Raw genomic sequence first — 226,259 nt, 5'->3', positions numbered from 1 at the left:
CGAGGCGGTCGAAAGCAGGTCGCGCTGCAGCTCGATCAGGGTCTGGTAGCCCTTGAGTACGCCGCGTACACAGGCCTTGCCGTCATACACATCCTTGTCCTCGCGGATCTGGGCCATCGAGACATAGTCGCTGTAGGCGTGCACCGGCTTGTGTCCCAGGGTCAGGATGCGCTCGGCCACTTCGTCGACCTTGGTCAACAGGTCGGTATAGAACTCCTCGAACTTGGCGTGCAGCTCGAAGAACTGCGGACCCTTCACGTTCCAGTGATAGCCGCGCACGTTCATGTAGAAGACCTGATAGTTCGCCAGCAGGATGTTGAGCTTCTCGGCGAGCTGGTTGGCGCTGCCTTGATGCAGGCCGATGGCGTTGGTGTCGCTCATGTGCGTTCTCCTTGTCGTGTGCGAATGTGTTGTAGCCAAGTCTAAGGCCTCGATGGAGGTCACTTAAGCAATATCTGACCATGGTTGCGATAGACTAGGTGCATGATGGTTCGGCCATGGTCGCTGTCAAGGCGCTACGCGCTCGTGTCGCGCCTGCGATTCGACGCTCGGGAACCCTTGGGCTCCCTGGGGCTCTCAACGCAACAGAGCGACCTTGCAAGGTGGGCCGGGCTGAGTAATTGCAGCCAATGACACAGGAGAACTTCCATGCGTCTGTGGTGGATGATGCCCGGCCTGGCCTTGCTGGCGGGCTGCCAGACGACGCCGTCGGCACTGCCTTCGGCAGAGCCGCGGCCCGCAGCCGAGTGCCGCTGGGAAGCCGGTAGTATCGAATCTCGCGAGTGGGTGCGCCGTGCCCTCGACGCGCTGGAGGCGAAAGATTTCGTCGTGCGCGATACCGAGCTGGCGCTGGGGGTGGTCAGTGCCGAGCGCACACGGACCATTCCGGGCTACGGCGACCGCTACGACAGCTGGGAGCGAACCGGTTTCTTCGGCGGCTTCGGCCTGGGCGGCGGCCGTGGCGTATCTACCGGCGTGATGATCGGCTTCGGCGGTGCAGGCGGCAGCATCACCCAGGATGCCACTCAGCTCGAACGTGTCTCGGTCGTCGCCGACGAGGGTTGGGTGCGGGTCAGTCGCGACATTCAGGTGATCGACTGGCGGGGCGAGCTGCGCGAGACGCGAAGTGGCAGCGATACCGCTTTCTGCAGTTCGCTACGCCAGGCCATGCAAGCCGCCCCGGCGAGGGAGGAGCTCTGATGCGTGGTCTTGTCATTGTGCTGTTGCTCGTCGCTCTGTCGGGCTGTGCCACCACCATGCAGCCACCGGAACCACGCGAACTGACGCTGGCGGCGGCACCCGAAGCGACCCTGCAGGAAATCGTCGGCCTGCTGATGGAGGAGGGCTATGTGATTCGCCATGCCGATGCCGAGCTGGGGCGCGTCGAGGCGGTGCTTGCTCGCTGGCCGGGCTACCGGGTTCGCGCCGAAGTGACGCCAATAGGCCAAGGCGCCCGGGCATCGCTGACGGCGACCCGGGGTGGCATACCGCTGCCTCCACACCTGCTCGACCCGCTGTTGGCCGAACTGCAGCGCCGGCTGGGGCTGGCACCGCGTTGATTCTCAACCCGTTTACATGAGCCCAATTGCCACATGAAATCTTTGCGTCAACTCTGCCACGCAGGAACGAGACGAGCCTGGCTGGTGGGACTACTTGCCCTGCTGTTGCCCGCCCTTGCTTTGGCCCATCCGCATGGCTGGATCGATATTCGCGTGCGCCTGGTCGTCGACGAGGAGGGGCGAGTCGAAGCGCTGCATCAGGCCTGGCGCATGGATCCCTTCTACAGCCTGGTGCTCATCGAGGAGCTGAGCCGAACCGAAGGCGGGCTGGAAACGGGTCTCGATCGACTGGGAGGCGAGATCAGCGGCAACCTGGCGCCGTTCGATTTCTTCACCGAGGTGCGCGTGGGGGATGACGAGCTGAGCCTTGGCGAGGTGACCGAATACACCGTGATGGAGCGCGACGGGCGGGTGGAGTTCGTCTTTCTCCTGCCGCTCGACGAGCCTCAGCCGCTAAGCGAACAGACGCTGCAGTACCAGGTCTTCGATCCGACCTATTACCTGGAGGTCGTTCACGAGGCGGAGGACGACACGCCAGACGAAGATGCGCTGACCGTCGGCGGTGAGCTGAATTGCACCACCCGAATCCTGCCAGCCGACCCCGATCCCGAACTGGTGGCGGAAGCCGCCATGCTCGATATCGATGAAAAAGCCGAGCCCGGCATGGGGCGGCATTTTGCCGAGACCGGAGTCGTGGCATGCGAGTGATGGCCAGGATGATCGCAGGAACCCCTGTCAGGGCTTGGTGGGTCGGGCTGGGGCTGCTGGCCCTCGCCGCGCTGGCGCTGCTCTTCTTCGGCCTGGGCGGGCTGCAGGGCTTGAGCCTGCAACTGGTGGCCTGGCAGCGCGACTTTCATCGTGCCCTGACCATGGCTATCACCGAATTTTCCGGAACGCCCTCGCCGGGCGCCTGGGCAACCCTGTTGGGCATCAGCTTCGGTTATGGCGTGTTTCATGCCGCCGGCCCCGGGCATGGCAAGGCGGTGCTGACGACGTATCTGATTTCGCAAGGCGGTGCGGTGCGTCGGGCCTTGGGGCTCTCTTTCGCCGCCTCGCTGCTGCAGGGGCTGGTGGCCATCGGTCTGGTTGTGGTGCTGGTGCATGGCCTGGGCTGGGTCACACGCCAGGCGATGGGGAGCGTCGCCTGGGTCGAGCAGGCCAGCTTCCTGATGGTGACGCTGCTGGGCGGCTGGCTATGTCTGAGGGCGATTCGTCAACTGCGACGCCCGGCCGGGGCGACCGCGCAGGGTACTCACCACCACCATGCCCATGACCATGGGCACGATCATGCCTGCTGTGGTGGCCAACACCACGTCGACCCGCATCAGGCTGCCGACTGGCGTACCGCACTGGCCACGGTAGTCGCTATCGGTATTCGCCCCTGCAGCGGCGGCGTGTTGCTGCTGGGCGCGGCCACCCTGCTGGGCCAGTTTTCCGCCGGGGTGGCAGCGGTCATGGTGATGGCGTTGGGTACGGCACTGACCGTCTCCGGCCTGGCACTGGCCAGCGTCATGGCGCGTGGCTGGGCCGAACGACAGTTGGAAAAGCAGAATGGCATGCAGCGGCTGGGGCGCCTGCTGACCTGGGCTGGCCTGGGTGGCGGGCTTGCCATCATGACGCTGGGTATCTCGCTCTCCATCACCGGTGCGACCCAGCCCACATCCGGCCCCCTGCTGGGGGAGCCGCCGGCCCGCACTGGCCCGGTAGAGCCGGCAGCACCGTCCAGCGGCCATCCATTGGGGGGGTGAGCAAGAGGCTCACAGCCGCTGCTTGAGTCCATCCAGTCGCGCCAGAAGGTGGTCGCGCATGCTGGCCAGACCATCCAGGTCGTAGGGCTGCGGCTGACCCTGTCCCCATACGGGCCCCGGCCAGGCGTCATCGCCACGCAGGCGGGCGACGATGTGAACATGCAGCTGGGCCACCACATTGCCCAGGTTGGCGACGTTGATCTTGTCAGCCTGGGTCAGGGCCTGGAGCATGTGCCCCACCTCGCTGGCCTCGCGCCACAACTGCTGTCGGTCCGCCTCGCCCAGGTCGAACACTTCGCTGACCCCGGCGCGCCGAGGAATCAGGATCAGCCAGGGAAAGCGGGTATCGTCCATCAGGCGCAGCTGGCACAGCGGCAGCTCCGCGACTGGGTAGCTGTCCCTGACCAGGCGTTCATCCAACTCTACTGACGACATGTTCCCTCTCCCTGACGGCGACGATGCAATCCATCATGACACAGGCTGGCGGGAAGCGCCTGGCACGAGAAACAAGCGAAGTGAATCGACTCCAGCTAAAGTGAGAGTGTAAACCTGTATGCAAACGAGGAGATGAACATGAAGCGAACCGTAGCGACGTTGTTGGCGGCGCTTATGGCGCTGGCGCTGCTGAGTGGTTGCAATACCATGCGCGGCATGGGTGAGGACATCGAACAGGGCGGCGAGGCGATCCAGCGGGAGTCGTCGTCGTAATCTTTATATTAGCGGTTATGCAAAGTGGCAAAGGGCTGTTACGCTTAAGTGGCCATTGCTTCAGGCAAGGAATGGATTTCCCGATATCATTTCAAGGAGATATGACCATGAAGAGAGCAATTGCCCTGAGTTTCGCCCTGCTGATGGCCGCCGGTGCCCTGGCGGGTTGCAACACCATGGAAGGCGCCGGTGAGGACATCGAGCGTGGTGGCCAGGAAATAGAGGAAGCGGCCGAGTAACACGCCGGTCCGGCCTGGCAGCGCACGGGTGACCTGGCAGTCTCCCCGTGTGCTGCCTGAATCCACCTTCTTACCTTCCCCCTTTTCCTTGAGCGAGACTTCTGCATGGTAAGCCTCCAGCGGTTGGGTCTGATAGCTGTCGGCGTGTTGTTACTGACAGGTTGTAATTCCATGTCGAATGCCCGCAACGTCTCGCCTGATCCCGCCCCCAAGCCTCCTCGGGTCAGCGAGGGAGGAGAGGACGTCTGCGGTGCGCTGCATGTTCAGGATCGCGTTGGTCGACGCTACGACGAGGCGCTGGGCGAATCGATCCGTCGAGAGAGCGGTGCCGCCACGCTGCGGGTCATACGTCCGGGGCATTCCTACACCATGGAATACCGGGGTGACAGGATCAACGTCCATATCGACGACAGCGATACCGTCACCGACATCGGTTGCGGTTGAATTTCTGTTTCTCTATTTCGCACTCTGCCCATGCTCTGCCTGGGTACGACGCTCGGCCTCTTCGGCCTGTTTGCGCAACTTCTTGCGCAGTGCCGCCTTGTCGAAACGCAGTTTTTGCAGTGATGTCTTCAGCGCCAGCGGCGGTACCCGAGCGGGCTTGCCGTCCGCATCCACCGCCACCATGGTCAGGTAGCAGCTGTTGGTATGGCGGATCAACTTGCGCTGGATGTCTTCGGCCACCACCTTAATGCCGATCTCCATCGAGGAACGTCCCACGTGATTGACGCAGGCCAGGAAGGTGACCAGCTCGCCGACGTGAATCGGCTGCTTGAACAACACCTGGTCGACGGAAAGGGTCACGACGTAGTGGCCTGAGTAGCGGCTGGCGCAGGCATAGGCCACCTCGTCGAGCTTCTTGAGGATGGCGCCGCCGTGCACCTTGCCGCTGAAGTTGGCCATGTCGGGGGTCATCAGCACGGTCATGATCAATTCGTGCTGGCCGGGCAGGGCATGTTCGTCCATCGAGGCGTTTCCATTGTCGGGTTTGCCTCAGCATACCGTCTTCGCTGCAGGATGGGACCAGCGATCGGAGCAGCGGTCACCAACTGCTGGTGCCGGCTCGTCCCGGCGCTTGTCCCTGAGGAGGCGGCCCCACACCGCCGGGGCCGCTATCGGGCTTGGGAAAAACCTAGAACCAGGTCAGGCCCACCGAGATGATCACCCCGGTGATGATCAACTGGATCAGGCAGTAGCCCATGATGTCCTTGGCCTTCAGGCCGGCTATGGCGAGCACCGGCAGCGCCCAGAACGGCTGCAGCAGGTTGGTCCAGGCGTCGCCCCAGGCGACGGACATGGCCACGCGCGAGACGTCCACGCCGAGCGCCTCGGCCGCCGGCAGCATGACCGGTGCCTGTACCGCCCACTGCCCACCGCCGGAGGGTACGAACAGATTGACGATACCGGCGCTGATGAACGACCAGAATGGCAGCGACGTCTCGGTGGCTAAGGAAATCAGCCCCTCGGACATGGTCTCCGCCAGCCCCGACTGCACCATGATGGCCATGATGCCGGCATAGAAGGGGAACTGGATGACGATGCCGGCACCGCCCTTGATTGCCTCGTTGAGGCTTTCCAGCAGGCTGCGTGGGGTGCGATGCAGCACGATGGCCAGAAACAGGAACATGAAGTTGACGATGTTGAGGTTCAGGCCGCCGTTGCGCAGCACGAAGTGATCGAGCAGGAAGATTACCCCAGGTATGCCGACCAGCCAGGCGAGGGTAGTGCTGTTCTCCAGGCGCTCGGCCGGGCGAGTGATTCGCGGCCGCGTAGCGGAACCGTCGTCGAGCAGCTTGGGGTCGACATAGACGCTGTCCTTGTCCTCGGGAAGCATGGCTCGGTTGACCAGCGGAATGGCGACGAACAGGCAGGCCACCAATGCCAGGTTGAAGAAAGCGAAGATGGTCGAGCCGGTGCCGATCACGCCGATCTGGTCGGCGGTGAAGTGGCCCTCGGTGGCGATGGTCAGCGGGATGGAGCCGGCCAGGCCCCCGTGCCAGACCACGAAGCCGGAGTAGGCACTGGCCACCAGCAGGCGATAATCGACCCGCACCAGGCGCGCCAGCTCCTTGGCGAACAGCGCACCCACCACCAGGCCGAAGCCCCAGTTGATCCAGCTGGCCACTAGCGACACCAGCGTCACCAACAGGATGGCATGACCGGCATTTCGGGCCAGGCCGGCGAGCCTCTGCAGCAGTCGCTTGACCGGTGGTGAGCTGGCAAGCATGAAGCCGGTCACCAGAATCAGCAGCATCTGCATGGAAAACGTCAGCAGATTCCAGAAGCCATCGCCCCAGAATCGCATCACGGCCAGAGGTGTCTGGCGCTCCACGCCGATCGCGGCGGCAGCGGCGATGATCGTCAACAGCAGTACGAAGATGAACGGATCCGGCAGGTAACGATCGACCAGCCGGACGGCAGGTCTTGAAAGGAATCTGAGCATGGCAGTCGCTTCTTCTGTTTATCCTGGGTGCGTTAAGGAAAAGTAGCGCAAACGTAACGCCTTGCCCTAACTATCCGATGTGGAGCGGTTTCAACGGCTGGTGCGAAATGGTTGTGACGCTACGTCGTAATCTCTATGTCGCCAGTGGCTGCGTCGATGGTGCCAATAGTAGCTAATCAGTACCAGCGACCGCACCACGGTGAAGGAGAGAAACGCCAGCCACAGGGCATGGTTCTCGTAGCCGGGGGCGGCAAGCGCCCGTGTCAACCACCAAATGGGCAGATAGGCGGCCAGGGCGACAAAGATACTGTTGCGCATCTCGCGGATCGCGGTGGCGCCGATGAACACGCCGTCGAGCAGGTAGCTCCACACCGCAATCAACGGCATGGCCACCATCCAGGGCAAGTAATCGCCGGCCGTTTCCCGTACTTCCGGCAGGCCGGTCAGCAGGGCGATGAGAGCATGGCCAACCAGGGCGAAGGCGAGCGCCGCGAAAGTGGCCGTGGTCAGCGAGAACCAGGCGGCAGCGCGCACGGCAGAACCGAACTCTTCCCAGCGCTGCCGGCCCACGGCGCGTCCGGTGGTAGCCTCGGCGGCATGGGCGAAGCCATCCAGGGCGTAGCTGGTCAGCATGATGAACTGCATCAGTACGGCATTGGCGGCCAGTATGGTATCGCCCTGTGCCGCTCCCCGCGAGGTGAAGAACGCCATGGCGAACAGCAGCCCCAGGGTGCGCAGGAACAGATTGGCATTGACCTGAAACAGCTCGCCGTAAGCGCTCAAGCGGAACAACCGCTCGCGCAGGAAGCGACCCTGCAGCAGCTTCAACTGGCGGGCGACCAGCCAAGTGCCGAAGGCCAGCGCGGTATAGTCGGCGATCACCGTGGCCCAGGCCACGCCGTCGCTGGTCATGCCGAGCCCGACGACGAACAGCAGGTCGAGGGCGATGTTGACGCTGTTGGTCAGCACCAGGATGGCCAGCGTCACGCGCGAGTTCTGCTGGCCCAGGAACCAGCCGAGGATGGCGTAGTTGGCCAGCACCGCCGGTGCCGAAAGGATGCGGATCTGGGCATATTCGGCTGCCAGCCGGGTGGCGACCTCGCTGCCGTCGAGCAGCCACAGGCCAAGAGTTATCAACGGGCTGGAAAACAGGATCAGCAGCGCCCCGATGCCCATGGCCATCAACAGCGCTTGGCCCAGCAGGTTGCGCACCTCGCTGTCGCTCTCGCGGCCCACCGCTTGGGAGGTCAGTCCGGTGGTGCCCATGCGCAGGAAGCCGAAACCCCAGTAGAGGAAGCTGAACAGGGTGGCGCCCAGCGTTACGCTGGCCAGGTAGCGCGAATCGGGCAGGTGGCCGACCACCGCAGTATCCACCAGGCCGAGCAGCGGCACGGTGATGTTGGAGAGGATGATCGGCCAGGCCAGGGTCCAGATACGCCGTCGCGCGGCGGCAGGTGTCTCGGCTTTCTGGGTCGCCACGTCTTGTTCCAGTGTTGGGCCAATCGAGCAGGATGGCGTCAGAAACGGGACAACGCAACCGAAGCCCGTCGAGAGGATGAACGCCTGCATTTACCCGAATAGATGAGCTTGGTAACGATAAATAAGGATCTCTAGCACATGATGAGATAATAACCACGGGAAAGTTTGACTTGGGTCTGCGACAAGTTGTCTCGCTTGGCCGATTAATGACTCGTTCTTAAATAGTATTCTATTTACTTCAAAATGCCATCTCGATTTACTTGATCAAGATCAATATTCGCTGTGGCGCTGGTTCTATAGTTATTCCCAGTGATGCAGCGTGCTTTGGGTGCGCGCTCCTTAGCCTCCTTCTGTCTTGGAGTCACTGATGGACATCGTAGAACTATCCAGACTGCAGTTCGCCTTTACGGCGATGGTGCACTTCCTTTTCGTCCCTTTAACTCTTGGGCTTTCGATCCTTCTGGCGATCATGGAATCGGTCTATGTCATGACCGGTAAAACCATTTATCGCGACATGACGAAGTTCTGGGGAAAACTCTTCGGAATCAACTTTGCCCTGGGTGTCACGACCGGAATTGCCATGGAGTTCCAGTTCGGTACCAACTGGTCCTACTACTCCCACTATGTCGGCGATATTTTCGGCGCGCCTCTCGCCATTGAAGCGCTGATGGCCTTCTTCCTCGAGTCGACCCTGGTCGGATTGTTCTTCTTCGGCTGGGATCGCCTGTCGAAGCGCAAGCATCTGGCCGTGACCTGGCTGATGGCGCTGGCCACCAATCTTTCGGCGCTATGGATTCTGATAGCGAATGGCTGGATGCAGCATCCCATCGGCTCTGAATTCAATCTCGACACTATGCGCATGGAATTGGTGAGCTTCAGTGAGGTGCTCTTCAACCCCGTTGCCCAGGTTAAGTTCGTGCATACCGTCTCGGCGGGATACGTAACGGGATCGATCTTCGTGCTGGCGATCTCCAGCTGGTACCTATTGAAGAACCGTGAAGTCGCTTTCGCCCGTCGCAGTTTCGCCATTGCTTCTGCGTTTGGCCTGGCCAGCGCCTTGTCGGTGATCGTACTCGGCGATGAGTCCGGCTACGAGCTGGGGGACGTCCAGAAGGTCAAGCTCGCCGCCATCGAGGCGGAGTGGGAAACGCATCCGGCGCCGGCCGCCTTCACGCTCATCGGACTGCCCAACGAAGCAGAGCAGCGAACCGATTATGCCGTTCGTATCCCCGCGGTGATGGGGTTGATCGCGACCCGCTCCTGGACGGAAGAGGTAACCGGCATTCGGGAACTGAAGGAGCAGCATCGCGAGCGCATGATCAGCGGTCAGGAAGCCTATACGCTGATGCGCCTGCTGCGCAGTGGGGCAGCCGGCGAAGCGGATGCCGCCCGCTTCGAGGAGGTGCGAGACGACCTCGGCTATGGCTTGTTGCTCAGTGCCTCTGCAGAGGACATGACCAACGTTCAACCTTTCGAAATCGACCAGGCGGTCGAAGCCTCGATTCCCAAGGTGTGGCCGCTATTCTGGTCGTTCCGCCTGATGGTGGCGGCCGGCTTCGCCATGCTGTTGCTGTTTGCGCTGGCGTTCTGGCACAGCGTGCGCCGGCGGCCCGAAGCATCACCGTGGCTGCTGCGCTTCGCCCTATTCAGTCTGCCCTTGCCCTGGATCGCCTCCGAGGCAGGCTGGTTCGTTGCCGAATATGGACGCCAGCCTTGGGCGATCGGCGAAATTTTGCCGGTTCACATCGCGGTCTCCCATCTCACCGTCAACCAAGTGCTCTTCACCCTCGTGACCATCGGCGTGCTCTATACGATCTTCGTCGCCATCGAGATCTGGCTGATGCAGCACTTCGCACGCAAGGGGCCCTCGGGCACGGGCGGCAAGCCCAAGGACACGACTTCCATCGATGGGCTCGGCATTCAGGAGGCATGACCATGGACTACGAAATGCTCCGTTTCATCTGGTGGGTATTGATCGGTGTCCTGCTGATCGGTTTTGCCATCACCGATGGATTCGACATGGGCGTCGCCAGCCTGCTCAAGATCGTCGGGCAGAACGACGAGGAGCGGCGCGTTATGATCAATTCGGTAGCGCCTCATTGGGATGGCAACCAGGTGTGGCTGGTGACGGCAGGTGGCGCCTTGTTCGCCGCCTGGCCGCCGGTCTATGCCGCCGCCTTCAACGGCTTCTACCTGGCCTTGATGCTCACGCTGTTTGCGTTATTCCTGCGGCCGTTGGCCTTCGACTACCGCTCCAAGCTCGACAATCCCTCTTGGCGAAGCCGTTGGGATTGGGCCCTGACCGTTGGCTCGGCCGTGCCGGCGCTGATCTTCGGTGTCGCCTTCGGCAACCTGCTTCAGGGGGTCCCTTTCCAGTTCGACGACATCCTTCGCCTGGATTACCAAGGCGGTCTGCTGGGGTTGCTCAATCCGTTTGCCCTTTTGGCCGGCCTGCTCAGTCTGCTGATGTTCGTCACCCATGGGGCAGCGTGGCTGCAGCTCAAGACCGAGGGCGAGCTGATGCAGCGCAGCGCGGCGATCGGCCGCCTTACCGCCCTGGCCTGTGCCGTACTGTTCGTGCTGGGCGGCATCTGGCTGATCGTGGGAATCGATGGCTATCTGGTCACGAGCGTGATCGATACCAACGGCTCCAACCGAACCGTCGACAAACTGGTGGAGGTTAGCGCCGGTGGTTGGCTCGCCAATTACGGCCGCTTTCCCCTGCTGTGGCTCCTGCCCCTGCTAGGCGTGGCGGGCTTCGTCGTGTGCTCCTGGGCGCTGCAGGTAGGACGTCGGGTACTGGCATTCACCAGTTCTTCGCTGGCCATGACCATGGTCATCGTCACCACCGGCATCACCATGTTTCCGTTCGTGATGCCCTCCTCGCTGGTGCCCAACCATAGCCTGACCATGTGGGATGCAACGGCAAGCGAATTGACCCTGACCATCATGTTCTGGGTGGTCTGCCTCTTCGTGCCGCTGGTACTGGCCTATACCGCATGGAGCTATTACGTCATGCGGGGCCGGCTCGACGAGCAGTACATCCGTGACAACGACAAGTCGCTCTACTGAGGAGTAGTCCTATGTGGTATTTCACCTGGATACTTGGTGTCACGCTGGCTGCTTCCCTTGGCATCCTCAACGCCATGTGGCTGGAGCTCAACGGCTTTGAAGGCGAATCCGATGCCGAAAGGCGCGACTGACGAGCCACTCGACCCGGGGCAGCGGCTGCGCCGCTGCCTGACGCCGCAGCGCTGGCGGCTACGCGGTGCGTTTCTGCTGGCGCTGGGCGGCTGCATTTTATTAATCGTACAGAGCTGGCTTCTGGCCAGCATCTTTGCGCATGCCATTCTCGCCTGGCAGGGAGAGGTGGCGCGGTTTGCGCCGCCTGTAGCGTGGCTGGCAGGCCTGGCCGCCTGCCTTGTGCTGCGCCCGTTGCTACAGTACGGTCGCGAAGTGTTGACGCGGGTGGCCAGCCGCGGGGTCCGGGCTGGCCTGCGTGGCCAGCTGCTGGAAAGTCTGGGGCGGCTGGGGCCGGCGCGACGCAACTTGGGCAGCGATGGCGCCCTGGGTACTCAGGTCCTGGAGCACATCGATGCCCTGGACGGTTATGTCAGCCGCTACCACGTCCAGCGCCAACTCGTCATTGCCGTGCCGCTGATGCTGGTTCTGGTGGTTTCACTGCTCAGCCCGTTGGCCGCGGGATTGATGCTGCTGACCGCACCCTTGGTGCCGCTTTTCATGGTTCTGGTGGGTCGGGCGGCTGCCGAGGCCAGCCAACGCCAACTGACGGCGCTGGCGCGCCTGGGCGGCAGCTTTCTCGATCTCGCCCGCGGCATGGCCACCCTGAAGCGGTTGAATGCCACATCCCAGGCTGCACGGCGGATCGCTGATGCCAGCGAAGCCTATCGCAGCCGCACCCTCGGCGTACTGCGGCTAGCTTTCTTGTCCGGTGCGGTACTGGAATTCTTTGCGGCTCTGGCCATCGCCTTGGTGGCGCTCTATCTGGGGCTTGGCCTGCTGGGGCTGCTTCCCTGGGCCCAGGGTGAAGTGCCGGTACCCTATCAGGGAGCGCTGCTCATCCTGCTGCTGGCGCCGGAGTTCTATGCCCCGCTACGCCAACTGGGCGCCGACTACCATGCCCGTGCCGAAGCCGAGGGTGCCATGCAGGAGCTGATACCGCTGCTCGATGCCGAGACATGGCAGCCCTCGGATGGCCAGGCCGTCACCCTGGACGGCCCTCCGTCTATCCTCTGTCGTGGCGTGACGGTGGCGGGTGAGGGCGGACGTAGGCGCCTGGCCCCACTCGATTTCGAGTCGGCAGGCGGCGAGCGATGGCTGGTGCAGGGCGAGAGCGGTTGCGGCAAATCGAGCCTGCTCGAAGCCATGCTCGGTTTCGTGCCCTACGAGGGCTCGCTATGTGTCGATGGTCGGGAGCTGAGCTCTCTTTCACGCGAATCTTGGCAACGTCACCTGGGTTATCTCGGTCAGCAGCCGCCCGTGATGCGTGGCAGCGTGGGGGACAACTTGCGTCTGGCCAGCCCCGAAGCCGGGAAAGTGGCATTGATCGCCGTACTCGAGCAAGTCGGGCTCTGGTCGCTGCTGGCGGCACGTGAAGGGCTGGATACCATCCTCGGCGAGCGCGGCAAAGGGCTCTCCGGTGGCCAACTGCAGCGCTTGGCACTGGCCCAACTGCTATTGCGCGAGGCGCCGCTGTGGCTGTTCGACGAGCCTACGGCTCACCTCGATCCGGACTCGGCGCGGGAGCTTCACGGCTTGCTCGAGCGGCTCAGCCGCGGCCGCACGGTCATCATCGTGAGCCATGAGGCGGAGGGGCTCGAGTGGGTGGACGGTTGCCTGCGGCTGGACGACAAACCGGATGGGCGGAGCCGGCTCTGCCCATCCGATGCGCAGGGGCTGCTGCCATGTCTCGAGTAGCCGGTGCCAAGGCAGCCCAGGCGGACACTGCGATTCGGCTGCTCGACCTGTGGCGGCTGCGGCGCGGCGGCTGGTCGCTGGCCTTTCTGATCGGTACGGCCACGCTGCTGGCCGTGGTGGCGCTGTTGGCGATCTCCGGTTGGTTCATTACCGCGGCCGCCCTGGCCGGAGTCGCAACCACCGCGACCCTCGGCTTCGACTACTTCCGCCCGGCGGCGTTGATTCGTCTCTGCGCCATCGTGCGTACCGCCGGCCGTTATGGTGAGCGTATGGCTTCCCACAGCGCCGCGCTGGGGCTGCTCAGCGACCTGCGCTGTCGAATCTTCGAGGCTTTAACCAGGCGTACGCTGCGCGCCGAATCGCGGCATGCCGATGCTGTCATTACCATGCATCGCCTGGTAGCCGATATTGATCATCTCGACCGTTTCATGCTGCGCATGTGGATGCCATGGGGCTGGGCAGGGCTGATGGTGCTAACAGTGGCAGGGTTATTGGCGTGGCTCGATGTCTCACTCCTGCGGATCGCGCTACCCGGCTTGCTGCTCGCGTGGCTGGGGCTGCCAGTGCTGACTTGGTGGCAGGGTAGTCGCCTGGCACGGCAGGATGCCGAACTGGCCGAGCAACGCCGCCAGGCGCTATTGGAGCCCTTGGCCGCCCTCACCTCGCTTCTTCTTTGGGGGCGCTGGGAGACGTGCCGCCAGCGCTTTGCCGAAAACGATCACCGCTGCCTGACGCATCATGAGCGTCAGTTGAGGCTGGCGGGATGGGTCGGAGCGCTGCAGCAGGCGGTACTGGGTCTGAGCATCCTGGCAGTGGTGTGGCAGGGCTTCTCCCTGCTCGAGGCGGGCGAGATTTCCGTCCCGCTGTTACTGGCCGCCGTGCTGGGTATGCTGGCGCTGGGTGAGATACTCAGCCCTCTGGCCAATAGTTTTACCTCGCTGGGTGCCAGCCTGGCTGCTCGCGACCGACTCAATCAGCTTACAACAGAATCGTATGGGCCTCTGTCGACGTCGGCAGAACAGCCAGCTTCGCCTTGGCATCTCGAACTTAACCGGGTCACGGCTCGCTGGCCCAATGCCCTGGCCGGGCCGAAGGAGATATCGCTGGAACTGCACGGTGGTGAGATCTTGTGCCTGCGTGGTCCTTCGGGCTGCGGCAAGTCCACCTTGCTCGAGGTGATCGCTGGAGAATTCGAGCACCAGAGTGGCCAGCTCAAGCTCAATGGTCGCGATTATCGACAGTGGCGCCTGGATGACGCCATTGGCTACCTGCCCCAGCAGTGGGACATCTTCGACATGACCCTTGCCCAGAACCTGAGGCTGGGAGATGAGCAGGCTAGCGATGCCGAGTTGCGGGATGTGCTGGAGGATCTGGCGCTGGGCGAATGGGTACGTGCCCAGCCCGAGGGGCTCGACACCAGGCTGGGAGAATATGGCGCTCAGGTTTCTGGCGGGCAGGCACGTCGCATCGCCCTGGCCCGGCTGCTGCTCGCGGGGCGTCCGCTACTGTTGCTGGACGAACCGCTGGCCGGACTGGACGAGCAGAGTCGTCGCCAGGTACTGGTGGGCCTGCGTCGTCGACAGGGCAGTGGCATCATGATCATCGCTTCACACGTGCCGCTGACGATGCCCGGGGCTGGGGTGAAAGAGCTATGGCTAACATCCGACGGGAGTGCAGCGGAAAAATAGAGAGAGCAGGCAGGCCGGGTGGCAGCCTATCAGACCCGGCCATTACGCTCGGTCGCTCAGGCCGCAGTGATCAGCCGGTACTTGGCCATCAGCTCGTCGCGGCTCTCGCGGCGCTTGGGGTCGAGCGGAATGCAGTCGACCGGACACACCTGCTGGCACTGCGGCTCGTCGTAGTGACCGACGCACTCGGTACAGTGGCTGGGATCGATGATATAGATCTCCTCGCCCGCCGAGATGGCATCGTTGGGACATTCGGGCTCGCAGACGTCGCAGTTGATGCACTCGTCGGTGATCATCAGGGCCATAGGTTACCTCGCGATCGGGAGGCCGCGTCCGGCCGTACCCTGGATAAGGCGGCTCGGCAATTACCGAGTAATACGGTCAGGTATTATAATGCTTGCGCAGCGTTTCGGCGACCCTGGGATGCACCAGCCGGGATACGTCGCCGCCCAGCTTGGCGATCTCGCGCACGATGGTGGAGGAAATGTAGGAGTTCTCTACCGCCGGCGTAAGGAACACGCTTTCGAGTTCGGGCGCCTGGGCGCGGTACATGTTGGCCAGCTGCAGTTCGTATTCGAAGTCGGAAACCGCGCGTAGGCCGCGCAGGACGATACGGGCCCGCTGATCGGTCATCAGATCGGTAAGCAACCCGGAAAAACCGATCACCTCGACGTTGTCGAGCCCCGCCGAAACCTCGCGGGCCAGGGCGATACGGGTGGCGAGATCCAGCGCCGGGTTCTTGCCGGGGCTGGCCGAGATGGCGACTACGACCTTGTCGAACAGCAGCGAGGCGCGCTCGATCAGGTCGAAATGACCGTGGGTGATGGGATCGAAAGTGCCGGGGTAGACCGCGATTTTCATGGCGCTCCGCTCACGTTTGCAGGCTCGAGAAGGCTAGGGTAATCGTCCGCGACCGAGCCGACAATGCCGCCCGGTCGGGTCAGTCGTCCAGCTTGCCATAGGGATTGTTCACCGCCAGCGATACCGGGCGTGAATAGCCGGGAATGGTGATGCTGGTGGCACTGACGTCGAGTTCCGGCCCTTCCAGCACGCCTTCGCCGAAGCGGTAGCGCGCCTGATAGTGGCCGCCATCGGCCTGGGCCAGGTAGGCCTGGCTGACTTGGCGGGTTACCTCGCGTCGCTCACGCCAGGCCGCGACGGCGGCTTCGCCATGGCGTTTCACCAGCAGGCGCTCGGTCACGGCGGGCGAGAGCACCACGCCCGTGGCATTGTTGCCGCCGAAGCCCTTGGCATTGATGAAGGCGGCATCGGCTGCGAAGGGCACCGGCGTGCATGAGAAGCGCAGTCGCTCGGCATGAACATCGGCGGCCACTGCGTCGAGAGTGGGGATGCCCGGCAGAATGCCATGGGCAAAGCTGCCCAGGGCACTGGTCAGCTGGTCACCGGCGGCGCTGCCCTGGGAGTGGCCGACGAAGGCTTTCACCGCCACGACCGGCCAGTGCTCGATGTCGTTGGCCCTGGCGACCAGGTCGAAGACGTGGGATTCCGTTACGCGGTTCTTTGGCGTGCTGGTGCCGTGGGCATGCAGGAAGGTACGCTCGCGCAGCGCCTCTTCGCCCAGCATGTCGCGTACCAACGAGGCCGCCTTGCCCAGGGTGATGTAGTTGCCGATACCGGGCGCGGAGATGGAGCGCTTCCAGCCGTCGGCGTTGACGAACACGCCCGGCACGCTGCCGAGGATCTCGGCGCCGAGCTCCAGCGCCAGCTCGTCGTCGAGCAGCAGCACGAACTGGCTGGCCTCGGCGATGGTGAAGCCGCAGTTGCGTGCGAAGGGGCGGCAGGCGCGCTGGTAGTCGGCATCGGTGAGCAGCTCCAGGGCGTCCAGCGCCTTGAGGCTGTCGTCGTCGGCCAGCGCGCCCATGGCGCGGAAGCCCTCGATGATCTCGGGGGTGACCGGGGCATCGGAAGTGCCAACCATCACCGCACGGCGCTGGCCGCTGCGGATGTCCTCGACGCCCAGCCGCAGATTGTAGAGAAAGCTGGCGCAGGCGCCGAGCACGGCGCCGGTACCGCCGACGCTGCCGAGTACGTAGGCATTGAGGAAGTCGGCGGGCATCTGCCCGTAGCCCAGCGGCATCTGTTTGGAAGTGGCGCGGTTGCCCGAGACAAAGCTCTTGAGCAGCCCGCCCCAGCCCTCGTCATCGAGTTGGCCGATGGAGTTGCCGGCATACACCGCAATGTCGTCGGGGTCGAGGCGGTCGCGAAGTGTCTCCCACTCCAGGCCGCAGCTGGCCAGGCAGTCGCTGGCCGCGAAAATCGACATCGACAGGCCGCGTGGGTGATGCACGCTGCGGTAGTAGCGGCTGGGATCGAAACCGCTGGGCAATTGACCCGCGGCTCGCACCTGGGCCGGGCGGGTCTCCGGCAGCAGCACCTCGAGCTCACCCTGGGGTACCGTGACCTCCAGGGTGTGGCGGTCCAGCTCACGCACCTGCCAGGTCGGCGGCAGCCGCTCGGGCAGTTGGCGGCGGCGAATGCTGAAGGTCAGTTCCGACCCCAGGCCTAGGCCGGCGCGCCGATTGGCGGGGAGCCCGTCGTCATTGAAGCGGGGATCCTCTATGCGCCGGATCAAGGTGTGGTCGAGCACCTGCGCGCGGCAGTTCTCGGCCAGCCGGCTGGCGGCGATGGGATTTCCGGCGGCGTCGTACCAGGCGCCTTCCCGGCAACTGCCCAGTCCCATCAGAGCGGCCAGGCCGAGCAGCAAGGCTTGTTGCTCGGCTTCGGGAAGGGCGTCGATCACGGTGCGACGAAATGCTTGATGGCCTGAGGTACGACCGGCAGCGTTGACGCCGCCCATGCCGACGATCACAGGTAAGTGTGACAAGCCGCTTTCCTCGTTATGCTGTTCGTGCGAGTCGGTAAGGTAAATATAAGGGAGACGATCATAGCACCCGCCTCGGGACGCCGTCATGGGCGTGCAGCGCAAGTTCTGGTCGGTAAACATGAAACAAACGTTTGAACTGAGATGCGAGAAGCGCTATGCTGGCAATGCTGTTTGAGTCATACGAGTGGGTATGTGGGCGCTCCCGATCTTGGGTGCGCCTTTTTTTTGCCCCTCGCCTGCTGCGCCATGGCTGCTAGAATGGCCAGTTCGTCAGCTACCGAACCGCTTCCGCCATGCATGCCACCTCCCGTGCCATCGCGACCAACCAGCTCGGCCCGCACAAGGACGTTGCGCGTAGAGTCGAGCGCGCCCTGGTCCACCCCCTGCGAAAGCCCGTGGCCGAGCACACCTGTGAGGCGTTCGAGCGCGCCCGCGCCTGGTACGAGCGCGACGGCGGGCGACGCCCGCTGATCCTCGATGCCGGCTGCGGCGTAGGGCTGTCGACGCGGCAACTGGCCGAATGCTTCGACGATCATCTGGTCATCGGCGTGGATCGCAGTGCCGACCGGCTCTCGCGAGAGCATGGCGAGGTGGGGGGCAACGCCCTGCTGGTGCGTGCCGACCTGGTGGACTTCTGGCGCCTGGCGCTGGCCGCCGGTTGGCAGCCGGCGCGGCACTACCTGCTCTATCCCAACCCCTACCCCAAATCGGCGCATCTCAAGCAGCGCTGGCACGGTCACCCGGTGCTGCCGGTGATTCTAGCGCTTGGCGGTCGGCTGGAGCTGCGCTCCAACTGGCAACTCTACGTGGAGGAGTTCGCCCAGGCGCTGAAGCAGGTCACCACCGTGGCCGCTGCCGTGGAGCCCTTCGTTCCCGGCGAGCGCTACCTGACGCCCTTTGAACGCAAGTACCATTTGAGCGGCCAGTCTCTCTGGCGCCTGGTGGCAGACTTGCCCCACGCACCGCAGCTTGTCCCCGATGGGCCAGAGGAGGTCGTTTGATGGCGTTCGTTTACCTGGCGCTGGCGATCGTGGCGGAAGTCGTCGCCACGAGTGCGCTCAAGGCCACCGATGGCTTCACTCGCCTGGCCCCCAGTCTGGTGGTAGTGGTCGGCTATACGATCGCCTTCTTCATGCTGTCGCTTGTGCTGCGTACCATCCCGGTCGGCATCGCCTATGCAATCTGGGCCGGCCTGGGTATCGTGCTGGTGGCCCTGGTCGGGGTCGTGGTGTACGGCCAACGGCCCGACCTGCCAGCGGTGCTGGGTATCGGCCTGATCATCGCCGGCGTGGTGGTGATCCAGCTCTTTTCACGTATTGCTGCCCATTGATTCGGCTTTGTTGAGTTCTGGATGGATCGTATTGTCATGATGTTTCGTGCCGCTGTAAGGCTGCGTTGTCTGGCCCTGCTGTGTGGGCTATTGCTTCCACTGACCGCTTCCGGGGCAGGTTTCGTGGAGCTGGGGAAAATGCTCGACAAGGGATTTCTGATCAGCGCCGAGGCCAGGCTGCTGGGTGACGGTGGACGTTCCGGCGAGGTGTTGGGTGCTATCGAACAGGAACGTCAGCTGTCACCGGCCTCGGTGTCCAAGGCCTACCTGGCGGCGGCGGCGCTCGACCGCTGGGGCCCGCAGCATCGCTTCACCACGCAATTGGTCAGTGCCGCCGAGCTCGATGCCGAAGGCGTATTGCGCGGTGACCTGATCCTCGATGGCGGCGGCGACCCTGCGCTTGCCAGCGAGGACCTGTGGCGATTGACCCAGCGGCTTTATCAAACCGGTGTGCGCGAGATCGAGGGCCGCCTGGTGGTCAGCCAATGGCGCTTCGGCCCGGTGGAGTGCATCACCACTGATCGTTGTCAGGCACAGTCGCGCGCCGCCAACAGCTACAGTGCACTGCTCTCCTCGGCGGGGGTCAACCATGGCAACTGGTGTGTCAACGTGGCGCCGGGCACCGCGGCGGGCGAGCCCGCGCGGGTCTTCAGCTGCGACAGCCAGACCCTGATAGTGGGTATCGACAATCAGCTCGAGACCGGCCCGCCCGACAGCGTCACCGAGTTCAGCGCCGAGCGCGTCACCCGTGAAGACGGGGATGTCATGCTGCTGCGAGGCCATATCGCGCTCGATGCCGCTCCGCGCAATGTCTACCGCGCCAGTGGCGACCCCGCGCGCCAAACGGCGCGTACCCTTTCGGCCATGCTCGAGCAGGCGGGAATCGTCATCGGCAATGGTTTCGTCACCAGCGTCGAGCCACCTCCCGCTTCCGCCCACACCCTGGCAGAAGTGGTGGGCAGAACGCTGCAGGAACTGTTGCTGCACGTCATGAACTACTCCAACAACTTCATGGCCGACGTGCTGGCGCTCAATCTGGTCGATAGGCCCCGGGCGACCCTGCTCCAGGCGGGGGAGGCGATCCAGGACTACGTGGCTGGATTGCCGGACCATGGCCCGGTGATCATGCTCAGCGGCAGCGGTCTGACCACCGAGAATCGCACCTCGGCACAGGGTGCCAACGCGCTGCTGGAAAGCATGTTCCATCGCACGTCGCTGTTCCCCAGTTTCGTGGCCAGCTTTCAGTCGCCGGTCAATGGCGTGTCGCGCTTCATTCGCCGTGGCTCGCCGCTGGTTCAGAACCACATCATGCTCAAGACCGGCACCCTCAACCAGCCCCATGCGGTGCGTGCCGCCAGCGGCTACTTTCGCACCCGTTCGGGGCGTTGGGGCGTGTTCACGGCATTGGTCAACGGCACCGCATCCACGCCTTGGCTCAACTGGGCCCAGGTGCTGGACCCCCTGTCCCGGGACCTGGAGCGCATGATCGAGGCGCATTGAGGTCTACCCGCAGTTAAGGATAGCGAGACGATGAAACCAGCGCGTACCGGATGGCGGCACCTCTTCGATGCCACGGGCTATTCGCTCAAGGGGCTCAAGTTCGCCTTTCGCCACGAGACGGCGTTCCGGCAGGAGCTGGCCATGTGCGTGATCATGCTGCCGCTGGCCTGGTGGATCGGCTCGGGTCCGGTGGAGTGGATCCTGCTGGTGGGCAGCTGCCTGCTGGTACTCACCGTGGAGCTGATCAACAGCGCCATCGAGAGCGTGGTGGATCGTATCGGCACCGAACATCACGAGCTATCGGGGCGCGCCAAGGACATCGGATCGGCGGCGGTAATGATCGCGCTGCTGGCCGCCGGCCTCACCTGGGGACTGCTCGTCTGGCAGAAATTCTTCGGCTGAATTCTGTCACGCGATGCTTCAGGGGTGCCGCAGCGTCAACGCCTTCGATATGCTGAGGGTAACCCAGCTGCGACAAGGCCTGTTGCCATGCCCATACCCGACGACTTCCTGCCTGCCAACACTCTTCCCTCTGCACTCGTGCCTGCACTGAAGAAGGCCTGGCAGCGTCTCGGCGAAAGCCTGGCGCAGGGTGACAGTGTTGCCGAGATGACCGGCCAGGAACTTCCCTCGGAGAACTGGCTGGGCCTCGACCCCGAGCGCCGACGCCAGCTGGCACGCGTCATCGCCATCTCCGACTTCGCGGCCGATATCCTGGTTCGCTACCCCGACTGGCTGCAGCACCTTGATGCCAGTGGCGAGCTGGATGAAGCGCCTGGTGTCGAGACGCTCGCAGCCTGGCTGGCCGAGCGGCTGGAGGGCGCCGACGACGAGGCGGCCCTGCACGCAGCGCTGCGCCGCTTCCGCCGGGCGCGCATGCTGGGCATCGTCTGGCGCGACCTGACGCGGCCGGCGGGTATCGACATGTGGGCGACGTCCGCCTCGGTGTCGCGGCTTGCCGAGGTGTGTCTCGAAGGGGCGCTGGGCTGGCTCGAGACGCATCTCGAGCCGCGCTGGGGGCGCCCGGCGCCGCGTGCCGACGGCAGCGAGCAGCGCCTGGTGGTGCTGGGCATGGGCAAGCTCGGTGCCGGCGAGCTCAACCTCTCCTCGGATATCGACCTGATCTTCGCCTATCCCGAGATGGGCGAGACCGAAGGCGGTCGCAAGTCGCTCGAGCATCAGGAGTACTTCACCAAGCTGGGGCAGCGGTTGATCGCTGCGCTGGATGCGGTGACCGCCGACGGCTTCGCCTTTCGCGTCGACATGCGGCTGCGCCCATTGGGCGAAGGCGGTCCGCTGGTCGGCAATTTCAGCTCGCTGGCGGCCTACTACCAGGACCAGGGCCGTGAGTGGGAGCGTTACGCCTTGCTCAAGGCGCGGCCGGTAGCTGGCGACCTGGGGGCCGGAAGGGAGCTGCTCGGCAACCTGCGGCCCTTCGTCTACCGCAAGTACCTCGACTTCGGCGCCATCGAATCGCTGCGCGAAATGAAGGCGCTGATCAATCGTGAGGTCAAGCGCCGCGGCATGCAGGCCAACATCAAGCTCGGCCCCGGTGGTATTCGCGAAGTGGAATTCGTGGTGCAGGCGTTCCAGCTCATCCGCGGTGGGCGCGATACCGAGCTGCAGGTCACCTCGCTGCGCACCGCGCTCGAACGACTGCCCGCGCTTGGCCTGTTGCCTCAGTCTGTCGTCGACGAACTCGAGCCCGACTACGTCTTCCTGCGCGACCTCGAGCACGTACTGCAGGCGCTGGAGGACCGCCAGACCCAGAGCCTGCCCGACGACGACCTCGACCGCGAGCGTGTCGCCCTGGCACTGGGCATGGAGGACTGGCCGGCGGTCGTGGCGCGACTCGATGAGGTGCGCGGCCGGGTGCGCCACCATTTCGACGCGGTGATCGCCGACCCGGAAGAGGAGGTCGAGGAGTCAAGCGAAGCTCCGGGGGAAGGGGCCCGGTCGCTCGAGGAGTGGCGCGCGCTGTGGTGCGGCGAGCTCGAGCCCGAGGAGGCACAAGCATTGCTCGCCGAGGCGGGCTTTGACCAGGCCGAGCTGGCGTTGCGACGCCTCACGACCCTGCGCCAGTCGCGCCAGGTCCAGTCGATGCAACGCATCGGCTACGAGCGCCTCGAAGCGCTGATGCCGCTGCTGCTGGATGCCGCGGCCACCAGCGACGCCCCCGACACGGCGCTCGAACGGGTATTGCCGCTGATCGAGTCGGTGCTGCGGCGCACCGCCTACCTGGCACTGCTGCGCGAGAATCCCGAGGCGCTGAGCCACCTGATGGGACTGTGCGGCGGTAGTCCGTGGATTGCCGAGCAGCTGGCCCGCTACCCGATTCTGCTCGACGAGCTACTAACCCCGGATACGCTCTACACCCCCGCCGACAAGGCGCGCCTGGCCGATGAGCTGCGCCAGGCCCTGGGGCGCATCCCCGAGGATGACGAGGAAGCCCAGCTCGAGGCACTGCGTGTGTTCAAGCATGCCCACGTGCTGCGCGTCGCCGCCTCGGACATCGCCGGTACCCGCCACTTGATGAAGGTCAGCGACTACCTCACCTACATTGCCGAAGTTCTGCTGGAGAAGGTGCTGGCCATGGCCTGGCGCCACCTGGTGCGCAAGCACGGCTATCCGCTACGGCGCGATGGCACCCGGGCCGGGAGCGAGCCCGAATTTCTGATCGTCGGCTACGGCAAGCTGGGCGGCATCGAGCTGGGCTACGGCTCGGATCTCGACCTGGTCTTCATCCACGATGCCGACTCCCAGGGCGAGACCGACGGCGCACGCCCCATCGACACGCCGGTGTTCTTCACCCGCCTGGGCCAGCGCATTATCCATCTGCTCACCGCGGTGACCCCGGCCGGTACCCTTTACGAGGTGGACATGCGCCTGCGCCCCTCGGGCAACGCCGGGCTGTTGGCCACCACGCTCGGGGCCTTCGGTGAGTATCAGCGCCGTGAAGCCTGGACCTGGGAACATCAGGCGCTGGTGCGTGCCCGCGTAGTGGCCGGCCACCCTCGGCTGGCGGAGGGGTTCGACGCGGTGCGTCGCGAGACCCTCGGGCGCGAGCGCGACTGTCGGGCGCTGCGCGAGGAGGTGGTGCAGATGCGCCAGAAGATGCGCGACCACCTGGGTGGCAAGGCCGGTGAGGGCGAGTTCGACCTCAAGCACGATCCCGGCGGCATGATCGACATCGAGTTCCTGTGCCAGTTCGCGGTGCTCACCATGGGCCACGACACCCCTGAACTGCTGCAGTGGAGCGACAACATGCGCATCCTCGAGACGCTGGAGAGCACCGGTCGCCTACCCGCCGAGGAGTGCCAGCGCCTGCGCGACGCCTACCTGGCCCTGCGCAGCTCCGCCCATCGCGCCTCGCTCACCCGTCAGCCCGCCCGCGGTCGCGACGCCGATTTCCACGCCCACCGCCGGGCAGTGATCGATGCCTGGCAGCGGCTGCTGGAGCCTGGGTCAGAGTGATCCGCTTTTATCCATCGCAAAGCTACATTTCACTTTTTGCTGCGCCCTGCCAATTTCCTTGAGCGGGGCGTTTTCTTTTTTCGTTGCCAATCCTTTATCCGAGCACAGTTTTTTAGCTTGCGGGGCTTTCCTTGGCAGAATGTTGAAACAACCCCTTCGCCTGCATCCGGAGATAAAAATAACCAAATTGGCCATTTCTACCACTTGGCCGCGTTGCTGGAGAACAAGTGCCAGCCATAAGCTTCACGAACGTTGAATAACTCCCTTGAGTAAAACCCAAACAGCAAGTACTACAACAAAGCAGGTGAGAAGATGATGTACAAAACAGCGCTAGCCACTAGTGTCATGATGCTTTCTGTGGGGCTTGCCCACGCAGAATCCACCTATCGAATCGGTATTACCCAGAATAATGTCGGCGTCGACAGCTACCAGACGACCTATGAAAGCGCCTTCGAGGAAGCAGCCGACAAGCATGGCAATGTCGACGTCGTCGTGCTCGATGCCGGCGGCGATGTTGCCCGCCAGATCGGCCAGGTGCGCAACCTCATCCAGCAGCGTGTCGATGCCATCATCATCTGGCCGACCAATGGTCAGGCGGTGATCCCAGCCATCCGCCAGGCCCACCAGGCTGGCATCCCCGTTGTGGTGACCAATTCCAAGATCGCCGAAGCGGGCCTTGACTATATTGCGGCCTTCTCGGGCCCCGACAATGTCCAGCAGGGGGCCTCCTCCGCCGAGATGATGTGCGATGCCCTCGAGGGCGAGGGGCGAATCGTACAGATCGCCGGCCAGCCGGGTTATACCACCGCCATGGAGCGTGCCCAAGGCTTCGAGGAAAAACTGGCCGAGGCATGCCCCGGAGTCGAGCTCGTGGAGACCCAGCCCGCCGACTGGAACCGTGAGAAGGCTCAGCGGGTCATGGAAAACTTCCTCACCAAGTACGATGACATCGACGGAGTCTATGCCGGCGATGACAACATGGGGGTCGGTGCCCTGAATGCCGCCAAGAGCGCCGGCCGTGCCGAGGAGATCGTGTTCATCGGTGCCACCAATTTCGCCGTGGGCTACGAGGCCATCGAGCGTGGCGAGTACTACGGTTCCATCTATCAGTCACCGGTCGATGACGCGGAAGCGGCGCTCCAGACGGCACTCGATGTCCTGGCAGGTGAAGAGGTGCCGAAGATGAACTTCTTCGAGACCCCCAAGATTACTGCCGATAATCTGGCCGAGTTCGACAAGCCCGTGTTCTAAATCTCGCAAGTCTCGGGGCATGAAAGGAACTCGTGCCATCCTGCGTATCCAGGCCAATGGCGCCGCAACGACCGAGGATGATCGTTGCGGACAGCAGAAAGCGACACTCCGTTGGTCATGACGAATGGTCTGAAAGTCCCTCGATTCGTTGGCGTGCCTCAGGCATGCCAACGGGGCGGCGACTGCAACGTAAATATTCCGGCCTTCAGTCAGTAGCGCCAAAATAGGTGAGTACCATGGCTTCTGTAGAACAAAGTAAACAAGCCATCATGCTGAACAAGAAGTATAAGGCGGGTCTCCTGAGTTTCCTTTCCGCTCAGGGTATCCTGGTCTTCTTCCTTATCTGCATGTTTGCTTTTTCGCTGTTCTCCGAACAGTTTATTTCCCAGTCAAATATCATGACAGTGGTGCGCCAAGCCTCGATTATCGGCATTATTGCCGTGGGTGTTACGGTGGTCATCATCGGCGGTAATCTGGACCTCTCTGTCGGGTCGATGCTCTCCTTCTCGACGGTGCTGGTCGTCGATCTGCATGACAAGATCGGACCGGCCGGCGCTATCATTCTGATGTTCGCCCTTACGTTGCTGATCGGCGCCGTCAACGGCTTCCTGGTCGGTTTCATGCGGCTGAATTCGCTGATCGTTACACTGGCGATGCTGTCGGCGATCCAAGGACTGGTGCTGATCTACAGTGGCGGTAAGAACGTTGACATTGCCAACCAGAGCGACACCTGGTTCGCCTTCTTCGGACGAGGCTACGTGCTGGGTATCGCGGTCCCGGTAATCCTCTTTGCCTTGCTGGCGATCGTCGTGCAGGTCGTCATGTCCTATACCAGCTATGGTCGCCGAATCTTCGCAGTCGGCGGTAACCCGGCCGCCGCCGTCTATTCCGGTATCCGCAAGAACTGGTGTGTATTCAGTACCTATCTGATCTCGGCCTTCTGCGTGGCCTGTGCAGCGCTGGTGCTGGGATCGCGAGTCATGGGCTCACAGAACAACGTCGGGCAGGGCTACGAATTGCTGGTGCTGGCCGGGATCATTCTCGGGGGCACTAGTCTGCTGGGCGGAGCAGGGAGTGTCTGGAAGACGATCATCGGGGTACTGATCCTGGGCTTCATCCAGAATGGCTTGCTGCTGCTGGGCTACCCCTATTACACCCAATGGCTCGTCACCTGGGTGATCATCATCCTGGCGGTGTGGCTGGACCTTGCCAACAAGCGCAAGCGTCTGTTCACGACTCACTCCTGAACCGGTGATCAACATGATTAACATGAAGAATTTTCTTAAAGGCAGTGGCTTTATCCAGCCCATCTGGGTATTTGTCATAGCCATTACCGTCTTCTTCAGCGTCATGTCGGAGTACTTTCTCTCCGTCGGAAACCTGAGCAATATCCTTGTCCAGACTTCGACCATCGGGCTGATCGCACTGGGCATGACCTACGTGATGATCAACGGCAACATCGATCTCTCAGTGGGTGCCGTCCTGGGACTGGCGGCATCGCTGTCGGTCGGCCTTCAGGACTACGGTATTACCATCGCGGTCATGGCCGCTCTGGCATCGGGGCTTGTGCTGGGTGCTATCAATGGCCTGATCGTCTGGAAGACCGGCGTCAATGCCTTCATCGTGACCCTAGGGGCCATGATCGGTGTTCGTGGCCTCATCTTCGTCTACACCGAAGAGCAGTCCTTCTACGCCACCAATTTCGCCTTCTCCGACTTCGGGACCGCCTCGATCGGGCCGTTTCCCGTACTCGCCATCATCTTCCTCCTCTGCACCTTGGTGATGCATCTGGTGCTGAAGAAGACCGGCCATGGACGTAATACCTTTGCCGTGGGTGGCAACCCCGAAGCCGCCCTGGATGCGGGCATCCGCATCGGCCGTCACATGATGATCAACTTCATCATCGTGGGGGGCTTCGCTGCCCTCGCCGGGGTGCTCCTGGCGACCCAGATGGGGGCCGCCACGCCGAACTTGGGCCGTGACTATGAATTGTGGACTATCACGGCAGTGGTGCTTGGCGGCACCAAGCTGACGGGCGGATTCGGCAGCATCACCGGCACCCTGGGCGGCGTGCTGGCCATCGGCATCCTGCGCAACGGCATGAACCTGATGCAGGTACCGGCCTTCTACGTGCTGGTCATTCTCGGCGTCATCCTCATCTCGGTGCTGATCATCGACCAGCGGCTCAATGTCCATGCCAGCAAAGGAGTCAGCATATGAGCGCTGCAGCCATGAACCGGAACGCCGGTCACGGTTCGAGTTCCCCGAACCCCGTACTCTCGCTGATTGATATCACCAAGAAGTTTCCGGGTGTGGTGGCCCTGAACAAGGTCAGCTTCGATGTCCGGGCGGGCGAGGTCCATGCCCTGCTGGGCGAGAACGGCGCCGGCAAGTCCACTCTGATGAAGGTGCTGGCCGGAAAGCATCAGCCCAACGGAGGGAAGATCATCCTGGCGGGGAAGGAGAAGTCCTTCGAGAACCCCAAGCAGGCCAAGAAGAGCGGCATCGTGCTGATTCACCAGGAGCAGTCGTTGGTCCCCGAAATGTCGGTGGCAGAGAACATCTTCCTGGGCAGCCTGCCGCTGAAATGGGGCAACCGCGTCGACTGGAAGAAGCTGCACACAGACAGCACCGAGATTCTCAAGCGTCTCAAGTGTACCTTCAGCTCCCGCGACATGGTCAGCAACCTCTCCATCGCCAAGAAGCAGATGGTGGAGATCGCTCGGGCCCTGGTCTTCACGCCCCGGATCGTGGTCTTCGACGAGCCGACGGCATCACTGACCGATCACGAGAAGCCGGTGCTCTACGACATCATCCGCAATCTCCAGGAGCAGGGCGTCGGTATTGTCTACATCTCGCACCGCATGGACGAGATCTTCCACCTCTCCCAGCGCATCTCGGTCCTGCGTGACGGCGAGTACAACGGAACCTTGAATACGGCCGACACCAGCGAGGATGAGGTCACCAAGCTGATGATCGGCAGAGCCCTCAAACTCGATCATGCCAGTAAGCCCAGCGAGTTCGGCGAGAAGATGTTGGAGCTGCGTCACCTCACTGTCGACAAGGTGTTCGAGGACGTCAGCTTAACCGTTCGCAAGGGTGAGATCGTCGGCATGTACGGTCTGGTCGGGGCGGGCCGCTCCGAGGTCGCCGAGACGATCTTCGGTCTGCGTCAGCCATCGGCCGGTGAAATTCTGCTCGAAGGCAAGGCCGAGACGATCCGCTCCAGCCACGATGCGGTGGTCAAGGGCATCGCCCTGGTCCCGGAGGACCGCAAGGATCAGGGCCTCATCCTCGGCATGAACTGTCGCGACAACATGACCCTCTCGGCGCTTGGCAGCGTCTCCTCCATGGGCTTCATGAAGACCGGAGAAGAGAAGATCGTATACGACAAGTATCAGCAGGCCATGAAGATCAAGACGCCCAGCTGGCGCCAGAAGGTCGGCAACCTCAGTGGCGGCAACCAGCAGAAGATCGTCATCGGCAAGTGGCTGCATACCCATCCCAAGCTGCTGATCCTGGACGAGCCGACCCGCGGCATCGACGTGGGCTCCAAGGCCGAGATCCATGCCCTGATCAAGGAGCTGGCGCGGTCGGGCTATGCGGTGCTGGTGATCTCGTCGGAAATGCCCGAGGTGCTGGGTGTCAGCAACCGCATCATCGCGATGTACGACGGCCGGGTAACGGCAGAGTTCGACGGCGATGCGGTATCCGAGGACAAGCTGGTCCAGGCCATCACCGGACAGTACGTCACGGACGCCCGCGGGCCTGACCCCGTGGCCTCGGCCTGATGTGCCCACGCGACCCGCGCCGGACCTTCCCACGCAAGCACGAGGACACCATCATGATGCCCTTCATCTACAATGGCCTGCCGTCACGTGTCATTTTCGGCCAGGGAACCCTGTCCCGACTCACCGACGAGGTTCGTGAGCTGGGCTGCCACCGGGCACTCGTCCTGGCAACGCCCGAGCAGGCAGGTCAGGCCCGTGAGGTGCTCGCCCAGTTGGGCGAGCTCGGGGCCGGGCTCTTCGCCGAGGCCAGGATGCATACCCCGGTCGAAGTCACCGACGCGGCGCTGCGCCTCGCGGAGGAGCTCGAGGCGGATTGCACCGTGGCCATCGGCGGCGGCTCCACCATCGGGCTCGGCAAGGCCATCGCCCTGCGGACCGGCCTGCCCCAGGTGGCGATCCCCACGACCTACGCCGGCTCCGAGATGACACCGATCCTCGGGGAAACCAGGGACGGCCTCAAGACGACCCAGCGCACCCTCGAGGTACTGCCCGAGGTGGTGCTATACGACGTCGACCTGACGCTCGGTCTGCCAGTCGGCATGTCCGGTACCAGCGGCATCAATGCCATCGCCCATGCGGTGGAGGCGCTCTACGCCAAGGATCGCAACCCGGTGGTCTCGCTGATGGCGGAGGAGGGCATTGCGGCACTGGCGCGCAGCCTGCCGGTGATCGCCGAGGAGCCGGCCAACCAGTCCGCGCGTTCGGATGCGCTCTATGGCGCCTGGCTGTGCGGTGCCTGCCTCGGCTCTGTCGGGATGTCACTGCATCACAAGCTCTGCCACACCCTGGGCGGCTCCTTCGACCTGCCCCATGCCGAGACCCATACCATCGTGCTGCCCCACGCCGTGGCCTACAACGCCGGGGCCGCCCCGGAGGCGATGTCGCGCATCGCCCGGGCTCTCGGCTGCGAAGACCCAGCCGCCGGGCTCCATGACCTGGCGCGCGCAGTGGGGGCGCCCCTGGCCCTGGCTGACATCGGCCTGCAGGAGAGCGATATCGAGCGGGCGACCCAGATCGCCACGAGCAACCCCTATTGGAACCCACGCGAGATCGAGGCCGACGGCATCCATCGCCTCCTGAGCGATGCCCATGCCGGCCGTCGACCGGCATCAAGGGAGGTGACTGACGCATGAAGACCCTGCTGACCCATGCCACCGTGATCACCATGGATCCCGACCTCGGCGACCTGCGCGATGGCCAGGTGCTGGTGGAAGACGACCGTATCCTGGCGATTGGCCATGACCTGCCCGCCGAGGGTGCCGAGCTGGTCGACTGCCGGGGTGGCATCCTGATCCCCGGGCTGGTCAATGCCCATATGCATACCTGGCAGACGGCCCTGCGCGGTGTCGCCGCCAACTGGACGCTGCTCGAGTATTTCGGCCATGTGCATCGCGGCCTGGCGACCCTGTTCAGCCCTGATGACATCCATATCGCCACCCGCATGGGGGCGCTCAACCAGCTCAACTGCGGTACCACCACCCTAGGTGACTGGTGTCACAACAACCCCACTCCCGAGCATACCGATGCGGCGATTCGCGGGCTCGAGGAGTCCGGTATCCGGGCGCTGTTCTTCCATGGCTCGCCCAAGCCGGACCCCAAGCCGGGGCAACCCCACTTCAGCGAGATTCCGCATCCGCGCAGCGAGGTCGAGCGGCTTCTCGCCGGCCCGCTGGGCGAACGCGAGGGGCGCGTGACCCTGGGCCTGGCCATCCTCGGGCCGCACTACTCCACCCTAGATGTCACTCTGCACGATTTCGAATTGGCCAAGGAGTTCGGCCTGGTGGCCTCCATGCACCAGGGCGGCGGCAAGGCGGTCACCCCCGGTGGCTGGGACGTGATCGAGGAGAGGGGACTCCTGGGGCCGGACATCAACATCGTGCACGGGCAGAGCCTCAGCGACGAGCAACTGGCGCGGTTCTGCGAGAAGGGGGTGACCTTCTCCATCGCCCCCGAGAACGAGATGACCCAGGGGCACGGCTTCCCGATAACCGGCCACGTTCGCCGCCACGGCGGCGTCGTCTCCCTGGGGGTGGATCTCGAATCGGTGATCTCCGGGGACATGTTCACGGTGGCCCGGATGGCGCTGGGCATGCAGCGCTCGCTGGACAACGCCGCTTCGCGGCGCGAGCAGGGCAGCATTCCCGACAGCTCGACGATCCGGACACGGGAAGCGCTTCAGTGGATCACCCTCGACGGTGCCCGCGCCCTCGGGCTCGAGCACCGCATCGGCAGCCTGACCCCAGGCAAGCAGGCAGACATCGTGCTGCTGGACAGCAGTCGGCTGAACATGCAGCCGGTCAGCGACCCGGTCTCGACCGTGGTCATGCAGGCGAGCCTGGCCAACATCGACAGCGTCATGGTGGCGGGAGAATTCCACAAGCGACACGGCAAGTTGCTGGCTGACGTCGAGGAGGGGATCGGCCACCTGGCAGCCTCCGGACACCGCATCTACGCCGAGCTTCAGTCACGCCAACAAGAGGGGGCGTCACAATGACCATCAGCACCAAGGTAGCCTGGATTGGCCTGGGCAAGCTGGGCTTGCCCATGGCGACACGAATCGCCGCGGCCGGCTATACCGTCCAGGGCTTCGATCTCAGCACCGAGCGGATGGCGCTGGCCGGGCAGGCCGGCATCACGGCACACGATGAACTGGCTTCCGCCGTCGAGGCGTGCCGCCTGGTCTTCGTCTCGATTCCCGATGATCGGGCGCTGCTGGGCCTGACACTGGGGTCGGGTGGGCTGATCGAGGCGATGGCGCCGGGTAGCGTACTGATCGAGACCAGCACCGTCAGCATCGAGGCCTCCGCTCGCGTGGCCGAGGCCGCCGAGGCGCGAGGCATCGCCTATCTGCGCAGCCCGGTGTCGGGCAACCCGGTCGCCGCCGAATCCGGCACCCTATCGGCCATGGTCTCCGGGCCGCGCGAGGCCCTGGAGGAAGCCGTGCCGGTGATGGCCACCTTCACCAAGGCCCAGTACTGGCTCGGTGACGAGGAGCAGGCGCGCTACGCCAAGCTGGCGATCAACCTGATGATCGCGGTGAGTGCCGGGATGATGGGCGAGGCTCTGGCGATGGCCCGCAAGGGCAACATCGGCTGGGAGGCGATGCTGGACCTGATGGCCGACAGCGCCGTGGGCTCGCCGATGGTCAAGTACAAGACCCAGCCGCTGAAGGACCGCGACTTCACCTCCACCTTCTCGGCCGCCCAGATGGCCAAGGACTTGGACCTGATCCTCGGCTGTGCCCATGCGGACGGTATCGCCGTACCCCTGGCCGCCCAGATGCGCGAGGCCTACAGCTCGCTGATCGGCACGGGCCACGGCGAGGACGACTACATCGCCACGATCCACCACACCGAGCGCCTCTCCGGGCTGCCGGCCATCGAGAGGAAATGACCCCATGCGAAACCTGAATGCCGAGAACATCACGGATGCGGTGATCGAGCAGTTCGCCGGCTGCCGTGACGAGCGCCTGAAGCAGGTGTTCAACAGCCTGGTCACCCACCTGCACGCCTTCATTCGTGACGTGGAGCCCACCGAGCAGGAGTGGACCCAGGCCATCGACTTCCTTACCCGCACTGGCCAGATGTGCGACGACAAGCGTCAGGAGTTCATCCTGCTCTCCGACACCCTGGGCGTCACCATGCTGGTCGATGCCATCAATCATCATACCTCTGACCCGATGGTCTCCGAGAGCACGGTGCTGGGCCCCTTCTATGTGGCCGACCCGCCCCAGGCCGCCCAGGGCGAGTCGATCGACTGGAACGTCGAGGGGGAGCCCTTCTTCGTAGAGGGCCGGGTGCATAACGAGCGCGGCGAGCCACTGGCCAATGTCGTCGTCGATGTCTGGCAATCGGACAGCGAAGGGTTCTACGACGTCCAGAAGGAGCTCGAGAGTGCCTCGCTGCGGGCCAGGTTCACCACCGATGACCAAGGGCGCTATGCCTTCTGGACGGTAACCCCCTCACCCTACCCGATTCCCACCGACGGACCGGTCGGCAAGATGCTGGAGATCACCGGCCGCCACCCTTATCGACCTGCCCACGTGCACTTCATGCTGATGGCGGAGGGTTACGAGACTCTGGTGACCCAGGTCTTCGCCGAGAACGATCCCTATCTCGACTCCGATGCCGTCTTCGGCGTCAAGGATTCCCTGGTCAGGGAGTACGAACTGCTGCCGCCGGGAAAGGCACCGGATGGACGATCGATGGAAGTCCCCTTCCGCCATTTGACATACGACTTCGGCCTCGAAGCGAGCCGCTAGTCCCATTGCAAGACGACATTCTGCAGCCAACACCATCCAGCAAGAGGAAAGCGAAATGACTGTTATCGACAACAAGGCGGTCGAGACCCTGTTCACTGAGGCACGTACCCATAACGTCTGGCAGGACCGTGACGTCAGTGACGAAACCCTGCGCGAGCTCTACCACCTGATGCACTTCGGCCCGACCTCAATGAACTGCCAGCCGACCCGCATCCTCTTCCTCAGGAGCCAGGAAGCCAAGGAGCGTCTAAAGCCCGCGTTGCTGCCGGGCAACCAGGAGAAGACCATGAAGGCGCCGGTGGTCGCGGTGCTGGGCTTCGACACCGAGTTCCACGAGCACCTGCCGCGCATGTTCTCCCACAACAAGGAGGCCAAGTCGCTGTTCGAGGGCAAACCGGACTTCATTCACACCACGGCCTTCCGCAACGGCTCGATCCAGGGCGGCTACTTCATCCTGGCGGCTCGGGCGCTGGGCCTGGATGCAGGGCCGATGTCCGGCTTCAACAATGCCGCCGTCGATGAAGCCTTCTTCCCGGACGGCACGGTTAAGAGCAACTTCCTCTGCAACCTGGGCTACGGGGATGCCGAGGCGCTCTTCCCGCGTCAGGAGCGCTTCGCGTTCGAAGAAGTTTGCAAGGTGCTGTGATGCCGACTTTCGGGAGGCGACTCCCGTAAGCCCATGAGGAGCTCTCCTCATGGGAGCCAATGGCAATCTCCGATTGGGCCGTGATCGTCACGGCCCCTTTTTGTAACGTGCCAAAGCAGGGGGCGGCATGGTGTACGACTGGCAGTTCATTGCATTGATCATCATCGCCGTGCTGATTACCGGCATCTCGAAATCGGGCTTCGCCGGCGGTGTGGGGGTGGTGGCGGTACCCCTTATCTCGCTGAAGGCCAGTCCGGCCTTCGCCGTGGCTGTGATGCTGCCGCTGCTGATCGTAATGGATGTATTCAGCCTCAAGGCCTGGTGGCGCCACCGTATAGGAGGTGTGCTGTGGCTGATGCTTCCCCCCGCGGTGCTGGGGGTGGCGCTCGGCTTCCTTACCTATGGCCGCTTCGATGAGAACCTGCTGAAGGTACTGCTTGGGGTGTTCTCGGTCCTGTTCGGCTTGTGGGGGTTGCTCAAGCCCTTCCGCGGCCGGATTCTGCCCACCTGGGTCGGCGGACTGAGTGGTGGTATCGCCGGCTTCACCAGCTTCATCGCCCATGCTGGTGGGCCGCCGCTCAATTTCTATCTACTGCAACGCAGACTCACCCGGGAGCAGTTCCTTGCCACCGCCGTGGTTTTCCTGGCCGCCATCAACCTGGTCAAGCTGGTGCCCTATGGCATGCTCGGCCTGTTGAACGTCGAGAACCTTACTGTTGCGCTAATGCTGTTTCCGGTGGCCTGGTTAGGAGTGCGTCTGGGGCTGATCATTCAACAGCGGCTGAGCGGTGAGCTGTTTTTCCGGATCATCCTGGGTCTGCTGATCCTGCTGGGCGTCCGGCTGATCCTGGATGGCTGGAGTTAAGCGCCACATTTCTTGCTGGCTTGCTGGCATAAGCGAAGCGGCGCTATTGTTGAGTATTCGTTTTCTCCCGTGCCGAGGCGAACATGAGCGACCTCACCGACGAGAGCCATCCGGAGGGCCCTTACGACAGTCTGTCCGAGACACCGATGCCGAAGCTCTCCAACACCGAGCTATCGCGCTTTATCGACTTCATCGAGCAATTCGAGGAGGAGACTGAAAGTTCGCTTTCCATGAAGCAAGGTTACCGTGAGATGCGCATGATGCTTCATCTCATGCGCAACCACCTGGCGGGCCGCCTGACCACGCCTACCTCACTTGCTGATGCCTCTGGGCTCTCTTACGGCACCGCCAAGCGTGGGATAGAGAGCATCATGGCGCGTGGCCTTATTCTTTCACGACCGAGGACAAAATCGGGTAAAACGGTCTCGCTGCACCCGTCCTCCCTGATGATCGAAGAGTGGGAGACGTATGCGCACCGGATCAAGGCTCTGCTGGGCCCCCTGTTCGGGGTAGATCCCGCCTCGGATTCTGGCCGAAAAATTTTTCACGACCCTGCCGCTACGAGCCAAGTCATATCTCCGCCGGCAGTACTTTCGGCAAGACTCGAATTGAAAGGCGGATTGCGTGGGCTCATCCACGCCGATCCCACTTTCATGGCCATGCATAATCTGAAGCAGCAGCTGGAGTCGATCTTTGGCCTGGCAATCCACAACTCTGCACGATCGATAGATGATCTTCTCGAGGCAGTTCTAAACAATGGCGCTCGGGCAAAATCTCGCTACGACCTCGTTGCCTGCGACCTGCCCTGGTTCGGTGAACTGGCATCAAAAGGGTTGCTACTGCCCCTCGACCGCTTCATTCGCCGCGATGCCTACGACCTCTCGGACTTTCACCCCGTTGCGGTGCAGAGTACACAATACGCGGGGCGGCAATACGGCATTCCCCTACAGACCACGCCGGAGCTGCTCTGCTACCGGAAAGACATCCTCGAGGAGGCGCAGCTCGAGCCGCCTACGACGACGGAGGAGCTGATCAAGGCGGCCAGGCGGCTGCACGATCCCGCAAGAGGGCGGTATGGCATTGCCTGGAATGCCGCACGCGGCACGCCACTGGGCCATACGTTCAGCTTTCTGATGGCCAAGTTCGGCCAGCCGATCCTCAACCTAAGTCGCAATGAAAGAGGCTATGACTTCCAGCATGCGTCCGGGGAAGAGTTGCGGCCGATGTTTCAGTCGGATGCTGCCTACCGGGCCTGCGAGTATATGTTGGACATCTTGAAATATTCACCGCCCAATATTCTCAGTATGGCTTGGTACGAGCGAGCGCAGTCTTATGCAACGGGTGAGGCCTGCATGGCATATTGCTATACGCTTCTTGCGCCGCTCATCGAATTTGACAGAAAGTCCCCGGCTTGGGGTAAGACAGGATATCTTCCTCATCCAATTGGAAATCATGGCCGCGTGATCACGCCGATTGGAGGCTATGCACTCGCCATACCGGCCAATCTCGCAGAGGAGCGTATCGAAGATGTATGGACAGCTCTACGCCACCTTACATCGGCCAACATGTCCAAGCTTTACATTCTCAATGGGAGTTTGGTGACTCCACGTTATAGTGTAAGCCGCGATCCGGAAGTTACGAGACTTTCGCCGCTAATAGAGATCGTGGATGACATGGCAAGAAAGGACATCCTGCAGGCATGGCCGCGCCCGCCGGTGCCGGGCGTTACGGATGTGATCAGCATCGCCGGGCACGAGATTTTCGAGGTGCTGGATGGCAGGCGTTCCATCAAGAAGGCCCTGGCCATGGCGCAGGACAGGGCCGATAGGGTAATGCGAGACAGAGGGCTCTACTGAGCCGCCCGCATTGTCGCGGCATCACTGGAGAATCATGCCGCCGTCAATCATCAGAAGCTGCCCCGTCATGTAATCCGATTCTGGGCTGGCCAGGAAGGAGGCCGTGCCGACCACATCCTCCGGATAGGAATAGCGCTTCATCAGAATCATCTTCTCGGCAAGTTCGTCCATGGACTGGCCCTGCTTGTCGAACTTGCCGATGCTGACGAGGTCCTTGTCGAGTTGCTCCCACAGCTCGGTACGTACGACGCCAGGGCCATAGCCATTGACGGTTATATTGTGATCGACCAGCGCCTTGGCACCTCCATTGATCATGGCCAGTACGGCGTGCTTGCTACAAGAGTAGGGAACCACATCATCGAAGGCTTGTCGGGAAAGGATGGAGCCGACGTTAATGATCTTGTAGGGGCCGTCCTCCTTGCCCTGTTCTATCATTTGCTTGGCGGCTTCCTGCATGCCAATCAAGCATCCCAGTGCATTGACGTCCATGATCTGGTGCCAATTTTCTTCTGTAATATCCAGAAACATCAGCGGCTTGTTGATGCCGGCATTGTTCACCATGACATTAAGGCTACCGAAAGCTTCGACGGTAGCCTGGACCGCCGCTTTCATCTGATCGCGGTCCGTTACATTGAGCTTTACCGCAATGGCCTTTCCTCCTCTCTCGAGAATTCGTTTGACGACTTCCTCGCAACCTTCAAGGTTAAGGTCCGCCACGCACACATTGGCACCCTGCTCGGCATAATGCTCTGCTACAGCTGCACCCATCCCGCGTGCGGCACCGGTGATAAGGCAGTTTTTTCCTGACAACCGTGTCTTGTCCATCTGGCACCTCTTGGATTTCTTCAAGGTGAAGCCATGGCAAAATTCCATGACCATGTTCAGGCCTTTGCTTTCGAAGCCCTGTCTTGTTGTCCGAAAGTACAGTGTTTCTTCCGGGAGAAAAGCCGGGCGTCACTAAGCTTCGCTACGCCTTGCTGTCCTGCATTGTCAGCAGGTCAGTGAAGGATTCACAGCTGAAGGGGATGGCGATTTGGCCAGATTGGATTTTTCAGAGACAAGCGTCGGAGCGGGGGCCCATGACCACTCTTGCAACCCTGGGGGCAGGGGCACACAATCTCTGCTTTAGAGAGGCTTTAAGATAGTTATGAAGAATATTCGGAATACAAGATATGGAGACTGACGAATGAGTCAGCGCAAGGTTCTGATCCTGCATGGCCCCAACCTCAACCTGCTGGGCACCCGCCAGCCGGAGATCTACGGCAGCGAGACCCTGAACGACATCAACAATGCGCTGTACGAGAAGGCTGCCGTCAATGGTTGGAACATCAAGGCGTTGCAGAGCAACCACGAGGGTGTGCTGATCGACGCCATACACGCCGCGCGCGACGATGACACCGCGGCGATCGTCATCAATCCAGCCGCCTACACCCACACCTCAGTGGCCATTCTCGATGCGCTCAACGCCTTCGAGGGCAAGGTGATCGAGGTGCATCTCTCCAACGTGCACAAGCGCGAGAGTTTCCGTCACCACTCCTACGTCTCGCTGCGTGCCGATGGCGTGATCGCAGGCCTCGGCAGCCAGGGCTACCTGGCCGCGCTGGATGCCGTGATTCGCGCCGCCGAGCGTACCTGAGTCTTGGACCCGCTGTCGTACGCCACGGCAGCGGGCTTTCACGACGACCCCCTTAGAGTAACGAGTCGATCAGCTCGCTATTGACGAGTAGCGTCTCGTGGTTGACGAGCAGGTGGTTGCTGAACTCGCCGAGCTGTTCGTCGACCTGGGGGCGGTTCTGCTCCAGGTACTCGATCGCGGCGATGTGCAGCTCCTTCTGGTAGGACAGAAAGGTTTCGTCGAACGCTCCGCCCTCCAGCTCGCGTAACGCTTCGAAGGACTCCCGGTCGTGGAGAGCGTGCTCGTCGTGCTGGGTGTCGCTGTTCCCGCTGGCCTCGGCCAGCCACTCGTCCAGAATGGCGTGGTCTCGCGCCAAGGTGTTCGCCAATTGGACGACCTTGTCACTCTCGGCACGCTCCTCGGCCAGCTCCGCCAGGTCGGCCTGATGCTGATGCAGAGCCCGCAGGCTGGCCTGGATCGCTTCACGATCTTCGTTCTCCTGCGCCAGAGTCGGTCCGGCCAGCAGGCAGGCCAGCGCAACCGCCAGAATGATCGAGCCCTTCGAAAGAAAGATTTTCATTCCCTTGCTCCCGCTGAATTTCTGAAGACAGGCGATCCAAATCCCGGTTTGCGCATTACCTCATTGCTTCCTACGGTAGTACAAGACGTCTCGTTCTGGTGCCGATTTATGCAAGGTACGATCGACAATCCTAACCGTAAACGCAAGCCGCAGACGCCCGAAGAGCGGCAGCAAAAGAAGCGTGAGCTGCTGGTTTTCCTGTTCCTCGCCGGCATCCTGTTTCCGATCCTCGCCGTACTCGTCGTTTCCGGGTACGGCTTCGCCGTGTGGATCTTTCAGATCTTTGCGGGGCCTCCCGGGCCGCCCGGCTAGCGGGCCGAGCCGTAGGTTAGGCAGAACGAAAGAAAGAATAATAGCGACACAAGAATGAAATAAAAAAGACCGTGGAGTAACAAAATGGGAGTCGATCCCTCGCGGCGCGCGCTGTTAAAGGGGCGCCTCGAATATTCCTCTGCGCTGCGTCCACCCTGGACCCGTGATGAGCCCGAATTTCTGGCAAATTGCAGCCAATGCGGCGATTGTCTCCAGGCCTGCGAGACCAGCATCATTGTGCGCGATGTGGCCGGTTTTCCACAGGTTGATTTTCAGCGGGGCGAGTGCACCTTCTGTCGAGCATGCGTCGATGCTTGCGAGGAAAACATCTTTCGCGACCCTGAGCGCGAGCCGCCGTGGCGACACGTCGCGGACATCGGGCCGGCGTGCCTGGGGCCGCAGGGCGTGTACTGCCGAAGCTGTGGAGAGAGCTGCGAAGCCGGCGCGATCCGTTTCTCTTTCAACGCCCAGCGCGTGCCGGAACCGAGTGTCGATACCGAAGCGTGCAACGGATGTGGAGCCTGCGTGTCGGTTTGCCCGGCCCGGGCGGTAGTGGTTGGCCCGCTGGGCCCGAGTCATTCTGCTCGCCTTCAGTCAACCAGACTTCAGGAACCGTCATGAGTGCAAAAGTGCATATCTCGAGCCTGGTCGTACAACTCCAGCCGGAGCGCATCGACGACGTCCGTCAGTATTGCCAGGCACGCCCGGGCGTCGAGGTTCACGCCACGGACCCGCAAGGCAAGATGGTGCTGATCCTCGAGACAGGAGGTCATCGGGAGATAGTGGAATTCATCGAAGGGCTGCAGCAAGCGCCCGGCGTGCTGTCGGTGGGCTTGGTCTATCACCATGCGGAGAGCGCCGAAGAATTGAACAGGGAGATGAGCTATGAGGCTGACGCGACGTGACTTCATCAAGGCCTCGGCGGCGACGACGGCCACCGCAGCGGCGGGGATTAGTGCCGCGACCCAGGCGCAGAATATCGTCACCGATGCTGCCCAGACCCAGTTGAAGTGGTCGAAGGCGCCGTGCCGCTTCTGCGGCGTGGGCTGTGGCGTCAACGTGGCGACGCGCGACAACCAGGTGGTCGCCACCCACGCCGACATCAATTCGCCGGTCAATCGTGGCGTCAACTGCATCAAGGGTTACTTCCTGTCCAAGATCATGTACGGCGAGGACCGCCTCACCCAGCCGCTGCTGCGCAAGCGAGACGGTGTCTACGACAAGGAGGGGGAGTTCACCCCGGTGAGCTGGGACGAGGCCTTCGACGTGATGGCCGACAAGTACAAGGCGGTGCTGCGCGAGAAGGGGCCGCAGGGCATCGGCATGTTCGGTTCCGGCCAGTGGACGGTATGGGAGGGTTACGCCGCCAACAAGCTGATGAAGGCCGGCTTCCGCTCCAACCATATCGATCCCAACGCCCGCCACTGCATGGCCTCGGCCGTTGCCGGCTTCATTCGCACCTTCGGCATGGACGAGCCGATGGGCTGCTACGACGACATCGAAGCGGCTGACGCCTTCGTGCTGTGGGGCTCCAACATGGCGGAGATGCACCCCATCCTGTGGACTCGGGTGACCGATCGTCGGCTATCGGCCCCGCACGTCAAGGTGGCGGTGCTCTCCACCTTCGAGCATCGCTCGTTCGAACTGGCCGACATGCCGATCGTCTTTACGCCCCAGGCCGACTTGGCGGTGCTCAACTATATCCAGCGCTACATCATCGAGAATGACCGTGTCGACTGGGATTTCGTCAACCAGCACGTGCGCTTCAAGGAGGGCAAGACCCTGATCGGCTATGGCCTGCGGCCTGAGCACCGGTTGGAGCTGATGGCGGATAACGCCGACGACCCCGGGGGGGCCACCGACATCGACTTCGAGCGCTATCGCGAATTCCTGCAGCAGTATGACGCCGACTCGGTTTCCGAACTCTCCGGCGTGCCCAAGCGGCAGCTGGACGAGCTGGCCGAGCTCTATGCCGACCCCAATACACGAGTGATGTCGTTCTGGACCATGGGCTTCAACCAGCACACCCGTGGGGTCTGGGCCAACAACATGATCTACAACATTCACCTGCTCACCGGCAAGATCTCCACCCCGGGCAATAGCCCCTTCTCGCTGACCGGTCAGCCTTCTGCCTGCGGCACTGCCCGCGAAGTCGGCACCTTCGCTCACCGTCTTCCGGCAGACATGGTGGTGATGAACCCTGGCCACCGGGAATTTGCCGAAAAGGCCTGGAAGGTACCCGAGGGCACCATCCAGGCGCAGCCCGGCGCCCATGCGGTACTTCAGCACCGCCTGCTCAACGACGGCGCGATCAACGCCTATTGGGTGCAGTGCAACAACAATGTCCAGGCGGCGGCCAATATGGTCGAGGAGACCTACCCCGGCTATCGCAACCCGGACAACTTCATCGTCGTCTCCGATGCCTACCCCACCGTGACCGCCGAACTGGCCGACCTGATTCTGCCTACCGCCATGTGGGTCGAGAAGGAGGGCGCCTACGGCAACGCCGAGCGGCGCACGCAGTTCTGGCACCAACTGGTCGAGGCGCCAGGCGAGGCGCGTTCCGACCTGTGGCAACTGATGGAATTCTCCAAGCGCTTCACCACCGACGAGGTCTGGCCCCGGGAGATGCTCGACGCCAACCCCGAATACAAGGGGCGTAGCCTGTTCGACGTGTTGTGGCGCAACGGTCAGGTCGACGCTTACTCCCTGGATGAACTCGACGAGGAGTATGCCAACCAGGAGGCGGAACACTTCGGCTTCTACGTGCAGAAAGGACTCTTCGAGGAGTACGCCAAGTTCGGCCGCGGCAAGGCCCACGACCTGGCGCCGTTCGAGCGCTATCACCAGGAGCGGGGGCTGCGCTGGCCGGTGGTCGACGGCGAGGAGACCCGCTGGCGCTACAACGGCGAGTATGACCCCTATGTCGAGAAGGGGCAGGACATCCAGTTCTACGGCCACCCCGACGGCAAGGCGGTGATCTTTGCCGTACCCTACGAGCCGCCTGCCGAGTCGCCCAGCGAGGAGTATCCCATGTGGCTGGTCACCGGCCGGGTACTCGAGCATTGGCACTCAGGCTCGATGACCCGTCGCGTGCCCGAGCTGCATCGGGCCTTCCCCCAGGCGGTGGTCTACCTCCATCCCCAGGATGCTCGCGAGCTGGGGGTGCGCCGCGGCAGCGAGGTACGCATCGTCAGCGCCCGCGGCGAGATGAACTCCCGTGTCGAGACGCGTGGCCGCAACCGCATGCCGCGGGGGCTGGTGTTCGTGCCTTGGTTCGACGCCAGCCAGCTGATCAACAAGGTCACGCTGGACGCCACCGATCCCATTTCCAAGCAGACGGACTTCAAGAAGTGCGCCTGCCGGATCGAACCGGTCTAGGGGGGAAGCACAATGCGAATGATCGTCACCGCCGTCGCCATTCTGGGGGTCAGCCTGGGAGCGCTGGCCCAGGAGGGCAAGCTCGATGCCCTGCGCGGCAACGTGCCGCTGCTAGAGGAGCGTACGCCCGAGCCGCTTTACGATGTCGAGAACGACGACCTGCGGCGCAGCCGTGCCTACCCGATGCAGCCGCCGACCATTCCGCACAAGATCGACAACTACCAGGTCGACCTCAATGCCAACCGCTGCATGAGCTGCCATAGCCGTCAGCGGGTCGGTGAAACCCAGGCGCCAATGATCAGCGTGACCCACTACATGGATCGCGACGGCAACTTTCTCGCCGAGTTGTCACCGCGGCGCTACTTCTGCAGCCAGTGCCACGTGCCGCAGACGGACGCGCCGCTGGCGGTCGAGAACACTTTCGTGGACGTTGTCGAGATGCTTCGTCAGCGACGCGAAACGCAAGAGTGAGGGCCGCTGAATGATGAAACGTATCAAGAGCCTGCTCTCCGTCTTCTGGCGCACCTTCAATTCGCCCAGCGGCTACTTCAGCCTGGGGTTTCTCACCGTGGGGGGCTTCATCGGCGGGGTGTTGTTCTGGGGTGGCTTCAACACCGCCATGGAGGCGACCAATACCGAGCGGTTCTGCATCAGCTGCCACGAGATGCGGGCCAACGTCTACGAGGAGATCCAGCCGACCATTCACTTCACCAACCGTTCGGGGGTGAGGGCGGTCTGCTCGGATTGCCACGTGCCGCACGACTGGACCGACAAGATCGCGCGCAAGATGCAGGCCTCGAAGGAGGTCTGGGGCAAGATCTTCGGCGTAATCGATACCCGCGAAAAGTTCCTAGACCACCGCCTGGAGATGGCCTCCCGCGAGTGGCGACGCTTCGAAGCCAACGACTCGCTGGAGTGCCGCAACTGCCACGACGAGGAGGCCATGGACTTCACCCGCCAGAGCTCCCGAGCGGCCGCCGCCCATCGGCGAGGATTGGTCAACGGCGACGACACCTGCATCACCTGTCACAAGGGTATCGCTCATGAGCTGCCCGACATGGCGGGCGTGGAAGGATGGGAATGACGCCTAGCCGGTCGGCAGCAGTCCGGAGTGATCCATCAGCCAGAGCCCCAGGCTCAGCGTGGCGAAAGCGGCCAGGGTAGCGACCATCAGTGCGGCGGCGCTGATGCCGGCCATGCCGTATCGATGACCGAGCAGCGGGTAAATGCTGACCATCGGAGCGCAGGCGAACAGCAGGGCGCCAGCCACCATGCCTGGGTCTGCCTGCGGCATAAGCAGGAACAGGCTGAGCACGGCCAGCGGATGGAAGATCAGCTTGCCGATGACGATCTGGCCCACGTCTTTGAACATGCCGCGGACGCGCAGGCCGAACAGGGTACCTCCAATCACGAACAGCGCCGCCGGGCCGGCGGCGCTGGCCAGCATATCGACGACTTGGGCCAGGGGGCGCGGCAGGGGCGTCTCCGTCACGGCCAGTAGCAGGCCTAGCGTGATACCGACCAGCACTGGATTGCGAACCAGGCGCAGGAATGTCTTGCGGGCGACCGTGGCGATGCCGGCGCCGCTCTGTCGACCTGCCTCGGCCAGAATCAGTGCTGCCGGTATGACCAGCAGGTTCTCGATCATCATGTTCAGGGCCATGAAAACGGCTGCCGGTGAGCTACCGATCACTATGGCGGCGACGGGATAGCCGATGAAGCCGCTGTTGGAAGCGGACATGCCCAGGGCATGCATGGCGCCTTCGCTGAGCGGCTTGCGCTGTATCGCCAGGGTCAACAGCAGGCCAAGGCTGAATATGGCAACCGAGCCAAGGCCGTAGGCCAGCAGGTACTGCGTCTGGATTACTTCCTCCAGAGGATTTTGGGTCAGGGCTCGAATCACCAGCGCAGGTAGGGCGAAGTAGAGCACGAAAGTGGCCACGCCCTGTATTTGCTCCCGGTTGACCAGCCGAGTCGCCATGGCCAGATAGCCGGTACCGATCAGCAGGAAGATCGGCGTGGTGATGGCGAGAATCTCTAGCATGCGGCCTCCGTGCCAAGGCAACCACGACCGAGCCAAGGGCGGCCCCGGCCGGTGTTCTCTGAAAGGAAAAGCGTCAAGAGCGTGCGGAGTTGATTTGCCCTTCAACTGACAGTGGCGCGTATATCGCGAGCCTTCTGCTGGAGTAGCGGCAGGTACTCCTTCATCAGGGTATCCAGATCCACCCGGGCGGCATTGGTGCTGATGTTGATGGCGCCGAGCAGCTTGCCGTTGGCGTCGAAGGCAGGCACGGCGAGCGAGCGTAGCCCCGAGTCCAGCTCCTGATCGGCGATGGCGTAGCCCTGCTGGCGTACCTTGAGGATGCACTTCTTGAGTGCGGCCTTGTCGGTCACGGTCTTGTCGGTGTAGCGCGTAAGCGTGACCCGCTCCAGGAAGGCATCCAGCTCGGCATCGGGAAGCTGCGCCAGCAGCGCACGCCCCATCGAGGTGTGGGCGGCAGGCAGCCGGGTGCCGACGGAGAGGGTGATCGCCATCAGCCGGTGGCGGGCCGAGGAGCGCGCCACGTAGGTGACCTCGTCGCCGTCGAGCACGCCCAGGGAGGAGGATTCCCCGCTCTCGGCGGTGATGTCCTCCAGCACCTGCTGGATCACGCTACGATAGTTGTTGGCGGAGAGAAACGAGTAGCCGAGCTGCAGCACCCGCGGGGCCAGCTCGAAGTTTCGGCCCTGCTTGCGCACGTAGCCGAGCGCATGCAGCGTCAGCAGGAAGCGCCGGGCGCGGGCACGGTTCATGCCGGTACGGCTGGCGACCTCGCTAAGCGTCATGCGCGAGTGCGTCTCGTCGAAGGCCAGGATGACCTCCAGGCCGCTGGCCAGTGCAGTGACGAAGTCCCGGTCGTCGGGGCTGAGAACCTCTTCCTCTGATGCCATTATTGTTCCGTTGTCGTCTTGGTGAGTTGCTCCATCGGAGCCCTTCAATCTAGCATAGTGTTCGTTTTGCGAACACATGTACGACTATCGGCTAAGCTAGCGCTAAGCCGATAGCAAGCCAGCCCTTCTGAGGAGAGCATGATATGCCTGACGCCCTGCTTCGGCATCCCTTCTTGAGCCAAACGGCATTGGCGGAGTGTCATGACGAGGCCATGGTCCAGGCCATGCTCGCGTTCGAGCTGGCGCTGACGGAGGTGCAGGAGGCGCATGACGCCGTGCCCGACGGGGTGAGCGAGAAGATGCGCCAGGCGCTTGCGCAGCACGTCTTCGATGAGGCCGCCATCGCAGCGGGAATCGCCAGCGGCGGCAATGCGGCTATCCCCTTCGTCAAGCAGGCGCGCGCGGCGCTTCCGGACGAACTCAAGCGCTACTTCCACATGGGCGCGACCAGCCAGGACGTCATCGACTCGGCGCTGATGCTGCTGCTCAAGCCGCGCCTGGCCGCGCTGGATGCGCTGCTGGTGCGCTGTCGCGCCGCCGCGGTCGAGCTGATGAAGCGCCATGAAGGAACGGTCATGGTGGGGCGCACGCTGATGCAGCAGGCCCTGCCGATGACGTTCGGCGTCAAGGTGGCGCACTGGGCCATCGGCCTGGAGCAGGCGCGCCGACGCCTGGCGCAGGTCGAGCTGCCGGTGCAGTTCGGCGGTGCCGTGGGCGTGCACTCTGGTTGGGACACGCTGGGCCTCGACTTCATGGATGCCTTGGCCGAGCGTCTCGGTCTCGCTGCCCCGGTGCTGCCCTGGCACACCGACCGCCAGCCGATCCATGCCCTGGGCACGGCGCTGGACGCAGCGGCGGGGGCAGCCGAAAAAATGGCGCTTGATATTTCCCTGCTGACCCAGACCGAAGTGGGCGAGCTGGCCGAACCCTCCGCCCCGGGCATGGGCGAATCCTCCTCCATGCCGCACAAGCGCAACCCGGTACGCTGCGCCATGATTCGCGGCGCGGCGCGGCAGGTACATGGCTACACCACGGTGCTTCTCAACGCCGCCGCCCAGCCGTTGGAGCGCGGGTTGGGCGAGTGGCACGCCGAGTGGTCGCCGCTGGTCGACAGCGCCCTGCTGCTGGAGGGAGCACTGGAGCAGGCCGCCACGCTGCTCGAGGGGCTCGAAGTGAATCCCGAGACGATGCGCCGCAACCTGGCGGCCACCGGCGGCGGCATCATGGCGGAGCCGGTGTCGCGCCTGCTGGCGCCGGTGCTGGGCCAGGACGCCGCCAAGCGCATCAGCGCCGAGGCTGCCGAGACGGCGCGCCTGAAGGGCATGTCTTATAACGAGGCACTCGAGGCGCATGACGTGGTGAAAGCCGAAGCAGGAGGCAAGCTTCAAGCCGAGGCACTGCGCCAGGCGACGGACCCCGCCTTATACCTTGGTAGCAGCCAGGCGCAGGTGCGGCGCGCCATTGCCTGGCTGGGTGAATAACGCTTTGAGGTAGCACATCTTTTCGTATTCCTGCAAAGGGGGAGGCCTGGCCTCCCCTTTGCTTTTATGCGCGCTTGCTGATTTGACGGTGGAGGCTCATGGGGCTAAGTTGTTCGTAATGCAAATCTATGTTCGTTATACGAACTTAATGGATGCCTTCCAGGTCTCTTGAACCACTGCCTGGCTGCGCTCCGGTACCCCAAGAGGCCGTCATGTCCAATCCCTGCATTATCTGTGTTGCCATCACCGGCAGCTTGCCGCGCAAGGAGAACAACCCTGCCGTTCCGATTACCCTCGACGAGCAGATCGAGAGCACCCAGGCGGCATTTGAAGCCGGCGCCACCATCGCTCACTGTCATGTGCGCAACGACGACCAGAGCCCGACATCGGACCCCGAAAAGTTCGCCCGGTTGATGGAAGGGCTCAGAAAGCACTGCCCGGGAATGATCATTCAGCTTTCTACCGGCGGGCGCTCCGGTGCCGGCCAGGAGCGGGGCGGCATGCTGCCGCTCAAGCCTGATATGGCCAGTCTTTCGGTGGGCTCCAACAACTTTCCCAACCGCGTCTACGAGAACCCGCCGCAGTTGGTGGAGTGGCTTGCCGACGAAATGTTGAAGTACGCCGTCAAGCCGGAAATCGAAGCCTTCGACCTTTCTCACCTCCACCAGGCGGTGAATCTTTCGAAACAGGGCAAGCTCAAGGCGCCGCTCTACGTTCAGTTCGTGATGGGGGTCAAGAACGCCATGCCGGCGGACAAGCCGACCTTCGATTTCTACATCGAGACTCTGAAGCGCCTGGCCCCGGATGCCCAGTGGTGCGGTGCCGGCATCGGCCACAACCAGCTCTTGCTGAATGAATGGTCCATCGCCGCGGGTGGCCACACCCGCACCGGCCTCGAAGACAATGTGCGACTCGACCGCGACACCCTGGCAGCTTCCAATGCCGCCCTGGTCGAGCGTGCCGTGGCACTGTGCGAGAAGTACGAGCGACCGGTGGCCACTTGGCAGCAGGCACGCGAGATTCTCGGCCTGGCATCCACCTAGACTTCCACGACAACAGCGGCGTTGGCCCTTGATGCCGGGAGCAGCGGATCAAGCCTTATACCTTGGTAGCAGCCAAGCACAGGTGCAACGCGCCATCGCCTGGCTTCAGCGGGAATGATTCGCTGAAAAATCACTATATTGCATGTCCCGAGCAAGGGGAGGCCAGGCCTCCCCTTATGCGTTTGCGTCTCTGGTGTGATTTGACGATCTGATGGCATAGGGGTAATTTGTTCGTATCACAAAACAAAGTTCGCTATTCGAACGCATTTGAAAATACCCGCCAGGAGGACGACCATGGCCGAGTTCCTGAGCCTGCATGACGCGGTGGCACGCTTCGTCGAAGACGGCGCCACCGTGGCCATGGAGGGCTTCACCCACCTGATTCCCTTCGCCGCCGGTCACGAAGTGATCCGCCAGCGCAAGCGCGACCTCATCCTGATCCGCATGACGCCGGACCTGGTCTACGACCAGATGATCGGTGCCGGCTGCGCCAAGAAGGTGATCTTCTCCTGGGGCGGCAACCCCGGTGTGGGTTCGCTGCACCGCCTGCGCGACGCGGTGGAGAAGGGCTGGCCGCACAAGGTCGAGATCCTCGAGCACAGCCACGCCGCCATGGCCTGCGCCTTCGAGGCCGGCGCCGCCGGGCTGCCGCTGGCCGTGCTGCGCGGTTACGTCGGCAGCGAGCTGCCCAGCGTCAACGACCAGATCAAGTTCATCGAGTGCCCCTTCACCGGCGAGCGCCTGGCCGCGGTGCCCTCGGTGCGCCCGGACGTCTCCATCGTTCACGCGCAGAAGGCCGATCGCGCCGGCAACGTGCTGGTCGAAGGCATTATCGGCGTGCAGAAGGAAGCCGTGCTGGCGGCGAAGAAGAGCATCGTCACCGTCGAGGAGATCGTCGACGACCTGCGCACCGAGCCGGACTACCACCCCAACGCCTGCATCATTCCCGGCTGGGCGGTCAGTGCCGTTGCCGTGGCTGAGAAGGGCTCGCTGCCCTCCTATGCCCACGGCTACTACCCGCGCAACAACGCCTTCTACAAGGAGTGGGACGCCATCGCCCGGGACCGCGACACCTTTACCCAGTGGATCGAAGAGAACGTCATGAATGCAGGGGGAAACGCCTGATGAGTACCGTCGATAAGTGCCTGGACTACACCTCGGCGGAAATGATGAGCGTCACCGCCGCGCGCGCCCTGGAAAACGGCATGACCTGCTTCGTCGGTATAGGCCTGCCCAGCGAGGCCGCCAACCTGGCACGCCTGACCCACGCCCCCGAGGTGGTGCTGATCTACGAATCCGGCACCTTGCAGACCAAGCCCGAGGTGCTGCCGCTCTCCATCGGCGACGGAGAGCTTTGCGAATCGGCGCTGACCACCGTCTCGGTGCCCGAGATGTTCCGCTACTGGCTGCAGGGCGGCAAGGTCAGCGTGGGCTTCCTGGGTACCGCACAGATCGACCGCTTCGCCAACCTCAACACCACGCTGATCGGCGACTACCATGATCCCAAGGTGCGCCTGCCAGGCGGCGGCGGGGCGCCGGAGATCGCCACCAATGCCGGCGAAGTCTTCATCACCCTGAAGCACTCCAAGCGCGCCTTCGTCAAGGATGTGGACTTCATCACCACCCTGGGCTTCGGCCGCGACGGCAAGGGCCGCGACGGCGTGCCCAACATCGGCAAGGGGCCGACCCGGGTGATCACCGACCTGTGCGTGATGAAGCCCGACCCCGAGACCAAGGAGCTGGTGGTCGTCTCGCTGCACCCGAACGTGACCCGCGAGGAGGTGATCGAGGCCACCGGCTGGGAGATCCGCTTCGCCGAGTCGCTCGAGACCACGCCCGAGCCCAGCGCCCACGAACTCGAGATCCTGCGCGAGCTGAAGGCCAGGACCGAGCGCAAGCACGCGGGTGAGTAAATTCGCTCTAAAACGGTCTGCATTCGTCACGTTCTACAGCGGATTTCAGGAGATTTTTTATGACCGATGTCTTTCTTTGTCATCCGCGGCGCACCGCCATCGGACGCTTCGGCGGTACCCTGGCCAGCGTGCGCCCCGACGATTTCGCCGCCACCATCTTCAAGGCGGTACTTAATGATGCGCCGGATCTCGATCCGGCCGCCATCGATGAAGTCTTCATGGGCTGTGCCAATCAGGCCGGCGAGGACAACCGCAACGTGGCGCGCATGTCGGCGCTGCTGGCGGGCCTGCCCACTTCGGTGCCCGGCACCACCATGAACCGCCTGTGTGGCTCCGGCATGGACGCAGTGGGTACCGCCTTCCGCGCCATCAAGGCCGGCGAGATGGAACTGGCCTTGGCCGGCGGCGTGGAATCCATGTCCCGCGCGCCCTACGTGCTGGGTAAGGCCGACAGCGCCTTCTCCCGCGGCCAGAAGATCGAGGACACTACCATCGGCTGGCGCTTCGTCAATCCGCTGATGAAGAAGGCCCACGGCATCGACTCCATGCCTGAGACCGCCGAGAACGTCGCCGAGCAGTTCAAGATCTCCCGCGAGGACCAGGACGCCTTCGCCCTGCGCTCCCAGCAGAAGGCCGCCGCCGCCCAGAAGTCGGGCCGCTTCGCCATCGAGATCACGCCGATCGAGATTCCCCGGCGCAAGCAGGAGCCGCTGGTGTTCGACACCGACGAGCACCCGCGCGAGACCACCCTGGAGAAGCTGGCCGGCCTGCCGACGCCATTCCGCGAGGGCGGCAGCGTCACCGCGGGTAATGCCTCCGGGGTCAACGACGGCGCCGCCGCCATGCTGGTGGCAAGCCAGGCCGCGGTGGAGCAGCATGGACTCAAGCCGATGGCCCGAATCATCGGCATGGCCACCGCCGGCGTCGAGCCGCGCATCATGGGCTACGGCCCGGTGCCCGCGGTACGCAAGCTGCTCGAGCGCACCGGCGTGACCATGGACGAGATCGACATATTCGAGTTCAACGAGGCCTTCGCCGCCCAGGCACTCGCCTGCACGCGGGACCTCGGGCTCGCCGACGACGACCCGCGGGTCAACCCCAACGGCGGTGCCATCGCCCTGGGCCACCCGCTGGGCATGTCCGGCGCGCGCCTGCTGCTCACCGCGGCCCACGAGCTGCAGCGCAGCGGCAAGCGCTATGCGCTGTGCACCATGTGCGTGGGCGTGGGGCAAGGGATTGCGACCCTGATCGAGAAGGCCTAAGAGAAAAGAGTGGAACCAGGCCGGCGGTGACGAGCTGCCGGCTTTTCCCGTTGCACTGCTGGGAGAAGGAACATGGCATTTCTGAACGTCGACGGCCGCAGCGTCGCCTATCGCCTGCTCGGCCCCGAGGCGCTACCGCTGGTGGTGCTGGCGCATCCGCTGGGCATGACCCAGGCGGTGTGGGACGACCTGCTGCCGGCACTGCTGCCGCGCTACCGCGTGCTGACCTGGGACCTGCCCGGCCACGGTGCCAGCCAGGCCTGGCCGGAGGCGGACGGCGAGATCACCCCGGCAGCGTTGGCCAGCGAGGCGCTGGCATTGGCTGAGCATGCCGGCGCCTCGCGCTTCCACTTCGTCGGTACTTCCATTGGCGGCGTGGTCGGCCAGCAGTTGATCGCCGAGCATGCCGAGCGGCTCTACTCCGCCACCCTGACCAACACCGGCGCGGTAATCGGCAATAGCGAGTTGTGGACCACTCGTGCCGGGCGTGTGCGCGACGAAGGCTTGGCGGCCATGTCCGGCGATATCGTGCCGCGCTGGTTCTCGGCCCAGCGGCTCAAAGCAGAACCCGCCCTGGAAGCCGGCTGGTGTACCCAGATGGCACGCACCGACGGAGAGTCCTACGCCCGGCTGTGCGAGATGCTCGGCCGCACCGACTTCCGCGGTAAGCTCAAGGGGCCGCTGGCGCAGCATCCGAACGTCAGCGTGCACCTGCTCGGCGGCAGCGAAGACGTGGCCACGCCGCCCGAGACCCTACAAGCACTGGCCGGCGAGTGCGGCGGCGCGCCGCTGGAGATTCTCGAAGGCTTCGCCCACGTGCCCTCGGTCGAAGACCCCGCTGCCACGGCCAAGCGACTGCTGCTATGGATGGCTGCCGATCGCGAAGACGTCGGCGAGCATGGCGTGAGCTACGCCGAGGGGCTCGAGACCCGCAAGCAGGTACTCGGCGAGTCGCACGTCGCGCGCTCCACCGAAAACGCCAACAGCCTCGACGCGCCGTTCCAGCAGATGATCACACGGCTGGCCTGGGGCGAGCTGTGGAGCAACGACGACCTGACCCGGCGCGAACGCAGCCTGATCACTACCGGCATCCTCGCCGCGCTGGGGCGCGAGGAGCTTACGCTGCACCTCAAGACCGCCAAGCGCATCGGCCTCAGCGAAGCCGAGCTGCGACAGGTGCTGATGCACGTGGCCATTTACGCCGGGGTGCCCGCGGCGAACCACGCGTTTGCATTGGCGAAAGAGCTGGGCTGGGGCGAGGAGAAGGGCTGACTCGAGGCAAGGCAGGAAGTCATCTACGGCTTCCTGTTCGGTTCTCGACCTTGTGGCGCCATGCGGGGCGAGGTGAGTGGCATCACCATGGTCTGGTGGAACGGTGGGTCAGCATGGGGAACCTCTCGCCTTGCGCTTGGTCCCATACTGGGACATCATTGGTTCCATGAGGATCATCGCCATCAAGTATTTGCGTGACTTTTGGCGGCAACACCCCGATGCCAAGGCGTCACTGGAAGCCTGGATCGATGAGGTGAAGCATGCCGACTGGAAAGATGCGCACGACATCAAGGCTAAGTACCGCAGCGCTAGTCCTGTGGGCAACAAGCGCGTCGTGTTCAACATCAAGGGTAACGACTACAAGTTGATCGTTGCCGTTGCCTACCGATTCGGTGCGGTCTACATCAAGTTCATCGGCACGCACGCGGACTATGACAAAGTGAATGCCGAAATCGTAGAGATGGAGTAACCCATGGATATTCGCCCCATTCGTACCGAGGACGACTACCAGGCCGCCCTGCGGGAAGCTTCTGCCTATTTCGACAATGAGCCGGAACCCGGCTCCGAGGAAGGCGACCGCTTCGAGATCCTCCTGACGCTGATCGAGACCTTCGAAGCCAAGCATTTTCCCGTGGACCTGCCGGACCCTATCGAGGCCATCAAGTTTCGCATGGAGCAGCAAGGGCTCACGCCCAAGGATCTAGAGCCCGCTATTGGCCGACGCAACCGCGTCTATGAAATCCTGAACGGCAAGCGGAACCTGACCCTCGCCATGGTCTGGAAACTTCACGACATGTTCGGGATTCCTGCCGAGAGCTTGATCAAGCCCCCTCACCACGCTTGATATTCGATTGTGTATCGGCAGCCATTCGTCCAGTTTGCCTGGAGCTTTTTGTTAGGGTGCTAATAAACTGTGCCGCATGGCATCATCCCCAACCGGCCTTATGGCCGGTTTCGGTTTTATAAGCAGGGCATCCGCGACCAGGAGAGTAGGGCATGACCCAGGACACCACCACATCGCCGCCGAACGAGCTGCGTCAGGCCCTGCTGGCCTATGGCCTGCTGTGGTGCCTGGGGCTCTATCTGCGCCTCACGGTGCTGGTGGTCCCGCCGCTGATCCCCCAGCTCAAGGCGGTGCTGGGCTTCTCCAGCAGCGACGTGGCGATCGCCACCAGTCTGCCGCTGGTCACGCTGGCCTTCGGTGCACTGCTGGCCGGTTGGCTGCTGGCGCGGGTCGGTACGCGCTCCAGCATGCTGCTGGGGCTCGCCATCATGGCGTTGGGCAGCGCACTGCGCAGCCTGCCAGAGGGCATCCTGCCTTTCCTGCTGGCGACCGTATTGATGGGCACCGGCATTGCCTTCATGCAGACCGCAATGCCGGTACTTGCCAAGCTGTGGGCGCCCGGCCGCATCGGGCGCGCCTCGGCGGTGTACACCAATGGCCTGCTGGTGGGCGAGCTGCTGGCGGCGGGCACCACCGGGCCGATGGCCGCGGCCTGGCTCGGTGCCCAGTGGCAGTGGGCCTTCGCCCTGTGGGTCGCCCCGGTGCCGCTGCTGATGCTTGCGCTGATCGTCGGCTGTCGGCACCTTCCGGCCATGGCGAACGGCTCCCGCACCGCGAGCCTGACCCTGCCGGATCCCAGCGATAGTCGCATGTGGCGCCTGGTAGCCCTGCTCGGGGCGGCGGCGGCACTCTACTTCACCGGTAACGTCTTCCTGCCGCCGCTGCTCGAGGCCAGCGAACGCCTGTCGCTGTTGGCGCCCAGCCTGACGGCGCTCAACGGTGCCCAAATACTCTCCTCGGCGCTGCTGATCTACTATGCTGACCGGCTGATGGGCCGGCCCCGGCCACTGATCGGCATCACGGCGCTGGCACTGCTGGCCCTGCCGCTGATGCTGTGGCTGCCGGGTGGCCACGTGGTGTGGGCTTCCGGCGTCTTCGGCTTCTTCACCAGCGCGCTGTTCATCTTCGTGCTGGCGCTGCCGGCGTGGCTGGTGCGCCTCGATGCGCTGCCCCGATTGATGGCCGGCATGCTGTGCTTCGGGTACCTTCTTGTATTCGCCATCACCGTGGTGGGCGGCTGGCTCAACGACCTTTCAGGCACCGTGGCGCTGGCCTTCCTGCCCACGCTGCTGATCAGCCTGGTGGCCATGGCCGTCACCCGGCGGTTGCTCGCTTCCCGTCAGTAGGAAACCCGCATGCTCAACGCCCGCATCAAGCTGCGCCATCTGCAGGCCTTCCTCGAGGTGGCCCGCCAGCGCAGCTTCGCCCGGGCCGCCGAGCGCTTGGCGATCACCCAGCCGGGCATGTCCAAGGCCATTCGAGAACTCGAGGAGAACCTTGGCGCCGCGCTGTTCGAACGTACGCCCCAGGGCGTGGCGCTGACCCAGGCGGGCCTGACCCTGCTGCGACACGCCGGGCCGGCCATGCGTGCGCTGGAGGAGGGCGTGGCCGCCGTCGGCGATACTCACCGCGGCGACCGCTGGTTGCGCGTGGGCGCGCTCTCTACGGTGGAAAGCCAGCTACTGCCCGAGGCCATCCGGCGCTGGCACGCCGAGCCTGGCGGGCAGAACGACGTCGGCGTGAACGTGGTAACCGGCTCCAGCGCCTTCCTGCTTTCGCGCCTGCGCCGCGGCGAGCTCGACCTGGTGGTGGGGCGCATGACCGAGGCCCGCGAGATCCGCGACCTGGCCTTCGAACACCTCTACTACGAACCGCTGCTGCTCAGCGTGCGCAGCGGCCACCCGCTGGCCGGCGTTTCGCCTCTCGAACCCGCCCGGCTGGGCGACTTCCCCTGGGTATTGCCACCGCCCCAGACCACCCTACGCCAGCAGGTCGACAGCTTCTGCGTACGCCACTCGCTGACCTTGATGAGCCAGCGGCTCGAGACCCTCTCGCTGCCCATCAGCCGGCACTACACCTTGGAGAGTGACGCCATCTGGGTCGCGCCCGAGGAGGCCATCGCCGAGGACGTGGCGGCGGGGAGGCTGTGTCGGCTAGCCGTCGACCTGGAAGCCCAGGGCGGCTCCGTGGGGCTCTGCTTCAATGCCAGCATGGAAGCCTCGCTGGCGCGGGAGGCCTTCTGCGAGGTACTGCGCGAAGTCAGCGCCAAGCGCGGCTCGGGTAGCGGGGCAAGGTAGCCGTCATGTCGGCAGCGCAGCATAACCCACTGGTTATGGGGGCTGCCCGAGTCGTCAATTGGCGCACCCGCGGCAAGGCGCCACACTGGGCGGGATAAGATTACTCTCCCAAGAGACGACACCATGCAAGATCTCAACAAGCGCTTCGTGGAGCGCGACCGTAACTGGCACCCCCCGGCCTACGCCCCTGGCTACAAGACCTCGGTACCCCGCTCGCCGCAGCAGGCCCTGGTCAGCATGCAGCAGCCCAGCGTTTCCGAGCTTTCCGGCCCCGACTTTCGCCACCTGCGCATGGGCCCGCACGACAACGACCTGCTGCTCAACTTCCGTGAAGACCCGTCGCTTTCTGGCGCGGCCGGCCTGCCGGTCGGCGAGCGCATCATCATGTTCGGCCGCGTTGTCGACCAGTTCGGCAAGCCGGTACCGCATACCCTGGTGGAGATGTGGCAGGCCAACGCCGGCGGCCGATACCGCCACAAGAACGACCGCTACCTCGCTCCGCTGGACCCCGGCTTCGGCGGCGTTGGCCGCACCCTGACCGACGAGCAGGGCTGGTACCGCTTCCGCACCATCAAGCCCGGCCCCTACCCCTGGCCCAACGACCCCAACAGCTGGCGCCCTTCGCACATCCACGTCTCGGTGATGGGTCCCTCAATTTCCACTCGCCTGATCACCCAGATGTACTTCGAGGGCGACCCGCTGATTCCGCTGTGCCCCATCGTCCACACCCTCAAGGACCCGGATGCGGTCGAGACCATGATCGGCCACCTCGACATGGCGCGCAGCAAGCCCATGGACTGCCTGGCCTACCGCTTCGACCTGGTGGTACGCGGCGAGCTGCAGACCTATTTCGAAAACCAGTAAGCGGGTTCGAGAATCAGTGAGGGGAAAAGAGATGAAGCAACCGAATACCGTTCCCGCCAGCGAACTGATGCTGCGCGAAACCGCCTCCCAGACCGCCGGGCCCTACGTGCACATCGGCCTGGCGCTGGCCTCCGCCGGCAACCCGACTCGCGACGAAGAGATCTGGAACGAGATGGCCAAGCCCGAAGCCGAGGGCGAGCACATCGAAGTCGTGGGCACCGTGATCGACGGCAACGGCGACCTGGTGCGCGACGCCTTCCTCGAGGCCTGGCAGGCCGACGCCAACGGCGTCTACCAGCCCGAGTTCGACCTCGAGAAGCCGTTCAACAGCTTCGGGCGCACCGCCACCACTTTCGACCACGGCAGCGAATGGTCGCTGAAGACCATCAAGCCCGGCCAGGTGACGCACCCCAACGGGCGGCCCATGGCGCCGCACATCAACCTGGCGATCTTCGCCCGCGGCATCAACATCCAGCTGCAGACCCGCCTCTACTTCGAGGATGAGCGTGAAGCCAACGCCGCCTGCCCGGTGCTCTCCCGCATCGAATCGCCGACCCGGCGCCAGACGCTCATCGCCAAGCGCGAGGAAGTCGACGGCAAGGTGCGCTATCGCTTCGACATCAAGCTGCAGGGCGAAGGCGAGACCGTATTCTTCGATTTCTGACCAGCGTCACCGTAGCGAACCCGGGCACGTTAGGGGCCACAGCAAGAGAGCCAGCGCACTGCGCTGGCTTTTGTCTTCTTGGTTTACGTTGACCTGGGTCGCTGTTGCAAGCCCAGCGTGGTGGGGAAGTGGCTATCGATGCTGTCAACGCCGGTGATCTCAAAGCACTGCCCAATGATCGACAGGCCGGCATGGCTGCTGAGGGTGCGGCGACTGGCGCGGGATTTGACGTTGGGCATAGTACTGTCTGGGTGAATGGCGATATCCGCTATATTTTCATGTAGGTCAGTGAGTTATAGGTATTCCAGGGGGCTGCCTCACGGATTCAGGTAGAAGGAAAGGACAGTCGAGTTACACTATATTGTTAGAAGGTATAAAAGGTTAGTCCGGATGATTCTTGCGGGGTTGTGACTAGGAGCAGGTCATGAACAAAACGAAAATCATCGGTGCCATTTTGTTGACGCTGGGTCTGACGAGCAATGCCCTCGCAGAGAATGGCTTCTATGGTGGAGCGAGCATCGGGCAGGCGACCATCGATGCGTGCGATGGTGTCACCAATTGCGACGATAAGGACACCAGCTGGAAGATCTTCGGCGGTTGGGAGATGAATTCGAATATCGCCTTCGAGGCCGCCTGGGTAGATTTTGGTGAGGTCAGTGGATCCGAAGACGGTTCGGCAATCAGCGCCGAAGCGGACGGCTGGACGCTCGCTGCGAAAGGCATTCTGCCCCTCAACGAGCAGTTCGGCGTGTTCGGCAAGTTCGGCATGATTATGTGGGATGTTAAAGGGGGCGGTGCTGCTTCCGGCATTAACGACGATGGCACTGACCCCATGTATGGCCTCGGCGGTCAATATATGTTCACTGATCAGCTCGGCATTGTCGGTGAGTGGGAGTGGTATGATATTGACGATGACATTGATCTGTTTTCCATCGGTGCATTGTTCAAGTTCTAAACTGCTCGGTCACGTACAGAGTAGGAGGGGGAGTTGCCTCCCCCGTTCTCTCACACCACCGGGCAAGATGAATTTGAAATCAGCGCCTGTTATTTCCGACGCCGGGTTCCGGGACGTTTCTACTGTCGCCTTATCACGCAATGCAGTCGGCAGCCATTGATCCAACACTTCCAGCAGGCAGCTCACATCGACCAGGCTGAAGTAGCTGGCTCGTCCACGTAGGACTAGCCGCGGCCGTGTTGGTTGCTAATCGGGGGCGCTAATCGGTGAACGCGGCTCCCTCCCGCTCCCCAATCGCCTCGATGATGCTCTCGCAGAACCAGCGCTGCGACGGAGAGCGGCTGGCCTGGGCCTGCCAGTGAAGCGCGACTTCGAACTCGGGTACGTGAAAGGGCAGTTCATGGATGGTCAGCGGCGAGCCTTCGGTGAAGCTGGCGGCGACCTGTAGCGGCATGATGGCGATCAGGTCGCTGTCGTGGAGCACCCGAGGCAGAACCGAGAAGTGCGGAATCTCGAGGCTCACCTTGCGCTGGATACCCTCCTGGCGCATCACTTCATCGACCATGCCGTGCCCGGAAGAGGAGGTCACGGCGACGTGGCGAGCGGGGATGAAGCGTTCGCGGGTCAGGGGGCCATCGCCGAAGCGTTCCTGGTTGAGCAGGCACACGTAGCGGTCCCTCAACAGCACATGCCGCGCAATCGCCGCACCCATCAGCGGGCGGCTGCAGATCAGCGCGTTGACCCGGCCGGCGGCCAGCCACTCCTCGGCGTGCTCGATCTCCAGCGGCACCACTTCCAGCTCGGCCTGCGGCGCCTGATCGTGCAGGCGGCGCATGAGCTTCGGCAGCAGCGCCATTTCGCCCAGGTCGGTCAGCGCCAGCCGGAAGCGGCGGGTGCAGGTCGCCGGGTCGAAGTCGCGGCTGCTCTCGATGGTGTCCTGCAGCTGCTGCAGAGCGTCGCGCAGCGAGGGGTAGAGCTGGCGGGCGGCAATGGTGGGCTCCATGCCCTGGCGGGTGCGCACGAACAGGCGGTCCTCGAAGAGGTCGCGCAGCCGGGCCAGCGCGTAGCTGACCGAAGGCTGGGTGACGTAAAGCCGCTCGGCCGTCTGGGTGACGCTGCCGGTTTCGTACAGCAATACAAAGGTACGCATGAGGTTGAGGTCGATGTGATTCATCGCATAGACACGCTTTATTTTTCATAGAAAGAATATCGATTTGCTTGATTGTAGCAGCGGCGACTAGCGTGAAGGCACGTACCGCACAAGAACAAGGATTCGAGCATGCCGAGCGTTCACGCCGTCACCTATTCACTCCTGCGCCGCCAAGGCATCACTACCGTTTTCGGCAACCCCGGCTCCAACGAGCTGCCCTTTCTCAAGGGCTTTCCCGAGGACTTCCGCTACGTGCTCGGCCTGCACGAAGGCGTGGTGGCCGGCATGGCCGACGGCTACGCGCTGGCAAGCGGCCGGCCCGCGTTCGTCAACCTGCACGCCGCGGCGGGCACCGGTAACGCTATGGGCGCGCTGACCAACGCCTGGTATTCGCATTCGCCGCTGGTGATCACCGCCGGGCAGCAGGCGCGCTCGATGATCGGCGTGGAGTCGATGCTGGCCAACGTGGAGGCGCCGCAGCTGCCCAAGCCGCTGGTCAAGTGGAGCTACGAGCCGGCCTGCCCCGAGGACGTACCGCGGGCGCTGAGCCAGGCGATCCACAGCGCCTCGCTGCCGCCGCGGGGGCCGGTTTATGTCTCGATTCCCCACGACGACTGGGACCGCGAAGCCGGAGAGGATGCCGCGCTGGTGGTCGAGCGCGAGATCGACCACGCCGGGTTGCCGTCGCCCGCGCAGCTCGAGCGGCTGGCTCAGCGGCTCAATGCCGCCGAGAACCCGATGCTGGTGCTGGGGCCCGAGGTCGACGCTCGCCAGGCCAACGGGCTGGCCGTGGAGCTGGCCGAACGCTTGAGTATGCCGGTGTGGGTGGCGCCTTCCGCCTCGCGCTGCCCCTTCCCCAATCGCCACCCCTGCTTTCGCGGCGTGCTGCCGGCGGCCATTGCCGGCATTGCCGCGCAGCTGGAGGGGCACGACCTGGTCGTTGTCGTCGGGGCGCCGGTGTTCCGCTACCACAAGTACGCGCTGGGGCGTTACCTGCCCGAGGGGGCGCGGCTGGTGCACATCACTGGCGATGCCAACGAGGCGGCCCGTGCACCCATGGGCGATGCCCTGGTGGGCGATATACACGCCACCCTCGAGGCGCTGCTGCCGCACATCGCGCCGAGCGAGCGGGCCATGCCTGAGCCGTTGCCCAAGCCGGCAGCAGCAGAGGATGGAGAGGGGCGCCTGGCCCCGGCGAACGTGTTCGATACCCTCGATGCGCTTGCGCCGGAGGACGCCATCTACGTCAAGGAGTCGACCTCCACAGTGGAGATCTTCTGGGAGCGCGTCGAGATGCGCCAACCCGGCAGCTACTTCTTTCCCGCCGCGGGCGGGCTCGGTTTCGGCCTGCCGGCGGCGCTGGGCGTGCAGCTCGCCCAGCCGCAGCGGCAGGTGATCGGCGTGATCGGCGACGGTTCGGCCAGCTACGCCATCACCGCACTGTGGAGCGCCGCGCAGTACCGCATTCCGGCGGTGCTGATCATCCTCAGGAACGATACCTACGGCGCCCTGCGCGGCTTCGCCCGCCACATGGCGGTCGACGATGCCCCCGGGCTCGACGTGCCGGGAATCGACTTCTGTGCGCTGGCTCGCGGCTACGGGGTCGAGGCGCGCCTGGCCGACTCCCGCGAGGCCCTGGAGGTCGCCTTGCAGGAAGGCTTCGCCATTGACCGGCCGCTGCTGATCGAGGTACCGACCCTGCCGACCTGAGCCCCATCACATAACCAATACAACGACAAAGAGGTCACCGACATGAAACACGCCATTTCACGCCTGCTGCTCGCCACTTCCGCACTGGGGCTGTGTGCCTCGGCCGGCGCGGAAACCACCCTGCGCATGGCGCATCTGTGGCCGGAGGGCTCGGCGGTCAACCAGGAGATCTACCGGGCCTGGGCGGAGCAGGTGGAGCAAGATTCCGGCGGCGAACTCAAGGTCGAGATCTACCCCTCGCAGACCTTGAGCAAGGCCGACCAGGCCTATGACGCGACGGTCAACGGCATCGCCGATATCGCCGTCACGCTGCAGGGCTATACCGCCGGTCGGTTCCCGCTCACCGAGATCGTGCAGTTGCCCGGTATCGTCAACAGCGCCTCCCAGGGCGCGTGCATCCTGCAGACGCTCAATGAAGAAGGCGATATCACGGGGGAGTACGACGATACCCGCGTGCTGTTCCTGTTCACCACCGGGCCGGCCTACCTGCATACCCGTGACACCGAGATCCGCACGCCGGCCGACCTCGAGGGGCTGCGCATCCGCCGACCCAGCGAGGTGGCCGGTGAGATGCTCGCCAGCATGGGCGCCCAGCCCTTGGGCATGCCGGCGCCGGACATCTTCACCTCGCTGCAGCGCGGGGTGATGGATGGCCTGAGCTTCCCTTGGGAGGCGATGAAGGTGTTTCGCATCAACGAGCTGACGAAGTATCACCTGCAGGTGCCGTACTACGCCGGTGCCATCGTGGCGACGATGAGTCAGGCGAGTTACGAACGCCTCTCTCCCGAGATGCAGGCAGTGATCGACGAGAACAGCGGTATGGAATGGGCCCAGCAGGCGGGGCGGGTCTTCGACGAGCTGGACAAGGCCGGTCGCGAGGAGGCCGTGGCCCAGGGCGACACCATTCACGTCGTAGCGGACCCGCTCAACGATCCCGACTGGGCCGAGCCGCTCAACCAGGGCACCGAGAACTATCTCGAGCGGCTCGAGGAGCGTGGACTGGATGAGGCCCGCGCCATCTACGAGAAAGCCATGGGCCTGCGCGAGCAGTGCGAGGCGTAAGTACTAGGCTCTGTCCGTAAAGTGCCTGCGCTCGGCCATACGGCGTTAAAAATCGGTTCAAAATACTCATTTACAGCTCGTAAACTCCGTTATTTCACCGATTTTTGCCTTGTCTGGCCATCGCTCGCCGACTTTTCAGACAGAGCCTAATATCAGGTCTACCGGTTTCCACCAAAACACTTCACTAAAACAACACGGAGCACGCCATGAATACCCTGGACTTGCTGATCGGCGGCCGATCCCGACCCGCCCACGAATCTGCCACCTTCGAGCGCGCCAACCCTTTTACTGGCCAGGCCACGACCACGGCGGCGGCCGCTTCGGTTGCGGACGCCAATGCCGCAGCGGATGCCGCAGGGAAGGCCTTCGAGGCCTGGTCGCAGAGCGGCCCCGGCGAGCGGCGCATGAAGCTGCTCAAGGCGGCCGAGCTGATGGAGGCCCGCCAGGCGGAGTTCATCGAGCGCATGGTGGACGAGACCGGTGCCACGCCGGCCTGGGCTGGCTTCAACGTGATGGTGGCCGCCGGCATGCTGCGCGAGGCGGCGTCGTTGACCACCCAGATCCAGGGCGACGTGATTCCCTCCAACGTGCCCGACAACCTGGCCATGGGCGTACGCGTGCCCTGCGGCGTGGTGGTCGGCATCGCGCCGTGGAACGCGCCGATCATCCTCGGCACCCGGGCCGTGGCCACGCCGCTGGCCTGCGGCAATACGGTGATCCTCAAGGCCTCGGAGCAGTGCCCGGCGACCCATCACCTGATCGGCGAGGTGCTGGTCGAGGCGGGGCTCGGCGAGGGCGTGGTCAACGTGATCACCAACGCCCCGGCCGACGCGCCCGAGGTGGTGGAGGCGCTGATCGCGCATCCCCAGGTCGCTCGGATCAACTTCACCGGTTCCACCGCGGTGGGGCGCATCATTGCCGAGAAGGCGGCGCGCCACCTCAAGCCGGTGCTGCTGGAGCTGGGCGGCAAGGCGCCGTTCCTGGTGCTGGACGATGCCGACCTGGACGCCGCCGTGGACGCGGCGATATTCGGTGCGTTCTTCAACCAGGGGCAGATCTGCATGTCCACCGAGCGGCTGATCGTCGATGCCTCGGTGGCCGACGAATTTGTCGACAAGCTGGCCACGCGTGCCGCGGCGCTCAAGGCCGGCGACCCGCGGGGGGAGGGCAATGCACTTGGCACCCTGATCGGCGCCGAGGCGGGCAAGAAGCTCAACGACCTGCTCGACGATGCCGAGAGCCACGGGGCACGGCTCGCCAGTGGCGGCAAGGCGGAAGGCGTAGTCATGCCGGCCACGGTGGTGGATGGCGTGACGCCGCAAATGCGCCTCTACGCCGAGGAGTCCTTCGGGCCGGTGGTGGCGGTGATGCGCGTCGAGGGCGAGGAGGAAGCCCTTCGAGTCGCCAACGACAGCGAGTACGGCCTCTCGGCGGCGGTGTTCAGTCGCGATACGGCGCGTGCATGGAAAGTGGCCGGGAAGATCCGCTCGGGCATCTGCCACATCAATGCCCCCACGGTGCACGACGAGCCGCAGATGCCCTTCGGCGGCACCAAGTCGAGCGGCTACGGGCGCTTCGGCGGCAAGGCGGGCATCGAGGCGTTCACCGAGCTGCGCTGGATCACGGTGCAGTTGGGGCCGCGGTACTATCCCATCTAGCCGCTCTCGCCCATATGGTTTGGCTCGGTCCAGCCCCGACCGGTCGAGCCGCGGCTCACGTATGCGCGAAAAAGCGTCTCAGCGCAGGCCGTATTTTTTCAGTCGATAGGCATAGGCGGGGCGTGTCATGCCCAGCCGGCGGGCGGCGGCAGTAATGTTACCGTCGCTGCCGGTCTGCGCTGCCAGCAGCATTTCCTTCTCGATATCTTCTAGGCTCAAGCCGGCATCGATCAGTGCAGCTATGTGCCGGTGAACGCTATCCGCTTCGCCCGTTACCGGGGTGGGCGCGGTCAACATGCCACGCGCATCGAGTCCTTGCCCCTTGTCACGCTCCATGCCGGGCATGCGGGAGTCGCCGAAGAGCGCCTTTTCACTGACGTGCTTCTGGTGACTGGTCAGAATCAAACCCCGCTCCACGGTATTCTTGAGTTCGCGAATATTTCCGGGCCAGGGGTACTCCGCCATCGCCGCACGGGCCTGATCGGTGAAACCCAGGGTGCGGCGCTGATACTGGCGCTCGAAGTGTGCCAGGAAGTGCTCCGCCAGGGGGCCAATGTCCTCGCGTCGCTCACGAAGCGACGGCACGGCCAGGGTAAAGGCGTTGAGCCGATAGAAGAGATCTTTGCGGAAAGTGCCCTGCTCGACCCGTTGCATGAGGTCGGTATGGGTGGCCGCAATGATTCGAACATCCACGCGCTTAACCGATTGCCCGCCGACGCGCTCGATCTGGTGCTCCTGCAGCGCTCGCAGCAGGGCGGCCTGGGCACGCGGCGAGAGCTCGGCGACCTCATCGAGGAACAGCGTGCCGCCGTCGGCTCTTTCGAAGCGCCCCATGCGCGATTGCACCGCCCCCGTATAGGCGCCTTTCTCGACTCCGAACAGCTCCGACTCGACCAGGTCCGGCGGGATCGCCGCGCAGTTGACCGCAACGAAGGGGCCCCGGGCGCGCTGGCTTCGCTCGTGCAGGCGCTGGGCGAGGATCTCCTTGCCGGTACCGGTTTCTCCCAGCAGCAACACCGGGACGTCCGACGGCGCGGCGCTGTCGAGCAGCGCCAGCATATCCAGGAAGGCCGGGGCCGAGCCGATGGGGGCCCAGTCGTCCTGGTCCGGCGTGCGCACCCGGTCTTCCTCCAGGGTGGCGAGACGTGCCTGCAGCTCGTACAGCTCATCGATCAGCGGCGCCTCCCTGAATTGCTCGGCGAAGGCGGCATGGTCGGGCCACTCCTCGGCCAGCCGACCGATGATGCGACACTCCGCATCGCCGCAGCCGCGGCAGCTTACCTCGCGAAACTGTACCTCACGCCCCAGCAACTGGCTGGCATAGGCGCAGGCGTAGCCGAGCAGCGTCCAGCACACCGGTTCGCTCTGGGGGCCGTGAGCCTGCCAGGCATCCACCTCGAAGGAGCCCTTCCACACGAACTCGCTGTAGAAACGGTCTTTCTCCAGGTCCATCTCGAGCTTGATCGGTATCGCCTGCACGTGACCTTGCAGGGCATGCAGTTGCGGGCCGGCCAGGTAGCTCTCCTCCAACTCTTCCTCACCGCCGCGAAGCTTGTGCCCCAGTTCGGCGTCCGTCAGGCCCGAGTAGTAGCCCAACCGCATGAAGATACCCCGTGCACGCTTCATGCCCAGCGTATGGATCAGCTCGTTGCGAAAGAAGGCCGAGGCGGCGAGCGGCATCAGCAGCATGCGCTGCTCCCCCAGCCAGATCTGCCCCTCCTCCGGCAGGAAGCGCAGGGCATCCATCAGGTCTCGGGCACTCGGATAACGGGGGATGGAGGGCATAGGGCTCGGGTCGGTTGGAGACGCTTGCAGCAGGATATCACTTGGTTCGGCGGGCGAGGAAAAGGCGTGAAAGGTAAGGGTTCACCATATGCTCAGGGGCTCACCATATGGTTAGGCAAGTTGCGAACATTCGTCCGTATTACGTACTTCTTTATTCATAATCGCGCAGCGTAGCGCCGTGGCGTGGGGACGTTTTTTCCGTTTTCGGCACGGTTCTTGACAGTAGTTGTGGCGGAGCCCGACGCTAACCTATTGATTTATACTAAAGTATAAGAGTCAGCATCGGTGCCTCCACTGTGACCAGCCCTTGACGAACAGACGGGTGACACCGACATGCACAGCACAACAATTGCGCCTTCCTGGCGCGTCCCCTCGCTCATAGGCACGCCCTTGATCCTGCTCGGCGCGCTAATGCAGCCGGCTATTGCCGCGGCTGAGCCCGATGAGCGTGAGCCTGCCGAAATCTATCGCCAGGTTTGTTCCTACTGCCACGCCAGCGAATACGGGGTGGGACCCGACACCATCACCATGGCCGTTCCCGAGGCTGGAAGGGAGGCCTGGAGCACCCATATCCGCGGGGTCGTGCGCAACGGTCGCGCGGCGATGCCTGCCTTCCGGGACGCCAAGATCAGCGATGCCGAACTCGATGCCCTGGCCGAGGCCTTGGCGCGGGGTGACTTCGCCGAGCCGGAAGCAGGGGAGGAGTAAGCCCATGCAGCTGACACGTCGACAACTGATCAGGAACGGCCTGCTGATGGGGGCCGCGTCGCCCTTCGCCGTGGGCGCTACGTGGGCCGCTAAAGCCGGGGCGGACGGTGAGGAGGAGTACGGCGAAATCATTCTCTATGGGAACGATCGCTCGGCAGCCGAGCTGGGGTCGGGCCTGCGTGAGAAAGGCTGGATGCCTCGTTATGCGGGCAGCTTCGACCCGTTGGCCCTGGCGGCGCTGCCCGCCAACCGTCTGGCGACGGGGTTCACCGACGAAGCCGGCTTGGTGCTGCTCTCCAGCCTGCTGGCGGGGCGCGGCCGGATCCTGGCTCTGGGGCGCCATGGGTCGGCAGGACATCGGCTGCTGAGTCACCGTGGCCGGATCATGGAGCCCCTGGTGGCAGCACAGGGCAGCTGGCAGGCCGCGCTGGGGCGTGAATATGCACGCTTGGCCCTTAGTCAGGAGACGAGGCGAAGCGCGCCGCAGTTCCGACACGCCGATGTCGATGATGCGGCCTGTGGCGAGGAACTGAGCTTCCTGGTTCGCCTTTAGGTTCCCTGAACAGAACAAACGAGAGACGACTTCATGAGCACTAACGAGCGCATTCTGCCCAAGGGCGTATCCGAGACAGATTTCGATGCCGCGCTGGATCGCTTCCGCGAGACCCTCGGTGCCGAGCATGTCCTGACCGACAGCGACCGACTGGCCCCCTACAGCAAGATCATGATGGCCGGCGACAGCGACGATTACATTCCCTCCGCCGCCCTGCTGCCGACCAGTACCGAGCATGTGCAGGCCATCGTGCGTGTCTGCAACGAGTATCGGATACCGATCTGGACCATCTCCACCGGGAAGAACCTGGGCTACGGCAGTGCCGCCCCCGGCGAGACCGGCCAGGTGATCCTCGACCTGCACCGTATGAACCGGATCCTGGACGTCGACCCCGATGTCTGCACGGCACTGCTCGAGCCGGGTGTCACCTACCAGCAGCTCTACGACTACATCAAGGAGAACGACCTCAAGCTGTGGCTGGATCCGCCGGCACCTTCGGCCATCGCCGGGCCGGTGGGCAACACCCTGGACCGGGGCGTGGGCTACACCCCCTATGGCGAGCACTTCATGTTCCAGTGCGGCATGGAAGTGGTTCTGGCCAACGGCGAGGTGGTGCGTACCGGCATGGGCGGCATCGAGAACTCCAGCTCTTGGCAGGTCTTCAAGTGGGGCTACGGTCCCTATATCGACGGTCTTTTCACCCAGTCCAATTTCGGCATCGTCACCAAGATGGGCCTGTGGCTGATGCCCGAGCCGCCGGCCTACCGCCCCTTCCTGATCCAGTACCAGGATCCGGAGGACATCGAGGAGATCGTCGATGTGCTGCGCCCCCTGCGCATCGCCCAGATTATCCCCAACGCCGTGGTCATCGTGCATACCCTGTGGGACGCGGGTACCCATGTCACGCGCAAGCAGTACTACGACGGCACCGACTCCATCCCGCGCGAGGCCATTGAGCGCATCAAGGCGGACGAGGGCGTCGGCGAGTGGAACGTCTATGCGGCGCTCTACGGCACGCCGGAGCAGATCGAGGTCAACTGGAAGATCGTCGAGCAGGCCTTCGGGGCGAGTGGCAAGGCCAAGATCATGTATGGCGAGGAAGCCGAACGGCGCGGCGGCGGCTTCTCCTATCGCTCGGCCTTGATGAAGGGCGACATGAACCTGCAGGAGTTCGGCCTCTACAATTGGCGCGGGGGCGGCGGCTCCATGTGGTTCGCCCCGGTCTCCCAGGCCAAGGGTAGCGAGACCAAGGACCAGACCGAGCTGGCCCAGCGCATTCTCGGCAAGTACGGCTTCGACTACGTCGCCGAGTACATCGTCGGCTGGCGCGACATGCACCACGTCATCGACCTGCTCTACAACCGCCAGGATCCGGAAGAGACCCAGCGCGCCCACGACTGCTTCGCTGAGCTGATCGACGAGTTCGCCAAGCGCGGCTACGGCCTCTATCGCACCAACACCGAGTTCATGGAGCAGGTCGCCGGCACCTTCGGCGAGCCGCTTCGCGAAGTTCACCGAACCCTCAAGCGGGCGCTGGATCCCAACGGCATCCTGTCGCCCGGCAAATCGGGCATCCGGCTTTGAGGTTGTCGAGTAACAAGGAGTAATTACCATGAGTGACGCTTACCGTGACTTCCATCTCCAACCCATCGCCGGCGAGTGGCGCGAAGGCGCAAGCGAACGCTGCAATGAGGTGACCAACCCCTTCGACGGCAGCTCGCTGCTCTCGATCCGCCTGGCAACATGCGAAGATCTGGATACCGCCTTCGTGGCGGCCGAGCGGGCCCAGTCCGAGTGGGCGGCGACCCCGCCGGCCGAGCGCAGCGCTCTGCTGCATCGGGTGGTGGCGATCTTCGACGCACGCAAGGAGGAGATCGTCGACTGGCTGATCCGCGAGTCGGGCAGTACTCGTCTCAAGGCCAACGTCGAGTGGGGCGCGGCCCGTGGCATTACCCTGGAGGCTGCCAGCATGCCAGGCCGCGTACACGGCATGACGCTGCCCTCCAACGTGCCGGGCAAGGAGAACCGTGTCTACCGCAATCCGCTGGGCGTGGTGGGGGTGATCAGCCCGTGGAACTTCCCGCTGCATCTTTCCCAGCGTTCCATCGCTCCGGCGCTGGCGCTGGGTAACGCCGTGGTGGTCAAGCCGGCTAGCGACACCCCTGTCACCGGCGGCCTGCTGCTGGCGAGGATCTTCGAGGAGGCCGGCTTGCCCGAGGGGCTGCTCAGCGTGGTGGTGGGAGCCGGCAGCGAGATCGGCGATGCCTTCGTAGAGCACCGCGTGCCGCGGCTTATCTCCTTTACCGGCTCCACCCAGGTTGGCCGCGGCATCGGCCGCATTGCCAGCGGCGGCGAGCATATCAAGAAGGTCTCGCTGGAACTGGGCGGCAACAGCCCTTTCGTGGTGCTGGACGATGCCGATCTCGATCAGGCAGTGAACGCCGCGGCAATGGGCAAGTTCCTGCACCAGGGCCAGATCTGCATGGCAGTCAACCGCATCATCGTTGCCGAGAACCTCTACGACGTCTTCGTCGAGCGTTTCGTGGAGAAGGTCAAAGGACTGCGAGTGGGGGACCCCGACGACATGGCCACCGTGGTAGGGCCGGTGATCAATGCCAAACAGCGTGAAGGGCTGGAGGCGAAGATTGCCACTGCCCGGAAGGAAGGCGCGACCGTGCTGCTGGAAGGCGAGATCCAGGGGCAGCTGGTGCCGCCTCATGTTTTCGGTGACGTCACGGCGGACATGGAGATCAGCCGCGAGGAGATCTTCGGCCCGCTGGTGGGTATCCAGAGAGCCCGCGACGAGGCGCATGCCTTGGAGCTCGCCAACGGCACTGAGTACGGCCTGTCGAGTGCCGTGTTCAGCGGCGACCTGGCGCGAGGCCTGCGCTTCGCCCAAGGCATCAAGGCGGGAATGACCCATGTGAACGACATGCCGGTCAACGACGAGGCTCACGTGCCGTTCGGCGGCGAGAAGAATTCCGGGCTAGGCCGCTTCAACGGTGACTGGGCCATCGAGGAGTTCACTACCGACCACTGGGTCAGCGTACAGCAGACACCACGCGCCTATCCGTTCTGATCTACGAGCGGCAGCCCTGCCTCTCCTTGCGAGGAGCGGCAGGGCAAGCCACCAACAAAAGAGAAAACTCTTGATGAAGACTTCGACACTTTCCTGGCTGGTTGCCTTGGGGGCCAGTCTCGTCGTCACGCCCGCTCTCGCCGTCAACGGCCACTATCCACCGGGAATCGAGGGGTTGAGCGCGGCCGCCGCGCCACCCGAGGGGCTCTATTACCGAGGCTACCTGCTCCACTATGACGTCGACCGCTTCAACGACGCTTCGGGTGATGCCGTGCCCGGCAACAACAGTGGCTCGGTCACCGCGCTGGCCCATCGCTTCATCTGGATGACCGGCAACCGGTTCCTCGGGGCCGACTACGGGATGGAAGCGATCGTGCCGATGCTCGACATCGAGTTCGACCTGGATATTGCCGGTGGGCAGGGTTTCGACGATGACGGCATCGGCGACGTCTTCGTCGGCCCGCTGATCCTGGGCTGGCATGGGGAACAGTGGGACGCCACCTTCGCCGCCGGACACTGGTTCGACAGCGCCGACTTCGAGGCTGGCAACCCGGCGTCGGTAGGAAAGGGCTACGGCACGACCATGTTCACCCTGGGGGGCATCTGGCACTTCGATGCCGAGCGGCGCTGGAACTTCTCAGCCCTCTCTCGCTACGAGATCAAAACCGAGCAGGACGTGACCGGCATCACCCCGGGAGACAGCTGGCTGGTGGAGTGGGGTTTCGGCCATCGCCTGGAAAGTGGTCTCGAGCTGGGCCTGGTGGGATACGATGCCTGGCAGCTCGAAGCCGATGACGGCGCACCGACCGGCGCCAAGGCGGAGCGCCACGCCATCGGCGCCGAGGCGGGCTACCTCTGGCCCACGGCCGGGGTCATGCTCAAGGGGGCTGTCTACCACGAGTACGATGCCGAGGCGGGTGGGCTGAAGGGGCTAGAGAGCGAGGGCGATACCTTCCGCCTGCAGCTGACCAAGTTCCTGTAAACAGCGCTTGGGCTACGCGGCGTTGGCGTGCTCGAAGGAGTCATTGTTCATCCCCCTCGCTCGGCAATTGTTGGGCGAGGGGTTCGATGAAAAAGACGATCCCCATAGCTGCTAAGCGGGCGCGACCCCAAAAACGGGACATGCCCTCTCCCTGATCCGCTGGAAAGCGCTCACCGCTACCTGTTCAGCCTCCCTTCCTGGCCTCGATGATGCGGTCGAGAAGATCGAGCAGCCACTCGCGCTCACCTTCCTTCATGAAGCTGTCGAAGTTGTCTTCCCCCGCGGCGACCTTGCGGTTGAGCCGCTCGGTGAAGGTCTTGCCCTTTTCCGTCAGGTAGAGCGCATAGGAGCGACGGTCGTTCTTCGACTTGCGGCGCTCCACTACCTCCATGCTCTCCAGCTTGTCGATGGCCGCCACCATGGCCGAGCGGTCCACGTCCAGGGCCGTGGAAACCGCCGACTGGGTAAGCCCCGGATTGTGGTAAATGATGGCGAGGATACTAAACAGCCCCGGGGTAATGCCTTCCTGGGCACAGGCTTCGAAGAACACGTCGAAGTAGACGAGCTGCGCTCGGCGTAGCTTGTAGCCGAGGCGCGATTGCAGCATGGAGTAATCGATTCCGTTCTGGTCGTCGTTGCTCATAGGTTGGTCGGCCCTGACGTTGGGTGAGCCATGAGGCGGAAAGCAGCGAACAGCCTATCGGATACCGGTCGGCGAGGCCCGCTAGGGCATCTACTTTAGTCGCAGCTCAGCCAGGGCAACCGTCTCCGTTGTACGTCTCTCCGCGCTTATCTCTTTGATCTGAAAGCTTTCGTTATCTGCCTTCGGCTCATCGGACTATAATGTTATGCTGGCGAAATGTTTGACACACCAACAATTTAAAAAAATACTGGACTCCATGTTACCAAGGCTCCCATGCCGAGGGTAGCGAGATGCCCCTTTCGATGCTGATAACGATCACAAACAGCCGGAGCGCCCATGTCTCACTCCTTTCGCGATGTCCATCTGGGCACCGCCACTGCCAAGCTGACTCTGCGCGATGACGGAACCCGACTTCTCAGCGTCGAGGAACCCCTCGGCGCCTATCCCGACACGCTGCTCGATTGCCTGGAGCGCTGGGCCCACGAAGCACCCGACCGCACCTTCGTGGCACGACGCGACGGTACCGGCGAGTGGCAGCGCCTGAGCTACGCGGAGACTCTGACGCGGGTACGCAGCCTGGCGCAGGGGCTGCTGAACCACGGCCTGAGCGTCGAGCGGCCACTGACCATCCTCAGCGGCAACTCCATCGAGCACCTGCAGCTGGCGCTGGCGGCAATGTACGTGGGCATCCCCTTTGCCCCGGTATCGCCGGCCTATTCGCTGGTCAGCCGCGACTTCGGCAAGCTGCGTCATATTGTCGAGCTGCTCACCCCCGGCCTGCTGATGGTCGACAAGGCCAAGGATTTCGCACCGGCCCTGGCGGCGGTGCAGCCGGCCGACTGCGGCTGCGTGGCCGTGGACCCGGCAGGATTTCCGGGCGTGAGTGCCTTCGATACGCTACTGGATACGCCCGTGACCGCGGCGGTGGATGAAGCCCGTGCGGCCGTCACCCCCGAGACCATCGTCAAGTTCCTGTTCACCTCCGGCTCCACCGGCATGCCCAAGGGGGTCATCAACACCCATCGCATGCTCTGCGCCAATCAGGAGATGTTGGCTTCCCTGATGCCTTTCATGCGCGACGAACCGCCGGTACTGGTGGACTGGCTGCCCTGGAACCACACCTTCGGCGGCAACCACAACGTCGGCATCGTGCTCTACAACGGCGGCAGCCTCTACATCGACGACGGCCGCCCGGTGCCGGGCGAGTTCGAGACCACCATCGCCAACCTGCGCGAGATCGCACCGACGGTCTACTTCAACGTGCCCAAGGGCTTCGAGATCTTGGTGGACTATCTGAAGCGCGAGGATGCCCTGCGTGAGACCTTCTTCTCCCGCCTCAACCTGATGTTCTTCGCCGCGGCGGGGCTCTCCCAGCACATCTGGGACGAGCTCGACCGCCTGGCCATCCGGACCCTGGGCTGCAAGGTGGGCATGCTGACCGGCCTGGGCGCCACCGAGACCGCGCCCTCGGCGATGTTCGCCTCCTTGGAGGAATCCAGGTCGGGCGTGGTGGGCCTGCCCGCCCGCGGGGTGACGATCAAGCTGGTGCCGAACGGCGGCAAGCTGGAGTGCCGGGTGAAAGGCCCTAACGTGATGCCGGGCTACTGGCGCCAGCCCGAGGTCACCGCGAAGAGCTTCGACGAGGAGGGCTACTACTGCCTGGGCGATGCGGTCAAGTTCATCGACCCGGACGACCCCCAGCGCGGCATGAGCTTCGACGGACGCATCTCCGAGGACTTCAAGCTGGATACCGGCACCTGGGTCAGCGTCGGGCCGCTGCGGGCGCGCATCATCGAAGCCGGCGCCCCCCACGTAAAGGACGTGGTGATCGCCGGGATCGACAAGCCCTATGTCTCGGTCATGGTATTCCCCGACCTGGAGAAGTGTCGCGAACTGGCGGGGCTGGGCGGCGCGGCCGATGCCGCCGCGGTGCTGGCAAGCGATTCGGTGCGCGAGCGATTCCTGCAGATGCTGCGCGACCTGGACGCCCACAGCACGGGTAGCTCCACCCGGGTGCGGCGCCTGGTGCTGCTCGACGGGCCGCCGCGCCTGGATGCCCACGAGATCACCGACAAGGGCTCGATCAACCAGCGGGCCGTGCTGGAGAACCGGGCCGACATCGTCGAGGCGCTTTATCGCGAGCCACCGCCTCCGAGCGTAGTGAGGCTTGAATGCTGAGAGGACGAAAGCGGAGGGGATGAAACAAGCGTCATGGCGCATGCGACTAAAGGCTAAGAAATTGGACTAAAGTCTAACTCTAGGTTATTCTGTTAGCATCCTTATGAAATAACCGGGGTCCATGCCATGACTACCCAAACGATTTCTCTCGACGTAACCGCTACGGCTCCTAAGGCCTCCCTGCTCAAGCGCTTCGGCCTGGCCGCCTATCGTCTGCTTGAGCGGATGACCGAGAGTGCCTACCGCCAGAACCAGGGCCGCTTGCGCTACAACTTTTATATCTGACGCAAGAGCTCACGCCTGCATCGAGGCGGGGCGGCAACTCGATACGACGCAAAGAGCCAGCGCACAGCGCTGGCTCTTTGCGTTATGGAAGGGGTATTTTGCTTAGGTGGTGTCGATTCCGCCCGCAGCGGTTCGAGTGGATCAAGAGCCAAGGAAACAGCGAATCCATGCCAAACCACGGAGCTGACAATGATCACACTCTACGGCACGCCCCCGACCCGCACCCTACGGGCCATCTGGCTGCTCAACGAACTGGGCCTGGAGTACGAGACGCGCCCGGTGGACCTCATGCAAGGTGAACACCAGCAGCAGGCATTCCTTTCTCTCAACCCCGCCGGCAAGATTCCCGTGCTGGTCGATGGCGACCTCGTGCTGACCGAATCGGCTGCGATACAGCTCTACCTGGCCGAAAAGTACCCACAGGCGGGTTTCATCCCGGATACTGTCGAGGAGCGGGCCCAGATGCATCGCTGGAATTTCTTCCTGGTGACCGAGATCGAGCAGCCACTGTGGCGCATTGCGCGCCAGACGTTCATTTACCCGGAAGAGCAACGGTTGCCCCAGGATGTCGATCAGGCGAGGCAGGAGTGCGTGGAGATGGTGGCCGTGCTCGAGCGGCATATGAAGGAGCGCGAGTACCTGGTGGGCAACCGGCTCAGCGTGGCCGACTTCAACGCCGCCTATACCCTGGACTGGGCGAACGAGGAGGACATGCTCGGCGATGCGCCGCGGCTGAGAGAGTTCCTGAAGACGATGTACTCCCGCCCCACGGCTCCACCCACCATCGCCGAAGCGTTCGCGGCGCTGGAGAGCTAGCGCCTCTAAGGCAAGCTGGTCTTGATACCGGATGGTGATGGTCAAAGCCTCAACTGCCATGTGCGGAAGGGCATAACTGTCCCTGTTTTGTCTCGCCTCGCTCGGCTAGCGTAGCTATATCGCGGCCGATTGCGGGGCGAGCCAATTCGGCGACTCGAACGGTCTCCGACGAGGGGAGGGGAAATGGACTACAAGGCGATCGATATCCAGCAGAAGCTTGGCCTGCTCAACGAGCAGTGGTCACCCAGGATGATTGCCGAGATGAACGACTACCAGTTCAAGGTGGTCAAGCTGGAGGGCGATTTCGTCTGGCATGATCATCCCGAGACGGATGAGGTGTTCCTGGTGATCAAGGGCAACCTGCGCATCGACTTCCGCGATGGTGCGGTTAACCTGGCCGCCGGTGAGATGTTGGTGGTCCCGAAGAGCGTCGAGCACAAGCCTTTCGCCGAGCAGGAGGCGGAAGTGATGCTGATCGAGCCGCGCGGGGTTCTGAATACGGGGCAGGCCGGAGGCGAGCGGACCGCCGAGAATGACGTCTGGATCTGAGCTGGTTCAATTCTGGCAGTTAGGCGAATCATATCCGAGCCCCACAAGCGCCAGCCCATCGACACGAGCGATCTTGCGCAGCAAACGGTTGATCTGTCTTCCGCTAGGGTCTCGCTGGAAGAGCTGCTTACCTTGGCCGCTTCGTCTTCAATTCGCGTCATAGCTGAAGATGGCGAAAGCTATATGATCTCGCGCCTGGTGGTCTAAGCGCTGACAAGCTTCGCCCAGCAGCTTGGTTTCGTGTTACCTACTCGAGTCGGGCTTTCAACCAGGGTCCAGGCGCTCGCTCTGCTGTGCCAATGAAGGTGCTTGGGCGACTCCCGCTTGGCTCCGTTCCTCGATCTTCGACCCGAAATCTCTCTCCTGCCCCGTACCGGGGCGGCATCACTGCGCCTGGAGAAAAGCCCCAGGCCAGCGAGCGCTGACGCCTATACCAAAGTCGGGTATCAGGAGGGGTTGCTGTCTGGACTATAATCGGCTTTCAAATAGATGGTAATAACCATTGTTTTATACACAAACAAATATAAGCCGCCGAGGTAACCCATGACACGTCGCACGCTGTTCAAGACCCTTGCCGTCGCCGCTACCGTCGGGAGCCTGGCGCTCGCCGGCCAAGCCCAGGCCCGCGATCTGCGCATGGCGCCCGGTGTGCCGCCGGCGCATCCCGCCTACAACCCCATGTTCACCGAATTTGCCGAGCGTCTGGCCGAGAAGACCGATGGTGAACTGACGGGCAACCTGCTGGGGACCGAGGTGGCCAACATCGGCAACATGCGTAACGCCATCAAGAGCGGCCTGGTGGAGGTCGGTCTCTTCCTGCCGGCCTACTTCCCGGCCGACCTGCCCGAGATCAACCTGGTCGGCGACCTGGCTTTCCTGGGTACCAATCCCCATGCCATGGGCGCGGCGGTAACCGAATACATCGTCACCTGTGCCGAGTGTCAGCAGGAGCTCAAGCAACTGGGCATCGTCTATACCAGCTCTCATGCCTCGGATCTCTACCGGATACTGAGTACCGAGCCGGTACGTTCTCTCGACGACCTCCAGGGGCTGCGCATGCGAGTGGGTGGTCCCCAGTACTCTCGCTGGGCCGAATCCGTGGGGGTGTCGCCGGCCTCCATCCCGGTGGGGGAGACTTACGAATCGCTCTCCCAGGGTGTGATCGAAGGCACCATCGCTTCCGTTGCCGACATCATCTCCTTCCGGCTGGATGACGTGCTGAATTATGTCACCGATGTCGAGCTGGGCACTTTCCATAGCACCATTTCCCATGCGGTCGGTCAGCAGGCGTGGGACTCGCTTGCTGCCGAGCAGCGTGAGGCGCTGGTGCATGCCTCGGTCGAGGCATCCGCCGCCATCACCCAGCGCTGGGGTTACGAGATGGCCGACGAGGCCCGCGAGGTTGCACGCGAAAGCGGTATCGAGATTCTGGAACCCGAGCCCGAGCTGATGGAGGCCGTAGAGGCCTTCCTCGAGGAAGACCTGGTCTATGCCGCGGAGCAGGCGGAGAGCCGCCACGGCGTGGAAGATGCGTCGGCCAAGATCGAGCGTTTCCAGTCGCTGGTGGAGAAGTGGACCGCCATCGTCGAGGAGGTCGGCGCGGATCCCGAAGCGGTTGCCGAGGCCATGAATCGCGAGATCTGGGACGGGGTGGATTTCTCCACTTACGGAACCTGATGCCGCCAGGCTCCTAGCCCGAAGGCCGGCACGCCGGCCTTCGGTACCGCCCCTCTCGGAGACTCGTCATGGATGCTCTCTACCGTCTCACCAACCGGGCCGCCGTCGGCCTGGCCCTGCTGGGGACGCTCGGCATTCTGCTGATGGTGATCCACATCACCCTCGATGTGCTGCTGCGCGCCACGCTGTCCGTGTCGATCCCCGCTACCGTGGAGCTGGTGACCCGCTACTACCTGATCACCCTGGCGCTGCTGCCGCTGGGCTGGGTGGAGTGGCGCCGGGAGATGATCGCCGTGGAAGCCCTGGAAGGGCTGATGAAGCCCTGGCTGGTGCGCCTGTCCGACGTGCTGGTGTCGCTGCTCTCGGCCGCGGTCTATGGCGTACTGGCCGTGGCCACCTGGGGCAAGGCGATGGAGCAGTACGACATCGGCTCCTATGTGATGTCGCTGAACTTCCCCATGCCGGTCTGGCCGACCTACTTCGCCTTGCCCGCTGCCTTCGCCCTGGCGGCGGTGGTCTGTGTGGTACGGCTGCCGTTCCTGCTCAGAGACACGGCCCCTCCTTCCGGCACGTCTGATGATAGGTGATCTCCATGTCCGTTGACGTTGGCTTCTACGGCCTCGCCATCCTGATGCTGCTGCTGGCGCTACGGGTGCCGGTGGCGCTCTCGCTGGTCGTAGTTGCGCTGGGCGGCATGACGATGATGTTCGGCTGGAACACCGCTATCGGCATGCTCTCCTCTACGCCCTATGAATTCATCGCCAAGTGGACGCTCAGCGCGGTGCCGATGTTCCTGCTGATGGGCTTCGTCTGCTATCACACCGGGCTTACCAACGGGCTCTTCAATGCCGCCAAGGTGGTGTTTCGCTGGCTGCCCGGCGGGGTGGCGATATCCAGCATCGTGGCCAGCTCCGGCTTCGCCGCGGTGAGTGGCTCGAGCGTGGCCTGCTCGGCGGCCATGGGGCGCATTGCCATTCCCGAGATGGTACGCGGTGGCTACAAGCCGAGCTTCGCCTGCGGCACCATCGCCGCCGGCGGCACCATCGGCGCGCTGATCCCGCCCAGCATCCTGATGATCGTGTATGGCGTCTTCGCCCAGGTGTCGATCACCCAGGTGTTCCTGGGGGGCATCACCATCGGGCTGTTGACGGCCCTGAGCTATAGCCTGGTGATCCTGGTGGTCAGCTGGCTGCGACCGGACATCGTGCCGCGGGAAGCCGTGGGGGCTCGCGACATCACCGCCCGACAGGCGCTGCTCGACATCTGGCCGGTGCTGGTGCTGGGGGTGCTGGTGTTCGGCGGCCTGTTCTCGGGGTTCTTTACCGCCACCGAAGCCGGTGCCGTGGGGGCCGCCGGAGCGATCCTCATCGGCCTGGTGCTGGGGCGCCTGGATGGCAAGGCGATGAAGGCCGCGCTGCTCGAGACTCTTTCTACCACTTCGGCACTGCTGATCATCGGCGTCGGCGCCAGCATGTTCACCCTCTTCCTGAGCCTGAGCGGCCTGGCCGGCTTCATCACCGGCGCGGTGACCGGCTGGGAACTCTCCTATCTCGAACTGATGCTGGTGGTGGTGCTGATCTACCTCTTCCTGGGGCTTTTCATGGAGCCCTTCGGCGCCATGCTGGTGACCCTACCCGTGCTGCTGCCGGTGTTCGAACTCTACGACGTGAGCCTGATCTGGTTCGGCGTACTGCTGGTGAAGCTGCTCGAGATCGGCATGATCACCCCGCCGGTGGGCATGAACATCTTCGTGATCAAGGGCGTGGCGGGTCAGTACGCCTCCCTGATGGACATCTTCAAGGGCGTGACGACCTTCCTGGTGGCCGACATCGTGGTCGTCGCACTGGTGGTCTTCTATCCCCAGATCGTGCTGGCGCTGACCGGCGGCTGAGACGAAAGAAGGCGGGCGCCTGACGCTCGCCATTGGCGGCTCAAGCTCCGACTATTTAGTTTGTTTATACAATAATATATTGATGCTTCAATGAAAAATGTCTCCCCAAGGAGAGCGAGAGAGTGAACAAGGTCATCGACAGCAGCACCGCGGCGAGCCTGATTCAGGATGACGACACCGTCATCTGGACCACCGCCGGCCTGAGCGGATTTGCCGAAGCCGTGGCCACCGCACTGGAGGCGCGCTTCCTGGAGACCGGTGCCCCCCGCAACCTCACCGTGGCGCACAGCTGTGGCTGCGGCGACGGCAAGACCCGCGGCATGAACCACCTGGGCCATGCCGGCCTGGTCAAGCGACTGATCAGCGGGCACACCGGCCAGGCCCCGCGCATGGGCGAGCTGATCCGCGAGAACCACCTCGAGGGTTACCTGCTGCCACAGGGCGTACTGGCTCACCTATGGCGCCACATTGCCGGCAACAAGCCCGGCGTGATCAGCAAGGTGGGGCTGGGCACCTTCGTCGACCCGCGCCTCGAGGGTGGCAAGGCCAATGCCGCCGCCGAGGAGGACCTGGTCAAGCTGGTCGAACTCGAAGGCGAGGAGTGGCTGCTCTATCGCACCTTCCCGGTCGACGTGGCGGTGATTCGTGCCACCACCGCCGACGAGCGCGGCAACCTGAGCATGGAGCGCGAGGCACTGCTCCTCGAGCAACTCTCCATGGCCCAGGCGGCCAAGAACAGCGGCGGTATCGTCATCGCCCAGGTGGAGTACCTGGCTACCCAGGGCAGCCTGCACCCCAAGCAGGTCAAGGTACCGGGCGACCTGGTCGACTACGTGGTGGTGGCCGAGCCCGAGCATCACATGCAGACCATCACCACCACCTACAACCCGGCGCTTTCAGGCGACCTCAGGATGCCGCTGGGCGGTATCAAGCCGCTGCCGCTGGATCCGCGCAAGGTGATCGCCCGGCGTGCCGCCATGGAGCTGGTGCCGGGGGGCATCGTCAACCTCGGCATCGGCATGCCCGAAGGGGTATCCAGCGTGGCCGCCGAGGAGGGCGTCAGCGACCTCATGACCCTGACCACCGAGCTCGGCACCTATGGCGGAGTGCCCGCCAGTGGCGGCGACTTCGCCACCTCCTATAACGCCGAAGCGATCATCGACCACGGCTACCAGTTCGACTTCTACGACGGCGGCGGGCTGGACGTCTGCTTCCTGGGTCTGGCCCAGACCGATCACGAAGGCAACCTCAACGTCAGCAAGTTCGGCGACAAGGTGGTGGGGCCGGGCGGCTTCATCAACATCAGCCAGAACGCTCGCAAGGTGGTGTTCTGCGGCACCTTCACCAACGGCGGCGAGCTGGCGATCGAGGACGGCCGCCTCGCCATTCGCCAGGAGGGGCATCGCCGCAAGTTCGTGCAGCGCGTCGACCAGATCACCTTCAGCGGCCGCTATGCCCAGGAGACCGGCAAGCCGGTGCTGTTCGTCACCGAGCGCTGCGTCTTCGAACTGCTCGATGGCGAAGTCACCCTCACCGAGATCGCCCCGGGCATCGATATCGAGCGCGACATCCTGGCGGCCATGGACTTCGTGCCACGCATCGCCACCTCGTTGCGCGAGATGCCGGCGGCGCTCTTCCAGCCCCAGTGGGGCGGTCTGCGCGAGCATCTGACACGCGACTGAACGTCGAGGAGAAAAGACATGTTCAAGAACGCCTATATCCCCTACGGCGGTTACTACTCCAGCCCCTTCTGCAAGTGGATGGGCAGCCTGGCCAACGCCAACTCCATCGAACTGGGCGCGGCCACCAGCAAGCGCTGGTTCGCCAGCCGCGGTATCGACCCCACGATCTTCGACTACCTCTACCTGGGCGTGTCGGTGGGGCAGAAGTCGATCTTCTACGGCGCGCCCTGGGCCGCGGCCATGATGGGCGCCGGCCAGGCGCCGGGCCAGAACATCACCCAGGCCTGCGCCACCGCCACCACGGCGGTATTCAATGCTGCGCTGGCAGTGGACTCCGGCAGCTTCGAGACCACCTACTGCCTGCTCGCCGACCGGCCCTCCAACGGCCCCCACACCATCTGGCCCAACCCCAACGGGCCGGGTGGCGAGGTGATCGCCGAGAACTGGAACATGGACAACATCGCCGCCGACCCGGCCACCGGCAAGGACATGCTGACCACCGCTGAAAACGTCGCCCGCGAGCATGGCTTCAGCCGGGAGCAGGCCGACGAGCTGACCCTGCGGCGTTACGAGCAGTATGCCGAGGCGCTGGCCGACGACCGCGCCTTCCAGAAGCGCTACATGTTTCCCGTCGAGGTCGCGGTCTCGCGCAAGGAGACCAAGCTCGTCGAGGCCGACGAGGGCGTGACCGCGACCAGTGCCGAGGGCCTCGCCAAGCTGCGGGCGGTGCAGCCCGACGGCATTCACACCTACGGTGCCCAGACCCATCCGGCCGATGCCAATGCCGGCATCGTCATCACCACCCGCGAGCGCGCCGTCGAACTCAGCACGGACCCCCGACTGGCCGTCCAGGTGGTGGCCTACGGCCATGCCCGTACCAAGCCGGCGCACATGCCCATGGCACCGGCGGAATCGGTCAAGCGTGCACTCGACCGGGCGGGCCTGACTCTCGACCAGATCAAGACGATCAAGAACCACTCGCCGTTCATCGCCAACGACCTGCACCTGGCCAAGGCGCTGGGGCTCGATGCCGACACCTTCAACAACTACGGCACCTCGCTGGTCTACGGCCACCCCCAGGCGCCGACGCTGGCGCGCCTGCTGATCGAGGCCATTGAAGAAACCGCGCTGAAGGGTGGCGGCTACGCCCTGGTCACCGGCTGCGCGGCCGGCGACTCCGCTGCGGCGCTGATCGTCAAGGTGGGCTGAGTTCTCACCGGTCATTCCAACCGGAAGAGCCCGCCAAGGGAGTTGGCGGGTGCAAGAAAGAGCGCAAGGGACATGAGTAGCAAGCAGCACTTATCGAACTAGAACAACACGGAGATGAACAATGAAGCTAAATAAAAAAAGCCTGGCCATGGCGGTAGCGCTTTCGACCGTTACTGCACAGGCTCATGCCCTGGATCTGGGTGAAGTCGGTGGCGCGAATCTCAGCATCGGCGGTTACGTCAAGGCGGAGGGGATCTTTACCGATCCTGATGGGGGCGACAGGAACTTCGATGCGAGCGCTCGCCAGTCACGCATCAACTTCAAGGTCGACAAGGAAGTTCAGGGCCATAGCGTGACGGGCTTCATCGAGGGCGACTTCTGGGACAATGCGACGGATACCTCGGATACCAGTTACGCCATGCGTTTGCGCCATGCCTACATCCAGGTCGACAACTTTACCCTCGGGCAGACCTGGTCCGGCCAGTTCTTTGCCAACGCGCCATTCGATGTCGAAATCCTCGATTTCTACGGAACGGGGGTCGGAAGTGTCTCCGGTAGCGGCGCGGTCGTTCGACCCGACGTGGTCCTGCACTACACGCCGGGTGGCTTCCGTTTCAGCCTGCAGGACCCGGTCTACCAGGATGCCGACTTCCCGGACATGGTCGCCTCCTACACGCATCGCACCGAGTCGGGACACGCCTTCAATGCCGCGGTTACCGGGCGGGAGGTCGAGACCGGTATCGACGATTCGGAATTCGGCGCCGCGTTCTCCCTGGCAGCAAAGCTCAACTTCGGCAATACCTCGCTGGCCCTGAGCGGCTACACGGGGAAGGGCAACAACGTTTACTCCGGCTGGGGGTATAACGGTGCAACGAACCCCAGCACCATTGCGGCGCGAGGGGAGGTCGATGCGTCTGGGGATCTGGTGAGTACGACAGGGTTGAGTGCAGGTCTGAGCCATCGTTTCAATGATCAATTCCGCGGCAATATTCGCTATGCTCAGGTAGAAGCGGATGAAGTATCGCCGACCGTTGCCGACGACACGCTGCAAATGATCAACGTCAATCTTATCTATACGTACCTGCCCAACCTGGACTTCGGTATCGAATGGCGTGACCGCAATGCGTCGACCATGCCGTTGCGCCCGGGCGGGCAGCAGGTGGAGTTGATGGCGATGTACAGGTTCTAACACAAGCTTGGCCAAGTCATGACTTGGCCTCTGTTTCGATCGCTCGTAACAAGTCAGGCGAACCATCAGGATGTTTCGATGGTTCGCCTTTTTTCGTTTTCTGTTCGCTTTGTATCTTGTTGCTATCGTGGGATGTTTACAGCTCGCCTTCGAGGAAGCGAGTCAGCACGCCGCCGGCTTGGCGTAGCGTATGGCCGTGAGCACGAGCCTGGGGCGCCTGGGTGGCCATATAGAAGCGCGCCAGCTCGACGAGCCCCAACAGGTAGTCGTCATCGCCGTCGCCGGTCTCGCGGCGCGTGTCGGCGGCGAGCGCCAGGCGCGCCATCTGCCAGGTACCGCAGGCGATACCGAGCAGGTGCAGCAGCGGTACGGCGCCGGCATACAGCTCGGCGGTATCGGCCTTGTGGGCGAGCAGCCAGTCGATGGTTTCGTCGAGCAGGTTGGCCTGGTCGTGCAGCGCCTGTGCCAAGTCACCGAGCTCCTTTCTGCCGAGCTGGTCGGCTGTCTCACGAAAATCGGCGATCAGCTCGCGCAGGGTGGCGCCGTCCTCGCGCAGGATCTTGCGGCCCAGCAGGTCGTTGGCCTGGATGCCGGTGGTGCCTTCGTAAATGGTGATGACGCGGGCATCGCGGAACAGCTGGGCGACCCCGGTCTCCTCGACGAAGCCCATGCCGCCGAACACCTGGATCGCCTCGTCGCAGAGGTCGTTGCCCACCTCGGTGCACCAGCCCTTGGCCACCGGCATCAGCAGGTCGACGTAGCGACGGCGCTTGTCGGCGCCCTCGGCATCGGGGTGATGGCGAGCGATGTCGAACCAGCCGGCGGCAGTGTAGAGCAGGGCGCGCATGGCCATCAGCCGGGCCCGCATCGACACCAGCATGCGCTTGACGTCGGGGTGGGCGAGAATTGCTTTGCCAGCCTCGCCGCTGACGATGTCGCGACCCTGGACCCGCTCCCGGGCGTAGGCGAGGGCCGCCTGGTAGGCGCGCTCGCCCAGCGCCACGCCCTGCACCCCCACGTTGAAGCGGGCCTCGTTCATCATCACGAACATGGTGGCCAGGCCGGTGTGCGGTTCGCCGACCAGATAACCCAGGGCGCCGCCGTCGTCGCCGTAGCTCAGGGTGCAGGTGGGGCTGCCGTGGATGCCCATCTTGTGCTCGATGGCGATGCAGCGGATGTCGTTCTTCTGCCCCGGATCGCCCTGTGCGTCGAGCAGGTACTTGGGCACCAGGAACAGCGACAGCCCCTTGATCCCGGGCGGAGCGTCGGGCAACCGGGCGAGCACCAGGTGCACGATGTTGGGGGTGAGCTCGTGCTCACCGTAGGAGATGAAGATCTTCTGGCCGAACAGGCGGTAGGCCCCGTCATCAGTAGGCTCGGCGCGCATGCGGGTGGCGGCCAGGTCGGAGCCGGCCTGGGGCTCGGTAAGATTCATGGTGGCTGCCCACTCGCCGCTGACGATCTTCTCGAGCCAGGTGGCTTTCTGTTCCTCGCTGGCGGCGATCATCAGCGCCTCGGTCTGGCCCACGTTGAGCTGGGGCAGCATGGCGAAGGCCATGTTGGCGGAGAACCACATCTCCCACACCGGAGCGGAGACCAGCTTGGGCAGCCCCTGGCCGCCGTGCTCCGGCGGCAGTGAAAGGCCTATCCAGCCGGCATCGCGGAACTGGTCGTAGGCCGCCTGCCAGCCGTCGGGAACGATCACCCGCTCGCCTTCCAGGCGGCAGCCCTGGCGGTCGCCGACTGTATTGAGCGGGGCGAGCACGCCGCTGGCGAACTTGCCGGCTTCCTCCAGCACGGCGCTCACCAGGTCGGCCGAGGCGTCCTCGCAGCCGGGCAGTTTAGCGATCCGCTCGAGACCGGCCAGCTCGTCGAGGATGAACTGCATGTCGCGCAGCGGCGCTCGGTAATCAAGCATGATGGTCTTTCCGTATCTCGCTTTGTGAAAAAGGGAACGCTGATTTATGTCGCGAGCGAAGAGAGGCTGGCCGCTGCCGGAGCGCAGCATCCGGAGTTGACTGACTGTTCAATGAGGATTGCGATGGTCCGACGTTTCGGCACCGCCAGCGGCCAGGATATCGAGCGCAGTAATAAATCAGGTTTCCTTACCGAGGGGCCATGCGTATCGATCCATCCAGCCGGATCGTCTCGCCATTGAGCATTGGGTTGTCGACGATATGGCAGGCCAGCCGTGCGAACTCGTCGGGCTCGCCCAGGCGATTGGGGAAGGGGATGGACGCTGCCAGGGATTGCTGCGCCTCTTCCGGCAGCGCCTCCATCAGCGGGGTCTTGAACAACCCTGGGGCGATGGTCATGACGCGAATGCCGTGGCGTGCCAGCTCCCGGGCGATGGGCAGTGTCATGGCGACGATGCCGCCCTTGGAGGCCGCATAGGCGGGCTGGCCAATCTGGCCATCGAAGGCAGCCACTGAGGCGGTGTTGATGATCACGCCGCGCTCGCCGTCGGCCTGGGGCTCGCCCTTGGCCATGGCGGCGGCGGCCAGGCGCAGCATGTTGAAGCTGCCCAGCAGGTTGATGTTGATGATGCGCGAGAAGGCTTCCAGCGCCAGAGGCTCGCCATCTCGGTTGACCACCTTGGCAGGGTCGCCGACGCCAGCGCAGTTGATCAGCCCCTGCAGGCTGCCGAAGGTTCCAACGGCCAGGTCAACCACGGCCTGGGCATCGGCTTCGCTGGTCACGTCGGTACGCTGGAAAAGTGCGCGATCGGTGGCGCTTCTCGCGTTCAGCTCGCCTGCCAGCGCCTCGCCGCGTTCGCCATTGAGATCGGCGATCACGACATTGCTGCCCGCCCCATGCAGCGCGCGTACGGTGGCTTCTCCCAGTCCCGAGGCGCCGCCGGAAACGATGAAGGTATTGTTCTGAAACTTCATGGCAATTCTCCGAAGCTCTGAGTTTTTAGGAAAGCGCTGATTTATGTCGCGAGCGATGAGAGGTTGGCTGCCGCCGGCGCGCAGCAACCGGAGTTGACTGGTTGCTCAATGAGGATTGTGAGCACCGCCGGCGGCCAAGCTATCGAGCGCAGCAATAAATCAGCCTTTCCTCAGGTGCGTGGGCCCTGGCCCTTGCTCTTGAAAAAGTCCCCGATGCGTTCGGCGACCTCGGGGCTGGTCTGGGTCAGGGCGGCGGTGAGCGATTCCACGAAGAGCCCGTCGTCGCTGGCCATGTTGTCGATGCGCGAGATGGCGGACACCATGGCCCAGTTGGCCATGGGGGCGTTCTCGGCTATGCGTTCAGCGAGCTGGCGGGCCTTGTCGGGGCTCTCGCCCTGGCCGACCACGTAGTGGGAGAGACCCAGACGCTGGCCCTCGTCGGCCTCCATGACGCGGCCGGTAAGCATCATCTCGCACAGGCGCCCGGGGCCGATGATGTTGGCCACCCGCACCGAGGCGCCGCCGCCGACGAAGATGCCGTGACGCCCCTCGGGCAGTTGATAAACCGTGCTGGATTCGGCCACTCGCACATGCGTGGCGGTGGCCAGCTCCAGGCCGCCGCCGATCACGGCGCCCTGCATAGCGCTGACCACCGGAATGCCGCCGTTCTGCAGCCGATCGAAGATGCGATGCCAACTGCGGGAGTGCTTTACCACGCCGAAGGGCTCGCGATGCTGATGCTCGGTCAGGTCGAGCCCGGCGCAGAAGTGCTTGCCTTCGGCGGCAAGGATAATGACCCGGGTCTCTTCCGGTATGGCAACGAGTGCCTCTTCCAGAGCGCTGAGCACGCGATCGCTGACGGCATTGCGCTTCTCCGGTCGTGCCAGCGTGATGGTGTAGATGCTGTCGTCCAGAGTCGTCTTGACGAGAGTTTCGGTCATGGGTGGCCTCGGCAGTGGTTCGTCAAGCTGAGCGCTTGTTGTCTAAAAATACTGTTGTGAATATAAACAATAGAGAGGCTACAACAGTTCTTCTGCCGGGTCATTCCTGCTGGGACACGACTTTAGTCTTGTGCTGACTTCGGATACGCAGGTCGAGAAATGAAAACGGCAGCCCGAGGGCTGCCGTAAGGGAGGAGAGAAGAAAGAAGAAAGGGGTCAGGCGGGGCATTCAGCCTGAAGAGAGGTGGCGGCCTTGTAGATCTCGCTGGCCTGATTTCCGGTCTCTTCCAAGTAGCGATCGATGGTTTCCTGCAATACGGGTCCCCATTCGGGGTGGTCGAGGGCGTCTTCGATGACCAGGAACTCGTGGCCGGCTTCCTCGGCGTCCTGGCGTCCCTGGCGAATCAGCTCGTCGTAGACCTCAGCCGCGCGCAGCGACCACTCCATACCGCTGTGGTCGTCGATCACCTGCTGAAGGTCCTCGGGCAGGCCGTCATAGGTGCGCTGGCTCATGGTGGCGAACAGCGAGAGGTCGTAGAGCGGCACCTCGGTGTGATAGCTGGCCAGCTCGTTGAGGCGGAAGGTCTTCATGCCCTCCCAGTTGAAGCTCAGGCCATCCACCACGCCACGCTGCATGGCGGTGAAGACCTCGGGGGCGGGCATGCCCACCGCCTGGGCGCCGAGCCGGGTGAACATGTCGCCCACCACCGGCGTGGGGCGGCGCAGGCGCAGGCCCTCCAGATCCTGGGGCGTCTCGATCAAGCGCTCCCGCGTGTGCAGATAGCCGGGGCCGGTGGTGAACATGAACAGCGGCCGGGTATCGGCGTACTCCTCCGCGAAGTGGCCTTGTTCGTAGAGCGACTGCAGGATGCAGGAGCCTTGGCGGCTGCTGGCCGAGACGCCGGGGAGCTCGACCACCTGGGTGAGGGGGAAGCGCCCGGCGTTGTAGCCCTGGGCCGAGGCACCGATGTCGGCGACGCCGCTGGAGGTGCTTTCGTAGGTCTTGTCGGATTTGGCCAGTGTCTGGCTGGGGTAGATCTCTACCTCGAGACGGCCATCCGAGGCCGCTTCGACGCTCTCCCCCCAGGCCTGGAACAGCTCGCGGTCGATCAACGATCCGCCGGGCCAGACGTGGGCGATGCGCAGTGTGGTCGCCTCGGCCAGTGAGGGAGTGGCGACGAGGGCGGCGGCCAGTGCGCTGGACAGGGCGATACGGTTCACGGTCTTGCTGGGTGTCATGGGGTCTTCCTCTTGTCATTATGTTGTTGAAACGCTTATAGGTCCAGCACCAGGACCTTGCTCTTGGCGCGTGAACAGCAGGGAGTGAACTGATCGTTGGCGGCGTGCTCGTCTTCGTCCAGGTAGAGATCGCGGTGATCGGGTTCGCCTTCCAGCACCCGGGTCAGGCAGGTGCCGCAAACCCCCTGTTCGCAGGAGACCATGATCTCGATGCCGTTCTCGGCCAGTACCTGATACACCGTCTTGTCGGCGGGTACGGTGAAGCTGGCGCCGCTGCTGGCGATCTTGACCTCGAAGCTGCCGTCGTCGCTGGTGTCGGCCACGGCGCCGGCGAAGTACTCGGTGTGCAGCCGTTCGCTGGGCCAGCCGCTGGCCTTGGCGGTAGACAGCACTGCGTCGATGAAGCCGGTGGGGCCGCATACGTAGATGCGGGTATCGGGCTCCGGTGTGGCCAGCAGGGCTTTCAGGTCCAGCTTCTGCTCCGGCGCGCCGTCATCGAAATGGAAGTGCACCCGATCGGCGAAGCCGGAGGCGGCGATGCGCTGGCGAAAGGCGGTGCGCTCGGTACTGCGTGTGCAGTAGTGCAGTTCGAAGTCGGCGTCGGTGTTGCCCAGGCGCTCGGCCATGCAAAGCAAGGGCGTGATGCCGATGCCGCCGGCCAGCAGCAGGGTGCGCCCGGCCGGCTTGAGCGCAAAGTGGTTCTTGGGCGCGCTGATCTGAACCAGGTCGCCCACCTGGATTTCCTCGTGCATGGCCACCGAGCCGCCCCGGGAGGTGGGGTCGCGCAGCACCCCGATCAGGTAGCGGTCGCGCTCCTCGGGGTGGTTGCACAGCGAATACTGCCGAATGAGCCCGTCCTGACCTTGTGGAGAGACCCTCACGTCGATATGCGCTCCGGCGCTGAACGCAGGCAGCGGTCGACCATGCGGATCGGCCAGCTCGAAGGTGACGATATCCTGCGCTTCATCGTGACGCGCCTTGACCTCGACGATCAGCGAGAGGGGCGTGCCGCTCATGCCGTGGCTCCCTCTTTATCGGCTTCCTGCTCTTCGACGAGGAGCCGGTCGATGATGCGTCGCGCCTGGACACCGCCGCCGTCGATGTTGAGCTTGAGCAGCTGACGCTCCGGGTAGCGCAGCAGGTTGCGCTGCTGGGCCTCGAGCATCTCCAGGTCCTCGGAGAATATCTTGCCCTGTCCTTCTCTTATCTTGGCGGTGAGTTCGGCGTCCTCGGGCTTGAAGTTGCGCGCCATGCCCCAGAAGTACCAGATCGAGGTGTCGGTCTCGGGAGTGATGAAGTCCACCACGATGCTCGACGCCTTGACCTCCGCCGGGGCGTCATAGCCGCCGTTTCCGGCATGGGCCACGCCCACGTCGATGTGCACGTGGCTCGGCGGGGTGAAGCGGCAGATCTGCCAGCGGTCCACCGGCACGTCGTCGGCCAGGCCGCAGCCGCGTAGCGCCGCCTGCCAGAAGGGCGGTGCCGGGATGTTCTCCATGTGCCGGCTGGTGATGACCTCGTCGCCGTCGACGCGAGTCTCGGGAGCGGCCTCCTCGATCTCCGGCTGGCCGATGCTCGAGGCGTGCACATAGGTCTCATGGGTCAGGTCCATGAGGTTGTCTATCATCAGGCGGTATTCGCAGCGGACGTGGTAGAGCCCGCCGCCGTAGGCCCAGTCGGGGCTGTCGGCCCAGTGCAGTTCGGGGATCAGGTCAGGGTCGGCCTTGTCCGGGTCGCCCGGCCAGAGCCACACGAAGCCGTGGCGCTCCTCCACCGGGTAGGCGTGGATGCTGGGGAAGCCGCGCACCCGCTGGCCCGGCATGCCGGCGCACTTGCCGTTGCAGCCCATCTCCAGGCCGTGGTAACCGCAGACCAGCTTGCCGTCGCGCACGAAGCCCAGCGACAGTGGGGCCCCGCGGTGGGGGCAGAAGTCCTCCACTGCGGCCACGCGGCCTTCGTCGCCACGGAAGAAGACGATCGGCTCGTTGCAGATGGTGCGTCCCAGCGGTTTGTCCTCGATCTCGTCCGGGGTGCAGGCGACGTACCAGGTATTCTTGGGATAAGGGGCGTGGGGGGAGGGGACTTGGTGAGTCACGGTTCTTCTCCTCGGGAGCGGTTCATGGTCACGACATGAAGTGGCGCTTCCTCTCTGCTGAGAATGTTATGTTTGGATCCAAAGTAGAGCTCTAAGGCGTTTAATTGGTCAACTTATGCTTTAGTTGGATCCATTGGGGGGTAACGAAAAACGCAACGACATCAGGGAGTTCGCGTGAGCAATAGCGACAAGAGTGTGGTGAGCCGGCTGCGCAAGCTGATCGGTGAGGGAACCTACCGGCCGGGCGAACGCCTCGGGGAGGTGGCGGTGTCGGAACAGCTGGGCGTCTCGCGGACCCCGGTGCGCCTGGCCTTCCGCACCCTGGAACAGGAGGGGTTGCTGCAGCGGGCCGGCAAGCGCGGCTTCATGGTGCGGGAGTTCACCGAGGCCGACGTGTTCTGTGCCGTCGAGGTCCGCGGGGTACTGGAGGGGCTGGCGGCGCGGCGTCTGGCCGAGCAGGGGCTTTCCCAGGCGCTGGATGCCGAACTAGAAGATTGGATCCAAAGAGGGAGGGAGCTATTGGCCAAGGGGTTCCTGGAGGAGCGCGACGTCGACGCCTGGAGCGAGCTCAATCGCCACTTCCACGAGGCCATCGTCGGCTCGGCCGGCAGCCCGGTGATCGGCGATGCCATCGCCCGTAACAATCACCTGCCCTTTGCCGCCGCGGACTCCATCGTCATCGACAGCGAGGCGCTGGATCGTGAATTCCGCAAGCTGCAGCTGGCCCAGGTGCAGCATGAACTGGTGGTCCAGGCGCTGCGCCACGGTGAGGGTGCCCGGGCCGAGATGCTGATGCGCGAACACGCCTTCATTGGTCTGCGCTATGGGGAGTTGTTGGGTGCGTGAAAAGTCCAAGAAAAGAGTGGCAATAATCCTTGTTGAGGCAAACATTATGCTTTGAATCAACTAGTTGGATAAGTGAAAAATCCAAGCACCCTAGACTAATGTCGATTATCGGAATGCGTATTGGTGGGGTAGCTTATTCCTAAATCCGAACGTATATTCGGATACCGAACAAGTGCGCTGACCATTATAATGATCCTCGGAGGCCTCCCCATGAACCGTATCCTGACGCGCTGTCTGCTGGCAGCATCCATTGCCAGCCTCACCGCTGCTTCGGCGCAAGCCGCGACCACCCTGCGCATGGCCCACTTCTGGCCGGGTGCGTCGGGCATCAACCAGGACATCTTCGAGGCCTGGGCCGACACCATCGAGGAGGAGTCCGGCGGCGAGCTGCGCGTCGAGATGTTCCCCTCCGGCACCCTGGCCAAGCCCGACGCCATCTACGAGGCGGTAGGCAACGGCATCGCCGACATCGGCGCCACGGCACAAGGCTACACCGCCGGTCGTTTCCCGCTGTCGCAGATCGTCGAACTGCCGGGCGTGGCGGGCACTGCCACCCAGGGCGCCTGCGTGCTCCAGACCCTCTACGACGAAGGCCATCTCGAGGAGGAGTATGGCGATACGCGGCCGCTGTTCATGTTCACCACCGGACCGGGCGGGATCCACACCATCGACACCGACGTGCAGGTGCCGTCCGACCTCGAGGGCCTGCGCATTCGTCGCCCCACCGCCGTGGCCGGCGAGATGCTCGAGAACATGGGCGCCAACCCCGTGGGCATGCCGGCGCCGGAAATCTACACTGCCATGCAGCGCGGCGTGGTCGATGGCCTGAGCTTCCCGTGGGAGGGCCTAAAAGGCTTCCGTATCAACGAGCTGGTCAATTACCACACCGAGGTTCCGTTCTATACGCTGATCTTCGTCGCCACCATGAGCCAGCGCACCTATGACGGGCTGAGCCCCGAGCAGCAGGCCGTGATCGACGCCAACTCCGGCATGAAGTGGGCCGAGAACGCCGGCGCCGTCTTCGACCGGCTCGACGTCGAGGGCAAGCAGGAGGCCAGGGATGCCGGCCACACCATCCGCGAGATCGAGAATCCGCTGGAGAATCCGGACTGGCAGGGGCCGCTCCAGGACGGCATCGAGAGCTACCTGACCCAGGTCGAAGAGCGCGGTCTTCCGGCCCGTGAGGTCTACGAAGCCGCGCTTGCCGCCAGCGAGTCCTGCGCGAGCGATCAGGGGTAAGCCATGCGGGCTTTCCTCGAACGGGCCAGCCACTGGCTGGCCCTCGTCTGTCGCGTCGTCGCCGGTGTCGCCTTGCTGGCGCTGCTGACGGTGACCATTGCCGATGTCGGCACCCGCTACCTTTATCGTCTTACCGAGGGCGCCATCGCCCTGCGCGTCTCGGGCAGCGTGGAGCTGGTGAGCTACCTGATGCTGTGTGCGCTGCTGGCGGCCATGGCGGCCAATGTTGAGCGCAGCCAGGTAGTGGTGGAAGCCTTCTCCCATGGCCTCGCCCCTGCCATCAAGCATCGCCTGCACGGTTTCTATCTGCTGGGCTTCGCCGTGCTGGGCCTGGTGCTTTTCCTCGGCCTGCTCGAGTCGGCCGCGGCGGCGGCTAGTCACGGCGAGGTCACCCAGGACCTGCGTCTGCCGATGGGTCCCATCTACCAGGCGGCCGCGGTGCTCAGCCTGCTGCTGGGCGTGCGCAGCCTGATCCATGCGCTGCTCGGGGCCGTCTTCGGCGCCGAACAGGAGGTGTCCCATGGGGAGTGAGATGATCGGTGCCATCGGCCTCGGCATGCTGTTGGTGCTGATGGTACTGCGCGTACCCGTGGCACTGACCATGCTGACGGCCGGGGTGGTGGGCTTCGCCCAGGTGATCAGTTGGGATGCGGCCATCGCCCAGGTCAAGACGGTGCCGGTGGAAGTGCTCTCCAACTACAGCTTCAGCGCCGTGCCGATGTTCGTCCTGATGGGCGTGCTGGCGGCGCACTCCGGCATGGCCGGCAAGCTATTCGACTCTGCACGCAGCATCTGCGGCGGCTGGAAAGGTGGGCTGGCGATTTCTGCCATTGGCTCATGCGGGGTCTTCTCGGCGATCTCCGGTTCGTCGCTGGCCACCGCCAGCACCATGACCCGTGTGGCGCTGCCGGAGATGGAACGCTACGGCTACAACCGTGGCCTGGCCACCGGGGCGCTGGCCGCCGGCGGCACGCTCGGCATCATGATCCCGCCCTCCATCGCGCTGCTGATCTACGCCATCCTCACCGAACAATCGGTAGGCGACATGTTCATGGCCGGCCTGGTGCCGGGGCTGATGGGGCTGGTGATGTACGCGCTCACGGTCAGTGTGGTGATGCGCCTGCGCCCCTCCCTGGCGGTGGCCGGCGAGCCCACGCCATGGAAGGAGAAGCTGCTCTCGCTGGGTGGTCTGGTACCCTTCTTCGCGGTGTTCCTGGTGATGATCCTGGGCATCTACTTCGGCGCCTTCACGCCCACCGAGGGGGCCAGCGTCGGCGCCTTCGCCACGCTGCTCTACGCCCTGTTCAAGGGCATGCGCTGGAGCGGGCTGTGGCACAGCGTGCAGGAGACCCTGGCGCTCTCCGCGGTGGTGTTCTTCATGCTGGTGGGGGCCGAGACCCTGGGCTACTTCATCTCGGTGTCGCGTATCTCGTTCTCGATCAGCGACTTCCTCTACGGCGCGGACCTGGCCCCGATGGTGGTGGTGCTTTGCATCCTGCTGCTGTATTTCGTGCTGGGCATGTTCATGGATTCCATCGCCATGCTGGTGATCACCGTGCCGGTGGTGTACCCGATCATCCAGTCGCTGGGCATCGATCCGGTGTGGTTCGGCATCATCACGGTGCTGACGGTGGAGCTCGGGCTGATCACCCCGCCGGTGGGAATGAACGTGTTCGTGATCAAGGCCATGGCGCCCCACGTTGGGCTGGGCGAGATCTTCCGCGGTGTGGCGCCGTTCATCGTCTCGGATTTCATCCGCCTGGCACTATTGGTGGCTTTCCCGGTGCTGACGACGCTGTTCCTGCTCTAAGCGCATCGCGTCAAGAATCGCCCCCGGTTCAGCTCGCCTGACCGGGGGCGTCCTGTTTCTGCGGTTCCGCCGCGTGCTGCCGTAGCCGGAAATCCCGCGGTGAAAAGCCGGTGTTGCGCTTGAAGAAGCGGGTGAAGTAGGCCGGCTCGGAGAAGCCGAGGCTGTCGGCGACCTGGCTGATGGTCATGTTGGTATAGGTCAGCTGGCGCTTGGCCTCCAGCAGCAGACGTTCATGCAGCAGCTGCAGTGCGCTGCGATCGGCCAGGCGGCGGCACAGGGCGTTGAGGTGCGCGCTGCTCATGCCGAGCTGTTCGGCGAACCGCTCGATACTGGGCTGCTGACGGTACTGCGCCTCGATCAGCGCCTGGAAGCTCGCCAGCCGTTCGTGCCCGCGGTCGCGCTGGTGCAGGCCGGGGGCGGAGTCATGCAGACGGTGGGAATCCAGGCGTGAAAGCTCTACCGCCAGGGCCTGAACCAGCGCGTCCAGCATGCGCTCGCGCCCCGGCGCAGGCTGGCGGTACTCGGCATCGATCTGTTCCACCAGGGTAGCCAGGCGGCGGGCCTTTCGCGGTGGCTCGAGCCGATGGTATTCGGCATGGCGCAGCACGCTGGCCTGCTCCTCCAACCGCTGGCCGAGCTGCTCGGCCAGCGGTTGGGCCAGGGTGACGATGTGCCCCTCGATATCCTGCGAGAAGCGAAAGCCATGGATGGTCAACGCTGGCACCACGATGACCAGCGGCCCTTGCAGGGCGTGCTGCGTGCCCTCCAGCTCAAGCTCGACTTGCCCGCTGGCGATGTGCAGTACGTGGACCAGGTCGGCATGTCGATGGGGACGGATGTGCCAATCGTGCAGCCGGCTGCGCTCGGGAATCGACTCGCAGTGCAGCAGGTCCGGCGTCGGCCAGTGATGTGTCTCGCCGTAGAGCTTGAAAACGGGAACCGGGGCCTGCACTGGTCGGGACATGGGCGCCTCTTGGAGTACGGTTACGACCAAAGTCGGGCCGAGTCTTGTGAAAAGTCCAAATAACGATACGAATCTTGCCTTATATGTCTGTCCGTTTCATTGAAAAATGCAACTTATGTCATGAGCCCTGACGACAGAACGAGGCATTTTTTCATGAAGACCCAGGTAGCCATCATCGGTGCCGGCCCCTCCGGGCTGCTGCTCGGCCAACTGCTGAGCCGCCAAGGCATCGACAACGTCATTCTCGAACGCAAGAGCGGCGAGTACGTGCTCAGCCGCATTCGGGCCGGCGTGCTGGAACAGGGTATGGTCGACCTGCTGCGCGAGGCCGGGGTCGACCGTCGCATGGATGAGGAGGGTGAGATCCATGACGGCGTCGAGCTGGCCTTCGACAACCGCCGGGTGCGGGTCGAACTGGCCGGGCTGACCGGCGGCAAGACCGTGATGGTATACGGCCAGACCGAGGTGACCCGCGACCTGATGGAAGCACGCGAGGAGAGCGGCGGCACGACCTTCTACGAGGCCGACAACGTCCAGCCCCACGATCTCGAGTCCGACAGCCCCTATATCACCTTCGACAAGGACGGCGAAACGCTGCGCCTCGATTGCGACTTCGTGGCGGGCTGCGATGGCTTCCACGGTGTCTCGCGCCGGTCGATCCCGGCGGACCGCATCAAGGAATTCGAGAAGGTCTACCCGTTCGGCTGGCTGGGCGTGCTTTCTGACACCCCACCGGTCGCCGACGAGCTGATCTACGCTCGCCACGAGCGCGGCTTCGCCCTGTGCAGCATGCGCTCACCGACACGCAGCCGCTATTACGTGCAGGTGCCGCTCGACGAGAAGGTCGAGGAGTGGTCCGACGAGCGCTTCTGGGAGGAGCTCAAACGGCGGATTCCCGACGACGTGGCCGCCAAGCTGGTTACCGGCCCCTCGATCGAGAAGAGCATCGCCCCGCTGCGCAGCTTCGTGGTCGAACCCATGCAGTACGGCAAGTTGTTCCTGGTGGGTGACGCCGCGCACATCGTGCCGCCCACCGGGGCCAAAGGACTCAATCTCGCCGCCAGCGACGTCAACACACTCTACCGTCTGATGGTCAAGGTCTACCACGAAGGCCGCACCGACCTGATTCCCAACTACTCGCAGACCTGCCTCAAACGCATCTGGAAGGCCGAGCGCTTCTCCTGGTGGATGACCTCGCTGCTGCACAAGTTTTCCGACGAGGAGGATTTCGAGACCCGCATGCAGCAGGCCGAACTCGACTATTTGACCTCGTCGGAAGCGGGCCTGAAGACCATCGCCGAGAACTACGTCGGCCTGCCCTACGAGTCGCTGGAGTAAGGACACCCTCCCGTGTTTCTTCCTTGACCCGGACCCAAGCGATTGGCCCGGGTTTTTTCATGGGAGCGAAGACGCCCAGGATAGACTAAGGTCGGGTTTGGAGCCGCGCCGTAACGCAGTAACCTCGATCAAATCACGAATAGATGTACGCTAAGCGAACAAAATCTGGGCAAGATAAACCAAGATAAAAGGTGACGTGATGACGAGTTTACTCAGGAAGGCATGCCTGGCCGCATGCAGCGGTGGTCTGGCTATCGCGATGTCCGTTTCGACGGCCCATGCTAACGAGTGGCCGACCGACGATGTACGACTTGTCGTCCCCTATGCCCCGGGTGGCACCACCGACGTGCTGTCGCGTCGCGTTGCCGATCTGCTTCAGGAGGAACTGGACGCCAACGTGGTGGTCGAGAATCGCCCCGGCGCGGGCTCCACCGTGGCCACCGGTCGCCTGGCACGCGGCGGACGTGACGCCGACCACACCATCCTGATGGCATCGCCAGGTCACACCATCGGCGCGGCGATCTATCCCGATCTGGCTTACGACCCGGTCGAGGATTTCGTCTTCCTTCAGAACCTGATCGACATCCCCAACGTTATGGTGGTGCCGGCCGACAGCCCCTATGACAGCGTCGAGGAGTTCGTCGAAGCGGCGCGCGAGCAGGACATGACCTTTAGCCATAGTGGGGTGGGCAGCTCCATCCATATGTCGGGCGAGCTGTTCAAGACGCTGACCGAGACCAATCTGACGGCCGTTCCGTTTGCCGGTAGCGGCGCGGCTCTGCCGGCACTGCTGGGCGGAGACGTCGATGTCTCCTTCGAGAACATGCCGACCGTGCTCTCGCACATCGAATCCGGCGATCTCAAGGCCCTGGCGGTGACCTCCGCCGAGCGCTCCGAGCACCTGCCGGACGTGCCGACCCTGACCGAGATCGGTGAATACAACCTCGACCAGTTCGTGACCACCGCCTGGTTCGGCCTGATTGCCCATGAGTCCTTCCCCCAGGAAGCCCAGGACGCCATGCGCGAAGCGCTCGATGCCGTGATGCAGCGCGAGGAGTTCGTGAACTTTGCGAATCAGCTGGGCGCCGAGCCGGGCCAAGTGGCCGGCGAAGAGTACAAGCAGTTCATTGCGCAAGAAGTCGAGCGCTGGCAGGGTGTTGCCGAACAGGCCGGCATCAGCCAGTAAGCGAGTGAGCCGACCACAGCAATGCTGAGGCGAGGGCATCGCCCTCGCCTCGCTCGTGTGTCCGTGGAGGGATGTCATGTCGACCTCGTTTCCCAAGCCTGTCAGGGCGCTCCGCGACCCCGGAGATGTTCTTGCAGGGTGTATGCTGCTGGCTGCCTCCATCGTACTGCTGTTCTACCTGATTCCGAACTTTATCGCCGAGCCGCCCATCCTGCAGAACCCGATGATGTCACCACGCTGGCTGCCGCGCATCGTAGGCTGGCTGATGCTCGGGTTCTCCTGCCTCCTGATCGTACAGGGGCTGCTGGTCGACAATACCAACAAGGAAGACGGCCGGCGCATCGAAAGGGGCCCTCGGCTGCGCTTCGCCATGATGGTGGTAGCCCTGGTCGTCTATGTAGGCCTGGTTCGAGGCGCTGGGTGCTGTGATCAGCGGCATTCTGTCTACCCTGATTCTGTTTGCCGCACATCCGGTCAGGACCTGGTGGGTCTATGGCCTGGCGTTCGTATTTCCCGCCGCTGTCACCTTCCTGTTCGTGAAGATCATGAACGTACCGCTGCCGCTGATGCCATTCTGATGACAGGCGCTCGCTCTCACCCCCGTCTTCGGTGACTTATGGATATGTTGTCGGAAGTTCTCGAGCTCTTCCTCAGCCTGGACAACTTCCTGGCCATTGCGCTGGGCGTTGTCATCGGTGTGGTGGTGGGCTCCATTCCCGGCCTGACCGCTACCATGGCGGTGGCCCTGGCGCTGCCGTTCACCTTTTCCATGCAGCCGGTGGCAGCCATTTTGCTGCTGGTGGGTATCTACAAGGGCGGCATGTACGGCGGTTCGATCACCGCCATCCTGATCCGCACGCCGGGTTCGCCGGCTTCCGCCTGTACGCTGCTTGACGGATACCCCATGGCCCAGCAGGGCCATGCCAAGAAGGCGCTCAAGACGGCACTCTACTCCTCGGTGATCGCCGATTTCATCTCCAATATTGCGCTGATTTTCTTTGCCGCCTACCTGGCCAAGATCGCGCTGAACTTCGGTGCCCCCGAGTTCTTCTGGCTGATCTGCTTCTCGCTGACCATCATCATCTCGCTGGCCAGCGGTTCGATGATCAAGGGGCTGCTCGCCGCGCTGATGGGCATCCTGCTTTCGCTGGTGGGGCTGGACGAAGTCTTCGGCTCCCAGCGGCTGACCTTTGGCAACTACAATCTGATGGACTCGATCTCGTTCATCCCGTTGCTGATCGGGCTATTCGCCATTCCCGAGATCATCGAGTTCTATCGCAAGAAGGCGCTGCCGCACATCAAGGCAAAGGCCAACGGTGCGGGCCTCTCGCTGGCCGAGCTGAAGCGTTGCCTGAAGAGTATCATCCGCGGCAGCCTGATCGGCGTGATCATCGGCGCCATTCCCGGAACCGGGGCCACGGCTGCGGCCTTCATTTCCTACAGCGACGCCCGTCGCCGCTCGCCCAATCGCGACAACTTCGGCAAAGGCGAGGTGGAAGGCGTGGCCGCGGCCGAGGCGGGCAACAACGGCGTGGCCGGGGCAACCCTGATTCCGCTGCTGTCACTGGGCATTCCGGGGGACGTGATTACCGCCATCATTCTCGGCGCTTTCATGGTGCATGGCCTGACGCCGGGTCCGCTGCTGTTCCAGGAGAACCTGCCGCTGATCTACGCCCTGTTCATTGGCATCATGTTCAGTTCGCTGGTGCTGCTGGTGGTGGGCAACGGCGCGATCAGGTACTTCTCGCTGATTGCGGACATTCCCAAGGAAATCCTCTTTCCCATCGTGTTGATGTTTTGCGTCTACGGTGCCTATGCCGTGAACAACGACACCTTTGACGTGTGGCTGATGCTGGGTTTCGGCGTGCTGGGCTACATCTTCAATCGCGCTGCGATTCCGGCTGCCCCCTTCCTGATCGGCTTCATCCTCGGGCCGATGTTCGAGGACAACCTGCGTCGCTCGCTGTTGATCGGCCACAACGATCTCTCGATCTTCGTGCGCGGCCCGATCACCTGGGTTTTCATCGCTCTGACGCTGGGCTCGATCCTGCTGGCGCTCTACCGTTACATCACCTCGCGTCGGCAGCCATCAACCAGCGACACGACGCGGCAGACGCCGTGAGCACCACGCACGGGTGGAACCCATAAGAGTGGAACCATAGTGTGAGGAGACGACGACATGGCGGGACCGCTGACGGGCCTGCGCGTACTCGACCTGAGCCGTGTGATGGCCGGCCCCTGGTGCACCCAGATACTGGCCGACATGGGCGCGGAAGTGATCAAGGTCGAACGGCCGCTGAGCGGCGACGATACGCGCCACTGGGGGCCGCCCTGGCTTAAGGATCGCGACGATAACGAGACCCGCGAGTCGGCCTACTATCTCTCGGCCAATCGCGGCAAGCACTCGGTGACCGTGGATATTGGCAAACCCGAGGGTCAGGCGTTGATCCGCGCACTGGCCGCCGAGAGCGACATCCTGGTGGAGAACTTCAAGAGTGGCGGCCTGGCTCGTAAGGGGCTCGACTACAGCACACTGGAAGCCATCAACCCAGGGCTGATCTACTGTTCCATCACCGGTTTCGGCCAGACCGGGCCGATGGCTGCCATGGCCGGCTACGATTACCTGATCCAGGCTCAGGGTGGCCTGATGAGCATCACCGGTGCGGCCGACGGCGAGCCGGGTGCCGGTCCGCAACGGGTCGGCATGGCGGTGGCGGACCTGACTACCGGCATGAATGCCGCCATCGCCATCCTCGGTGCGCTCCATCATCGCCACCTGACCGGCGAAGGGCAGTATATCGACATGGCGCTGCTCGACGTGCAGGTGAGCTGGCTTGCCAACCAGGCGCAGAACTACTTCTGCAGCGACACGCCGCCCACCCGTACCGGCGAGTACCACCCCAACCTGGTGCCCTATCAGCCGTTTCCCACCGCCGACGGCGAGAAGGTGATCATCGCCATCGGCAACGACGGCCAGTTTCAGCGTTTCTGCCGGGCGGTGGGGCGGCCCGAGCTGGCCGAGGATCCGCGCTTTGCCACCAATCCGGGGCGGGTCCAACATCGCCTGGAACTGGTGGCACTGATGGTCGAGATCACTCGCATGCGCACCAGTACCGAGTGGATAGCGCTGCTGAGCGAGATTGCGGTGCCATGCGGGCCGATCCAGAACATCGCTCAGGTCTTCGAAGACCCCCAGGTAAAGGCACGGGAGATGAAGATCGAACTCGAGACCCAGCGTGGGCCGATTCCCGGCGTGGCCAACCCGATCAAGTACTCGCGCACCCGGATCGAGTATCGCAAGGCGCCGCCGACACTGGGTGAGGACACCGAGGCCGTGCTGGCGCGGCTGCTGGGTAAGGCGACGGAAGAGATAGAAGAGCTGCGCCAGCGGGGCGTGATCTAGCGCAACGTCAGCCGACGCTGACACCGCCGCAGACGAACAGCGTCTGGCCGGTGACAAAGCCGCTGCGCGCGTCGCAGAAGAAGCTCACCGCTTGGGCCACATCCTCGGGCTGGCCCATGCGCTGCACCGGGATGTTGTCGATAATGCGCCGCGCACGCTCGGAGTCCGGCGGGTTGTTTTCCCAGAAGGCGGTGGTGGCGATTGGGCCGGGAGCGACGCAGTTGACCGTGATGCCGTCACCGGCCAGTTCAAGCGCCCAGGTGCGAGCCATGGACTGTAGTGCGCCCTTGGTCGCGCTGTAGAGGGTGCGCGCCTCCTTGCCAAGTACCACACGGCTGGCGTTGAACACGATACGGCCGTGGCGGTGCTGACGCATGCTTGGCAGCAGCGCCTGGGTGCAGACCAGCGCCGAGCGCACGTTGAGATGCATCAGACGGTCGAAATCTTCCACTCGCGTCTCGTCGAGCAGTGCGGGCGCAACGATCCCCACGTTGTTGACCAGGCACTCCACGGCATGGATTCCCGTAATCTCGGCGAGCACCGCTCGGGTAGCCTCCACCTCGGCGAGGTCGACCTGACGGGCGTCGGCCCTGAGCGACTTAGCCTCGGGTTCGACGATGTCCAGCACGATGGTACGGTAGCCATCCTGTTGCAGGCGCAGGGCGATGGCCTGTCCGATGTTGCGGGCGCCGCCGGTGACGATTGCGCAGGGTTGGGTCATGCTCGGGCTCCGTTCCGCTAGCGGGGCTAGCAGTGTAAGTGCGTGGTGCGTACGCTAGTTCGCTATGGTTTCGCTCCGGCAGAGGCGTCGCAACCCGACCTTGGTCTGGGCCGGGCCGTAGTTTTCATGGGAGAGTTGTAAAGGCAACGCCTGTAGACATGGGCTAATCCAGAAATGTTGAGGTAGGGGCATGATCAGGAACGTCGGCGATACCGAGATACGGCTGAAGCACAAGGCGACCTGCCACTGCGGCGCTGTCGAGCTCGAGTTGACGCTACCCAACGGGATCGAGGACCCGCGACGCTGCGACTGCTCCCTCTGCCGACGAAAAGGTGCCATCGTTGCCTCGGTGAGTCTCGATGGTCTGCGCGTCGTCAAGGGCGAAGATGTCTTGAGGCTCTACCAGTTCAAGACCATGACAGCGAAACACTATTTCTGCGCGAACTGCGGGATCTATACGCACCATCAGCGGCGTTCCGATCCCAATGAATATGGCTATAACGTCGGCTGCCTGGAGGACGTCAATCCTTTCGAGCTGGGTCAGGTGCCGGTGTCGGACGGTATCAACCATCCCTCGGACCGCAAGGGAGGATGACAAGCGCGTCTCTCTCGCTGCGCTCCGGCTGTCGAGTTCATGCCTAACGTTCATTTACAATGAGAACGGCGTGCGGAAGCTCACGGAGCCATGATGCGAAGTTTTCTATACGACGCCCTGATCCTGCGGCTCACCGCCCGCTGGTATGCCGAGGTGTTGGAACGCCTGCCCGAGGATGCAGTAATGCTCGATGTGGGCATCGGCACCGCCGGTGCGCTGCTGGCCAACGCCGAGCGGGTGCTTCAAAAGCGCCTGCGGGTGACAGGCATCGATATCGACGGCGACTATGTCGAGCGCGCCCGGCGCAGGCTGCGCGATTCATCATTGGCCGAGCGTGCCGAGGTGCGTCTCGAGTCCGTCTACGATCACCGCGGCGGGCCCTATGACGCCGTCTACTTCTCCGCCAGTTTCATGCTGCTGCCTGAACCCGAACGGGCGCTGCGCCACTGCCGTGCGTTGCTCAAGCCGGATGGGCGAATGTATTTCACCCAGACCATCCAGCAGCGGCCCTCACGCTTCATGGAGCGTCTCAAGCCCGTGCTGAAGCGGTTCACCAGCATCGATTTCGGCCAGGTGACCTACGCGGAGGCCTTCAAGGCGCAGCTCGACGCCGCCGATCTGGCGCTGGAGGAATTCACGCTGCTGTCACAGCACGGCGGCCGGGCGTCGTGCCTGGCCGTCGCCGCGCCTCGCGACTGACCCTTTCGCTTCCTAGGGATAGCGCCCGCTGCGGCGGTTTTCGACCAGCACTTCGAGAATGGCGTTGGCCTCCTGCATGGTCGGCGAGGGGGCCTCGCCCTTGCGTCGGCTGCAGATCACCGGCGAAGTCAGTCCCGCATCCGCCAGGTAGACATAGACGATGCCGTCGCGACGGACACGCTTGACCTGCTCCGGTACCAACGTGATACCAATCTCCGAGGCGACCAGCGCTAGCGCCGTCTGCAGCTCGTTGGCCTCCAGCGCCACGGTTACCTTGAGGCCGCGACGGCGAAACAGCCCTAGTGTGATGTCCGCCAGGCTGGGCCTCGGCTGGGCGGGGAACAGCACCAACGGATACTCGGCGAGCTGGGCCAGGGTCGGCGTGGTCTCGGCCAGAGGGTGTCCCTCGGGCAGTGCGGCCATCAGCGGCTCGTCGAACAGGTTCTCCTGCTCCACGTCGGGGTCGTCGATGCGCATGCGGCCGAAGCCCATGTCGATGCGCCCGCTCTTGAGCGCCTTCACCTGCTGCACCGTGGTCAGCTCGGCCAGCACCAGCTCGACGTTATCCTTTTGTCGTAATTCCCGCACCAGCAGCGGCAACTGCCCGTAGAACACCGAGGGAACGAAGCCGATGCCGAACATGACGCGCTTGCTGCGGGCCAGGCGTTGGGTCGCGGCGACGGTAGTGTCGAGCTTCTCCATTATCTGCAGGGTATGCTCATGGAAGAACTGTCCTGCCGGTGTCAGGCGCAGCCCGCGCGCACTTCTCTCGAACAGCTCAGCGCCAATTTCATCCTCCAATTGCTTGATCTGCCTTGATAAAGGAGGCTGCGCCATATGTAACTTGGCCGCTGCCCGAGTCAGGTTGAGCTCCTCCGCCACGGCGCAGAAGTAGCGTAGATGTCGCAGCTCCATGATACCTCCAGGGTATGGCTTCGGACCTAAACGATATTGGTTCGGCCGGATAGAGGCAATCAAACTGCCACAGTATCGAAACACCGAACCGCCGGAGCGCGCATGTCATCCGTAATCGAGTCCATCGAAACGCTGCTGGTCGACCTGCCGACCATCCGCCCCCACAAGCTCTCCATGACCACCATGGCTTGCCAGACGCTGGTCATCGTGCGTCTGCGAGACTCAGACGGCATCGAGGGGCTGGGCGAAGGCACCACCATCGGCGGGCTCGCCTACGGCCCCGAGAGCCCCGAGAGTATCAAGCGCAACATCGATACCTACCTGGCGCCGCTGCTGATCGGCCAGCCGGCGGGCGCCGTTGCGGCGCTGCGTGCACGGCTCGACCGCCATGCCCGCGGCAACGCCATCGCCAAGTCGGCGCTGGAAACCGCGCTGTTCGACGCCCAGGGCAAGCGCCTGGGCTTGCCCGTGGCCGAACTGCTCGGCGGTGTGCGTCACGACCATCTACCGGTGCTGTGGACACTGGCCAGCGGCGACACCGGACGCGACATCGACGAAGCCTTCCAGCGCCTGGAACAGCGCCGCCACTGCGACTTCAAGCTCAAGATCGGCGCCAACAGCGTGGACGAGGACGTGCGTCACGTCGCTGCGATCAAGGAAGCACTGGGCGAGCGCGCCAGCGTGCGTGTCGACGTCAACCAAGCCTGGGACGAGAGCACCGCCGTGCGCGGTATCGCTGCGCTGCAGGCCGCCGGCATCGAGCTGATCGAACAGCCGATTCCCGCTCGCGAACATGCTGGCATGGTGCGCCTGGCCAACCGCTTCGAGGTGCCGATGCTGGCCGACGAGGCGGTGGCCGACGCCCGCGACGGCTTTGCCCTGGCGGCGGCCGGCTTCAGCGGCGCCTACGCGCTGAAGATCGCCAAGGCCGGCGGCCCGCGCGGCGCCCTGGCGCTGGCCGAGGTGGCCCGGGCGGCCGGTATCGGTCTCTACGGCGGCACCCTGCTGGAGGGCACCATCGGCACTGCTGCCTCGCTGCACGCCTGGGCGACGCTGCCCGAGCTGGCCTGGGGCAGCGAGATGTTCGGTCCGCTGCTGCTCAAGGACGACATCGTTGCCGAGCCGCTCGCCTATGGCGAGTTCGGCGTCGCGTTACCCAAAGGGCAGGGGTTGGGCATCGCCCTGGATGAAGACAAGTTGGCGCATTACACGCGCAAGTAACCGGAGGATGCACCCATGCTGTTTCAGGTGGAAATGACCGTCAAGCTGCCGCCGTCGATGCCGGCCGAGGAGGCCGCCGCGATCAAGGCGCGTGAGAAGGAGTACGCCCAGGAGCTGCAGCGCCAGGGCAAGTGGCGCCATCTGTGGCGTGTCGCCGGCAGCTACGCCAACGTCAGCATCTTCGACGTGCGCGACAACGCTGAGTTGCAGGAGCTCGTCGCGGGCCTGCCACTCTTCCCGTGGATGGAGATCGGCGTCAAGCCGCTGTGCCGCCATCCCTCATCGATTCGCGACGACGACAGCTGATCCCGGCGATTCACGCCAGCCCCATGGGGCAGCCAACGACAACGAGGACAGACCCATGACCGTGAAGATCTTCGATACCCCCGACGTGCAGAACTTCCTGAAAGCCGTGGCCGGCTTCGATGAGCAGGGCGGCAGCCACCGCGCCAAGCAGATCCTGCATCGCCTGCTGTCCGACGTGTATCGCCTGATGGATGACTTCGATGTCAGCCCCGAGGAGTTCTGGTCCGCCGTCAGCCTGCTCAACGAGCTGGGCAAGGAGAGCCAGTTCGGCCTGCTGGCCCCGGGGCTCGGCTTCGATCACTACCTCGACAAGCGCATGGACGCCGCCGACGAGCAGGCAGGCCTGTCCGGCGGCACGCCGCGCACCATCGAAGGCCCGCTCTACGTCGCCGGCGCGCCGGTGGCCGAGGGCGAGACGCGCATGGACGACGGCAGCGATACGGGCGCCGAGGTCATGTGGCTGACCGGTCAGGTGCGCGACACCCAGGGCAAGCCGATCCCCGGCGCCCAGGTGGAGATCTGGCATGCCGACTCCAAAGGCAACTACTCTTTCTTCGACCCCTCGCAGTCGGACTACAACCTGCGCCGCACCATCCTCGCCGACGCTGAGGGGCATTACCGCGCGCGTAGCATCATTCCCTCCGGCTACGGCGTGCCGGCCGGCAGCCCCACCGACCAGGTGCTCAAGCTGCTCGGTCGCCACGGCCAGCGCCCCGCGCACATCCACTTCTTCGTCTCGGCGCCGGGCCATCGTCACCTGACGACCCAGATCAATCTGGCCGGCGATGAGTACACCTACGACGACTTCGCCTTCGCCACCCGCGAGGAGCTGGTGGTCGAGGCCACCCGCATCGAGGACGCAGGCGAGGCCGCCAAGCGTGGGCTCGAGGCCCCCTTCACCGAGGTGGTGTTCGACGTCGAGCTGGCCTCGACCGCCGACCCCGAGCTGCAGAGCCGCCACAAGCGGCCTCGGGCTCTCGAGGACGAGACGGCGCCGGCCAAGCGCGAACCCGCCGAGGCCTGATCGCCCGCCGCTTTTTCGCAAGACATCTGACGAAACGAAGCGCTCCCCCGCCGGCTCCGGCCGGCGGGTAGGGGAGCCTCACGACCTGACAAGAGCCACGAGGAGTTGGAGCAATGACCGCACAGCTTGATCGTCTCGAGAAGCGCGTTCGCGGAGCCGTCGTCGACGACCCCGAGAACGGCATCTTCCGCTGCCACCGCAGCATGTTCACCGACCCGGCCTTCTTCGACTTGGAGATGAAGCACGTCTTCGAGGGCAACTGGCTGTTCCTGGCCCACGAGAGCCAGGTTGCCGAGCCGGGCGACTACATGACCGTCACCATGGGCCGCCAGCCGGTGATCATCACCCGCGACAAGCAGGGCGAGCTGCACGCGCTGATCAACGCCTGCGCCCACCGCGGCGCCACCCTGTGCCGCAAGAAGCGCGGCAACAAGGGCACCTTCACCTGCCCGTTCCACGGTTGGTCGTTCAAGAACGACGGCAAGCTGCTCAAGGCCAAGAACGAGAAGGGCGGGGCCTACCCCGAAGGCTTCAAGCAGGAGGGCTCCCACGACCTCAAGCGCGTAGCACGCTTCGAGAACTACCGTGGCTTCCTGTTCGGCAGCCTTAGCGCCGACGTCGCCCCGCTCACCGAGTATCTCGGCGAGACCACCAAGATCATCGACAACATCGTCGATCAGGCGCCGGAGGGCATCGAGATCCTGCGCGGAACCTCCTCCTACACCTTCAACGGCAACTGGAAGCTGGGCGCCGAGAATGGTGCCGACGGCTACCACGTCAGCACCGTGCACTGGAACTACGCCTCGACCATGGAGCGGCGCAACTACGACGCCGGCGGCACCAAGGCGGTGGACGCCAACGGCTGGTCGAAGAGCATGGGCGGCTTCTACTCCTATGAGAACGGCCACATGATGCTGTGGACCCGCCTGCTCAACCCCGAGGTGCGCCCGGTCTACTCCCAGCGCGAGCGCATCGAGCAGGAGCTCGGCGAGGCGCGGGCCGACTCCATCGTCAACCAGACGCGCAATCTCTGCCTCTACCCCAACGTCTATCTGATGGACCAGTTCTCCACCCAGATCCGCGTGATCCGGCCCATCGCCGTGGACAAGAGCGAGGTCACCATCTACTGCTTCGCGCCCAAGGGCGAGTCCGCCGAGAACCGTGCCCTGCGCATCCGCCAGTACGAGGATTTCTTCAACGTCAGCGGTATGGGCACGCCTGACGACCTGGAGGAGTTCCGTGCCTGCCAGAACGGCTATGCCGGCCTCGACGCCGAGTGGAACGACCTCTCCCGCGGGGCCAAGCAGTGGATCGAGGGGGCTGACGACAACGCCCGCGCAATCGACATGAAGCCGCTGCTGAGTGGCGCCTCGCCCGAGGACGAGGGCCTCTACGTGATGCACCACAAGCACTGGGTCGAGGAGATGCTGCGCGCCATCGACAAGGAGCGCAGCCAGTTCATCGCCACCACGCCCGTAGAAACGAGCGCATCCTGAGGAGGTCATCATGAGCATCGATTTTCTGGCCATCCAGGCCTTCGTTCATCGCGAAGCTCGTCTGCTCGACGACCGCGAGTGGGACGAGTGGCTGACCTGCTACCACAAGAACGTCGTCTTCTGGATGCCGGCCTGGGACGACGACGACCGGCTGACCGAGGATCCGCAGAGCGAGATCTCGCTGATCTACTATCCCAGCCGCGAAGGTCTCGAGGATCGCGTCTACCGCATCAAGACCGAGCGCTCCGGGGCGACCAGCATCCCCGAGCCGCGCACCACCCACCAGGTCACCAACCTGGAGGTGCTCTCCCGGCAGGGCGACACGGTGGAGCTGCGCTTCAACTGGCACACCCTGAGCCATCGCTACCAGCAGACAAGCGCTTACTTCGGCACCTCCTTCTACACCTTGGACGTGTCCGGCGACACGCCGCTGATCACCTACAAGAAGGTGGTGCTCAACAACGACTACATCCACCAGGTCATCGACGTGTATCACGTCTGAACGATCGTGAACCCGGTGGGGAGGAGACGAGCATGAGCTACATGATAGCCCTCAACTTCGAAGACGGCGTGACCCGCTTCATCAGCTGCAAGGACGGCGAGACGGTGCTCGACGCCGCCTATCGCCACAAGGTCAACCTGCCGATGGACTGCTCCGACGGCGTCTGCGGCACCTGCAAGGGTACCTGCGAGCAGGGCGCCTTCGACCTGGGCGACGAGTACATCGACGAGGCGCTCTCCGACGAGGAGGCCGCCGAGGGCAAGGTACTCACTTGCCAGATGGTGCCGTCGTCGGACTGCGTGGTGCAGGTGCCGGTGGCCTCGAGTCTGTGCAAGACCGCGGTGGGCGAGTTCCCGGCCCGGGTCGCCGAGGTTGCGCGGCTCTCCGAGGACAGCTTCGAGCTGGTCGTCGATCTCGATGAAGACGAAGGTCTCGCCTTCCTGCCGGGCCAGTACGTCAATATACAGGTCCCGGGCAGCGACGAAACCCGCTCCTACTCGTTCAGCTCGCTGCCCGGCGAGCGTTGCGCTTCGTTCCTGATCCGCAACGTGCCGGACGGACTGATGAGCGGCTATCTCACCGGGGCGGCCAAGCCCGAGGATGCGCTGACCCTGACCGGACCCATGGGCAGCTTCTACCTGCGCGAAGTCGAGCGCCCCGTACTGATGCTGGCCGGCGGCACCGGCCTGGCGCCGTTCCTGGCCATGCTCCAGCAGCTGAAGGAGAAGGGCTGCGACCAGCCGGTGCGCCTGCTCTATGGCGTCAATATCGACGACCACCTGGTCAAGCTCGAGGAGCTCGACGCCTTCGTCGAAGCGCTGCCCGACTTCGCCTACACCACGGTGGTCGCCGACGCGGCGAGCGAGCATCCGCACAAGGGCTACGTGACCCACCACATGGCGCCTGAGCTGTTGCATGACGGCGAGGTCGATGTCTACCTGTGCGGGCCGCCACCGATGGTGGACGCGGTGCTCAGCCACTTCCGCGAGCAGGGCATCTCGCCGGCCAGCTTCCACTACGAGAAGTTCACTCCGAGCCTGGCCCCGGAAGAGGCGAAGAAGGAGGCGGTGGCATGAGCGCGCGCATCGAGGGCCCACGTTTCGAAGGGCAGGTGATGGTGATTACCGGTGCCGCCCAGGGCATCGGCCGGCGCGTCGCCGAGCGTGCCGGCGCCGAGGGTTCCCGGCTGGCGCTGGTGGACCGCGCCGAGCATGTCGAGCAGGTGGCGGCCGAACTGCGCGAAGCGGGCATCGAGGCAATCGCCCTGATGGCCGACCTTGAAACCTGGCAAGGCGCGGAAAGTGTGATGCGCCAGGTGCTGGAGCACTACGGCCGGCTCGACGTGCTGATCAACAACGTCGGCGGCACCATCTGGGCCCAGCCCTACGAGCACTACGGCCCCGAACAGATCGAGGCCGAGGTGCGCCGCTCGCTGTTTCCCACCCTGTGGTGCTGCCGCGCGGCGCTGCCTTACCTCCTGGAGAGCCGGGGCAACATCGTCAACGTCTCCTCGGTAGCCACCCGCGGTATCAACCGGGTGCCGTATGCCGCGGCCAAGGGCGGCGTCAATGCCATGACCGTGGCGCTGGCCTTCGAGTACGCCGAGCACGGCATTCGCGTCAACGCCACCGCTCCCGGCGGCACCGAGGCGCCGCCGCGGGTCATACCGCGCAACAGCGCCGAGCAGAGCGAGCAGGAAAGGGCGTGGTACCAGCAGCTAGTCGACCAGACCCAGGCCACCAGCTTCATGGGGCGCTACGGCACCCTCGACGAGCAGGCCGGCCCGATCCTGTTCCTGGCCTCGCGCGATGCCGGCTACATCACCGGCAGCGTAATGCCGGTGGCGGGTGGTGATAGCGGCTGATCGACCCAAAGCAACACGTTCACAATTAGCGCCAACACTTCAAACATAAAAAAACCCCCTGGAGCACAACGTGAAACATATCGAGAAGGGTGCCGGCCTTGTCACGGCACCGCGCGATTTCATTCGCGACCTCAATGCCGACAACCTGAGTGCCGGTCTGGTGGCCGGGATCTTCGGCCTCAGTGCCGGGATCATCCATATCAGCGCCGGCACAGCAGCAGGGCTTCCCCAAGAGTTCACCCTGCTGTGGGTGATCAGCTACCTGATGATCAACGGCCTGTTCGGACTGTTCCTGCCGGCCTACTACCGGCTGCCGCTGCCGGTGGCCAACTCCATCCCCGGTGCGCTGCTGTTCGCCGCCATCATCCCCGTGGTGGGGCTCAACGAGGCGCTGGGCGCCACGCTGATGGCGGGAGCCATCGCGCTGGTGGTGGGTCTTGCCGGGTGGATGAGCCTGGTCATGCGGCTGATTCCGATGCCCATCGTGATGGGCATGGTGGCGGGCATATTGCTCAAGTTCGGCACCAACATGGTGATGCCGCTGCAGAACGCGCTGCTGCCGGCGTCGGTGATGATCCTTTCGTTCTTCTTCGCCGCGCGCTACCTGCGCCGGGTGCCGCCGCTGGTGGTCACGCTGCTGGTGGGCGTCGGCTACATGGCGCTCTCCGGCGCCGATTTCTCGAGCGTGACGTTCTCCTTCAAGCTGCCTGAGTTCATCATGCCGGCCTTCACCTTGGAAGCCTTCCTGGCTTATGGCCTGCCGCTGGCGCTGATCCTCGTCGGCATGGAGACGCCCGCCGGGGTAGGGCTGGTCAAGGGCATGGGCTACAAGAGCGCCCCGGCCAATGCGATCACTGCGTTGGGCGGCTTCGGCACCATGGTCTCGGCCTTCTTCAACCTGCACAGCACCTGCATCGCCGCGCCGATGACCGGGATCTGTTCGGGGCCGGAAGCCGGTAGCCACGACAAGCGCTGGGTGGCGGCGGTGATCGTCGGCATCATCTTCGTCACGGCGGCGCCCTTCTACGGCTTCGTGTTCAGCCTGATCGAGGCGATGCCGAGCTATTTCATCGCCATCATCGCGGGGCTGGCACTGCTGCGCGTGATCGGCTCGGCCATGCACATGACCTTCTCCGGCAAGCATGAGGTAGGCGCGATGTTCTCCTTCCTGATCGCCGTATCGGGAATCCAGATTCTCGGCATCGGCTCCTCCTTCTGGGCGCTGGTACTGGGGGCGGGGCTCTCCATGCTGGTGGAGTTCAGGGATTTCGACTTCTCTCGCGAGTCCACCACCACCGGCTGTTCCGCCGCGTCGGCGCGTTGATCCAATACGCATGAATCCTCCTTGGCCTGAGACCGCGCGCTGGTCCAGGCCTTTTTTCTCGCCGGCAGAAACCAGCCAAGGCCGTTGACCATGTCGCTACTCAAAGATGCTTCCCTACCTGCGCTCACTGCCGGATTCGTGGCGGTGCTGATCTCCTATGCCGGTCCGCTGGCGATCTTCTTCCAGGCGGCCCAGAGCGCGGAGATCTCGAATGCCATGATGACCTCCTGGGTCTGGGCGATCTCCCTCGGTGCTGCCGCCTCCGGCATCCTGCTCAGCCTGTGGCTCAAGGTGCCGGTGGTCACCGCCTGGTCGGCGCCGGGCACGGCGCTGCTGGTCAGCCTGTTTCCCGAGCTGTCGCTGGGCGAGGCCGTGGGGGCCTACCTCTCCGCGGCGGTGATACTCTTCGTGGTCGGTATCACCGGTTCCTTCGACCGCATCGTTCAGGCGATCCCGCCCGGCATCGCCAGTGCCATGATGGCCGGCATCCTGTTCCAGTTCGGTGTCGGGATATTCGTCGCGCTGGAGTCGGTACCGGCGCTGGCCATCGGCATGATCGTCGCCTACCTGGTCTTCAAGCGGCTCAACCCGCGCTACAGCTTGATCCTGCTGCTGATCGTCGGCGTGGTACTGGCGGTGGTATTGGAAGGGGCGAGCCTGCGCGGCGTCTCGATCCAGTTGGCCGAGCCCCAGTTCATCCGCCCCGAGTGGACCTGGCACGCCACCCTGAGTCTGGCGATCCCGTTGGCGCTGGTCAGCCTCACCGGCCAGTTCCTGCCGGGCATGGCGATCCTGCGCACCTCGGGCTACGACACGCCGGCCAGGCCGATCGTCACCATCACCAGCCTGACCTCCTTCGCCACCGCCTTCTTCGGCGGGATTACCACTGTAGTGGCAGCCATCACCGCAGCCATCTGCACCGGCAAGGAGGCCCATGAAGACCCCGACAAGCGCTACGTGGCCGGGGTGGCCAATGGCCTCTGCTACCTGATCGGCGGCACCTTCGCCGGCACCATCGTGCTGCTCTTCACCTCGCTGCCCGGGGAATTCGTGGCGGTGCTGGCCGGTTTGGCGCTGATCGGCGCCATCACCAGCAACGTCAGCGCTTTCGCCGCCCGCAAGGAGCACCTGGAGGCCTCGGTAATCACCTTCATCGCCACCGCCTCGGGCATCAGTTTTCTGGGGCTGGGTTCGGCCTTCTGGGGCGTGGTGGTAGGATCCCTGACCTACCAGTTGCTGCACCGTCCCTTCGTGCTGTCGGGGCGGCGAACGGCTTCTGCCGCCAGCGAGAGGCAGTGATTGCCCCGCGCGAGGAATTCGGCCAATGTCGGGGCATGACCGCCGACCATCGGCCTGAAACCGCAACACGTGTATGGCGCCTATGCTTGATCGAGCTGTTCCCGAGTACTCGGCATGGAACCCCGGCCTCGAAGCCGACCTGCCCAGACGCTACCAGGCCCTGGAAACCATCCATCGCCCCGACAACGTCTCTTCCCGACTGGCCGAGATTCCCGAACTGCGGGCCCTCACCGGCCTCGAGGAGGAGGAGCTGGTCGCGTTCCGTGCCGAGCGCCTGGTACTGCAAGAGCTGATCGTTCGGGTGACGGCCGACATCATGGTGCTCGAGGGCGAAGAGGAAGAAGTGCTGGGGCACCACTTCCGTCGCATTACGCTAAAGATCTTGTTCGACTATCTCTCTCCTCACCTGCCGGTGTTCCAGCAGGAGTTCGATCGGCTCTACGCGGCGATACACGACAAGGCGGATGAGATCCTCGCGGCCGCTTTTGCGCCTGAGCCAGTGGTGACCGATCCCGAGCCCGCCACTTTTCTGGCCAGATGGCTGGGCAGGCGTCCTGCTCCGCAGCGACAGACGGATCGCCGCTCCTTGGAGGAGCGGCACCACGATGCGATTCAGAGCATCAAGCAGCAGGGCTTGGCTGCCCAGGACGAGCTGGAGCAGGCCGTCTACAAGAGCGCTTACCGCGTCCTGAGCTCGATTGCCGCCATCCAGGGCCATATCGGGGTGGATCGAGAGGTGCTGGCAAGGCTGATCACCCGGCATGCCTGTAACGACTACGGCAGCCGCATCATCGGCCGCTTGCTGGCGCCTCATGTCGAGCGGGCCATGCAGCAAGAGGGCTACGAGCGGGTTCCTCTTGCCGACGAGCCGATCCTGATCAGCCTCAAGGGCGCCTCGGCGGCGGGCAAGAGCTCCCTGCGGCACCTGCTGAGGCATACCCTGCAGGACTTGGGCGTTCAACCGGAGCAGTACGGCACCATCACTCCCGATATCTGGCGTCGCCTGCTGCTCGACTACGAGGCGCTGGGCGAGGCGTACAAGTATGCCGGCCGCCTGGCGGGCAAGGAGGTCAAGCTGATCGATGCCAAGCTCGACCGCTACATCCGCGACAAGGCACGGCGTGACCGCACCATTCCGAACTTGCTGATCGATCGGTTTCGCTTCGATAGCTTCTCGTCGGAGACGGTGGCGCGGATCCTCGACGATACCTATGCCAAGTACGTCGCCACCATGCACATCTACTACATCATCACTCCCCCGGAAGCCACGGTGGAGCGTGGCTGGCAGCGAGGGCTGGAGCGGGGACGCTACAAGGCGGTGTCGGACTTCCTGGGGCACTGCGTGGAGTCCTACGACGGGATGCCCAGAGTGTTCTTCAAATGGATGGGCAGTCCACGGCCGCGCTTCAAGTACGTCTTTCTCGACAACAGCGTGCCCAAGCATACCCCGCCGGCGGTGATCGCCCACGGCACCCGCCAGGTGCTTCACATCCTGGACCCCCAGGGCCTGGTCAACCTCGAACGCTACAAGAAGATCAACACAGCGGCGACGTGTCCGGACGAAGTCTATCCCGGCGGCGACAGCCTGACGGTGGCCAGGAACTGTACTTTCCTCAAGCAGTGCATCGCCAAGGTGCCGGAAGTGCGCTTCGTCGATCGCGCTAGCGGAGAGATGTATCTGCGCGCCACCTCTGGCCGCTTCGCGGTGGAAGACGCCGTGCTGCTGCATGCCAAGCGCCACGACCCGGAGCTCGCCGAGCTGTTTGCCGAACTGGGGGTGCCCGAGCATAGAATGAGAATTTTGCCGGGGTAATGAACTTCCTCATCTTCCCGATATTCTTCCTAACCTCGGCGCTCTATCCACTGTGGCGCATCCGCGAAGGCAGCCACCTAGTCTATCGGATCTCCGCGCTCAACCCCTTCACCCATGCCGTCGAGATGATCCGCTTCGCCATGTACGAGCGTTTCAACGTTGATGCGACAATGATCAGCGTGGCCGTGGCCGCTCTGCTGGTGGCGATACTGAGCTATTCCCGTCGCGGGGCATGCTGGGGGGCAAGGGAAACACTACATAACTGTCGGCGCGTGCGAATCACTGCGTTGCGCGGTGCTGGTGCGCCAGCCCGGTCGAAACCCTCACCTATACCCATAGGCTCCGGCTGACTCGCAGCCTTCGGCTTCTCACCCCTTCGGGGCCAGCCTATGGCTGTTTGTCGCTTCGCTCGGTACTGTGCTGCGTGCGCCTTGTGCTTCATCCTGCTCGACGATTTCTTTAGCGCTTCCCAAGGGCGCCGGCGGAGAGAGTGAACTTCAGGGCGCGGCGATACTTTCCAGATTGTCGATGGAGAGATGCGCTGGCGCGAGCGCTCGTCGAGCCCCACAGCACCATGCGCGTACCGGGCAGGAAATCCTGGGGCCCGGAGAGAAAGGCGTCCAGGTTCTCGCGGTTCCATGTCAGGTCGGCCTGCTCCAGGACCGGCGCATAATCGAAGTCGTAGAGGCTACCGGCCGGTCGGCCGACCAGGGCGTGCAGGCTGGGGCCGGCCGCTGTCGTCCGAAGTCGAGGCATTGTTGTTGTCTCCGGAAACATCAGGGTGGTATGGCTTCAAGTGATGGCAGGCGAGCGTTTTTTTTCCAGTGCAAATGATGGCTTATCGATTCTGTATCCTGATGCCGACCGGTCAGCCGTTGCGTTCGTCGTCGCGCACCTCGTAGTCGCCCTCCAGCAGTTCATGCTCGCCGGGGCGACGGTTTCCGCGGTAGTGGGTCTCGCGATAACGGGTCGCGCTGTCATAGTGGCCGCTGCCGGCATCCTTGGCCTGCTCGGCGCGGATCTGCTCGAGGCGCTTCTTCATGCGGTAACGTACGATCGGCAGCATGGCCCAGCCGAGCAACAGGAAGAACAGGCCGAGTACGGTGCCGACGATCAGCAGCAGGCCGAACAGTAGCCAGGTAAAGATCAGCTTCAACCCACCCAGGGGGCCGCGGGGAGCCTGATTCGCCCGGGTGCGCCACTGCTGGGCAGCCTGCCAGGCGGCGTTGCGGCGAGGATCGTTGCGGTCGAACATGGACGTCTCCGATGATGACGCCGCAGCGCGGCGTGCGAGTGACTGTCCCTTTGAGACTTTGGGATTAGGATCGTTCCCTGGGGACTAGGCGACCAGTCGCCACAGGGCGGCGGTCACGATACCCGCGCCGATCGCCGCCAGCGTTTTTTGCGTGGTCAGCATCACCACGAGAGTGGCCACCAGCGCCAGCCTCGCGCCCCAGTCGCCTTGCATCGCCATGGGCGTGATCACCGCGACCAGCACTGAGCCCGCCATGGCGTTGATGAATCGCTCCACCTTGGGACCGATGGGGATGCGCGACATCACGAACACGCCGCCTGCGCGGGTCAGGTAGGTGACCACTGCCATGATCAGGATGGCAATGACGGCTCCCGCCGTCGTCGAGGGCAGGGTCAAGCGGCCTCCTTCTGCCGTTGCGGCAGCAGCAGACCCGCCAGCCCGCCGGCCAGGGCACCGACGATCACGTGGGAGTGGGGCGGTAGCCAGACCATAGCTGCCAGGGCGGCCAGTGCAGCAGCGCTCCACGGTAGCAGCATCGACAGGTCGCGGCGCCCGCCTACCAGCATGGCCAGCAGGAAGCAGCCCATGATCACGTCGAGCCCGAAGCGCTGGGGCTCCTCGATGCCGCTGCCGAAGATCACCCCGAGCAGCGTACCCAGGAGCCAGGTCAGCCACAGGGCGATGCCACCTCCCACCAGCATGCCGACGTTGGTCTCGCCGCGCTGGCGATCGGCGGCGGCCATGGCCCAGTTGGAGTCGCTCATCACCACCAGGCTGGCGTAGCGCTGTCCGGATGGCAGATGGGCCAGCCAGGGTTGGATGGCGGCCCCCATCAGCAGATGGCGGGCGTTGATGGCAAAGGTGGTGGCGATCAGCGGCAGAAGTGGAATCTCCGCTCCCCACAGTTCGAGGGCGGCGAACTGCGAAGCGCCGGCGAATACCAGCGCGCTCATCAGCATGGCTTCGAGACCCGAGAGCCCGCGCGACAGCGCGGCCACTCCGAAGGCCAGGCCGAAGATCACCACGAACAGCGACAGCGGCGCCATGCGGCGGATGCCGGAGAGCACGCCGGGGAGGTCGAGTCGTGCGCCAGCTACGGGTGGGGTCATGCGCGCCACACCTCGGCCACGATCTCGTAGCTGCGCCGACGATCCTCGCTGGCGTAGGTGTCGGTGTTGAGCATCAGTTCGTCGGCCCCGGTCTGCTCGAGAAAGCGCTCGAGTCCCGCGTGCACGGTGTCGGGCCCGCCGATGACCGCCGCGCCCAGGAATTGCTCCACCTGCACTCGCTCCATGGGGGTCCAGTCGAGCGTCTCGACCGGCGGCAGCGAGCGGGTGCGACGCCCGCGCACCATGCCGAGGAACTTCTGGCGGGTAGTGGAAGCGAGGAACTGGGCGCGTTCGTCGTCTTCGGCGGCAATCACCGGTAGCCCGACCATGGCATAGGGGCGTTCGAGCAGCGCCGAGGGGCGGAAATTGTCACGGTAGAGCCGCAGCGCCTCTTGCAGGTAGCCGGGGGCGAACTGGGCGGCGAAGGCGAACGGCAGTCCCTCGCGGGCGGCGAGCTGGGCGCTGTAGCCGCTGGAGCCGAGCAGCCAGAGCGGAACGTTGGTGCCCTGGCCGGGTACGGCGCGTACACGTTGCGCCGGCCGCTCCTCGCCGAGAAAGCCCTGGAGTTCGGCCAGTAGCTCAGGGAAGTTCTCGGCGCCGGCATAAGGGTCGCGGCGCAGTGCGGCCATGGCGGCGGCGTCGGAGCCCGGTGCGCGTCCCAGCCCCAGGTCGATGCGGTCCGGGTAGAGAGTTTCCAGCGTACCGAACTGTTCGGCGATCACCAGCGGTGGATGGTTGGGCAGCATGATACCCCCGCTGCCCACACGGATACGCGAGGTGGCGCCGGCAATATGGCCGATCAGCACGGCAGTAGCGGCACTGGCGATGCCGTCGAGGCTGTGGTGCTCGGCCAGCCAGTAGCGGGTGAAGCCCAGGCGTTCGGTCAACCGGGCGAGCGCCACGCTCTCGGCGAAGCTGTCGGCGATGGTACCGCCCTGGCGAATCGGCGCCAGGTCGAGTACGGATAGTGGGGTGTCGGAAAGTCGGGGCATGTTCGAGACTCAAAACCTTTAGCCTGCTTGGTTTCTCCAGAATCGTCGTCTCGACGCCGCGATGCAATGGTTTTTGTGGTCCGAATCGACGGCGGTGGCAGTGGATTGTGTGGTGTCAGGATTGGCCTGCTAGGATGAGGGCGTTCAAGGACGAAGCAAGGAGCGCCTTATGGCCAACCATGGAGGGCAGCGGGTCTTTGCCGTGTCGGCCCTGATCATTCTTGCGCTGGTGGCACTGGGCGCCGGTTTTCCCGAGGCTTTCGGCGAGGCGGCAGATACCGCGCTTGCCGGTGTCACTCGGCTATTCGGCTGGTTCTATCTCTTCTCTGTGTTCGGCTTCGTGATTTTCCTGCTGGCGCTGGCCCTGAGCAAGTACGGCAAGATCCGTCTGGGGCCGCAGGACAGTACGCCGAGTTTCAGCTTCTTCTCCTGGGTGAGCATGCTGCTGGCGGCCGGCTTCGGCGTGGGCCTGGTGTTCTACGGCATGGCCGAGCCCATGCTCCACTACGTCGAACCGCCCTACGGCGATGTGCCCGCCGAGAGCACCGAGGCGGCGCGCTACGCCATCCAGTACAGCTACTTCAACTGGGGCATCCATCAGTGGGCGGCCTTTTCGGTGGTGGGGCTGATCATCGCCTATTTCCAGTTTCGCAAGGGGCAAGCCGGGCTGGTCTCGTCGGTGCTGTCGTCGGTTGCCGCCAAGTACCCGCGCGTGCGCCCCTACGCACCGACCCTGGACGTGTTTGCCGTGGTGGCTACGGTGATGGGCGTGGCGACCTCGCTGGGGCTGGGGGTGTTGCAGCTCAACGGCGGCTTCAATGCCGTGTTCGGTCTACCCGAGAGCGTACTGTGGCAGTCCGTCATCCTGTTCTTTATGTTCCTCGCCTATATGGCCTCCACCTGGTCGGGGTTGGACAAGGGGATCCGCCGGCTCTCCAACCTCAACATGATCCTGTGCATCGGCCTGATGCTCTATGTGCTGGTGACCGGCCCCACGGTGATGATTCTTGAAACCATCACCCTGGGTGTCGGCGACTACCTGCAGAATTTCATCGGCATGAGCCTGCGTATCGCGCCCTTTAGCGACAACACCTGGGCGTCCAACTGGACGATCTTCTACTGGGCCTGGGTGATCGCCTGGTCGCCGTTCGTCGGCACCTTCGTTGCTCGGGTGTCGCGCGGGCGCACCATCAAGGAGTACGTTTTCGGCGTGCTGATCGTGCCGCCATTGCTGGCCTGCCTGTGGATCGGCGTGTTCGGCGGCGCCGCCCTGCACATGGAGCTGGCCGGCGATTTCGGCCTGGCGACCGCCACCGAAGCCAACATCACCGTGGCGCTGTTCGAGATGTTCGAGCTCATGCCCTTTACCGGCGTGCTCTCGGTCATCGCCATGCTGCTGATCTTCATCTTCCTGGTCACCTCGGCCGATTCGGCGTCCTACATCGTGGCGCAGATGACCGACAACGGCTCGATCAACCCGCCGCTGTTCAAGCGAGTGGTCTGGGGCATGTTGATTGCCGCCATCTGCCTCACTCTGATTGCCGCCGGTGGCCTGACCGGGCTGCAGTCGGCGGCAGTACTCTCGGCGCTGCCCTTCACCTTCATTCTCTACGGCATGATCGTGGTACTGATTCGCGAACTGCGCGCCGACCGACGGGCCATGCTCACCCAGCTTTACCGCCGCCATGGCGAGACGCCGGTGGGCGCCGATGCTTTCGAGGCCGAGGTGCTGGGCGAGCAGGAGCGGTTGCGTCGCGCGCCCAACGTGATAAATCGGCGCATCAATCACCGTGAAGGAGGGTAGGTGTGGCCGCAAGGATTCGTGCTTGGCCATATGACGTTAAAAACCAGCTTGTAATAGCAGGTAGCCAGTGGGTGGCGCAGGCCGTAAGCTCTGAGAGGAATGGGGAACCGGACGTCTACCATGTCTCTCATCGGCTCACGCCGTCGCGCGCTTCAGCGAGGCGCCACCCGCCGGCGGCAGCCGAACCGCGGGCGTCAGAACAACTTCGATCGCTGGCTCGACCGTGCGGTTGACCTTGCCGTGCTCACGGCCCTGACGGTGGGGGGTGTGGCGCTGGTATTGCACTTGTTGCTCTAGTGCGAGGTCGAGATGCGCTCGTTGCTGATATGGGTCATGTTGGTTTCCGTGGCTGCTGCGGCCTGGTGGCAGTTCGAAGAGCGAATTCCCGCCCACTGGCACCCTTGGAAACCGCTGAGCGTCGACGACCTCCTGACCCCGGTCACCCAATGGAAACTGCATCTCCTGGCCGACGACCGAGAGGCGTGCTTGACGGCGCTCGGCACGGCCCCTGAGGGGACGCTGCGGATGACCCCGTTGAATGTCCATGAGCCTTCCCCCGGCTGCCCGCTGAGCAACGTCGTGCGCTTGCATGACAGCGACGTCGCGTTCAATACCAGTTTCGTGGCGAGTTGCCCGCTGGCCCTGGCCTGGGTCATGTACGAGCTTCAGCGCCTGCAGCCGGCTGCCGAGGCCCATTTCGGCAGCCGAGTCGCGCGTGTCGAACATTACGGTAGCTTCGCCTGTCGCAATGTCTACGGTCGCGAGAGCGGTCGTCGCAGCGAGCATGCCACGGCCGAGGCTCTCGATGTGGCGGCCTTCCGCCTGGAGGATGGACGCCGAATCACCCTGCTCGAACACTGGAGCGACGAGGGCGCGCGGGGAGCCTTCCTGCGCGAGGCGCGCGACGGCGCCTGCGATCTGTTCGGCAATGTGCTGGGCCCGGCCTACAACCGCGCCCATGCCGACCACTTCCACTTCGGCATGCGCGGTTTCCGCCTGTGCCGCTGAGGCCATCAGGCTCGCACGCCGTTGTCGGCCCCCGTACACTCAAGGCAACTACCCGCTGGCGCATGAGGCTTATGCTGGATTTTCTGCAGGGTTTCTCTTATGGGCTATTCGTTACCTGCCTGCCGTGGTGCCTGGTCGGGCTGGCCAATCCGCGTCTGGCGGTCGCCACCGAGAACCCCAATCGTCTCCAGGTATTGTTTCGCTATTGTCTGCTGGTGCCCTTCATCAGCACGGTACTGTGGCTGACCTCGCTGTGGGGTGGCTTCGGGCCGAGCCTGGGCGGCTGGCTGGCCGGCCTGGTGGCGGTGGGGGTATCGCTGCCCGTGGAGCGTGGCTGGCGCCGCTGGCGTGCGCGGCGGCATCAACGTCGGTTGCAGGAACGGCTCGCGGCCGAAAGCGAGCGGCGGCGCGCCGAGCAGGAGCGTACCGCACGGGAGACTGGCGTGGCCGAGCTGGACCCCACCCGGCCGCCGGTGGATGCCGATGAGCTGGTGCTGTCACTATGCCGCGCCAAGCAAGGGCTGCTCGACGTGAAACGTGCCGATCTGGCGAGCCAGGTCGACCGTTTCTACACCCGCTATGCACATGTGATGGAGCTGCTGACGGCGCGTTTCGATCGCAGCGAATTGGCTTTCGAGCGCTCCCGTGGCCTGATCACCGAAGTTTGCCTCGGGGCGGTGGATACTTTTACTTCCATGGCGGCCCAAGCGCGTGGCGTGACGGGGCTGGATGGGGATTATGTACGCCGACGCCTGGAGCAGGAGGGGAGCCGGCTGTCCGTCGAGGAGCGGATAGCGCTCAAGCGCCGGCTAGAACTGATCGAGGAGACCGACCGTCGCCTGCGGCGCCTGCTCGCGCGCAACGAATCGGCGCTGACCCTGCTCGACGATACGGCGGTGGCGCTCGCCCGGGTCGAGACGGGGCGGCCGCAGGCCACACTCGCCACCGACAAGGCGCTGGAGGAACTGCGACGCTTCATCGAGGGGGCGGATCGCTACAGCCGCCATGAACGCCGTTGAGTATCCCGCTGGCCGGCGTTGAGCAACACGCTGGCGTAGCTTGCTAAGGTGTGGGAAAGAGCCTGAAGGGGGAACGCTTATGAACCAGTCGTCCGAACGTGGCTCGCCGCTCTCGCTGCCGCCGGTGGAGGAGATCGCCAGCGAACTCGAGGATATTGCCCCCGAGCCGACGGATAATGAAGAGATCGTGATCGACGACCCTGAGCTCGAGCAGATGGCGGATAGCTTCGTCGACGAAGTGCTGGCCAGCGAAGGCGCCGAGCTCGAGCGTCAGCGGCGTGCGGTGGACGAGATGGGTCTCGAACTGCAGCAGCAGGCGGCGCATCACAGCGAAATGCTTCAAGCGCCGCTGCGCAAGCTGGCCCATCAGGGCGACGAGGGCGGTCCGGTGGCCAAGGCGCTGATCGACCTGCGCGGCCACATGCAGGATCTCGATCCGCATCAGAATAGCCTGGCAGCGGGGCCGTTCGACCGCCTGTTGTCGCGCATTCCCGGCGCCGGCAGTCGCGTGCAGCGCTACTTCCGCAAGTTCGAGAATGCCCAGCAGGCGCTGGACGCCATCATCGCCGACCTGGAGGCGGGGCGCGACATGCTGCGTCGTGACAACATCACGCTCAGCGACGACCAGGAGAGCCTGCGCCAATTGCTGGGACGGCTGCAGCGTCAGGTCGACCTGGGGCGGTTGATCGACCGTCGCCTGGGGCAGGCGCTGGAGCGGCTCGGCGACACGCATCCGCAGCGCACCTTCATCGAGGAGGAGCTAGTCTTCCCGCTGCGCCAGCGCATCGTCGACCTGCAGCAGCAGCAGGCGGTCAGCCAACAGGGCGTGCTGGCCCTGGAAGTGATAATTCGCAACAATCGCGAATTGATTCGCGGCGTCGACCGGGCCATTCACGTGACCGTGTCGGCGCTGACCGTGGCCGTAGCCGTGGCGCTGGCGCTGGCCAACCAGCGCCTGGTCCTCGACCGAGTCGAATCGATCAATACCACCACGTCGGAAATGATTACCGGAACGGCGAGAACGTTGCGTCAGCAGGGCGTGGAGATCCAGACCCGTGCCGCCTCGGCGCAGCTCGACATGCAGGCGCTGGAGCAGGCTTTCGACGATGTGCTGGGCGCGATCGACGATCTGTCCCACTATCGCCAGGAAGCGCTGCCCCAGCTCGACGCCCAGATCGACCGGCTGGCGCAACTCGCACGCCGGGGCGATAACGCCATCGACAGGCTGCAGCGTGGCAGCGAGATTCAGTCCCCCGATACGCAGGAGAAGGAGTAGCCATTCCCGCGTGAGCCTGAGCGCCTGCGGGGCCCTTCGAGGGGCTAGGGGGAGCCCCCCGGGGAGTGGCGGCCCGGGCCATCGTCTTCGTTGACGTCCTTGGGCGGCGGCTCGTGCCGCTGGGCGTCGCGCAGAGCCTTGCGCATCAGCTCCCAGGCATCGTCGAGCCCCTGTTGCAGGGAGTCCCAGGCCGCTTCGCTGGCAAACTGCAACTCGTCTAGCCGACGGCGGGTCTCGTCGCGGCGCCGCCGCAGCCGCTCGATGTCGTCCTGGTACCGGGTCTGCGCCTCGGCGCCTGCCTGGCGCGCGCGGGCGACCAGGGCGTCGATCTCGGCGTTCCATTCGTCCAGTCGGGCCTTCATCTGCTCGATGAATTCGTCGCGTCTGTTCATACGGCTTCTCCGCCTCTGGCTGATGCTACTCCTATCGATTCCCCGCTGCCGGTCCGGTTCCCCTGTCGTGTTCAGATCTGTGCGGCCACTCGGTCGCGGCCCTGGCGCTTGGCACGATAGAGCTGGCTGTCGGCCTGGGCCATCAATTCCTCATGGCCGATGTCGTCGAGTGCCGGCGCGCAGCTGGCCACACCCAGGCTGGCGGTAACCCGGCCGGTGTGGGTCGCATACGCGTGGGGGATGTCGAGTGCGCGGATTTCCCGGTGTATTCGCTCGGCGACTCGCAGGGCGCCCTCCAGGTCGGTATCGGGCAGTACGCAGACGAACTCCTCGCCGCCATAGCGGGCGACCAGGTCGGAGGCGCGATGGACCACTCGCGTGAGCGCCTCGGCGATGGCTCTCAGCGTGTCGTCGCCGGCAACGTGGCCGTAATGGTCATTGAACTCCTTGAAGTGATCGATATCGATGAAGATCACCGAAAGTGCATGGCCGTTGCGTCGGGCTCGCTGCCACTCGCGAGCGATGAAAGTGTCGAAGTGGCGACGGTTGGCGATACCGGTCAGTCCATCCATGGTCGAGATCTGGTGCAACTGGTCGCGCTGATCGAGGCCTTGCTGGAAGGCCAGCAGCAGCTGATCGACGCTCTCCACCAGGTGTCCCAGCTCGTCATTTCCATGACGGCCCATGGCCGGTTTCGGCCAATGGCCGGGTTGGCGCGGGTCGGTGTCGGCGATCGCCGCATGCACGCGGAGCAGGGGGCGAGTCACGAACCCGTGAAACACCAGGGCAAGCAGCGCAGCAATGGCCAGTGACTTGGCGACGCCCAGCGAGAAGATCAGCAGGCTGCGATCGGTGAAGTCGCGTGCCAGGCGGTCGAGCGCCAGCGTCAGTTCGAGTTTGCCCACCGGCTGGGCTGGGTTGTCAGAGCCGGCCTGGTAGTTGAGCGTCTGCTGGTAGTGGAGGATGTCGTCGAACAGGGTGTGGGCCAACCAGCCGGAGACGGGTTCGTTCTCACGCTGACTGGTGGCCATGGTACGACCGAAGTCATCCGTGATGGCCACTCTGGCGACGCGGCCGCCGTTGAACAGACCCTCGACGACCTGAGTTGCCAGGTCGGGGTTGAGCTGGAAGGCGGCCTCTGCCGCGGTGCCGTGCACCAGGTCGAGGCGGTAGCGGGTATCGCTGACAATCTCATGACGCATCGCGCGGGCATCGAGGGCCAGCTCTACGGCGCCGGCAAGAATGCTGAGCAATAGTGCGATGGCCAGGGTGAGTCCGGCCTGCTTGGCGGTCAGGCTGCTCCTGCCGGTCTGGCGATCCATGCCAGAGGGAAGGCTCACTGGCGCGTCTCCGTGTTGGCCAGTGCCCGGTCGAGAGCGGCTTGCAGCCGGGCAATGAATGGGTCGGGAACCGAGGGATGGCAGGCCAGATAGAGATCCACCTCGTTGAAGGAGAACAGGCGACGCAGCGGCAGGTCGGCCTCCTCGGCGAGGAGCCAGGCGGTCTGTTCGCCGGTGACCCAGGCATCGATCAGCCCGGCTCGAAGACGGCCGACGTTCTCGCGTTCGGCACTGGCCACCACGATGGGAACTCCTTGATTAGCGACGTATTGTCCGACGGCATCCTTGCGAAAGCTGCCCACGCGCAGCTCTGCCAGGTCGTCCAGGGAGTCGGCTTCGATGTCTGCCTCTGCGAGAGTGAAAGCGGCCCAGGTACTCGACACCAGTGGGCCCACCCAGGTGAATAGCGACTCACGCTCGGGCGTGCGGGTAGTCGAGTAGACGCAGTGGAGCTCGCGCAACTGGGCCTCGGTCAGGGCCCGCGCCCAAGGCAGCAGGCGGAAGTCGGCGTCGAGTTCGGCGTCATCCAGTGCTGTCCTCAGCAGTTCGGTGGCGCGCCCCGTCACCCGGCCGTCTTCGTCCTGATAATTGTAGGGCGGGTACTCCTCGGTATTGAAAGTGATGGTGCCACCGAGGATATCGCTGACGATGCCCTGTTCGCGAAGACGATCCAGCGCGGTCTGCATGCGCTCGACCAGAGCCGGGTCGGTGTCGCGGTGCAGGGCATAGTAGAGGTCGGATTCACTGATCGTCAGCGCGGGAACGAAGTCGGTGGTAGGCAGGCCCTCCTCCTGCATCAGCCAGAAGGCGACATCTTCGCCATAGGCCCACAGGTCGACCCGGCCACGCTCGAGCATGCGTAAAGCGCTGACATTGGAAATGGCTACATGTATCTGGCTTTCCGGCACGCCGGCTTCCTGTAGCCGCTGGGCGCCAATGTCCTCGCGAATGACGGCGATGCGATAGCCGCCGGCAATCGCATCGCCGATTTCGTCCAATTGGATACCGCTGTCACGACGGGCGATCAACTTGACCCTGTTGGTGGCGATGGGACCGACCCACTGGAACAGCTCCTCGCGCTGTTCGGTGCGTGTAGTGGAGAAGAGTACCGTACCCGGCTCGGAGAGGGCGGTATCGTAGCCGCGCGCCCAAGGGTAGTAGAGCACGTCCTCGCGGGATAATGCGGTATCTGTCTCGGCAAAGATCCGTTCGAGCAGCTCGATGGAAATGCCTTCGAGGCGATCGTTATGCCGATAATTGTAGGGTGGGTACTCTTCGGTGATGAAGGTCAGCCCTTCCAGGCCGGCTGCTGCCGGGAGGGGCAGCAGTACCAGCACCAGCAATAGCCACTTTTTCATGCGCTCTGCCCCTGCCTGCTTGTTCTTCTGACCCGCGAGCCGCCTGTCTGCGCCTGTCTGGTCAGGTGGCGCCTGGACTAAGCCAACAACATGACAAAATTGCTTAACACAGGTTAACAAAGATAATGCCCGTGGTATGGCAAGAAGTGAAGAACGCCTTTCTCCACGTTTTACGAACGGCTATTACCGGCCGGCAGGCATCGCGGCCAGCCAAGTGTGAAAGAGAGCGTTACGCCTCGACCGCCCAGACGCCACCGTGCTTTTCATCCACGGCCAGCCCCAGCGCGTGTCGATGCTCTCAGGAGTAGATCCTGGAAGGAAGCCGACCTCTTCGAGCAGCAGGTTGTCTTCCGGTGCCAGGCCCTGCGGGTCGAGCCGCAAAGTGGAGCCGGCGTGGTCCAGTTCAGTATCCTGGGCCCGTTCGGGGTCACCGCGTTCGCCGATGGACATCAGCAGGGGACATTTCTTCGGCATGTACCAATGCTGCGGCCAGGGTCAGCCCCAACAAGGAGATAGCGTTCAAGCGTTCCATTGCCTGCCTCCAGTCCGAAATGTAGTACCCAGTGTAGTGAAAGCAGCCAAGTCGTCATTCCTGCCGCGATAAGCTGATAGGCTAAGCGCTTACGAGGGACGGGTGAGGAGATCAGGCACGATGAGCGTGATACCGGCCGTTGGCGGTACGACACCCCGGCAGCGGGCGTCGAAGCGGGAAATCTTTGGCTGGGCGATGTTCGATTTCGCCAACCAGGCCTATACGCTGCTGATCATCACCGTGGTGTTCGGTGAGCTGTTCACTACCGTCATTGTTGGCGAGCGCGATGACGGTTTTCGCCTGGCCAACCTGCTGTGGAGCCTGGCGCTGGCCGTCAGCTACCTGCTGGTGGTGATAACCGGTCCGCTATGCGGTGCGGTGATGGACTACCGCGCGGCCAAGAAGCGTTTTCTGTTCGTCAGCTACATCGCCACCGTGGTGGCGACTGCACTGCTCTATTTCGTCGCGCCTGGCTACGTCATGCTCGGGTTCCTGCTGATCGTGGTGTCCAACTACGCCTACTCCATGGGCGAGTCGTTCATCGCCGCCTTCCTGCCCGACCTCGGCCCGCCACAGGATCTTGGCAAGATATCCGGCTTCGGCTGGGCGCTGGGTTATGTGGGCGGCCTCTTCGCCGCCGGTTTCACCCTGGTGGCGCTGGGCGAGGCCACCGCCGCGAACTTCGAGCGCATCCGCTGGGTGGGGCCCTTCGCGGCGGCGTTCTTCCTGCTTACGGCCATCCCCACTTTCCTGTGGGTGAAGGAGCGCGGCACGCCGCAGCCGCATCGCAAGACGTACCGGGAGATCGCCTGGGAGCGCGTCTCCACCACCCTGCACGAGCTCAGGCGCTTTCGCGACCTGGGTATCTTCCTGGTGTCGCTGCTGTTCTCCATGGCCGGGGTCTACATCATCATCGCCTTCGCCTTCATCTACGGGGCTCAGGTGATCGGTTGGGACGAATCGATCCGCAACGTGATGTTCATCATCGTGCAGGTCACCGCCGCGGCCGGCGCGCTGGGTTTCGGTTTCCTTCAGGATCGTATCGGCACCAAGTTCACCTATCAGTTGACTTTGCTGCTGTGGGTGGCGGCGATACTCGCCATCTGGGCCACGCCGGAAGTCACGGCCTGGCTCAACGCCAGCCTGGGGCTCGACTGGGAGGCGCAGCATCTGTTCCTATTCGTGGGCTGCCTGGCCGGGCTTTCGCTGGGCTCGAGCCAGTCGGCCAGCCGTGCCCTGGTGGGGCTGTTCTCGCCCACGCGCAAGGCCGCCGAGTTCTTCGGCTTCTGGGGGCTGGCCAACAAGCTGGCCGGGGTCATCGGCATCATCGGCCTGGGTCTGTTGCAGACGGTGGTGGGGCTGCAGGCCTCCATCCTGCTGTGCGCGGCGCTGTTCATCGTGGCGATGCTGATCTGCCTGGCGGTGAATCAGGCCCGCGGGGAGCGGGCCGCGGCCGAGTGGGAGCGCCTCAACGGCGGCCACGCACCCGTGGAGGAAGCCGTCATATGACTCTGAACCACCCCGTGCCGGCTGTGCTCGTGGCGCCTCATTCGGCGAGGAAGGTGCGAATCCGATCGCCGGCCTGGTCGATGGCCAGCACGCCATTTAGGTGGCCGCGGTTGCCCTCCAGCGTGACCAGTTCGGCCTCGGTGCCGTCGGCCTCGATCGTCTCAGCGGTCTCGCGTATGCCCTGCGGGGCAAAGACCAGGTCGTTCTCGCTGTAGAGGATCAGGCTGGGGGCGTCGATGCGTGCCAGCCCCTCCTTCAGGCTGTCGCCGTGGCCGGTGACGAACGCCTGGTTGGCTTTCACCAGGTAGAGAAAGTGGTTGGCATCGGCGACTTCGGCCCGCGCCTCGGCGATGTCGTCGAGTGTCTGCTCGATGGCGTAGCGTGCGTCGAGCTCGCGGGCAGGGTTGGCGTCATTGTTGGCCCAGCTACGGTCGAAGGTGGCGTTGGCCCATTGCCAGTGGTTGGCGTTGAGCGTGACCAGCTTGAGCGATTCACGCAGACCGTCCAGCGGTGGCTCGCCGGTGTAGTAGTCGCCCTCGTTCCAGTTGGCATCCAGCCGGATGGGCGCAGCCCAGGCGCTCAGGGTTGCCAGCAGCCAGGGGTCGGTGGCACCCCCACCGATCACCGGGATCAGCCGTTCGACCCGCTCGGGATAGGCGCTGGCCCACTCGTAGGCCTGCAGTGCACCCATCGAGGCGCCCATCACCGCGTGCAGCCGCTCGATACCCTGGCTCTCGAGCAGTGCCTTCTGCACCTCGACGAAGTCGCGAATGTTGACCAGCGGGAAATCCGTGCCCCAGGGTTCGCCGGTTTCGGGGTTGGTCGTGGCCGGCCCGGTGGTGGTCACGTTGGGATCGTGGGCATTGAGGTTGACCAGGGTGTCCGAGGCGATGATGTAATACTCGTCGGTATCCAGCGGCTTTCCGGGGCCGATGATGGCGTCCCAGTAGCCGGGTGCGGTGTCATCCTCGTCGTAACGGCCGGCGGCATGGCTGGTACCGGAGAAGAAATGGGTAATCAGGATGACGTTGTCCTTCTCTTCGTTGAGCTCGCCGTAGGCCTCCCAGCCGATGCGTACCGGGGCGATGGTCTCGCCGCTGACGGTGGTGTACTCCTCCATCTCGAAAACCTGTTTTTCCACCAGCCCATCCCAGGCCGCCGCTGTGCTGCTGGCGAGCAACATGAAGCTGGCCAGGGCGGCACCGGCAAGGTTCAGGGAGCATTGGGAATGGCGGGCAACGTTCACGGTCGAATGTGAGATGCTGTTGTGCATGTGGCTATCCTTGTCGTTATCGGGTCGCTGGGCATACGCGGATGACACCCGGCGAATGCCGGAGGGAACGCAGCCAAGGGAAGCTTGGCGCCGTTTAGCACAGGCTGTTTAGTACAGACAGTGGGAACAGGGGTGTCAAAGCGGGTACGGCCTGCTAACAAGGAGACGGGACATGAGCCGACAGGACGGTTCGATCCGACGTGCCGGAATGGGCATGATGCTGCTGTTCTGGGTGGCCTTCATCGCCTTCGGCAGCTGGTGGTTCCATGGTTTCTTCGAGACCCAGCGCAACCCCAATGCCCATCTGATCAATGCCGTGACCGGGACGGAGGAGTCGGTCGTACTCGAGCGCAACCGCTCGGGCCACTTCGTAGCTACCGGGCGCATCAATGGCGAGCCGGTCGAGTTTCTGCTCGATACCGGCGCCACCTACGTGGCCGTGTCGGCTGAATTAGCCGAGCGGCTGGGGCTGGAGCGTGCGGGATCCGCCTGGTTCAACACCGCGAACGGACGTGTGCGCGGCGACATGACCTGGCTCGATGAGGTCAGCCTGGGAGGCTTCAGCGCCGCCGAGGTGCGTGGCTCCATCAGTCCCGGGCTCGACGATGACATGGCCCTGCTGGGCATGAGCTTCCTCAATCGGTTCGACATCGAAATACGCGATACCCGCATGGTTCTGCGCCCGGCGCAGCGGCCCTGAAACTGAGCAGCAATCGTGGGAGTGCATGAAGAAGTTCTGGCGAGGCCGGCGAGCCGAGAATCCGAATCAGATACCCGGTCCGGGGTGGCTTGACGTCTTCTGGCGAGTCAAGGAGCAGTTGGCGGAGGATCGGGTCGGCATGCTGGCGGCGGCTATCGCTTTCTACGCGCTGCTGTCGCTCTTTCCGGCCATCGGCGCGGTCGTTTCACTGTGGGCGCTGGCCTTCGACCCGCTCGAGATTGCCCGCCAGATCGGTGAGCTGAGTCGCGTCATGCCGCCGGGAGGCGCCCGGCTGATCAGTGAGCGGGCCCAGGCGGTCAGCGAAAACACCGATACCGGCTTGAGTCTGACGGCCTTGTTCGGCCTGGCCGTGGCATCGTTCCTCGCCTCCCGGGGCGTGGTCGGCCTGATGGTGGGGCTCAACGTGGTCTATGGCGAGGAAGATCGGCGCGGTTTGGTGCAACGCATGCTGGTGACGGTCGCTTTGACCTTCGGGCTGATCGTGATGTCGCTGACGGGAACCGTGTTCGTGGCCCTGTACCCCATAGCTGTCGGCTGGCTGGTCCTGGAGGGGCCTCTCGTCACGCTGATCACCTGGCTGCGCTGGCCGGCCCTGCTGCTCATGATGATGCTGGTGATTGCCGTGCTCTATCGCTTCGGCCCCTATCGCAGTTCGCCGCGCTGGGAGTGGGTCAGCGTGGGTACCGTGCTGTCGACGCTGTTGTGGCTGCTCGGCTCCGGCGGGCTATCGCTCTATGTCGGCCGAATCGTCGACATGGACGAGCTGTACGGATCGCTGGGAGCCGTGGTGGTATTGATGCTGTGGTTCTGGCTCTCCTCGTTCGTCGTATTGCTGGGGGCCGAGATCAACGCTGAAATGGAACGCCAGACCCGGCGCGACACCACGGTGGGCGAGCCCCGGCCCATGGGAGAACGAGGCGCCCATGCCGCCGACACCCTGGGGCCGAAGCGACCGTGGCGCAAACGACAACAGGGAGAAGACCCATGAGCCTGATCCGTCAGCTCGGCATCGAGTTACCCATCCTCCAGGCGCCCATGGCAGGCGTGCAGGGCGGCGACCTGGCCGTGGCAGTGAGCGAGGCGGGCGGGCTCGGCGCCTTGCCCTGCGCCATGCTTTCGCCCGAGGCAATGGCAGAGGAGCTGCGCCGCATCCGTGCTGCCACGACGCGGCCGCTCAACGTCAACTTCTTCTGTCATGCCACGCCGACGCCGGACGAGGCGCGCCTGAGGTGTTGGCACCAACTGCTGGCGCCCTATTACGCCGAGTTCGGCCTGGACATCGGCAGCGTGCCCGCCGGAGCCGGGCGACGCCCGTTCGACCAGGCGGCCTGCGACGCCCTCGAGCCGTTCCGCCCGGAAGTGGTCAGCTTCCACTTCGGCCTGCCGGAGCCGGTACTGCTCGAGCGGGTCAAGGGCTGGGGGGCAATCGTGCTCTCTTCGGCTACCACGGTTGCGGAGGCGCGCTGGCTCGAGGCGCGCGGCGTCGACGCGGTGATCGCCCAGGGCGTGGAAGCGGGCGGCCATCGCGGTATGTTCCTCGACGATGACGTTACTACCCAGGTGGGCACCTTCGCCCTGCTGCCCCAGGTCGTGAAGGCCGTCTCGCTGCCGGTGATTGCTGCCGGGGGGATTGCCGATGCGCGAGGCGTGGCGGCTGCCCTGGCACTGGGCGCATCGGCCGTGCAGGTCGGCACCGCCTTTTTGTGCTGCCCGGAAGCCACCACCTCGACACTCCATCGTCAGGCGCTGCAGAGCGAGGCTGCGCGACATACGGCACTGACCAATCTCTACACCGGCCGACCGGCCCGCGGCATGCTCACCCGACTGATGCGTGAGCTCGGCCCGTTCAGTGAGGTGGCGCCGGCCTTCCCTCTGGCCACCGCCGCCATCGCCCCGCTGCGCAGCGCCGCCGAGGCAGCCGGCCGCGCCGATTTCTCGCCGCTGTGGGCCGGCCAGAATGCCAGTGCCTGCCGTGAGGTACCCGCCGGTGAAGTGGTGCGCGCACTCGCCGCAGGCCTGGGCTGAACGCAAGGATGGCGAGGAGCCACGAGGCTGATATCATGGATGCATGAACAGTATTTCAGCCACGGCTTCCGTCACCGCCTCGCTCGACGATCCGCTCTATTACCTGGCGAATTTTCGCTTCGTTCTTGGCTGGGTGCATGAGCGCCACGGCGACTTGCTGAGCGCGGCAGAGCGTGCCTTTGTCAGCGACTTCGGAGCCTTGCCGCAGCCATCCCAGGCGTTGCTGGTACGTATGGTGATGCGCAAGGGCGAGCTCTTTCGCAGCGACAAGCTCGCCTATGCCGAGATCGGCGATACCCAAAGAGGACTGGCTCCCTTGGTCGAGGCGGGCTGGGTCGAGGCGGATCCGGAGCTGGCTCTCGCCGATCTGGTTCGCCTGCTGCGCCTGGACGAACTGCGCCGGGTACTGGCGGAAGAGATCGCCGCCGTGGGGCTTTCGCCCAGGGCCAGCAAGGCTGCGCTGGGTGATGCGCTGCTGGCGCAGGAGCGCCCGGCGAAGCGACTGGAGGAGTGGTGGCCCGAGGCCAACGAGGTGCTGGCAGGAGAGCGCATCGTGCGGTTGACCGTAATGCCCTGGTGCGATCGGCTGCGGCTGATGTTCTTCGGCAACCTGCGTCAGGACTGGGCCGAATTCGTGCTCACGGAGCTCGGCCTGCAGCGCTTCGAGCGGGTCGAATTGACACCCGGCTCGCGCGCCTTTCACCGCCGTGAGGAGGTGGACGCCTACTTGGCGCTGCATCAGTTGCGCGAGCGCCTCGAGGCGGGCGAGTCGCCCGAGCAACTGGCGGCCGAGGTTCCCGAGACGTTGGACAATGCCTGGCTGTCGCAGCGGCGGGGTAAGCTGCTGTTTCGCCTGGGTCATGCCGCCGAGCGTACCGGACAGCATGCGCTGGCGTTGAAGCTCTATGGCGAAAGCGGCGAGGGACCGGGCGGCCAGGTGGAGGCGCGCATTCGTCGCCTGCGGCTGCTGGAGCGGCTGGGCGAGCATCGCCAGGCCTATACCCTGGCCAGCCGGGCGATGGCGTCGGCGACTGGCGAGCAGGAGGCCCAGGCGCTGGCACGCCTGATGCCCAGGCTGTGTCGCCGGCTGGGGTTGGCACCGCCAGGGCGCGCGCCTGAAGTCGTGCCGCGGCGGATGGACCTCAGCCTGCCGCGTCCTGCCACGCTGGGCGTCGAACAGGCCGTAGCCGAGCATCTGAGCCGTCCCGAAGCCCCGGTGCACTATGTAGAGAACCTTCTCGTGACCGGCTTGTTCGGGCTGCTCTGCTGGCCGGCGCTGTACGCGCCGCTGCCCGGGGCCTTCTTCCATCCCTTCCACACAGGCCCGGCGGATCTCCATCGCGACGATTTCGTGGCGCGTCGTCGCGAGCGCTTCGAGGCCTGCCTGGCCCACCTCGACGAGGGAACCCACGGTGAGGCCATCTGGCGCGCCTGGCACGACAAGCGAGGTCTGGCATCGCCCTTCGTGCACTGGGAGGGGCTCGACGAGGCACTGCTCGAGCATGCACTTGCCTGCATTCCCGCTGCGCATCTACGGTCCTGCTTCGAGCGTCTGCTGGCTGACCTCAGGGCCAACCGCGCCGGCTTGCCCGATCTGATCCAGTTCCTGCCGCCCGGGTCTGAGGGCGGGCATCGCTATCGATTGATCGAGGTGAAGGGGCCGGGTGACAGGTTGCAGGACAACCAGCGCCGCTGGCTGGCGTTCTTCGAGTCACGGGGCATTGAGGCCGTGGTCAGTCACGTGGCCTGGCAGCAGGGCGCGGTGTCATGAGCGATGGCAAGAAGGGTGCCGAGCCGCCGCTCTACCGAGTGGCCGTGCGGGCGCTGTGCGACTTCACCGCCCGTGAGGGCGATCTCGACCACCGTTTCACGCCCTCACCCAGCGCCCGCGAGGGCATGGCCGGTCACGCCCTGGTGGTAGGGCGCCGCGGCGTCGGCTACGAAAGCGAGATTGCGCTGAGCGGACGCTATCGCGGCCTCGCCGTCAGCGGCCGGGCCGACGGCTTCGATCCGGCGACAAACCGCCTCGAGGAGATCAAGACCCACCGCGGCGACCTGTCGCGCATGGCTGCCAACCAGCGCGCCTTGCACTGGGCCCAGGTCAAGGTCTACGGCGCGTTGCTGTGCGCTGAGCGGGGGCTGGAGTCGCTGACTCTGGTGCTGGTCTATCTCGACATCGCCAGCGAACGAGAGACACTACTGACCCGGCAGGCAAGTGCTGCCGAGCTTACCGTTTTCTTCGAGACCCAGTGCGAGCGTTTCCTGGGTTGGGCTGAGCAGGAGCAGGCTCATCGACGGGCGCGCGATGCCGCGCTGGATGACCTGACCTTTCCGCATGAAGGCTTTCGCCCGGGCCAGCGCGAACTGGCCGAGGGTGTCTACAAGGCGGCAGCCACCGGGCGCTGCCTGCTGGCGCAGGCCCCCACGGGGATTGGCAAGACCGTGGCCACGCTGTTTCCCACCCTCAAGGCGATGCCGCGCCAAGGCATCGACCGGCTCGCCTTCCTGACCATGAAGACGCCGGGACGGCGGCTGGCGCTGGAAGCCCTGGCAAGGCTGAGGGCCGACGCAGCGGACAGGGAGGCGAGGGGGGGCGGCAAGCAACGCCTGCCTCTGCGAGTGCTGGAGCTGGTTGCCCGCAGCAAGGCTTGCGAGAATCCCGACAAGACGTGCCATGGCGATGCCTGCCCGCTGGCCGCCGGCTTCTACGACCGGCTGCCAGCCGCCCGCCGGGCCGCGGTGGCACGCGGCTGGCTCGATCGCGAGGCGCTGCACGAGGTGGCGCTCGAGCACGATATCTGCCCCTACTACCTGGGCCAGGAGCTGGCGCGCTGGAGCGATGTCTGTGTGGGCGACGTCAATCACTACTTCGACGCCGCGGCACTGCTACACGGCCTGGCCCAGGCCAACGGCTGGCGCTTGGCGCTGCTGGTGGACGAGGCACACAACCTGGTGGAACGCGCCCGAGGCATGTACAGCGGCGAGCTGGACCAGCGTGCCTTCAGTCGCCTGCACCGCAGCGCCCCCGCGCCACTGGTGAAGCCACTTGGCCGACTGATACGCCAGTGGCAGACCTTGGTGCGGGAGCAGGGCGGGGCCGACGAAGGGCAGACGAGACAGCCTGCTTATCGAGTATTGGATGGCCTGCCCGAGCGGCTCGTCGGCGCCCTGCAGCGAGTGGCGGCGGCGATTACCGACTATCTGGCCGAGCACCCGGGCGGCGCCGACCCTGCTCTGCAGGAACGGCTGTTCGAGGCCCTGGGCTTCTGCCGCTTGGCCGAATCGTTCGGTGAGCATTCGCTGTGCGACCTCACCCGGCATGGCCGCGGCCACGCGATTGTCGGCCTGCGCAACCTTGTGCCGGCGGACTTCCTTGCCCTGCGCTTCGCCCAGGCGCACAGCAGCGTGCTGTTCTCGGCGACGTTGTCGCCGGCGCACTATCATCGCGACCTGCTGGGGCTGCCGCAAGATTGCGTCTGGCAGTCGGTCGCCTCGCCGTTCAGGGCCGATCAGCTCGAAGTGCGCATCCAGAGCGGTATCTCGACGCGCCTGCGCGACCGCTCGGCCTCGCTCGACCCTATCGTCGCCGAGCTGGTCGGTCAGTACCGCCGGCGGCCTGGGCTCTATCTCGTCTTCTTGAGCAGCTTCGCCTATCTGCAGGCCGTTGAAGAACGGCTGGCACGGCTTCATCCCGAGCTGCCCCGCTGGAGCCAGACTCGCGGCATGAGCGAGGCCGAGCGCGATGCCTTTCTGGCACGTTTCCAGCCGGGCGGGGCGGGGATCGGCTTTGCGGTGCTGGGCGGGGCGTTCGGGGAGGGTATCGACCTGCCCGGAGAACGACTGGTGGGAGCCTTCATCGCCACCCTGGGCTTGCCGCCCTTCGACCCCTTCAATGAGGCGCTCAAGGCCAGGCTGGAGGCACGTTTCGGCAATGGCGAAGCCTATGCCTATCGCATACCGGGGCTTATCAAGGTGATCCAGGCTGCCGGCAGGGTGATCCGCAGCCCCGAGGATCGCGGCACCTTGGTGTTGATGGACGACCGCTTCCAGCGTCGGGACGTGAGACGGCTGCTGCCCGAGTGGTGGCAACTCGGCTGAGATGAGTAACCTGAGCTTACCTGGCGTAACAGTTTCGGTTTGTTACCTTTGCCGCTGCGTGCTACTTCTTGAACCATCACCTACCGCTGGACAAGGAGATGTCTGATGGGAATCGAAGTGGGCGGCCTGTTGGGCCTGATCTGGCTGATCATTCTGGTCTGGGCCATCGTCAAGGTGGCCAAGAGTTCGGCCGGCACCTTTGCCAAGATCCTCTGGATCCTTGCGCTGCTGATATTTCCGCTGGTCGGCCTGATCATCTGGCTGTTGATGGGACCCAAGGGGTAGCGGGTGCCTAGGGGTTGTCCCGCGGCTCGCCGCGGTCGCATTTGACGCATTCGAGCTCGAGGCCGAGACGTGAACGACGCCCGGCCTCTGTCGTGACCCAGGGGCGTTCGGTCCAGGGCGGCTGGTGGCGGACATGCTGATTGTGGCCGCACGCCAGCTCGGCTACCCAGTGGTTTTCGTCGTCCCGGTGATAACTCACGATGGCTTGCCGCATGGGAACTCCTCTAGCGAAGCGACAGGGTGTTCAGCAACTGATGACATTGCCGGCGCGCACTCGTCCGAAGTTGCTGAGCACCAATTGGGCGCCCTTACCATTGCGACCGCAGATGCGGAAGGTCCCATTGTGGCCCGCTGATCGTCCCAGGACACCATAGCGTACCGGCCTGCCATCCTGGCGATAGCTGACGCTGACGCCGCGGCTGGCCTCGATGACGCGTAGCAAGGCGGCCTGGTCGAAAGCGGTGCCCGGCAAAGGGCCGAGCACGATGGCCAGCGGGGCGCTCCAGTCATCCATGACGCAGCTCCGCTGGTCGGGGCTGGGGCAGACGAACACCGGTGTGCGCCGGGTGATGGCCGTGTTGCGCGCCAGCGAGAGTGCCGTGCGGATTCGATGCGCCTCGGCAACGACTTCCTGGCGCGCATTCATCGCCTGTAGGCCGGGAACTGCCCAACCCAACAGCACGATGGCCACGGCAATGGTGGCGAGGAGTTCGATGAGGGTAAGGCCACGTTGGCGCAGGGAAGTCGGAGCTCGAGCCGCGTCCATGAAGCTCTCCTGAAGTGATGTCCGTTCACGAGACATTCACTCTAGTCGAGCCTTGAGCGGAGTCTATCAGCCATTACCGATGAAGCTTGTAGGCGATTGCCGCCATGGCCTGCAGGTCTAATCCTCGGGGCGCTGCTCCTGCAGAAAGCGATCGCGATGGGCGCTGCTGCAGAACCATTCGCCTTGGTCACGCAGGGCATCGGCTTCCGGTACATGTACCTTGCACCAGGCACAGCGCACCATTTGCCCCGCCTCCTGCTGCGACTCGCCGTCAAGCTGGCTCTCATGGTCCAGCTTCCATTCACGGTACATGCGGTAGAGCTTGAGGCCGGCGAAGAACAGCACGGCGAAAATGATCAAGCGAATGAGCAAAAGATTCATCCTTATTCGTCTCCCAGATGAGGGCTAGCGGCTTTGCCAGCCGGACGCCCTTGCGGGACAATACAGTGACTTCGGATTCTCAAGAGATTTCTACGCCCATGCAAGATCTGACGCTGGTGATGGCGCAGCTGGACCCGCTGGTAGGGGACATCCCCGGCAACGCCGATCGTGCCATCGAAGCCGTTCGCGAGGCGCGCATCGAACATGGTGCCGATATCGTGGTGTTTCCCGAACTGTTCCTGAGCGGCTACCCTCCCGAGGATTTGCTGCTGCGCCCTTCCATGGAGACCCGCCTGCGCGAGGCCCGTGCCCGCATGGCGGCGAAGGTGTCCCGCGATGTGCTGGTGATCATCGGTTATCCCGGCCGCCGCGAGGGGCTCGGCTACAACCTGGCCGGGCTACTCTACAACGGCGAATGGATCGCTGAATACGCCAAGCAGGTACTGCCCAACTATCAGGTCTTCGACGAGCGGCGCTATTTCGCCACTGGCGAGCAGAGCCTGGTGATCGAGCACAAGGGGATCAGGCTCGGTGTGCTGATCTGCGAGGACGTGTGGGATGGCGAGCCGGTGCGGGCGGCTCGCGATGCGGGAGCGGACATGCTCGTCACGCTGAATGCATCGCCCTATCACCAGGACAAGCCGGCCGAACGTCTGCGCCTGCTCGAGCAGCGTGCAGCCGAGGTGTCGCTGCCGATGGTCTACGTCAATACCATTGGCGGTCAGGATGAACTGGTCTTCGACGGAGGTTCGGCCTGTGTCGATGCCGAGGGCCGGATCCGGGTGGTGGCGCCCTATTGGCAGGCAGGGCTGATGCCGGTGCAGTTCGTGCAGGAGTCGCATGGCTGGGTACCGCAAGAGGGCGAGATCGAGCCTGACGAGGCACCCGAAGAGAGCCTCTACTGCGCCCTGGTCAGCGGCGTGCGCGACTACGTCAACAAGAGCGGCTTCCAGGGCGTGGTGCTGGGGCTCTCCGGCGGCATCGACTCGGCACTGACGCTGGCGATCGCCGTGGATGCGCTGGGTCCGCAGCGAGTGCATGCGGTGATGATGCCCTACCGCTACACCGCCGATATCTCCCAGGACGATGCCGCCGAGCAGGCCCGCCTGCTCGGCGTGCACTATGAGGTGCTGCCGATCGAACCGATGGTGGATGCCTTCATGACAACCCTGGCGGATACTTTCGCCGGCACCGAGCGCGACACCACCGAGGAGAACCTGCAGTCTCGCTGCCGCGGCGTGCTGTTGATGGCCATTTCCAACAAGAAGGGCCTGATGGTTCTGACCACCGGCAACAAGAGTGAAATGGCGGTGGGTTATGCCACGCTCTATGGCGACATGGTGGGTGGCTTCAATGCGCTCAAGGACGTCTACAAGACCTGGGTCTATCGCTTGGCCCGCTGGCGCAATACCCAGTCGCCGGCGATTCCCGAGCGGGTCATCACTCGGCCGCCCTCGGCCGAGCTGGCGCCCGACCAGAAGGACACCGACTCGCTGCCCGACTACGACACCCTCGACGCCATCCTGGCGCGCTACATCGAAGGCGATATGAGTGCCGAGGCGATCATCGAGGCCGGTTTCGATCGCGATGACGTCTATCAGGTGGTCAAGCTGGTCGATCGTAACGAGTACAAGCGCCGTCAGGCGCCGGTAGGCGTGCGGGTGACGCCGCGTGGGTTCGGCCGTGACCGCCGTTATCCCATCGTCAACGGCTGGCAGCCCGGCGACTGAGCGGCGCCAGACGCAAGAACCCGCGAGCAGGGCTCGCGGGTTCTTTTGCTTCAACCGAGCAACGGGTCAGGCCGACAGCGACTCCGCTCGCACGTGCTGCGGCAGGAAGGTGCGGCCACGCAGACGGTCGTTGTTCGGGTCGTTCTCGATCAGTACCTGAAGGACTTCGCGGGCGCGATCACGCATATCGAGCCCGAGATAACCTTCGACCATGACCGCCAGCGCATCTCGGGTGGCCTCGGCCTCGGGATAGTTCTCGACCACCCAGCGACCACGCTCGACGGCGGCCAGGTAGGCGCCCTTGCGCAAGTAGAAATCGGCGACGTGCAGCTCATGACGGGCCAGCACGTTGCGCAAGTAGACGATGCGCTGCTCGGCGTCGGGCGCGTATTCGCTATTCGGGTAGCGTAACACCAGCTCGCGGAAATCGGTGTAGGCGTCACGCGAGGCGCCCAGGTCGCGCTTGGAGATGTCGATCAGGCGCAGGCGCTCGAGGCTGAAGCGACCCGCCTGCCATGAGGCCAGCCCGCGCATGTAGAGCGCGTAATCAGCCTGGGGGTGCGTGGGGTGCAGACGAATGAAGCGACTGGCGGCGGCGCGCGTGGCTTCCCAGTCGCTGGTCTCGTAGTAGGCGTAGATCAGCTCGAGCTGGGCCTGTTCGGCGTGGCGGCCGAAGGGGTAACGCGTATCGATGGCCTCGAGGCGCGAGATGGCGGTGGTGTAGCGTCCATCATCCAGCGCTTCGCGCGCCTCGTCGTAGAGCTGCTGTTCGGCAACGCCCTCGAATTCGTCCGGTTCTTCTTCCGTGGCAGACCTGCCGGCACAGCCGCTGATCAGGGCGGCGGCCAGCAGCAGGGCAATCAGGCGTGTGGCGATGGGGGAAACGCGCATCGTGATCCTCGTGTCTAACAAGCCGTGTCGGCCGTGGTAGAATCGACCGTAACCCGTCCACTATAAAGCACCTCGCGTGAAAACGCAGTCCGAGGATGCTGACAACGACAGTCCCCCCTATGCCCCAGACCGTGGAAGCCCAGCAACGCGTGCCCGTTTCTCTAGCCGGCAGCCGCCTCGACCAGGCGGCTGCCGAACTCTTCGCCGACCATTCCCGCGAGCGACTCAAGGGCTGGATCAAGGAGGGCGCGCTGACCGTCGACGGGCGCCCGGGCAAGCCCAAGGACAAGATGGCAGGCGGTGAGTGGCTGCAGCTCGCTGCTGAACTTGCGGAAGACGCCCGCTTCGAACCCGAGGCGATACCGCTCGAGGTGATCCACGAGGATGACGAGGTATTGGTCATCGACAAGCCTGCGGGACTGGTAGTGCACCCGGCAGCCGGCAACCCCGACGGCACCCTGCTCAACGCACTCTTGCACCATTGCCCGACGCTGGCCACAGTGCCGCGGGCCGGCATTGTGCATCGCCTGGACAAGGACACCACCGGCCTGATGGTGGTGGCCAAGACACTTGCCGCACAGACTGCGCTGGTCGAACAGATGCAGGCGCGCACGGTATCCCGCGAGTACGATGCAGTCTGCGTCGGCGTGATGACCTCCGGCGGAACGGTGGACGCCCCCATCGGCCGGCATCCCAAGGACCGCAAGCGTCAGGCGGTGCACGTCAGTGGCAAACCTGCCGTGACTCACTATCGTGTCGTCGAGCGCTTCCGCACCCATACCCACGTGCGTTGTCGGCTTGAGACCGGTCGCACCCACCAGATCCGCGTGCATCTGGCGCATCGGCGCTTCCCGCTGGTCGGCGATCCGGTATACGGTGGGCGGCTAAAGCTGCCGGCCGGGGCGGGCGAGGAACTCAAGGCGTTGCTGCGCGAGTTTCCACGCCAGGCGCTGCATGCACGCAAGCTGGCCTTCCTGCACCCTGGCAGCGGTGAGCCAGTCGAGTTCCGCGCGGCACTGCCCGACGACCTGCTGCTGCTGATCGACTACCTGCGTGACGACCACGAGGCCATGCGCTGAGGAGCCCGGATGAGCGACGCCCCCCACCTGCAACCGACCCTGATCGAACCCGATTGGCCGGCGCCCGCCACTGTTGGCGCCTTTGTTACCACGCGCGAAACGGGGCCCAGCCAGGACGAATTCGCCTGCTTCAATCCAGCCGACCAGGTGGGGGACAATCCCGCGCATGTGGCCTTGTGTCGCCGCTTGATCGGAAACGAGCTCGAAGACGAGCGGCCGCTGCTGTGGCTCAGACAGGTGCACGGTGCCCGGGTGCAGTCGAGCTATACCGCAAGTGTGCCCGAGGCGGATGCCTCGGTGGCTTTCGATCGCGGCCACGCCTGCGTGGTGCTGACCGCCGATTGCCTGCCGGTGTTCTTCTGCGACCGCCAGGGCACTCGTGTCGGTGTGGCCCATGCCGGCTGGCGAGGGCTGGCCGGCGGCGTGCTCGAGGCCACGGTGGCGGCGCTCTCCAGCCCGCCGGAAGAGCTGATGGCCTGGCTGGGGCCGGCGATCTCCAACGCTCAGTTCGAGGTCGGCCCCGAGGTTCAGCAGGCCTTCGTCGGCGTGCACCCGGAAGCGGCCGCTGCCTTCGATCCCAGCCCATACCGGCTCGGCCACTACATGGCCGATCTCTACAAGCTTGCCCGCCTGCGCCTGGAGCGTCTCGGCGTGGCGCATGTCAGTGGCGGCCATTTCTGTACCGCCTGCGAGTCGCGCTTCTACTCGCATCGGCGTGACGATGGGCGGACCGGGCGCATGGCCAGCGTGATCTGGCTGAGGTAGACCAACACCCGCAACCTTGACCCGCGTCAAGCTGCCGCACTTCCCTCCTGGCCGATGACTTGAAAGCCGGCCACGATGACTCCATTGAATCTGTCAATACGATACGACAGGGCCAAGCGGTGCGTCCGAACGCGCCGCCACCCCGATGGAGGAAAGCGAATGCGTTTCGACAAGTTCACCGCCAAGCTGCAGAACGCCGTGGCCGACGCTCAGTCCCTGGCCGTGGGGCGAGGACACAACCAGCTCGAGCCCGGCCACCTGTTGCTGGCGTTGCTGGATACGCGTGATGCCGGCCTCAAGGCGCTCATTCAGAAGGCCGGCGGCGATGCCGAGCGTCTGCGCGACACCTTGGTGGGTCATCTGGACGATCTGCCCCAGGTCGGCCAGTTCACCGGCGAGGTGCAGCCGTCGCGCGATCTGATCAAGCTGTTCAACCTCACCGACCGCGAGGCGCAGAAGCGTGGTGACCAGTACATCGCCAGCGAGCTGGTGCTGCTTGCCGCTCTCGAGATGGGCCATGCGGTGACCAAGCTGCTGACCCAGGCCGGCGTGACCCGCAAGGCATTGGAGAGCGCCATCGACAGCGTACGTGGCGGCGAACGGGTCGATGACCCAAACGCCGAGGAGCAGCGCGAGGCACTGGAGAAGTACACGCTGGACCTCACCGAGCGTGCTGCCGACGGCAAGCTCGACCCCGTGATCGGCCGCGACGATGAGATCCGCCGTACCATCCAAGTGCTGCAGCGGCGCACCAAGAATAACCCGGTGTTGATCGGCGAGCCCGGCGTGGGCAAGACCGCTATCGTCGAAGGCCTGGCTCAGCGCATCGTCAACGGCGAGGTGCCAGAGGGGCTCAAGGACAAGCGCGTGCTGTCGCTCGACATGGGGTCGCTGCTGGCCGGAGCCAAGTTCCGCGGCGAGTTCGAGGAGCGCCTGAAGTCGGTGCTCAAGGAGCTGGCCCAGGAGGAGGGCCGGGTGATCCTGTTCATCGACGAGCTGCACACCATGGTCGGCGCCGGCAAAGCCGAGGGCGCCATGGACGCCGGCAACATGCTCAAGCCGGCGCTGGCGCGCGGCGAGCTGCACTGCGTGGGCGCCACTACCCTCGACGAGTACCGCAAGTACATCGAGAAGGATGCCGCGCTGGAGCGGCGTTTCCAGAAGGTGCAGGTCGACGAGCCCTCCGAGGAGGATACCGTGGCTATCCTGCGCGGCCTCAAGGAGCGCTACGAGGTGCACCATGGTGTCGATATCACCGATGGCGCGATCATCGCTGCCGCCAAGCTCTCGACCCGCTACATCACCGACCGCCAGTTGCCCGACAAGGCCATCGACCTGATTGACGAGGCGTCGTCGCGCATTCGCATGGAGCTCGACTCCAAGCCCGAGGAGATGGATCGCCTCGACCGGCGGCTGATCCAGCTCAAGATGGAGCGTGAGCACCTCAAGAAGGAGACCGACGAAGCCTCGAAGAAGCGTCTCGAGAGCCTTCAGGAGCAGGTCGACGATCTGGAGCGTGAGTACGCCGACCTGGATGAGATCTGGAAGGCCGAGAAGGCCAGCATTCAGGGCGCCGCTCAGTTCAAGGACGAGCTCGACCGTGCTCGCATCGATCTGGAGCAGGCGCGTCGCCAGGGCGATCTCGGCCGCATGTCGGAGCTGCAGTACGGCGTGATTCCGGAACTGGAGAAGAAAATCGCCGAGTCGAGCGAAACCGAGGCCGACACCTCGCAGCACAAGCTGCTGCGCTCCAACGTCACCGAGGAGGAGATCGCCGAGGTGGTGTCGCGCTGGACCGGTATCCCGGTGGCCAAGATGCTCGAGGGTGAGCGCGACAAGCTGCTGCGCATGGAGGAGGCGTTGCATCAGCGGGTGATCGGCCAGGAGGAGGCTGTCACTGCGGTGGCCAACGCCGTGCGCCGTTCGCGTGCGGGGCTTGCCGACCCCAACCGCCCCAATGGCTCGTTCCTGTTCCTCGGTCCGACCGGGGTGGGCAAGACCGAGCTGTGCAAGGCGCTGGCCAATTTCCTCTTCGACACCGAAGAGGCAATGGTGCGCATCGACATGTCGGAGTTCATGGAGAAGCACTCCGTGGCACGGCTGATCGGCGCGCCTCCCGGCTACGTGGGTTACGAGGAGGGCGGCTACCTGACCGAGGCCGTGCGGCGCAAGCCCTATTCCGTGCTGCTGCTCGACGAGGTGGAGAAGGCTCATCCGGACGTCTTCAATATTTTACTGCAAGTGCTGGAGGATGGCCGCTTGACCGATGGCCAGGGGCGAACCGTGGACTTTCGTAATACGGTGATCGTGATGACCTCCAACATGGGCTCGGACATCATCCAGCGCATGGGCGGTGCCGACGAGCAGTACGAAGCGATGAAGAACGCCGTCATGGATGTGGTGGGGATGCATTTCCGCCCCGAGCTGATCAACCGCATCGATGAGGTGGTGGTGTTTCATGCCCTGCGACAAGAGCAGATCGAGGCGATCGCTGGCATCCAGTTGGACCGCCTGCGGTCACGCCTGGCCGAGCACGGTATGCAGCTGGAAATCAGCGACGAGGCCATGGCCCAGCTCGCCCTGGCGGGCTTCGATCCGGTATTCGGGGCGCGGCCGCTCAAGCGGGCGATCCAGAGTCGTATCGAGAATCCGTTGGCTCAGGACCTGCTTGCCGGCCGCTTCGTTTCCGGCGACACGATTCGGGTCGACTTGAAGGACGACACCTTGGTGTTCAGTCGCTGATACACATGGTAACGCGCTGGTCGGTACGCCGGCCGGTGAGCGGCTACACTGTCTTATAGGTTGCGTCCTGTAACCCCCTTGCCCGCCCGCACATTGCCGGCGGGCTTTTTTACGCTGTCGGCATGCTCTTGCTCGCGCTACGGTTGACACTTTCGCTAGGCTGTTGGAATCTTGAGCGTTCCTGATTTGCGGGCGCGGATTCCTGCGGGCAACCCCCCATCCCCGCGCGAAGGGTGGGCCGTTTTGGCCTCTACCCGCCGAAGGACTACCGGAATGCGGTCAACCACCGCTTCTGGCCAATGCCCCGACGCGGCAATCCGCCGTGATAGGGAACTGCTGATGGTATTGCGTATGCAGCAATCGATCGGTGGTCCCGAAGAGAGTGCAGGCCCCAACAGGGCTAAATGCCAGGGTTTGGCATCAGGGTCGGCCTCGCCGACAGCGGCATACCGCCGCACTCGAACCCGTGCCCATCCATGGGCTCGGATCGCACTCGAGACCTCCAGGGGAGATACACAAGTGGAATTGCTTTCCGGCGCGGATATGATCGCCCGATTCCTGCAGGATGAAGGCGTCGAATACATCTATGGCTATCCGGGCGGTGCGGCACTGCATATCTACGATGCACTGTTCCGCCAGGACAAGGTCAAGCACATCCTGGTTCGCCACGAGCAGGCTGCCACCCATGCCGCCGACGGCTATGCCCGAGCCTCCGGCAAGCCCGGCGTGGTGCTGGTGACCTCCGGCCCCGGTGCCACCAACGCGGTTACCGGTATTGCCACCGCCTACATGGATTCGATTCCCATGGTGGTGCTGTGCGGTCAGGTGATGAGCCACCTGATCGGCGACGACGCTTTCCAGGAAACCGATATCATCGGCGTGACCCGCCCGATTGTGAAGCACAGCTTCTCGATCAAGCATCCGACCGAGATACCGGAAGTTCTGAAAAAAGCCTTCTACCTGGCCGCGACGGGGCGCCCCGGACCGGTGGTGGTGGATATTCCAAAGGACATGACCGCGCCCACCGAACGCTACGAGTACGTCTACCCGAAGAAGGTCAAGATGCGCTCCTACAACCCGGTAGCGCGGGGACATACAGGCCAGATCAAGAAGGCCGTGGAGATGATGCTCAAGGCCAAGCGGCCGGTATTCTATACCGGTGGCGGGGTCATTACCGGGCGCGCCTGTGAGGGCCAGACCGATCTGGTCAAGCGCCTCGGCTATCCCATCACTACCACGCTGATGGGCATCGGCTCCTACCCGCAGAGCGATCGCCAGTGTCTGGGTTGGCTGGGCATGCACGGCTCCTACGAATCCAACATGGCCATGCACCATGCCGATCTGATCATCGCCATCGGCGCGCGATTCGACGACCGCGTGACCAACAATACCTCCAAGTTCTGTCCCACGGCCAAGATCATCCATGTCGACATCGACCCCAGCTCCGTATCCAAGACGGTGCGTGCCGACGTGCCCATCGTAGGGCCGGCGGCCAGCGTCATTGACGAGATGATCAGCCTGGTGCAAGGCAAGGAGATCGCCCATCCCGAGGCACTGGCCGAGTGGTGGCAGAAGATCGACGGCTGGCGCGAGGAGCGCCGCGGCAAGCTCTATGAGCCGTCGAAGCCGGGCGAGCAGCTCAAGCCGCAGGAAGTGATCGAGGCGCTGTGCGAGGTGACCCGCGGCGAGGCATACGTGACCACCGATGTGGGCCAGCACCAGATGTTCGCCGCCCAGTACTACAAGTTCGACAAGCCCAACCGCTTCATCACGTCGGGCGGGCTCGGTACCATGGGCTTCGGTTTCCCGGCGGCCATGGGTATCAAGCAGAACTTTCCCGACGAGCAGGTGATCTGCGTCACCGGGGAGGGCAGCTTTCAGATGATGATGCAGGAACTCTCCACCTGTAAGCAGTTCGGTGGCGGCGTCAAGATCATCAATCTCAATAACGCGTCGCTGGGCATGGTGCGCCAGTGGCAGGACCTCAACTACAAGTCGCGCCACGCGCACTCCTACATGGAATCGCTGCCCGACTTCGCCAAGCTGATCGAGGCATATGGCTTCACCGCCCTGAGGGTGGAGACGATGGACGAGCTGCGCCCGGCGCTGGAGCGCACCTTTGCCGACAAGCACGAGCTGGTTTTCGTGGATGTCGTCGTCGACCCGCGCGAGCACGTTTATCCGATGCAGGTGCCCCTGGGCTCCATGCGTGACATGCTGCTTTCCAAGACGGAGCGGACCTGATGCGCCATATCATCTCGATTCTCATGGAAAACGAACCGGGCGCACTGTCTCGCGTGGTAGGGTTGTTCTCGCAGCGCAACTTCAACATCGAGACCCTCAACGTGGCGCCGACCGAGGATCCATCGCTGTCGCGGCTGACCGTGACCACCGTCGGTGACGATCGGGTGATCGAGCAGATCACCAAGCACCTCAACAAGCTGATCGACGTGATCAAGCTGGTCGACCTGACCGAGGGCAACCACATCGAGCGCGAGCTGATGCTGGTCAAGGTCAAGGCATTGGGGGCGGCGCGCGATGAGGTAAAGCGTACGGTCGATATCTTTCGTGCCCAGATCGTCGACGTGACGCCGAGCCTCTACACCGTACAGATCACCGGTGATGCCTCCAAGCTCGACGCCTTCCTGCAGGCCATGGGGCCGGTGGGGATTCTCGAGGTGGCGCGGACCGGGGTGTCCGGTATCGCCAGGGGCGACAAGGTTCTGAGTCTCTGATCTCAGTTCGTCTGCAGGATCGACAAGCCGCCCTACGGGGCGGCTTTTTCTTGGCTCCGACCTAACGCTCCTCGACCTCGTCCCACAGCGCCTGGATCAGAGGGCTTTTCAGCTGGCGGTTGAGCACGCACAGGCCGACGTCGTAGTGAGGCAGCTCGGGTTTCACCGGCAGCACGCGCACCCGTTCGGCGAGCGGGCTGTTATCGAGCACGATCTTCGGCACCACGCCAATGCCGAAGCCAAGTCCTACCATGCTGACGATCGCTTCGTGACCGGCCACCTGGGCGTAGATGGTCGGGGCCACGCCCAGCGCCCTGAACCATGTGTCGGCATATTCCCGGGACAGTCCCGCTTCGGAAAGGATCATCGGTACGTCCCGCCACTGTTCCGCGGAGGGGGAGGTGGGCGTGGCCGGGATCCACGGCGCCTGCTCCACCGGTGCGATGAATACCAGCGGCGAGCGGGTCAACGACTTGAAGACCAATCCTCCGGGCGCGCTGCGTGGTCGGGGGGTGATCGCCATATCCTCTTCGCCGGCCAGCACACGGTTCATTGCTTCCGCCGGATCACCGGTATGCAGCTTGAGCTCGATGCGTGGATGGTGCAAACGGAAGTCGCTGAGCAGGTCGTAGAGGAAGCTGTAGCTCGCCGTGACCGAGCAATAGATGCTGATCTCGCCGGCAAGCTCGTCGGCCTGGCTGCTCAGGGTATGGCGCAGCATTTCCCACTGGGCCAGCGCCTCGCGGGCATAAGATTGAAAGGCCAGACCTTGGCGAGTCAGGCTGACATGGCGGTTGTCGCGCACGAACAGCGGTGCATCAAGGCTCTCCTCGAGCTGCCGGATGGTGCGGGAGAGGGTCGAAGGGCTGACGTGGCACAGCTCGCTGGCGCGACCGAAGTGCAGCGTATCGGCAAGAGCGAGAAACTGCTTGAGAGGGCGCATATCCATCTGTTGGAGTATTGCATGAATCGGCATGCCATGTTGCAAATATCGCGTTTTACGCAACGTGACGATGGCGCTAAGGTGGGTTCCATCGAATGTGCCGACTCCCAGCGCTGCGATAGACGGCGCGGGTGGCCATCAACGCTGACACCAAACGTTAACTTTTTCCAGGAGCACAGCATGCGCGTTTATTACGACAAGGATTGCGACCTCTCCCTCATCCAGGGCAAGAAGGTCACCATCGTGGGTTATGGCTCCCAGGGCCATGCTCATGCCAACAACCTCAAGGAATCCGGTGTCGAAGTCACCGTTGCCCTGCGTTCGGGCTCTTCTTCCGCGGCCAAGGCTGAGGGAGCCGGACTCAAGGTCGCTTCCGTCGAGGAGGCGTGCAAGAGTGCCGACGTGGTAATGCTCCTGGCGCCGGACGAGAACCAGAAGGCGATCTATGAAAACCAGGTCGAGCCGAACCTGAAGGAAGGTGCCACGCTGGCCTTCGCCCACGGCTTTAACATTCATTACAACCAGATCGAGCCGCGCCGCGACCTCGACGTGATCATGGTCGCGCCTAAGGCGCCGGGCCATACCGTGCGCTCCGAGTTCGTCAAGGGCGGCGGCATTCCCGACCTGATCGCCATTCACCAGGATGCTTCGGGCAAGGCCAAGGAACTCGCGCTTTCTTACGCGGCGGCCATTGGCGGCGGTCGTAGCGGTATCATCGAGACCACTTTCAAGGACGAGACCGAGACCGATCTATTCGGCGAGCAGGCCGTACTGTGCGGCGGTGCCGTTGAGTTGGTAAAGGCCGGCTTCGAGACCTTGACCGAGGCTGGCTACGCTCCGGAGATGGCCTACTTCGAGTGTCTGCACGAGCTCAAACTGATCGTCGACCTGATGTACGAGGGCGGCATCGCCAACATGAACTATTCCATCTCCAATAATGCGGAGTATGGCGAGTACGTGACCGGCCCCGAGGTGATCAACGAGCAGTCTCGCCAGGCCATGCGCAATGCACTCAAGCGCATCCAAACCGGTGAGTACGCCAAGATGTTCATCCAGGAAGGCAACACCAACTATCCGTCGATGACCGCGCGTCGTCGCCTGAATGCCGAGCACGAGATCGAGCAGGTAGGCGCCAAGCTGCGCGGTATGATGCCGTGGATTGCTGCCAACCAGCTGGTCGACAAGACCAAGAACTGAGCCATCTGGTCGTTGTGAAGCATGCTGGGGCGCGGATTTCCGCGCCCTTGTCGTATCTGGCTGATAGCCGCTGCGCTTTTCGACTCGGCAGCACCGTGTAGAATGAAGGCAAGACATTGAGTGGCCCCATTCTGGCAACGGATGAGACGAATGAGTCAGGATTCCCGCAATACCGAGCACGACATCCATCGCGATGACGCCCAGACAGATCCTGCCGCCAGCAGGGAAGAGCGAGCTCAGGAGGAGGATCTGGCTGCCGCCTTCTTGCGCGAAACGGAGGTGGTCGAGGAGTCGATCGAAGATGGCAAGAAGGTCCGGCGCAGGGGGATCTACCTGTTGCCCAATCTCTTTACCACGTCGGCCCTGTTTGCCGGGTTCTTCTCGGTGGTAGCCGGGATCAACGGCGATTTCACCGCGGCAGCGGTGGCGATCTTCATTGCCATGGTGCTCGACGGCCTGGATGGTCGCGTGGCCCGGCTGACCAACACCCAGAGCGCCTTCGGCGCCGAGTACGACAGCCTTTCCGACATGCTCTCCTTTGGCGTGGCGCCGGCGCTGGTGTCATTCACCTGGATTCTCCAGGATATCGGCAAGACCGGCTGGGTTGTGGCCTTTCTCTACGTAGCCTGCGCGGCACTACGCCTGGCGCGCTTCAATGTGCAGATAGGGAGCGTTGACAAGAAGTGGTTCATCGGGCTGCCCAGCCCCTCCGCAGCGGCCTTCGTGGCGGCAAGCGTATGGACCTTTCATAGCTTCGACGCCGAGGCATTCGGCTTCAAGCTGCTGATGCTGATCGTTGTGGCTGCTGCCGGAGTGCTGATGGTCAGCAATATTCGCTACTACAGCTTCAAAGACGTCGACCTCAAGGGGCCCGTGCCCTTCGTGGTGCTGCTGGCCATCGTGCTTGGCTTCGTGGTGATTTCGGTCGAGCCCTCCGTAATGCTGCTGTTGCTATTCGGCACCTATGTAGCTTCCGGGCCGACGCTGGCTGTCATGCGCAAGATGAAGCATTCACCACCAGAAGGTGAGGCGTAGGTACTCCTCATACAACGCCCGCCATGAGCGGGCGTTGTCGTCACTGGCGGCATCGCCGATCCGTCCACAGGCGGTCGTTCCGCACCGCCTGTGGATAGCTTGCCCGTCATTGCTTCTTCATGCCCCTGCCGTCATTCTGAAACTTTTTTACAGGCAGCCCTTGCAGGGTCGCGGTGAAAACCGTAAAGTACGCATCCGCTGCCGGCAACGGGCAACGTTGTCAGCGGTGGGAAGAGTGGTAAGTGGCTGTCGCGCTTTGGATTTTTCGGCTCGCTTCGCAAAATTACTGCTTGACGCTCACGGTGGATTCGGTAGAATGCGCCCCACTCGAGAGAGGCCCGCCGAGGGCTCTCACGGAAACCGGCGACGCCGGTCTTCGACGCCAGGTTCGCTACGGTGACGGCCTCGAAGGGAGTTGACAGACTCCGCCGAATCGGTAGAATACGCCTTCCTCGCAGGGCGCTGGCGAGGCCGCTGACAGAGTCAGTTGCCACGACAGCAAGCGAGACGCTCCGCGCTTCAGGCAGTGATTGAAGCGAGTGGGAGCCGCTCTTTAACAATCGATCAGGTAATTCATGTGGGCGCTTGTCGACGAGGTGGGTGAGAAGTCACACCCTATCGAGGCAAGCGACTCGTCGAAGACCTTCGGGTCTTTTTGAGAAGCTTTGACCTTGAGCCAAGTTTGGTTCGCTTTTGTCCGTTTCTTCGGAAAGGGATGAGTAAGAACCGCAATGATTTGAAACTGAAGAGTTTGATCATGGCTCAGATTGAACGCTGGCGGCAGGCCTAACACATGCAAGTCGAGCGGCAGCACGGGGAGCTTGCTCCCTGGTGGCGAGCGGCGGACGGGTGAGTAATGCATAGGAATCTGCCCGATAGTGGGGGATAACCTGGGGAAACCCAGGCTAATACCGCATACGTCCTACGGGAGAAAGCGGGGGCTCTTCGGACCTCGCGCTATCGGATGAGCCTATGTCGGATTAGCTGGTTGGTGAGGTAATGGCTCACCAAGGCGACGATCCGTAGCTGGTCTGAGAGGATGATCAGCCACATCGGGACTGAGACACGGCCCGAACTCCTACGGGAGGCAGCAGTGGGGAATATTGGACAATGGGGGCAACCCTGATCCAGCCATGCCGCGTGTGTGAAGAAGGCCTTCGGGTTGTAAAGCACTTTCAGTGGGGAAGAAAGCCTTCCGGTCAATACCCGGGAGGAAGGACATCACCCACAGAAGAAGCACCGGCTAACTCCGTGCCAGCAGCCGCGGTAATACGGAGGGTGCGAGCGTTAATCGGAATTACTGGGCGTAAAGCGCGCGTAGGTGGCTTGATAAGCCGGTTGTGAAAGCCCCGGGCTCAACCTGGGAACGGCATCCGGAACTGTCAGGCTAGAGTGCAGGAGAGGAAGGTAGAATTCCCGGTGTAGCGGTGAAATGCGTAGAGATCGGGAGGAATACCAGTGGCGAAGGCGGCCTTCTGGACTGACACTGACACTGAGGTGCGAAAGCGTGGGTAGCAAACAGGATTAGATACCCTGGTAGTCCACGCCGTAAACGATGTCGACTAGCCGTTGGGTCCTTCGCGGACTTTGTGGCGCAGTTAACGCGATAAGTCGACCGCCTGGGGAGTACGGCCGCAAGGTTAAAACTCAAATGAATTGACGGGGGCCCGCACAAGCGGTGGAGCATGTGGTTTAATTCGATGCAACGCGAAGAACCTTACCTACCCTTGACATCCTGCGAACCCTTCGGAGACGAAGGGGTGCCTTCGGGAGCGCAGAGACAGGTGCTGCATGGCTGTCGTCAGCTCGTGTTGTGAAATGTTGGGTTAAGTCCCGTAACGAGCGCAACCCTTGTCCCTATTTGCCAGCGATTCGGTCGGGAACTCTAGGGAGACTGCCGGTGACAAACCGGAGGAAGGTGGGGACGACGTCAAGTCATCATGGCCCTTACGGGTAGGGCTACACACGTGCTACAATGGTTGGTACAAAGGGTTGCAAGCTCGCGAGAGCAAGCTAATCCCAGAAAGCCGATCTCAGTCCGGATCGGAGTCTGCAACTCGACTCCGTGAAGTCGGAATCGCTAGTAATCGTGAATCAGAATGTCACGGTGAATACGTTCCCGGGCCTTGTACACACCGCCCGTCACACCATGGGAGTGGACTGCACCAGAAGTGGTTAGCCTAACCTTCGGGAGGGCGATCACCACGGTGTGGTTCATGACTGGGGTGAAGTCGTAACAAGGTAGCCGTAGGGGAACCTGCGGCTGGATCACCTCCTTAAACGACGTATCGCCGCCTCGCGGCAAGTGCTCACAATGAATTACCTGATCGACCAGAGCAAAGACTGTTTGGGTATGGACCCAGCGCGACCAATGGGTCTGTAGCTCAGTTGGTTAGAGCGCACCCCTGATAAGGGTGAGGTCGGCAGTTCAAATCTGCCCAGACCCACCATTCTCGAGCTTCGGCCGGGTCTGTCGCTCAGTTGGTGAGAGCGCACCCCCGCAAGTGCTGTAAGGAGAAGGGTGAGGTCGCCGGGTTTATTTCAAATCTGCCCAGACCCACCAAATTTGCGTGATACGTCGTTGAAAGACTCCTCGTATAGCAGGCTATACGTCGTCGTCTTTCGCCTTGTCTCACACAAATTACTTTCGGGGCCATAGCTCAGCTGGGAGAGCGCCTGCCTTGCACGCAGGAGGTCAGCGGTTCGATCCCGCTTGGCTCCACCACACTTCTCCACAGTCTACCCTGATCGGATCTGCAGTCATAAGCCAGCGTCGCGCCTTGCGATGTCGGGTTTATGACTGTCGATTGACAGTCTGCTCTTTAACAATGTGAATCATGCTGACAATTTCTCCGCAAGGAGAAATGCGAGATACGTCTCAAGCGTATCCGGCAATTGTCGTACGTAATCGCGGACCAGACCCTTTCGGGTTATATGGTCAAGCGATTAAGCGCATACGGTGGATGCCTTGGCAGCCAGAGGCGATGAAGGACGTTGTAGCCTGCGATAAGGCTCGGTGAGGTGGCAAACAACCTGTGACCCGGGCATTTCCGAATGGGGAAACCCACCCTGCACAAGCAGGGTATCCCACACTGAATCCATAGGTGTTGGGAGGCGAACCGGGGGAACTGAAACATCTAAGTACCCCGAGGAAAAGAAATCAACCGAGATTCCCCTAGTAGCGGCGAGCGAACGGGGACTAGCCCTTAAGCGACACAATCGATAGGCGAACAGGCTGGGAAGCCTGACCATAGCGGGTGATAGTCCCGTAGCCGAAATCCGAGTGGCGTGAAAACGAGTAGGTCGGGGCACGAGAAACCTTGACTGAACATGGGGGGACCATCCTCCAAGGCTAAATACTCCTGGCTGACCGATAGTGAACCAGTACCGTGAGGGAAAGGCGAAAAGAACCCCGGCGAGGGGAGTGAAATAGATCCTGAAACCGTATGCGTACAAGCAGTGGGAGCCGACTTGTTCGGTGACCGCGTACCTTTTGTATAATGGGTCAGCGACTTATTTTCAGTGGCGAGCTTAACCGAATAGGGAGGCGTAGCGAAAGCGAGTCTTAACTGGGCGACCAGTCGCTGGAAATAGACCCGAAACCGGGCGATCTATCCATGAGCAGGTTGAAGGTTGAGTAACATCAACTGGAGGACCGAACCAGGATCTGTTGAAAAAGATTTGGATGACTTGTGGATCGGAGTGAAAGGCTAATCAAGCCCGGAGATAGCTGGTTCTCCTCGAAAGCTATTTAGGTAGCGCCTCACGTATCACCATCGGGGTAGAGCACTGTTTCGGCTAGGGGGCCATCCCGGCTTACCAACCCGAGGCAAACTCCGAATACCGGTGAGTGCGAGCGTGGGAGACACACGGCGGGTGCTAACGTCCGTCGTGAAAAGGGAAACAACCCAGACCGTCAGCTAAGGTCCCGAAATCCTGGTTAAGTGGGAAACGATGTGGGAAGGCTCAGACAGCTAGGAGGTTGGCTTAGAAGCAGCCATCCTTTAAAGAAAGCGTAATAGCTCACTAGTCGAGTCGGCCTGCGCGGAAGATGTAACGGGGCTAAACCAGGTACCGAAGCTACGGGCTTGCCGAATGGCAAGCGGTAGAGGAGCGTCGTGTAAGCCGATGAAGGTGGATTGAGAAGTCTGCTGGAGGTATCACGAGTGCGAATGCTGACATGAGTAACGACAAGGGGAGTGAAAAACTCCCCCGCCGGAAGACCAAGGGTTTCTGTTCGACGCTAATCGGAGCAGAGTGAGTCGGCCCCTAAGGCGAGGCCGAAAGGCGTAGTCGATGGGAAACGGGTCAATATTCCCGTACCTCACTGTATTGCGATGGGGGGACGAAGAAGGCTAGGTGAGCCAGGCGTTGGTTGTCCTGGTGAAAGCCAGTAGGCTGGGGGTTCAGGCAAATCCGGATCCCCAAGGCCGAGAGGCGAGACGAACACCCCACGGGGTGGAAGTCATCGATGCCACGCTTCCAGGAAAAGCCTCTAAGCTTCAGATACAGTGGGACCGTACCCCAAACCGACACAGGTGGTCAGGTAGAGAATACCAAGGCGCTTGAGAGAACTCGGGTGAAGGAACTAGGCAAAATGGTGCCGTAACTTCGGGAGAAGGCACGCCGGCGTAGGGTGAAGGCACTTGCTGCTGGAGCTCGAACCGGTCGAAGATACCAGGTGGCTGCAACTGTTTATTAAAAACACAGCACTCTGCAAACGCGCAAGCGGACGTATAGGGTGTGACGCCTGCCCGGTGCCGGAAGGTTAAGTGATGGTGTTAGCCCTCGGGCGAAGCTCTTGATCGAAGCCCCGGTAAACGGCGGCCGTAACTATAACGGTCCTAAGGTAGCGAAATTCCTTGTCGGGTAAGTTCCGACCTGCACGAATGGCGTAATGATGGCCACGCTGTCTCCACCCGAGACTCAGTGAAATTGAAATCGCAGTGAAGATGCTGTGTACCCGCGGCTAGACGGAAAGACCCCGTGAACCTTTACTATAGCTTCACACTGGACGCTGATGTTGCTTGTGTAGGATAGCTGGGAGGCTAGGAAACCCGGACGCCAGTTCGGGCGGAGCCACCCTTGAAATACCAGCCTGGCATCATTGGCGTTCTAACTCAGGTCCGTGATCCGGATCGAGGACAGTGTGTGGTGGGTAGTTTGACTGGGGCGGTCTCCTCCCAAAGAGTAACGGAGGAGCACGAAGGTACCCTCAGCACGGTCGGAAATCGTGCATTGAGTGCAAGAGCATAAGGGTGCTTGACTGCGAGACAGACACGTCGAGCAGGTACGAAAGTAGGTTCTAGTGATCCGGTGGTTCTGTATGGAAGGGCCATCGCTCAACGGATAAAAGGTACTCCGGGGATAACAGGCTGATACCGCCCAAGAGTTCACATCGACGGCGGTGTTTGGCACCTCGATGTCGGCTCATCACATCCTGGGCTGAAGTCGGTCCCAAGGGTATGGCTGTTCGCCATTTAAAGTGGTACGCGAGCTGGGTTTAGAACGTCGTGAGACAGTTCGGTCCCTATCTGCCGTGGGCGTTGGATGTTTGAGAAGAGCTGCTCCTAGTACGAGAGGACCGGAGTGGACGCACCTCTGGTGTTCCGGTTGTCACGCCAGTGGCATTGCCGGGTAGCTACGTGCGGACGGGATAACCGCTGAAAGCATCTAAGCGGGAAGCCCCCTTCAAGATGAGACATCCCCGAGGCCTCGAGCCTCCTGAAGGGCCCAGCGAGACCAGCTGGTTGATAGGCCGGGTGTGGAAGCGCTGCGAGGCGTTGAGCTAACCGGTACTAATGGCCCGTGAGGCTTGACCATATAACCCCAAGGGGTCTGCGCATTGCGCACGAAAATTGACGGATACGCCCGGGCACGCCCCGGCGAGACGTATCGCTCAGCATGATTCCAACCGTTTTCGCCTGACGACCATAGCGAGTGGGAACCACCTGATCCCATGCCGAACTCAGCAGTGAAACCGCTCAGCGCCGATGGTAGTGTGGGGTCTCCCCATGCGAGAGTAGGTCATCGTCAGGCATCTCTTCAGAAACCCAGCTTCGAAAGAGGCTGGGTTTCGTCGTTTAGGGGCCTCCCATGGAGAATCGCGGAGCGCCGCCCGGGTCGTCAGGCATCTATCCCAAAACCCCGAGTACGACAGTGCTCGGGGTTTTTCTTTATCCGATCAATGCGTTTCCGCGGAAGCGGCAGTTCGCTAGAATGAATCTTTTCCTGGGTAGGGCACAGGGCATGACCATTGGTGACCTCATTCGGCTGCTGAGTGACGGGGACTTCCACTCCGGCGAGCAATTGGGAGAACGGCTGGGTGTATCCCGCACCGCGGTCTGGAAGCAACTGAAGAAGCTCGAGGCGATGGACATCCCCCTCGAGGCGGTCAAGGGTCAGGGCTATCGTCTGTCCAGGCCACTGGAGCTACTGGATGGCGGCATGATTGTGGCCGGCCTATCACGGCAAGGGCGTCAGCATCTTGTCAGGTTGTTCGTCGAAGAAACGCTACCGTCCAGCAACGAATTCATTCGCAAGCGTTTCGCACAAGGCGCCGGACACGGCGAGGTATGCCTCGTGGAACAGCAGAGCGCTGGACGAGGCCGCCGTGGGCGCGTCTGGTCGACTCCCTGGGGGAGGGCTCTCATGTTGTCGATTGGTTGGCGTTTCGAGTCTGGCATTACAGCCCTGGAGGGTCTTAGCCTGGCGGTGGGCGTGGCCCTGGCCCGAGTACTGGAACGCCACGGCGTGGTCCCCAAGCTGAAATGGCCCAATGACGTGCTGCTTGAAGATGGTGAGGGGCGCCTGGGCAAGCTGGCCGGTATTCTGGTCGAAATCAGCGGTGATACGACGGGGCCCTGCGAGGTCGTGGTAGGCATGGGAATCAATTTTGATCTTCCTGCGAGTTTCCGCGAGCGTATCGAGCAGCGCGTGGCGGCGGTGGCCGATCAGGTTCCCTCACTTTCGCGAAACCGGCTGGCCGCGGAATTGCTGGACGAACTGATGCCGCTACTGGCAGGCTACGAGTCGGCTGGCTTTGCTGCCTGGCAGAACGAATGGAACGAGCGGCACGCTTTCCAGGGCTGCTTGGTGGAGGTTCAGAGAGGACAGCAGCGCATAGAGGCAACGGCCGAGACGGTGGATGAGTCGGGCAATCTATGGGTGCGTCATGGTGAGAGGCGCGAGCGCCTGGGGGGAGGGGAGATCAGCGTGCGTGGGCGTACATGATCCTTGACCTGGACATCGGCAATACGCTTTCCAAGTGGCGGTTGAAGGATGCCGACAGCAGCGAGATTCGCTCGCGCGGTGCCGTCTGGACCCGTGAGGAGTGGAAGCCCGGCTCGGATATCCCAGATCTGGACGTGGTCGAGGCCGTGCGTATCTCCAGTGTCGCTCGACAAGCGGTACTAGAACAGACAGTGACGCTATTGCAGAGTCGGGTGCGCAGCGTCCATGTGGCGCGTTCGGTACCGGAAGCGTTGGGGGTCGTAAATGGTTACGAAGAGCCTCACCGGCTCGGCGTAGACCGCTGGTTGGGCGTGCTGGCCGGCTACCAGTTGGCAGGTGGCTGCTGCGCCGTAGATTGTGGAAGCGCCATTACCATAGATTTCGTACTACCCGGCGGACGCCATCTAGGCGGTTATATACTGCCGGGCCTGCGCTTGATGAAGGAGAGCCTCCAGCTAGGCACGCGCAATGTAGCCATCGACCCCGATAGCGAAGCTGAGGAGCTCCTGCTGCCGGGCCGCCGTACCGTCGAAGCTGTTAATCACGGCATCTATCTGGCTGCCGTCAGCGCCGTAAATCGAATCTACGCCGAGGTTTGCGACCGTGAAGGCGTCGCCTTGCCCATGCTGTTGACCGGCGGTGATGCTCGGGTCGTGGCGCGTGGTGTACATTCTCCCCATGCCGTCTGGCCCGACATGGTCTACGGCGGCCTGGAGGCTTGTTTCCCGTTGACCGCGGCTGAGCGGGCCGGCCGCATGTCGGGAGCGCCGCGTGTGCCCGCACCTGCCGGTCTTGAAAAAATCCGGGCTGGCCTTGCATTCTCCATGCTGCTTTGACACAATGCAGCGCGTTCCGAAGCCAAGGAGCAGTCGTTTTCGATGCGCTCTTTTGACAAGTGGCTGATAAATAAGCGCTTGACATGGCTTTGGCAGGCGGTAGAATGGGCCGCCATCTGGAGGGGTTCCCGAGTGGCCAAAGGGAGCAGACTGTAAATCTGCCGCGAAAGCTTCGAAGGTTCGAATCCTTCCCCCTCCACCAGATAAGCCGATCGAGGCCCTGGGTCTGGGTTGGAAAGAGTGGTTAGGCGGGCATAGTTCAATGGTAGAACCTCAGCCTTCCAAGCTGATGGTGCGGGTTCGATTCCCGCTGCCCGCTCCAGGTGTTCTTGCTTGCTGAGGCAGGGGTACCGAAGGGTTGCGCTCATGTAGCTCAGGGGTAGAGCACACCCTTGGTAAGGGTGAGGTCGACGGTTCAAATCCGTCCATGAGCTCCAATACGAAAGGCGAGCAATGGCTCGCCTTTCCTTTCTTCGCGGCAATGTTGTGCCGGGAAGGGTTGCCAGTCGGCGAGTCATTCGCTATCATGGCGCCCGCTGTTGTGCATGCTTGCCTGCAAGAGGTGCTGCATACCAGGTACAGGCCAGTAGCTCAATTGGCAGAGCAGCGGTCTCCAAAACCGCAGGTTGGGGGTTCGATTCCCTCCTGGCCTGCCAACCTTCCCCAGGTTGGCATTCTTCATACGAACATACTCGATTGCCGCACCCTGAGGAGTCTCGTTTTCATGAAACACAACGCCGAGGTGCAGGAGTCGCGCCACGACGGGCTCAAGTGGGCGGTTGTCGTCTTGCTGCTAGTGCTGGCGGTGGTGGGCAATACCTACTATGCCGACCAGGCGCTTCTCTATCGCGTGCTTGGCGTCGTCGTGCTCTGTGCAGCAGCTGGAGCCCTGGCGCTGACAACCGGCAAGGGGCGGGATCTCGCCGAGTTGGCCAAGAACGCCAAGAAAGAGATTCAGCGCGTGGTGTGGCCGACCCGACCCGAGACCGTTCAGACGACCGCCATCGTGCTGGTTGCCGTGCTGGTCGTAGGGCTGATGCTGTGGCTGATCGACACCCTACTTAGCTGGGCGATGTCCGGCGTCATCGGTTAGGAGTTTTCATGTCCAAGCGTTGGTACGTCGTGCACGCCTATTCCGGCTTCGAGAAGCATGTCATGCGTTCTCTCAGGGAGCGTGTGAAGATGTACGGCATGGAGGATAGCTTCGGCGAGATCCTGGTGCCGACCGAAGAGGTCGTCGAGGTGCGTGACGGCAAGCGCCGCAAGAGCGAGCGCAAGTTCTATCCCGGCTACGTGCTGGTCGAGATGGAGATGGACGACGCCACCTGGCACTTGGTCAACGAGACGCCGCGTGTCATGGGCTTCATCGGTGGTACCAAGGAGAAGCCGGCGCCGATCACCCAGAAAGAGGCCGATGCCATCCTGCGTCGGGTACAGGACGGCACCGACAAGCCGCGGCCCAAGACCATGTTCGAGCCGGGCCAGTCCGTGCGCGTCGTCGATGGTCCCTTTGCCGACTTCAATGGCGTGGTCGAAGAGGTCAACTACGACAAGAGTCGCCTGCAGGTCAGCGTGCTGATCTTCGGTAGGGCGACACCGGTCGAGCTGGAGTTTTCGCAGGTCGAGAAAGAGTGATTTTTCTCAATCGATGATTTGCTGTGCGGTCGCTCAGGTGGCCGTTTAACCCGGGGAGCCGAAAGGCGCTATTACCCAACTGGAGTACATCATGGCCAAGAAAGTACAGGCTTACATCAAGCTGCAGGTTGCAGCTGGTAAGGCCAACCCGAGTCCCCCCGTGGGCCCTGCGCTGGGTCAGCACGGCGTCAACATCATGGAGTTCTGCAAGGCGTTCAACGCTGCGACCCAGGACATCGAGCCGGGTCTGCCGACTCCCGTGGTGATCACCGTCTATTCGGATCGTAGCTTCACCTTCATCACCAAGACGCCGCCCGCAGCCGTCCTGCTGAAGAAAGCCGCTGGCATCAAGTCCGGCTCCGGTGAGCCGAACAAGAAGAAGGTCGGTACCGTGACCCGCGAGCAGCTCGAGGAGATCGCCAAGACCAAGGAGCCGGATCTGACGGCTGCCGATCTCGACGCCGCGGTGCGTACCATTGCCGGTAGCGCCCGTAGCATGGGCCTCAACGTGGAGGGTCTCTGATCATGGCCAAGCTGTCCAAACGTGCCCAGATGATTCGCGAGAAAGTCGACGCCTCCAAGGCTTACAGCCTGGAAGAAGCCGTGGCCCTGCTCGCCGAGCTCTCCACCGTCAAGTTCAAGGAGTCGCTGGACGTCGCCATCAACCTTGGCGTCGATCCGCGTAAATCCGATCAGGTGGTGCGTGGCGCCACCGTGATGCCCAACGGAACCGGCAAGGACGTGCGCGTCGCCGTGTTCACCCAGGGTGCCAACGCCGATGCTGCCAAGGAAGCCGGTGCCGACATCGTCGGCATGGACGACCTGGCCGAGCAGGTCAAGAAAGGCCAGCTCGACTTCGACGTGGTCATCGCTTCGCCGGATGCCATGCGCGTCGTCGGCCAGCTGGGCCAGATCCTCGGTCCGCGCGGCCTGATGCCGAACCCCAAGGTCGGCACCGTAACGCCGGACGTGGCCACGGCGGTCAAGAACGCCAAGGCCGGCCAGGTGCGTTTTCGTACCGACAAGAACGGCATCATCCATACCACCCTGGGCAAGGTCGATTTCGATGCCGATGCCATCCGGGGCAACCTGGAAGCACTGGTCGCCGACCTCAAGCGTCTCAAGCCGAGCACATCCAAGGGCATCTACTTCAAGAAGGTCACTCTGTCCACTACCATGGGCCCGGGCGTGACCCTCGATCACTCTGCCTTCGCCTAAGGCGGGCGCAGAGCGAAGCGTAGCAAGAACTTTGCGGTCCCCGAGGGTCCTTGTCTGCAGGGCGCGAGGGGCGCCGTCAAAGACCGCAGGTGCCGCCACTCTTTCGAGTGGGCGGCTTAATCTCCCCCCAGGGGTGCCTGCGCAGATGGTGTGGCCGCCAGAACGCTGGTGAGCACCATCACCCAGGACTTCCGCCGCTACCTTGTGTCGGCGGAAGAGATGGTAACCTCCGGGGCCTGCTGAAAGCGGCTCCGGCACGAAGGAGTGATCACTGTGCCACTAGCACTCGAAGGCAAGAAGGCGATCGTTGCCGAGGTCAGTGAAGCTGCCAAGAGCGCACTCTCCGTCGTAGTTGCCGATTCTCGTGGCGTCACGGTCGAAAAGATGACCGGTCTGCGTAAGCAGGCGCGCGAGAATGGTGTCCAGCTGCGTGTTGTCCGCAACACCCTGGCACGCCGCGCCCTCTCCGGCACTCAGTGGGAGTGTCTGAACGAGAGCTTCGTTGGTCCGACTCTGCTGGCGTTTTCCACCGATCATCCGGGCGCTGCTGCTCGTCTGTTCAAGGATTTTGCCAAGCAGGACCAGAATTTCGAAGTCAAGGCGCTGGCCTACGAAGGCGAGCTGATTCCGGCAAGCGACATTGACCGTCTGGCAACCCTGCCGACTTATGACGAGGCCATCGCCAAGCTGATGTCCGTCATGAAGGAGGCATCCGCCGGCAAGCTGGTTCGTACCCTGGCCGCTCTGCGCGACCAGAAGCAGGAAGAGGCCGCCTGATAGGCGAACTCATTGCTGCAGCCTGAATCGAACACTGAACAGAGCGCTCGGTGCGCCGAGGCTCCCGCAAAGTTAGGAATACCGAAATGGCACTGACCAAAGAAGACATCATCAACGCCGTCGCCGACATGTCCGTCATGGAAGTCGTCGAGCTGATCGAAGCGATGGAAGAGAAGTTCGGCGTTTCTGCCGCTGCTGCCGTCGTGGCCGGCCCGGGCGCTGGCGGTGACGCCGCTGCTGTCGAAGAGCAGACCGAGTTCGACCTGGTGCTGACCAGCGCTGGCGAAAAGAAGGTCAACGTGATCAAGGCTGTTCGCGAGCTCACCGGCCTGGGCCTGAAGGAAGCCAAAGGTGCCGTCGACGGCGCTCCGGCAACCATCAAGGAAGCCATGCCCAAGGAAGAGGCCGAAGCGGCCAAGAAGAAGCTGGAAGAAGCTGGCGCAACCGTGGAACTCAAGTAAGCTCTTGGTTTCCATGGCTTCACGCGCTGCGTAAGCTTCCATGGCTGGTGGCGGGCCTTCCCGCTGCCGGCCTTTTTCTGTTGCACTAGCGCCGTGCTGAAACAGCGTCGCTAGCAGAATCCCGACGGCGAGCTATCCCTTGTGGAGCTTGCCGTCAGCGCCTGACGGGGAAGCCCGTCGGGCGGCGCCGACCACGCATCGGTCACCCATGGTGAACAAGCTGGGGAATACAGATGGCTTACTCATACACTGAGAAAAAACGCATCCGCAAGGATTTCGGCAAACTGCCCCAAGTGATGGATGTGCCCTACCTGCTGGCGATCCAGCTTGATTCCTACTACGACTTCCTCCAGCAGGACCGCTCGGCCGATGAGCGTCTCGAGGTAGGGCTGCATGCGGCCTTCAAGTCCGTATTCCCGATCGAGAGCTTCTCCGGCAACGCCGCGCTCGAGTATGTCAGCTACCGCTTCGGCACCCCGGCGTTCGACGTCAAGGAGTGTCAGCTGCGTGGCGTCACCTACTCCGCTCCCCTGCGGGTCAAGGTTCGCTTGATCATCTATGATCGCGACTCTTCGAACAAGGCCATCAAGGACATCAAGGAGCAGGAAGTCTATATGGGGGAGATCCCCCTGATGACCGAGAACGGCACCTTCGTGGTCAACGGCACCGAGCGGGTCATCGTCTCTCAGCTGCATCGATCGCCGGGCGTGTTCTTTGATCACGACAAGGGCAAGAGCCACTCCTCAGGCAAGCTGCTTTACTCTGCTCGCGTAATTCCCTACCGCGGTTCCTGGCTCGACTTCGAGTTCGATCCCAAGGACAACGTCTTCGTGCGCATCGATCGTCGCCGCAAGCTGCCGGCCACGGTGCTGCTGCGCGCGCTGGGCATGAGCGCCGAGGAGATCCTCGGTGAGTTCTTCGATACCAGCACCTTCCACATCGAGAAGAGTGGTTTCTCTGTGGAACTGGTGCCGTCACGCCTGCGCGGCGAGACCGCCACCTTCGATATCAAGGATGCCGATGGCAACCTGATCGTCGAGGAAGGGCGTCGCATCACCCAGAAGCATATTCGTCAACTGGAGAAGGCCGGCCTCGAGCGTCTCGAGGTGCCGATGGACTATCTGTTCGGCAAGACCCTGGCCAAGGATCAGGTCGATTCGAACACCGGCGAACTGATCTGCCCCTGCAACAGCGTGATCACGGCCGAGTTGCTGGAGAAAATCGGTCAGGCCGGAATCACGAAAGTCGAGACCCTGTACACCAACGACCTCGACTGCGGCCCGTTCGTCTCCGAGACCCTGCGTCTGGACACCACCGGTTCGCAGCTCGAGGCGCTGGTCGAGATCTACCGCATGATGCGTCCCGGCGAGCCGCCCACCAAGGAAGCCGCCGAGACGCTGTTCCACAACCTGTTCTTCACCGAGGACCGCTACGATCTCTCCGGCGTCGGTCGCATGAAGTTCAATCGCCGTCTGCGTCGTGAAGGCGACACCGGTTCCGGAGTGCTCGACAATCGCGACATCCTCGATGTGCTCAAGGAGCTGATCTACATCCGTAACGGCTTCGGTGAAGTCGACGATATCGATCACTTGGGCAACCGTCGCATTCGCTGCGTCGGCGAGATGGCCGAGAACCAGTTCCGCGTGGGCCTGGTGCGCGTTGAACGCGCGGTCAAGGAACGCCTCTCCATGGCCGAGAGCGAAGGCCTGATGCCGCAGGATCTGATCAACGCCAAGCCGGTGGCTGCGGCGGTCAAGGAGTTCTTCGGTTCGAGCCAGCTGTCGCAGTTCATGGACCAGAACAACCCGCTCTCCGAGGTCACCCACAAGCGCCGTGTCTCCGCGCTCGGCCCGGGTGGTCTGACGCGCGAGCGGGCCGGCTTCGAGGTGCGCGACGTTCATGCCACGCACTACGGCCGCCTGTGTCCGATCGAGACGCCGGAAGGCCCGAACATCGGCCTGATCAACTCGCTGGCCACCTACAGCCACACCAACAGCTACGGCTTCCTCGAGACGCCGTACCGCAAGGTGGTGGATCGTCAGGTGACCGACGAGGTCGTGCACCTCTCCGCCATCGAGGAGGGCGACTTCATCATCGCCCAGGCCTCGGCCACCGTGGACGAGTCCAATAAGCTGGTCGACGATCTGGTACAGGTGCGACACAAGGGCGAAACCACCTTCATGCGCCCCGAGCAGGTCACGCTGATGGACGTCTCTCCGCGGCAGGTGGTCTCCGTGGCGGCGGCATTGATCCCGTTCCTCGAGCACGATGATGCCAACCGCGCCCTGATGGGCTCGAACATGCAGCGTCAGGCGGTGCCCACCCTGCGTGCCGAGAAGCCGCTGGTCGGCACCGGCATGGAGCGCTTCGTTGCGCGCGATTCCGGCGTATGTGCCGTAGCGCGTCGTGGCGGCGTGATCGACTCGGTCGATGCCAAGCGCATCGTAGTACGGATCAACGAGGACGAGATCATCGGCGGCGAGGCCGGCGTCGATATCTACAACCTCACCAAGTACGTCCGCTCCAACCAGAACACCTGCATGAACCAGCGTCCCATCGTGCGTCCGGGGGACGTGGTGGCGCGTGGCGATATCCTTGCCGACGGCCCGTCCGTCGACATGGGCGACCTGGCCCTGGGCCAGAACATGCGCATCGCCTTCATGCCCTGGAACGGCTACAACTTCGAGGACTCGATCCTGCTGTCGGAGCGCGTGGTGCAGGAGGATCGCTTCACCACCATCCACATTCAGGAGCTGACCTGCGTCTCGCGCGACACCAAGCTGGGTCCGGAGGAGATCACCTCCGACATCCCCAATGTCGGTGAGTCGGCGCTCTCAAAGCTCGACGAGGCCGGTGTGGTCTACATCGGTGCCGAAGTGGGCCCGGGTGACATCCTGGTGGGCAAGGTCACGCCGAAGGGCGAGACCCAGCTGACCCCTGAAGAGAAGCTGCTGCGGGCGATCTTCGGCGAGAAGGCCTCCGACGTGAAGGACACCTCGCTGCGTGCGCCGACCGGGATGAAGGGTACGGTCATCGACGTCCAGGTGTTCACCCGCGACGGCGTGGAGAAGGACTCAAGGGCACTGGCCATCGAGCAGATGCAGCTCGACGAGGTGCGCAAGGACCTCCAGGAGACCTACCGCATCGCCGAGGATGCCACTTTCGAGCGTCTCAAGCGCACGCTCGCTGGGCAGCCGGTCAATGGCGGGCCCAAGTTGAAGAAGGGCGACGTGCTCTCCGACAGCTACCTCGAGGAACTGCCGCGTCAGCAGTGGTTCAAGCTGCGTCTGCAGGACGAGTCGCTCAACGAGCTGCTGGCCCAGGCCGACGAGCAGCTCGAGAACCGTCGCAAGGAGATGGAGGAGCGCTTCGAGGACAAGAAGCGCAAGCTGACCCAGGGCGACGACCTGGCACCGGGCGTGCTCAAGATCGTCAAGGTCTACATGGCGGTCAAGCGTCGCATCCAGCCGGGTGACAAGATGGCCGGCCGCCACGGTAACAAGGGCGTCATTTCGGCGATCATGCCGGTCGAGGATATGCCCTTCGACGACAATGGCGTATCGGTCGATATCGTCTTGAACCCCTTGGGTGTGCCGTCACGTATGAACGTGGGTCAGATTCTCGAGACCCACCTGGGGCTCGCCGCTCAGGGTCTCGGCGTCAAGATCGATGCCCTGCTGCGCGACGCACGTGCCCAGCAGGTGGGCGAGATTCGCGAGTTCCTCGGCAAGATCTACAACACCGAGGGTACCCGTCAGGAGGATCTGGACTCGCTGAGCGACGACGAAGTCATCGCCCTGGCCAAGAACCTGCGCGGCGGCGTGCCGATGGCATCGCCGGTGTTCGATGGCGCCGCCGAGGGTGAGATCAAGCACCTGCTGCGCCTGGCCGACCTGCCGGACTCCGGTCAGATGGCGCTGTATGACGGGCGTACCGGTGATGCCTTCGACCGGCCGGTGACGGTGGGCTACATGTACATGCTCAAGCTCAACCACCTGGTGGACGACAAGATGCACGCCCGATCCACTGGCTCCTACTCGCTCGTTACCCAGCAGCCGCTGGGCGGCAAGGCGCAGTTCGGTGGCCAGCGCTTCGGCGAGATGGAGGTGTGGGCGCTGGAAGCCTACGGCGCAGCCTACACGCTCCAGGAGATGCTCACGGTGAAATCCGACGACGTGGAAGGTCGCACCAAGATGTACAAGAGCATTGTCGACGGCGACCACACCATGCATGCCGGCATGCCGGAATCCTTCAACGTACTGGTGAAGGAAATCCGTTCGCTGGGCATCGATATCGAGTTAGAGAGCTAGGAGCCGATTCCATGAAAGATTTGGTGAAAGTCCTCAAATCGCAGTCACAGTCCGAAGAGTTCGACGCGATCAAGATCTCGCTCGCCTCGCCGGACATGATTCGCTCCTGGTCCTACGGCGAAGTCAAGAAGCCCGAGACCATCAACTACCGCACCTTCAAGCCGGAGCGGGACGGCTTGTTCTGTGCCAAGATCTTCGGTCCGGTCAAGGACTACGAGTGCCTGTGCGGCAAGTACAAGCGCATGAAGCACCGCGGCATCATTTGCGAGAAGTGTGGCGTCGAGGTGACCAAGGCGGCGGTGCGTCGCGAGCGCATGGGCCATATCGAGCTGGCCTCGCCGGTTGCCCACATCTGGTTCCTCAAGTCGCTGCCGTCGCGCATCGGCATGTTCCTCGACATGACCCTGCGCGACATCGAGCGGGTGCTCTACTTCGAGAGCTTCGTGGTCATCGATCCGGGCATGACCACGCTCGAGCGCGGCCAGCTGCTCAACGACGAGCAGTACTTCGAAGCCCTAGAGGAGTTCGGTGACGACTTCGATGCCCGTATGGGCGCCGAGGCGATCCAGGCACTGCTCAAGGACATCGACCTCTCCGAGGAGGTCGATCGCCTGCGCGAGGAAATCCCGCAGACCAACTCCGAGACCAAGATCAAGAAGCTCTCCAAGCGGCTCAAGCTGCTGGAGGCCTTCCTCAACTCCGGCAACGATCCGGCGTGGATGGTCATGGAAGTGCTGCCGGTGCTGCCGCCGGACCTGCGTCCGCTGGTACCGCTGGACGGCGGACGTTTCGCGACCTCCGACCTCAACGACCTGTACCGTCGGGTAATCAACCGCAACAACCGCCTGAAGCGGCTGCTCGACCTCAATGCGCCGGACATCATCGTGCGCAACGAGAAGCGCATGCTGCAGGAGGCGGTCGATGCGCTGCTTGACAACGGCCGTCGCGGTCGCGCCATCACCGGCTCCAACAAGCGTCCGCTGAAATCTCTGGCCGACATGATCAAGGGCAAGCAGGGGCGGTTCCGTCAAAACCTGCTGGGCAAGCGCGTCGACTACTCCGGCCGTTCGGTCATTACCGTTGGCCCGACCCTGCGCCTGCATCAGTGCGGTCTGCCCAAGAAGATGGCGCTCGAGCTGTTCAAGCCGTTCATCTACTCCAAGCTGCAGTCGCTGGGCCACGCGTCCACGATCAAGGCCGCCAAGAAGATGGTCGAGCGTGAGCTGCCCGAGGTATGGGACATACTCGCCGACGTCATCCGCGAGCACCCGGTGCTGCTCAACCGCGCGCCGACCCTGCACCGTCTGGGCATCCAGGCGTTCGAGCCGCTGTTGATCGAGGGCAAGGCGATCCAGCTGCACCCGCTGGTGTGTGCCGCCTACAACGCTGACTTCGACGGGGACCAGATGGCGGTGCATGTGCCGCTGACCCTGGAAGCCCAGCTCGAGGCGCGTGCGCTGATGATGGCCACCAACAACGTGCTGTCACCGGCCAACGGTGATCCGATCATCGTGCCGTCCCAGGACGTGGTGCTGGGTCTGTACTACATGACCCGTGAAAAGATCAACGCCAAGGGCGAGGGCATGGTGTTCTCCGGCCTCAATGAGGTCGAGCGGGCCTTCGGCACCCAGAGCGTGTCGCTGCATGCGCGTGTCAAGGTGCGCCTCACCGAGACACTGGTCGACGAAGAAACCGGCGAGCAGACTACCGCCCGTACTCTCTACGACACCACGGCGGGTCGTGCCATGCTGTTCCGCATCCTGCCCGATGGTGTGCCCTTCGAGCTGGTCGACCAGCCGATGAAGAAGAAGGCGATCTCGAAGCTGCTCAATGAGGTGTATCGCCGTGCCGGCCTCAAGCCGACGGTGATCTTTGCCGATCAGCTGATGTATACCGGCTTCCGCATGGCGACCTGGTCGGGTGCCTCCATCGGTGTCAACGACTTCGTCATCCCGGAGGCCAAGACGGAAATCGTCGACGCCGCCGAGGCCGAGGTCAAGGAGATCGAGGACCAGTTCTCCTCCGGTCTCGTCACCGCCGGCGAGAAGTACAACAAGGTCATCGACATCTGGTCCAAAGCCAACGACAAGGTGGCCAAGGCGATGATGACGGGTATCTCCAAGGAGACCGTGGTCGACCGCAACGGCAACGAGGTGGAGCAGGACTCGTTCAACAGCGTGTTCATCATGGCCGACTCCGGTGCACGTGGTAGCGCCGCGCAGATCCGCCAGCTGGCGGGCATGCGCGGCCTGATGGCCAAGCCGGACGGCTCGATCATCGAGACGCCGATCGTGGCCAACTTCCGCGAAGGCCTGAACGTCCTGCAGTACTTCATCTCGACCCACGGGGCGCGGAAGGGCCTGGCGGATACGGCACTCAAGACCGCCAACTCCGGTTATCTGACCCGTCGCCTGGTCGACGTGGCCCAGGACATGGTCATCACCGAGCCCGACTGCGGTACCGAGCAGGGCCTGACGCTGCATCCGGTGATCGAGGGTGGCGACATCATCGTCTCGCTGGCCCAGCGTGTGCTGGGGCGTGTGGTGGCCCAGGACGTCATCGACCCCAGCAACGATGAGGTGCTGATCGAGAAGGGCACCCTGCTCGACGAAGCCTGGTGCGAGCGTCTCGACACCATGGGCGTCGACGAAATCGTGGTGCGCAGCGCCATTGCCTGTGAGTCGACCCACGGCGTCTGTTCCTCGTGCTATGGTCGCGACCTGGCTCGTGGCCATCAGGTCAACATCGGCGAGGCAGTGGGTGTCATTGCCGCACAGTCGATCGGTGAGCCGGGTACCCAGCTGACCATGCGGACCTTCCACATTGGCGGTGCGGCATCGCGCGCCTCGGCGGTGGACAGCGTCCAGGTCAAACATGGCGGCAAGGTACGCTTGCACAACATGAAGTTCGTCGAGCGTGCCGACGGCAAGCTGGTGGTGGTGTCTCGCTCCAGTGCGCTAGCGGTGGCAGACGATCATGGCCGCGAGCGCGAGTACTACAAGCTGCCCTATGGTGCCGAGCTCTCCGTCAAGGATGGAGACGCCGTGGATGCCGGCCAGGCCGTGGCCAAGTGGGATCCGCACACCCACCCGATCATTGCCGAGCTGGAGGGCAAGGTGCAGTACGTCGACATGGTCGACGGCGTCACCATTCACCGCAGCGTGGACGAGATGACCGGCCTCTCCTCGATCGAGGTGATCGAGTCGGCCGCTCGCCCGCAAGCCGGCCGCGACAGCCGCCCGATGATCCTGCTCACCGACGAGAGCGGCGAGCCGATCAGCGTGACTGGCTCCAATACGCCGGTGCAGTACCTGCTGCCGGGCAAGGCAATCGTCTCGGTCGACAATGGTGCCCGGATCGGTATCGGCGAGATCGTCGCGCGTATCCCGGTCGAGGCGTCCGGCAACAAGGACATCACCGGTGGTCTGCCGCGTGTGGCCGACCTGTTCGAAGCGCGCAAGCCCAAGGAGCCGGCAATCCTCGCCGAGATCAGCGGTACGATCAGCTTCGGCAAGGAGACCAAGGGCAAGCGTCGCCTGACGATCACGCCCGACGATGGTAGCGATCCGTTCGAGGCGCTGATTCCGAAATGGCGCCAGATCGCCGTCTTCGAAGGCGAGACGGTGGAGAAGGGCGAGGTGATCTCCGACGGTCCGAGCAACCCGCACGATATCCTGCGGCTGCTGGGAGTGGCGGAGCTGGCCAAGTACATTACCGCCGAGATCCAGGAGGTCTACCGCCTGCAGGGCGTGGGCATCAACGACAAGCACATCGAAGTGATCGTGCGTCAGATGCTGCGCAAAGTGGAGATCACCGACTCCGGCGATTCCGAGTTCATTCCGGGTGACCAGGTCGAGTTGGCCAAGGTGCTCGAGGAGAATGCCCGTCTGGAGCAGGGCGAGAAATTCCCGGCCAGATACCAGCGCGTGCTGCTGGGTATCACCAAGGCCAGCCTGGCCACCGAGTCGTTCATCTCTGCGGCCTCCTTCCAGGAGACCACGCGAGTGCTGACCGAAGCGGCGGTTACCGGCAAGCGCGATTACCTGCGCGGGCTGAAGGAAAATGTGGTGGTCGGTCGCCTGATCCCGGCGGGAACGGGTCTGGCTCACCATCAGGAGCGTCGCCGCAAGCGGGATGATACCGAGCGTCTGCTCCATCCGTCGGCCTTCGATGTCGAGCAGGAGCTGGGCGCTCAGCTCACCGCCCTCGATTCGGAAGACGACGAGCTGTAAACGGGACGGGCGTCAAGCGCGCGGATGCGTCCAAGCGCTTGACGCTTCACCCCGTTAGACCTTAGAATTCGCAGCCTTTAATAGTGGGGTGGGTGCGCCCGCGTCCACTGAAAAGGCAAGGCAACCACTGGAGTCAGCTACACAACATGGCAACGATCAATCAGCTCGTGCGCAAGCCGCGCAAGCGCCCCGCCGCCAAGAGCGACGTGCCGGCGCTGCAGGCCTGCCCACAAAAGCGCGGTGTGTGTACCCGCGTCTACACCACTACCCCGAAGAAGCCGAACTCGGCCCTGCGTAAGGTCTGCCGTGTGCGCCTGACCAACGGGTTCGAAGTATCGTCCTACATCGGTGGTGAAGGCCACAACCTTCAGGAACACTCTGTCGTGCTGATTCGCGGCGGCCGTGTCAAGGATTTGCCGGGTGTGCGTTATCACACCGTGCGCGGCGCCCTCGATACCTCCGGCGTGCAGAATCGTAAGCAGGGCCGTTCCAAGTACGGCACCAAGCGTCCGAAGTCCTGATCGACATCGGTACGTACTGGAAAACCATTTCGGTCTGATAAGAGTAAGGTCGGGCGCCGCAGATGGCGGGAGTTCCGGGTTTGCCTGAAAGACCCTTCGCTAGAGGGCTTGTCATGCCTAGAAGAAGAGTAGTAGCCAAGCGCGAGATCCTGCCGGATCCCAAGTTCGGAAGTGAGCGTCTGGCCAAGTTCATGAACCACCTGATGGTCAGCGGCAAGAAGTCCACAGCTGAGCGTATCGTTTACGGTGCGCTGGACACGGTTGCCGAGCGTAGCAAGGAAGAGCCGCTGGACATCTTCGATCGCGCGCTGGAAGCCATTCAGCCGATGGTCGAGGTCAAGTCCCGCCGCGTCGGCGGTGCGACCTATCAGGTGCCGGTAGAGGTTCGCCCCTCGCGCCGCCAGGCGCTGGCCATGCGCTGGCTGGTGGATGCGGCACGCAAGCGCGGTGAGAAGACCATGGTGCAGCGTCTCGCGGGCGAGATGCTCGATGCCGCCGAAGGCAAGGGTTCTGCGGTCAAGAAGCGTGAAGACGTGCATCGCATGGCTGAGGCCAACAAGGCGTTCTCGCACTACCGCTTCTAAGTGCAGTGCTTCTAAACGCATCGCCAACCAACGGGGAGTTCCACCGTGGCTCGCAAGACTCCACTCAAGCGCTATCGTAATATCGGTATCGTCGCCCACGTCGATGCCGGCAAGACCACCACGACTGAGCGTGTCCTGTTCTACACCGGTCTCTCCCACAAGGTGGGCGAGGTCCATGACGGCGCGGCCACCATGGACTGGATGGAGCAGGAGCAGGAGCGTGGCATCACCATCACCTCCGCGGCGACCACCTGCTTCTGGCAGGGCATGAACAAGCAGTTCGATGAGCACCGCATCAACATCATCGATACCCCCGGACACGTCGACTTCACTATCGAGGTGGAGCGTTCGCTTCGCGTGCTCGACGGTGCCGTGGTGGTGCTGTGCGGCTCGTCCGGCGTGCAGCCGCAGACCGAGACCGTATGGCGTCAGGCCAACAAGTACGAAGTACCGCGCATGGTGTTCGTCAACAAGATGGACCGCACCGGTGCCGACTTCTTCATGGTCGTCGATCAGCTCAAGAAGCGCCTGAATGCCAATGCGGTGCCGATCCAGATCAACTGGGGCACCGAGGAGGATTTCAAGGGCGTCATCGACCTGATCCAGATGAAGGCTATCCTGTGGGACGAGGAGAGCCTGGGCATGAACTACGAGCTGGTCGATATCCCGGCTGAGCTCCAGGAAACTGCCGAAGAGTACCGCGAGCAGATGGTCGAAGCCGCTGCCGAGGCCTCCGAAGAACTGATGGACAAGTACCTCGAAGAGGGTGAGCTGTCCATCGAGGAGATCAAGGCTGGTCTGCGTCGCCGTACGCTGGACAACGAGATCGTGCTGGTCACCTGCGGCTCGGCGTTCAAGAACAAGGGCGTGCAGGCGGTGCTCGACGGCGTCATCGAGTACATGCCGTCACCCACCGAGGTCAAGGCTATCGAGGGTGAGCTGGACGACAGGGATGGCACCGTTGCGACCCGCGAGGCGGACGACAGTGCTCCCTTCGCCGCACTGGCCTTCAAGATCGCCACCGACCCCTTCGTCGGTACGCTGACCTTCATTCGCGTCTATTCCGGCGTGCTGAAGTCTGGCGACAGCGTCTACAACTCGGTCAAGCAGAAGAAGGAGCGGGTGGGCCGTATCGTGCAGATGCACGCCAACTCGCGCGAAGAGATCAAGGAAATTCTGGCGGGCGACATTGCCGCCTGTATCGGTCTGAAGGACGTCACTACCGGTGACACACTGTGCGATCTGGAGAACAAGATCGTGCTCGAGCGCATGGAGTTCCCGGATCCGGTCATCTCCGTGGCGGTAGAGCCGAAGTCCAAGGTCGATCAGGAGAAGATGGGCGTGGCGCTGGGCAAGCTGGCCCAGGAAGATCCCTCGTTCCAGGTCAGGACCGACGAAGAAACCGGCCAGACCATCATCTCCGGCATGGGCGAGCTGCACCTGGACATCATCGTCGACCGCATGCGTCGCGAGTTCAAGGTCGAAGCCAATATCGGCAAGCCGCAGGTGGCCTACCGCGAAACCATTCGCGGCAAGGTTGAGCAGGAAGGCAAGTTCGTGCGTCAGTCCGGCGGTCGAGGCCAGTACGGCCATGTCTGGCTGCGCATCGAGCCGCTTACCGAGGCGGACAAGGGCGAAGAAGAAGACATGCACTTCAAGTTCGCTTCCGAGATCGTCGGCGGTGTGGTACCCAAGGAGTATGTGGGTGCCGTCGAGAAAGGGGCCTATGAGCAGCTGCAGAACGGCGTTATCGCGGGATACCCGATGATCGACGTCAAGGTCACGCTGTACGATGGTTCCTACCATGACGTGGACTCGAACGAGAACGCGTTCAAGGTTGCCTCTTCCATGGCAGTCAAGGAAGGGGCCCGCAAGGCCAAGGCCGTGCTGCTGGAGCCGGTGATGAGGGTCGAGGTCGTGACGCCCGAGGATTTCATGGGTGACGTCATGGGTGACCTCAACCGTCGCCGGGGTCTGGTGCAGGGCATGGATGACTCTTCCTCCGGCAAGGTCATCCGCGCGATGGTGCCTCTGGGCGAAATGTTCGGTTATGCGACCGATCTGCGCTCCCAGACCCAGGGTCGTGCGAGCTACACCATGGAGTTCGCAGCGTACGAAGAGGCGCCCTCCAGCATCGTTGAAGCCGTCATCAACCAGAAAGGCTAACCGCTAGCAAACGTAAAGAGGTTATCGAAGTGGCTAAGGAAAAATTTGAACGTTCCAAACCGCACATCAACGTCGGCACCATCGGTCACGTCGACCACGGCAAGACCACTCTGACTGCGGCCCTGACTCGCGTTTCTGCTGAGGTCTTCGGCGGTGAATGGCGTCAGTTCGACTCCATCGACAACGCTCCGGAAGAGCGTGAGCGTGGTATCACCATCGCCACCTCTCACGTCGAGTATCAGTCCGAGCAGCGTCACTACGCGCACGTCGACTGCCCGGGGCACGCCGACTACGTCAAGAATATGATCACCGGTGCGGCCCAGATGGACGGCGCCATCCTGGTCTGTTCCGCTGCCGACGGCCCCATGCCGCAGACTCGTGAGCACATCCTGCTGTCGCGTCAGGTTGGCGTGCCGTACATCGTCGTGTTCCTGAACAAGGCCGACATGGTCGATGACGAGGAGCTGCTCGAGCTGGTCGAGATGGAAGTTCGCGAACTTCTGAACGAGTACGACTTCCCGGGCGACGACACGCCGATCATCACCGGTTCTGCGCTGATGGCGCTGAACGGTGAGGACGAGAACGGCATGGGTACCACGGCCGTTGCCAACCTGATCAAGGCCCTGGACGACTACATCCCGGAGCCGGAGCGCGCCATCGATCAGCCGTTCCTGATGCCGATTGAGGACGTCTTCTCCATCTCCGGTCGTGGCACCGTGGTCACCGGTCGTATCGAGCGCGGCATCGTCAAGGCTGGCGAAGAAGTCGAGATCGTCGGTATCAAGGACACCACCAAGACTACCGTTACCGGTGTCGAGATGTTCCGCAAGCTGCTCGACGAAGGTCGTGCCGGCGAGAACGTCGGTGCCCTGCTGCGTGGCACCAAGCGTGACGAAGTCGAGCGTGGACAGGTCCTGGCCAAGCCGGGCACCATCAATCCGCACACCGTCTTCGAAGCCGAAGTCTACGTGCTGTCCAAGGAAGAGGGTGGTCGTCACACGCCGTTCTTCAAGGGCTACCGTCCGCAGTTCTACTTCCGCACCACCGACGTGACCGGTACCTGCGAACTGCCGGAAGGCGTCGAGATGGTCATGCCGGGCGACAACGTCAAGATGGTCGTCACCCTGATCGCTCCGATCGCCATGGACGAGGGTCTGCGCTTCGCCATTCGTGAAGGTGGCCGCACTGTCGGCGCCGGCGTCGTGGCCAAGATCGTTCAGTAAGTCCTCGGGCTTCTGATTGATCGAAGGGGGCTCCGCGAGGAGCCCCCTTTCTGCGCACCTTGGCGGAGTGTTTGACTCTCGCCCTCGGCGTGCATATAATGCGCATCCTTTGAATGCGTGGGTAGGCGGCAAATGTCGTCGACATCCATTGGAGTTTAGGGCAAATGCAGAACCAGAAGATTCGCATTCGGTTGAAGGCATTCGACCATCGCCTGATCGATCAGTCTGCCGCGGAGATCGTTGATACCGCCAAGCGGACTGGTGCTCAGGTGCGCGGTCCGATCCCGCTGCCGACCAATCGTGAGCGCTACACCGTACTGATTTCGCCGCACGTCAACAAGGATGCGCGCGACCAGTACGAGATCCGCACTCACAAGCGTGTGCTCGATATCGTCGAGCCGACCGAAAAGACCGTCGATGCCCTCATGAAGCTCGACCTCGCCGCCGGCGTGGACGTGCAGATCAAGCTCGACTAATCACACTAGACACCCGCGGCCCAGCGCTCTTTCGAACGAGTTGGAGCAGCAGCCGCCACGCCGTGATGGCGTCATACAACGTGCTAGTGGAATGCTCTGGAAAGGGCAGCCATAGCGGGTGATAGCCCCGTACACTAAAGGAGACTGAGAATGACTATCGGTTTGGTCGGTAGAAAGGCCGGTATGACCCGTGTCTTTACCGAAGATGGCGCCTCCGTGCCCGTAACCGTGATCGAGGTTGAGCCGAACCGCGTCACCAGCGTCAAGACCGTCGAATCCGACGGCTATGCGGCGGTTCAGGTCACAACCGGCTCCCGCAAGGCCAAGCACCTCACCAAGGCACAAGCAGGTCAGTACGCCAAGGCAGGTATCGAGGCCGGTCGTTCGCTGATGGAGTTCCGTGTCGCCGCAGGCGATGAGGCTCCGGAAGTGGGCGGCGAACTCACCGTATCCCTCTTCGAAGCTGGTCAGAAAGTCGACGTGACCGGCACCTCCAAGGGCAAGGGCTTCCAGGGCGCCGTCAAGCGCTGGAACTTCCGTACCCAGGATGCCACCCACGGCAACTCCCTGTCGCATCGCGCGCCGGGTTCCATTGGCATGTGTCAGACCCCGGGTCGTGTCTTCAAAGGCAAGAAGATGGCCGGTCAGATGGGCAATGTCCGCTGCACCGTCCAGAGCCTCGAAGTCGTGCGGGTCGATGCCGAGCGTAACCTGCTGCTGATCAAGGGTGCCGTGCCCGGTGCTACCGGCAGCGACGTCATCGTTCGTAGCGCCGTCAAAGCTGGCTGAAGGGGATAGAACCGATGAATCTGAATCTTGCTGCAGGCGCGGGTACTGTCGAAGTCGCCGACGCCACCTTTGGCAAAGAATTCAACGAGGCGCTGGTTCACCAGGTCGTCACCGCCTATCTGGCCGGTGGTCGTCAGGGTACCCGCGCTCAGAAGAACCGTTCCGATGTGCGTGGTGGCGGCAAGAAGCCGTGGCGCCAGAAGGGTACCGGTCGCGCTCGCGCCGGCACCATCCGCTCGCCGCTGTGGCGTAGCGGTGGCGTGACCTTCGCGGCGCGTCCGCAGGACCACTCGCAGAAGGTCAACCGCAAGATGTATCGCGCAGCAATGCGCTCCATCCTGTCCGAGCTGGTGCGTCAGGAGCGTCTGGTTGCCATCGACGAGTTCACCGTCGATGCGCCCAAGACCAAGCAGCTGGTCGCCAAGCTGGGCGAGCTGGGTCTGGAGAAGGCGCTGATCGTCACCGAGGAAGTCGACGAGAAGCTGTATCTGGCCGCTCGCAACATTCCCAACGTGGATGTGGTGGATGTGGCCGCCGCCGATCCGGTGAGCCTGATCGCCTTCGACAAGGTGCTGGTCACCGTCTCTGCTCTGCGTAAATTCGAGGAGAAGCTGGCATGAACCAGGAGCGCGTATTCAAGGTTCTGCTCGGTCCGCACGTGACCGAGAAGGCCGCTTTCGCCGCCGAGCGCAACCAGTATGTGTTCAAGGTGGCCAGCGACGCGACCAAGCCTGAAATCAAACAAGCCGTTCAGGTGTTGTTTGGCAAGAAGGTCGATCGCGTCCAGGTGCTGAACATGAAGGGCAAGACCAAGCGTACCGCGCAGGGTCTGGGCCGCCGCCAGGGCTATCGCAAGGCTTATGTGACCCTGGCTGCTGGTGAAACGCTCGAAGACTTCACTGGCGCCGAATAAGGGCAGGAGTACGGATCATGGCAATCGTCAAGACAAAACCCACATCCGCCGGTCGTCGCCACGTCGTCAAGGTCGTCAGCGAAGGCCTGCACAAGGGCAAGCCCTACGCCCCGCTGCTGGAGAAGCAGTCGCGTAGCGGCGGTCGCAACAACAACGGCCGTATCACCACCCGCCACGTGGGCGGTGGTCACCGTCAGCATTACCGGCTGATCGACTTCAAGCGCACCAAGGATGGCGTTCCTGCCATCGTCGAGCGTCTCGAATACGATCCCAATCGTAGCGCCCACATTGCGCTGCTCAAGTACCTGGACGGCGAGCGTCGCTACATCATCGCGCCCAAGGGCGTGAGTGCGGGCGACAAGCTCGAGTCCGGCGTGAATGCGGCGATCAAGAAGGGCAACACCCTTCCGCTGCGTAACATCCCGCTGGGTTCCACCGTTCACTGCATCGAGCTCAAGCCCGGCAAGGGTGCGCAGATCGCTCGCAGTGCCGGTACCAGCGCTCAGCTGGTCGCACGTGAAGGAAGCTATGCCAGTCTGCGTCTGCGCTCCGGCGAGATGCGCAAGGTGCTGGCCGACTGCCGGGCGACCTTGGGTGAAGTGGGCAATTCCGAGCACAGCCTGCGTCAACTTGGCAAGGCCGGTGCGAAGCGCTGGAGAGGCGTGCGCCCGACCGTTCGCGGTGTGGCCATGAACCCGGTCGACCACCCGCACGGCGGCGGTGAAGGCCGCACCAGCGGCGGTCGCCATCCGGTGTCGCCGTGGGGTGTGCCCACCAAGGGCCACAAGACCCGTAAGAACAAGCGCACCGACGCGCTGATCGTTCGTCGCCGCAAGGCCAAGTAACAGACATTAAGGGGTAACGGCTGTGCCACGTTCACTGAAGAAAGGTCCTTTTATTGACCTTCATCTGCTGAAGAAGGTTGAGGCTGCAGTGGAGAAGAACGACCGCAAACCGATCAAGACCTGGTCGCGTCGTTCCATGATCCTGCCGAACATGGTCGGGCTCACCATTGCTGTCCATAACGGTCGCCAACACGTCCCGGTGCACGTCTCCGAGGAAATGGTTGGCCACAAGCTGGGCGAATTCGCTGCCACCCGCACTTATCGCGGTCATGCGGCGGACAAGAAAGCCAAACGGTAAGCCAGAGAGGATTGAGAGATGGAAGTCACAGCTAAGCTGCGTGGCGCTCGTTTATCCGCCCAGAAGGCCCGTTTGGTGGCTGACCAGGTGCGCGGTAAACCGGTCGCCGAGGCGCTCGACCTGCTGACCTTCTCACCGAAGAAGGCTGCCAAGCTGGTCAAGAAGGTGCTGCAGTCCGCCATCGCGAATGCGGAAGAAAACAACGGCATGGATATCGACGAGCTGCGTGTCTCGACCATCTGCGTCGATGAGGGCATGACGCTCAAGCGCATCCGTCCGCGCGCCAAGGGTCGTGCGGATCGCATCCTGAAGCGCACCTGCCACATCACCGTCAAGGTAGCCGAGAAGTAGGAGTCGACCAGATGGGTCAGAAAGTACATCCGACAGGTATTCGGCTGGGTATCGTCAAGGACCACTCCTCGGTGTGGTATGCCGAGCGCGGTGCTTATGCCGACAAGCTGAACAACGATCTCGAGGTACGTCGCTTCCTCGAAGAGCGTCTGAAGAATGCGTCCGTGAGCCGCATCCATATCGAGCGTCCGGCCAACAATGCCCGTATTACCATTCACACCGCTCGTCCGGGCATTGTGATTGGCAAGAAGGGCGAGGACGTCGACAAGCTGCGTCGCGACGTTACCGCGATGATGGGCGTGCCCGTGCACGTCAACATCGAGGAAGTCCGCAAGCCGGAACTCGACGCCAAGCTCGTCGCGCAGAACATTGCCGGCCAGCTCGAGCGTCGCGTCATGTTCCGTCGCGCCATGAAGCGTTCCGTGCAGAACGCCATGCGCCTGGGTGCAGGTGGTATCAAGGTGATGCTGTCAGGTCGCCTCGGTGGTGCCGAAATCGCACGTACCGAATGGTACCGCGAAGGCCGCGTGCCGCTTCACACCCTGCGTGCGGACATCGATTACGCCACCTACGAAGCAAAAACCACCTACGGCATCATCGGTGTCAAGGTTTGGGTCTTCAAGGGTGAAATCCTCGGGGGCATCGAAGAGGTCCGCGCCAAGGCCAAGCAACAGCCGCAGGCCGCGCCCTCCAAGAAGAAAGGTTCCAGGTAAGGGGAGAGCGAGTCGATGTTACAGCCCAAGCGCATGAAATTCCGCAAGATGATGAAAGGCCGCAATCGTGGCCTGGCGCATCGCGGAAGCAAGATAAGCTTCGGGGAATACGGCCTCAAGGCAACCGGTCGCGGCCGCATCACTGCGCGTCAGATCGAAGCCGGCCGTCGTGCGATCACCCGCCACGTCAAGCGTGGTGGCAAGATCTGGATCCGCGTCTTCCCCGACAAGCCGATTTCCAAGAAGCCGCTCGAAGTCCGTATGGGTAAGGGCAAGGGCTCCGTCGAGTACTGGGTTGCACAGATCCAGCCGGGCCGGGTCCTGTACGAAATCGAAGGTGTGTCGGAAGAGCTGGCCCGTGAGGCCTTCACTCTCGCCGCCCAGAAGATGCCCATATCCACCACCTTTGTGAAACGGACGGTGATGTGATGAAAGCCCAGGAAATTCGTGAAAAGTCAGTCGAGCAGCTCCAGGAGCAGCTCTTCGAACTCCTCCGCGAGCAGTTCAACCTGCGCATGCAGAAGGCCACCGGCCAGCTCAGCCAGACTCATCTGCTCAAGCAGGTTCGTCGGGACATCGCCCGGGTGAAGACTGTGCTCAACGAGAAGGCAGGTGACTGAGATGGCCGAAGAGAAGAAAGCCCGTACGCTCACCGGCAAGGTGGTGAGCGACAAGATGGAGAAGTCCATCGTCGTAATGATCGAGCGCCGCGAGCGGCACCCGATCTATGGCAAGTACGTCAAGCGCTCCACCAAGCTGCACGCCCATGACGAGGCGAACCAGGCCAAGGCCGGCGACACGGTTTCCATTCAGGAATGCCGTCCGCTGTCCAAGAAGAAGGCCTGGACGCTGGTCGAGGTGATCGAGCAGGCCAAGGGCTGAGCTCGGCGAGAGCAGTCAGATTAGGTTTGGAGAAAACCGATGATTCAGACTCAGACAATGCTGGATGTCGCCGACAACAGCGGAGCGCGCCGGGTGCAGTGCATCAAGGTGCTTGGCGGCTCACACCGTCGCTACGCGCGGGTCGGTGACATCATCAAGGTCACGGTGAAGGAAGCCATTCCGCGTGGCAAGGTCAAGAAAGGCCAGGTTCTCAAGGCGGTTGTGGTTCGCACCCGCAGCGGTGTCCGTCGTTCCGACGGCTCGCTGATCCGCTTCGATGGAAATGCGGCAGTTCTGTTGAACAACACCAACGAGCAGCCGATCGGCACCCGTATCTTCGGGCCGGTGACTCGTGAACTTCGTACTGAGAAGTTCATGAAGATCATTTCCCTGGCGCCTGAAGTGCTGTAAGGAGCGAAGCGGACATGCAAAAGATCAAACGTGACGATGAAGTGATCGTCATCGCCGGCAAGGATAAGGGCAAGCGTGGCACCATCAAGCGCGTCCTAAAGGACGAACGCTTCGTCGTGTCCGGTGTGAACATGATCAAGCGTCACACCAAGCCCAATCCTATGGCGGGCAATCAGGGCGGTATCGTCGAGCGCGAGGCTCCGATTCACGCGTCCAACGTGGCGATCTTCAACTCGGAGACCGGTAAGGCGGATCGCGTCGGCTTCCAGGTTAAGGAAGACGGTACCAAGGTACGTATCTACAAGTCGACGCAGACGCAGATCGACGCCTAACGCGAGTCGGGTAGCAAAATGGCGAACTTGAAAGAACGTTATCAGAACGAGGTGGTGGCTCAGCTCAAAGAGCAGTTCAGCTACGCCAACGTGATGCAGGTGCCGCGGATCACCAAGGTGACCCTCAACATGGGCATCGGTGACGCGACCAGCGACAAGAAGCAGATCGAGAATGCCATCGGTGACCTGGAGAAGCTTTCCGGTCAGAAGCCGCTGGTGACCAATGCGCGCAAGTCCATCGCGGGCTTCAAGGTGCGCGAAGGTTGGCCGATCGGCATCAAGGTGACCCTGCGCGCCGAGCGCATGTGGGAATTCCTTGATCGCCTGGTCAACATCGCGATTCCCCGTGTGCGTGACTTCCGTGGTCTCAATCCGAAGTCCTTCGACGGTCGCGGCAACTACTCCATGGGTGTGCGTGAGCAGATCATCTTCCCCGAGATCGAATATGATAAGATCGATCGGGTTCGTGGGCTGGATGTCACCATCACCACTACTGCCAACACCGACGAGGAAGGTCGTGCGCTGCTTAGCGCGCTGAGCTTCCCGTTCAAGAAATAAGGGTGGGATCATGGCAAAGAAGAGCATGATTGAACGCGAGCTCAAGCGTACCAAGCTGGTCGAGAAGTATGCGGCCCGCCGCGCCGAGCTCAAGGCGATCATCCAGAACGTGAATACTTCCGACGAAGAGCGCTTCGAGGCGACGCTGAAACTGCAGCAGTTGCCGCGCGACTCCAGCCCGGTGCGTCAGCGTAATCGCTGCCGGATCACCGGCCGTCCGCACGGCTACTACAACAAGTTCGGCCTCGGCCGTAACAAGCTGCGTGAAGCCGCTATGCGTGGCGAGGTCCCTGGTCTGAAGAAGTCCAGCTGGTAAGCCGCCACGGAAACATCAGGAGCGCAATGTAAATGAGCATGCAAGACACTCTGGCGGATATGTTCACCCGTATCCGCAATGCGCAGATGGCCACCAAGGAGACGGTCACCATGCCGTCCTCCACGCTCAAGGTCGCGGTGGCCCGCGTATTGAAGGAAGAGGGTTATATCAACGACTTCGCGGTCGCTGAAGGTACCAAGCCCGAGCTGACAGTGACCCTCAAGTACTTCGAGGGCAGGCCGGTCATCGAGCACCTGCAGCGGGTATCCAAGCCGTCACTGCGCCAGTACAAGGGCAAGGATTCACTGCCCCAGGTGGCGGACGGCATGGGTGTGGCGATCGTCACCACCTCCAAGGGCGTGATGACCGACCGTGCCGCTCGCCAGGCGGGCGTCGGTGGCGAAGTCATCTGCACCGTATTCTAGGAGTCTGGAATGTCCCGCGTAGCCAAATATCCGGTTAAAGTGCCCGCCGGCGTCGACGTCAAGCTCGACGGCGACCAGCTGACCGTCAAGGGCGGCCAGGGCACGCTGTCCATGACCGTTCATTCGGACGTGGCCATCGGTCAGGAAGAGGGTCAACTGTCCTTCAATCCGAGCGAGAGCGCCAAGTCCTGGGCCATGGTCGGCACCACTCGTGCTCTGGTCCAGAACCTGGTCACCGGCGTCTCCGAGGGCTTCACCAAGACCCTCGAAATCGTTGGCGTCGGCTATCGTGCCCAGGCAAGTGGCCAGACGCTGAATCTGTCACTGGGCTTCTCCCACCCGGTCGAGTATACGCTGCCTGAGGGTGTCTCTGCGGAAACGCCGAAGAACACCGTCATCGTGCTGAAGAGCGCGGACAAGCAGAAGCTGGGCCAGGTCGCCGCCGAAGTTCGTGCCTTCCGTCCGCCTGAGCCCTATAAGGGCAAGGGTGTGCGGTATGCCGACGAACAAGTGCGTCGTAAAGAAGCCAAGAAGAAGTAAGGCAGGGTTATGAACGCGAAGAAAGAATCTCGTCTCCGTCGTGCCCGCCGCGCTCGTGCCAAAATGCGCGAGCTGGGCGTGTTTCGCCTGTGCGTCAACCGTACCCCGCGCCACATCTACGCGCAGATCATCTCGCCGGATGGTGGCAAGGTGCTGGCCAGCGCTTCCACGCTGGACAAGGATCTGCGCGAGGGGGCGACCGGCAACTCCGATGCCGCCGCCAAGGTCGGTGCGCTGATTGCTGAACGCGCCAAGCAGGCTGGCATCACCCAGGTGGCCTTCGATCGTGCCGGTTACAAGTACCACGGTCGCGTGAAGGCCCTGGCCGACGCCGCACGTGAAGGCGGCCTGGAATTCTAAAGGGTTTTACGATGGCGAAGAACGAACAGAACACCGGCGACCTGCAGGAAAAGCTCGTGCAGGTCAACCGCGTCGCCAAGGTGGTCAAGGGTGGCCGAATCTTCGGTTTCACCGCTCTGACCGTCGTGGGTGACGGTAATGGTCGTGTCGGCTTCGGTCGCGGCAAGGCACGTGAAGTGCCGGTCGCGATCCAGAAAGCCATGGACCAGGCGCGTCGCAACATGGTCAAGGTGAGCCTCAAGGGCCATACCCTGCAGTACCCCGTCAAGGCCCGTCATGGCGCCTCCAAGGTGTACATGCAGCCGGCCTCCGAAGGTACCGGGATCATTGCCGGCGGCGCCATGCGCTCCGTGCTCGAGCTGGCTGGCGTCCACGACGTCCTGGCCAAGTGCTACGGCTCCACCAATCCGGTCAACGTGGTGCGCGCGACCGTCAAGGGTCTCTCGTCCATGCAGTCGCCGGAAGACATCGCCGCCAAGCGCGGTCTGTCTGTCGAAGCGATCACGGGGTAAATACCATGGCAGCCACACTCAAGGTTACCCAGACCCGTAGCACCATCGGCACATTGCCCAAGCACAAGGCCACCATGAAGGGCCTGGGGCTGCGCCGCATCGGTCATACGGTCGAACTGGAAGACACCCCTGCCGTGCGCGGCATGATCCACAAGGTCAACTACCTTGTGCGGGTAGAGGGAGAGTAATCCATGAAACTCAACAGCCTGAGCCCGGCACCGGGCTCCAAGCATGCCGAGAAGCGCGTCGGCCGTGGTATCGGTTCCGGTCTGGGCAAGACCGGTGGCCGCGGCCACAAGGGTCAGAAGTCGCGTAGCGGCGGCAGCGTGAAGCCCGGTTTCGAGGGCGGCCAGATGCCGTTGCAGCGGCGTCTGCCCAAGTTCGGCTTCACCTCCATGAAGTCGCTGGTCTCCGAAGAGGTGCGTCTTAGCGAGTTGGCCAAGGTCGAAGGTGACGAAATCAACCTCGAGACCCTGAAGCAGGCCAATGTGCTCAAGAATGCCACTCTGCACGCGAAGATCATTCTTTCCGGCGACGTCAATAAGGCGGTCACGGTCCGCGGCATCAAGGTCACCAAGGGTGCCCGTGCCGCGATCGAAGCCGCCGGTGGCAAGGTAGAGGACTAAATGGCCAAGTCAGGAAACATGCCGGCGATGGGCAGCGGTCTGAGTGAACTGTGGGCGCGTCTGCGCTTCGTGCTCCTCGCCATCGTGGTGTACCGTATCGGTGCCCATATTCCCGTTCCCGGTATCAATCCTGACCAGCTTGCTGCCTTGTTCAGGGAGCAGCAGGGCACCATCCTGGGACTGTTCAACATGTTCTCGGGTGGTGCGCTGGAACGTATGAGTATCTTCGCCTTGGGCATCATGCCCTACATTTCGGCGTCGATCATCATGCAGCTGCTGACCGCGGTCTCACCCCACCTCGAGCAGTTGAAAAAGGAGGGCGAGGCCGGCCGACGCAAGATCAGCCAGTACACCCGCTACGGCACGGTGGCGCTGGCCTTGGTCCAGGCCACCGGCATGTCGGTGGGGCTGGCCAGCCAGGGCATTACCTATACCGCTGATTTCAGCTTCTATTTCACTGCCATCGTCACTTTCGTGTCGGGCGCAGTGTTCCTGATGTGGTTGGGTGAGCAGATCACCGAGAAGGGTATCGGCAACGGTATCTCGTTGCTGATCTTCTCCGGTATCGTCGCTGGCTTGCCGGGTGCGGTAGGGCAGGCGTTCGAGCTGGCACGCAACGAAGGCGCTTGGAACGTGTTGCCACTGCTGGCCCTTTCCGTGCTGGGTGTGGCGACCGTGGCTTTCGTGGTGTTCATCGAGCGCGGCCAACGCCGCATCACGGTGAACTACCCGCGACGCCAAGTCGGTAACAAGATGTATGCCGGGCAGAGCAGCTACCTGCCGCTGAAAGTGAACATGGCGGGCGTGATTCCGCCGATCTTCGCTTCCAGCATCCTGCTTTTCCCCGCTTCCATCGGTCAGTGGGTCGGTGCCGGAGATGGCATGGAGTGGTTGCAGCGGGCATCCCAGGCTCTCGGGCCGGGGCAGCCGTTGTACATCTTGCTTTTCGCGGCGGCGGTGGTATTCTTCTGCTTCTTTTACACAGCGCTGGTCTTCAATCCCAAGGATGTCGCTGACAACCTCAAGAAGTCAGGGGCGTTTCTACCGGGTATTCGTCCTGGTGAGCAGACCGCTCGCTATGTCGACAAGGTCATGACCCGTCTGACCCTGTTCGGTGCCCTGTACATCACTGCGGTCTCCCTGATGCCCCAGTTCCTGATCGTGGCGTGGAACGTGCCGTTCTTTTTCGGCGGTACCTCGTTGCTGATCGTGGTAGTGGTCATCATGGACTTCATGGCCCAGGTGCAATCGCACCTCATGTCGCACCAGTACGAGTCAGTGATGAAGAAGTCCAACCTGAAAGGCTATGGCAGCGGCGGCATCATGCGCTGAGCTGCGCCGCCGGTGATTTGGCGCGCCGCGTGCCGATTTTGGAGAAGGAACGATGAAAGTTCGAGCTTCCGTCAAGAAGATGTGCCGCAATTGCAAGATCATTCGGCGCAATGGCGCGGTCCGCGTCATCTGCATCGAGCCGCGGCACAAGCAGCGTCAGGGTTGATTCTGGCGTTTGTAGAAAGCGGTGCTGGCATACCCCTTGCCCGAAGGTGGGTAAAGGGGTATGCTGTTGCGCCTTTTGTAGTGACTAATCGAGCAAGCCGCTCAAATTTCGGAGAAAGCTGATGGCCCGTATTGCAGGCGTCAATATCCCGGACAACAAGCATGCGGCGATCTCGCTGACCTATATCTTCGGGATTGGCCGCACGCGTGCACAGGAAATCTGTGCCGCTACCGGCATCGCGCCGACCACCAAGATCCAGGAGCTCTCCTCTGAAGAGGTCGATGCCCTGCGTAGTGAAGTCGGCAAGTACACCGTGGAAGGTGACCTTCGTCGTGATGTGACGCTGAATATCAAGCGTCTCATGGACTTGGGTTGCTATCGTGGTCTGCGTCATCGTCGTAGTCTTCCGCTGCGTGGTCAGCGGACCAAGACTAACGCGCGTACCCGTAAGGGCCCGCGTAAGCCGATCCGCAAGTAACACGCACGTTCTGGCGTAAAGACAGGAATAGACATCAACATGGCTAACCCGCGTAGCAACCGTAAAAAGGTTAAAAAGCAGGTAGTGGACGCCGTCGCGCACATCCACGCCTCTTTTAACAACACGATCGTGACGATCACAGACCGCCAGGGCAATGCTCTCTCTTGGGCAACAGCCGGTGGTTCGGGTTTTCGTGGTTCTCGCAAGAGCACCCCGTTCGCTGCTCAAGTGGCAAGCGAACGTGCAGCGACCGCTGCAGCCGAGTATGGTGTGAAAAACGTCGACGTGCTGGTCAAGGGCCCCGGTCCTGGCCGTGAATCCGCCGTGCGTGCGCTGAGCGCCGCCGGCTTCCGCGTGCAGAGCATCACTGACGCGACGCCCATCCCCCACAATGGCTGCCGTCCGCCGAAGAAACGCCGCGTTTAAGGAGACAGATTCATGGCTCGTTATATTGGACCGAAGTGCAAACTGTCTCGTCGTGAAGGCACCGACCTCTTTCTGAAGAGCGGTGTGACTCCCTTCGAGAAGAAGTGCAAATCCGAGCAGATTCCGGGTGTGCACGGCCAGCGCCGTCAGCGTCTTTCCGACTACGGCTTGCAGCTTCGTGAGAAGCAGAAAGTACGTCGCATCTACGGCGTGCTCGAGAAGCAGTTCCGCAGCTACTACAAGGAGGCCGCCCGTCGCTCCGGCGCCACCGGCGAAGTCCTGCTGCAGCTGCTCGAATCCCGACTGGACAACGTCGTCTACCGCATGGGCTTCGGTTCCACCCGTTCCGAGGCGCGCCAGCTGGTGAGCCACAAGGCGATCACGGTCAATGGCCGTAGCGTCAACGTGGCTTCCTACCAGGTCAAGCCCGGTGATGTGGTATCCGTTCGCGAGAAGGCGAAGAACCAGGCGCGTATCCAGAGTGCGCTTTCCATCGCTGCCAACCGTGGTGAAGTCGCCTGGATCGAGGTGGACGCGAAGAAGATGGAAGGCACCTTCAAGGCTATCCCGGAACGCGGCGACCTGTCGGCCGACATCAACGAAAACCTGATCGTCGAGCTGTACTCGAAGTAAGCGTCGCTGATCGCGTCGTGCCGGCCTTTGCGGGCCGGCTACGAGTACCGAGTAACCGTTAGGCAGCCTCAAAGGTGTAGTTATGCAGCGTTCAGTGACAGAGTTTCTCCGTCCGCGCGATATCAAGGTCGAAGAGATCAGCGCGCATCATGCGAAGATCGTGCTCGAGCCGTTCGAGCGTGGCTTTGGCCATACCCTGGGCAATGCGCTGCGTCGCATTCTGCTCTCTTCCATGCCCGGCTGTGCCGTGGTGGAAGTCGAGATCTCGGGTGTCGAGCATGAGTACAGCGCGATCGAGGGTGTTCAGGAAGACGTCATCGAGATTCTTCTGAACCTCAAGGACGTGGCCATCCGCATGCACAGTCGCGACGAGGCGGTGCTCTCGCTGAACAAGCAGGGCCCGGCCGTGGTGACCGCGGGCGATATCGTCCTCGATCACGACGTCGAGATCGTCAATCCAGATCACGTCATTGCTCACGTCAACGAGGGTTCCGAGCTCAAGATGCAGCTCAAGATCGCTCGTGGCCGTGGCTATGAGCCGGCGGATGCCCGTGTGGGCGCCGACGACGAATCGCGTGCTATCGGTCGCCTGCAGTTGGATGCCACCTTCAGCCCCGTGCGGCGCGTCTCCTATGCCGTCGATGCTGCACGTGTCGAGCAGCGTACCGACCTCGACAAGTTGATCATCGACCTGGAGACCGACGGCACCCTGGATCCGGAAGAGGCGATCCGTCGCAGCGCTACCATCCTGCAAGAGCAGCTGGCTGCGTTCGTCGACCTGGAAGCCGACAAGGAGCAGGAGGTCGTGGAGGAAGAGGATCACGTTGATCCCATCCTCCTGCGCCCCGTAGACGATCTCGAGTTGACCGTCCGCAGTGCCAACTGCCTGAAGGCCGAGAATATCTACTACATCGGCGATCTGATTCAGCGCACCGAAGTCGAGCTGCTGAAGACGCCGAACCTCGGCAAGAAGTCTTTGAACGAAATCAAGGACGTGTTGGCTGCTCGTGGTCTTTCCCTTGGCATGCGGCTGGAGAACTGGCCGCCGGCGAGCCTGAAGGACGACAAGGCCTCCGCGTGAGCGTCGACTCGAGTCCCAGTTTGGTAAGGAATCACAACCATGCGTCATCGTAAGAGTGGTCGTCACCTAAATCGTACCAGCTCGCATCGCCAGGCCATGTTCAAGAACATGAGCGTGTCACTGATCGAGCACGAAGTGATCAAGACAACCCTGCCCAAGGCCAAGGAACTGCGTCGCGTCATCGAGCCGCTGATCACCCTGGCCAAGCAGGACAGCGTCGCCAACCGTCGTCTGGCCTTCAGCCGTACCCGCTCGAAGGAAGCGGTCGGCAAGCTCTTCAATGAGCTGGGTCCGCGTTACGTCGAGCGTCCGGGCGGTTACGTCCGTATTCTCAAGTGCGGTTTCCGCACCGGCGACAACGCCCCCATGGCCTTCGTCGAACTTGTCGACCGCCCGGTCGTCGAGGAGGCCGAGGAAGTCGTCACCGAGGAGTGATCCTCGGCGGCGGACCTGGCCCGGCAGTGCTGTAGCATCATGAAAAACCCGGCTTCTCGCGAAGCCGGGTTTTTTTATTTTCGACATTTATTTGGAGGTGGCTGGCTCGGCCTTCTGGCTCTTGGCCCGCTCCAGCAGCGGCTTGAGGAAGCGCCCGGTGTGGGAGACGTCCATTTCGGCGACCTGTTCCGGGGTGCCCTCGGCGATGATGCGTCCGCCGCCGGAGCCGCCCTCGGGGCCGAGGTCGACGATCCAGTCGGCGGTCTTGATCACGTCAAGGTTGTGTTCGATTACCACGATGGTGTTGCCGTGGTCGCGCAGGCGATGGAGCACGACGAGCAACTGGCGGATGTCCTCGAAGTGCAGCCCGGTAGTAGGCTCATCGAGGATGTAGAGCGTCTTGCCGGTGTCGCGCTTGGCCAGCTCACGGGCCAGCTTGACGCGCTGCGCCTCGCCGCCGGAAAGGGTGGTGGCGCTCTGGCCCAGGCGGATATAAGAGAGCCCCACGTCGAGCAGGGTCTGCAAGCGACGGGCGATGGCAGGAACCGGACTGAAGAACTCCAGTGCTTCCTCCACGGTCATTTCCAGCACCTCGTCGATGCTCTTGCCCTTGTAGGCGATCTCCAATGTCTCGCGGTTGTAGCGCTTGCCCTTGCACACATCGCAGGGCACATAGATGTCGGGCAGGAAGTGCATCTCGACCTTGATCATGCCTTCGCCCTGGCACGCTTCGCAGCGCCCGCCCTTGACGTTGAACGAGAAGCGCCCCGGCTTGTAGCCGCGTGAGCGTGCCTCCTGTGTACCGGCGAAGAGCTCACGAATCGGCGTGAAGATGCCGGTGTAAGTGGCCGGGTTGGAGCGTGGCGTACGCCCGATGGGGCTTTGGTCGATGTCGATCACCTTGTCGAGCTGATCGAGGCCCTCGATGCGTTCAAAGGGGGCGGGAGTCAGGCTAGTGGCGTGGTTGAGCTCACGAGCGGCGATCGGCATCAGCGTCGAGTTGATCAGCGTCGACTTGCCCGAGCCGGACACGCCAGTGACGCAGATGAACAGCCCCAGCGGCAGGGTCAGGCTGACGTTGCGCAAGTTGTTGCCGTGGGCCCCGGTCAACCTCAGCTGTTTTTCCGGATTGCCGGGTATGCGCCACTTGGGGACCTCGATACGTCGCTTGCCGGAAAGGTACTGCCCGGTGAGCGATTCGTGGCTGGCCATGACGTCCGCGGGCGTACCCTGGGCAACGATGCGTCCACCGTGGACGCCGGCGCCGGGGCCGATATCGAGTACGTGGTCGGCGGCGCGGATGGCATCCTCGTCGTGCTCCACCACGATCACGGTGTTGCCCAGGTCGCGCAGGTGGATCAACGTCTTGAGCAGGCGATCGTTATCGCGCTGATGCAGGCCGATGGAGGGTTCGTCGAGGATGTACATGACGCCTACCAGGCCGGCGCCGATCTGACTCGCCAGGCGAATGCGTTGGGCCTCCCCGCCGGAGAGGGTTTCGGCGCTGCGCTCGAGATTGAGGTAATCGAGCCCTACGTTGACCAGGAACTCCAGCTGCGCTTGGATCTCGTTGATCACCTTCTGAGCGATCTCGCCCTTGCGCCCGGGTAGTGCCAGGCGCTGGAAGTAGTCCCACGCCTCGCCGATCGGCAACTGCACGATCTGCGGCAGGGTGTGCTCGTCGACGAAGACGTGGCGCGACTCCTTGCGCAGTCGAGTGCCGTGGCAAGTAGGGCAGGCTCGGTCGGCGATGTAGCGTGACAGTTCTTCACGCACCATGCTCGATTCGGTTTCACGATAGCGCCGTTGCAGGTTGGGCAGCACACCTTCGAATGGGTGCTCGCGGGTCACCCGACGGCCGCGGTCGTTGACGTAGCTGAAGGCGATTTCGTCGTCACCGCTGCCATGGAGAATGACTTCCTTCTCGTGGCGAGCGAGCTCGTGCCATGGTGTCTCGAGGGTGAAGCGGTAATGGTCGGCTACCGCCTGCAGCTGGCTGAAATAGTAGACGCTACGGCGATCCCAGCCCTTTATCACCCCCTCGGCCAGCGACAGCTCCGGGTGGCTGATGAGCTTGTCGGGATCAAACACCTGCTGTACGCCCAGACCGTCGCAGGTGGGGCAGGCGCCGGCGGGGTTGTTGAACGAGAACATGCGTGGTTCGAGCTCGGCGATGGCGTAGCCGCAGACCGGACAGGCGAAGCGTGCCGAGAAGGGGATGTCCTCGGCCTCGCCGTCCATGAAATGGACCACGGCGATGCCATCGGCCAGGTTGAGGGCGGTCTCGAACGATTCTGCCAGACGCTGCTGGAGCCCCTCGCGCACCTTGATCCGGTCCACCACCACGCTGATGTCATGCTTCTTGTTCTTGTCCAGCGGGGCGATGTCATCGAGCTCAAGCGCCTGGCCGTCGACCATCACGCGCACGAAGCCCTGAGCGCGCAGCTCGGCGAGCAGCTGCAGATGTTCGCCCTTGCGTCCCTTGACCACCGGGGCGAGCAGCATGAGCTTGCTGCCTTCAGGCAGGGCGAGCACCTGGTCGACCATCTGCGAAATGGTGCTGGCTTCGAGGTCCTCGCCGTGCTCGGGACAGCGCGGCGTGCCGGCGCGGGCGAACAGCAGGCGCAGGTAGTCGTAGATCTCGGTGATGGTGCCGACGGTGGAGCGCGGGTTGTGCGAGGTGGATTTCTGCTCGATGGAGATGGCCGGCGACAGCCCCTCGATGTGATCGACGTCGGGCTTCTCCATCATCGACAAAAACTGCCGGGCATAAGTGGAGAGCGACTCGACGTAGCGGCGCTGTCCTTCAGCATAAAGTGTATCGAAGGCCAGCGATGATTTGCCCGATCCGGACAGTCCGGTAACCACGATCAGGCTGTCGCGGGGCAGCTCGACATCGATCTGCTTGAGGTTGTGGGTGCGCGCACCCCTGACCACGATCCTGTCCATTCACACCTCATGGCGCTCGGCAAAACCTCGATTATACGCCCGTGGCCGACCGCACGCCAAAGCGCCTCTGGCTGGGGCGTTTCTTGTGGGGGCCGGAATCGTTAGAATAGTCGGCTCATCGAGAGGGCTTCGGCCCCCCTACCCATGGAAGCGTCTCATTCCCTATGCGTAAGGTCTCTGGACTGCTGTTAGCCTCCGAACGGCGTGCCATCACTGGCTTGGCCGGCCTGTATGCCACGCGCATGCTGGGGCTGTTCATGGTGCTGCCGGTGCTGGCGCTGTACGCCGACGAGCTGGAGGGCGCAACGCCGCTGCTGGTGGGCTTGGCCCTGGGCGTGTACGGCCTGACTCAGGCGGTTCTGCAGATCCCCTTCGGCCTGCTCTCCGATCGCCTCGGGCGCAAGCCGGTGATCGCCGGCGGCCTGCTGCTGTTTCTGCTCGGCAGCGTGGTGGCAGCATCCGCCGATAGCATCGGCGGCGTGATCCTGGGCCGTTGCTTGCAGGGCAGCGGCGCCGTAGCCGCGGCGATCATGGCACTGCTCGCCGACCAGACACGCGAACAGGTGCGTACCGCCGCCATGGCGACCATCGGTTTGTCGATCGGCGTGGCGTTCGCCGTGGCCATGGTGATCGGCCCTTGGCTGGCGGCAGCGTTCGGTCTCGCTGCGGTGTTCTGGTTCACCACCTTGCTGGCCGGGCTGGGGCTGGTGGTGCTGTGGAAGTTGGTGCCGCCGGCGCCACGGCGGTTGCGGCATCGCGACGTAGGCATCGATCGCCAACAGTTGGTGGCAATTATCACCCGTGCCGATCTGTGGCGGCTCGACTTGTCGATTTTCGCGCTGCATCTGGTGCTGATGGCGATCTTCGTTGCCGTTCCGTTCCGCCTGGTCGAGGCGGGCATCGAAGCGGATCAGCACGGCCTGATCTACCTAGGCATCATGGCACTGGCCTTCATCGGCATGGTGCCGCTGATAATCATCGCGGAGAAGCGTCAGCGCATGAAGGGCATGAGCCTCGCAGCGGTCGGCACCATCACCGTCAGTCTGGCTGGCCTGGCCGGTTTCGGTGATGGCTGGGCGCTGTTCGCCTGGCTGTTGCTGTTCTTCGTCGCCTTCAACCTGCTCGAGGCGATGCTGCCATCGATGATCAGCAAAATGGCGCCGGCCGGGGCCAAGGGGACGGCGATGGGGGTCTACTCCACCAGCCAGTTCCTGGGTGCCTTTCTCGGCGGCGTGCTGGGGGGCTTTCTGGCGCAGCAGTGGGGGCTGTCGGCGGTCTTTGCCGGCAGCGCCGTGCTGGCCGGCGTCTGGTGGTTGCTGATGCTGGGCATGCCGACGCCGCCGCACCTGTCGAGCGAGGTGGTAGCGCTGGACGACGAGCATCGCGAGGATACGCTTGACACGCTGATGGCGAGCTTCGCCGAAGTGGCCGGAGTCGAAGACGTACTGGTCGTGCCGGAGGAGCGAGTGGCGTATCTTAAGGTGGATCGGCGGCGCCTTGACGAGGATGCCTTGGCGCGCCTGATCCGTTCGAGTCGTCACCGCGGCGGCTAGCCGATTTATCAGGCGCCGGCCTTTCGGGACCGGCTCATTACAACGCACATGTTCACTACAGAGGGAGTCCAGCATGGCCCGTGGCGTCAACAAGGTCATACTCATCGGCAACCTGGGGCAGGATCCCGAGGTTCGCTTCATGCCGTCCGGTAGCCCCGTCGCCAACCTGCGCGTCGCCACTACCGATACCTGGACCGACAAGCAAAGCGGCCAGCGCCAGGAGCGGACCGAGTGGCACTCGGTGGTATTGTTCAACCGCCTGGCCGAGATTGCCCAGCAGTACCTGAAGAAGGGGTCGAGGGTCTATCTGGAAGGGCGTCTGCAGACACGCAAGTGGCAGGGGCAGGACGGGCAGGATCGCTATACCACCGAGATCGTGTGCAACGACATGCAGATGCTCGATACCCGCAGCGGTGACTTCGGCGGTCAGCAACCGGGGGCGAGCATGCCGCAGCAACAGCAGGGCGGCTACGGCAACGCTCCCGCACAGGGCGGCCAGCCGCAGCAGGGTGGTTACGGTGCTCCAGCGCAAGGTGGCGGCTTTGGCAACGCGCCCCAGCAGGGTGGCTTTGGCGGCGGGCAGCCCCCGCAGCGCCCGGCGCCGGGCGGCCAGCCCCAGCAGGGCGGCCAGAAGCAGAACAACTACGGCGCGCCCGATCCGGGCAGCTTCGACGATTTCGATGACGAAATTCCGTTCTAGATCCCATAAAGCCGTTCTTGTAATGCTGCAAAAAGAAATACTGCCAAAAAAAAAATTTATAAACAGATGGTTGTGTGGAATATCAAGGCCTCGTTAAGCGTAAAGCTGGCGAGGCTTTTTCTTTACCTATACCTGGTATAGAGAAAATGTCAGAAAAATATTTTGACAAGTTAGAAAAAGTAACATAAGATTATGTAAAGATAAGACTTGAGTAATGCAAGGATGAAAGTTGAAACGATCACACAACCTACCGGACTCCAACTTCCTATCCTGCTGGATGAGACTGGGCTTCCAGTTCCTATTTACAATGAGTTCATACTGTCACGTGCGAATCTTAAAACAAATACCCTCATAAGAAATTCTTATGAATTGTCAATATTTGACGAATGGATTAAGAGTCGTAATGAACAGTTTCTGGAGTTGTATGTAAAAGGGCTAGTTAGTGAGGCGGTCATCAATGGAAGCCTTGTGCCTTGGCTCAGAAAAAGCTTTGATAAAAACCCTAAGCTGAAAAATCTTTTTTTGTCTCCAGATACTTTTAATGAAAGGCTTACAACTGTGAGGCTTTTCTTGAATTGGCACTTTAATGTGGTGTCAGGGAAGATGAGTTATTTATCTAATGAATTTAAAGTTCTTAAAGAGAGTAATTCCAGAGTTGAAAGTCTTCTGACATCTGCATACGTGAAATCAATTCCGGTAAAGAAAAGTGTCAGTCTTGGTCTCACGCTTAACCAGGTGCAAGATTTAATTCACTGCGTGGATCCTGAGAATCCAAATTCGTATGGCCGCAACTATGCAGTAAAATATAGAAACTATGTCATGGTCTTGCTTATGCTCGGATGTGGAATGCGACCGGGAGAGCTTTTGTCTTTGAAGGTAGACGATGTTCAGCACGGTGCATATCCAGCAATTGATGTTGTGCGAAGGCCTCCAGACAAAAAAGACACCAGAAGGATAAAACCAAACATAAAGAGGAATGGCAGATTATTACCCATTTATGATCCCAATATAGCTTTTCATTTGGATCAGTATCTGGTGGAATATAGAGATGAGTTTGAAGAAAGAGCCAAGACTCCAAGTGAGTATTTGTTTTTGAGTGATGAGGGTCGCCCCCTTTCTTTAAAAAGTGTCGGAGAATACTTCAGAATTATAAGGTCGCGGCATAGTGACGTGCTCCCAGAAAATATAACAGCAAAATCTCTGCGGCATACTTTCTCATCCAACCTTCTTAAAGGGCTAAAGGAGTCTGGGCTAGAAGAAGAGCAAAGGACCAAAATCCTGGCAATTCTAAGAGGCGATACAAACTTGGCATCACAAGATCGATATACGGTTCAAGTGTATAATGATTTTGCAAGCACCTATATGCGGCGGTATCAAAGAAGCTTGGTTTTTGAGGAGGTGCCCTTTTAATGGAGCATCAGAGTTTATTGAAGACAGAAAATGATGTTGCAAGATTTTATGGATGGGATGGCCTGTCGACTAGCTTTGTGTCTAGGGAAGGAGTGCTCATAGATACGACTACCGATACTTGGATTTTGTCTGAGTATAACTCCGCCGGCAATAAATTAAAATTCGACGCTATAGAAGATCAAGGGGTAAAGTGGGCTCTTAAGGAGTACATAAAGCAAAGAGCCCAGACAGTATCTTCAATCTCAGCGCTGAATGCTTATTCTGCTATAAGGACGCATGTATTAAGAAGGGTATCTGGTTCAGCCGAGCCTATTGAAGAAGCACTAATAACATCCTTTGAGAATATGCTGGTTGAAATGCGTGAGCGTCAAAGTATTTGGCGTGCATATTACCCCATCCGATGGTACGTATGGGCTGCCGATAGATACCCAGAAATGGGTTTTGATTCGGAGTATGCCAATCTTATTGATGCAATAGAAGTAGGTGGAAATCCTAAGGGGCAAGCAATAAAGAGTGAGGATGATGAAGAGGGTCCTCTATCTTCCTTAGAGCTTAAGTTAATATATAAAGCACTAAGAGAGGACAGTGCTGAAGAATATGTGTGTTATCAGCAAAGAGCCGTGGTTGCTTTGCTTATCGCTACTGGAAGGAATTCGGAAAACCTAACATATTTGCGCGAAAGTGATTTTCAGAACGTCGCTCCGCATGGTCTTGATCCATGTTACATAATAAAAATGCCCAGGATAAAGAAAGGATTTATATCTCCTCGTGATGATATGTTTGAAGAGTCACTAGATGAGTCTTTAGCACAGTATGTTATAGACCTGATAAGGGCGAACAGAGAAAATAGAGACTCAATCAGCCAGGAATTGAGTTGCAAGCCATTGCCAGACACTTTATTTGTAAATGTAACAGGAAATAAGGCCGCGCTTGCTTTGGGTGTGCAAGAAAATATTTTGAACATGACAACGCATGACATAAGAAAGCTTTTGAAGGATTTCGTTGCGCGGCAAGGTATCATCTCACCTGTTACTAATGCACTGCTGCACATAACTCCACGAAGGATGCGATATACGTTCGGAACAAATATGGTAGGTGAAGGGGCCAGCAAAAAAGAATTGGCGCGGATGTTGGATCATTCAAACATACAAAACGTAGGTGTTTATTATAGACTTGCTGGGAGGATCGTTGAGCACTTGGACAAAGCATTGGCTAAAAAATATGCAAGTGTGCTGAACATGTTCAAGGGTAACATTGTCATCTCTGACGCGGAGGCTATTAATGGGGATAGAAAAGACAAGCATCTCAGCTTTCTAGAGCCCGGTAGTATGAATCCGATAGGCGAAATAGGTGTTTGTGGTGAATCTAATGTATGCCATCTAGATCCACCGTATAGTTGTTATCTTTGCAGCAAGTTTCAGCCATATGCTCATGCTGATCACGAAAATGTCCTTTCTTGTTTGCTCGAAGATCGAGAAGAGAAATTAAAAAAATACGAATCCAAGAGACTGGGGATTCAGCTGGACGATGTTATTATAGCTGTCGCAGGTGTGGTAGATAGGTGCAAGGAGTATGATAATGAAAAGAAATTATAGATCAAAGAAGGTCATTCCATTTATAAATAGAGTTGACCGAGACAGAGTAGTTAACCAGAGGTCCCTTGTTCAACAGGCAAGGATGCTCACGCCTGCCGGATTTATGGTGGAGATGTGGGATGAGACCGACTGGGTAGTGAAAAGTGGAAGGTTAGTTAACGAGTCGTCTAAAAAAAATACGCGAGCAACTCTGAGCTTCAGATTTTCTAAAAATCTTGGCGGGAACCCTTTGCCTGAAATGTGGGGCGATATAGCAAAGGCCCTAGTCCTTATTCGCTATCATCGGTCAAATCAGACGATGAGTAATCAGCGGCAATTTGTTAAGGCTTTTAGTTATATTGCTCAAGTGGCTATTTCATCAGGAATTACGCCGGAAAGAGTGAACCATGAAGTGTTGGACAGTGCGTGCATGATGATAAGCAAGCATTATCAAGTGTCAACCGCTTATAACATGCATAAAGCTGTCGCCGAAGTCGCTTCTAACTTTGATGCTAATGGGTTGGCCGTTACCGTATTTGACTATAAATATAGTAGGATGAGGCGGCCTGAAACTTCAGGCGGAACATCTGGGCTGCGGCTTGATGACCCTAAGGCCAAAGATTACATCTCCGATAAATTGATCCCGATGGATGTGATGAGATGCATTGGGGAACTATATCTGTCAGTACCTAAAAACCATAAATATCGACAGTACGTTTTGATGCTATCACTTTTCGCCATACTCGGGAGAAGGTTCTCCGAAATTTCTCTTATCCCCTTGCAGCATGTAAGCCAAGATCGAGAGGGATTTTCTTTCCTTTATTACTTTCCAAGGAAAACCTCCAAAGGAAATAAAGTGAGCCCTAAAGAAAGGGTTTATCTTCCGTCAGACGCAGTCGAGTTGGTGAAGGACATAGTTTCTGAGGCTCAAGATGTCAGTCGTGCTCCCAGAGATACAGCCATAGCTATGAGGTTAAACAAGGGGCCTGATTTAAATTTCTTGCATGCCTATATGCATAAAGATAGAATTTACAAAGAGGATCTTGTTGAACTGGGGCTTAACTCTCAGCTGCTTTCTGGCAACGCATGGTTAAAGAAAAACGGACTTACATATGCTGATCATGAAAAGCTTAATTCTCAAGGGAAAAAGCCGCCACACCCTATGCGTTACACTAAGGTTGAGCATTTAATCGACTACCTAAAAAAGGACTTCAGTGCTTCATTGTTGGAGCCTCTTTTTATTGATGACTCCCGGAAAAAATATTATTTGCAGGATCTAATGTTCGTTCGTTTCCAAGGGCTATCCAGTGGTGCTTATGCCAGCTGGCTTTCTACCTATATAACCCATGCAATGTTTTCACGGTTTATAGGTAGCTACCTTAGTGAGCTTGTGAGCCAGTTTTGTCAGCATGAACTCAAGAGCAAGTTCACCTCGCATCAGTTTAGGCATACTATAAATACGCTGGTTGATGAGGGTGGTATGAGTGATGCCTTACAAACTGAGTGGTTTGGTCGTAAAAATCTGGCAGATACAAAGGCATATCAACACACAACTAGGGAGCAAAAGATTCTCGCGATAATGGATTTGGCTAAAGAGGGTAATATAGGTGGTGTCATATCAAAAGAGTTAAAAAAGGTTCCTGTAGAACGACAGGATGCTTTTCTGAAGGCTCGTATTAAAGGTGTTCATGATGTAGGGGTTGGCATATGTGTTCATTCATTTTCTCAGAATAGTTGCGAAAGACATCTTCAGTGCTCTGCCCAGTGTCGAGACTTTGTATGGGTAAAAGATGATACAGATAGAGTCGACGAGGTCAAGAGGCAATATGCTATGACTATTGTGGCGCAAGAAACAGCTCTGCAAGCAGAAAAGTCTGGCAAAGGTAGATATAGTTCCGATTGGGTTAAACATAATAATAAGAAGATTGTTACTTTGAAGGAGGAGCTTGGTGATATGGGGGTGGCAGAGTTTGATCCCGTCCAATATTTAAAAGGTGTTTCCTCATGAAAAAATATAAGAGGATGACCGAAGAGGACCAAAAGTCCATTGTAAGATTTATACACGAACTCTCTGCGGCAGAGGATGAGAGCCTTTCCTGGAAGCTGCTAGAAAGCACCTTTGGTTTTACTCGACAGGCTATGCAAGCTAAGCCAGGGGTGAAATCAGCCTTTCAGCATGCTAAGTCGTCTATCCGAAACGGAGATAAGGCTCCCAGGCGCATCAGGTCAATGTCGCATGAAGATCTGGTAAAGAAAGTGGAGGAGCTGGAAGGCGAGATTAAGTTGTTAAAAGAAAGAGAGTATAAGTGGAAGCAGCGTTGGCAGCGCATCGCGTTTAATATCAGGCAAAAAGGTCTTCAGGTCAATGATGTAGACGCCGAAGCGACGCAAGATGGAAAGATGCCAAATTCAAATGAGACTGAATCTATAATTCGAACTTTGGATAGTGAAATTCCCCCACCCCTCACCTAAGATTTCGTTTGTGAAGGTGTGTTGTTTGATAATTCTATCAGGAAAAGGAGATTTCGTTACTGTGTATCTCCTATAGTCGCTGCTAAGTCGGCACCATGAGGCACAACGTGACCAGCCCGTTACTGACCGCTGGCTGACGATAACGCACGCACTATGGTAGCGGGCAGAATCGGTAGTGCCGTGGTAGCAGTCGAGGCAGTCGAAAAAAGAAAAACAATGAGATCCTGAAAGCCCGTGACCTGACCGTTCGCGTAGTGTTTCTCCAGGCAAGTGGTCGGTTAGGATGAGATCAGTGGCAGCTCCTGTCGAAAGGCTGTAGATTTTAAGGTATCGCAAAAGGAGGGAACATGAAAGCATCTGAAGCCAATCTGATGGAGGTGCTGGAGAAACCACGGCAGTTCCGTATCCCTATTTACCAGCGAAATTACGCGTGGGGCGAGGCCCAGTGTCGCCAGCTGCTCCATGATGTCTTGGCCGTGGGCATTAATGAGAATGCCTCTACCCATTTTCTGGGTACCATCGTATACGTTGAGCGTGCTCAGTCGATTCTCGTGAAGCAAGAGCCCCTCATGGTGATCGATGGGCAACAGCGCCTGACCACGGTTACGTTGATGCTCTTGGCGCTTTACCGCCACCTTGTTGACGGCCAGGTAGCCAGTCAGGCTGATGCACTTCGCCGACGCTTCCTGATCAACCCCAATGAAACTGGCGAGATGCTTTACAAGGTCGTTTTGTCAGATATTGATCGGCCCACGCTGATCTCCCTCCTCGATGATCTGCCAATGCCGGATCCGTACAGCTCTCGTGTAATTGCGAACTATGAATTCTTCAAAGAGTGGTTCGAAAACAACCCTGAACATTTAGATGCCTCATATTTAGGCCTCTCCAAGCTGGAGATCGTAGCGGTTGCCTTGGAACGGCAACGAGACAACCCTCAGCTTGTCTTCGAGAGCATGAACTCCACTGGTCTGGACCTTAGCCAGGCCGACCTCATCCGAAATTTTGTCTTGATGGGTCAGGAGCCTAGTGAGCAGGAGTCTCTATACACGCACTATTGGCGGGCTATGGAGGATGGCTTCGGTCAGGCGGCGTATGCCCGTCACTTCGACGGTTTCATGCGCCACTACCTTACGGCTGTTACCAACGACATCCCCAATATTAACAAGGTATATGCGGCTTTCAAGAAGTACGCGGCACGTTACGATGGCTCTATTCGTGACCTGGTCAAGGAGGTGCATACCTATGCCAACCACTATTGCGCAATGGCCTTGGGTAAGGAATCAGAGCCCAGCCTAAAGAAAGCATTCAAAGATTTGAGGGAGCTGAAGGTCGATGTTGCCTATCCTCTCTTGCTTGAGGTCTACCATGACTATAAACAAAACCAACTGCTTTCCACTGGTGAGCTGGAAAAGATCGTAAGATTGGTTGAGAGTTACGTCTTTCGGCGTGCGGTCTGTGGAATCCCCACGAACTCTTTAAACCGGACATTTGCACGTTTTACGCATAGCTTGCGAAAGGATCGTTACTTAGAGAGCGTTAAGGCAGCCTTTATGTTGTTGCCGTCATATCGTCGCTTTCCAAGCAATAGTGAATTCCAAACGTCCTTGCGGGAGCGAGATCTTTACCACTTTCGTAATCTACGATATTGGCTGCGTCGACTGGAAAACCACGGTCGTAAAGAAACTGTTCTTATCGATGAATTCACTGTTGAGCATGTGTTGCCTCAGAATGCTAAGCTGTCACGTGAATGGCAACAAGAACTGGGCCCCGAATGGAAAAGTATTCAGGAGACCTACCTGCATACATTGGGCAACCTAACCTTGACCGCTTATAACAGCTCTTACTCAGATAAACCATTTTTGCAAAAGCGGGACGCAACGGATATAGACAATAAACCTATCGGCTTTGCGCATAGTCCGCTGCATCTAAATAGTGACCTTCGGCACCTTGAAGCATGGAATCGTGAGGAGATACAGAAGCGTGCAGCTCGACTGTCTGAGTCGGCTCTATCAGTGTGGCAGATGCCTGCTCTAGGGGATGACATTCTGGACGCTTACCGTAGTCCCGCTCAGACTGAAAGTACTGAATATGCCCTTGAGGATCATGCCCAATTGACAGTAGGGCCGTTACGTCGACTTTTCGATAAATTTGCCGTAGAGGTTTTGGCCCTTGATCCGTGTGTCTATCAAGACGTTAAGAAGCTATACGTTGCTTTTAAGGCTGAGACAAACTTTGTTGATGTGATTCCGCAATCTAAGCGATTATTACTCTCTTTGAATATTTCAGCCACTGACCTTGAGGATCCTCGTGGGCTAGGACGGGATGTGGCAGGCCTTGGCAGATGGGGAAATGGGGAGGTTGAAGTTGGGTTGGCTTCAGAGAACGATCTACCCTATGTGATTGGGTTAGTAAGGCAAGCTCTGGAGGAGCAAATGGATCAACCAGAATAATTCAAAAGCTCCCCTGAGCTGAGGTATTTTTTGGGCTTTTATACCATTTTCTTTGTCAGAGGGGCCACGACCCTGCCCGAGTGACTCGGGTAGGGCATGCTGTCTTCGTGTCAATATCGCTACTGGAAGCAAAGTTTGCCCAGCGCATTGTCCATCACCTTCTACAGGCTCGGTTCCGGCAAATGGTTGTGATATTCCTGTTCCTAGCCTAGGCATCGTCACAAAAAGTGTGGTAAACCAAGAAATCCGGTGAGTAGGCGAGATGTGACCTCAGTGAGACATCACCTACACAACTATATATTCTGGAACCTGAAATAAATCTTTCTAGGCAAAGAGTCTTTGTCCCGAGCAGTCTACACAAAACTAATACTGACGTCACCACATTGTACCATGAACCGGCTAATAGGCTTTGCCTACTCCTAAAAGCAACTGTCTAGCGCCTAAAAACATTTGGAAGTTGCTCGTGTAAATCAAAAATCCGTGCTTTTTCTAAGTTGTAAATCCGGCCTGTAGTTAAATTTGTTATTCTGACGTAATGCGAGGTTCGAGCCGAGGAGGTTGAAATGTCAAACTGGATTTCAAACACATCTTTCGATTTTATATCGACGTTCGAAACAAATAAGTCGTTTTGGACCACTTCAAATAGTTTTTCGTTACCCTCACTATTGTAATAACGAATTGAGAGTTTTTTGAAGTTGCTTATACCGGATTTTCTTGTCGTGCGACACCTACCTTGAAAGACACAGTACTTCTTATTGCACATTTGACACGCATGGAATTTTTCCCCAGCAGCAGGTTCCGTCAATTTTTCATCACATTCGTAACATTGACAGCTATGGTGCATTTCGTTCATTTCCTTAAAAAAAGAACCGACTATTTCTTTTGTCTTGGTTAGTCCATATTTTTCGATACATTGGTTTAAAAAGCAGTATATGTCATCTCGTTCTTGCATGGTTAGATTCCTATCTCATAAACAAAGGGCTGTTGTCCTGCAATGAACATGAGTGGTACTTCTTGACTCGGAACTACTGAACACACTATTGCCATAATGGTTCCAGTAGTTGTTTGCCGTTTTCCCATGCTCTAATAACATTATGGCCAATCCCAGTTAGCATAGCGTGAAAACTGTGCTGTTAGCTCTCCTGGCGCCAAGTGATCTACGATATTACGATGATACGAGTAAGTTTTCGATACCGGCGCAGCAGATAAATTATTGGGTTGATAGGGGTTGAATCGCCCGACATCTCCTAACGACTCGATATCAGTGTTTATAGTTTTGAGCCACGAGACGGAGATCACCTTAGCCCCCGTAGCCTCGATATATTTTCTTGCAGACTCAAGGCTATATCCTTTTGTGCAAATATCATCAATTACCAGTATCGTTTTACCTCGACCAAGAGGCGGGGTCTTGTACCTGGAGCCGTCTGTTTTTAGAGGCGCTTCGTTCAAGTGGATAGAATTCAGCTGATTAAGATGACCAATCATCTCCCCAGCATTCCTGGCCTTTTGTGACTTGGGAGCATCCGTGTGGCGGATAACCAAATCAGACAGATAGCTCTTACGAAAGCATTTTCCAAAAATCGCTACCGCCTCATCCATGATCGGATTTCCAGCTCCCGCACGATGACCTGGATAGGTAGCAATATGGTTAATTTGGCTATGTATCCCGCTGAAGTAAAGGCTTGAGACCAATGCTCCGATCCAGAAGTCTGGATGCCCCATCCCATGCTTTGCAGCTGCCCTAGCATCTGCCGAGTAAAGCGTGTACTCTGGCTTAAACGTACTGAAGGGAGCTAATGCATAGAAATTTAAATCACCATCATGTATCTCATGACACCAGAGATGGTCCCTTAGGCAAAAAATATCGATGTATCGTGCTATATCTCGTGGTGAATCAAATTCAAATCCATATTCTGTCTTATCCGCCCACCACGTTGCCCTGAGAAACAGGAGATTTCCGTTTACAGCAGTTCGCATGTCATTCTCAGAAGCACCTATATAAAGTGTCTCCTGACTATCCCAGCCCATTTTGTCGATAACATATTTCGTAGCAGTCGCCTTTGGCTTAGCTGGGATACTTCTATCAGTTTCTCGGCAAAAGTAGGGGAAATCACCCCATCGCTCTTTCAGTTTGTCTTCGAGCGGTGTCTTAGCAGATCCTATATACCAATATCTATTTGTAAATACGGCGAATTCAATTCCCTTGTGCCTAAAATAATTAATTAATTTGCTTACCTCTGTAAATATAGCAGGGTCTGCCTTTCCCTTCGGAAGTATCACATCCTCAACGCTTAAGATGACACCTTTTACTTTAGTCATTTTCTTCCTCATTGAATCCCATATCCATTTGTTTCGGCGAAGAGAGCGTAAGGTTACTTCCGCCCTGGATAATGTCAAGAATACGTGAAGACTCAAGTGGCACCTGCAAAGAAATGGCTAAATACTCATTTTCAGAGAATGCTATTTCTTCTCTTTCGGTTCGTGTTCCGGGTAAGTAGATGTTGATCAAACATTTTCCATATTGAAAAGCAAATCTAACAGTATGTGCTGTACCAGACTTAACCTTCCATTCGACGGGAATCAGAGTCTCAGCCAATCCAGCTTGGAGCCTATTGCGTCTAACAAAGGTTTCTGCGCTACCTTTTTGCGAGGGAAGGTACTCTGAGACTACGGTACCGCCTTGCGCAACAATGGCATTGCGCAGATCTATGGACCCTTTTGGGTAGTCCACATCAAACCCGTTGCCCAGCACGGCGACAGTAGGGATTCCGTAGCGTATAGACTCTTCATGTACCAGGCGGTCTATACCCGCCGCGAGCCCGCTGACAGTGACTACTCCTTGACCAGCCAGTAAAGATAGTAGGTATCGAGTCAGAAAGTCACCGTCGCTGCTCGGCTTGCGTGTACCCACAATGGCAGTCGATGGGGAGGAGAGGTTAGCGATCGAACCTTTCACGAATAACCAGCGGGGGGGGGCATTGATGTATTTTAGCTTTTCAGGAAAGGTTTCCTGCTCAGGGAAGAGCAGCATGATGCCTTGGTGGGCCAGGTCTCTGGCTATCGCTTGCCCTGTCGACCATAGCGATTTTTTCTCCTGTTCCCACTGATCTTCCTCAGGTAGAGAGACCCTCAGTACCTTCTGTATTTCGTTGTAAGGGGCATCTTTCAGTAAATTCTTGAAGCCAGTGCCGAGGCCAGCAATCTGGTGCATTGTCCAGAAGCCGACTCCTTTAATCGACGCCACTGCAAGGAAAGCGACTGTTTCGTTTCGCCAATGTTCTTTGTCCATGCCTGACATCCAATAAAGTAATATGTTGGACACTACACAATTAGTGTGTTGCGATCAAGCAAGCTATCAACATTAATAGATTATACTAAAGTATATGATTTTTCCTGTTCCAATTTTTCGCATTTCGTAGCCAGCTTCAGCTTAAAATCCGCACTCATGCAGCCCGTCCCAATGTGCATCTAGTATTGCCTCAAGGGTTTACCATAAAGAAGTTTATGAGATATGCTGATCTGTGGACGCATGCACAGCAGGTATTGAGATGAAGACTCTATGGGTATCGAAAACCGAGTTCAAGGCTAGGGCAGGTGAGATACTTCAAGAGATTGAAGTGACTGGTGCATCATTCCTAGTGACCGAGCGGGGGAGGCCTATTATCGAAATTCGACGCTACCAAGATCTTAAGACTTCACCTTTAGAAAGGCTGCGGGGGAGCGTAATCGAGTACATCGATCCCTTTGAACCGGTATACGAGACAAAGGATCCCGAAGGGGACAGTTCGTAGAACATCAAGAACGGTCGGACTCGACGTTTTTGAGTTTCTGACTAGCAACCGTCTCTTCCCACTCAGGGACGCGGTGGTAGTCACGGATTGACTCATTATATAACGCTTCGGCTGATTCAACAGTTGCCCCTGCCTCCTGAACGCATTTAAGGATCAGGTTAGGGCTGCATTCTGCAAACATGGTACATAGTAATGCTGCATGGCCCAGAGAGAGACAAACAAGATCAAGCGTTCCTGCTCGCAAGACTGCTGCCACCTCATCCGGTGTCACTTTAGTGTAACTCGATGTACTTAGGTGCCCGGCAACGAGGTGCAATCCACCTTTAATATATTCGTTCTTCATATCATGTATTTTACACGCCTCTCATCTCAGCGCTTACATAAAATGGCTCTCCGGTGGGGTTCTTTTTCCCTGCGCGATCTATGGGCGTTGCCCTTAGGTCAGCTCGCAGCGCGGGTTCGAGCAGATACTCGATCTCTCCTGGATCCGTCACCTCAGGCGATAGCCACGCCTCGTACACGTCCTCTGGTAGCCACATCGGCACCGACTTCCTATGGATGTTTTCCAGCGGCTTGATCCCCGCCAGGGTGATGATTGAGGTCGACCACACCGTTTCACCGCTCACTTTGTCGAACCACTCCTTGTACAGTCCCCCGAAGGCGAGGGCACTACCATCAGCGGGCTCCAGGAGGTGAGGGCGCTTGCCATCCTGGCTCTCGACAAAGGCCGTCGCCGGCACGATGCAGCGGCGGTACCGAAACTCAGGCTTCTTGGGTACCTTGAGGTGGTTGGTGTTGACCGAGAAATACTGCTTGTGCGGCCTCATGCCTTGGTCGGTCTGCTGAAGGTACAGCCACCAGGTCGCCGGGCGTACCACATGGCCACCCTCGGTGCCGGTAACGATGCTGATCGCGCTGCCTGGCATAAAATTCTCGCTATAGATGAAGGCGTTAGGATCGACCGACAGCCGTGCGGCGAGGCTCACGACACCGCTTGTCTTGACCAAAGCAAAATTGGTGCACATACTTTGTCCTGTATATTCTTCCAGTAATAGGAGGCCAGCTCATGACACAGCCACCTGACAGACCATACTCCCTCGACCAACTGCTTCAGCAGTGCGACCCCAATGCTTCTGAACCTGAAGACATCAAGGCTTGGCGCGACATGCCGGATGTCGGCAGGGAGGTCCTGGATCCCCCTGAGAAGGATTCATGAGCAGATCTACTCATGACCGTGACCGTGATTCCTCATCAGATTCAAGCCTCCTTCTCGGCACCCTGTCTGCTGTCTCGCATCCGTGCGGGCTTTCCGAGCCCCGCAGAAGATTACGTAGACCGCAAGCTCGATCTCAACGAGTACCTCATCAAGCATCCTGCGGCGACCTTTTACTGCTGGACCGAAGGGGAGTCGATGCAGGGCGTTGGAATCTACGACGGCGATCTCTTGATCGTAGACCGTGCTGAGCAGCCCCGAAACGGCGATGTGGTGCTTGCCAGCCTGGACGGTCAGCTGACCTGCAAGCTGCTGGATATCCCGCGTCAGCGTCTCCTAGCAGCTCACCAGGACTATCCTCCTATCCCGATCAGCGCTGACGCCAGCTTCGAGATCGAGGGGGTGGTAGTGAGTTCCGTTAGGTTGTTCCGTGCTGGCCCTCGTTGATTGCAATTCCTTCTACGCCTCCTGCGAGCAGATCTTTCGACCGGATCTGCGCGGGAAGCCGGTGGTGGTGCTCTCGAACAATGACGGCTTCGTCGTGGCGCGCTCACGCGAAGCCAAGGCGCTCGGTATCCCGGACTTGGAGCCGTTCTTCAAGATTGAACACCTTTTGCGGCGGCATGGCGTAGCGATTTTCTCTTCCAACTACCCGCTTTATGGCGACGTTTCAGATCGCGTAATGCAAACGCTAAAAAATTTTAGTCCTCGAATCGAGGTATACAGCATTGATGAAATGTTTTTGGATCTGGCGGGTATGCCTGGCGACATGCAAGCGCTGGGAGCGGAGATGAAAAGTAAGCGCCCGGCCATCACCCTTTGCGAGTGATCAGTCGACCGGTTTCCAGTGCTGAGGTAGGAGTTCGTGGATCTGGCTGGCCTTCTGCGTCGGCAGCCGAGCCAGCACGTCTTTCAGGTAGGCATGCGGTTCATGACCGTTCAGCTTGGCAGACTGGATCAGGCTCATAATGTTGGCGGCGCGCTGGCCGCTGCGCAGTGAGCCGGCAAATAGCCAGTTGCTACGCCCGAGTGCCCAGGGGCGAATTAGGTTCTCGACTCGGTTGTTGTCGATCGGCAACCCGCCGTCGTCCAGGTAGCGTGTCAGCGCCGCCCAGCGTTTCAGGCTGTAGTCCAACGCTTTCGCCGTTGCTGAGCCGTTGGGTACCTTCTCGCGGTGAGCCAGCATCCATCGGTGCAGCGTGTCAGCGATAGGCCTCGCTCGGGTGTCACGTAGCTGTTGGCGTTCTTCCGCGCTCAGCGGCTGAGCCTCACGCTCTATCTGGTAGAGCTGGCCGATCAGCTCAATGGCCTGCTCGGCAATCTGGCTCTTGCCGGCCACGTGCAGGTCGACGAACTTGCGCCGGGCGTGGGCCATGCAGCCGATCTCAGTCACGCCGTTGGTAAAGCTCTGCTTGTAACCGCCGTAATCGTCGCAGACTAGCTTGCCCTTCCACTCGCCGAGGAAGTCCCGGGCATGTTGGCCGCTGCGGCCGGGCGCGAAGTCGTAGATTACCGCCTTCAATCCGGCGTAGGGCGTGGTGGCATAGGCCCAGATGTAGGCCCTGTGCGTCTTTTTCTTGCCCGGAGCCAGCATCGGCACCGGCGTTTCATCGGCATGCAGTATCGGTTCGGTGAGCAGGGTTTCGCGCAGGGCATCGATCAGCGGCTGCAGTCGCACGCCACAGATGCCGATCCATTCCGCCAGGGTGGAGCGTGGGATCTCCACCCCAGCGCGGGCAAAGATCTGTGACTGGCGGTAGAGCGGCTGATGGTCGGCATACTTGGCGATCATCACCTGGGCCAGCAACCCCGAGGTGGGGAGGCCCTTGTCGATCACGTGGGCCGGCATCGGTGCCTGGGTCAGCGTTTCGCACGCGTCGCAGACCCACTTGCCGCGGATATGCCGCTCGACGGTAAACACGCCTGGCGTGTAGTCGAGCTTCTCGCTGATCTCCTCGCCAATGCGCCGCCGCTGGCAGCCGCACGTGCAGTGCTCGCTGTCGGGCTCGTGTCGGATCTCGACACGCGGCAGGTCATCGGGCACGGGCTGGCGTTTGGGCTTTTGCTTGGTGGCGGGCACCGTCGCCGGGGTAGCGAGTTCTTCCAACTCGGCCTCGATGGCAGCAATGTCGGCATCCACCACCTCGTCCAGCAGGCTGATCTGCAAGACGTTGAGCTGTTCGCTGCGCTTGCCGAAAGCGTGGCGCTTGAGCAGCGCCAGTTCATAGGTCAGCTTCTGGTTGACCTGCTCGGTGTGGCGTAGCGTTTCTTGGCTCTGTGCCAGCGCCCGATCCTTTTCCTCGACCTGCGCCATCAGCGTTGCCGCCAGGTGGCGGAGCTGATCGGGAGAGAGTTGAGACAGGTCGGGCGGCATGTTCATCCGGCGATTATGCCAGTCCGCCGGCGGCAAGGGGATGCGCGGATCATCGAATGGCCAGGGTTCGCCTTATGTGCCGACGAGGCTTACAGCACCGAAATGGCCCCCGCCGGGCCGATGCGCTGCCAGGGCAGGCCCTGGACCAGTGCCGTCACTTGCTCCGGCGACAGTTCCACCCGGTCGCCGTGCCAGTTGCCGGCCCAATGGAACTTGCCTTGATTGAGCCGGCGCGCACAGAGCCAGACCCCCAGGCCATCGTGGATCAGCACTTTCATGCGGTTGCCGCGCCGGTTGGCGAACAGATAGGCGCAGTGCGGCCGGGCGGTACCGAATACCTTGACCACCCGAGCCAGGGCGGTATCGGGACCGGCGCGCATGTCCAACGGCTCGGTGGCCAACCAGATCTCGTCGATACGGATCACGACAGCAGATCCCGAAGCAGCGCCCGACAGCTCTGCGCATCGGACACCGGCCATTCGATGGTCACCGTGCCTTTGGGGCTCGGCAGTGAAAGGCGAATACGCTCGGTTTCCCGATGCTGGCCCGCCGCGGGTGTGGCGGTGCTTGCCATCGGCACTGGAACAAACGCCGGAGTATCACTTACCGGCGCCGACCGCCGAGCCTCACGGATCCACTTATGGACCAGATTGGCGTTCAGGGCATGCTCCAACGCGATGCCGGCCACTGAGGCACCGGGTTGTTGGCACGCTTCGACGATCATGGCCTTGAACTCGGCTGTAAAGCGGCGGCGCTTTCGAGGCGCCTCCCATACGCTTAACTCACTCATGGTAGGTGTCCACTAAGCAATAGATGGACACCTACCGTCATCGAAGTCGGGGCTCAGCGAAAGGTGTGTTCACCGGCCGGATACGATGAAAACCCGTTTGTGGAAAGACGTGAAGATGCCAGTGGGTGTGGGCATCGCTCCCTCGAAGACCTTGGCCAAGCTGGCAAATCATGCGGCAAAAAAGATACCCAAGTGCCAGGGAGTCTGTGTCCTCGATGAACCTCATAAGTGGGAGTGGCTTCTGCGGCGCACCCCGGTGACCGGTATTTGGGGCATCGCGAAGCGGCTTGGCAGGCGTCTGGCGGATCTCCAAATCTACTCGGCTTGGGATCTGGCGATCGCGAATCCCAAGATCGTGAGGCGGGCAAGCAACGTGAACCTGGAGCGCACCATTGAGGAGCTGAACGGCAGAGCATGCCTCGCCTTGGAGGAAGTGCCACCGGCCAAGAAGCAGATCTACTGCACCCGATCCTTTGGCAAGAAGGCCACGGAGCTTCAGCCGTGTCTGGAAGCGGTATCGCTTTATGCGTCACGAGCTGCCGAGAAGCTGCGGGCACAGCGGCACATTGCCTTGGCCATGCACGTGTTTATGCACACCAGCCCGTTTGAGCCTAATTTTCACTCTGTAAGCAATATGGCGAGGCTGCCATACCCCACGGACGATACACGGGAAATCGTCGCTTTGGCGCGCGCTGAGATCGCCAGGCTCTACCGCCCAGGGCATGCCTTCATGAAAGCGGGTATCGGGCTCGTGGAAGTGGCCGATAAACGGTTCTACCAGCATGACCTGCTCCACGGTGGGCAGTCGGAGCGCTCAGTCAAGCTGATGGAGACTCTGGACACCATCAATCGCAGCCAGGGCAAGGGAGCGGTGATTCTCGGTGCTCAAGGGATATCAAAGCCATGGGCGATGCGCCAAAAGTACAAATCACCCGAATATACGACTCGGTGGGACGAACTGCCCGTAGTGCGTTGACCCCTTTACTCACAGAGTAGGTCGCTTCGATTTTTTCCTCGAACCTAGCTGCGCTCAGGCTGAGGATCCCAAGAGCACCTTCCTCACAATATTACACGTTAAGTAAACAGCCGCCGTTGGGTTTCAGACTCTTCTGTCTGACCGAATTGAATGACGCTACTGTTATCATCATCCCCCTGCTCTGGTGTAAAGTCTTCGCTCGTCGGCATCTGCCTCACTGCCTCATCGAGACGAGCCTCGATGGCAGTCTGAAGCTTCTCTTTCTCGCCAATTGCGTCGGTGAACCAGTCAGTCGACCAGATACGGTGCAGATGCCACCCCTTGCTCTCTAATATTTCCTGACGCAGCCGGTCGCGATCCCGAGCGGAACGTGAGGAGTGGTATGAGGCGCCATCGCATTCCACCCCCAGCAAGAAGCCGTAGGGATAGTCTGGGTGACGGATCCCGATATCAATGAAGAAGCCTTGTACTCCGACCTGAGGCACGGCTTCGAATCCCATTGCTTGTATCACGCTGATCACATGGCGTTCGAAATCCGAGTCAGGTTCGGCACCATTCTCGATTCCTCTGTCCAGCTGCCCGGTAGCGGCGTATTCCAGCCACTGCTTTAGCATGTGCGCACCGGGGCTCGTTTCCGGATCGGCCCGAATATCGTTGGGCTCCATCGAAGTAAACGTTACGATTTGTTCCTTTGCACGGGTAAATAGAACGTTGAGGCGACGCTTGCCGGCCATGCCAATCAGTGGACCGAAGCGGTTATAAACCTTGCCGGAGTCGGGATCTGGACCGAATACCGTGCCGATGAAGATCACATCACGCTCATCGCCCTGGACATTCTCAAGGTTCTTTATGAAAAAGCCCTCCAGGCCATGCCGAGCTTCATCCCAATACTTCTCGAAATTTTGTGCCACGGTCGAGGTCTGGAGCATGGCATGATACTCGTCCTCAAGCAGGGTCTGCTGGGCCTTGTTGAGTGTAACGACCCCCAACGAGCGCTCGGGCTGCTCACTCATGTGACGCAGGATATGATCAACCATCACCTTAGCTTCCTTGCTGTTGCAGCTTTTGTGATAGGTCGCATTATCGATGGGTACCAGCTTGACGCCCAGGCGAGGATCATCTGCCCGCGCAGTGGGGAAAACCACTAAATCATCCTGATACATTTGTCGGTTGCAGAAGGCAATCAGATTTTCATGACGTGAGCGATAGTGCCAGCGCAACTGCCGTCTACAATTCAGAGTCAAGTTAGCAAGGTCCAGAATCGACTCCTCCTGGACGGTATCTTCATCTTCGTCATCATCACCCTGGCCAACGTTGCGAAAGAAATTCGAGGGGGGAAGCTGCTTGGTGTCCCCGGCGGTCATGGAGTGCCTGGCCCGCAACAAGGCGCCGAGGGCATTTTCCGGACGCATCTGTGAGCCTTCATCAATGATCACTAGGTCGAAGAGCCCTTCAGCCTTGGGCAGATACTTGGCTACCGTCAGCGGCGACATCATCCAGCATGGCTTGATTTCACGCAGCGCTGTACCTGCTCGGGCTGTTAGGTCACGCACAGAGATGAAGCCCTTTTGCTTTTTGGCTTCGTTCTTTAACAGCGCTAAGTCAGTTAGTTCCGATACCTTGATTCGTTTGCCGACGCTACCGTTGCCTTGCGGTGGGTGGGCGTTAGCCAACAGCTGATGACGCAATCGATCCCGGTTGAGACGGATGATTTCTCGATCTAGATCGGCCAGCCGGGCACGGAGGTCATCCAGCTTTTGTCCTCGATATCGAGAGAGGTGTTGACCATGGATGTCGTAGATGGCTCTTGCCAAGGTCATCGCAACCACGGCCCTGACCGTATCCAAGAAGTCCTCGGCGGTGATCTCCTGGTGGTCCAGCGCCAGTACCAGCGGTGTCACCCGCCATCTCTCGAGTCGGACGCGCTGGGTGTTGCGCAAAGCATAGTGATCCAATCCCTCGGCATCCTGGGCCATCCGGCGCAAGGGGTCGACGCCGGCATAGCCAGCAGGGTCGAACCCCCACTGGTCGACGGCCACTCGGGTCTCGTCGACTAAGGCCGCCACATGCTCCTTGTGAGTCGCATGCCGGGCGAGATAGGTCTCCAGGGTCTCTCTGAGAGCCTCGGGGGCCTGCCGCCATGCTGTCAACAACGGGAGGTGCAGGGTGTCGGGATATCCAATGAGCCAATCCACAAGGGACAACTCGCGAGCGGCAACCGACGAAGTCGTATCGGGACCGTCGAAGTGCGCTTCCAACAGAGAGCCGGCGTCATGGTGGGCTGCCCAGTCTCGCGCTTCCTGCCAGGCTATCAGGTTGTTTCGAGTATCGTCTAACACCTGTCGTGAGATCGGTTTGTCGATAGGAGCCAAGTAGGTAGACGCTTCGCGTAGTTCCGTCACCTGCGTCTCGACCTGTTCCCGCGCCTGCCTGGTTTCCTGTCGCAGCTGCTCCAGGTCTTGATAAGTGCCGTCCAGAATGTCGTCGGAAAGCCATAAGGCATCTAGCTGCTCGGCCAGAGCGCGCATGCCAATCAGAATCTCGGGATGCTCATCGAGCAACACGAGGCTGATGACAGACTGGCCTTCCTCTCGGGCAAGCGTCCGAGCACGCTGTTGGTAATCGATACGCTTTCGGAAGGTCGCGGTATCAGTCTTCACACCCCGGAACCAAGTAAACTGGCTATATTGCGAATCTTCAACAAACGCTTTGACGCGCTGGAGATGGTCGATGAGAGGTGGCAAGGCTTCCAGCATCTTCGAGTCACTATAGCTGGCCGGTTCACGGAGCATTCCCTTAAGAGCTTTGCGGGTCTGCCGTAAGGCACCAGACAGGAAGGAAAAAGCGCCTTTGGTTCGTAGTTGAGTGAGGTGCCCGGACAATGACTGAATCTCTGTGGCAACACTCATATCGAAGGTTACGTCCAGCGCTTCCCGTTCGGTCTCGATGATGGCTATCTGCGCCTCTATGGCCGGTAGGGCATGGATTTCAGTCTCAGAGATCACATGCTGGCCACGCTGCTCGAGAATGTGTGACGGGGTGTCACGTAACACAGTTAGTATGGTCAGTATCAGGCGCAAGGGTAGATGGGCGAGTTGGGGTTGAAAGCGAATCAGGCGCTCCAGCCCTTCACTCATCGTATCGTAATGGTTTTCCTGGCGGCGGTACGCCGCTACCTGATCACCCAGCAGGGTATCGTCGAGATAGGTCAACCCCAAGCGATCCAGGCCGGTGAGTAGGCGGTCGAGCTGAGGGACGGCGTTAGGACTGTACGGATCGGACAGCAGCTCAAGCCGAGGGAGTAGCGCTTCGATGTCGACGAGGCACTGTCGAAAGTCCGACAGGGTCTGTCTGGCCGTGGCAGGCAGAAGACGCTCGACGAGGTCGAGATCTACCTGATCGAGTAGAGGGCCCTGTTCTCGAAGATCGGCCTGTAGCTGGCTAGCCGTGCTCACCTCTAAGATCGGCATGCCGAGCGAGGAAAAGGATTGGTGGGCCTGAAGGAATGCCTCCAGCGTTTGGCGTGCCTCATCGGCCATGTCAAGCAGATTGTCGCGGCGGAATCGGTCTAGCGGGCCACAATCAATGAAGGACCAATCGCTGACTCGGTTGCCCATGCGACTGACCATGTCGGCATAGTCTTGGCAGTCGCGGTACAGCTGATCGAGTTGATGGCCGCTGAGGTCGGCGACATTTGGTAGCGACAATCGCCGTAGCTCAGTCGAAAGGTTCTCCAGCGTGGCCTGGGCTACAATTGCCTGGCCGAGGATTTGATGATACGTCAAACCGGTTTTGCGAAACTCCAAGCCGATCAAGCGAATATAGTCCGCCAGAGCGTTACGGACCTCGATGAATTCCTGGATTTTTTCATCGAGACCGTGAGGATCACGCGTATGAGAAGCGCGCAGGTCGAGCCGTTGAACCACCGAGTCGCGGACCTGCTGACGCGTGTTCTGACTGGCCTGTAGGTTCATCAGAAATTCGCCAAGCCCCATGGCCTCCAAGCGTGAACGCACCACATCGAGGGCCGCTAACTTTTCGGCCACGAACAGTACCTTCTTGCCGGAGGCTAGCGAGGCGGCAATCGTATTAACGATTGTTTGAGACTTTCCCGTTCCAGGCGGTCCCTCCAGGGCGATGTCTTCTCCACGCATGACATCGACCATGGCGCTGAACTGACTGGAGTCGGCATCGGCGATGAGCAATGGCACTTGGGATTCGATCTCAGGGTCGTCGACCTCGTGCTCGTCAGCAAACTGCCCCATATCACCGCTGCTTAGCTCTCGTCCACCTAGAAAACGGCTGATTAGAGCATCGTCCGGCAAGCGCCAACTCTCAGGATTGAGGTCCTCGTACATGGCAAGACTCATCGCCTGCCATACACCAATGGCGACGAAGCGACGGATACGCCAGACTCGAAACGACTTGGGCTTAAGGGCCTCAATCTCTGCCAGGTGGTACTCGATATCCAGCGCCTCGGTGTCCGGTTGGGGCAGCTCGATACCGTACTCGTTGAGCAGCTTATGCTTTAGAACTGCATTGCCCATCAGCGAGTCGCTGGCCTCGACCCAGAATTCCAGGCCTTGGGAGGTTTTTTTCTGTGATAGGTTGACCGGCAACAGAGTCAGCGGGGAGAGGGCGATCCGGTCGCTGGTGCTATCTTGCCACTCTAAGAAGCCTATCGCGCATTGCAGCACCTGCACCCCGGTCTCTTGCTCATAGGCTCGCCCGCGACTGCGTATATTGGTGCAGCGTCGTTCCAAACGCTCGGACAGCATCAAGGTCTGGATACGATGATCCACATGACGGCCATCCTCATGGGTGTCCTCGGGGCGCGGCATGTCATAGTCGGGATTGATACCATGAATGCGCGCGTGTTCATCTAGCTTGACGGTACGATGATCGGTATGGCGCGGTGGCAACCCGAGATGGGTACGGACGCGGTCTTTGAGGTCTCGGTGTGCTTCTTCGACGCGGCCTTCCTTCTCGGCCTCCGGCAACGCCATCTCTTCGATCTTGGCCAGCGCCTCGTGATAGGCGCCGTCGGTATTCTCGAACTCGGCCACGGCCTGGCGAAATGAATCAGTTTGCTCGTCCTTGGGTTCCTCCTCTAACGCCGGAAGGGGATCAAGGAGCATTCTCTCACCAGTGGACAGTTTCTCAAGCAACACAGAGGGCAGCTCGTCGACAACCCTAATGTGGCTATGGGTCTTCTCACGGAACTGGGTGTTGAGCAGGCTGTTGCGCAGCGTGGTGTCGAGGATCTTTGGACGCAGCTCCTCCATCCGAGTCATGGTGCGTTCGATGGTGTCATCCCTGCTGGTCATGAGCGCCTCATTTTTTTGACTATGGCCGACTACCACAGCATAGTATGAATGAAGCAAATTGTAACCATTTGGCATGAAGTGTTAAGGAAGATGCGTCTGGTTAGGTTTAGCTAAATTTTATTATTTCTTTTCTTGTTAAACCATGGCTCCTCGGGGATCGTAAATGTCATGGGTGTCTGCTGTTGAGGTGAGTGCTTAAGAAAAAGGATGTTAATTGAGATGATGTTAAAACTCGGTTGCTGTGATGATAAAGGAACAACAAAACTAGCAAAATATGACGCCGGGTTGTTTTACAAGTTACTTTAAATTCTTGTATGCGTCCTCTATGAAGTAAATAATACCTGCGCATTGGTATTCAGCTTGCTTTTTTTGTGGCGACTCAGGAATCATGCCATTGTTCTTAACACAGTCTCTCACGATTGCCGCTAGCGTAGGCTGGTATAGGTCATAATGATCATTTGTTTTCTTGTATAGCGCTGCGTATAACGCCTCTTCGGGATCGAGCTGACTTAGTAGATCTTCCTGGTGCTCAACGCCTTCAAACATTGCTTGGAGGCGGTTCAGTTCGTTATTTAGTTCGTTTAACCGAGAGACAGCATGAGACAGAGTGATTGAGATTCCAGAGGCTTCAATCTTGATATTGTTAATTGCCTCACCTAGAGTTCTTTTCTTATCGTCCATGCCATGCTCCGAGTCTACAATTTCGTAATAGACTGAGTATAAGCGATAATTGGATAGCCTGCTGCCTTTGCAGCCTTCTCTGCGTCCAATCTGGCTTCCAGCTCAGAAATTTTAGATGACTCGAACTCAAATATTTCGTCAAGCATGCTTACTTTCTTTTTTCTAACCACTAGTCTGATGATGTATCCCGTTTTGTAAGCAACGCCCTTTGTCTCAGTCGGCTTCTGGCGCGTAGAGAAGTTGGCCTGATGGGGGAGGGGAGAAAGCTTTTTCTGAGAGACCTGGCGGGCGCCGAATTGCTCTTTTGCTTTGTCAACTTCGCGGTTGTGCTTCACGATGAAATCGCTTCGATGGGAAAGCAGGGCTTCTTCGAAAGCTTGTATATCCGACATGATTTAACTCTCTGTGGTTTTGATGCGGTTAGTCTAACACGTTAATAATTTGGCATGCTCTGGAAAGAATCCATGGCCAGCATCGTCTCTTCTGTCGCACCCTAACTCGCCTATGGCCACTCGTAGCGTCAGTGGCTCGACGCTCCTCCCAAGTGCTGAATGGATCACAATTTGGTTTCACCGTCTGCTTCTGCGAGCTTGATAGCTTCAGCGCAGTCCATGACGTCACCGGCTTTGAAGATCATCTCTGAACGGCGTTGGCCTCCTTTATATATCGGCTTTGGCGGGGTGACGCCGCGGATCTTTTTCTCGCCCAAGATTGCTTCACGCAGCTGTGTCACTGTCACGCCCAGCATAAGAGAAGCGTTGCGCACACCAATGCGGGAGTCTCGAAAATCCACAACATAAGTCTCACTCGGAAGAAGATTCCCAATCATAACAAGTAGAATCCCTCTCAGGAAAGAGGGAACGATTTATATCAGTCATTGCGAATTTAAATCAGCGCTCACGCAGCTACTGCTGGAGTTGTAGACTATCACAAATGAGATTAAGTATAAAATTTATATGTTTCAAAATCGCAGAATTCAGTGCTAGTATTCAATATAGCTCACCAAAGAGGTAAAGAGGCTATGAATGAGTATCTCGAAATGATCCTTCTTTCTTCACCTTTGTTGATATTCGGTTTTGTTATATGCTTGGCTGCATATTGGCTTAATAAGAGAAAATGAAGTCATGTCTTGTTGTATTGCTTGTCGCATCAGCGTATACCGCTTTATTTCATGGCGACAAAGGTTATTATTCGAGCCTACCAAATTTCTCACGAGAGGGAGTCTTGGCCTCATCATTAAACATGTCTTGTGCGAAGCGACAGCGATGTAGATCACTCAAGGCTGAAAAAAGCAGGTTTCACACATAACCAGGCGGTACATTTTACCAGTATGTGACGAGCCAGCACCCCATTTCGCTTCCAAAGTACCGTACTCGATAGCAGGGTCGCGACATACATCGATGCACCTAACACTTTCGTCTTGCTCAATCATCGTTTATTCCACCAACAAACTTTATGCCTAATGACTCAATATCACGAATCATCCTCAGCGGTTGGCCCGTAATTCTCATAGAGTATGCTTCTTCTAGCGTAGGGAAAACTTCTTCGCCATCTCCAGACAGGCAATAGACTGTGTTTAATGTTTTGACGAGCCCCGTATCCAAGCATAATTCTTGTATCGGGCTAGTAAACACGTAGTCTCCAGCTTTCCAGCGATGCTTGTAGTCGCTTACAATGGTACCTAGTAGATGTTTGCTTACGTGATCATCTAGCTCGATTGTGACAAGTTCCCAGCCCTCGACAATACAAGCTGTATCATGGTGGCTTTCGGCTGTAGACTCCCATGCGGTGAGGGCAGTAATAGTTTTTGATTGTTTCATGATCATTCCTTTGTGGGTTTGCTTCATTTTGACAATTGCATTTCTGCAAAAGCATTTCTGGTTTCTGCCGAGTACGTTTCTGCTAGTATCACAAGCCGATCCTTTAGCCCCGCAGGCTGCTTATCTACAAGCTTACGGATATGATTCAAAGGGTTCTCCAGGATAGAGTAAGCATCGAGCGAGCCAAGGCTGGGATCCTTCGCCAGCGCCGTGAGAGCATCGAGGATCTCTAGAGCAGGTATATCTTCTTCATGGAAGTCGAAGCGCGCTGGTATCAGCTTGATACGAAGGCCTCCCAAGTACAGCCGCTCCTTTTCTATTGGCTGCATAGTGGCCAAGGTGACTACACTTGGCATCTGGGTGGTGAGCCCAAGTTGATTGTAGAGAGCAGGGCCGGTGATGTACGCAACACGCTGTCCCGCAGCGAACATGAGAGCCCTGAGGATCTCGCCTTGAGAAGGAGATCGCGGTCCCAGTATCCCAACCTTGGGGCGGTAGAACCAGTTGTGGCGGTACTGAGAAAGTGTGCCGTCGCGGATAAGCCAGTCGAAAACCTCCTCTAGGGCAATACGCGCGTCTTTGTACTCAGGCTGGTCAGTTAGCTTAATGATCGAGAGGAGGGGAGCCTCCTGGATTCTCTGACGAATTTTGCCTTCAAGCTGTAAGTCCCACACACGACCGAAGGGAACCCTGCCTTCGATGCGGCCATCACCACTCTCCCCGTTCCGCACCCGGCTGCGTTTGGTCGTATCGTCAGTCAGCTTGCCGGAAGCCCGGTCCTGCTCCCGCTGTCGCATTTCATCATCGGAGTCATTCATAGCACTACCTCTCTAGGAGATGATAGCTATAAGGCACGCTATATGGCGTACTTCGTGAAGGCAGAGACCAGCGTCTATCTTGGTTAAACCAAGTCGATTAGGTCAGTAGCTTTTCGCCTGAGCCTTTCAGAGCATCAGTTTTATATGCATGTTGAAACCTGTTTAGCATAAAGGGTATTCGTCAAATTTAGCACAAGGTAGGAGGAAGTAAACACTGGATCTAACTTTTTTTTATTATGCGGTAAATTAAATAGCGGCAAGATCAAAGAACACCATGGCAAGCGTAGAAAAACATAGTATACCCATCCATAATTGAATAGATAACCAGTGCAGTATAAGCCGCCAGTAAAAGCTAAGGTTTTATGTGGGTATGCCGGCATGCATTGTGTTCTGATGCTGTAGCCATAACCAATTTAGCACGAAACTTTAATAGGCAAAGAAAGCGTAATCAATTGAGCGTCCTGCTGAGGCCAGTCAGGGCACTGGGCGGCAAAGTGATTTTACGACAGTGACCTATGCCCTACCTCTGGCCCACTGTCAGTCGTGCTGAACGGCCAGCTAGGCACGATGGCTCACCACTCGCCTCCCCAACCGGGGTGCGTTGCGCACACCACATTCGGAGGCAGGCCGCTATTCCCGAGCCTGGTGGCACGTTTGAATGCAGCTGAAGGGCGGTGAACTCGGCACGATCATTTACCGGAAGAGAAAAAGGCTTGGGGTAGGGAGAATGCACTGCTCGAGATCAGAGCTGACGAGGCCGTAGTGATGAGCCTTTGTGCTTAGCTGAGGGCCGCCAGGGCTCTAACGGTAAGTGATCGTGCCGAGTTAGAAGCTGCCAAAGCCTTTGTGACGAGTGATTGTGCCTAGCTGAGGGCCGCCATGGCTCTACCGGAGAGTGATCGCGCCGAATAGGTAGCAGCCAAGGCCGCAGTGGTGAGCCATTGTGCTGAGCTGAGGGCTGCCAAGGCTCTAACGGTGAGTGATCGTGTCGAGTAAGGAGCTGCCGAAGCCGTTGTGACGTGTGATTGTGCCTAGCTGAGGGCCGCCAGGGCTCTACCGGTGAGTGATCGTGCCGAGTAGGTAGCTGCTGAGGCCGCAGTGGTGAGCCATTGTGCCTAGCTGCGGGACGCCATGCCTCTTCCGTTGAGTGAACGTGCCGAGTAGGTAGCTGCCGAGGCCGTAGTAGTGAGACATTGTGCCTAGCTGCGGGACGCCAATGCCTCTTCCGGTGAGTGATCGTGCCGAGTAGGTAGCTGCCGAAGCCGTTGTGGTGAGCGATTGTGTCGAGCTGGGCACAGTTATCACTCACCATTAGCCGGCGTCATGTGAGGACGCTGATAGTCGACAAGCTCTCTTGTGGTGCGGGCCGTACCCAGAGACTGTCCCTTCCGGCGAGGTAGCCCTGGTCCATGCCAGCTTATCTCGATACCGCCCAACCTCGTCTTGTGTTGGATTCGCTATCCATCCCAAATCCCTCCATCACCTCAGCCCCCATCCCAGCGACCTCATCAACAGCGCATTTCACGGGCACGTTTCAAGACCACCATTCGCTACTCGAAGAAAATTTGATTAGTCTGTAGTGTGAAAGTATGTATCTGCCTGATGCTGTCGTGTCTCTAAATGGCGACATATCGGGCCTCCATGGAAGGGAGGCGCAGCTTGCGTCAGGGTTCCCTAGCGGTAGCGTTCCTGGTCACATTAAGGGGAAGCGTTCAAGCCCGGCATATCATATGAATGGCCCTTAACGACTCAAAGCCGACATGCCGAAAAATGCAGGAGGCTCGTTCATTGGGGTTCAAAAGTTATGGTTTGCATTCGACTATAATAAGACTTCCATTTTTAAGGCGCAGTCTGGAGCGCTAGATTCAAAGGAGAAATAGGGTTTGAAAAAAATATCTATCGGCGTAGCGGTGTTTTGCATTTGGATTTTTGCAAATGGATTCTGGGAAATGGCCGGTGCTCCAGATCATTACACATCTTGCCAATCGATTGATTGGGCGCAAGAGCAGAATAAGGGTAAGTTTCGCCCGGATGAAGCAATGTCTTTGTGGATTCTTAAAAGCATCAAGTGTGAATAGTGGTCGGGCCCATTCGCCCGCCATAACCATGCCAGGCACGGCGACCGCTGACACGGCGCGTGCTGGCAACGTTAGCCGCCAAAGTTAGAGGCACAACAACATATGGCAAAAGTGGTTTCTGCTGACCTTTCAGAGTTCATCCTAAAGTGTGATGACGAAAGCCATCATGAGCTATGGAATCATGAATATTGGATACTCTGCCCTTTTCGAACAGGTTACGTACCAACTGACGGAAATGTTGGCCCTCTTAGTTTCGGGCTCATGCTGCACAATGCAAAAATGTCTAATGGCCTTGTGCTCGCTCAAGAAGATTTGCTAGACGGTATTGCGCCAGCTTCGATGAAATCGGGCGCAGCTTTGAAGGCAGAGAACCTTCTTGAAGAAATACGGCAAGCAAAATATCCAAATCTACCATCACGGCTTCGCTGCCACTATTTAAATTATGACAAACCCACAGCTGAAGCCAGAGCAGTAGACTGGAATTGGCATAACCGCTCACTGGAACGCTGCTATATAGTCCGCAGCGGTGGAACCTTTCATCATGCGGACGTTGCTCTATACGAAAAACTAGTTACAGACTCAGAAAATGTGGGATTAGCAGAGAAGTACTGGCAACCATTTCACCCATCAAAAGAAGAAGACCAATCGAGATTAGAGGTACTTGCAAATAGCTGCCTGTATTTTCCTGACTGGGAAAACTTCCCCGAAGTAGATAGATCCGCTCTTGCATTCTGGAACCAATATCGGGGCGGCAATCGTGCTGACGGCTAACAATGCGCTCAACGCCGCTTACTTCGTTCGCTGGACAGACAATAGCTGCGCTTTTTCCTGCCCGTTAGCTTAATCGTTATATGAGGGCGGTCTGAAAGACCGCTTTTGGCCGTATGCTGAATTTCAGTCTTGGCTGTTAGAGGACGCAGCTCTCCCTGCTGGATACACCAGAGAGCCGAGCCGACCGTGAACGTAACGACCGCCTGATGGCGACCCTGGACAACATCAACGGCAGGATGGGACGCGGGACCGTGACGTTCGGGCGCCCCTCGCCCGGTGCCGCCTGGCATCTTCGCTGCGCTAACCGCACACCTCGCTGGACAACGCACTGGGACGAGTTGCCGAGTGTCGTTGAGAAGTGTTCAATTGCAGAGCAGTCCGCTGGCCTGGATCTCGTCGACCCTTCCAGGACTGATCCCGCGAATGCGAGAGAGGTCCTGAAGAGACTGCCAAGGGCGTCCTGCCTCTATAGCCTCGGCACGAGCCGGCCCCACATGGGGAAGGTCCGTCAGCAGGTCGGCTTCGGTCGCATTGATGTCGATGCATAACACGCTGGCCTCAGCCAGGTCATGGAGGCTGCCATCAAAGGCCGTCAGCTCCAGCGTGGCGCTGCCCAGCGTCAGGTAGACTGGTGCATGGTCGGAGACGACATCGCGTGCTCGCTCGTGGCCGATGCCGAAAAGTTCGGGGAAGCGCACGATTCCTCGCTCGGTCACATCAAGGCTGCCAGAAATCTTCCAGATGTTGTCGTAAAGGTTGGCATAGCGCCCATCGGCCAGTCCCAGCGTAGTGGCTCTCTGGGTGATGGCCGGGATCACCCCAAGCTCTCGCACCGGTTCCCAGCCAGGGTGCTCTGGGCGTAGATTAAAGTCTCCTAGAATCAGACGAGGGGTATCGGGGTAGACCTTATCAAGCCATTGCCAGTAGTCGGCAAGGGCCTCGATCTCGGGCAAGCGGTCCCCGATGCGACGACCGTAAGTGATATGCACGGTGGCCGCTGCAAATTCCTGACCGGTCCGAAGACTGCGGAACTTGGCGGAATAGGGTTCCCTGGCAAACATATCGCGGTGATCGATGAAGATCACGGCGCCGCTGTCGTACTCTACGGCACTGTCCCGCCACAGAAACGCATAGTGCTCGCGGTAGGTTGAGCGGCCGAGCGCATGACTCGCCATGGAGGACCAGGATTCCCCGGTTATCTCCTCGACTTCCTGCTTTAGGCGCTCCAAGGCTGCTTCATTCATCAGTTCCTGAATGGCAAGGAAGTCGAAATGGCTGGCGACATGGGCGACCTTGTCGAAGCGCTTGTTGTTGTCCCAGCCGAGATGCTGGATGTTCCAGCTGCCAATGACGATGTCTCCCAAGGCGAGCAATGGGGTCATGGCTAGCCAGGCCACGAATAGACGAATGATCATGCCGATGCTCCCTGCACGTGATTAAGCATGGTTGCGGCTTGGAGAAGAAAGATCAATTCTGATCGGTGGGGATAGGCTCGATCAGTCCTGGATCGTTCTCGGTGGGTGTGTATACCCGTTTGCTCACCGCCCAACGGAAAGTCTGTACAGCGCATAGGTGGAGGACGTCATGGGGCAGTGCCCCTCGGTGGGTTAGGTGTGGGACAAGCCAGGATCCTGCGCTCTTATTGCCAGGATCAATGGGATGCACGGTTGGATCTCCCTGGCCACCCCCCGCGCTGGCTCAGTGAGAATCTCACAGAATAGAGTCGCAATCGTCATGCTCGGCCTTGATAGCGGCCAGCCAGAATGGCTCCCGGTTCTCACGCCACTCATAGTACGGCTTCTTCCCGCGATATTCTTGGCTTGGCAGCTTAGTGCGACCATGACTAAATCTGAGTTCCCATTCCGTGTTTGCCATTAGCCCAAGGACATCGAAGTAAAAATACTATTGATTTTAAATTAACCTTTGGTTATCATTTGATACGTTAATTAATCCTTTAGAGACCCAGGCTATGTCGAACCTTTTGCAACAGTACGCGCAGCAAGAACGGCAAATGCAGCAAATCGCTGAGCAGTTAGAGAAAATGAAATCTGATCCCCGTCTAAAAGCGGAGATTGAGTTCAAGAATCAACTCGAAGCGTTGATGAAAGAGTACGATAAGAGTTCCAGTGATGTTCTGGGGATTTTGGATCCAGCCAGTGTATCACCAGCTTCTCAGCCGACCGCACAGCGCCGCAAGCGCAAGCTGAAAATCTATGAGAATCCCAACACCGGGGAGGTTGTCGAGACCCGTGGTGGTAACCAGAAGACCCTCAAGGCCTGGAAGGACGAGCATGGTGACGAAACCGTCGAGTCCTGGCTGGTCCGCACCGAGGACTGATTTTGCACGGCGATAGGTGCCGAAGCTCGATCAAGAAGCCCCATATACCCTCATGAACTGAACCTCAGTAGTTGGACGTTTCATTCAGCCGGCGCTCAAGGCCTGAGTCCTGTACTGTACGGGGCTCAGGCCTTTTAGTTTCTGCTTGGTCCGGTGAGGGTTGTAATAGTGAATGTAGTCGGCAATGCCTTGCTGCAACATCTCAACGGTGTCGAACCGATTCAGATAGGAGTACTCCGCCTTCAGGG

General features: G+C 61.6%; 217 protein-coding genes, 7 tRNA genes, 3 rRNA genes and 2 pseudogenes (2 of these 229 only partly in view). 174 read left to right on the top strand and 55 right to left on the bottom strand.

Translation table 11 applies throughout. The annotated features are described in order from the left end of the window. Positions 1 to 381: the 5' portion of a Dps family protein gene (locus HNO52_RS19250; protein WP_197566786.1), read on the bottom strand. 93 nt of this gene lie to the left of the window's left edge; the window shows 381 of its 474 coding nt (coding positions 1-381); it begins with the start codon at positions 379 to 381; its stop codon lies off the left edge, out of view. 267 nt (positions 382 to 648) lie between these two features. Between HNO52_RS19250 and HNO52_RS19245 the strand changes: the two genes are divergently transcribed. The 4 genes from HNO52_RS19245 (at position 649) to HNO52_RS19230 (ending at position 3,307) form a co-directional block, all read left to right on the top strand. After that, complete coding sequence (locus tag HNO52_RS19245; RefSeq protein WP_197566785.1) at positions 649 to 1,200, top strand: hypothetical protein; 552 nt, start codon at positions 649 to 651, stop codon at positions 1,198 to 1,200. Beyond that, positions 1,200 to 1,559, top strand: a complete 360-nt coding sequence (locus tag HNO52_RS19240) for a hypothetical protein (protein WP_197566784.1) — start codon at positions 1,200 to 1,202, stop codon at positions 1,557 to 1,559. Before HNO52_RS19245 ends, HNO52_RS19240 begins: the two co-directional genes overlap by 1 nt. Positions 1,560 to 1,643: 84 nt before the next feature. Beyond that, positions 1,644 to 2,267 (top strand): DUF1007 family protein, encoded by a 624-nt coding sequence (locus HNO52_RS19235; protein WP_232090400.1) that lies wholly within the window; start codon positions 1,644 to 1,646, stop codon positions 2,265 to 2,267. Continuing rightward, positions 2,267 to 3,307 (top strand): nickel/cobalt transporter, encoded by a 1,041-nt coding sequence (locus HNO52_RS19230; RefSeq protein ID WP_442907185.1) that lies wholly within the window; start codon positions 2,267 to 2,269, stop codon positions 3,305 to 3,307. The genes HNO52_RS19235 and HNO52_RS19230 overlap by 1 nt, the downstream gene beginning before the upstream one ends. Before the next feature lie 9 nt (positions 3,308 to 3,316). Here HNO52_RS19230 and HNO52_RS19225 read toward each other — a convergent pair whose 3' ends face one another. Then, positions 3,317 to 3,742, bottom strand: a complete 426-nt coding sequence (locus tag HNO52_RS19225) for an HIT domain-containing protein (RefSeq protein WP_197566782.1) — start codon at positions 3,740 to 3,742, stop codon at positions 3,317 to 3,319. Between the two features lie 138 nt (positions 3,743 to 3,880). On the opposite strand from HNO52_RS19225, the gene HNO52_RS19220 reads away from it, so the two are divergent. From HNO52_RS19220 to HNO52_RS19210, 3 genes are all read left to right on the top strand, one after another. Further along, entirely contained in the window at positions 3,881 to 4,015 is a 135-nt protein-coding gene (locus tag HNO52_RS19220; RefSeq protein WP_197566781.1) for an entericidin A/B family lipoprotein, read from the top strand. Positions 4,016 to 4,122: 107 nt separating this feature from the next. Further along, on the top strand, positions 4,123 to 4,254 hold the full coding sequence (locus tag HNO52_RS19215; RefSeq protein WP_197566780.1) for an entericidin A/B family lipoprotein: 132 nt from the start codon (positions 4,123 to 4,125) through the stop codon (positions 4,252 to 4,254). A gap of 171 nt (positions 4,255 to 4,425) precedes the next feature. Further along, positions 4,426 to 4,698, top strand: coding sequence for an I78 family peptidase inhibitor (locus HNO52_RS19210; protein WP_197566779.1), 273 nt, complete (start codon positions 4,426 to 4,428; stop codon positions 4,696 to 4,698). A gap of 12 nt (positions 4,699 to 4,710) precedes the next feature. On the opposite strand, the gene HNO52_RS19205 is transcribed toward HNO52_RS19210, so the two are convergent. The 3 genes from HNO52_RS19205 to HNO52_RS19195 all read right to left on the bottom strand — a co-directional run bounded on the left by HNO52_RS19205 (position 4,711) and on the right by HNO52_RS19195 (position 8,176). Beyond that, positions 4,711 to 5,220, bottom strand: coding sequence for an acyl-CoA thioesterase (locus HNO52_RS19205; protein WP_197566778.1), 510 nt, complete (start codon positions 5,218 to 5,220; stop codon positions 4,711 to 4,713). A gap of 166 nt (positions 5,221 to 5,386) precedes the next feature. Next, positions 5,387 to 6,697, bottom strand: coding sequence for a short-chain fatty acid transporter (locus HNO52_RS19200; RefSeq protein WP_197566777.1), 1,311 nt, complete (start codon positions 6,695 to 6,697; stop codon positions 5,387 to 5,389). Between the two features lie 90 nt (positions 6,698 to 6,787). Next, a complete protein-coding gene (locus HNO52_RS19195) occupies positions 6,788 to 8,176 on the bottom strand; it encodes an MATE family efflux transporter (protein WP_232090396.1) in 1,389 nt (462 codons plus the stop codon). Between the two features lie 367 nt (positions 8,177 to 8,543). Here HNO52_RS19195 and HNO52_RS19190 point away from each other — a divergent pair, with 367 nt between their 5' ends. Genes HNO52_RS19190 through cydC form a run of 5 tightly spaced genes read left to right on the top strand, consistent with a single transcriptional unit; the run spans position 8,544 to position 14,802 of the window. Next, entirely contained in the window at positions 8,544 to 10,109 is a 1,566-nt protein-coding gene (locus HNO52_RS19190) for a cytochrome ubiquinol oxidase subunit I (protein ID WP_232090395.1), read from the top strand. Then, a complete protein-coding gene (gene cydB / locus HNO52_RS19185) occupies positions 10,106 to 11,248 on the top strand; it encodes a cytochrome d ubiquinol oxidase subunit II (RefSeq protein WP_197566775.1) in 1,143 nt (380 codons plus the stop codon). Before HNO52_RS19190 ends, cydB begins: the two co-directional genes overlap by 4 nt. Before the next feature lie 11 nt (positions 11,249 to 11,259). Continuing rightward, entirely contained in the window at positions 11,260 to 11,379 is a 120-nt protein-coding gene (cydX, locus tag HNO52_RS19180; RefSeq protein WP_197566774.1) for a cytochrome bd-I oxidase subunit CydX, read from the top strand. Beyond that, positions 11,360 to 13,114 carry a thiol reductant ABC exporter subunit CydD gene (gene cydD / locus HNO52_RS19175; RefSeq protein WP_197566773.1) on the top strand — a complete coding sequence of 585 codons (1,755 nt, stop codon included), beginning with the start codon at positions 11,360 to 11,362 and terminating at the stop codon, positions 13,112 to 13,114. The genes cydX and cydD overlap by 20 nt, the downstream gene beginning before the upstream one ends. Beyond that, the gene (gene cydC / locus HNO52_RS19170; RefSeq protein WP_197566772.1) at positions 13,102 to 14,802 is read left to right on the top strand and encodes a thiol reductant ABC exporter subunit CydC; all 1,701 of its coding nucleotides are present in this window, start codon (positions 13,102 to 13,104) and stop codon (positions 14,800 to 14,802) included. The genes cydD and cydC overlap by 13 nt, the downstream gene beginning before the upstream one ends. Before the next feature lie 56 nt (positions 14,803 to 14,858). Here the strand turns inward: cydC and HNO52_RS19165 are convergent, their stop codons facing one another. The 3 genes from HNO52_RS19165 to HNO52_RS19155 form a co-directional block, all read right to left on the bottom strand. Continuing rightward, on the bottom strand, positions 14,859 to 15,107 hold the full coding sequence (locus HNO52_RS19165; protein ID WP_197566771.1) for a YfhL family 4Fe-4S dicluster ferredoxin: 249 nt from the start codon (positions 15,105 to 15,107) through the stop codon (positions 14,859 to 14,861). A 76-nt stretch (positions 15,108 to 15,183) separates the two neighbouring features. Next, complete coding sequence (gene coaD, locus HNO52_RS19160) at positions 15,184 to 15,663, bottom strand: pantetheine-phosphate adenylyltransferase (RefSeq protein ID WP_197566770.1); 480 nt, start codon at positions 15,661 to 15,663, stop codon at positions 15,184 to 15,186. Between the two features lie 79 nt (positions 15,664 to 15,742). Further along, positions 15,743 to 17,620 (bottom strand): beta-ketoacyl synthase, encoded by a 1,878-nt coding sequence (locus HNO52_RS19155; RefSeq protein WP_197569304.1) that lies wholly within the window; start codon positions 17,618 to 17,620, stop codon positions 15,743 to 15,745. Between the two features lie 320 nt (positions 17,621 to 17,940). On the opposite strand from HNO52_RS19155, the gene trmB reads away from it, so the two are divergent. The 16 genes from trmB (at position 17,941) to HNO52_RS19075 (ending at position 36,621) form a co-directional block, all read left to right on the top strand. Then, the gene (gene trmB, locus HNO52_RS19150) at positions 17,941 to 18,648 is read left to right on the top strand and encodes a tRNA (guanine(46)-N(7))-methyltransferase TrmB (protein WP_197566769.1); all 708 of its coding nucleotides are present in this window, start codon (positions 17,941 to 17,943) and stop codon (positions 18,646 to 18,648) included. Beyond that, positions 18,645 to 18,977, top strand: coding sequence for a DMT family transporter (locus HNO52_RS19145; RefSeq protein WP_197566768.1), 333 nt, complete (start codon positions 18,645 to 18,647; stop codon positions 18,975 to 18,977). The genes trmB and HNO52_RS19145 overlap by 4 nt, the downstream gene beginning before the upstream one ends. A gap of 21 nt (positions 18,978 to 18,998) precedes the next feature. Continuing rightward, positions 18,999 to 20,477 carry a D-alanyl-D-alanine carboxypeptidase/D-alanyl-D-alanine endopeptidase gene (gene dacB, locus HNO52_RS19140; RefSeq protein ID WP_197566767.1) on the top strand — a complete coding sequence of 493 codons (1,479 nt, stop codon included), beginning with the start codon at positions 18,999 to 19,001 and terminating at the stop codon, positions 20,475 to 20,477. Positions 20,478 to 20,507: 30 nt separating this feature from the next. Further along, a complete protein-coding gene (locus tag HNO52_RS19135) occupies positions 20,508 to 20,879 on the top strand; it encodes a diacylglycerol kinase (protein ID WP_197566766.1) in 372 nt (123 codons plus the stop codon). A gap of 87 nt (positions 20,880 to 20,966) precedes the next feature. After that, entirely contained in the window at positions 20,967 to 23,951 is a 2,985-nt protein-coding gene (glnE, locus tag HNO52_RS19130; RefSeq protein ID WP_197566765.1) for a bifunctional [glutamate--ammonia ligase]-adenylyl-L-tyrosine phosphorylase/[glutamate--ammonia-ligase] adenylyltransferase, read from the top strand. A gap of 312 nt (positions 23,952 to 24,263) precedes the next feature. Next, positions 24,264 to 25,202, top strand: coding sequence for a sugar ABC transporter substrate-binding protein (locus HNO52_RS19125; RefSeq protein ID WP_197566764.1), 939 nt, complete (start codon positions 24,264 to 24,266; stop codon positions 25,200 to 25,202). Positions 25,203 to 25,438: 236 nt separating this feature from the next. After that, positions 25,439 to 26,449: an ABC transporter permease gene (locus tag HNO52_RS19120; RefSeq protein ID WP_197566763.1), complete on the top strand. Its 1,011-nt coding sequence runs from the start codon at positions 25,439 to 25,441 to the stop codon at positions 26,447 to 26,449. Positions 26,450 to 26,462: 13 nt separating this feature from the next. After that, positions 26,463 to 27,422 (top strand): ABC transporter permease, encoded by a 960-nt coding sequence (locus HNO52_RS19115; protein ID WP_197566762.1) that lies wholly within the window; start codon positions 26,463 to 26,465, stop codon positions 27,420 to 27,422. Further along, the gene (locus tag HNO52_RS19110) at positions 27,419 to 28,993 is read left to right on the top strand and encodes a sugar ABC transporter ATP-binding protein (RefSeq protein ID WP_232090393.1); all 1,575 of its coding nucleotides are present in this window, start codon (positions 27,419 to 27,421) and stop codon (positions 28,991 to 28,993) included. The genes HNO52_RS19115 and HNO52_RS19110 overlap by 4 nt, the downstream gene beginning before the upstream one ends. A gap of 53 nt (positions 28,994 to 29,046) precedes the next feature. Then, positions 29,047 to 30,126 (top strand): maleylacetate reductase, encoded by a 1,080-nt coding sequence (locus HNO52_RS19105; protein ID WP_442907078.1) that lies wholly within the window; start codon positions 29,047 to 29,049, stop codon positions 30,124 to 30,126. Further along, positions 30,123 to 31,487, top strand: a complete 1,365-nt coding sequence (locus tag HNO52_RS19100) for an amidohydrolase family protein (RefSeq protein WP_197566761.1) — start codon at positions 30,123 to 30,125, stop codon at positions 31,485 to 31,487. Before HNO52_RS19105 ends, HNO52_RS19100 begins: the two co-directional genes overlap by 4 nt. Further along, positions 31,484 to 32,386, top strand: a complete 903-nt coding sequence (locus HNO52_RS19095; protein ID WP_197566760.1) for an NAD(P)-dependent oxidoreductase — start codon at positions 31,484 to 31,486, stop codon at positions 32,384 to 32,386. The genes HNO52_RS19100 and HNO52_RS19095 overlap by 4 nt, the downstream gene beginning before the upstream one ends. A gap of 4 nt (positions 32,387 to 32,390) precedes the next feature. Then, entirely contained in the window at positions 32,391 to 33,254 is an 864-nt protein-coding gene (locus HNO52_RS19090; protein ID WP_197566759.1) for an intradiol ring-cleavage dioxygenase, read from the top strand. Positions 33,255 to 33,309: 55 nt separating this feature from the next. Beyond that, positions 33,310 to 33,900, top strand: a complete 591-nt coding sequence (locus tag HNO52_RS19085) for a malonic semialdehyde reductase (protein ID WP_197566758.1) — start codon at positions 33,310 to 33,312, stop codon at positions 33,898 to 33,900. A 127-nt stretch (positions 33,901 to 34,027) separates the two neighbouring features. Next, complete coding sequence (locus HNO52_RS19080; RefSeq protein ID WP_197566757.1) at positions 34,028 to 34,765, top strand: sulfite exporter TauE/SafE family protein; 738 nt, start codon at positions 34,028 to 34,030, stop codon at positions 34,763 to 34,765. Between the two features lie 83 nt (positions 34,766 to 34,848). Continuing rightward, positions 34,849 to 36,621, top strand: coding sequence for an ABC transporter substrate-binding protein (locus HNO52_RS19075; protein ID WP_197566756.1), 1,773 nt, complete (start codon positions 34,849 to 34,851; stop codon positions 36,619 to 36,621). A gap of 21 nt (positions 36,622 to 36,642) precedes the next feature. On the opposite strand, the gene HNO52_RS19070 is transcribed toward HNO52_RS19075, so the two are convergent. Next, the gene (locus HNO52_RS19070; RefSeq protein ID WP_197566755.1) at positions 36,643 to 37,446 is read right to left on the bottom strand and encodes an SDR family NAD(P)-dependent oxidoreductase; all 804 of its coding nucleotides are present in this window, start codon (positions 37,444 to 37,446) and stop codon (positions 36,643 to 36,645) included. Between the two features lie 361 nt (positions 37,447 to 37,807). Here HNO52_RS19070 and aroQ point away from each other — a divergent pair, with 361 nt between their 5' ends. After that, complete coding sequence (gene aroQ, locus HNO52_RS19065) at positions 37,808 to 38,257, top strand: type II 3-dehydroquinate dehydratase (protein WP_197566754.1); 450 nt, start codon at positions 37,808 to 37,810, stop codon at positions 38,255 to 38,257. Between the two features lie 52 nt (positions 38,258 to 38,309). Here the strand turns inward: aroQ and HNO52_RS19060 are convergent, their stop codons facing one another. Continuing rightward, positions 38,310 to 38,816 carry a DUF4142 domain-containing protein gene (locus HNO52_RS19060; RefSeq protein WP_197566753.1) on the bottom strand — a complete coding sequence of 169 codons (507 nt, stop codon included), beginning with the start codon at positions 38,814 to 38,816 and terminating at the stop codon, positions 38,310 to 38,312. Between the two features lie 108 nt (positions 38,817 to 38,924). Between HNO52_RS19060 and napE the strand changes: the two genes are divergently transcribed. The 6 genes from napE to HNO52_RS19030 all read left to right on the top strand — a co-directional run bounded on the left by napE (position 38,925) and on the right by HNO52_RS19030 (position 43,593). After that, positions 38,925 to 39,128, top strand: a complete 204-nt coding sequence (gene napE / locus HNO52_RS19055; protein ID WP_197566752.1) for a periplasmic nitrate reductase, NapE protein — start codon at positions 38,925 to 38,927, stop codon at positions 39,126 to 39,128. A gap of 84 nt (positions 39,129 to 39,212) precedes the next feature. Beyond that, positions 39,213 to 39,749 carry a ferredoxin-type protein NapF gene (napF, locus tag HNO52_RS19050; RefSeq protein ID WP_197566751.1) on the top strand — a complete coding sequence of 179 codons (537 nt, stop codon included), beginning with the start codon at positions 39,213 to 39,215 and terminating at the stop codon, positions 39,747 to 39,749. Further along, positions 39,746 to 40,033 carry a chaperone NapD gene (locus tag HNO52_RS19045; protein ID WP_197566750.1) on the top strand — a complete coding sequence of 96 codons (288 nt, stop codon included), beginning with the start codon at positions 39,746 to 39,748 and terminating at the stop codon, positions 40,031 to 40,033. The genes napF and HNO52_RS19045 overlap by 4 nt, the downstream gene beginning before the upstream one ends. Beyond that, positions 40,014 to 42,509 carry a nitrate reductase catalytic subunit NapA gene (napA, locus tag HNO52_RS19040; protein WP_197566749.1) on the top strand — a complete coding sequence of 832 codons (2,496 nt, stop codon included), beginning with the start codon at positions 40,014 to 40,016 and terminating at the stop codon, positions 42,507 to 42,509. Before HNO52_RS19045 ends, napA begins: the two co-directional genes overlap by 20 nt. A gap of 12 nt (positions 42,510 to 42,521) precedes the next feature. Further along, a complete protein-coding gene (locus tag HNO52_RS19035; RefSeq protein ID WP_197566748.1) occupies positions 42,522 to 42,980 on the top strand; it encodes a nitrate reductase cytochrome c-type subunit in 459 nt (152 codons plus the stop codon). A 10-nt stretch (positions 42,981 to 42,990) separates the two neighbouring features. Continuing rightward, positions 42,991 to 43,593 (top strand): NapC/NirT family cytochrome c, encoded by a 603-nt coding sequence (locus HNO52_RS19030; RefSeq protein WP_197566747.1) that lies wholly within the window; start codon positions 42,991 to 42,993, stop codon positions 43,591 to 43,593. Between the two features lie 3 nt (positions 43,594 to 43,596). On the opposite strand, the gene HNO52_RS19025 is transcribed toward HNO52_RS19030, so the two are convergent. Both HNO52_RS19025 and HNO52_RS19020 read right to left on the bottom strand, forming a co-directional pair. Further along, a complete protein-coding gene (locus HNO52_RS19025) occupies positions 43,597 to 44,553 on the bottom strand; it encodes an AEC family transporter (RefSeq protein ID WP_197566746.1) in 957 nt (318 codons plus the stop codon). A gap of 101 nt (positions 44,554 to 44,654) precedes the next feature. Continuing rightward, positions 44,655 to 45,440, bottom strand: coding sequence for an IclR family transcriptional regulator domain-containing protein (locus HNO52_RS19020; RefSeq protein WP_197566745.1), 786 nt, complete (start codon positions 45,438 to 45,440; stop codon positions 44,655 to 44,657). 143 nt (positions 45,441 to 45,583) lie between these two features. Between HNO52_RS19020 and HNO52_RS19015 the strand changes: the two genes are divergently transcribed. From HNO52_RS19015 to HNO52_RS18955, 13 genes are all read left to right on the top strand, one after another. After that, positions 45,584 to 46,921 carry a class-II fumarase/aspartase family protein gene (locus HNO52_RS19015; RefSeq protein WP_197566744.1) on the top strand — a complete coding sequence of 446 codons (1,338 nt, stop codon included), beginning with the start codon at positions 45,584 to 45,586 and terminating at the stop codon, positions 46,919 to 46,921. A 212-nt stretch (positions 46,922 to 47,133) separates the two neighbouring features. Then, the gene (locus tag HNO52_RS19010; protein WP_197566743.1) at positions 47,134 to 47,964 is read left to right on the top strand and encodes a 3-oxoadipate:acetyl-CoA acetyltransferase; all 831 of its coding nucleotides are present in this window, start codon (positions 47,134 to 47,136) and stop codon (positions 47,962 to 47,964) included. 294 nt (positions 47,965 to 48,258) lie between these two features. Beyond that, positions 48,259 to 49,089 carry a CoA transferase subunit A gene (locus tag HNO52_RS19005; RefSeq protein WP_197566742.1) on the top strand — a complete coding sequence of 277 codons (831 nt, stop codon included), beginning with the start codon at positions 48,259 to 48,261 and terminating at the stop codon, positions 49,087 to 49,089. Beyond that, positions 49,089 to 49,877, top strand: coding sequence for a CoA-transferase subunit beta (locus HNO52_RS19000; RefSeq protein ID WP_197566741.1), 789 nt, complete (start codon positions 49,089 to 49,091; stop codon positions 49,875 to 49,877). Before HNO52_RS19005 ends, HNO52_RS19000 begins: the two co-directional genes overlap by 1 nt. A gap of 59 nt (positions 49,878 to 49,936) precedes the next feature. Beyond that, a complete protein-coding gene (gene pcaF / locus HNO52_RS18995) occupies positions 49,937 to 51,139 on the top strand; it encodes a 3-oxoadipyl-CoA thiolase (RefSeq protein ID WP_197566740.1) in 1,203 nt (400 codons plus the stop codon). Positions 51,140 to 51,211: 72 nt separating this feature from the next. Further along, on the top strand, positions 51,212 to 52,411 hold the full coding sequence (locus HNO52_RS18990; RefSeq protein ID WP_197566739.1) for an alpha/beta fold hydrolase: 1,200 nt from the start codon (positions 51,212 to 51,214) through the stop codon (positions 52,409 to 52,411). A gap of 166 nt (positions 52,412 to 52,577) precedes the next feature. After that, positions 52,578 to 52,880 carry a type II toxin-antitoxin system HigB family toxin gene (locus HNO52_RS18985; RefSeq protein WP_197566738.1) on the top strand — a complete coding sequence of 101 codons (303 nt, stop codon included), beginning with the start codon at positions 52,578 to 52,580 and terminating at the stop codon, positions 52,878 to 52,880. Positions 52,881 to 52,883: 3 nt separating this feature from the next. Beyond that, positions 52,884 to 53,255, top strand: a complete 372-nt coding sequence (locus HNO52_RS18980; protein ID WP_197566737.1) for a helix-turn-helix domain-containing protein — start codon at positions 52,884 to 52,886, stop codon at positions 53,253 to 53,255. A gap of 152 nt (positions 53,256 to 53,407) precedes the next feature. Then, on the top strand, positions 53,408 to 54,601 hold the full coding sequence (locus HNO52_RS18975; RefSeq protein ID WP_197566736.1) for an MFS transporter: 1,194 nt from the start codon (positions 53,408 to 53,410) through the stop codon (positions 54,599 to 54,601). A gap of 9 nt (positions 54,602 to 54,610) precedes the next feature. Next, a complete protein-coding gene (gene pcaQ, locus HNO52_RS18970; protein ID WP_197566735.1) occupies positions 54,611 to 55,552 on the top strand; it encodes a pca operon transcription factor PcaQ in 942 nt (313 codons plus the stop codon). 123 nt (positions 55,553 to 55,675) lie between these two features. Next, positions 55,676 to 56,416 carry a protocatechuate 3,4-dioxygenase subunit beta gene (gene pcaH, locus HNO52_RS18965; protein ID WP_197566734.1) on the top strand — a complete coding sequence of 247 codons (741 nt, stop codon included), beginning with the start codon at positions 55,676 to 55,678 and terminating at the stop codon, positions 56,414 to 56,416. A 31-nt stretch (positions 56,417 to 56,447) separates the two neighbouring features. Further along, on the top strand, positions 56,448 to 57,080 hold the full coding sequence (pcaG, locus tag HNO52_RS18960; RefSeq protein WP_197566733.1) for a protocatechuate 3,4-dioxygenase subunit alpha: 633 nt from the start codon (positions 56,448 to 56,450) through the stop codon (positions 57,078 to 57,080). Positions 57,081 to 57,504: 424 nt separating this feature from the next. Beyond that, complete coding sequence (locus HNO52_RS18955) at positions 57,505 to 58,035, top strand: outer membrane beta-barrel protein (RefSeq protein WP_197566732.1); 531 nt, start codon at positions 57,505 to 57,507, stop codon at positions 58,033 to 58,035. A gap of 259 nt (positions 58,036 to 58,294) precedes the next feature. Here HNO52_RS18955 and HNO52_RS18950 read toward each other — a convergent pair whose 3' ends face one another. Beyond that, complete coding sequence (locus tag HNO52_RS18950; RefSeq protein ID WP_197566731.1) at positions 58,295 to 59,209, bottom strand: LysR family transcriptional regulator; 915 nt, start codon at positions 59,207 to 59,209, stop codon at positions 58,295 to 58,297. A 105-nt stretch (positions 59,210 to 59,314) separates the two neighbouring features. Here HNO52_RS18950 and mdlC point away from each other — a divergent pair, with 105 nt between their 5' ends. The 3 genes from mdlC (at position 59,315) to HNO52_RS18935 (ending at position 63,615) form a co-directional block, all read left to right on the top strand. After that, the gene (gene mdlC, locus HNO52_RS18945) at positions 59,315 to 60,895 is read left to right on the top strand and encodes a benzoylformate decarboxylase (protein WP_197566730.1); all 1,581 of its coding nucleotides are present in this window, start codon (positions 59,315 to 59,317) and stop codon (positions 60,893 to 60,895) included. 42 nt (positions 60,896 to 60,937) lie between these two features. Next, complete coding sequence (locus tag HNO52_RS18940) at positions 60,938 to 61,957, top strand: TRAP transporter substrate-binding protein (protein ID WP_197566729.1); 1,020 nt, start codon at positions 60,938 to 60,940, stop codon at positions 61,955 to 61,957. 206 nt (positions 61,958 to 62,163) lie between these two features. Further along, complete coding sequence (locus tag HNO52_RS18935) at positions 62,164 to 63,615, top strand: aldehyde dehydrogenase (protein ID WP_197566728.1); 1,452 nt, start codon at positions 62,164 to 62,166, stop codon at positions 63,613 to 63,615. 78 nt (positions 63,616 to 63,693) lie between these two features. On the opposite strand, the gene HNO52_RS18930 is transcribed toward HNO52_RS18935, so the two are convergent. Continuing rightward, positions 63,694 to 65,361: a sigma-54-dependent Fis family transcriptional regulator gene (locus HNO52_RS18930; RefSeq protein WP_197566727.1), complete on the bottom strand. Its 1,668-nt coding sequence runs from the start codon at positions 65,359 to 65,361 to the stop codon at positions 63,694 to 63,696. Positions 65,362 to 65,733: 372 nt separating this feature from the next. On the opposite strand from HNO52_RS18930, the gene HNO52_RS18925 reads away from it, so the two are divergent. From HNO52_RS18925 to HNO52_RS18905, 5 genes are all read left to right on the top strand, one after another. Beyond that, a complete protein-coding gene (locus tag HNO52_RS18925) occupies positions 65,734 to 66,108 on the top strand; it encodes a c-type cytochrome (RefSeq protein ID WP_197566726.1) in 375 nt (124 codons plus the stop codon). 4 nt (positions 66,109 to 66,112) lie between these two features. Beyond that, complete coding sequence (locus HNO52_RS18920) at positions 66,113 to 66,661, top strand: hypothetical protein (protein WP_197566725.1); 549 nt, start codon at positions 66,113 to 66,115, stop codon at positions 66,659 to 66,661. A 33-nt stretch (positions 66,662 to 66,694) separates the two neighbouring features. Beyond that, positions 66,695 to 68,245 (top strand): FAD-binding oxidoreductase, encoded by a 1,551-nt coding sequence (locus HNO52_RS18915; RefSeq protein WP_197566724.1) that lies wholly within the window; start codon positions 66,695 to 66,697, stop codon positions 68,243 to 68,245. A 28-nt stretch (positions 68,246 to 68,273) separates the two neighbouring features. Then, positions 68,274 to 69,740, top strand: a complete 1,467-nt coding sequence (locus HNO52_RS18910) for an aldehyde dehydrogenase family protein (RefSeq protein ID WP_197566723.1) — start codon at positions 68,274 to 68,276, stop codon at positions 69,738 to 69,740. Between the two features lie 73 nt (positions 69,741 to 69,813). Beyond that, complete coding sequence (locus HNO52_RS18905) at positions 69,814 to 70,722, top strand: SphA family protein (RefSeq protein WP_197566722.1); 909 nt, start codon at positions 69,814 to 69,816, stop codon at positions 70,720 to 70,722. A 184-nt stretch (positions 70,723 to 70,906) separates the two neighbouring features. Here HNO52_RS18905 and HNO52_RS18900 read toward each other — a convergent pair whose 3' ends face one another. Next, the gene (locus tag HNO52_RS18900) at positions 70,907 to 71,365 is read right to left on the bottom strand and encodes a MarR family winged helix-turn-helix transcriptional regulator (protein ID WP_197566721.1); all 459 of its coding nucleotides are present in this window, start codon (positions 71,363 to 71,365) and stop codon (positions 70,907 to 70,909) included. 336 nt (positions 71,366 to 71,701) lie between these two features. Between HNO52_RS18900 and HNO52_RS18895 the strand changes: the two genes are divergently transcribed. The 10 genes from HNO52_RS18895 to HNO52_RS18850 all read left to right on the top strand — a co-directional run bounded on the left by HNO52_RS18895 (position 71,702) and on the right by HNO52_RS18850 (position 82,841). Further along, complete coding sequence (locus tag HNO52_RS18895) at positions 71,702 to 73,543, top strand: feruloyl-CoA synthase (protein WP_197566720.1); 1,842 nt, start codon at positions 71,702 to 71,704, stop codon at positions 73,541 to 73,543. Positions 73,544 to 73,669: 126 nt separating this feature from the next. Beyond that, positions 73,670 to 73,828 (top strand): hypothetical protein, encoded by a 159-nt coding sequence (locus tag HNO52_RS18890; protein WP_197566719.1) that lies wholly within the window; start codon positions 73,670 to 73,672, stop codon positions 73,826 to 73,828. 189 nt (positions 73,829 to 74,017) lie between these two features. Then, on the top strand, positions 74,018 to 74,644 hold the full coding sequence (locus HNO52_RS18885; protein WP_197566718.1) for a glutathione S-transferase family protein: 627 nt from the start codon (positions 74,018 to 74,020) through the stop codon (positions 74,642 to 74,644). Positions 74,645 to 74,827: 183 nt separating this feature from the next. Beyond that, positions 74,828 to 75,193 (top strand): cupin domain-containing protein, encoded by a 366-nt coding sequence (locus HNO52_RS18880; protein WP_197566717.1) that lies wholly within the window; start codon positions 74,828 to 74,830, stop codon positions 75,191 to 75,193. Positions 75,194 to 75,736: 543 nt separating this feature from the next. Further along, on the top strand, positions 75,737 to 76,870 hold the full coding sequence (gene dctP, locus HNO52_RS18875) for a TRAP transporter substrate-binding protein DctP (RefSeq protein WP_197566716.1): 1,134 nt from the start codon (positions 75,737 to 75,739) through the stop codon (positions 76,868 to 76,870). A 68-nt stretch (positions 76,871 to 76,938) separates the two neighbouring features. Beyond that, positions 76,939 to 77,457, top strand: coding sequence for a TRAP transporter small permease (locus HNO52_RS18870; RefSeq protein ID WP_197566715.1), 519 nt, complete (start codon positions 76,939 to 76,941; stop codon positions 77,455 to 77,457). A 5-nt stretch (positions 77,458 to 77,462) separates the two neighbouring features. Beyond that, positions 77,463 to 78,761 carry a TRAP transporter large permease gene (locus HNO52_RS18865; protein WP_197566714.1) on the top strand — a complete coding sequence of 433 codons (1,299 nt, stop codon included), beginning with the start codon at positions 77,463 to 77,465 and terminating at the stop codon, positions 78,759 to 78,761. A 122-nt stretch (positions 78,762 to 78,883) separates the two neighbouring features. Next, the gene (locus HNO52_RS18860; RefSeq protein ID WP_197566713.1) at positions 78,884 to 80,443 is read left to right on the top strand and encodes an acyl CoA:acetate/3-ketoacid CoA transferase; all 1,560 of its coding nucleotides are present in this window, start codon (positions 78,884 to 78,886) and stop codon (positions 80,441 to 80,443) included. 18 nt (positions 80,444 to 80,461) lie between these two features. Beyond that, positions 80,462 to 81,652, top strand: coding sequence for a thiolase family protein (locus tag HNO52_RS18855; protein WP_197566712.1), 1,191 nt, complete (start codon positions 80,462 to 80,464; stop codon positions 81,650 to 81,652). 121 nt (positions 81,653 to 81,773) lie between these two features. Beyond that, positions 81,774 to 82,841 carry a DcaP family trimeric outer membrane transporter gene (locus HNO52_RS18850; RefSeq protein WP_197566711.1) on the top strand — a complete coding sequence of 356 codons (1,068 nt, stop codon included), beginning with the start codon at positions 81,774 to 81,776 and terminating at the stop codon, positions 82,839 to 82,841. A gap of 136 nt (positions 82,842 to 82,977) precedes the next feature. Here HNO52_RS18850 and HNO52_RS18845 read toward each other — a convergent pair whose 3' ends face one another. The 6 genes from HNO52_RS18845 to HNO52_RS18820 form a co-directional block, all read right to left on the bottom strand. Continuing rightward, positions 82,978 to 84,759: an acyl-CoA dehydrogenase gene (locus tag HNO52_RS18845; RefSeq protein WP_197566710.1), complete on the bottom strand. Its 1,782-nt coding sequence runs from the start codon at positions 84,757 to 84,759 to the stop codon at positions 82,978 to 82,980. A gap of 187 nt (positions 84,760 to 84,946) precedes the next feature. Beyond that, positions 84,947 to 85,732, bottom strand: coding sequence for a 3-hydroxyacyl-CoA dehydrogenase (locus tag HNO52_RS18840; protein WP_197566709.1), 786 nt, complete (start codon positions 85,730 to 85,732; stop codon positions 84,947 to 84,949). Positions 85,733 to 85,902: 170 nt separating this feature from the next. After that, positions 85,903 to 86,673 (bottom strand): crotonase/enoyl-CoA hydratase family protein, encoded by a 771-nt coding sequence (locus HNO52_RS18835; RefSeq protein ID WP_197566708.1) that lies wholly within the window; start codon positions 86,671 to 86,673, stop codon positions 85,903 to 85,905. Positions 86,674 to 86,889: 216 nt separating this feature from the next. Further along, positions 86,890 to 87,912 (bottom strand): TRAP transporter substrate-binding protein, encoded by a 1,023-nt coding sequence (locus tag HNO52_RS18830; protein ID WP_197566707.1) that lies wholly within the window; start codon positions 87,910 to 87,912, stop codon positions 86,890 to 86,892. A gap of 35 nt (positions 87,913 to 87,947) precedes the next feature. Then, positions 87,948 to 88,928 carry a PDR/VanB family oxidoreductase gene (locus HNO52_RS18825; RefSeq protein WP_197566706.1) on the bottom strand — a complete coding sequence of 327 codons (981 nt, stop codon included), beginning with the start codon at positions 88,926 to 88,928 and terminating at the stop codon, positions 87,948 to 87,950. Further along, positions 88,925 to 90,007: an aromatic ring-hydroxylating dioxygenase subunit alpha gene (locus HNO52_RS18820; protein ID WP_197566705.1), complete on the bottom strand. Its 1,083-nt coding sequence runs from the start codon at positions 90,005 to 90,007 to the stop codon at positions 88,925 to 88,927. The genes HNO52_RS18825 and HNO52_RS18820 overlap by 4 nt, the downstream gene beginning before the upstream one ends. 174 nt (positions 90,008 to 90,181) lie before the next feature. Here HNO52_RS18820 and HNO52_RS18815 point away from each other — a divergent pair, with 174 nt between their 5' ends. The 4 genes from HNO52_RS18815 to HNO52_RS18800 all read left to right on the top strand — a co-directional run bounded on the left by HNO52_RS18815 (position 90,182) and on the right by HNO52_RS18800 (position 93,902). Beyond that, positions 90,182 to 90,853, top strand: coding sequence for a GntR family transcriptional regulator (locus tag HNO52_RS18815; protein WP_197566704.1), 672 nt, complete (start codon positions 90,182 to 90,184; stop codon positions 90,851 to 90,853). Positions 90,854 to 91,063: 210 nt separating this feature from the next. Then, positions 91,064 to 92,092, top strand: a complete 1,029-nt coding sequence (locus HNO52_RS18810; RefSeq protein ID WP_197566703.1) for a TRAP transporter substrate-binding protein — start codon at positions 91,064 to 91,066, stop codon at positions 92,090 to 92,092. Positions 92,093 to 92,095: 3 nt separating this feature from the next. Continuing rightward, complete coding sequence (locus HNO52_RS18805) at positions 92,096 to 92,623, top strand: TRAP transporter small permease (protein WP_197566702.1); 528 nt, start codon at positions 92,096 to 92,098, stop codon at positions 92,621 to 92,623. Further along, a complete protein-coding gene (locus HNO52_RS18800; RefSeq protein ID WP_197566701.1) occupies positions 92,613 to 93,902 on the top strand; it encodes a TRAP transporter large permease in 1,290 nt (429 codons plus the stop codon). Before HNO52_RS18805 ends, HNO52_RS18800 begins: the two co-directional genes overlap by 11 nt. Positions 93,903 to 93,930: 28 nt before the next feature. Here HNO52_RS18800 and HNO52_RS18795 read toward each other — a convergent pair whose 3' ends face one another. Further along, a complete protein-coding gene (locus HNO52_RS18795) occupies positions 93,931 to 94,866 on the bottom strand; it encodes a helix-turn-helix domain-containing protein (protein ID WP_197566700.1) in 936 nt (311 codons plus the stop codon). 153 nt (positions 94,867 to 95,019) lie between these two features. Between HNO52_RS18795 and pobA the strand changes: the two genes are divergently transcribed. The 5 genes from pobA to HNO52_RS18770 all read left to right on the top strand — a co-directional run bounded on the left by pobA (position 95,020) and on the right by HNO52_RS18770 (position 100,793). Then, positions 95,020 to 96,204: a 4-hydroxybenzoate 3-monooxygenase gene (gene pobA / locus HNO52_RS18790; RefSeq protein WP_197566699.1), complete on the top strand. Its 1,185-nt coding sequence runs from the start codon at positions 95,020 to 95,022 to the stop codon at positions 96,202 to 96,204. A 199-nt stretch (positions 96,205 to 96,403) separates the two neighbouring features. Further along, positions 96,404 to 97,390: a Bug family tripartite tricarboxylate transporter substrate binding protein gene (locus HNO52_RS18785; protein ID WP_197566698.1), complete on the top strand. Its 987-nt coding sequence runs from the start codon at positions 96,404 to 96,406 to the stop codon at positions 97,388 to 97,390. Positions 97,391 to 97,466: 76 nt separating this feature from the next. Then, positions 97,467 to 98,003, top strand: a complete 537-nt coding sequence (locus HNO52_RS18780; protein WP_232090391.1) for a tripartite tricarboxylate transporter TctB family protein — start codon at positions 97,467 to 97,469, stop codon at positions 98,001 to 98,003. Positions 98,004 to 98,006: 3 nt separating this feature from the next. Further along, a complete protein-coding gene (locus HNO52_RS18775) occupies positions 98,007 to 99,512 on the top strand; it encodes a tripartite tricarboxylate transporter permease (protein ID WP_197566697.1) in 1,506 nt (501 codons plus the stop codon). A 57-nt stretch (positions 99,513 to 99,569) separates the two neighbouring features. After that, positions 99,570 to 100,793 (top strand): CaiB/BaiF CoA transferase family protein, encoded by a 1,224-nt coding sequence (locus HNO52_RS18770; protein WP_197566696.1) that lies wholly within the window; start codon positions 99,570 to 99,572, stop codon positions 100,791 to 100,793. A 7-nt stretch (positions 100,794 to 100,800) separates the two neighbouring features. Here HNO52_RS18770 and HNO52_RS18765 read toward each other — a convergent pair whose 3' ends face one another. Then, entirely contained in the window at positions 100,801 to 101,514 is a 714-nt protein-coding gene (locus HNO52_RS18765) for an SDR family NAD(P)-dependent oxidoreductase (protein ID WP_197566695.1), read from the bottom strand. Between the two features lie 190 nt (positions 101,515 to 101,704). Between HNO52_RS18765 and HNO52_RS18760 the strand changes: the two genes are divergently transcribed. Further along, a complete protein-coding gene (locus tag HNO52_RS18760) occupies positions 101,705 to 102,109 on the top strand; it encodes a GFA family protein (RefSeq protein ID WP_197566694.1) in 405 nt (134 codons plus the stop codon). 90 nt (positions 102,110 to 102,199) lie between these two features. Beyond that, positions 102,200 to 102,808 (top strand): class I SAM-dependent methyltransferase, encoded by a 609-nt coding sequence (locus HNO52_RS18755; RefSeq protein ID WP_232090390.1) that lies wholly within the window; start codon positions 102,200 to 102,202, stop codon positions 102,806 to 102,808. Positions 102,809 to 102,820: 12 nt separating this feature from the next. Here the strand turns inward: HNO52_RS18755 and HNO52_RS18750 are convergent, their stop codons facing one another. Then, positions 102,821 to 103,723, bottom strand: a complete 903-nt coding sequence (locus HNO52_RS18750; RefSeq protein WP_197566693.1) for a LysR family transcriptional regulator — start codon at positions 103,721 to 103,723, stop codon at positions 102,821 to 102,823. 102 nt (positions 103,724 to 103,825) lie between these two features. Between HNO52_RS18750 and HNO52_RS18745 the strand changes: the two genes are divergently transcribed. The 11 genes from HNO52_RS18745 to HNO52_RS18695 all read left to right on the top strand — a co-directional run bounded on the left by HNO52_RS18745 (position 103,826) and on the right by HNO52_RS18695 (position 114,922). Beyond that, positions 103,826 to 104,944 carry a muconate cycloisomerase family protein gene (locus HNO52_RS18745; RefSeq protein WP_197566692.1) on the top strand — a complete coding sequence of 373 codons (1,119 nt, stop codon included), beginning with the start codon at positions 103,826 to 103,828 and terminating at the stop codon, positions 104,942 to 104,944. A gap of 15 nt (positions 104,945 to 104,959) precedes the next feature. Next, the gene (catC, locus tag HNO52_RS18740; RefSeq protein WP_159554963.1) at positions 104,960 to 105,250 is read left to right on the top strand and encodes a muconolactone Delta-isomerase; all 291 of its coding nucleotides are present in this window, start codon (positions 104,960 to 104,962) and stop codon (positions 105,248 to 105,250) included. A gap of 55 nt (positions 105,251 to 105,305) precedes the next feature. Then, the gene (catA, locus tag HNO52_RS18735) at positions 105,306 to 106,274 is read left to right on the top strand and encodes a catechol 1,2-dioxygenase (RefSeq protein ID WP_197566691.1); all 969 of its coding nucleotides are present in this window, start codon (positions 105,306 to 105,308) and stop codon (positions 106,272 to 106,274) included. 113 nt (positions 106,275 to 106,387) lie between these two features. Next, complete coding sequence (locus HNO52_RS18730; protein ID WP_197566690.1) at positions 106,388 to 107,770, top strand: Rieske 2Fe-2S domain-containing protein; 1,383 nt, start codon at positions 106,388 to 106,390, stop codon at positions 107,768 to 107,770. A 10-nt stretch (positions 107,771 to 107,780) separates the two neighbouring features. Next, positions 107,781 to 108,272: a benzoate 1,2-dioxygenase small subunit gene (gene benB, locus HNO52_RS18725; protein ID WP_197566689.1), complete on the top strand. Its 492-nt coding sequence runs from the start codon at positions 107,781 to 107,783 to the stop codon at positions 108,270 to 108,272. Positions 108,273 to 108,304: 32 nt separating this feature from the next. After that, on the top strand, positions 108,305 to 109,348 hold the full coding sequence (gene benC, locus HNO52_RS18720; RefSeq protein ID WP_197566688.1) for a benzoate 1,2-dioxygenase electron transfer component BenC: 1,044 nt from the start codon (positions 108,305 to 108,307) through the stop codon (positions 109,346 to 109,348). Further along, the gene (benD, locus tag HNO52_RS18715) at positions 109,345 to 110,136 is read left to right on the top strand and encodes a benzoate diol dehydrogenase BenD (RefSeq protein WP_232090389.1); all 792 of its coding nucleotides are present in this window, start codon (positions 109,345 to 109,347) and stop codon (positions 110,134 to 110,136) included. The genes benC and benD overlap by 4 nt, the downstream gene beginning before the upstream one ends. 70 nt (positions 110,137 to 110,206) lie before the next feature. Then, complete coding sequence (locus HNO52_RS18710; RefSeq protein WP_197566687.1) at positions 110,207 to 111,460, top strand: benzoate/H(+) symporter BenE family transporter; 1,254 nt, start codon at positions 110,207 to 110,209, stop codon at positions 111,458 to 111,460. Positions 111,461 to 111,550: 90 nt separating this feature from the next. Beyond that, positions 111,551 to 112,759 carry a benzoate/H(+) symporter BenE family transporter gene (locus HNO52_RS18705; protein ID WP_197566686.1) on the top strand — a complete coding sequence of 403 codons (1,209 nt, stop codon included), beginning with the start codon at positions 111,551 to 111,553 and terminating at the stop codon, positions 112,757 to 112,759. Positions 112,760 to 112,841: 82 nt separating this feature from the next. Continuing rightward, positions 112,842 to 114,572: a DEAD/DEAH box helicase family protein gene (locus HNO52_RS18700; RefSeq protein ID WP_197566685.1), complete on the top strand. Its 1,731-nt coding sequence runs from the start codon at positions 112,842 to 112,844 to the stop codon at positions 114,570 to 114,572. After that, positions 114,572 to 114,922, top strand: a complete 351-nt coding sequence (locus tag HNO52_RS18695; protein WP_197566684.1) for an ABC-2 transporter permease — start codon at positions 114,572 to 114,574, stop codon at positions 114,920 to 114,922. The genes HNO52_RS18700 and HNO52_RS18695 overlap by 1 nt, the downstream gene beginning before the upstream one ends. Before the next feature lie 109 nt (positions 114,923 to 115,031). Here HNO52_RS18695 and HNO52_RS18690 read toward each other — a convergent pair whose 3' ends face one another. From HNO52_RS18690 to HNO52_RS18670, 5 genes are all read right to left on the bottom strand, one after another. After that, positions 115,032 to 115,328 carry a c-type cytochrome gene (locus HNO52_RS18690; protein ID WP_197566683.1) on the bottom strand — a complete coding sequence of 99 codons (297 nt, stop codon included), beginning with the start codon at positions 115,326 to 115,328 and terminating at the stop codon, positions 115,032 to 115,034. A 112-nt stretch (positions 115,329 to 115,440) separates the two neighbouring features. Next, entirely contained in the window at positions 115,441 to 115,827 is a 387-nt protein-coding gene (locus tag HNO52_RS18685) for a hypothetical protein (RefSeq protein WP_197566682.1), read from the bottom strand. Positions 115,828 to 115,911: 84 nt separating this feature from the next. Continuing rightward, a complete protein-coding gene (locus HNO52_RS18680; protein ID WP_197566681.1) occupies positions 115,912 to 116,223 on the bottom strand; it encodes an AzlD family protein in 312 nt (103 codons plus the stop codon). Then, the gene (locus HNO52_RS18675) at positions 116,220 to 116,936 is read right to left on the bottom strand and encodes an AzlC family ABC transporter permease (RefSeq protein ID WP_197566680.1); all 717 of its coding nucleotides are present in this window, start codon (positions 116,934 to 116,936) and stop codon (positions 116,220 to 116,222) included. The genes HNO52_RS18680 and HNO52_RS18675 overlap by 4 nt, the downstream gene beginning before the upstream one ends. Continuing rightward, entirely contained in the window at positions 116,933 to 117,928 is a 996-nt protein-coding gene (locus tag HNO52_RS18670; RefSeq protein ID WP_197566679.1) for an LLM class flavin-dependent oxidoreductase, read from the bottom strand. The genes HNO52_RS18675 and HNO52_RS18670 overlap by 4 nt, the downstream gene beginning before the upstream one ends. Before the next feature lie 169 nt (positions 117,929 to 118,097). On the opposite strand from HNO52_RS18670, the gene HNO52_RS18665 reads away from it, so the two are divergent. The 5 genes from HNO52_RS18665 to HNO52_RS18645 all read left to right on the top strand — a co-directional run bounded on the left by HNO52_RS18665 (position 118,098) and on the right by HNO52_RS18645 (position 123,035). Next, positions 118,098 to 119,732, top strand: a complete 1,635-nt coding sequence (locus HNO52_RS18665) for a BCCT family transporter (RefSeq protein WP_197566678.1) — start codon at positions 118,098 to 118,100, stop codon at positions 119,730 to 119,732. A gap of 120 nt (positions 119,733 to 119,852) precedes the next feature. Then, entirely contained in the window at positions 119,853 to 120,029 is a 177-nt protein-coding gene (locus tag HNO52_RS18660; protein ID WP_197566677.1) for a hypothetical protein, read from the top strand. Positions 120,030 to 120,065: 36 nt separating this feature from the next. Then, positions 120,066 to 120,740 carry an extensin-like domain-containing protein gene (locus HNO52_RS18655; RefSeq protein ID WP_442907074.1) on the top strand — a complete coding sequence of 225 codons (675 nt, stop codon included), beginning with the start codon at positions 120,066 to 120,068 and terminating at the stop codon, positions 120,738 to 120,740. A gap of 71 nt (positions 120,741 to 120,811) precedes the next feature. Further along, complete coding sequence (locus HNO52_RS18650) at positions 120,812 to 121,759, top strand: cobyrinic acid a,c-diamide synthase (protein ID WP_197566675.1); 948 nt, start codon at positions 120,812 to 120,814, stop codon at positions 121,757 to 121,759. 79 nt (positions 121,760 to 121,838) lie between these two features. After that, the gene (locus tag HNO52_RS18645) at positions 121,839 to 123,035 is read left to right on the top strand and encodes a toxic anion resistance protein (protein WP_197566674.1); all 1,197 of its coding nucleotides are present in this window, start codon (positions 121,839 to 121,841) and stop codon (positions 123,033 to 123,035) included. Between the two features lie 44 nt (positions 123,036 to 123,079). Here the strand turns inward: HNO52_RS18645 and HNO52_RS18640 are convergent, their stop codons facing one another. From HNO52_RS18640 to HNO52_RS18620, 4 genes are all read right to left on the bottom strand, one after another. Further along, entirely contained in the window at positions 123,080 to 123,427 is a 348-nt protein-coding gene (locus HNO52_RS18640; protein WP_197566673.1) for a sll1863 family stress response protein, read from the bottom strand. Between the two features lie 71 nt (positions 123,428 to 123,498). Beyond that, a complete protein-coding gene (locus HNO52_RS18635; protein ID WP_232090388.1) occupies positions 123,499 to 124,767 on the bottom strand; it encodes a GGDEF domain-containing protein in 1,269 nt (422 codons plus the stop codon). Next, a complete protein-coding gene (locus HNO52_RS21150) occupies positions 124,764 to 126,125 on the bottom strand; it encodes a substrate-binding periplasmic protein (protein WP_232090387.1) in 1,362 nt (453 codons plus the stop codon). The genes HNO52_RS18635 and HNO52_RS21150 overlap by 4 nt, the downstream gene beginning before the upstream one ends. Positions 126,126 to 126,308: 183 nt before the next feature. Next, positions 126,309 to 126,599 (bottom strand): PQQ-dependent sugar dehydrogenase, encoded by a 291-nt coding sequence (locus tag HNO52_RS18620; protein ID WP_197566672.1) that lies wholly within the window; start codon positions 126,597 to 126,599, stop codon positions 126,309 to 126,311. A gap of 178 nt (positions 126,600 to 126,777) precedes the next feature. Between HNO52_RS18620 and HNO52_RS18615 the strand changes: the two genes are divergently transcribed. After that, on the top strand, positions 126,778 to 128,166 hold the full coding sequence (locus tag HNO52_RS18615) for an MFS transporter (RefSeq protein ID WP_197566671.1): 1,389 nt from the start codon (positions 126,778 to 126,780) through the stop codon (positions 128,164 to 128,166). Positions 128,167 to 128,203: 37 nt separating this feature from the next. Here HNO52_RS18615 and HNO52_RS18610 read toward each other — a convergent pair whose 3' ends face one another. Next, positions 128,204 to 129,439, bottom strand: a complete 1,236-nt coding sequence (locus tag HNO52_RS18610; RefSeq protein ID WP_197566670.1) for an E22 family MetX-like putative esterase — start codon at positions 129,437 to 129,439, stop codon at positions 128,204 to 128,206. Between the two features lie 172 nt (positions 129,440 to 129,611). Here HNO52_RS18610 and HNO52_RS18605 point away from each other — a divergent pair, with 172 nt between their 5' ends. The 6 genes from HNO52_RS18605 (at position 129,612) to HNO52_RS18580 (ending at position 136,568) form a co-directional block, all read left to right on the top strand. Then, positions 129,612 to 130,139 (top strand): retropepsin-like aspartic protease family protein, encoded by a 528-nt coding sequence (locus tag HNO52_RS18605; RefSeq protein ID WP_197566669.1) that lies wholly within the window; start codon positions 129,612 to 129,614, stop codon positions 130,137 to 130,139. Positions 130,140 to 130,164: 25 nt separating this feature from the next. Further along, positions 130,165 to 131,148 (top strand): YihY/virulence factor BrkB family protein, encoded by a 984-nt coding sequence (locus tag HNO52_RS18600; RefSeq protein WP_197566668.1) that lies wholly within the window; start codon positions 130,165 to 130,167, stop codon positions 131,146 to 131,148. Further along, on the top strand, positions 131,145 to 132,185 hold the full coding sequence (locus HNO52_RS18595) for an NAD(P)H-dependent flavin oxidoreductase (RefSeq protein ID WP_197566667.1): 1,041 nt from the start codon (positions 131,145 to 131,147) through the stop codon (positions 132,183 to 132,185). Before HNO52_RS18600 ends, HNO52_RS18595 begins: the two co-directional genes overlap by 4 nt. 43 nt (positions 132,186 to 132,228) lie before the next feature. Next, on the top strand, positions 132,229 to 133,956 hold the full coding sequence (locus HNO52_RS18590) for a VRR-NUC domain-containing protein (RefSeq protein ID WP_197566666.1): 1,728 nt from the start codon (positions 132,229 to 132,231) through the stop codon (positions 133,954 to 133,956). Continuing rightward, the gene (locus HNO52_RS18585) at positions 133,953 to 136,283 is read left to right on the top strand and encodes an ATP-dependent DNA helicase (protein WP_197566665.1); all 2,331 of its coding nucleotides are present in this window, start codon (positions 133,953 to 133,955) and stop codon (positions 136,281 to 136,283) included. The genes HNO52_RS18590 and HNO52_RS18585 overlap by 4 nt, the downstream gene beginning before the upstream one ends. 105 nt (positions 136,284 to 136,388) lie before the next feature. After that, on the top strand, positions 136,389 to 136,568 hold the full coding sequence (locus HNO52_RS18580; RefSeq protein ID WP_197566664.1) for a PLDc N-terminal domain-containing protein: 180 nt from the start codon (positions 136,389 to 136,391) through the stop codon (positions 136,566 to 136,568). Positions 136,569 to 136,575: 7 nt separating this feature from the next. On the opposite strand, the gene HNO52_RS18575 is transcribed toward HNO52_RS18580, so the two are convergent. The 3 genes from HNO52_RS18575 to HNO52_RS18565 form a co-directional block, all read right to left on the bottom strand. Continuing rightward, positions 136,576 to 136,782 carry a DUF3565 domain-containing protein gene (locus HNO52_RS18575; RefSeq protein ID WP_197566663.1) on the bottom strand — a complete coding sequence of 69 codons (207 nt, stop codon included), beginning with the start codon at positions 136,780 to 136,782 and terminating at the stop codon, positions 136,576 to 136,578. A gap of 30 nt (positions 136,783 to 136,812) precedes the next feature. After that, complete coding sequence (locus HNO52_RS18570; RefSeq protein ID WP_197566662.1) at positions 136,813 to 137,334, bottom strand: GspH/FimT family pseudopilin; 522 nt, start codon at positions 137,332 to 137,334, stop codon at positions 136,813 to 136,815. Positions 137,335 to 137,451: 117 nt separating this feature from the next. After that, positions 137,452 to 137,715 (bottom strand): PP0621 family protein, encoded by a 264-nt coding sequence (locus HNO52_RS18565; RefSeq protein ID WP_197566661.1) that lies wholly within the window; start codon positions 137,713 to 137,715, stop codon positions 137,452 to 137,454. 98 nt (positions 137,716 to 137,813) lie between these two features. Between HNO52_RS18565 and HNO52_RS18560 the strand changes: the two genes are divergently transcribed. Next, a complete protein-coding gene (locus tag HNO52_RS18560; protein ID WP_197566660.1) occupies positions 137,814 to 139,445 on the top strand; it encodes an NAD+ synthase in 1,632 nt (543 codons plus the stop codon). 66 nt (positions 139,446 to 139,511) lie between these two features. Here the strand turns inward: HNO52_RS18560 and HNO52_RS18555 are convergent, their stop codons facing one another. Next, entirely contained in the window at positions 139,512 to 140,336 is an 825-nt protein-coding gene (locus HNO52_RS18555; protein WP_197566659.1) for an outer membrane protein assembly factor BamD, read from the bottom strand. 119 nt (positions 140,337 to 140,455) lie between these two features. Between HNO52_RS18555 and rluD the strand changes: the two genes are divergently transcribed. The 5 genes from rluD (at position 140,456) to ilvN (ending at position 147,657) form a co-directional block, all read left to right on the top strand. Continuing rightward, a complete protein-coding gene (rluD, locus tag HNO52_RS18550; protein WP_197566658.1) occupies positions 140,456 to 141,415 on the top strand; it encodes a 23S rRNA pseudouridine(1911/1915/1917) synthase RluD in 960 nt (319 codons plus the stop codon). A gap of 9 nt (positions 141,416 to 141,424) precedes the next feature. Continuing rightward, positions 141,425 to 142,180, top strand: coding sequence for a peptidoglycan editing factor PgeF (gene pgeF, locus HNO52_RS18545; protein WP_197566657.1), 756 nt, complete (start codon positions 141,425 to 141,427; stop codon positions 142,178 to 142,180). Positions 142,181 to 142,339: 159 nt separating this feature from the next. Beyond that, the gene (gene clpB, locus HNO52_RS18540) at positions 142,340 to 144,922 is read left to right on the top strand and encodes an ATP-dependent chaperone ClpB (protein WP_197566656.1); all 2,583 of its coding nucleotides are present in this window, start codon (positions 142,340 to 142,342) and stop codon (positions 144,920 to 144,922) included. Positions 144,923 to 145,441: 519 nt separating this feature from the next. Next, positions 145,442 to 147,166 carry an acetolactate synthase 3 large subunit gene (locus HNO52_RS18535; RefSeq protein WP_197566655.1) on the top strand — a complete coding sequence of 575 codons (1,725 nt, stop codon included), beginning with the start codon at positions 145,442 to 145,444 and terminating at the stop codon, positions 147,164 to 147,166. Continuing rightward, a complete protein-coding gene (ilvN, locus tag HNO52_RS18530) occupies positions 147,166 to 147,657 on the top strand; it encodes an acetolactate synthase small subunit (protein WP_104205163.1) in 492 nt (163 codons plus the stop codon). Before HNO52_RS18535 ends, ilvN begins: the two co-directional genes overlap by 1 nt. A gap of 61 nt (positions 147,658 to 147,718) precedes the next feature. On the opposite strand, the gene ilvY is transcribed toward ilvN, so the two are convergent. Next, on the bottom strand, positions 147,719 to 148,606 hold the full coding sequence (gene ilvY / locus HNO52_RS18525) for an HTH-type transcriptional activator IlvY (RefSeq protein ID WP_197569297.1): 888 nt from the start codon (positions 148,604 to 148,606) through the stop codon (positions 147,719 to 147,721). A 174-nt stretch (positions 148,607 to 148,780) separates the two neighbouring features. Here ilvY and ilvC point away from each other — a divergent pair, with 174 nt between their 5' ends. From ilvC to rplQ, 54 genes are all read left to right on the top strand, one after another. Beyond that, complete coding sequence (gene ilvC, locus HNO52_RS18520) at positions 148,781 to 149,797, top strand: ketol-acid reductoisomerase (RefSeq protein ID WP_197566654.1); 1,017 nt, start codon at positions 148,781 to 148,783, stop codon at positions 149,795 to 149,797. A 150-nt stretch (positions 149,798 to 149,947) separates the two neighbouring features. Beyond that, positions 149,948 to 150,832: a CDP-diacylglycerol--serine O-phosphatidyltransferase gene (gene pssA / locus HNO52_RS18515; protein ID WP_232090386.1), complete on the top strand. Its 885-nt coding sequence runs from the start codon at positions 149,948 to 149,950 to the stop codon at positions 150,830 to 150,832. A gap of 739 nt (positions 150,833 to 151,571) precedes the next feature. Further along, positions 151,572 to 153,111: ribosomal RNA gene (locus tag HNO52_RS18510) — 16S ribosomal RNA — on the top strand. Positions 153,112 to 153,205: 94 nt separating this feature from the next. Next, positions 153,206 to 153,282, top strand: a tRNA-Ile gene (locus HNO52_RS18505). 16 nt (positions 153,283 to 153,298) lie between these two features. Further along, positions 153,299 to 153,395: transfer RNA gene (locus HNO52_RS18500), tRNA-OTHER, on the top strand. 86 nt (positions 153,396 to 153,481) lie between these two features. Then, positions 153,482 to 153,557 (top strand) — tRNA-Ala (locus HNO52_RS18495). Between the two features lie 211 nt (positions 153,558 to 153,768). Further along, a 23S ribosomal RNA gene (locus HNO52_RS18490) occupies positions 153,769 to 156,655 on the top strand. A gap of 100 nt (positions 156,656 to 156,755) precedes the next feature. After that, a 5S ribosomal RNA gene (rrf, locus tag HNO52_RS18485) occupies positions 156,756 to 156,871 on the top strand. The 16S, 23S and 5S rRNA genes sit together here with 3 tRNA genes alongside, the layout of an rRNA operon. Before the next feature lie 210 nt (positions 156,872 to 157,081). Then, positions 157,082 to 158,065, top strand: a complete 984-nt coding sequence (locus tag HNO52_RS18480; protein ID WP_197566652.1) for a biotin--[acetyl-CoA-carboxylase] ligase — start codon at positions 157,082 to 157,084, stop codon at positions 158,063 to 158,065. Next, positions 158,062 to 158,901: a type III pantothenate kinase gene (locus HNO52_RS18475; protein ID WP_197566651.1), complete on the top strand. Its 840-nt coding sequence runs from the start codon at positions 158,062 to 158,064 to the stop codon at positions 158,899 to 158,901. Before HNO52_RS18480 ends, HNO52_RS18475 begins: the two co-directional genes overlap by 4 nt. Before the next feature lie 118 nt (positions 158,902 to 159,019). Next, positions 159,020 to 159,103: transfer RNA gene (locus HNO52_RS18470), tRNA-Tyr, on the top strand. 46 nt (positions 159,104 to 159,149) lie between these two features. Continuing rightward, positions 159,150 to 159,223, top strand: a tRNA-Gly gene (locus tag HNO52_RS18465). 40 nt (positions 159,224 to 159,263) lie between these two features. After that, positions 159,264 to 159,338: transfer RNA gene (locus HNO52_RS18460), tRNA-Thr, on the top strand. A 143-nt stretch (positions 159,339 to 159,481) separates the two neighbouring features. After that, a tRNA-Trp gene (locus HNO52_RS18455) sits at positions 159,482 to 159,557 on the top strand. 68 nt (positions 159,558 to 159,625) lie between these two features. After that, the gene (gene secE, locus HNO52_RS18450; protein WP_197566650.1) at positions 159,626 to 159,994 is read left to right on the top strand and encodes a preprotein translocase subunit SecE; all 369 of its coding nucleotides are present in this window, start codon (positions 159,626 to 159,628) and stop codon (positions 159,992 to 159,994) included. Positions 159,995 to 160,002: 8 nt separating this feature from the next. After that, complete coding sequence (gene nusG, locus HNO52_RS18445; RefSeq protein ID WP_197566649.1) at positions 160,003 to 160,536, top strand: transcription termination/antitermination protein NusG; 534 nt, start codon at positions 160,003 to 160,005, stop codon at positions 160,534 to 160,536. A 91-nt stretch (positions 160,537 to 160,627) separates the two neighbouring features. After that, complete coding sequence (gene rplK, locus HNO52_RS18440) at positions 160,628 to 161,059, top strand: 50S ribosomal protein L11 (RefSeq protein ID WP_071943762.1); 432 nt, start codon at positions 160,628 to 160,630, stop codon at positions 161,057 to 161,059. Between the two features lie 2 nt (positions 161,060 to 161,061). Then, on the top strand, positions 161,062 to 161,754 hold the full coding sequence (gene rplA, locus HNO52_RS18435; RefSeq protein WP_167119248.1) for a 50S ribosomal protein L1: 693 nt from the start codon (positions 161,062 to 161,064) through the stop codon (positions 161,752 to 161,754). 273 nt (positions 161,755 to 162,027) lie between these two features. After that, a complete protein-coding gene (gene rplJ / locus HNO52_RS18430) occupies positions 162,028 to 162,531 on the top strand; it encodes a 50S ribosomal protein L10 (RefSeq protein WP_167119246.1) in 504 nt (167 codons plus the stop codon). 86 nt (positions 162,532 to 162,617) lie between these two features. Further along, complete coding sequence (rplL, locus tag HNO52_RS18425) at positions 162,618 to 162,992, top strand: 50S ribosomal protein L7/L12 (RefSeq protein ID WP_197566648.1); 375 nt, start codon at positions 162,618 to 162,620, stop codon at positions 162,990 to 162,992. Positions 162,993 to 163,225: 233 nt separating this feature from the next. After that, positions 163,226 to 167,302 (top strand): DNA-directed RNA polymerase subunit beta, encoded by a 4,077-nt coding sequence (rpoB, locus tag HNO52_RS18420; protein ID WP_197566647.1) that lies wholly within the window; start codon positions 163,226 to 163,228, stop codon positions 167,300 to 167,302. A gap of 11 nt (positions 167,303 to 167,313) precedes the next feature. Continuing rightward, positions 167,314 to 171,534, top strand: coding sequence for a DNA-directed RNA polymerase subunit beta' (rpoC, locus tag HNO52_RS18415; protein ID WP_197566646.1), 4,221 nt, complete (start codon positions 167,314 to 167,316; stop codon positions 171,532 to 171,534). A 146-nt stretch (positions 171,535 to 171,680) separates the two neighbouring features. Beyond that, positions 171,681 to 172,055 carry a 30S ribosomal protein S12 gene (gene rpsL / locus HNO52_RS18410; protein WP_010626462.1) on the top strand — a complete coding sequence of 125 codons (375 nt, stop codon included), beginning with the start codon at positions 171,681 to 171,683 and terminating at the stop codon, positions 172,053 to 172,055. Between the two features lie 113 nt (positions 172,056 to 172,168). After that, a complete protein-coding gene (rpsG, locus tag HNO52_RS18405) occupies positions 172,169 to 172,639 on the top strand; it encodes a 30S ribosomal protein S7 (protein WP_159554817.1) in 471 nt (156 codons plus the stop codon). 45 nt (positions 172,640 to 172,684) lie between these two features. Next, entirely contained in the window at positions 172,685 to 174,805 is a 2,121-nt protein-coding gene (gene fusA, locus HNO52_RS18400) for an elongation factor G (protein WP_197566645.1), read from the top strand. A gap of 29 nt (positions 174,806 to 174,834) precedes the next feature. Further along, on the top strand, positions 174,835 to 176,028 hold the full coding sequence (gene tuf / locus HNO52_RS18395) for an elongation factor Tu (RefSeq protein ID WP_197566644.1): 1,194 nt from the start codon (positions 174,835 to 174,837) through the stop codon (positions 176,026 to 176,028). Between the two features lie 164 nt (positions 176,029 to 176,192). Further along, complete coding sequence (gene rpsJ, locus HNO52_RS18390) at positions 176,193 to 176,504, top strand: 30S ribosomal protein S10 (RefSeq protein ID WP_010626466.1); 312 nt, start codon at positions 176,193 to 176,195, stop codon at positions 176,502 to 176,504. A 150-nt stretch (positions 176,505 to 176,654) separates the two neighbouring features. Next, complete coding sequence (gene rplC, locus HNO52_RS18385; protein WP_197566643.1) at positions 176,655 to 177,293, top strand: 50S ribosomal protein L3; 639 nt, start codon at positions 176,655 to 176,657, stop codon at positions 177,291 to 177,293. 14 nt (positions 177,294 to 177,307) lie between these two features. Beyond that, positions 177,308 to 177,913 (top strand): 50S ribosomal protein L4, encoded by a 606-nt coding sequence (gene rplD, locus HNO52_RS18380; RefSeq protein WP_167119231.1) that lies wholly within the window; start codon positions 177,308 to 177,310, stop codon positions 177,911 to 177,913. Further along, a complete protein-coding gene (gene rplW / locus HNO52_RS18375) occupies positions 177,910 to 178,206 on the top strand; it encodes a 50S ribosomal protein L23 (RefSeq protein WP_104205223.1) in 297 nt (98 codons plus the stop codon). Before rplD ends, rplW begins: the two co-directional genes overlap by 4 nt. Before the next feature lie 17 nt (positions 178,207 to 178,223). Further along, positions 178,224 to 179,051 (top strand): 50S ribosomal protein L2, encoded by an 828-nt coding sequence (rplB, locus tag HNO52_RS18370; protein ID WP_167119228.1) that lies wholly within the window; start codon positions 178,224 to 178,226, stop codon positions 179,049 to 179,051. Positions 179,052 to 179,073: 22 nt separating this feature from the next. Beyond that, positions 179,074 to 179,349, top strand: coding sequence for a 30S ribosomal protein S19 (rpsS, locus tag HNO52_RS18365; protein WP_009098993.1), 276 nt, complete (start codon positions 179,074 to 179,076; stop codon positions 179,347 to 179,349). 18 nt (positions 179,350 to 179,367) lie between these two features. Then, on the top strand, positions 179,368 to 179,700 hold the full coding sequence (rplV, locus tag HNO52_RS18360; protein WP_097790618.1) for a 50S ribosomal protein L22: 333 nt from the start codon (positions 179,368 to 179,370) through the stop codon (positions 179,698 to 179,700). A gap of 11 nt (positions 179,701 to 179,711) precedes the next feature. Next, positions 179,712 to 180,413, top strand: a complete 702-nt coding sequence (rpsC, locus tag HNO52_RS18355) for a 30S ribosomal protein S3 (RefSeq protein WP_167119225.1) — start codon at positions 179,712 to 179,714, stop codon at positions 180,411 to 180,413. 15 nt (positions 180,414 to 180,428) lie between these two features. After that, a complete protein-coding gene (gene rplP, locus HNO52_RS18350) occupies positions 180,429 to 180,842 on the top strand; it encodes a 50S ribosomal protein L16 (protein WP_167119222.1) in 414 nt (137 codons plus the stop codon). Then, positions 180,842 to 181,033: a 50S ribosomal protein L29 gene (gene rpmC / locus HNO52_RS18345; protein WP_010626474.1), complete on the top strand. Its 192-nt coding sequence runs from the start codon at positions 180,842 to 180,844 to the stop codon at positions 181,031 to 181,033. The genes rplP and rpmC overlap by 1 nt, the downstream gene beginning before the upstream one ends. 1 nt (position 181,034) lies before the next feature. Further along, entirely contained in the window at positions 181,035 to 181,295 is a 261-nt protein-coding gene (rpsQ, locus tag HNO52_RS18340) for a 30S ribosomal protein S17 (protein WP_167119273.1), read from the top strand. Between the two features lie 39 nt (positions 181,296 to 181,334). Further along, a complete protein-coding gene (gene rplN / locus HNO52_RS18335; protein ID WP_010626476.1) occupies positions 181,335 to 181,706 on the top strand; it encodes a 50S ribosomal protein L14 in 372 nt (123 codons plus the stop codon). 14 nt (positions 181,707 to 181,720) lie between these two features. Next, complete coding sequence (gene rplX / locus HNO52_RS18330; protein WP_010626477.1) at positions 181,721 to 182,038, top strand: 50S ribosomal protein L24; 318 nt, start codon at positions 181,721 to 181,723, stop codon at positions 182,036 to 182,038. 18 nt (positions 182,039 to 182,056) lie between these two features. Then, positions 182,057 to 182,596: a 50S ribosomal protein L5 gene (gene rplE, locus HNO52_RS18325; RefSeq protein ID WP_197566642.1), complete on the top strand. Its 540-nt coding sequence runs from the start codon at positions 182,057 to 182,059 to the stop codon at positions 182,594 to 182,596. A 10-nt stretch (positions 182,597 to 182,606) separates the two neighbouring features. Beyond that, the gene (rpsN, locus tag HNO52_RS18320; protein ID WP_167119216.1) at positions 182,607 to 182,912 is read left to right on the top strand and encodes a 30S ribosomal protein S14; all 306 of its coding nucleotides are present in this window, start codon (positions 182,607 to 182,609) and stop codon (positions 182,910 to 182,912) included. A gap of 32 nt (positions 182,913 to 182,944) precedes the next feature. Beyond that, the gene (gene rpsH / locus HNO52_RS18315; protein WP_197566641.1) at positions 182,945 to 183,337 is read left to right on the top strand and encodes a 30S ribosomal protein S8; all 393 of its coding nucleotides are present in this window, start codon (positions 182,945 to 182,947) and stop codon (positions 183,335 to 183,337) included. A 9-nt stretch (positions 183,338 to 183,346) separates the two neighbouring features. After that, positions 183,347 to 183,877: a 50S ribosomal protein L6 gene (gene rplF, locus HNO52_RS18310; protein WP_197566640.1), complete on the top strand. Its 531-nt coding sequence runs from the start codon at positions 183,347 to 183,349 to the stop codon at positions 183,875 to 183,877. A 9-nt stretch (positions 183,878 to 183,886) separates the two neighbouring features. Continuing rightward, the gene (gene rplR / locus HNO52_RS18305) at positions 183,887 to 184,237 is read left to right on the top strand and encodes a 50S ribosomal protein L18 (protein WP_197566639.1); all 351 of its coding nucleotides are present in this window, start codon (positions 183,887 to 183,889) and stop codon (positions 184,235 to 184,237) included. Positions 184,238 to 184,248: 11 nt separating this feature from the next. Next, the gene (gene rpsE / locus HNO52_RS18300) at positions 184,249 to 184,749 is read left to right on the top strand and encodes a 30S ribosomal protein S5 (RefSeq protein ID WP_197566638.1); all 501 of its coding nucleotides are present in this window, start codon (positions 184,249 to 184,251) and stop codon (positions 184,747 to 184,749) included. A gap of 5 nt (positions 184,750 to 184,754) precedes the next feature. Further along, on the top strand, positions 184,755 to 184,937 hold the full coding sequence (rpmD, locus tag HNO52_RS18295; RefSeq protein ID WP_066452141.1) for a 50S ribosomal protein L30: 183 nt from the start codon (positions 184,755 to 184,757) through the stop codon (positions 184,935 to 184,937). Between the two features lie 3 nt (positions 184,938 to 184,940). After that, positions 184,941 to 185,375 (top strand): 50S ribosomal protein L15, encoded by a 435-nt coding sequence (rplO, locus tag HNO52_RS18290; RefSeq protein WP_197566637.1) that lies wholly within the window; start codon positions 184,941 to 184,943, stop codon positions 185,373 to 185,375. Continuing rightward, positions 185,376 to 186,707, top strand: coding sequence for a preprotein translocase subunit SecY (gene secY / locus HNO52_RS18285; RefSeq protein WP_197566636.1), 1,332 nt, complete (start codon positions 185,376 to 185,378; stop codon positions 186,705 to 186,707). Positions 186,708 to 186,759: 52 nt separating this feature from the next. Beyond that, positions 186,760 to 186,873: a 50S ribosomal protein L36 gene (gene rpmJ / locus HNO52_RS18280; RefSeq protein ID WP_009099023.1), complete on the top strand. Its 114-nt coding sequence runs from the start codon at positions 186,760 to 186,762 to the stop codon at positions 186,871 to 186,873. A gap of 121 nt (positions 186,874 to 186,994) precedes the next feature. After that, positions 186,995 to 187,351, top strand: coding sequence for a 30S ribosomal protein S13 (gene rpsM, locus HNO52_RS18275; RefSeq protein WP_167119198.1), 357 nt, complete (start codon positions 186,995 to 186,997; stop codon positions 187,349 to 187,351). Positions 187,352 to 187,390: 39 nt separating this feature from the next. Continuing rightward, positions 187,391 to 187,777, top strand: a complete 387-nt coding sequence (gene rpsK, locus HNO52_RS18270) for a 30S ribosomal protein S11 (protein WP_010626488.1) — start codon at positions 187,391 to 187,393, stop codon at positions 187,775 to 187,777. A gap of 12 nt (positions 187,778 to 187,789) precedes the next feature. Further along, complete coding sequence (rpsD, locus tag HNO52_RS18265; protein WP_197566635.1) at positions 187,790 to 188,410, top strand: 30S ribosomal protein S4; 621 nt, start codon at positions 187,790 to 187,792, stop codon at positions 188,408 to 188,410. A gap of 82 nt (positions 188,411 to 188,492) precedes the next feature. Beyond that, positions 188,493 to 189,491: a DNA-directed RNA polymerase subunit alpha gene (locus tag HNO52_RS18260; protein ID WP_167119193.1), complete on the top strand. Its 999-nt coding sequence runs from the start codon at positions 188,493 to 188,495 to the stop codon at positions 189,489 to 189,491. A 39-nt stretch (positions 189,492 to 189,530) separates the two neighbouring features. Beyond that, entirely contained in the window at positions 189,531 to 189,926 is a 396-nt protein-coding gene (gene rplQ / locus HNO52_RS18255) for a 50S ribosomal protein L17 (RefSeq protein WP_197566634.1), read from the top strand. A gap of 87 nt (positions 189,927 to 190,013) precedes the next feature. Here the strand turns inward: rplQ and uvrA are convergent, their stop codons facing one another. Further along, positions 190,014 to 192,875 carry an excinuclease ABC subunit UvrA gene (gene uvrA / locus HNO52_RS18250; protein WP_197566633.1) on the bottom strand — a complete coding sequence of 954 codons (2,862 nt, stop codon included), beginning with the start codon at positions 192,873 to 192,875 and terminating at the stop codon, positions 190,014 to 190,016. Positions 192,876 to 193,039: 164 nt separating this feature from the next. Here uvrA and HNO52_RS18245 point away from each other — a divergent pair, with 164 nt between their 5' ends. The 7 genes from HNO52_RS18245 (at position 193,040) to HNO52_RS18215 (ending at position 203,034) form a co-directional block, all read left to right on the top strand. After that, positions 193,040 to 194,428: an MFS transporter gene (locus HNO52_RS18245; protein WP_197566632.1), complete on the top strand. Its 1,389-nt coding sequence runs from the start codon at positions 193,040 to 193,042 to the stop codon at positions 194,426 to 194,428. Positions 194,429 to 194,501: 73 nt separating this feature from the next. Continuing rightward, positions 194,502 to 195,128 (top strand): single-stranded DNA-binding protein, encoded by a 627-nt coding sequence (ssb, locus tag HNO52_RS18240; RefSeq protein ID WP_197566631.1) that lies wholly within the window; start codon positions 194,502 to 194,504, stop codon positions 195,126 to 195,128. A gap of 222 nt (positions 195,129 to 195,350) precedes the next feature. Continuing rightward, positions 195,351 to 196,538: a tyrosine-type recombinase/integrase gene (locus tag HNO52_RS18235; RefSeq protein ID WP_197566630.1), complete on the top strand. Its 1,188-nt coding sequence runs from the start codon at positions 195,351 to 195,353 to the stop codon at positions 196,536 to 196,538. Beyond that, entirely contained in the window at positions 196,538 to 198,133 is a 1,596-nt protein-coding gene (locus tag HNO52_RS18230) for a site-specific integrase (RefSeq protein ID WP_197566629.1), read from the top strand. The genes HNO52_RS18235 and HNO52_RS18230 overlap by 1 nt, the downstream gene beginning before the upstream one ends. Further along, complete coding sequence (locus tag HNO52_RS18225; RefSeq protein WP_197566628.1) at positions 198,117 to 200,120, top strand: hypothetical protein; 2,004 nt, start codon at positions 198,117 to 198,119, stop codon at positions 200,118 to 200,120. Before HNO52_RS18230 ends, HNO52_RS18225 begins: the two co-directional genes overlap by 17 nt. Beyond that, positions 200,117 to 200,584: a hypothetical protein gene (locus tag HNO52_RS18220; protein WP_197566627.1), complete on the top strand. Its 468-nt coding sequence runs from the start codon at positions 200,117 to 200,119 to the stop codon at positions 200,582 to 200,584. The genes HNO52_RS18225 and HNO52_RS18220 overlap by 4 nt, the downstream gene beginning before the upstream one ends. Before the next feature lie 347 nt (positions 200,585 to 200,931). Beyond that, positions 200,932 to 203,034 carry a DUF262 and DUF1524 domain-containing protein gene (locus HNO52_RS18215; protein WP_197566626.1) on the top strand — a complete coding sequence of 701 codons (2,103 nt, stop codon included), beginning with the start codon at positions 200,932 to 200,934 and terminating at the stop codon, positions 203,032 to 203,034. A gap of 433 nt (positions 203,035 to 203,467) precedes the next feature. On the opposite strand, the gene HNO52_RS18210 is transcribed toward HNO52_RS18215, so the two are convergent. From HNO52_RS18210 to HNO52_RS18195, 4 genes are all read right to left on the bottom strand, one after another. Then, entirely contained in the window at positions 203,468 to 203,986 is a 519-nt protein-coding gene (locus HNO52_RS18210) for a hypothetical protein (protein ID WP_197566625.1), read from the bottom strand. Between the two features lie 140 nt (positions 203,987 to 204,126). After that, positions 204,127 to 205,353: a phosphoribosyl transferase gene (locus HNO52_RS18205; RefSeq protein ID WP_197566624.1), complete on the bottom strand. Its 1,227-nt coding sequence runs from the start codon at positions 205,351 to 205,353 to the stop codon at positions 204,127 to 204,129. Continuing rightward, on the bottom strand, positions 205,346 to 206,323 hold the full coding sequence (locus tag HNO52_RS18200; RefSeq protein ID WP_197566623.1) for a DNA-processing protein DprA: 978 nt from the start codon (positions 206,321 to 206,323) through the stop codon (positions 205,346 to 205,348). The genes HNO52_RS18205 and HNO52_RS18200 overlap by 8 nt, the downstream gene beginning before the upstream one ends. Positions 206,324 to 207,178: 855 nt before the next feature. Further along, positions 207,179 to 207,850 (bottom strand): SOS response-associated peptidase family protein, encoded by a 672-nt coding sequence (locus HNO52_RS18195; protein ID WP_197566622.1) that lies wholly within the window; start codon positions 207,848 to 207,850, stop codon positions 207,179 to 207,181. 203 nt (positions 207,851 to 208,053) lie between these two features. Between HNO52_RS18195 and HNO52_RS18190 the strand changes: the two genes are divergently transcribed. Together HNO52_RS18190 and HNO52_RS18185 are read left to right on the top strand one after the other, a co-directional pair. Then, complete coding sequence (locus HNO52_RS18190) at positions 208,054 to 208,485, top strand: LexA family protein (RefSeq protein WP_197566621.1); 432 nt, start codon at positions 208,054 to 208,056, stop codon at positions 208,483 to 208,485. Further along, a complete protein-coding gene (locus HNO52_RS18185) occupies positions 208,469 to 208,867 on the top strand; it encodes a Y-family DNA polymerase (protein ID WP_197566620.1) in 399 nt (132 codons plus the stop codon). Before HNO52_RS18190 ends, HNO52_RS18185 begins: the two co-directional genes overlap by 17 nt. Here HNO52_RS18185 and tnpC read toward each other — a convergent pair whose 3' ends face one another. From tnpC to tnpA, 3 genes are all read right to left on the bottom strand, one after another. Then, complete coding sequence (gene tnpC, locus HNO52_RS18180; RefSeq protein ID WP_197566619.1) at positions 208,868 to 210,418, bottom strand: IS66 family transposase; 1,551 nt, start codon at positions 210,416 to 210,418, stop codon at positions 208,868 to 208,870. A gap of 83 nt (positions 210,419 to 210,501) precedes the next feature. Then, positions 210,502 to 210,837, bottom strand: a complete 336-nt coding sequence (gene tnpB / locus HNO52_RS18175) for an IS66 family insertion sequence element accessory protein TnpB (protein ID WP_197565428.1) — start codon at positions 210,835 to 210,837, stop codon at positions 210,502 to 210,504. Next, the gene (gene tnpA / locus HNO52_RS18170; protein ID WP_197565427.1) at positions 210,834 to 211,202 is read right to left on the bottom strand and encodes an IS66-like element accessory protein TnpA; all 369 of its coding nucleotides are present in this window, start codon (positions 211,200 to 211,202) and stop codon (positions 210,834 to 210,836) included. The genes tnpB and tnpA overlap by 4 nt, the downstream gene beginning before the upstream one ends. A gap of 85 nt (positions 211,203 to 211,287) precedes the next feature. Here tnpA and HNO52_RS18165 point away from each other — a divergent pair, with 85 nt between their 5' ends. Beyond that, positions 211,288 to 212,178, top strand: coding sequence for a DUF4113 domain-containing protein (locus HNO52_RS18165; protein ID WP_197566618.1), 891 nt, complete (start codon positions 211,288 to 211,290; stop codon positions 212,176 to 212,178). Positions 212,179 to 212,276: 98 nt separating this feature from the next. On the opposite strand, the gene HNO52_RS18160 is transcribed toward HNO52_RS18165, so the two are convergent. The 6 genes from HNO52_RS18160 to HNO52_RS18135 form a co-directional block, all read right to left on the bottom strand. Further along, the gene (locus HNO52_RS18160; protein ID WP_197566617.1) at positions 212,277 to 217,505 is read right to left on the bottom strand and encodes a PDDEXK-like endonuclease domain-containing protein; all 5,229 of its coding nucleotides are present in this window, start codon (positions 217,503 to 217,505) and stop codon (positions 212,277 to 212,279) included. A 297-nt stretch (positions 217,506 to 217,802) separates the two neighbouring features. Continuing rightward, positions 217,803 to 218,186: a hypothetical protein gene (locus HNO52_RS18155; protein ID WP_197566616.1), complete on the bottom strand. Its 384-nt coding sequence runs from the start codon at positions 218,184 to 218,186 to the stop codon at positions 217,803 to 217,805. Positions 218,187 to 218,200: 14 nt separating this feature from the next. Continuing rightward, positions 218,201 to 218,578, bottom strand: a complete 378-nt coding sequence (locus HNO52_RS18150) for a hypothetical protein (protein WP_197566615.1) — start codon at positions 218,576 to 218,578, stop codon at positions 218,201 to 218,203. A 164-nt stretch (positions 218,579 to 218,742) separates the two neighbouring features. Continuing rightward, the gene (locus HNO52_RS18145) at positions 218,743 to 219,015 is read right to left on the bottom strand and encodes a hypothetical protein (protein ID WP_197566614.1); all 273 of its coding nucleotides are present in this window, start codon (positions 219,013 to 219,015) and stop codon (positions 218,743 to 218,745) included. A 595-nt stretch (positions 219,016 to 219,610) separates the two neighbouring features. Beyond that, the gene (locus HNO52_RS18140) at positions 219,611 to 220,006 is read right to left on the bottom strand and encodes a DUF6957 family protein (RefSeq protein WP_197566613.1); all 396 of its coding nucleotides are present in this window, start codon (positions 220,004 to 220,006) and stop codon (positions 219,611 to 219,613) included. Positions 220,007 to 220,029: 23 nt separating this feature from the next. Then, complete coding sequence (locus tag HNO52_RS18135; protein WP_197566612.1) at positions 220,030 to 220,824, bottom strand: hypothetical protein; 795 nt, start codon at positions 220,822 to 220,824, stop codon at positions 220,030 to 220,032. 1,883 nt (positions 220,825 to 222,707) lie between these two features. Between HNO52_RS18135 and HNO52_RS18130 the strand changes: the two genes are divergently transcribed. The 3 genes and pseudogenes from HNO52_RS18130 to HNO52_RS21280 all read left to right on the top strand — a co-directional run. Further along, complete coding sequence (locus HNO52_RS18130; protein WP_197566611.1) at positions 222,708 to 222,902, top strand: hypothetical protein; 195 nt, start codon at positions 222,708 to 222,710, stop codon at positions 222,900 to 222,902. Between the two features lie 102 nt (positions 222,903 to 223,004). Next, positions 223,005 to 223,673, top strand: coding sequence for a DUF2441 domain-containing protein (locus HNO52_RS18125; RefSeq protein ID WP_197566610.1), 669 nt, complete (start codon positions 223,005 to 223,007; stop codon positions 223,671 to 223,673). A gap of 206 nt (positions 223,674 to 223,879) precedes the next feature. Continuing rightward, a pseudogene (locus HNO52_RS21280) lies at positions 223,880 to 224,011 on the top strand (DUF4113 domain-containing protein); the annotation flags it as partial. Positions 224,012 to 224,035: 24 nt separating this feature from the next. On the opposite strand, the gene HNO52_RS18115 reads toward HNO52_RS21280, so the two are convergent. Then, positions 224,036 to 225,088 carry an endonuclease/exonuclease/phosphatase family protein gene (locus HNO52_RS18115; protein ID WP_197566609.1) on the bottom strand — a complete coding sequence of 351 codons (1,053 nt, stop codon included), beginning with the start codon at positions 225,086 to 225,088 and terminating at the stop codon, positions 224,036 to 224,038. Positions 225,089 to 225,642: 554 nt separating this feature from the next. Here HNO52_RS18115 and HNO52_RS18110 point away from each other — a divergent pair. Beyond that, complete coding sequence (locus tag HNO52_RS18110) at positions 225,643 to 226,011, top strand: histone-like nucleoid-structuring protein, MvaT/MvaU family (protein ID WP_197566608.1); 369 nt, start codon at positions 225,643 to 225,645, stop codon at positions 226,009 to 226,011. A gap of 84 nt (positions 226,012 to 226,095) precedes the next feature. On the opposite strand, the pseudogene HNO52_RS18105 reads toward HNO52_RS18110, so the two are convergent. After that, positions 226,096 to 226,259, bottom strand: a pseudogene (locus HNO52_RS18105) (IS3 family transposase); its annotated part runs 121 nt beyond the window's last position; the annotation flags it as partial.

The organism is Halomonas sp. MCCC 1A13316 (assembly GCF_014931605.1).
In the GTDB taxonomy this organism is placed as follows: domain Bacteria; phylum Pseudomonadota; class Gammaproteobacteria; order Pseudomonadales; family Halomonadaceae; genus Halomonas.
The sequence above is the reverse complement of the archived record's forward strand: the minus strand, read 5'-3'. Positions and strand labels throughout refer to the sequence as shown.

Coding starts and splice junctions, on each gene's coding strand:
- HNO52_RS19245 (WP_197566785.1), top strand. CDS start 649: ATGCGTCTGTGGTGGATGATGCCCGGCCTGGCCTTGCTGGCGGGCTGC.
- HNO52_RS19240 (WP_197566784.1), top strand. CDS start 1,200: ATGCGTGGTCTTGTCATTGTGCTGTTGCTCGTCGCTCTGTCGGGCTGT.
- HNO52_RS19230 (WP_442907185.1), top strand. CDS start 2,267: ATGGCCAGGATGATCGCAGGAACCCCTGTCAGGGCTTGGTGGGTCGGG.
- HNO52_RS19225 (WP_197566782.1), bottom strand. CDS start 3,742: ATGTCGTCAGTAGAGTTGGATGAACGCCTGGTCAGGGACAGCTACCCA.
- HNO52_RS19220 (WP_197566781.1), top strand. CDS start 3,881: ATGAAGCGAACCGTAGCGACGTTGTTGGCGGCGCTTATGGCGCTGGCG.
- HNO52_RS19215 (WP_197566780.1), top strand. CDS start 4,123: ATGAAGAGAGCAATTGCCCTGAGTTTCGCCCTGCTGATGGCCGCCGGT.
- HNO52_RS19210 (WP_197566779.1), top strand. CDS start 4,426: ATGTCGAATGCCCGCAACGTCTCGCCTGATCCCGCCCCCAAGCCTCCT.
- HNO52_RS19205 (WP_197566778.1), bottom strand. CDS start 5,220: ATGGACGAACATGCCCTGCCCGGCCAGCACGAATTGATCATGACCGTG.
- HNO52_RS19200 (WP_197566777.1), bottom strand. CDS start 6,697: ATGCTCAGATTCCTTTCAAGACCTGCCGTCCGGCTGGTCGATCGTTAC.
- HNO52_RS19190 (WP_232090395.1), top strand. CDS start 8,544: ATGGACATCGTAGAACTATCCAGACTGCAGTTCGCCTTTACGGCGATG.
- cydB (WP_197566775.1), top strand. CDS start 10,106: ATGACCATGGACTACGAAATGCTCCGTTTCATCTGGTGGGTATTGATC.
- cydX (WP_197566774.1), top strand. CDS start 11,260: ATGTGGTATTTCACCTGGATACTTGGTGTCACGCTGGCTGCTTCCCTT.
- cydD (WP_197566773.1), top strand. CDS start 11,360: ATGCCGAAAGGCGCGACTGACGAGCCACTCGACCCGGGGCAGCGGCTG.
- cydC (WP_197566772.1), top strand. CDS start 13,102: ATGTCTCGAGTAGCCGGTGCCAAGGCAGCCCAGGCGGACACTGCGATT.
- HNO52_RS19165 (WP_197566771.1), bottom strand. CDS start 15,107: ATGGCCCTGATGATCACCGACGAGTGCATCAACTGCGACGTCTGCGAG.
- coaD (WP_197566770.1), bottom strand. CDS start 15,663: ATGAAAATCGCGGTCTACCCCGGCACTTTCGATCCCATCACCCACGGT.
- HNO52_RS19155 (WP_197569304.1), bottom strand. CDS start 17,620: ATGGGCGGCGTCAACGCTGCCGGTCGTACCTCAGGCCATCAAGCATTT.
- trmB (WP_197566769.1), top strand. CDS start 17,941: ATGCATGCCACCTCCCGTGCCATCGCGACCAACCAGCTCGGCCCGCAC.
- dacB (WP_197566767.1), top strand. CDS start 18,999: ATGGATCGTATTGTCATGATGTTTCGTGCCGCTGTAAGGCTGCGTTGT.
- HNO52_RS19135 (WP_197566766.1), top strand. CDS start 20,508: ATGAAACCAGCGCGTACCGGATGGCGGCACCTCTTCGATGCCACGGGC.
- glnE (WP_197566765.1), top strand. CDS start 20,967: ATGCCCATACCCGACGACTTCCTGCCTGCCAACACTCTTCCCTCTGCA.
- HNO52_RS19125 (WP_197566764.1), top strand. CDS start 24,264: ATGATGTACAAAACAGCGCTAGCCACTAGTGTCATGATGCTTTCTGTG.
- HNO52_RS19120 (WP_197566763.1), top strand. CDS start 25,439: ATGGCTTCTGTAGAACAAAGTAAACAAGCCATCATGCTGAACAAGAAG.
- HNO52_RS19115 (WP_197566762.1), top strand. CDS start 26,463: ATGATTAACATGAAGAATTTTCTTAAAGGCAGTGGCTTTATCCAGCCC.
- HNO52_RS19110 (WP_232090393.1), top strand. CDS start 27,419: ATGAGCGCTGCAGCCATGAACCGGAACGCCGGTCACGGTTCGAGTTCC.
- HNO52_RS19105 (WP_442907078.1), top strand. CDS start 29,047: ATGATGCCCTTCATCTACAATGGCCTGCCGTCACGTGTCATTTTCGGC.
- HNO52_RS19100 (WP_197566761.1), top strand. CDS start 30,123: ATGAAGACCCTGCTGACCCATGCCACCGTGATCACCATGGATCCCGAC.
- HNO52_RS19095 (WP_197566760.1), top strand. CDS start 31,484: ATGACCATCAGCACCAAGGTAGCCTGGATTGGCCTGGGCAAGCTGGGC.
- HNO52_RS19090 (WP_197566759.1), top strand. CDS start 32,391: ATGCGAAACCTGAATGCCGAGAACATCACGGATGCGGTGATCGAGCAG.
- HNO52_RS19085 (WP_197566758.1), top strand. CDS start 33,310: ATGACTGTTATCGACAACAAGGCGGTCGAGACCCTGTTCACTGAGGCA.
- HNO52_RS19080 (WP_197566757.1), top strand. CDS start 34,028: ATGGTGTACGACTGGCAGTTCATTGCATTGATCATCATCGCCGTGCTG.
- HNO52_RS19075 (WP_197566756.1), top strand. CDS start 34,849: ATGAGCGACCTCACCGACGAGAGCCATCCGGAGGGCCCTTACGACAGT.
- HNO52_RS19070 (WP_197566755.1), bottom strand. CDS start 37,446: ATGGACAAGACACGGTTGTCAGGAAAAAACTGCCTTATCACCGGTGCC.
- aroQ (WP_197566754.1), top strand. CDS start 37,808: ATGAGTCAGCGCAAGGTTCTGATCCTGCATGGCCCCAACCTCAACCTG.
- HNO52_RS19060 (WP_197566753.1), bottom strand. CDS start 38,816: ATGAAAATCTTTCTTTCGAAGGGCTCGATCATTCTGGCGGTTGCGCTG.
- napE (WP_197566752.1), top strand. CDS start 38,925: ATGCAAGGTACGATCGACAATCCTAACCGTAAACGCAAGCCGCAGACG.
- napF (WP_197566751.1), top strand. CDS start 39,213: ATGGGAGTCGATCCCTCGCGGCGCGCGCTGTTAAAGGGGCGCCTCGAA.
- HNO52_RS19045 (WP_197566750.1), top strand. CDS start 39,746: ATGAGTGCAAAAGTGCATATCTCGAGCCTGGTCGTACAACTCCAGCCG.
- napA (WP_197566749.1), top strand. CDS start 40,014: ATGAGGCTGACGCGACGTGACTTCATCAAGGCCTCGGCGGCGACGACG.
- HNO52_RS19035 (WP_197566748.1), top strand. CDS start 42,522: ATGCGAATGATCGTCACCGCCGTCGCCATTCTGGGGGTCAGCCTGGGA.
- HNO52_RS19030 (WP_197566747.1), top strand. CDS start 42,991: ATGATGAAACGTATCAAGAGCCTGCTCTCCGTCTTCTGGCGCACCTTC.
- HNO52_RS19025 (WP_197566746.1), bottom strand. CDS start 44,553: ATGCTAGAGATTCTCGCCATCACCACGCCGATCTTCCTGCTGATCGGT.
- HNO52_RS19020 (WP_197566745.1), bottom strand. CDS start 45,440: ATGGCATCAGAGGAAGAGGTTCTCAGCCCCGACGACCGGGACTTCGTC.
- HNO52_RS19015 (WP_197566744.1), top strand. CDS start 45,584: ATGCCTGACGCCCTGCTTCGGCATCCCTTCTTGAGCCAAACGGCATTG.
- HNO52_RS19010 (WP_197566743.1), top strand. CDS start 47,134: ATGTCCAATCCCTGCATTATCTGTGTTGCCATCACCGGCAGCTTGCCG.
- HNO52_RS19005 (WP_197566742.1), top strand. CDS start 48,259: ATGGCCGAGTTCCTGAGCCTGCATGACGCGGTGGCACGCTTCGTCGAA.
- HNO52_RS19000 (WP_197566741.1), top strand. CDS start 49,089: ATGAGTACCGTCGATAAGTGCCTGGACTACACCTCGGCGGAAATGATG.
- pcaF (WP_197566740.1), top strand. CDS start 49,937: ATGACCGATGTCTTTCTTTGTCATCCGCGGCGCACCGCCATCGGACGC.
- HNO52_RS18990 (WP_197566739.1), top strand. CDS start 51,212: ATGGCATTTCTGAACGTCGACGGCCGCAGCGTCGCCTATCGCCTGCTC.
- HNO52_RS18985 (WP_197566738.1), top strand. CDS start 52,578: ATGAGGATCATCGCCATCAAGTATTTGCGTGACTTTTGGCGGCAACAC.
- HNO52_RS18980 (WP_197566737.1), top strand. CDS start 52,884: ATGGATATTCGCCCCATTCGTACCGAGGACGACTACCAGGCCGCCCTG.
- HNO52_RS18975 (WP_197566736.1), top strand. CDS start 53,408: ATGACCCAGGACACCACCACATCGCCGCCGAACGAGCTGCGTCAGGCC.
- pcaQ (WP_197566735.1), top strand. CDS start 54,611: ATGCTCAACGCCCGCATCAAGCTGCGCCATCTGCAGGCCTTCCTCGAG.
- pcaH (WP_197566734.1), top strand. CDS start 55,676: ATGCAAGATCTCAACAAGCGCTTCGTGGAGCGCGACCGTAACTGGCAC.
- pcaG (WP_197566733.1), top strand. CDS start 56,448: ATGAAGCAACCGAATACCGTTCCCGCCAGCGAACTGATGCTGCGCGAA.
- HNO52_RS18955 (WP_197566732.1), top strand. CDS start 57,505: ATGAACAAAACGAAAATCATCGGTGCCATTTTGTTGACGCTGGGTCTG.
- HNO52_RS18950 (WP_197566731.1), bottom strand. CDS start 59,209: ATGAATCACATCGACCTCAACCTCATGCGTACCTTTGTATTGCTGTAC.
- mdlC (WP_197566730.1), top strand. CDS start 59,315: ATGCCGAGCGTTCACGCCGTCACCTATTCACTCCTGCGCCGCCAAGGC.
- HNO52_RS18940 (WP_197566729.1), top strand. CDS start 60,938: ATGAAACACGCCATTTCACGCCTGCTGCTCGCCACTTCCGCACTGGGG.
- HNO52_RS18935 (WP_197566728.1), top strand. CDS start 62,164: ATGAATACCCTGGACTTGCTGATCGGCGGCCGATCCCGACCCGCCCAC.
- HNO52_RS18930 (WP_197566727.1), bottom strand. CDS start 65,361: ATGGATGCCCTGCGCTTCCTGCCGGAGGAGGGGCAGATCTGGCTGGGG.
- HNO52_RS18925 (WP_197566726.1), top strand. CDS start 65,734: ATGCACAGCACAACAATTGCGCCTTCCTGGCGCGTCCCCTCGCTCATA.
- HNO52_RS18920 (WP_197566725.1), top strand. CDS start 66,113: ATGCAGCTGACACGTCGACAACTGATCAGGAACGGCCTGCTGATGGGG.
- HNO52_RS18915 (WP_197566724.1), top strand. CDS start 66,695: ATGAGCACTAACGAGCGCATTCTGCCCAAGGGCGTATCCGAGACAGAT.
- HNO52_RS18910 (WP_197566723.1), top strand. CDS start 68,274: ATGAGTGACGCTTACCGTGACTTCCATCTCCAACCCATCGCCGGCGAG.
- HNO52_RS18905 (WP_197566722.1), top strand. CDS start 69,814: ATGAAGACTTCGACACTTTCCTGGCTGGTTGCCTTGGGGGCCAGTCTC.
- HNO52_RS18900 (WP_197566721.1), bottom strand. CDS start 71,365: ATGAGCAACGACGACCAGAACGGAATCGATTACTCCATGCTGCAATCG.
- HNO52_RS18895 (WP_197566720.1), top strand. CDS start 71,702: ATGTCTCACTCCTTTCGCGATGTCCATCTGGGCACCGCCACTGCCAAG.
- HNO52_RS18890 (WP_197566719.1), top strand. CDS start 73,670: ATGACTACCCAAACGATTTCTCTCGACGTAACCGCTACGGCTCCTAAG.
- HNO52_RS18885 (WP_197566718.1), top strand. CDS start 74,018: ATGATCACACTCTACGGCACGCCCCCGACCCGCACCCTACGGGCCATC.
- HNO52_RS18880 (WP_197566717.1), top strand. CDS start 74,828: ATGGACTACAAGGCGATCGATATCCAGCAGAAGCTTGGCCTGCTCAAC.
- dctP (WP_197566716.1), top strand. CDS start 75,737: ATGACACGTCGCACGCTGTTCAAGACCCTTGCCGTCGCCGCTACCGTC.
- HNO52_RS18870 (WP_197566715.1), top strand. CDS start 76,939: ATGGATGCTCTCTACCGTCTCACCAACCGGGCCGCCGTCGGCCTGGCC.
- HNO52_RS18865 (WP_197566714.1), top strand. CDS start 77,463: ATGTCCGTTGACGTTGGCTTCTACGGCCTCGCCATCCTGATGCTGCTG.
- HNO52_RS18855 (WP_197566712.1), top strand. CDS start 80,462: ATGTTCAAGAACGCCTATATCCCCTACGGCGGTTACTACTCCAGCCCC.
- HNO52_RS18850 (WP_197566711.1), top strand. CDS start 81,774: ATGAAGCTAAATAAAAAAAGCCTGGCCATGGCGGTAGCGCTTTCGACC.
- HNO52_RS18845 (WP_197566710.1), bottom strand. CDS start 84,759: ATGCTTGATTACCGAGCGCCGCTGCGCGACATGCAGTTCATCCTCGAC.
- HNO52_RS18840 (WP_197566709.1), bottom strand. CDS start 85,732: ATGAAGTTTCAGAACAATACCTTCATCGTTTCCGGCGGCGCCTCGGGA.
- HNO52_RS18835 (WP_197566708.1), bottom strand. CDS start 86,673: ATGACCGAAACTCTCGTCAAGACGACTCTGGACGACAGCATCTACACC.
- HNO52_RS18830 (WP_197566707.1), bottom strand. CDS start 87,912: ATGACACCCAGCAAGACCGTGAACCGTATCGCCCTGTCCAGCGCACTG.
- HNO52_RS18825 (WP_197566706.1), bottom strand. CDS start 88,928: ATGAGCGGCACGCCCCTCTCGCTGATCGTCGAGGTCAAGGCGCGTCAC.
- HNO52_RS18810 (WP_197566703.1), top strand. CDS start 91,064: ATGAACCGTATCCTGACGCGCTGTCTGCTGGCAGCATCCATTGCCAGC.
- HNO52_RS18805 (WP_197566702.1), top strand. CDS start 92,096: ATGCGGGCTTTCCTCGAACGGGCCAGCCACTGGCTGGCCCTCGTCTGT.
- HNO52_RS18800 (WP_197566701.1), top strand. CDS start 92,613: ATGGGGAGTGAGATGATCGGTGCCATCGGCCTCGGCATGCTGTTGGTG.
- HNO52_RS18795 (WP_197566700.1), bottom strand. CDS start 94,866: ATGTCCCGACCAGTGCAGGCCCCGGTTCCCGTTTTCAAGCTCTACGGC.
- pobA (WP_197566699.1), top strand. CDS start 95,020: ATGAAGACCCAGGTAGCCATCATCGGTGCCGGCCCCTCCGGGCTGCTG.
- HNO52_RS18785 (WP_197566698.1), top strand. CDS start 96,404: ATGACGAGTTTACTCAGGAAGGCATGCCTGGCCGCATGCAGCGGTGGT.
- HNO52_RS18780 (WP_232090391.1), top strand. CDS start 97,467: ATGTCGACCTCGTTTCCCAAGCCTGTCAGGGCGCTCCGCGACCCCGGA.
- HNO52_RS18775 (WP_197566697.1), top strand. CDS start 98,007: ATGGATATGTTGTCGGAAGTTCTCGAGCTCTTCCTCAGCCTGGACAAC.
- HNO52_RS18770 (WP_197566696.1), top strand. CDS start 99,570: ATGGCGGGACCGCTGACGGGCCTGCGCGTACTCGACCTGAGCCGTGTG.
- HNO52_RS18765 (WP_197566695.1), bottom strand. CDS start 101,514: ATGACCCAACCCTGCGCAATCGTCACCGGCGGCGCCCGCAACATCGGA.
- HNO52_RS18760 (WP_197566694.1), top strand. CDS start 101,705: ATGATCAGGAACGTCGGCGATACCGAGATACGGCTGAAGCACAAGGCG.
- HNO52_RS18755 (WP_232090390.1), top strand. CDS start 102,200: ATGATGCGAAGTTTTCTATACGACGCCCTGATCCTGCGGCTCACCGCC.
- HNO52_RS18750 (WP_197566693.1), bottom strand. CDS start 103,723: ATGGAGCTGCGACATCTACGCTACTTCTGCGCCGTGGCGGAGGAGCTC.
- HNO52_RS18745 (WP_197566692.1), top strand. CDS start 103,826: ATGTCATCCGTAATCGAGTCCATCGAAACGCTGCTGGTCGACCTGCCG.
- catC (WP_159554963.1), top strand. CDS start 104,960: ATGCTGTTTCAGGTGGAAATGACCGTCAAGCTGCCGCCGTCGATGCCG.
- catA (WP_197566691.1), top strand. CDS start 105,306: ATGACCGTGAAGATCTTCGATACCCCCGACGTGCAGAACTTCCTGAAA.
- HNO52_RS18730 (WP_197566690.1), top strand. CDS start 106,388: ATGACCGCACAGCTTGATCGTCTCGAGAAGCGCGTTCGCGGAGCCGTC.
- benB (WP_197566689.1), top strand. CDS start 107,781: ATGAGCATCGATTTTCTGGCCATCCAGGCCTTCGTTCATCGCGAAGCT.
- benC (WP_197566688.1), top strand. CDS start 108,305: ATGAGCTACATGATAGCCCTCAACTTCGAAGACGGCGTGACCCGCTTC.
- benD (WP_232090389.1), top strand. CDS start 109,345: ATGAGCGCGCGCATCGAGGGCCCACGTTTCGAAGGGCAGGTGATGGTG.
- HNO52_RS18705 (WP_197566686.1), top strand. CDS start 111,551: ATGTCGCTACTCAAAGATGCTTCCCTACCTGCGCTCACTGCCGGATTC.
- HNO52_RS18700 (WP_197566685.1), top strand. CDS start 112,842: ATGCTTGATCGAGCTGTTCCCGAGTACTCGGCATGGAACCCCGGCCTC.
- HNO52_RS18695 (WP_197566684.1), top strand. CDS start 114,572: ATGAACTTCCTCATCTTCCCGATATTCTTCCTAACCTCGGCGCTCTAT.
- HNO52_RS18690 (WP_197566683.1), bottom strand. CDS start 115,328: ATGCCTCGACTTCGGACGACAGCGGCCGGCCCCAGCCTGCACGCCCTG.
- HNO52_RS18685 (WP_197566682.1), bottom strand. CDS start 115,827: ATGTTCGACCGCAACGATCCTCGCCGCAACGCCGCCTGGCAGGCTGCC.
- HNO52_RS18675 (WP_197566680.1), bottom strand. CDS start 116,936: ATGACCCCACCCGTAGCTGGCGCACGACTCGACCTCCCCGGCGTGCTC.
- HNO52_RS18670 (WP_197566679.1), bottom strand. CDS start 117,928: ATGCCCCGACTTTCCGACACCCCACTATCCGTACTCGACCTGGCGCCG.
- HNO52_RS18665 (WP_197566678.1), top strand. CDS start 118,098: ATGGCCAACCATGGAGGGCAGCGGGTCTTTGCCGTGTCGGCCCTGATC.
- HNO52_RS18660 (WP_197566677.1), top strand. CDS start 119,853: ATGTCTCTCATCGGCTCACGCCGTCGCGCGCTTCAGCGAGGCGCCACC.
- HNO52_RS18655 (WP_442907074.1), top strand. CDS start 120,066: ATGTTGGTTTCCGTGGCTGCTGCGGCCTGGTGGCAGTTCGAAGAGCGA.
- HNO52_RS18650 (WP_197566675.1), top strand. CDS start 120,812: ATGCTGGATTTTCTGCAGGGTTTCTCTTATGGGCTATTCGTTACCTGC.
- HNO52_RS18645 (WP_197566674.1), top strand. CDS start 121,839: ATGAACCAGTCGTCCGAACGTGGCTCGCCGCTCTCGCTGCCGCCGGTG.
- HNO52_RS18640 (WP_197566673.1), bottom strand. CDS start 123,427: ATGAACAGACGCGACGAATTCATCGAGCAGATGAAGGCCCGACTGGAC.
- HNO52_RS21150 (WP_232090387.1), bottom strand. CDS start 126,125: ATGAAAAAGTGGCTATTGCTGGTGCTGGTACTGCTGCCCCTCCCGGCA.
- HNO52_RS18620 (WP_197566672.1), bottom strand. CDS start 126,599: ATGCCGAAGAAATGTCCCCTGCTGATGTCCATCGGCGAACGCGGTGAC.
- HNO52_RS18615 (WP_197566671.1), top strand. CDS start 126,778: ATGAGCGTGATACCGGCCGTTGGCGGTACGACACCCCGGCAGCGGGCG.
- HNO52_RS18610 (WP_197566670.1), bottom strand. CDS start 129,439: ATGCACAACAGCATCTCACATTCGACCGTGAACGTTGCCCGCCATTCC.
- HNO52_RS18605 (WP_197566669.1), top strand. CDS start 129,612: ATGAGCCGACAGGACGGTTCGATCCGACGTGCCGGAATGGGCATGATG.
- HNO52_RS18600 (WP_197566668.1), top strand. CDS start 130,165: ATGAAGAAGTTCTGGCGAGGCCGGCGAGCCGAGAATCCGAATCAGATA.
- HNO52_RS18595 (WP_197566667.1), top strand. CDS start 131,145: ATGAGCCTGATCCGTCAGCTCGGCATCGAGTTACCCATCCTCCAGGCG.
- HNO52_RS18590 (WP_197566666.1), top strand. CDS start 132,229: ATGAACAGTATTTCAGCCACGGCTTCCGTCACCGCCTCGCTCGACGAT.
- HNO52_RS18585 (WP_197566665.1), top strand. CDS start 133,953: ATGAGCGATGGCAAGAAGGGTGCCGAGCCGCCGCTCTACCGAGTGGCC.
- HNO52_RS18580 (WP_197566664.1), top strand. CDS start 136,389: ATGGGAATCGAAGTGGGCGGCCTGTTGGGCCTGATCTGGCTGATCATT.
- HNO52_RS18575 (WP_197566663.1), bottom strand. CDS start 136,782: ATGCGGCAAGCCATCGTGAGTTATCACCGGGACGACGAAAACCACTGG.
- HNO52_RS18570 (WP_197566662.1), bottom strand. CDS start 137,334: ATGGACGCGGCTCGAGCTCCGACTTCCCTGCGCCAACGTGGCCTTACC.
- HNO52_RS18565 (WP_197566661.1), bottom strand. CDS start 137,715: ATGAATCTTTTGCTCATTCGCTTGATCATTTTCGCCGTGCTGTTCTTC.
- HNO52_RS18560 (WP_197566660.1), top strand. CDS start 137,814: ATGCAAGATCTGACGCTGGTGATGGCGCAGCTGGACCCGCTGGTAGGG.
- HNO52_RS18555 (WP_197566659.1), bottom strand. CDS start 140,336: ATGCGCGTTTCCCCCATCGCCACACGCCTGATTGCCCTGCTGCTGGCC.
- rluD (WP_197566658.1), top strand. CDS start 140,456: ATGCCCCAGACCGTGGAAGCCCAGCAACGCGTGCCCGTTTCTCTAGCC.
- pgeF (WP_197566657.1), top strand. CDS start 141,425: ATGAGCGACGCCCCCCACCTGCAACCGACCCTGATCGAACCCGATTGG.
- clpB (WP_197566656.1), top strand. CDS start 142,340: ATGCGTTTCGACAAGTTCACCGCCAAGCTGCAGAACGCCGTGGCCGAC.
- ilvN (WP_104205163.1), top strand. CDS start 147,166: ATGCGCCATATCATCTCGATTCTCATGGAAAACGAACCGGGCGCACTG.
- ilvY (WP_197569297.1), bottom strand. CDS start 148,606: ATGGATATGCGCCCTCTCAAGCAGTTTCTCGCTCTTGCCGATACGCTG.
- ilvC (WP_197566654.1), top strand. CDS start 148,781: ATGCGCGTTTATTACGACAAGGATTGCGACCTCTCCCTCATCCAGGGC.
- pssA (WP_232090386.1), top strand. CDS start 149,948: ATGAGTCAGGATTCCCGCAATACCGAGCACGACATCCATCGCGATGAC.
- HNO52_RS18480 (WP_197566652.1), top strand. CDS start 157,082: ATGACCATTGGTGACCTCATTCGGCTGCTGAGTGACGGGGACTTCCAC.
- HNO52_RS18475 (WP_197566651.1), top strand. CDS start 158,062: ATGATCCTTGACCTGGACATCGGCAATACGCTTTCCAAGTGGCGGTTG.
- secE (WP_197566650.1), top strand. CDS start 159,626: ATGAAACACAACGCCGAGGTGCAGGAGTCGCGCCACGACGGGCTCAAG.
- nusG (WP_197566649.1), top strand. CDS start 160,003: ATGTCCAAGCGTTGGTACGTCGTGCACGCCTATTCCGGCTTCGAGAAG.
- rplK (WP_071943762.1), top strand. CDS start 160,628: ATGGCCAAGAAAGTACAGGCTTACATCAAGCTGCAGGTTGCAGCTGGT.
- rplA (WP_167119248.1), top strand. CDS start 161,062: ATGGCCAAGCTGTCCAAACGTGCCCAGATGATTCGCGAGAAAGTCGAC.
- rplL (WP_197566648.1), top strand. CDS start 162,618: ATGGCACTGACCAAAGAAGACATCATCAACGCCGTCGCCGACATGTCC.
- rpoB (WP_197566647.1), top strand. CDS start 163,226: ATGGCTTACTCATACACTGAGAAAAAACGCATCCGCAAGGATTTCGGC.
- rpoC (WP_197566646.1), top strand. CDS start 167,314: ATGAAAGATTTGGTGAAAGTCCTCAAATCGCAGTCACAGTCCGAAGAG.
- rpsL (WP_010626462.1), top strand. CDS start 171,681: ATGGCAACGATCAATCAGCTCGTGCGCAAGCCGCGCAAGCGCCCCGCC.
- rpsG (WP_159554817.1), top strand. CDS start 172,169: ATGCCTAGAAGAAGAGTAGTAGCCAAGCGCGAGATCCTGCCGGATCCC.
- rpsJ (WP_010626466.1), top strand. CDS start 176,193: ATGCAGAACCAGAAGATTCGCATTCGGTTGAAGGCATTCGACCATCGC.
- rplC (WP_197566643.1), top strand. CDS start 176,655: ATGACTATCGGTTTGGTCGGTAGAAAGGCCGGTATGACCCGTGTCTTT.
- rplD (WP_167119231.1), top strand. CDS start 177,308: ATGAATCTGAATCTTGCTGCAGGCGCGGGTACTGTCGAAGTCGCCGAC.
- rplW (WP_104205223.1), top strand. CDS start 177,910: ATGAACCAGGAGCGCGTATTCAAGGTTCTGCTCGGTCCGCACGTGACC.
- rplB (WP_167119228.1), top strand. CDS start 178,224: ATGGCAATCGTCAAGACAAAACCCACATCCGCCGGTCGTCGCCACGTC.
- rplV (WP_097790618.1), top strand. CDS start 179,368: ATGGAAGTCACAGCTAAGCTGCGTGGCGCTCGTTTATCCGCCCAGAAG.
- rpsC (WP_167119225.1), top strand. CDS start 179,712: ATGGGTCAGAAAGTACATCCGACAGGTATTCGGCTGGGTATCGTCAAG.
- rplP (WP_167119222.1), top strand. CDS start 180,429: ATGTTACAGCCCAAGCGCATGAAATTCCGCAAGATGATGAAAGGCCGC.
- rpmC (WP_010626474.1), top strand. CDS start 180,842: ATGAAAGCCCAGGAAATTCGTGAAAAGTCAGTCGAGCAGCTCCAGGAG.
- rpsQ (WP_167119273.1), top strand. CDS start 181,035: ATGGCCGAAGAGAAGAAAGCCCGTACGCTCACCGGCAAGGTGGTGAGC.
- rplN (WP_010626476.1), top strand. CDS start 181,335: ATGATTCAGACTCAGACAATGCTGGATGTCGCCGACAACAGCGGAGCG.
- rplX (WP_010626477.1), top strand. CDS start 181,721: ATGCAAAAGATCAAACGTGACGATGAAGTGATCGTCATCGCCGGCAAG.
- rplE (WP_197566642.1), top strand. CDS start 182,057: ATGGCGAACTTGAAAGAACGTTATCAGAACGAGGTGGTGGCTCAGCTC.
- rpsN (WP_167119216.1), top strand. CDS start 182,607: ATGGCAAAGAAGAGCATGATTGAACGCGAGCTCAAGCGTACCAAGCTG.
- rpsH (WP_197566641.1), top strand. CDS start 182,945: ATGAGCATGCAAGACACTCTGGCGGATATGTTCACCCGTATCCGCAAT.
- rplF (WP_197566640.1), top strand. CDS start 183,347: ATGTCCCGCGTAGCCAAATATCCGGTTAAAGTGCCCGCCGGCGTCGAC.
- rplR (WP_197566639.1), top strand. CDS start 183,887: ATGAACGCGAAGAAAGAATCTCGTCTCCGTCGTGCCCGCCGCGCTCGT.
- rpsE (WP_197566638.1), top strand. CDS start 184,249: ATGGCGAAGAACGAACAGAACACCGGCGACCTGCAGGAAAAGCTCGTG.
- rpmD (WP_066452141.1), top strand. CDS start 184,755: ATGGCAGCCACACTCAAGGTTACCCAGACCCGTAGCACCATCGGCACA.
- rplO (WP_197566637.1), top strand. CDS start 184,941: ATGAAACTCAACAGCCTGAGCCCGGCACCGGGCTCCAAGCATGCCGAG.
- secY (WP_197566636.1), top strand. CDS start 185,376: ATGGCCAAGTCAGGAAACATGCCGGCGATGGGCAGCGGTCTGAGTGAA.
- rpmJ (WP_009099023.1), top strand. CDS start 186,760: ATGAAAGTTCGAGCTTCCGTCAAGAAGATGTGCCGCAATTGCAAGATC.
- rpsM (WP_167119198.1), top strand. CDS start 186,995: ATGGCCCGTATTGCAGGCGTCAATATCCCGGACAACAAGCATGCGGCG.
- rpsK (WP_010626488.1), top strand. CDS start 187,391: ATGGCTAACCCGCGTAGCAACCGTAAAAAGGTTAAAAAGCAGGTAGTG.
- rpsD (WP_197566635.1), top strand. CDS start 187,790: ATGGCTCGTTATATTGGACCGAAGTGCAAACTGTCTCGTCGTGAAGGC.
- HNO52_RS18260 (WP_167119193.1), top strand. CDS start 188,493: ATGCAGCGTTCAGTGACAGAGTTTCTCCGTCCGCGCGATATCAAGGTC.
- rplQ (WP_197566634.1), top strand. CDS start 189,531: ATGCGTCATCGTAAGAGTGGTCGTCACCTAAATCGTACCAGCTCGCAT.
- uvrA (WP_197566633.1), bottom strand. CDS start 192,875: ATGGACAGGATCGTGGTCAGGGGTGCGCGCACCCACAACCTCAAGCAG.
- HNO52_RS18245 (WP_197566632.1), top strand. CDS start 193,040: ATGCGTAAGGTCTCTGGACTGCTGTTAGCCTCCGAACGGCGTGCCATC.
- ssb (WP_197566631.1), top strand. CDS start 194,502: ATGGCCCGTGGCGTCAACAAGGTCATACTCATCGGCAACCTGGGGCAG.
- HNO52_RS18235 (WP_197566630.1), top strand. CDS start 195,351: ATGAAAGTTGAAACGATCACACAACCTACCGGACTCCAACTTCCTATC.
- HNO52_RS18230 (WP_197566629.1), top strand. CDS start 196,538: ATGGAGCATCAGAGTTTATTGAAGACAGAAAATGATGTTGCAAGATTT.
- HNO52_RS18225 (WP_197566628.1), top strand. CDS start 198,117: ATGAAAAGAAATTATAGATCAAAGAAGGTCATTCCATTTATAAATAGA.
- HNO52_RS18220 (WP_197566627.1), top strand. CDS start 200,117: ATGAAAAAATATAAGAGGATGACCGAAGAGGACCAAAAGTCCATTGTA.
- HNO52_RS18215 (WP_197566626.1), top strand. CDS start 200,932: ATGAAAGCATCTGAAGCCAATCTGATGGAGGTGCTGGAGAAACCACGG.
- HNO52_RS18210 (WP_197566625.1), bottom strand. CDS start 203,986: ATGCAAGAACGAGATGACATATACTGCTTTTTAAACCAATGTATCGAA.
- HNO52_RS18205 (WP_197566624.1), bottom strand. CDS start 205,353: ATGACTAAAGTAAAAGGTGTCATCTTAAGCGTTGAGGATGTGATACTT.
- HNO52_RS18200 (WP_197566623.1), bottom strand. CDS start 206,323: ATGGACAAAGAACATTGGCGAAACGAAACAGTCGCTTTCCTTGCAGTG.
- HNO52_RS18195 (WP_197566622.1), bottom strand. CDS start 207,850: ATGTGCACCAATTTTGCTTTGGTCAAGACAAGCGGTGTCGTGAGCCTC.
- HNO52_RS18190 (WP_197566621.1), top strand. CDS start 208,054: ATGACCGTGACCGTGATTCCTCATCAGATTCAAGCCTCCTTCTCGGCA.
- tnpC (WP_197566619.1), bottom strand. CDS start 210,418: ATGAACATGCCGCCCGACCTGTCTCAACTCTCTCCCGATCAGCTCCGC.
- tnpA (WP_197565427.1), bottom strand. CDS start 211,202: ATGAGTGAGTTAAGCGTATGGGAGGCGCCTCGAAAGCGCCGCCGCTTT.
- HNO52_RS18165 (WP_197566618.1), top strand. CDS start 211,288: ATGAAAACCCGTTTGTGGAAAGACGTGAAGATGCCAGTGGGTGTGGGC.
- HNO52_RS18160 (WP_197566617.1), bottom strand. CDS start 217,505: ATGACCAGCAGGGATGACACCATCGAACGCACCATGACTCGGATGGAG.
- HNO52_RS18155 (WP_197566616.1), bottom strand. CDS start 218,186: ATGGACGATAAGAAAAGAACTCTAGGTGAGGCAATTAACAATATCAAG.
- HNO52_RS18150 (WP_197566615.1), bottom strand. CDS start 218,578: ATGTCGGATATACAAGCTTTCGAAGAAGCCCTGCTTTCCCATCGAAGC.
- HNO52_RS18145 (WP_197566614.1), bottom strand. CDS start 219,015: ATGATTGGGAATCTTCTTCCGAGTGAGACTTATGTTGTGGATTTTCGA.
- HNO52_RS18140 (WP_197566613.1), bottom strand. CDS start 220,006: ATGAAACAATCAAAAACTATTACTGCCCTCACCGCATGGGAGTCTACA.
- HNO52_RS18135 (WP_197566612.1), bottom strand. CDS start 220,824: ATGAATGACTCCGATGATGAAATGCGACAGCGGGAGCAGGACCGGGCT.
- HNO52_RS18125 (WP_197566610.1), top strand. CDS start 223,005: ATGGCAAAAGTGGTTTCTGCTGACCTTTCAGAGTTCATCCTAAAGTGT.
- HNO52_RS18115 (WP_197566609.1), bottom strand. CDS start 225,088: ATGATCATTCGTCTATTCGTGGCCTGGCTAGCCATGACCCCATTGCTC.
- HNO52_RS18110 (WP_197566608.1), top strand. CDS start 225,643: ATGTCGAACCTTTTGCAACAGTACGCGCAGCAAGAACGGCAAATGCAG.